The 212849-nt window shown below is 39.0% G+C and carries 212 protein-coding genes, 1 tRNA gene, 1 other RNA gene, 3 pseudogenes, 1 riboswitch and 1 other annotated feature (1 of these 219 running past the window's edge); of the genes and pseudogenes, 57 read left to right on the forward strand and 160 right to left on the reverse strand.

The genetic code is table 11. The features are described from left to right. Both yppF and K3T81_RS04630 read left to right on the forward strand, forming a co-directional pair. Positions 1-131, forward strand: the 3' portion of a protein-coding gene (gene yppF, locus K3T81_RS04625; protein ID WP_106896294.1) for a YppF family protein. The gene continues 64 nt to the left of window position 1, outside the view; the window shows 131 of its 195 coding nt (coding positions 65-195); its start codon lies off the left edge, out of view; it ends in the stop codon at positions 129-131. Between the two features lie 162 nt (positions 132-293). Further along, positions 294-1166 (forward strand): SDR family oxidoreductase, encoded by an 873-nt coding sequence (locus tag K3T81_RS04630; RefSeq protein ID WP_238018546.1) that lies wholly within the window; start codon positions 294-296, stop codon positions 1164-1166. Between the two features lie 67 nt (positions 1167-1233). On the opposite strand, the gene K3T81_RS04635 is transcribed toward K3T81_RS04630, so the two are convergent. From K3T81_RS04635 to K3T81_RS04655, 5 genes are all read right to left on the reverse strand, one after another. Further along, complete coding sequence (locus K3T81_RS04635) at positions 1234-2721, reverse strand: alpha-amylase family glycosyl hydrolase (RefSeq protein WP_238018547.1); 1488 nt, start codon at positions 2719-2721, stop codon at positions 1234-1236. 258 nt (positions 2722-2979) lie between these two features. Continuing rightward, entirely contained in the window at positions 2980-4500 is a 1521-nt protein-coding gene (locus K3T81_RS04640) for an MFS transporter (protein WP_238018548.1), read from the reverse strand. A gap of 211 nt (positions 4501-4711) precedes the next feature. Further along, positions 4712-5140: a MarR family winged helix-turn-helix transcriptional regulator gene (locus tag K3T81_RS04645; protein ID WP_238018549.1), complete on the reverse strand. Its 429-nt coding sequence runs from the start codon at positions 5138-5140 to the stop codon at positions 4712-4714. A 74-nt stretch (positions 5141-5214) separates the two neighbouring features. Then, a complete protein-coding gene (gene map / locus K3T81_RS04650) occupies positions 5215-5955 on the reverse strand; it encodes a type I methionyl aminopeptidase (RefSeq protein WP_106896289.1) in 741 nt (246 codons plus the stop codon). Positions 5956-6249: 294 nt separating this feature from the next. Next, complete coding sequence (locus K3T81_RS04655; RefSeq protein WP_238018550.1) at positions 6250-6618, reverse strand: YisL family protein; 369 nt, start codon at positions 6616-6618, stop codon at positions 6250-6252. A 202-nt stretch (positions 6619-6820) separates the two neighbouring features. Here K3T81_RS04655 and K3T81_RS04660 point away from each other — a divergent pair, with 202 nt between their 5' ends. Then, positions 6821-8014 carry an ornithine--oxo-acid transaminase gene (locus K3T81_RS04660; RefSeq protein WP_106896287.1) on the forward strand — a complete coding sequence of 398 codons (1194 nt, stop codon included), beginning with the start codon at positions 6821-6823 and terminating at the stop codon, positions 8012-8014. Between the two features lie 435 nt (positions 8015-8449). On the opposite strand, the gene K3T81_RS04665 is transcribed toward K3T81_RS04660, so the two are convergent. Beyond that, positions 8450-9628: a DUF418 domain-containing protein gene (locus K3T81_RS04665; protein WP_238018551.1), complete on the reverse strand. Its 1179-nt coding sequence runs from the start codon at positions 9626-9628 to the stop codon at positions 8450-8452. Between the two features lie 161 nt (positions 9629-9789). Here K3T81_RS04665 and K3T81_RS04670 point away from each other — a divergent pair, with 161 nt between their 5' ends. The 6 genes from K3T81_RS04670 (at position 9790) to K3T81_RS04695 (ending at position 11906) form a co-directional block, all read left to right on the forward strand. Beyond that, positions 9790-10005, forward strand: coding sequence for a spore germination protein (locus K3T81_RS04670; RefSeq protein WP_036573977.1), 216 nt, complete (start codon positions 9790-9792; stop codon positions 10003-10005). A gap of 14 nt (positions 10006-10019) precedes the next feature. Beyond that, the gene (locus K3T81_RS04675) at positions 10020-10238 is read left to right on the forward strand and encodes a spore germination protein GerPB (protein WP_106896285.1); all 219 of its coding nucleotides are present in this window, start codon (positions 10020-10022) and stop codon (positions 10236-10238) included. Between the two features lie 75 nt (positions 10239-10313). Then, the gene (gerPC, locus tag K3T81_RS04680) at positions 10314-10871 is read left to right on the forward strand and encodes a spore germination protein GerPC (RefSeq protein WP_238018552.1); all 558 of its coding nucleotides are present in this window, start codon (positions 10314-10316) and stop codon (positions 10869-10871) included. A 13-nt stretch (positions 10872-10884) separates the two neighbouring features. Further along, positions 10885-11061 carry a hypothetical protein gene (locus K3T81_RS04685; protein ID WP_058951230.1) on the forward strand — a complete coding sequence of 59 codons (177 nt, stop codon included), beginning with the start codon at positions 10885-10887 and terminating at the stop codon, positions 11059-11061. A 167-nt stretch (positions 11062-11228) separates the two neighbouring features. Further along, positions 11229-11597 carry a spore germination protein GerPE gene (locus K3T81_RS04690; protein WP_238018556.1) on the forward strand — a complete coding sequence of 123 codons (369 nt, stop codon included), beginning with the start codon at positions 11229-11231 and terminating at the stop codon, positions 11595-11597. A 90-nt stretch (positions 11598-11687) separates the two neighbouring features. After that, positions 11688-11906: a spore germination protein gene (locus tag K3T81_RS04695; RefSeq protein ID WP_106896281.1), complete on the forward strand. Its 219-nt coding sequence runs from the start codon at positions 11688-11690 to the stop codon at positions 11904-11906. A 72-nt stretch (positions 11907-11978) separates the two neighbouring features. On the opposite strand, the gene addA is transcribed toward K3T81_RS04695, so the two are convergent. From addA to K3T81_RS04715, 4 genes are all read right to left on the reverse strand, one after another. Continuing rightward, positions 11979-15713 (reverse strand): helicase-exonuclease AddAB subunit AddA, encoded by a 3735-nt coding sequence (gene addA, locus K3T81_RS04700; RefSeq protein ID WP_238018559.1) that lies wholly within the window; start codon positions 15711-15713, stop codon positions 11979-11981. Between the two features lies 1 nt (position 15714). After that, complete coding sequence (gene addB / locus K3T81_RS04705) at positions 15715-19221, reverse strand: helicase-exonuclease AddAB subunit AddB (protein WP_238018561.1); 3507 nt, start codon at positions 19219-19221, stop codon at positions 15715-15717. 289 nt (positions 19222-19510) lie between these two features. Next, complete coding sequence (lepB, locus tag K3T81_RS04710) at positions 19511-20062, reverse strand: signal peptidase I (RefSeq protein WP_036573993.1); 552 nt, start codon at positions 20060-20062, stop codon at positions 19511-19513. A 58-nt stretch (positions 20063-20120) separates the two neighbouring features. After that, positions 20121-20777 (reverse strand): TVP38/TMEM64 family protein, encoded by a 657-nt coding sequence (locus tag K3T81_RS04715; protein ID WP_238018564.1) that lies wholly within the window; start codon positions 20775-20777, stop codon positions 20121-20123. Positions 20778-21165: 388 nt separating this feature from the next. Between K3T81_RS04715 and K3T81_RS04720 the strand changes: the two genes are divergently transcribed. Further along, positions 21166-21555, forward strand: coding sequence for a YhjD family protein (locus K3T81_RS04720; protein WP_106896276.1), 390 nt, complete (start codon positions 21166-21168; stop codon positions 21553-21555). Here the strand turns inward: K3T81_RS04720 and K3T81_RS04725 are convergent. The 4 genes from K3T81_RS04725 to K3T81_RS04740 all read right to left on the reverse strand — a co-directional run bounded on the left by K3T81_RS04725 (position 21503) and on the right by K3T81_RS04740 (position 25901). Further along, on the reverse strand, positions 21503-22030 hold the full coding sequence (locus K3T81_RS04725; RefSeq protein WP_238018567.1) for a competence protein ComK: 528 nt from the start codon (positions 22028-22030) through the stop codon (positions 21503-21505). The two genes, K3T81_RS04720 and K3T81_RS04725, sit on opposite strands and share 53 nt — an antisense overlap. A gap of 222 nt (positions 22031-22252) precedes the next feature. After that, positions 22253-23791: a fatty acid--CoA ligase family protein gene (locus K3T81_RS04730; protein ID WP_238018569.1), complete on the reverse strand. Its 1539-nt coding sequence runs from the start codon at positions 23789-23791 to the stop codon at positions 22253-22255. 308 nt (positions 23792-24099) lie between these two features. Further along, positions 24100-25095 carry a lipoate--protein ligase gene (locus tag K3T81_RS04735; protein WP_106896274.1) on the reverse strand — a complete coding sequence of 332 codons (996 nt, stop codon included), beginning with the start codon at positions 25093-25095 and terminating at the stop codon, positions 24100-24102. Positions 25096-25169: 74 nt separating this feature from the next. Further along, complete coding sequence (locus K3T81_RS04740; protein WP_238018570.1) at positions 25170-25901, reverse strand: MBL fold metallo-hydrolase; 732 nt, start codon at positions 25899-25901, stop codon at positions 25170-25172. A gap of 99 nt (positions 25902-26000) precedes the next feature. Between K3T81_RS04740 and yhfH the strand changes: the two genes are divergently transcribed. Then, the gene (yhfH, locus tag K3T81_RS04745; protein ID WP_081779362.1) at positions 26001-26129 is read left to right on the forward strand and encodes a protein YhfH; all 129 of its coding nucleotides are present in this window, start codon (positions 26001-26003) and stop codon (positions 26127-26129) included. A 469-nt stretch (positions 26130-26598) separates the two neighbouring features. Further along, complete coding sequence (gene pepF, locus K3T81_RS04750) at positions 26599-28413, forward strand: oligoendopeptidase F (RefSeq protein ID WP_238018571.1); 1815 nt, start codon at positions 26599-26601, stop codon at positions 28411-28413. 255 nt (positions 28414-28668) lie between these two features. Here the strand turns inward: pepF and K3T81_RS04755 are convergent, their stop codons facing one another. Beyond that, on the reverse strand, positions 28669-28929 hold the full coding sequence (locus tag K3T81_RS04755; protein WP_238018572.1) for a hypothetical protein: 261 nt from the start codon (positions 28927-28929) through the stop codon (positions 28669-28671). A 256-nt stretch (positions 28930-29185) separates the two neighbouring features. Here K3T81_RS04755 and K3T81_RS04760 point away from each other — a divergent pair, with 256 nt between their 5' ends. Continuing rightward, positions 29186-29623, forward strand: a complete 438-nt coding sequence (locus tag K3T81_RS04760) for a GNAT family N-acetyltransferase (RefSeq protein WP_238018573.1) — start codon at positions 29186-29188, stop codon at positions 29621-29623. A gap of 155 nt (positions 29624-29778) precedes the next feature. Here the strand turns inward: K3T81_RS04760 and hemY are convergent, their stop codons facing one another. The 4 genes from hemY to K3T81_RS04780 all read right to left on the reverse strand — a co-directional run bounded on the left by hemY (position 29779) and on the right by K3T81_RS04780 (position 35569). After that, positions 29779-31182, reverse strand: a complete 1404-nt coding sequence (gene hemY, locus K3T81_RS04765; protein ID WP_238018574.1) for a protoporphyrinogen oxidase — start codon at positions 31180-31182, stop codon at positions 29779-29781. Next, positions 31182-32117, reverse strand: coding sequence for a ferrochelatase (hemH, locus tag K3T81_RS04770; RefSeq protein ID WP_106896269.1), 936 nt, complete (start codon positions 32115-32117; stop codon positions 31182-31184). The genes hemY and hemH overlap by 1 nt, the downstream gene beginning before the upstream one ends. A gap of 89 nt (positions 32118-32206) precedes the next feature. After that, positions 32207-33241: a uroporphyrinogen decarboxylase gene (gene hemE, locus K3T81_RS04775; RefSeq protein WP_106898492.1), complete on the reverse strand. Its 1035-nt coding sequence runs from the start codon at positions 33239-33241 to the stop codon at positions 32207-32209. A gap of 165 nt (positions 33242-33406) precedes the next feature. Then, positions 33407-35569 carry a transglycosylase domain-containing protein gene (locus K3T81_RS04780; protein WP_238018575.1) on the reverse strand — a complete coding sequence of 721 codons (2163 nt, stop codon included), beginning with the start codon at positions 35567-35569 and terminating at the stop codon, positions 33407-33409. Between the two features lie 159 nt (positions 35570-35728). Between K3T81_RS04780 and K3T81_RS04785 the strand changes: the two genes are divergently transcribed. Further along, the gene (locus K3T81_RS04785; protein ID WP_238018576.1) at positions 35729-36223 is read left to right on the forward strand and encodes an antibiotic biosynthesis monooxygenase family protein; all 495 of its coding nucleotides are present in this window, start codon (positions 35729-35731) and stop codon (positions 36221-36223) included. A 164-nt stretch (positions 36224-36387) separates the two neighbouring features. Here the strand turns inward: K3T81_RS04785 and K3T81_RS04790 are convergent, their stop codons facing one another. The 7 genes from K3T81_RS04790 to K3T81_RS04820 form a co-directional block, all read right to left on the reverse strand. Further along, positions 36388-36867, reverse strand: a complete 480-nt coding sequence (locus K3T81_RS04790; protein ID WP_238018578.1) for a thioredoxin family protein — start codon at positions 36865-36867, stop codon at positions 36388-36390. Continuing rightward, positions 36867-37301 carry a disulfide oxidoreductase gene (locus K3T81_RS04795; RefSeq protein WP_238018580.1) on the reverse strand — a complete coding sequence of 145 codons (435 nt, stop codon included), beginning with the start codon at positions 37299-37301 and terminating at the stop codon, positions 36867-36869. The genes K3T81_RS04790 and K3T81_RS04795 overlap by 1 nt, the downstream gene beginning before the upstream one ends. Positions 37302-37430: 129 nt before the next feature. Further along, positions 37431-38063, reverse strand: a complete 633-nt coding sequence (locus K3T81_RS04800; protein ID WP_238018583.1) for a response regulator — start codon at positions 38061-38063, stop codon at positions 37431-37433. Between the two features lie 23 nt (positions 38064-38086). Continuing rightward, positions 38087-39124 (reverse strand): sensor histidine kinase, encoded by a 1038-nt coding sequence (locus K3T81_RS04805; RefSeq protein WP_238018584.1) that lies wholly within the window; start codon positions 39122-39124, stop codon positions 38087-38089. Positions 39125-39137: 13 nt separating this feature from the next. Then, a complete protein-coding gene (gene liaF / locus K3T81_RS04810; RefSeq protein WP_106896267.1) occupies positions 39138-39899 on the reverse strand; it encodes a cell wall-active antibiotics response protein LiaF in 762 nt (253 codons plus the stop codon). A 44-nt stretch (positions 39900-39943) separates the two neighbouring features. Continuing rightward, positions 39944-41188 carry an MFS transporter gene (locus K3T81_RS04815; RefSeq protein WP_106896266.1) on the reverse strand — a complete coding sequence of 415 codons (1245 nt, stop codon included), beginning with the start codon at positions 41186-41188 and terminating at the stop codon, positions 39944-39946. A gap of 88 nt (positions 41189-41276) precedes the next feature. Next, complete coding sequence (locus tag K3T81_RS04820; protein ID WP_106896265.1) at positions 41277-41927, reverse strand: phosphatase PAP2 family protein; 651 nt, start codon at positions 41925-41927, stop codon at positions 41277-41279. Between the two features lie 101 nt (positions 41928-42028). On the opposite strand from K3T81_RS04820, the gene K3T81_RS04825 reads away from it, so the two are divergent. Both K3T81_RS04825 and K3T81_RS04830 read left to right on the forward strand, forming a co-directional pair. Then, entirely contained in the window at positions 42029-42466 is a 438-nt protein-coding gene (locus K3T81_RS04825) for a ferritin-like domain-containing protein (protein WP_058951213.1), read from the forward strand. Between the two features lie 223 nt (positions 42467-42689). Continuing rightward, positions 42690-43862: a M20 metallopeptidase family protein gene (locus K3T81_RS04830; protein ID WP_238018586.1), complete on the forward strand. Its 1173-nt coding sequence runs from the start codon at positions 42690-42692 to the stop codon at positions 43860-43862. A gap of 70 nt (positions 43863-43932) precedes the next feature. On the opposite strand, the gene K3T81_RS04835 is transcribed toward K3T81_RS04830, so the two are convergent. Together K3T81_RS04835 and K3T81_RS04840 are read right to left on the reverse strand one after the other, a co-directional pair. Beyond that, positions 43933-45144, reverse strand: coding sequence for an ABC transporter permease (locus tag K3T81_RS04835; RefSeq protein ID WP_238018588.1), 1212 nt, complete (start codon positions 45142-45144; stop codon positions 43933-43935). After that, a complete protein-coding gene (locus tag K3T81_RS04840) occupies positions 45137-45883 on the reverse strand; it encodes an ATP-binding cassette domain-containing protein (RefSeq protein ID WP_161464558.1) in 747 nt (248 codons plus the stop codon). The genes K3T81_RS04835 and K3T81_RS04840 overlap by 8 nt, the downstream gene beginning before the upstream one ends. A gap of 539 nt (positions 45884-46422) precedes the next feature. Between K3T81_RS04840 and K3T81_RS04845 the strand changes: the two genes are divergently transcribed. The 3 genes from K3T81_RS04845 (at position 46423) to K3T81_RS04855 (ending at position 48175) form a co-directional block, all read left to right on the forward strand. Next, positions 46423-46848 carry an HIT family protein gene (locus K3T81_RS04845; RefSeq protein WP_238018590.1) on the forward strand — a complete coding sequence of 142 codons (426 nt, stop codon included), beginning with the start codon at positions 46423-46425 and terminating at the stop codon, positions 46846-46848. Positions 46849-47007: 159 nt separating this feature from the next. After that, positions 47008-47529, forward strand: a complete 522-nt coding sequence (locus K3T81_RS04850) for a tryptophan transporter (protein WP_036574051.1) — start codon at positions 47008-47010, stop codon at positions 47527-47529. Between the two features lie 280 nt (positions 47530-47809). Then, on the forward strand, positions 47810-48175 hold the full coding sequence (locus K3T81_RS04855; RefSeq protein ID WP_119577502.1) for a YtxH domain-containing protein: 366 nt from the start codon (positions 47810-47812) through the stop codon (positions 48173-48175). A gap of 112 nt (positions 48176-48287) precedes the next feature. Here the strand turns inward: K3T81_RS04855 and K3T81_RS04860 are convergent, their stop codons facing one another. The 4 genes from K3T81_RS04860 to K3T81_RS04875 form a co-directional block, all read right to left on the reverse strand. Beyond that, positions 48288-49220 carry a glycine betaine ABC transporter substrate-binding protein gene (locus K3T81_RS04860; RefSeq protein ID WP_238018592.1) on the reverse strand — a complete coding sequence of 311 codons (933 nt, stop codon included), beginning with the start codon at positions 49218-49220 and terminating at the stop codon, positions 48288-48290. A 117-nt stretch (positions 49221-49337) separates the two neighbouring features. Beyond that, positions 49338-50243 carry a glycine betaine ABC transporter substrate-binding protein gene (locus K3T81_RS04865; RefSeq protein WP_238018594.1) on the reverse strand — a complete coding sequence of 302 codons (906 nt, stop codon included), beginning with the start codon at positions 50241-50243 and terminating at the stop codon, positions 49338-49340. A gap of 227 nt (positions 50244-50470) precedes the next feature. Continuing rightward, entirely contained in the window at positions 50471-51322 is an 852-nt protein-coding gene (locus K3T81_RS04870; protein ID WP_058951206.1) for an ABC transporter permease, read from the reverse strand. Continuing rightward, positions 51312-52514 carry a quaternary amine ABC transporter ATP-binding protein gene (locus K3T81_RS04875; RefSeq protein ID WP_238018596.1) on the reverse strand — a complete coding sequence of 401 codons (1203 nt, stop codon included), beginning with the start codon at positions 52512-52514 and terminating at the stop codon, positions 51312-51314. The genes K3T81_RS04870 and K3T81_RS04875 overlap by 11 nt, the downstream gene beginning before the upstream one ends. Positions 52515-52861: 347 nt before the next feature. Between K3T81_RS04875 and K3T81_RS04880 the strand changes: the two genes are divergently transcribed. Further along, positions 52862-53347, forward strand: a complete 486-nt coding sequence (locus tag K3T81_RS04880) for a GbsR/MarR family transcriptional regulator (RefSeq protein ID WP_238018598.1) — start codon at positions 52862-52864, stop codon at positions 53345-53347. Between the two features lie 36 nt (positions 53348-53383). On the opposite strand, the gene K3T81_RS04885 is transcribed toward K3T81_RS04880, so the two are convergent. Further along, positions 53384-53749, reverse strand: coding sequence for a DUF1878 family protein (locus tag K3T81_RS04885; protein WP_238018600.1), 366 nt, complete (start codon positions 53747-53749; stop codon positions 53384-53386). A 149-nt stretch (positions 53750-53898) separates the two neighbouring features. On the opposite strand from K3T81_RS04885, the gene K3T81_RS04890 reads away from it, so the two are divergent. Then, the gene (locus K3T81_RS04890) at positions 53899-54447 is read left to right on the forward strand and encodes a DUF3267 domain-containing protein (protein ID WP_036574072.1); all 549 of its coding nucleotides are present in this window, start codon (positions 53899-53901) and stop codon (positions 54445-54447) included. A gap of 553 nt (positions 54448-55000) precedes the next feature. Then, a complete protein-coding gene (locus K3T81_RS04900) occupies positions 55001-55885 on the forward strand; it encodes a peptidylprolyl isomerase (protein ID WP_238018602.1) in 885 nt (294 codons plus the stop codon). A gap of 72 nt (positions 55886-55957) precedes the next feature. On the opposite strand, the gene K3T81_RS04905 is transcribed toward K3T81_RS04900, so the two are convergent. From K3T81_RS04905 to K3T81_RS04935, 7 genes are all read right to left on the reverse strand, one after another. Further along, positions 55958-56155, reverse strand: coding sequence for a sporulation YhaL family protein (locus K3T81_RS04905; protein ID WP_051557696.1), 198 nt, complete (start codon positions 56153-56155; stop codon positions 55958-55960). A gap of 71 nt (positions 56156-56226) precedes the next feature. Beyond that, positions 56227-57174 (reverse strand): 3'-5' exoribonuclease YhaM, encoded by a 948-nt coding sequence (yhaM, locus tag K3T81_RS04910; RefSeq protein ID WP_036574077.1) that lies wholly within the window; start codon positions 57172-57174, stop codon positions 56227-56229. Between the two features lie 145 nt (positions 57175-57319). Further along, a complete protein-coding gene (locus K3T81_RS04915) occupies positions 57320-57871 on the reverse strand; it encodes a GbsR/MarR family transcriptional regulator (protein WP_036574079.1) in 552 nt (183 codons plus the stop codon). 53 nt (positions 57872-57924) lie between these two features. Then, positions 57925-60885, reverse strand: coding sequence for an ATP-binding protein (locus K3T81_RS04920; RefSeq protein ID WP_238018777.1), 2961 nt, complete (start codon positions 60883-60885; stop codon positions 57925-57927). A gap of 10 nt (positions 60886-60895) precedes the next feature. After that, the gene (locus tag K3T81_RS04925) at positions 60896-62119 is read right to left on the reverse strand and encodes a metallophosphoesterase family protein (RefSeq protein WP_238018604.1); all 1224 of its coding nucleotides are present in this window, start codon (positions 62117-62119) and stop codon (positions 60896-60898) included. Positions 62120-62379: 260 nt separating this feature from the next. Further along, positions 62380-63630 carry an ABC transporter permease gene (locus K3T81_RS04930; protein WP_106896248.1) on the reverse strand — a complete coding sequence of 417 codons (1251 nt, stop codon included), beginning with the start codon at positions 63628-63630 and terminating at the stop codon, positions 62380-62382. After that, positions 63623-64522 carry an ABC transporter ATP-binding protein gene (locus K3T81_RS04935; protein WP_106896247.1) on the reverse strand — a complete coding sequence of 300 codons (900 nt, stop codon included), beginning with the start codon at positions 64520-64522 and terminating at the stop codon, positions 63623-63625. The genes K3T81_RS04930 and K3T81_RS04935 overlap by 8 nt, the downstream gene beginning before the upstream one ends. A 363-nt stretch (positions 64523-64885) precedes the next feature. Here K3T81_RS04935 and K3T81_RS04940 point away from each other — a divergent pair, with 363 nt between their 5' ends. Next, positions 64886-65071 (forward strand): YhzD family protein, encoded by a 186-nt coding sequence (locus K3T81_RS04940; RefSeq protein WP_106896246.1) that lies wholly within the window; start codon positions 64886-64888, stop codon positions 65069-65071. Positions 65072-65119: 48 nt separating this feature from the next. Here the strand turns inward: K3T81_RS04940 and K3T81_RS04945 are convergent, their stop codons facing one another. Both K3T81_RS04945 and K3T81_RS04950 read right to left on the reverse strand, forming a co-directional pair. Further along, entirely contained in the window at positions 65120-65932 is an 813-nt protein-coding gene (locus tag K3T81_RS04945) for an enoyl-CoA hydratase (RefSeq protein ID WP_238018607.1), read from the reverse strand. Positions 65933-66099: 167 nt separating this feature from the next. Further along, complete coding sequence (locus tag K3T81_RS04950; RefSeq protein ID WP_036574100.1) at positions 66100-66459, reverse strand: YlbF/YmcA family competence regulator; 360 nt, start codon at positions 66457-66459, stop codon at positions 66100-66102. 157 nt (positions 66460-66616) lie between these two features. On the opposite strand from K3T81_RS04950, the gene K3T81_RS04955 reads away from it, so the two are divergent. Further along, positions 66617-67516 (forward strand): PucR family transcriptional regulator, encoded by a 900-nt coding sequence (locus K3T81_RS04955; RefSeq protein ID WP_238018608.1) that lies wholly within the window; start codon positions 66617-66619, stop codon positions 67514-67516. 93 nt (positions 67517-67609) lie between these two features. Beyond that, positions 67610-68710: an ABC transporter ATP-binding protein gene (locus K3T81_RS04960; protein WP_161464654.1), complete on the forward strand. Its 1101-nt coding sequence runs from the start codon at positions 67610-67612 to the stop codon at positions 68708-68710. Positions 68711-68799: 89 nt separating this feature from the next. Here the strand turns inward: K3T81_RS04960 and K3T81_RS04965 are convergent, their stop codons facing one another. Both K3T81_RS04965 and fumC read right to left on the reverse strand, forming a co-directional pair. Next, a complete protein-coding gene (locus tag K3T81_RS04965) occupies positions 68800-69003 on the reverse strand; it encodes an alpha/beta-type small acid-soluble spore protein (RefSeq protein WP_058951323.1) in 204 nt (67 codons plus the stop codon). A gap of 154 nt (positions 69004-69157) precedes the next feature. Then, positions 69158-70543, reverse strand: a complete 1386-nt coding sequence (gene fumC / locus K3T81_RS04970) for a class II fumarate hydratase (RefSeq protein WP_106896243.1) — start codon at positions 70541-70543, stop codon at positions 69158-69160. A gap of 335 nt (positions 70544-70878) precedes the next feature. Here fumC and K3T81_RS04975 point away from each other — a divergent pair, with 335 nt between their 5' ends. Beyond that, on the forward strand, positions 70879-71787 hold the full coding sequence (locus K3T81_RS04975; RefSeq protein ID WP_238018610.1) for a zinc dependent phospholipase C family protein: 909 nt from the start codon (positions 70879-70881) through the stop codon (positions 71785-71787). 147 nt (positions 71788-71934) lie between these two features. On the opposite strand, the gene K3T81_RS04980 is transcribed toward K3T81_RS04975, so the two are convergent. Further along, the gene (locus K3T81_RS04980; protein ID WP_106896241.1) at positions 71935-72168 is read right to left on the reverse strand and encodes a hypothetical protein; all 234 of its coding nucleotides are present in this window, start codon (positions 72166-72168) and stop codon (positions 71935-71937) included. Between the two features lie 249 nt (positions 72169-72417). Here K3T81_RS04980 and K3T81_RS04985 point away from each other — a divergent pair, with 249 nt between their 5' ends. Next, on the forward strand, positions 72418-73284 hold the full coding sequence (locus tag K3T81_RS04985) for a cation diffusion facilitator family transporter (protein ID WP_238018612.1): 867 nt from the start codon (positions 72418-72420) through the stop codon (positions 73282-73284). A 36-nt stretch (positions 73285-73320) separates the two neighbouring features. Here K3T81_RS04985 and K3T81_RS04990 read toward each other — a convergent pair whose 3' ends face one another. Together K3T81_RS04990 and K3T81_RS04995 are read right to left on the reverse strand one after the other, a co-directional pair. Beyond that, positions 73321-73614 carry an AzlD domain-containing protein gene (locus K3T81_RS04990; protein ID WP_058951327.1) on the reverse strand — a complete coding sequence of 98 codons (294 nt, stop codon included), beginning with the start codon at positions 73612-73614 and terminating at the stop codon, positions 73321-73323. Further along, entirely contained in the window at positions 73611-74294 is a 684-nt protein-coding gene (locus K3T81_RS04995; RefSeq protein WP_238018779.1) for an AzlC family ABC transporter permease, read from the reverse strand. Before K3T81_RS04995 ends, K3T81_RS04990 begins: the two co-directional genes overlap by 4 nt. Positions 74295-74785: 491 nt before the next feature. On the opposite strand from K3T81_RS04995, the gene nhaC reads away from it, so the two are divergent. Further along, positions 74786-76147, forward strand: coding sequence for a Na+/H+ antiporter NhaC (gene nhaC / locus K3T81_RS05000; protein ID WP_238018614.1), 1362 nt, complete (start codon positions 74786-74788; stop codon positions 76145-76147). Between the two features lie 191 nt (positions 76148-76338). On the opposite strand, the gene K3T81_RS05005 is transcribed toward nhaC, so the two are convergent. Both K3T81_RS05005 and map (K3T81_RS05010) read right to left on the reverse strand, forming a co-directional pair. Next, positions 76339-77100 carry a cobalamin-binding protein gene (locus K3T81_RS05005; RefSeq protein WP_238018616.1) on the reverse strand — a complete coding sequence of 254 codons (762 nt, stop codon included), beginning with the start codon at positions 77098-77100 and terminating at the stop codon, positions 76339-76341. Between the two features lie 20 nt (positions 77101-77120). After that, positions 77121-77885: a type I methionyl aminopeptidase gene (gene map / locus K3T81_RS05010; protein WP_238018619.1), complete on the reverse strand. Its 765-nt coding sequence runs from the start codon at positions 77883-77885 to the stop codon at positions 77121-77123. Positions 77886-78179: 294 nt separating this feature from the next. Here map (K3T81_RS05010) and K3T81_RS05015 point away from each other — a divergent pair, with 294 nt between their 5' ends. Next, on the forward strand, positions 78180-78908 hold the full coding sequence (locus K3T81_RS05015) for an ABC transporter ATP-binding protein (RefSeq protein ID WP_238018620.1): 729 nt from the start codon (positions 78180-78182) through the stop codon (positions 78906-78908). Next, positions 78901-80544 carry a putative ABC transporter permease subunit gene (locus K3T81_RS05020; RefSeq protein WP_238018621.1) on the forward strand — a complete coding sequence of 548 codons (1644 nt, stop codon included), beginning with the start codon at positions 78901-78903 and terminating at the stop codon, positions 80542-80544. Before K3T81_RS05015 ends, K3T81_RS05020 begins: the two co-directional genes overlap by 8 nt. A 184-nt stretch (positions 80545-80728) precedes the next feature. Here K3T81_RS05020 and K3T81_RS05025 read toward each other — a convergent pair whose 3' ends face one another. The 8 genes from K3T81_RS05025 to K3T81_RS05060 all read right to left on the reverse strand — a co-directional run bounded on the left by K3T81_RS05025 (position 80729) and on the right by K3T81_RS05060 (position 87578). Further along, positions 80729-80857, reverse strand: a complete 129-nt coding sequence (locus tag K3T81_RS05025; protein ID WP_081779363.1) for a YjcZ family sporulation protein — start codon at positions 80855-80857, stop codon at positions 80729-80731. 87 nt (positions 80858-80944) lie between these two features. Further along, the gene (locus K3T81_RS05030) at positions 80945-81700 is read right to left on the reverse strand and encodes a (S)-benzoin forming benzil reductase (RefSeq protein ID WP_238018622.1); all 756 of its coding nucleotides are present in this window, start codon (positions 81698-81700) and stop codon (positions 80945-80947) included. Positions 81701-81721: 21 nt separating this feature from the next. Further along, positions 81722-83092, reverse strand: a complete 1371-nt coding sequence (locus tag K3T81_RS05035) for a dipeptidase (protein ID WP_238018623.1) — start codon at positions 83090-83092, stop codon at positions 81722-81724. A gap of 318 nt (positions 83093-83410) precedes the next feature. Then, the gene (locus K3T81_RS05040; RefSeq protein WP_238018624.1) at positions 83411-84544 is read right to left on the reverse strand and encodes a bifunctional cystathionine gamma-lyase/homocysteine desulfhydrase; all 1134 of its coding nucleotides are present in this window, start codon (positions 84542-84544) and stop codon (positions 83411-83413) included. A gap of 11 nt (positions 84545-84555) precedes the next feature. After that, positions 84556-85476: a PLP-dependent cysteine synthase family protein gene (locus tag K3T81_RS05045; RefSeq protein ID WP_238018625.1), complete on the reverse strand. Its 921-nt coding sequence runs from the start codon at positions 85474-85476 to the stop codon at positions 84556-84558. 41 nt (positions 85477-85517) lie between these two features. After that, positions 85518-85979 (reverse strand): S-ribosylhomocysteine lyase, encoded by a 462-nt coding sequence (locus tag K3T81_RS05050; protein WP_238018626.1) that lies wholly within the window; start codon positions 85977-85979, stop codon positions 85518-85520. A gap of 17 nt (positions 85980-85996) precedes the next feature. Next, positions 85997-86638 carry a class I SAM-dependent DNA methyltransferase gene (locus K3T81_RS05055; RefSeq protein ID WP_238018627.1) on the reverse strand — a complete coding sequence of 214 codons (642 nt, stop codon included), beginning with the start codon at positions 86636-86638 and terminating at the stop codon, positions 85997-85999. Between the two features lie 250 nt (positions 86639-86888). Then, a complete protein-coding gene (locus tag K3T81_RS05060; protein ID WP_238018628.1) occupies positions 86889-87578 on the reverse strand; it encodes a YhcN/YlaJ family sporulation lipoprotein in 690 nt (229 codons plus the stop codon). Positions 87579-87768: 190 nt separating this feature from the next. On the opposite strand from K3T81_RS05060, the gene K3T81_RS05065 reads away from it, so the two are divergent. Then, positions 87769-88005 (forward strand): YhdB family protein, encoded by a 237-nt coding sequence (locus tag K3T81_RS05065; RefSeq protein ID WP_036574147.1) that lies wholly within the window; start codon positions 87769-87771, stop codon positions 88003-88005. An 89-nt stretch (positions 88006-88094) separates the two neighbouring features. Here the strand turns inward: K3T81_RS05065 and K3T81_RS05070 are convergent, their stop codons facing one another. The 6 genes from K3T81_RS05070 to K3T81_RS05095 form a co-directional block, all read right to left on the reverse strand. Then, positions 88095-88862 (reverse strand): anti-sigma-I factor RsgI family protein, encoded by a 768-nt coding sequence (locus K3T81_RS05070; protein WP_238018631.1) that lies wholly within the window; start codon positions 88860-88862, stop codon positions 88095-88097. After that, positions 88859-89590, reverse strand: coding sequence for an RNA polymerase sigma factor SigI (sigI, locus tag K3T81_RS05075; RefSeq protein WP_106896226.1), 732 nt, complete (start codon positions 89588-89590; stop codon positions 88859-88861). The genes K3T81_RS05070 and sigI overlap by 4 nt, the downstream gene beginning before the upstream one ends. Before the next feature lie 356 nt (positions 89591-89946). Then, on the reverse strand, positions 89947-90663 hold the full coding sequence (locus K3T81_RS05080) for a PRC-barrel domain-containing protein (RefSeq protein WP_238018633.1): 717 nt from the start codon (positions 90661-90663) through the stop codon (positions 89947-89949). A 66-nt stretch (positions 90664-90729) separates the two neighbouring features. Continuing rightward, on the reverse strand, positions 90730-91545 hold the full coding sequence (locus tag K3T81_RS05085) for a S1C family serine protease (protein ID WP_238018635.1): 816 nt from the start codon (positions 91543-91545) through the stop codon (positions 90730-90732). A gap of 28 nt (positions 91546-91573) precedes the next feature. Beyond that, positions 91574-93607 carry an ABC transporter ATP-binding protein gene (locus tag K3T81_RS05090; RefSeq protein ID WP_238018636.1) on the reverse strand — a complete coding sequence of 678 codons (2034 nt, stop codon included), beginning with the start codon at positions 93605-93607 and terminating at the stop codon, positions 91574-91576. Beyond that, entirely contained in the window at positions 93607-95355 is a 1749-nt protein-coding gene (locus tag K3T81_RS05095) for an ABC transporter ATP-binding protein (protein ID WP_238018638.1), read from the reverse strand. The genes K3T81_RS05090 and K3T81_RS05095 overlap by 1 nt, the downstream gene beginning before the upstream one ends. Positions 95356-96528: 1173 nt before the next feature. Here K3T81_RS05095 and K3T81_RS05100 point away from each other — a divergent pair. From K3T81_RS05100 to K3T81_RS05110, 3 genes are read left to right on the forward strand one after another with little or no spacing between them, the layout of a single operon-like run. Further along, complete coding sequence (locus K3T81_RS05100; RefSeq protein WP_238018640.1) at positions 96529-98031, forward strand: spore germination protein; 1503 nt, start codon at positions 96529-96531, stop codon at positions 98029-98031. A gap of 8 nt (positions 98032-98039) precedes the next feature. Then, on the forward strand, positions 98040-99161 hold the full coding sequence (locus K3T81_RS05105; protein WP_238018642.1) for a GerAB/ArcD/ProY family transporter: 1122 nt from the start codon (positions 98040-98042) through the stop codon (positions 99159-99161). Beyond that, positions 99151-100290: a Ger(x)C family spore germination protein gene (locus tag K3T81_RS05110; protein WP_238018644.1), complete on the forward strand. Its 1140-nt coding sequence runs from the start codon at positions 99151-99153 to the stop codon at positions 100288-100290. Before K3T81_RS05105 ends, K3T81_RS05110 begins: the two co-directional genes overlap by 11 nt. Positions 100291-100392: 102 nt before the next feature. On the opposite strand, the gene K3T81_RS05115 is transcribed toward K3T81_RS05110, so the two are convergent. The 9 genes from K3T81_RS05115 to K3T81_RS05155 all read right to left on the reverse strand — a co-directional run bounded on the left by K3T81_RS05115 (position 100393) and on the right by K3T81_RS05155 (position 112637). Beyond that, complete coding sequence (locus tag K3T81_RS05115; protein WP_238018645.1) at positions 100393-101463, reverse strand: undecaprenyldiphospho-muramoylpentapeptide beta-N-acetylglucosaminyltransferase; 1071 nt, start codon at positions 101461-101463, stop codon at positions 100393-100395. A gap of 608 nt (positions 101464-102071) precedes the next feature. Beyond that, positions 102072-103256, reverse strand: coding sequence for a NupC/NupG family nucleoside CNT transporter (locus K3T81_RS05120; protein WP_238018647.1), 1185 nt, complete (start codon positions 103254-103256; stop codon positions 102072-102074). A 246-nt stretch (positions 103257-103502) separates the two neighbouring features. After that, on the reverse strand, positions 103503-104807 hold the full coding sequence (odhB, locus tag K3T81_RS05125; protein ID WP_238018649.1) for a 2-oxoglutarate dehydrogenase complex dihydrolipoyllysine-residue succinyltransferase: 1305 nt from the start codon (positions 104805-104807) through the stop codon (positions 103503-103505). After that, a complete protein-coding gene (locus tag K3T81_RS05130) occupies positions 104794-107661 on the reverse strand; it encodes a 2-oxoglutarate dehydrogenase E1 component (RefSeq protein WP_238018651.1) in 2868 nt (955 codons plus the stop codon). The genes odhB and K3T81_RS05130 overlap by 14 nt, the downstream gene beginning before the upstream one ends. A gap of 434 nt (positions 107662-108095) precedes the next feature. Continuing rightward, positions 108096-108569 (reverse strand): tRNA (uridine(34)/cytosine(34)/5-carboxymethylaminomethyluridine(34)-2'-O)-methyltransferase TrmL, encoded by a 474-nt coding sequence (gene trmL / locus K3T81_RS05135; RefSeq protein WP_058950763.1) that lies wholly within the window; start codon positions 108567-108569, stop codon positions 108096-108098. 68 nt (positions 108570-108637) lie between these two features. Beyond that, positions 108638-109486 carry an amidase domain-containing protein gene (locus K3T81_RS05140; RefSeq protein ID WP_238018653.1) on the reverse strand — a complete coding sequence of 283 codons (849 nt, stop codon included), beginning with the start codon at positions 109484-109486 and terminating at the stop codon, positions 108638-108640. Between the two features lie 64 nt (positions 109487-109550). Continuing rightward, positions 109551-110699 carry a tRNA epoxyqueuosine(34) reductase QueG gene (queG, locus tag K3T81_RS05145; protein ID WP_238018655.1) on the reverse strand — a complete coding sequence of 383 codons (1149 nt, stop codon included), beginning with the start codon at positions 110697-110699 and terminating at the stop codon, positions 109551-109553. A gap of 16 nt (positions 110700-110715) precedes the next feature. Beyond that, on the reverse strand, positions 110716-112419 hold the full coding sequence (locus K3T81_RS05150) for an ABC-ATPase domain-containing protein (RefSeq protein ID WP_238018656.1): 1704 nt from the start codon (positions 112417-112419) through the stop codon (positions 110716-110718). 144 nt (positions 112420-112563) lie between these two features. Continuing rightward, positions 112564-112637: transfer RNA gene (locus tag K3T81_RS05155), tRNA-Gly, on the reverse strand. 273 nt (positions 112638-112910) lie between these two features. Here K3T81_RS05155 and dat point away from each other — a divergent pair. Continuing rightward, a complete protein-coding gene (gene dat / locus K3T81_RS05160; protein ID WP_238018657.1) occupies positions 112911-113783 on the forward strand; it encodes a D-amino-acid transaminase in 873 nt (290 codons plus the stop codon). A gap of 148 nt (positions 113784-113931) precedes the next feature. Here the strand turns inward: dat and corA are convergent, their stop codons facing one another. The 3 genes from corA to K3T81_RS05175 form a co-directional block, all read right to left on the reverse strand. Then, positions 113932-114888, reverse strand: a complete 957-nt coding sequence (gene corA / locus K3T81_RS05165; protein WP_238018658.1) for a magnesium/cobalt transporter CorA — start codon at positions 114886-114888, stop codon at positions 113932-113934. A gap of 42 nt (positions 114889-114930) precedes the next feature. Continuing rightward, the gene (locus K3T81_RS05170) at positions 114931-115590 is read right to left on the reverse strand and encodes a hypothetical protein (RefSeq protein ID WP_238018659.1); all 660 of its coding nucleotides are present in this window, start codon (positions 115588-115590) and stop codon (positions 114931-114933) included. Positions 115591-115682: 92 nt separating this feature from the next. After that, positions 115683-116303 carry an NUDIX hydrolase gene (locus tag K3T81_RS05175; RefSeq protein WP_238018660.1) on the reverse strand — a complete coding sequence of 207 codons (621 nt, stop codon included), beginning with the start codon at positions 116301-116303 and terminating at the stop codon, positions 115683-115685. Between the two features lie 160 nt (positions 116304-116463). On the opposite strand from K3T81_RS05175, the gene K3T81_RS05180 reads away from it, so the two are divergent. Both K3T81_RS05180 and K3T81_RS05185 read left to right on the forward strand, forming a co-directional pair. Then, positions 116464-116976, forward strand: coding sequence for a DNA topology modulation protein (locus K3T81_RS05180; RefSeq protein ID WP_106896210.1), 513 nt, complete (start codon positions 116464-116466; stop codon positions 116974-116976). 78 nt (positions 116977-117054) lie between these two features. Next, positions 117055-119058: a S9 family peptidase gene (locus K3T81_RS05185; protein WP_238018661.1), complete on the forward strand. Its 2004-nt coding sequence runs from the start codon at positions 117055-117057 to the stop codon at positions 119056-119058. 357 nt (positions 119059-119415) lie between these two features. Here the strand turns inward: K3T81_RS05185 and K3T81_RS05190 are convergent, their stop codons facing one another. The 6 genes from K3T81_RS05190 to K3T81_RS05215 all read right to left on the reverse strand — a co-directional run bounded on the left by K3T81_RS05190 (position 119416) and on the right by K3T81_RS05215 (position 123606). After that, positions 119416-120357: a DUF2268 domain-containing putative Zn-dependent protease gene (locus K3T81_RS05190; protein WP_238018662.1), complete on the reverse strand. Its 942-nt coding sequence runs from the start codon at positions 120355-120357 to the stop codon at positions 119416-119418. 55 nt (positions 120358-120412) lie between these two features. After that, complete coding sequence (locus K3T81_RS05195; protein ID WP_238018663.1) at positions 120413-121210, reverse strand: aminoglycoside adenylyltransferase domain-containing protein; 798 nt, start codon at positions 121208-121210, stop codon at positions 120413-120415. Positions 121211-121256: 46 nt separating this feature from the next. Continuing rightward, complete coding sequence (locus K3T81_RS05200; protein WP_238018664.1) at positions 121257-121673, reverse strand: cytidine deaminase; 417 nt, start codon at positions 121671-121673, stop codon at positions 121257-121259. A gap of 314 nt (positions 121674-121987) precedes the next feature. Continuing rightward, positions 121988-122470: a tetratricopeptide repeat protein gene (locus tag K3T81_RS05205; protein WP_238018666.1), complete on the reverse strand. Its 483-nt coding sequence runs from the start codon at positions 122468-122470 to the stop codon at positions 121988-121990. Between the two features lie 40 nt (positions 122471-122510). Further along, the gene (locus K3T81_RS05210; protein WP_238018668.1) at positions 122511-123104 is read right to left on the reverse strand and encodes a hypothetical protein; all 594 of its coding nucleotides are present in this window, start codon (positions 123102-123104) and stop codon (positions 122511-122513) included. Positions 123105-123291: 187 nt separating this feature from the next. Further along, positions 123292-123606: a GNAT family N-acetyltransferase gene (locus K3T81_RS05215; RefSeq protein WP_238018669.1), complete on the reverse strand. Its 315-nt coding sequence runs from the start codon at positions 123604-123606 to the stop codon at positions 123292-123294. A gap of 166 nt (positions 123607-123772) precedes the next feature. Here K3T81_RS05215 and K3T81_RS05220 point away from each other — a divergent pair, with 166 nt between their 5' ends. Continuing rightward, entirely contained in the window at positions 123773-124102 is a 330-nt protein-coding gene (locus K3T81_RS05220; protein WP_238018670.1) for a SpoIIAA family protein, read from the forward strand. A 97-nt stretch (positions 124103-124199) separates the two neighbouring features. Here the strand turns inward: K3T81_RS05220 and K3T81_RS05225 are convergent, their stop codons facing one another. The 21 genes from K3T81_RS05225 to K3T81_RS05325 form a co-directional block, all read right to left on the reverse strand. Then, positions 124200-125735, reverse strand: a complete 1536-nt coding sequence (locus tag K3T81_RS05225) for an FAD-dependent oxidoreductase (RefSeq protein WP_238018671.1) — start codon at positions 125733-125735, stop codon at positions 124200-124202. Positions 125736-125925: 190 nt separating this feature from the next. Next, on the reverse strand, positions 125926-129129 hold the full coding sequence (gene carB, locus K3T81_RS05230; protein WP_238018672.1) for a carbamoyl-phosphate synthase (glutamine-hydrolyzing) large subunit: 3204 nt from the start codon (positions 129127-129129) through the stop codon (positions 125926-125928). Further along, positions 129108-130202, reverse strand: a complete 1095-nt coding sequence (locus tag K3T81_RS05235) for a carbamoyl phosphate synthase small subunit (protein WP_238018673.1) — start codon at positions 130200-130202, stop codon at positions 129108-129110. Before K3T81_RS05235 ends, carB begins: the two co-directional genes overlap by 22 nt. Then, positions 130199-131401, reverse strand: a complete 1203-nt coding sequence (locus K3T81_RS05240) for an acetylornithine transaminase (protein ID WP_238018674.1) — start codon at positions 131399-131401, stop codon at positions 130199-130201. The genes K3T81_RS05235 and K3T81_RS05240 overlap by 4 nt, the downstream gene beginning before the upstream one ends. Continuing rightward, positions 131376-132197, reverse strand: a complete 822-nt coding sequence (argB, locus tag K3T81_RS05245; protein WP_238018675.1) for an acetylglutamate kinase — start codon at positions 132195-132197, stop codon at positions 131376-131378. Before argB ends, K3T81_RS05240 begins: the two co-directional genes overlap by 26 nt. Before the next feature lie 9 nt (positions 132198-132206). Continuing rightward, positions 132207-133433: a bifunctional glutamate N-acetyltransferase/amino-acid acetyltransferase ArgJ gene (argJ, locus tag K3T81_RS05250; protein ID WP_238018676.1), complete on the reverse strand. Its 1227-nt coding sequence runs from the start codon at positions 133431-133433 to the stop codon at positions 132207-132209. A 13-nt stretch (positions 133434-133446) separates the two neighbouring features. Next, positions 133447-134487 (reverse strand): N-acetyl-gamma-glutamyl-phosphate reductase, encoded by a 1041-nt coding sequence (gene argC / locus K3T81_RS05255; RefSeq protein WP_238018678.1) that lies wholly within the window; start codon positions 134485-134487, stop codon positions 133447-133449. A gap of 186 nt (positions 134488-134673) precedes the next feature. Further along, complete coding sequence (locus K3T81_RS05260) at positions 134674-135639, reverse strand: alpha/beta hydrolase (RefSeq protein ID WP_420830793.1); 966 nt, start codon at positions 135637-135639, stop codon at positions 134674-134676. A 150-nt stretch (positions 135640-135789) separates the two neighbouring features. Beyond that, positions 135790-136272: a DinB family protein gene (locus tag K3T81_RS05265; protein ID WP_238018681.1), complete on the reverse strand. Its 483-nt coding sequence runs from the start codon at positions 136270-136272 to the stop codon at positions 135790-135792. 294 nt (positions 136273-136566) lie between these two features. Next, positions 136567-138786, reverse strand: coding sequence for a YhgE/Pip domain-containing protein (locus tag K3T81_RS05270; RefSeq protein ID WP_238018682.1), 2220 nt, complete (start codon positions 138784-138786; stop codon positions 136567-136569). A 143-nt stretch (positions 138787-138929) separates the two neighbouring features. After that, positions 138930-140048, reverse strand: a complete 1119-nt coding sequence (locus tag K3T81_RS05275; protein ID WP_238018683.1) for an ABC transporter permease — start codon at positions 140046-140048, stop codon at positions 138930-138932. Further along, positions 140045-141298 carry an ABC transporter permease gene (locus K3T81_RS05280; RefSeq protein WP_238018684.1) on the reverse strand — a complete coding sequence of 418 codons (1254 nt, stop codon included), beginning with the start codon at positions 141296-141298 and terminating at the stop codon, positions 140045-140047. Before K3T81_RS05280 ends, K3T81_RS05275 begins: the two co-directional genes overlap by 4 nt. Positions 141299-141308: 10 nt before the next feature. Continuing rightward, complete coding sequence (locus K3T81_RS05285; protein ID WP_238018685.1) at positions 141309-142241, reverse strand: ABC transporter ATP-binding protein; 933 nt, start codon at positions 142239-142241, stop codon at positions 141309-141311. A 199-nt stretch (positions 142242-142440) separates the two neighbouring features. Continuing rightward, complete coding sequence (locus K3T81_RS05290; RefSeq protein ID WP_238018686.1) at positions 142441-143076, reverse strand: response regulator transcription factor; 636 nt, start codon at positions 143074-143076, stop codon at positions 142441-142443. An 11-nt stretch (positions 143077-143087) separates the two neighbouring features. After that, a complete protein-coding gene (locus K3T81_RS05295) occupies positions 143088-143981 on the reverse strand; it encodes a sensor histidine kinase (RefSeq protein WP_238018687.1) in 894 nt (297 codons plus the stop codon). Positions 143982-144175: 194 nt separating this feature from the next. Next, positions 144176-145480 (reverse strand): M20 family metallo-hydrolase, encoded by a 1305-nt coding sequence (locus tag K3T81_RS05300; protein ID WP_238018689.1) that lies wholly within the window; start codon positions 145478-145480, stop codon positions 144176-144178. A 165-nt stretch (positions 145481-145645) separates the two neighbouring features. Then, positions 145646-146476 carry an energy-coupling factor transporter transmembrane component T family protein gene (locus K3T81_RS05305; RefSeq protein ID WP_238018691.1) on the reverse strand — a complete coding sequence of 277 codons (831 nt, stop codon included), beginning with the start codon at positions 146474-146476 and terminating at the stop codon, positions 145646-145648. Then, positions 146467-148170 (reverse strand): ABC transporter ATP-binding protein, encoded by a 1704-nt coding sequence (locus K3T81_RS05310; RefSeq protein ID WP_238018693.1) that lies wholly within the window; start codon positions 148168-148170, stop codon positions 146467-146469. Before K3T81_RS05310 ends, K3T81_RS05305 begins: the two co-directional genes overlap by 10 nt. Positions 148171-148224: 54 nt before the next feature. After that, positions 148225-148773, reverse strand: a complete 549-nt coding sequence (locus K3T81_RS05315; RefSeq protein ID WP_238018695.1) for an ECF-type riboflavin transporter substrate-binding protein — start codon at positions 148771-148773, stop codon at positions 148225-148227. Between the two features lie 27 nt (positions 148774-148800). Beyond that, a complete protein-coding gene (locus K3T81_RS05320; protein WP_238018697.1) occupies positions 148801-149655 on the reverse strand; it encodes an SAM hydrolase/SAM-dependent halogenase family protein in 855 nt (284 codons plus the stop codon). A 60-nt stretch (positions 149656-149715) separates the two neighbouring features. Further along, positions 149716-149988: a binding site (T-box leader), on the reverse strand. Positions 149989-150839: 851 nt separating this feature from the next. Next, entirely contained in the window at positions 150840-151343 is a 504-nt protein-coding gene (locus K3T81_RS05325; protein WP_238018699.1) for a DNA-deoxyinosine glycosylase, read from the reverse strand. A gap of 81 nt (positions 151344-151424) precedes the next feature. Here K3T81_RS05325 and K3T81_RS05330 point away from each other — a divergent pair, with 81 nt between their 5' ends. Further along, entirely contained in the window at positions 151425-152360 is a 936-nt protein-coding gene (locus K3T81_RS05330) for an NADP-dependent oxidoreductase (RefSeq protein WP_238018701.1), read from the forward strand. Positions 152361-152507: 147 nt separating this feature from the next. Here K3T81_RS05330 and K3T81_RS05335 read toward each other — a convergent pair whose 3' ends face one another. The 4 genes from K3T81_RS05335 to K3T81_RS05350 all read right to left on the reverse strand — a co-directional run bounded on the left by K3T81_RS05335 (position 152508) and on the right by K3T81_RS05350 (position 154841). Beyond that, entirely contained in the window at positions 152508-152738 is a 231-nt protein-coding gene (locus K3T81_RS05335) for a hypothetical protein (protein WP_119578165.1), read from the reverse strand. A 130-nt stretch (positions 152739-152868) separates the two neighbouring features. Then, positions 152869-153351, reverse strand: a complete 483-nt coding sequence (locus K3T81_RS05340) for a hypothetical protein (protein WP_238018703.1) — start codon at positions 153349-153351, stop codon at positions 152869-152871. A 59-nt stretch (positions 153352-153410) separates the two neighbouring features. Further along, positions 153411-153803 (reverse strand): hypothetical protein, encoded by a 393-nt coding sequence (locus K3T81_RS05345; protein WP_238018705.1) that lies wholly within the window; start codon positions 153801-153803, stop codon positions 153411-153413. Between the two features lie 51 nt (positions 153804-153854). Next, positions 153855-154841 carry a phosphotransferase gene (locus tag K3T81_RS05350; RefSeq protein ID WP_238018707.1) on the reverse strand — a complete coding sequence of 329 codons (987 nt, stop codon included), beginning with the start codon at positions 154839-154841 and terminating at the stop codon, positions 153855-153857. Between the two features lie 148 nt (positions 154842-154989). Here K3T81_RS05350 and K3T81_RS05355 point away from each other — a divergent pair, with 148 nt between their 5' ends. Beyond that, entirely contained in the window at positions 154990-155937 is a 948-nt protein-coding gene (locus K3T81_RS05355; RefSeq protein ID WP_238018709.1) for a DMT family transporter, read from the forward strand. 47 nt (positions 155938-155984) lie between these two features. Here K3T81_RS05355 and K3T81_RS05360 read toward each other — a convergent pair whose 3' ends face one another. The 3 genes from K3T81_RS05360 to K3T81_RS05370 all read right to left on the reverse strand — a co-directional run bounded on the left by K3T81_RS05360 (position 155985) and on the right by K3T81_RS05370 (position 159418). Further along, the gene (locus tag K3T81_RS05360) at positions 155985-157421 is read right to left on the reverse strand and encodes a DHA2 family efflux MFS transporter permease subunit (RefSeq protein WP_106896177.1); all 1437 of its coding nucleotides are present in this window, start codon (positions 157419-157421) and stop codon (positions 155985-155987) included. A 192-nt stretch (positions 157422-157613) separates the two neighbouring features. Continuing rightward, the gene (locus K3T81_RS05365) at positions 157614-158822 is read right to left on the reverse strand and encodes an MFS transporter (RefSeq protein WP_238018711.1); all 1209 of its coding nucleotides are present in this window, start codon (positions 158820-158822) and stop codon (positions 157614-157616) included. Continuing rightward, a complete protein-coding gene (locus K3T81_RS05370; protein WP_159033223.1) occupies positions 158819-159418 on the reverse strand; it encodes a non-canonical purine NTP pyrophosphatase in 600 nt (199 codons plus the stop codon). The genes K3T81_RS05365 and K3T81_RS05370 overlap by 4 nt, the downstream gene beginning before the upstream one ends. 89 nt (positions 159419-159507) lie before the next feature. Between K3T81_RS05370 and K3T81_RS05375 the strand changes: the two genes are divergently transcribed. Next, the gene (locus tag K3T81_RS05375; protein WP_238018712.1) at positions 159508-161280 is read left to right on the forward strand and encodes an ABC transporter substrate-binding protein; all 1773 of its coding nucleotides are present in this window, start codon (positions 159508-159510) and stop codon (positions 161278-161280) included. Between the two features lie 186 nt (positions 161281-161466). On the opposite strand, the gene K3T81_RS05380 is transcribed toward K3T81_RS05375, so the two are convergent. The 17 genes from K3T81_RS05380 to K3T81_RS05455 form a co-directional block, all read right to left on the reverse strand. Then, entirely contained in the window at positions 161467-162762 is a 1296-nt protein-coding gene (locus K3T81_RS05380) for a nucleobase:cation symporter-2 family protein (RefSeq protein ID WP_106896173.1), read from the reverse strand. Then, on the reverse strand, positions 162759-163346 hold the full coding sequence (locus K3T81_RS05385; protein WP_238018714.1) for a xanthine phosphoribosyltransferase: 588 nt from the start codon (positions 163344-163346) through the stop codon (positions 162759-162761). The genes K3T81_RS05380 and K3T81_RS05385 overlap by 4 nt, the downstream gene beginning before the upstream one ends. A 136-nt stretch (positions 163347-163482) precedes the next feature. Continuing rightward, positions 163483-163584: riboswitch (purine riboswitch) on the reverse strand. 82 nt (positions 163585-163666) lie between these two features. After that, a complete protein-coding gene (locus tag K3T81_RS05390) occupies positions 163667-164038 on the reverse strand; it encodes a VOC family protein (protein WP_238018715.1) in 372 nt (123 codons plus the stop codon). 240 nt (positions 164039-164278) lie between these two features. Further along, a non-coding RNA gene (gene ssrS / locus K3T81_RS05395) (6S RNA) lies at positions 164279-164465 on the reverse strand. Between the two features lie 100 nt (positions 164466-164565). Further along, positions 164566-164823: a sporulation protein gene (locus tag K3T81_RS05400; RefSeq protein WP_420818726.1), complete on the reverse strand. Its 258-nt coding sequence runs from the start codon at positions 164821-164823 to the stop codon at positions 164566-164568. Between the two features lie 3 nt (positions 164824-164826). Continuing rightward, a complete protein-coding gene (gene sspL / locus K3T81_RS05405; RefSeq protein ID WP_081779369.1) occupies positions 164827-164967 on the reverse strand; it encodes a small, acid-soluble spore protein L in 141 nt (46 codons plus the stop codon). Between the two features lie 135 nt (positions 164968-165102). Next, positions 165103-166695, reverse strand: a complete 1593-nt coding sequence (locus tag K3T81_RS05410; protein ID WP_420830787.1) for a fatty acyl-CoA synthetase — start codon at positions 166693-166695, stop codon at positions 165103-165105. A gap of 275 nt (positions 166696-166970) precedes the next feature. Continuing rightward, positions 166971-167582 carry a 3'-5' exonuclease gene (locus tag K3T81_RS05415; protein ID WP_238018719.1) on the reverse strand — a complete coding sequence of 204 codons (612 nt, stop codon included), beginning with the start codon at positions 167580-167582 and terminating at the stop codon, positions 166971-166973. Positions 167583-167596: 14 nt separating this feature from the next. Next, positions 167597-168307, reverse strand: a complete 711-nt coding sequence (locus tag K3T81_RS05420) for a CBS domain-containing protein (RefSeq protein ID WP_238018721.1) — start codon at positions 168305-168307, stop codon at positions 167597-167599. Between the two features lie 223 nt (positions 168308-168530). Then, positions 168531-168818, reverse strand: a complete 288-nt coding sequence (locus tag K3T81_RS19635; RefSeq protein WP_420830788.1) for a TIGR04104 family putative zinc finger protein — start codon at positions 168816-168818, stop codon at positions 168531-168533. A gap of 29 nt (positions 168819-168847) precedes the next feature. Then, complete coding sequence (locus K3T81_RS05425; protein WP_238018723.1) at positions 168848-169507, reverse strand: HAD family hydrolase; 660 nt, start codon at positions 169505-169507, stop codon at positions 168848-168850. Positions 169508-169608: 101 nt separating this feature from the next. Next, complete coding sequence (locus K3T81_RS05430; RefSeq protein WP_238018724.1) at positions 169609-170145, reverse strand: helicase; 537 nt, start codon at positions 170143-170145, stop codon at positions 169609-169611. A 92-nt stretch (positions 170146-170237) separates the two neighbouring features. Further along, positions 170238-170732 (reverse strand): P-loop NTPase family protein, encoded by a 495-nt coding sequence (locus tag K3T81_RS05435; RefSeq protein WP_238018726.1) that lies wholly within the window; start codon positions 170730-170732, stop codon positions 170238-170240. Positions 170733-170804: 72 nt separating this feature from the next. Next, positions 170805-171218, reverse strand: coding sequence for a hypothetical protein (locus tag K3T81_RS05440; RefSeq protein WP_238018728.1), 414 nt, complete (start codon positions 171216-171218; stop codon positions 170805-170807). 373 nt (positions 171219-171591) lie between these two features. Next, on the reverse strand, positions 171592-172509 hold the full coding sequence (locus tag K3T81_RS05445; protein WP_238018729.1) for an aldo/keto reductase: 918 nt from the start codon (positions 172507-172509) through the stop codon (positions 171592-171594). Positions 172510-172642: 133 nt separating this feature from the next. Further along, positions 172643-173710, reverse strand: a complete 1068-nt coding sequence (locus K3T81_RS05450) for a YkvI family membrane protein (protein ID WP_238018730.1) — start codon at positions 173708-173710, stop codon at positions 172643-172645. Between the two features lie 208 nt (positions 173711-173918). Further along, positions 173919-175358, reverse strand: a complete 1440-nt coding sequence (locus K3T81_RS05455) for a carbon starvation CstA family protein (protein ID WP_106896162.1) — start codon at positions 175356-175358, stop codon at positions 173919-173921. A 294-nt stretch (positions 175359-175652) separates the two neighbouring features. Between K3T81_RS05455 and K3T81_RS05460 the strand changes: the two genes are divergently transcribed. Together K3T81_RS05460 and serA are read left to right on the forward strand one after the other, a co-directional pair. Then, entirely contained in the window at positions 175653-176798 is a 1146-nt protein-coding gene (locus K3T81_RS05460; protein ID WP_238018731.1) for a pyridoxal-phosphate-dependent aminotransferase family protein, read from the forward strand. Between the two features lie 20 nt (positions 176799-176818). Next, complete coding sequence (serA, locus tag K3T81_RS05465) at positions 176819-178405, forward strand: phosphoglycerate dehydrogenase (protein WP_238018732.1); 1587 nt, start codon at positions 176819-176821, stop codon at positions 178403-178405. 267 nt (positions 178406-178672) lie between these two features. Here serA and K3T81_RS05470 read toward each other — a convergent pair whose 3' ends face one another. After that, complete coding sequence (locus tag K3T81_RS05470) at positions 178673-179473, reverse strand: HAD family hydrolase (protein ID WP_238018733.1); 801 nt, start codon at positions 179471-179473, stop codon at positions 178673-178675. Positions 179474-179618: 145 nt separating this feature from the next. Between K3T81_RS05470 and K3T81_RS05475 the strand changes: the two genes are divergently transcribed. Next, positions 179619-180710 carry a branched-chain amino acid aminotransferase gene (locus K3T81_RS05475; protein WP_238018734.1) on the forward strand — a complete coding sequence of 364 codons (1092 nt, stop codon included), beginning with the start codon at positions 179619-179621 and terminating at the stop codon, positions 180708-180710. A gap of 186 nt (positions 180711-180896) precedes the next feature. Here the strand turns inward: K3T81_RS05475 and K3T81_RS05480 are convergent, their stop codons facing one another. The 3 genes from K3T81_RS05480 to K3T81_RS05490 all read right to left on the reverse strand — a co-directional run bounded on the left by K3T81_RS05480 (position 180897) and on the right by K3T81_RS05490 (position 183049). Continuing rightward, complete coding sequence (locus tag K3T81_RS05480; RefSeq protein ID WP_238018735.1) at positions 180897-182267, reverse strand: FAD-binding oxidoreductase; 1371 nt, start codon at positions 182265-182267, stop codon at positions 180897-180899. A 105-nt stretch (positions 182268-182372) separates the two neighbouring features. Then, positions 182373-182801, reverse strand: coding sequence for an RDD family protein (locus K3T81_RS05485; protein ID WP_036574304.1), 429 nt, complete (start codon positions 182799-182801; stop codon positions 182373-182375). Between the two features lie 38 nt (positions 182802-182839). Next, positions 182840-183049 (reverse strand): YdbC family protein, encoded by a 210-nt coding sequence (locus K3T81_RS05490; RefSeq protein ID WP_106896155.1) that lies wholly within the window; start codon positions 183047-183049, stop codon positions 182840-182842. A gap of 218 nt (positions 183050-183267) precedes the next feature. On the opposite strand from K3T81_RS05490, the gene K3T81_RS05495 reads away from it, so the two are divergent. From K3T81_RS05495 to K3T81_RS05510, 4 genes and pseudogenes are all read left to right on the forward strand, one after another. Next, complete coding sequence (locus K3T81_RS05495) at positions 183268-183837, forward strand: DUF6434 domain-containing protein (RefSeq protein ID WP_238018737.1); 570 nt, start codon at positions 183268-183270, stop codon at positions 183835-183837. A 122-nt stretch (positions 183838-183959) separates the two neighbouring features. Continuing rightward, positions 183960-184322 (forward strand): annotated as a pseudogene (locus tag K3T81_RS05500) (transposase); the annotation flags it as partial. A 23-nt stretch (positions 184323-184345) separates the two neighbouring features. Then, positions 184346-184585 (forward strand): hypothetical protein, encoded by a 240-nt coding sequence (locus K3T81_RS05505; protein ID WP_238018739.1) that lies wholly within the window; start codon positions 184346-184348, stop codon positions 184583-184585. 465 nt (positions 184586-185050) lie between these two features. Then, positions 185051-185272, forward strand: coding sequence for a hypothetical protein (locus K3T81_RS05510; protein WP_238018740.1), 222 nt, complete (start codon positions 185051-185053; stop codon positions 185270-185272). A gap of 261 nt (positions 185273-185533) precedes the next feature. Here the strand turns inward: K3T81_RS05510 and K3T81_RS05515 are convergent, their stop codons facing one another. The 3 genes from K3T81_RS05515 to csaA form a co-directional block, all read right to left on the reverse strand. Then, positions 185534-186481 (reverse strand): DUF4349 domain-containing protein, encoded by a 948-nt coding sequence (locus K3T81_RS05515; RefSeq protein ID WP_238018741.1) that lies wholly within the window; start codon positions 186479-186481, stop codon positions 185534-185536. 151 nt (positions 186482-186632) lie between these two features. Then, positions 186633-187328, reverse strand: a complete 696-nt coding sequence (locus K3T81_RS05520) for an adenine nucleotide alpha hydrolase (protein ID WP_238018742.1) — start codon at positions 187326-187328, stop codon at positions 186633-186635. After that, a complete protein-coding gene (gene csaA / locus K3T81_RS05525; RefSeq protein ID WP_238018743.1) occupies positions 187328-187657 on the reverse strand; it encodes a chaperone CsaA in 330 nt (109 codons plus the stop codon). The genes K3T81_RS05520 and csaA overlap by 1 nt, the downstream gene beginning before the upstream one ends. Positions 187658-187991: 334 nt before the next feature. Between csaA and fbpA the strand changes: the two genes are divergently transcribed. Beyond that, the gene (gene fbpA, locus K3T81_RS05530) at positions 187992-188150 is read left to right on the forward strand and encodes a Fur-regulated basic protein FbpA (protein WP_081779371.1); all 159 of its coding nucleotides are present in this window, start codon (positions 187992-187994) and stop codon (positions 188148-188150) included. 157 nt (positions 188151-188307) lie between these two features. Further along, the gene (locus tag K3T81_RS05535; RefSeq protein WP_238018744.1) at positions 188308-188613 is read left to right on the forward strand and encodes a MerR family transcriptional regulator; all 306 of its coding nucleotides are present in this window, start codon (positions 188308-188310) and stop codon (positions 188611-188613) included. 131 nt (positions 188614-188744) lie between these two features. On the opposite strand, the gene K3T81_RS05540 is transcribed toward K3T81_RS05535, so the two are convergent. Continuing rightward, positions 188745-190178, reverse strand: coding sequence for an MDR family MFS transporter (locus K3T81_RS05540; RefSeq protein ID WP_106896149.1), 1434 nt, complete (start codon positions 190176-190178; stop codon positions 188745-188747). A gap of 435 nt (positions 190179-190613) precedes the next feature. Next, positions 190614-191345 (reverse strand): hypothetical protein, encoded by a 732-nt coding sequence (locus tag K3T81_RS05545; RefSeq protein ID WP_238018745.1) that lies wholly within the window; start codon positions 191343-191345, stop codon positions 190614-190616. Between the two features lie 281 nt (positions 191346-191626). On the opposite strand from K3T81_RS05545, the gene K3T81_RS05550 reads away from it, so the two are divergent. Continuing rightward, positions 191627-192040, forward strand: a complete 414-nt coding sequence (locus tag K3T81_RS05550) for a DUF6376 family protein (RefSeq protein WP_238018746.1) — start codon at positions 191627-191629, stop codon at positions 192038-192040. Between the two features lie 153 nt (positions 192041-192193). Next, positions 192194-192343 (forward strand): hypothetical protein, encoded by a 150-nt coding sequence (locus K3T81_RS05555; protein ID WP_159033222.1) that lies wholly within the window; start codon positions 192194-192196, stop codon positions 192341-192343. Between the two features lie 177 nt (positions 192344-192520). Here K3T81_RS05555 and fosB read toward each other — a convergent pair whose 3' ends face one another. Together fosB and K3T81_RS05565 are read right to left on the reverse strand one after the other, a co-directional pair. Then, positions 192521-192940 carry a metallothiol transferase FosB gene (gene fosB, locus K3T81_RS05560; protein WP_238018747.1) on the reverse strand — a complete coding sequence of 140 codons (420 nt, stop codon included), beginning with the start codon at positions 192938-192940 and terminating at the stop codon, positions 192521-192523. 48 nt (positions 192941-192988) lie between these two features. Further along, a complete protein-coding gene (locus K3T81_RS05565; protein WP_238018749.1) occupies positions 192989-193750 on the reverse strand; it encodes a phosphotransferase family protein in 762 nt (253 codons plus the stop codon). Between the two features lie 637 nt (positions 193751-194387). Here K3T81_RS05565 and K3T81_RS05570 point away from each other — a divergent pair. Then, a complete protein-coding gene (locus K3T81_RS05570) occupies positions 194388-195887 on the forward strand; it encodes a DHA2 family efflux MFS transporter permease subunit (RefSeq protein WP_238018781.1) in 1500 nt (499 codons plus the stop codon). Between the two features lie 50 nt (positions 195888-195937). Here the strand turns inward: K3T81_RS05570 and K3T81_RS05575 are convergent, their stop codons facing one another. Genes K3T81_RS05575 through K3T81_RS05585 form a run of 3 tightly spaced genes read right to left on the reverse strand, consistent with a single transcriptional unit; the run spans position 195938 to position 197631 of the window. Beyond that, positions 195938-196237, reverse strand: a complete 300-nt coding sequence (locus tag K3T81_RS05575; protein ID WP_238018750.1) for a hypothetical protein — start codon at positions 196235-196237, stop codon at positions 195938-195940. Between the two features lie 13 nt (positions 196238-196250). Continuing rightward, positions 196251-196874 carry a hypothetical protein gene (locus tag K3T81_RS05580; protein ID WP_238018751.1) on the reverse strand — a complete coding sequence of 208 codons (624 nt, stop codon included), beginning with the start codon at positions 196872-196874 and terminating at the stop codon, positions 196251-196253. Positions 196875-196881: 7 nt separating this feature from the next. Next, entirely contained in the window at positions 196882-197631 is a 750-nt protein-coding gene (locus tag K3T81_RS05585; protein ID WP_238018752.1) for a phosphorylase family protein, read from the reverse strand. Positions 197632-197780: 149 nt separating this feature from the next. Between K3T81_RS05585 and K3T81_RS05590 the strand changes: the two genes are divergently transcribed. Continuing rightward, a complete protein-coding gene (locus tag K3T81_RS05590; RefSeq protein WP_161465524.1) occupies positions 197781-198233 on the forward strand; it encodes an ASCH domain-containing protein in 453 nt (150 codons plus the stop codon). 66 nt (positions 198234-198299) lie between these two features. On the opposite strand, the gene K3T81_RS05595 is transcribed toward K3T81_RS05590, so the two are convergent. The 20 genes and pseudogenes from K3T81_RS05595 to K3T81_RS05690 form a co-directional block, all read right to left on the reverse strand. After that, positions 198300-199676: an alkaline phosphatase gene (locus K3T81_RS05595; RefSeq protein ID WP_238018753.1), complete on the reverse strand. Its 1377-nt coding sequence runs from the start codon at positions 199674-199676 to the stop codon at positions 198300-198302. 274 nt (positions 199677-199950) lie between these two features. Beyond that, entirely contained in the window at positions 199951-200880 is a 930-nt protein-coding gene (locus K3T81_RS05600; RefSeq protein WP_238018754.1) for a phosphotransferase, read from the reverse strand. A 17-nt stretch (positions 200881-200897) separates the two neighbouring features. Continuing rightward, complete coding sequence (locus tag K3T81_RS05605) at positions 200898-201425, reverse strand: GNAT family N-acetyltransferase (protein WP_238018755.1); 528 nt, start codon at positions 201423-201425, stop codon at positions 200898-200900. A gap of 19 nt (positions 201426-201444) precedes the next feature. Next, positions 201445-201855, reverse strand: a complete 411-nt coding sequence (locus K3T81_RS05610; RefSeq protein ID WP_238018756.1) for a DUF4181 domain-containing protein — start codon at positions 201853-201855, stop codon at positions 201445-201447. Between the two features lie 42 nt (positions 201856-201897). After that, a pseudogene (locus K3T81_RS05615) lies at positions 201898-202304 on the reverse strand (NUDIX hydrolase). A 4-nt stretch (positions 202305-202308) separates the two neighbouring features. Beyond that, positions 202309-202737: a VOC family protein gene (locus tag K3T81_RS05620; RefSeq protein ID WP_238018758.1), complete on the reverse strand. Its 429-nt coding sequence runs from the start codon at positions 202735-202737 to the stop codon at positions 202309-202311. Beyond that, entirely contained in the window at positions 202730-203437 is a 708-nt protein-coding gene (locus K3T81_RS05625; protein WP_238018760.1) for an aspartate/glutamate racemase family protein, read from the reverse strand. The genes K3T81_RS05620 and K3T81_RS05625 overlap by 8 nt, the downstream gene beginning before the upstream one ends. A 186-nt stretch (positions 203438-203623) precedes the next feature. Beyond that, complete coding sequence (locus K3T81_RS05630) at positions 203624-204028, reverse strand: VOC family protein (RefSeq protein ID WP_238018762.1); 405 nt, start codon at positions 204026-204028, stop codon at positions 203624-203626. Positions 204029-204042: 14 nt separating this feature from the next. Then, positions 204043-204549 (reverse strand): GNAT family N-acetyltransferase, encoded by a 507-nt coding sequence (locus tag K3T81_RS05635; protein WP_238018764.1) that lies wholly within the window; start codon positions 204547-204549, stop codon positions 204043-204045. A gap of 20 nt (positions 204550-204569) precedes the next feature. Then, positions 204570-204929, reverse strand: coding sequence for a cupin domain-containing protein (locus K3T81_RS05640; protein ID WP_238018765.1), 360 nt, complete (start codon positions 204927-204929; stop codon positions 204570-204572). Further along, positions 204929-205375 (reverse strand): YrvL family regulatory protein, encoded by a 447-nt coding sequence (locus K3T81_RS05645; RefSeq protein WP_238018767.1) that lies wholly within the window; start codon positions 205373-205375, stop codon positions 204929-204931. Before K3T81_RS05645 ends, K3T81_RS05640 begins: the two co-directional genes overlap by 1 nt. A gap of 9 nt (positions 205376-205384) precedes the next feature. Next, positions 205385-205561, reverse strand: coding sequence for a hypothetical protein (locus K3T81_RS05650; protein ID WP_238018769.1), 177 nt, complete (start codon positions 205559-205561; stop codon positions 205385-205387). 12 nt (positions 205562-205573) lie between these two features. After that, complete coding sequence (locus K3T81_RS05655) at positions 205574-205936, reverse strand: hypothetical protein (RefSeq protein ID WP_106896130.1); 363 nt, start codon at positions 205934-205936, stop codon at positions 205574-205576. A 141-nt stretch (positions 205937-206077) separates the two neighbouring features. After that, a complete protein-coding gene (locus K3T81_RS05660; protein WP_238018770.1) occupies positions 206078-206572 on the reverse strand; it encodes a GNAT family N-acetyltransferase in 495 nt (164 codons plus the stop codon). A gap of 150 nt (positions 206573-206722) precedes the next feature. Next, positions 206723-207100 (reverse strand): DnaJ family domain-containing protein, encoded by a 378-nt coding sequence (locus tag K3T81_RS05665; protein ID WP_238018783.1) that lies wholly within the window; start codon positions 207098-207100, stop codon positions 206723-206725. A gap of 217 nt (positions 207101-207317) precedes the next feature. Beyond that, positions 207318-207872, reverse strand: coding sequence for an SLOG family protein (locus K3T81_RS05670; RefSeq protein ID WP_161465312.1), 555 nt, complete (start codon positions 207870-207872; stop codon positions 207318-207320). A 95-nt stretch (positions 207873-207967) separates the two neighbouring features. Next, positions 207968-208426 (reverse strand): spore coat protein, encoded by a 459-nt coding sequence (locus K3T81_RS05675; protein ID WP_161465313.1) that lies wholly within the window; start codon positions 208424-208426, stop codon positions 207968-207970. 137 nt (positions 208427-208563) lie between these two features. Further along, positions 208564-209337, reverse strand: coding sequence for an ABC transporter permease (locus tag K3T81_RS05680; RefSeq protein ID WP_058949932.1), 774 nt, complete (start codon positions 209335-209337; stop codon positions 208564-208566). After that, positions 209324-210301: an ABC transporter ATP-binding protein gene (locus K3T81_RS05685; RefSeq protein WP_238018771.1), complete on the reverse strand. Its 978-nt coding sequence runs from the start codon at positions 210299-210301 to the stop codon at positions 209324-209326. Before K3T81_RS05685 ends, K3T81_RS05680 begins: the two co-directional genes overlap by 14 nt. A 323-nt stretch (positions 210302-210624) precedes the next feature. Further along, positions 210625-211203 carry a GNAT family N-acetyltransferase gene (locus tag K3T81_RS05690; protein ID WP_238018772.1) on the reverse strand — a complete coding sequence of 193 codons (579 nt, stop codon included), beginning with the start codon at positions 211201-211203 and terminating at the stop codon, positions 210625-210627. Between the two features lie 124 nt (positions 211204-211327). Between K3T81_RS05690 and K3T81_RS05695 the strand changes: the two genes are divergently transcribed. The 3 genes and pseudogenes from K3T81_RS05695 to K3T81_RS05705 form a co-directional block, all read left to right on the forward strand. Next, complete coding sequence (locus K3T81_RS05695; protein WP_238018773.1) at positions 211328-211711, forward strand: hypothetical protein; 384 nt, start codon at positions 211328-211330, stop codon at positions 211709-211711. After that, the gene (gene yidC, locus K3T81_RS05700; protein WP_238018774.1) at positions 211648-212415 is read left to right on the forward strand and encodes a membrane protein insertase YidC; all 768 of its coding nucleotides are present in this window, start codon (positions 211648-211650) and stop codon (positions 212413-212415) included. Before K3T81_RS05695 ends, yidC begins: the two co-directional genes overlap by 64 nt. Positions 212416-212527: 112 nt before the next feature. Then, positions 212528-212769: pseudogene (locus tag K3T81_RS05705) on the forward strand (recombinase family protein); the annotation flags it as partial. Positions 212770-212849: the final 80 nt, after the last annotated feature.

Genomic DNA, 212849 nt, shown 5'->3' on the forward strand with positions numbered 1-212849 from the left:
ATGCTTTGCTAGACTATTACCAGATGAAATATATTTCCCAAGAGATTGACCTTCTAGTTTATAAAGAAATCTATCGCTTTCTTAATAAAGAAGGCGCTGTGTCTTCTCATGATCAATTCCATAGGGTATAAGTAAACTAACGTATTCGAGCTATTGTGAATACGTCTTTTTTTCCATTCCTTTATTGCTTAGAGACTAAACAGTAACAAGCCAAGTTCTCCTTCCATGGTTTGTTTAAATACTTTCGGGGAAGATAGTTAATACCAAACATGGTTGAAGGAGGAATTATTGAAATGGGAATGGAAAAAAAGAATGGTAAGGAAACACCACCGGCGCAACACCAGACTAAACAGCCAGGAATTGAATCGAAAATGAACCCAGAACCAGAGTATATCCGTGAGAATTATCAGGGAAGCAATAAACTTAAGGATAAGGTAGCCCTTGTTACAGGTGGAGATAGTGGGATTGGACGAGCAGTAAGCCTACATTTTGCTAAAGAAGGCGCAGATGTTGCGATTATTTATTTAGATGAACATGAGGATGCAGAAGAAACAAAACGATTAGTAGAACAAGCAGGAAGAAAATGCTTGCTTATCAGTGGGGACATTGGCAATCAATCATTTTGTGAAGCTGCAGTAACGGAGACGATGGAGAAATTTAAGAAGATCGACATCTTAGTTAATAATGCAGCTGAACAACACCCCCAAGCGAGCTTTATGGACATCACAAGCGAACAACTGGAAAAGACATTTCGCACGAACATTTTCAGTATGTTCTATCTCACAAAGGCTGTATTACCTAACTTAAAAGAAGGTAGTTCTATTATAAATACTTCTTCTATTACAGCATATCAGGGAAGTAAAGACCTGATTGATTATTCTGCAACAAAAGGATCCATTACTTCCTTTACACGCTCCCTTTCTAGTGCACTTGCAGATCAAGGAGTTCGGGTCAATGGTGTAGCGCCAGGACCAATCTGGACACCACTTATCCCTTCTACCTTCACAGAAGAAAAAGTAGATAATTTTGGTGGCCAGACCCCTATGAAAAGGCCTGGACAGCCGCAGGAACTGGCACCTGCCTATGTTTATTTAGCCTCAGAGGATTCCAGTTATGTCAGTGGTCAAATGCTTCACGTCAACGGTGGTACCGTTCTGAATGGATAAAACATGTTAAATGAGAAACACCCTTTAAGTCAGACTTTTTATTAGACTGTGCTTAAAGGGTGTTTATTTAGACGCTTTTTCTTTTTTGCTTTCTGCTAAGTATTACTATTCCTACTATAAATACGATAAATACAGCTACGACAAAGCCGATAAACAACCAATTATAACCCGTATCCTCTTGGACGATATACACCTCAGCACTCTCTCTAGAAAGTCCTACCTTAAATCCGCCATCATCTCCTACACGCACTGTATCATCATGGAGATAACCTCTTAGCTGCTTGTCCTGATTAATGTCTGTTAATGTTATAGCCTCTGTCTCTTCCCCATTATTAATCGCAATATAAGCAGTTTGATTATCATAACTCCTTTTAAAAATACTCATTGCACCACTCGACCCAACCAACTCAAAGTCACCATGGGAAAATACAGGGAATTGCTTTTTCAGTGACGAGATACGGTTATGAAACTCCGTTAAGTCAGGATCCCCGCTATTAAACTTCACCATTTCCTGAACTTCTTCAGTACTTGACCCATACATAGGTAATTCAGATCCCTGAAATAGCGATGGTGTGCCTGGTGTCATATACATATATGTTAGAACAAGCGACCAAGTCGTTAAGGCATTTCGCCCATTTTCCGAAAATACCTGTGTAAAACGTTTTGTTGATTGATCATCTACGTAGACGAGTCCAATATCGCTTCCCTCTTGCTGTTCATATATATCATCTACTGCATTTCCAGGTTCAGAAAAAGTTGATACAATCGCAGCTCTTAACGAAGGATCATCCCATTTCTGTATACCTGTGCCTTGTGGCAGATCTGCGGTTGCTATATCGTTGTTTAGTACATCACCTAGTAAGTACATATTTTCATCAATTTCTTTCATTGCTTTCGTAAATTTTTCTAGGAAATTTTGGGATGCTTGATCAGCAGCGTGTAGCTTTAAGCCATCTATTCCTGTTTCATTAACCCAGAAACTTGCTGCATCAATAAGCATCTCCTCTACCTTAGGGTTTTCCTGATTAAGCGAGACAACATTATCCCCCCATGGTGTGTCAGGAGCCTGGTCGTCTTTTATCCAATCCTGTTTCTCAGGATCTTCTACAAGAGGATGGCTTGTTGCTACATAATTCGTGACATACTCCATTACAACCTTAATGTCTCTTTCATGTGCCTCTGATACGAGCTTCTGAATATCTTCCATCGTTCCAAATTGGGAATCCACAGCATAAAAATCCTCCACCCAATAGCCATGATATCCATCTGGTGCGTTTTCCATTAATGGAGATAATACAAGCGTTGTATAACCCAATTCTTCATATGTATCCAATTTATCGATTATCCCCTGTATGTCTCCTCCCTGATATGCATGAGGATCTTCTCGTCTAACCTGCTCATCATTATCGGCATCTCCGTTATTATAACGATCAACTAGAATCGAATATATAATGTCCCCATCCAACTCCCGATCCACCTTATCAGCTGATATCGAGATAGGGGAGCCGATCGATAGAACTACCATACCCAACAACAAACCTATAATTTTTTTCATATTATTACTTCCTCCAACATAGCTTTTCTCTTGTCCTATTATTCGCTATTTAAGCAAATAGTCAATGCTTGACTCCTGATTGTTAAAAATAATTCATGAATAAAGGATGGAAAGTGAACAGCGATTGTATAGGATTCGCCTATTCACAATTCACCCTTCTATATGATGAATGCAAAAAAAATCGCCTAAAACCTAAGCATTTTAAGGTTTAAAGACGATTCTATAATTTGAGTCGTGAAAAATGTTAACGGCCATCGTTTACTCACTCTGAAGCATTTGTTTTTCCTTCTTAACGAGTGTTCTCCCTTTCCCCGTGATCATTTTTGCTCCTGATGCGATAAGCATAATGATTCCGAGAATGAGTAAAAGTGTAAACAGGTCATGGTAAGCACCAAGTATGGCAGATTTTTTAAAGCCCACTTCCAACTGCCTGGACGAATCTTCCGCGTTTAAATTCCCTTTAATTTCTTGATAATGGATTGTGTTCTGTCTAAGCAAGAGCCAGCCAATAAATGGTGAAAGCGTCGCACCTATAAAATTGCGAATAGAGTGCAATGTAGCAGACCGATGGGATGCTTTATGGATATCGCCTGCTAAAGCCGTTCCCAAAGCCCCTGATACAAGAACCATACTTACTCCACATCCAAGACATGCGATTTGAAAATATAAGAATGGCAGAGAAATGTCTGTCCCAATCACTCGCCATTGGAAGCTCACATATATCACCACAAGAGATCCTAAAATTCCTAAAACCCCCGCCCCGAATTTATCAAAGAGCAACGTTTTAAGAATAGCACTTCCTATAATGCCAACAAGGAACCAAAAATAAAAATAAGTTAGATTCAAGTATGAAAGATCCATATTATTAAGCAGAAAACCATTGATACCAGCAATAGCAATGATTAGAGAAGAATGGGAAACGACAGCCATGATTGTTCCGGAGACAGGCTTTGCAGACTTTAATGATCGAAAAGGAACCAATGGTGTTTCTGCTTTTAGGTCGACATAAATAAACAGGCCTAGCAATAAGATTGCGATACTAAGAAATGGCCATACGTAAATGGATGAAAATCCGCTATGAGTCAAATTACACAATGGCACTGCGAGTGCCAGAATGGTGGAACAAAGCAGCACTACTGCTCTTTTATCCAATGGGCTTTGTTCCTGTACTTGCTCTTCTTGTCTCGGCAATCGGAAATAACCAATGATGAAGCATAGCAGGGATGCAATGACATTTAGTAAAAACAGCCATCTCCATGCATCTGTGTACAAAGATAACGAACCGCATAGTGCTCCGAGAGCGCTAGCACCGAATAATCCAGTGATAATCATAAATAGAAATAGGTTTCTTATTTTATTCGGAAACGATCGTAAACTAACTGGTAGGATTGTTAAAAATAAAATCCCTGATCCAATTCCCTGAATTACCCGACCTATACTCAACGTCACAATTCCTGTAGACATCATATCAATAACCGAACCACATAAGAATACTAGAGTGAACAGTAGATAATTTTTACGTAGCCCTAATTTTCTGGTAAGAGCAGGACCTAGTGGTACACCGAGTGCAAATGCCAGGTTTGACAAAATGGAGGGTAAAAGTAAATGATCTGAACTTATGTGTAGACCACTTTGAATTACTCCCTGATTTAAAACATAGGAAAGATTAGAAAAATACTGCGCTCCTATTGCGAATATCGTAAGGAAAGAGATAACCAAATATTGAGGTATCGCAGTTTTACCTTTCACTGATTTTACTGTATGAATCTGTTGACTCATCTATTTTCCTCCCATGAATTACAAGAAACATTGATTCCTAGTAAATTAATTTGTATTAAGCAAGTTGTATTATACAATAAATAAATCAAAAAAAATATAGCTTAACCAACTTTTCTTCATCCTACCCAACGAAAGGTATATTTGTCAGAATAATAAAGAAGCATGATTATTCGCTCTTGAACAATCATGCTCAAATATCTGTTAAAAAAAATTATTTCTTCCAACTTTTAAAAGACTGATTAAGGCGCTCCAAGTTCATTTCCAATTGTTCGAGTTCCTCTTTAGACCACCCTTTAAGAATCTCATCATAGCCGGTAGCACGCGCCTCCTGTACCTTACGTAATGCGGCTTTTCCTTCTTCAGTAATTTGCAAAAGGCTAATGCGTCGATTCTTAGGATCTGCATGTCTGGTAATATATGCTTTCGCTTCCAGATTACTGACCTGTCGACTAGCGGTGGAAATGCTTACCATTAATTGTTCAGCCAGTTCATTGATTCCTAAAGGCCCGCTTTTTTGCAATTCATACAATATAAGGTATTCAGAACGGTCCAGACTACCCAACTTCGGGCTATGAGCTGTTGTAAGACGGACTAATAAGGCAACTTGATATTCAATACTTTGGAGTGAGTCGTGTTTCAAAATATCCCCCCTCAGTTAATATTGGTTATTCTTTATATTAGAAATAGCCGTGGTTCAGTGCGGTTTTAATATTCTTATAAGGTAGTAATAATCGGGCCTTCCTTTGTTAAAATAATCGTATGTTCATATTGTGCCACAAAGCTTTCATCAGTTAGATAGGTCCAATCATCATCAGATTGGTAAACTTCCTCTTCCAATGTAGAGATAAAGGGCTCAAATGCAATTACCATACCCTCTTTTAAAATTTCGTCGTCCCAACGAGAGTAGTAATTGAAAATATGGTCTGGTGCTTCATGTATTGAACGCCCAATGCCGTGTCCAGTAAGATTTTTTATTACAGTTAAACCATGCTGTTTTGCTACATTGTGTGTAGCTTTTCCGAGCGCGCTTTTTTTCGATCCTGGCTTTGCCTTTTTAAGTCCAGCGTCGAAAGCTTCTTTTGCAACGTCACATATTTTCTGTAAAATCACCTCTCCATTCCCAACCACAAAGGAAATCCCGGTGTCGGCGAAATATCCATTTTTCGAACCAGAAACATCAACATTTACAAGGTCCCCTTCTTGAATGATCCGTTCCCCGGGGATACCGTGCGCCACTTCTGCATTTACGCTAATGCATGTATGTCCAGGAAAATCGTATTCTCCCTTTGGTGCAGAATTAGCTCCTGTTTTTTCGAACATTCTCTCAGCAATTGCATCAAGCTCTTTTGTCGTTACGCCTGGTTTGGTGCAACGGACTAACTCATCTCGAATTGCTCCACAAATCTTCCCTATTTCTTTTAATCCATTAAAATCCTCTTCAGTCTTTGCTATCATCGTGAGTCCTCACTTTTTTTACATTATTTTATGAATATCATTCCAATTAAATTCTAGCATAAACAGCATGGTATTTACTTCAAAATAGCTTATTTGTTTAACATAACAAAACGCAAGCGCCTGTTTAGAGACTTACGGACTACGTCTTGCCATGCCAGATGCCAGGTGGCTCCATGTTGGGACTGCGCCCTACCAAAATCCCTGCCACGCAAAGTGGCGATTTTAATGGAGCCTCCCTTTAAAGAAAAAAAGCTGTCCTTTGTCTTAAACAAAGAACAGCTTTAACTGCTTTTCTTATGGAAGAATTCCTAATGGCAAACGTCCAAAACCAAGAATTAAGGTAATAAGTAGGGCGATAACTAATTGAATCCATGCCCCTTTTGCCGGTTTTGCTTTGGAGGTTTTTACAAGAATTAACTCCATAGCAACGATTACCCAAAGGCCAGCTACTCCTTTTACAATCGCTTCGGGTAGCATGTCACCTCCACCAAAGTACGTTGCTAGTAGATCCCCACCTGTGTAAAGAATAAATAAGTAATCTAAGCGTAATATCATGTGAAGAATTTTTCCGGGTTTTGCCTTTCCTTGCTTGTACATAATTAATGTAACAATTAGTAAGATTAGCGCTAATGCCCATGCAGTTATATGCATATGCGTTGTCATGCAAACACTCCTTCCACTTTCATCCAACTTAAGTTTAGCTACCGCTATCATATCATGTAAGGGAGAAAGTTTCATTTAAAAAGGATTTACATCTCTCCTAACTGGGAACAGAGATTTTATAGAACATTTTAAACTGTAAGTAAAATACTGAAAAAACTGGTATACTTAGTTTGAATTGGACTTTTACAGGGAGGGCTAGAAAATGAAGAACAGTCAAGAAATAATTGATCAAACACAGGAGTATGGTGCGAAAAATTACCACCCGCTTCCTGTTGTTATTTCCCATGCTGAAGGTGTCTGGGTGGAAGATCCAGAAGGAAATCGTTATATGGACATGCTGAGCGCATACTCTGCCGTCAATCAAGGTCATCGTCACCCTAAAATTATTGAAGCGTTGAAACAGCAGGCTGACTCTGTTACGTTAACATCTCGCGCTTTTCATAATGATCAGCTTGGCCCGTGGTATGAGAAAATCTGTAAACTAACAAATAAAGAGGCAGCATTACCAATGAATACAGGCGCAGAAGCTGTAGAAACAGCAATCAAAACTGCTAGACGATGGGCCTACGATGTAAAAGGTGTATCAGAGGATAAAGCTGAGATTATTGCCTGTGAAGGAAATTTCCACGGCAGAACAATGACAGCGGTCTCACTATCATCTGAGGCAGAGTATAAACGTGGTTTTGGACCAATGCTTCCCGGTATAAAAATTATACCTTACGGAGACATTGAGGCGTTAAAGTCTGCAATCAATGAAAATACTGCTGGATTCTTGTTTGAGCCTATTCAGGGGGAAGCGGGTATTGTAATGCCTCCGGAAGGATTTTTAAAGGAAGCATTTGAGGTATGTAAGGAAAACAATGTCCTTTATATTGCCGATGAAATCCAAGCTGGTCTTGGAAGAAGTGGTAAACTATTTGCTTGTGACTGGGAAGATGTGACACCTGATATTTTAATCCTTGGAAAAGCACTTGGTGGCGGAGTATTTCCAATATCTTGTATTGTGGCCGATAAGGACATTCTTGGCGTATTTAATCCTGGATCCCATGGTTCTACATTTGGAGGAAATCCTTTAGCCTGTGCTGTGTCTATTGCCTCCCTGGAAGTATTGGAGGAAGAGAATTTGGCAGGACGTTCTCTTGAACTAGGTAATTATATGATGGATGAACTGAAGTCGATCCAAAATCCAATAATTAAAGAAGTACGTGGTAAAGGATTATTTATTGGGGTGGAACTGGCTGAATCAGCACGCCCTTACTGTGAACAGCTAAAAGAGAAAGGCTTATTATGTAAAGAAACACATGAGAATGTGATTCGTTTTGCCCCACCTCTTACCATTAAAAAGGAAGATTTAGACTGGGCAATTGGCCATATTAAAGAAGTACTGAAAGCATAATCAGTAGAGAAGAAACGGTCGAGTGTTAGAATATTGAGGGGCTGGGACATAAAATCTCAGCCCTCTTTAAATCGCAAAAGATAAATTAAGAAAAAAGACTGTTTAATCACCGCTACGGAAAACTCCGCTTTCCGTGGGCACGGCCTTAGTCTCCTCAGAAGCAAAAATCGCTTCTTGCGGGCCTTCGGACTCGCGCTGTTCCCACTGGACAAGTAAGGCTTCGGCAGCAATTCATCGCACGCAGAAAATGCGAATGCATTTTCAAGGAGTCTACGCTTTTTCCTTCGCTAAAGTGTGATCAAGATACAAAAGGATTAGGGAGTATCTGGAAGTATTCAATTTTTTCTACAATACTTTATTTGAACGTACGGTTTTTCTTGTTTAATATTATTATCCCCCCTCTTCTTTTTCATATAATTCTTCTCTCTGCCCCTCTTACACCTCTTGTTCTGTTCGACGTAACTTCTGGATTCTTTTATAGGTTATGCTGCGCCAAAGCCACTCAAGAGGACCGAATCGATAGTGTGTGAGCCACCTTCTACTAAAGGCCGCCTGCATACTATAAACGACCAGGACCATAAGCATTAATCCCACTGGGGTCATGGCTCCGTATAATCTGAAGAGATAGAATACAAGGAAGCAGACGAGGGACTGCGTTATGTAATTGGAAAGTGCCATACGTCCGACGTATCGAAAAGGCAAGAGAAGCTTTTTTGCCCCTTCCATTTGAGAAAGAAAGGTTATAGAAATAATGTAAAACAGGGCAGAAAACGCACCACCAATATTATCCTGTATCATGGAAAACCAAGCTGGATTACCAAATAAATATGGCCCCGCTTTTATGCCAGCGAACAGGAGAAGTGAAACAAACCATAGCCTACGCAATGTTGCTTGATGTTTTTTTGGTTCATGTAACCACCGTTGTTTGGCGATGTACATGCCAACTAAAAACAAAGGCAACAGTGTTCCTATTAATAATAGATAACTTATCCCCTCGTTTGCATAAAGCCAATCTACATAATTTTGTTCCCATACTTTAATGAGATTGCCACTTTGGTAGTTGGAAAGTGCCTGTTCTGCAGCAAAAAGATTAGGTTGTCCGATATATTCACGGAATTGGTATAAGGAAATGCTAAGCAGTCCAACTGTCATGCCCATTAGAAGGAATGCCCAACTCAGCATTGTCCTCCCCCTTACGTTTAAAAAAGCTAAAAGCAGCAAACCAATTAATCCATAGGTGAGCAAAATATCTCCATGCCATATTAGAAATGCGTGGACGAGACCAAAGCAAATAAGTGCTCCTAGCCTTCTACCTAGTATTGGAAATACCGATAATGATTTCATCTCAAGTCTTTCCTTCATGAGCTGAATTCCAAAGCCAAACAATAAAGAGAATAATGTATAAAAGCTTGCTTGAAAAAAGATATCTATTATAAGCCTTAATGTGTGATCAATTGAAGATGTCCATGCTGTCTCTTCTCCCCCATATAGAAAATAAGGAGCATTAAATGCGCCAATATTTACGACAAATATACCGAATATGGCGAACCCTCTTGCTTCATCAATCCATTGTAATCTACTTGTTTCCTTTAGAGGAGATGGATATTGTGCCATTTTTCTATCCCTTCTTTCCTTTGTGTACTTTTTATTATAGCGTGTGTTCAAAAGGAGGATATAAAGGACAACCTCTTATATAAGAATACTCCACTGGGGCCTTATATTCCTTCAACATTTTCAAGAAATAGGCATAACCTAAAGAGAAAGGAGGAGATCATATGCCAGCAAAGGTGGGTGCAGTGAAAGTCATTAACGTTTCTTCATCCGGTATTTTCAATATCGGTGATGTCTATTCAATGAATCCTGAGAGTAGTGCAAAAACCTATGCCGGCGGTGGCTCCTTCAATTCAGGCGACGGAATTCGAGTGAATCTAGCTAATTCAACTACCTACGTCTATGATCCAGACCAAGTAGACCAATCCATTACTTCTTAAATGGGGGAGCTATAATGAATATAACGGTACATCAATCGATTAGTATTTATATGATAAAAGTAGGTGTCGTGACGAATTCATCTGTCTTGCAAATTGGCAGTACCGGGAGCTTTCAGACCCACTCAGCCGTCTATAATACTGGTGGATTTACTAAAGTGGCCGAAGAAGCGGAAGCAATAGGTGCAGTGGAAGAATCGCAGCAATCCGGTCCAATCATCCCACTGTCTGATTAGCATGCACGACTCCCCCTTTCTTGCATAAACTGATTCTAGGCATTCGTCTATAACCAGGCTAAGGAGGGACGCCCTGTGAATGGCTCAGATTGGACTACGTATCTTAATAATCTTAGTGGTTATGTACAAGAGCAGGATAAAAAAATTCAGGAGCTCACCCAAAAGCTAGAGCAGTTGCAATCAAACCTGAACGAACAAAAGACAAATCGAATTGAAAAAATTGAATATAAATTTGATCAGTTAAAAATAGAAAACTTAAATGGGACGCTCCATATTGGCATGTCTCCACAGGATATGGAAGATTTCAGCATGCCTGATCAGTCGTTACCACAAGTCACACAACCTTTCAAACAACAGTTAGTTTCTGAACTGTCCAACTTTGTTGAACAGGAAGGGCCTGCACTCATTCGCAATCTTTCCGAAGAATATGATAGAAAAATAGATAAGCCCTATCAAGGTATTTTGCTAGAGGATATCATAAAGCAGCTCCCGAGTCGAATTGCCTTTTATGAAAAGAAGGCTGCAGATGAAAAGATCGGAGCCAACGATTCCGCTTTGCGGGAATATATAAGTAGCCACATCAAAGAAGAAATTCACCACTCTCTAACTGTATACATGCAATCATCAGATTAAAGGAGGAAAAGACATGATATTTGAAGTGCATAATTGGGGGCTAAATGTCGGGAACATAGAATTAGAAAATGTTTCGGCTTCATCTGTTTTTTTGATTGGTGACAGTGAAGCAATGACAATGAATTCTTTCTTCGACACTCCTCCTGAGTCCTACACAGTTGGGAACATTGTACCGTTATCCGGGGTATAAAGTGAAACTTCATTTGGGGTGGTTTCCCTACTAACTGCACCAAATGGTAGCTAAACGAATCGGACCTTTCTTGGCAGTTGATCCCCCATTTTGGATTCTTGATTTCCCTTTCATTCTCGAAGTGGAGGTCTTACTGCCAGTTTAGGCGGGATAAAGGAGAAAAAATCATGAACAGGAGGATCGCTTCTGTCAATCAAATACAGGTGAATACCGTAAACTTCAGTGGAATTCTTTCGATTGGAGACACTGAAAACTCAAAGCAAATATCTAGAGGGATTGCTTTACAAAAGGAAGGTTCCTATTTTACTAAAAAGGATGAGCTATTCTTCGAAGATTTCCCTCTTTTTAAAATGGAACCTAAAATTGTATCAAATAATAACAACGTGCAAATGAGAACATACCAACATGACGAGAATATACATGTTCAACGTGTCAAAGTCGTTGGGGTAACTACTTCTTCTATTATGCAAATTGGCAGTTTACGCCACTTAGAAGCAGTTGCCTGGTTAAAGCACTTTCGTAAACTTATGGATTAGTTATTTTACAAAATTTCATTTAAACAGGTTGCATTTTTAACATGGTTGCATAGACTGTCTTAAGCAATTTTTTAAATAGTAGGTGTTGATATGCCATCAATTGTCGGACCACTAAAAATCAACAGTATCAGCGGCGGAGTTGTGAATTTTGGTGATGCATTTTACCTCTCTCCGAAAAGCACGTCAAAGACAAACTCCGGTTCTGGGTCACTAAATACAGGTGACTTTATTTGTACGAATAACGGTGTAAGTTCTACTAATCCATTTGACCCTGATGTTAACGACCAAAACGTCACTGCAAATGCATAAAAACAGGAGAACCTCTTTGAGATTCTCCTGTTCCTTCCTCATATTATGCTCTAGCCACTAAAAACTAGGCGTTTAGCTTTTTTCTTCTATAGGTACTTTTATCAATTGCTGTTTGGAAAAGAAATAGAGGTATGTTTCCTTTACAGGTTTTTTCCAAATCTTCTCTATGGCATGTCGATAAAGTTTTAATTGGGTGCTATACCGATTAATCAACTTTTGTTTCATCTTATCAGTCATCTCACCATGAATGGCATCTGATTTATAATCCAAAATAATCCAACCATCCTCAAATGGGACTAGACAGTCAATCACACCTTGCACTAAAACTCTCTCCTCTATAGGATTCTCCCAATTGGCATATACTTCACTTGTCGGGAGAGACAAGCTAAAGGGGACCTCTCTTCTTACCATAGGTGCTTCCATCATAAAGCGCGCAATATCCGTTTGGAGGAAATGTTCAATAGCAGTCTTGTCCACTATATACGCCTCATCACGTGTCAGCTTTTCTCTCTCAACCAATTCTTCAATAAATGATTCTATCTCCAAGCGGTTTAAGGCTTTTGTTAAAGGGATATGTTGCATTACAGTATGTAACACTGTCCCTTTTTCAGCTGCAGTGACGGTTTTCTCTTTTTGCATAAAAAGTGGCCGTTTTGCAATCGGTGCTTTAAATGGTGTAACAAGCTGGTCTGCGCTATATTCATCCTTCAGCTCCCGCTGTCTTTTTATTTCCGTGACGGACTGTTTTGCCCTTGATTTTGAAGCCTCTATATAAGGATATTGAAAGGATAGTCGCTCATCAACTGTAACAGCTAATTGCTCATCATCGACTTTTACAGGTTGCCATGCTTCCAGATTTTCACGCAATGAGAGCTCTGTTTCGTCATTCGTTTCATCGAGGTTGGCTAATTCACTACCATGTACTACATGTACATTCCAGCTGGAAGGATCAACACGTATTTCATCAAGTACGGCATCCTGTAGTTCTTCTTCTCGCAATATCTCTGTTGTTTGATGACGGATTAGTGCAGGCCCCACCCAGTCTAGATAGGTTTTGGATTCCATACGATAATGTGCGGGCAGCACCCATTCCGAATGGTCAAGCATCTTCTCCCACTTCTGTCGCTTTTTCTCGAAGGAAGCAACATTCCCTATCATGACAAGTTTTTCTTTCGCACGGGTTAGGGCAACATAGAGGACCCGCATTTCTTCTGCAAGCAACTCACGAAGTTTTTCCTGCTTTAAGGCCTGAAAAAACAATGTCGGATATGTGATACGTTTCACAGGATCAATATATTTACTAGCAAAACCAAGATCTTTATGCAGCAAGTACTTTTGGTTTAAATCCATTAAGTTAAATTGCTTGTCCATTGCACCAAGGATTACAACAGGAAATTCAAGCCCCTTACTCTTATGGATGGTCATAATTCGAACAACATCCTCCTGTTCACTTAATGCACGAGCTGCTCCAAGGTCATCTCCTCGCTCTTCCATACGCTCAATAAAACGTAAAAAGCGGAACAAACCACGAAAAGAGGTATTTTCATAGGACCTTGCCCTGTCATACAACGCTCTTAAATTAGCTTGACGTTGTCTTCCACCAGGCATCCCACCAACAAAGTCATAATAGCCAGTTTCCCGGAAAATATCCCAAATTAAATCGGATAACGCCCCTTGGCTTGCGGCCATACGGAAAGCATTTAATTTAATTAAAAACTGTTCTAACTTATCAGCAACAGGTCCTGTTTGTTCCTTTTTGAATTGCATTAAGGCTTCATAAAAACCCTTGTTTCGGCCAGCGAGCCGAATGGAGGCTAGATCATCTTCCGTTAAGCCAACAATTGGTGACCGAAGGACGGATGCAAGGGGAATATCCTGTCTTGGATTATCAATCACTTTTAATAAACTGATCATTATTTTCACTTCAATGGCCTCAAAATATCCAGTTGAGATTTCGGCATATACGGGGATCCCTTGCTTTTTTAACTCATCGGCAATCGTTGGAGCCCATGTCATGGATCGCATTAGTATTACGACATCACGATACTGCATATCCCGCTGTGTCTGGGTTGCCTTGTCAACTATTTGTAATGGATCCGCGTCCTTCTGCCCGATCCAGCCTTTTATTTTCTCAGCATAGGCTCTTGCTTCAATTTGGGCCTTTTCCAAATCACGATAATCCTCTGCTCCACTATCGTCCTCTTTTTCCTCTTCTGTTTCTCGATCGATGATAAGCAGTTCTGGTGCTGGTTCCGTGTGCGGCAACGTGTCATACATTTTATTCCCATAGATTAGTTCAGCGTTTTGGTCATAATCTACCTCTCCCACTGTTTCATCAAGGATCTGTCGGAAGATATAGTTTGCTCCAACCAAAACATCCTCTCTACTTCGGAAATTGCTTGCAAGGTCGATACGCTGTCCCTGCTCTTCATCCTTGGCAAAGCGTTTGTATTTTTCAATAAAGAGGGTCGGCTCTGCATGTCGGAAACGATAAATACTCTGTTTTACATCTCCTACCATAAACATATTCCCTGGTCCAGTTTGATCACTGAGCAGACGCAAGAGTGTTTCTTGTACTAAGTTTGTGTCTTGGTATTCGTCTACTAGTAGTTCACTAAACTTCTTCTGAAACTGTATGGCGACCTGGGAAGGTACTGGTTCTTCCTGGGTTGTTGGTTCTTCCATAAGCAATTGCAGACAAAAATGTTCCAGATCTGAAAAGTCTACAATAGCTTTTTCTCTTTTCTGTTTAGCGAATTCTTCTTTGAACGCTTTTACCAACTCTGTTAGCTTTCTGATCACAGGGGCAAGTTCCCTCATGTCCTCTACATGACTTTCGAGATTACGGCTAAACCACCCCTGCTTCATATCATTCCAACGTTTTTTGTAGCTATCGCGTAACGCTTTAACCTTCTTTTTCTTCGTTTCATTACAATCCATCTTCTTTGAGGAGAGTTTGGCAAAAGTGCTTTTCACCATATACTCTTGAAGCATATTCCAGTCCTCTAGATGAGCCTTCGCTTCTTGTAATCCTGTTAAATCTAACTCAATGGTTTCTGCATATTGGTATGGCCCATCACTTTCTTTTGTCATATCCATAGCCAGTTGCATTTCTTCTTCCATTGCAGTAAATTGGCTACGTACCTCCCGTTTCATAATGGTTAGCCAAGAAAGGGTATTTTCCTCCCAAGTTTCAGAGACAGCATAGGTGTCAGCAAGCTCGTCTAGCCACTTGTCAGGGTTTGGATTTTGCACGGCGAAGGTATACAGGTTTAAAATCAAATCCTCCACCTCTGCATCACTGCGGTCATTGGAAAATCGATCGACGACAGAAAAGAAAGCTGCTTGTTCACTTCCCTCCTCGCCGTACCATTGTTCAAATAAGTCATCCATTACTTCCTGCTTAATTAAATCTGCTTCCATATCGTTCGCAATTCGAAATGATGGATCGATATCAAGCAAGTACGCATACTGTCTCACCACATCTAAACAGAAAGAATGCAATGTGGAGATAGATGCTCGCTGTAGTAAGGAGACTTGTTTTTTTAAATGCTGAGAATGCGGCTCTTCGGCCAACGCCTTTTCTAAAGCCTCGCCAACTCGATTACGCATTTCTTGTGCTGCTGCATTGGTGAACGTCACAACAAGGAGAGAGTCAATGTCAACAGGATGCTGCTTATTTAATAACTTTTGGATAATCCGTTCTACGAGTACCGCTGTTTTCCCAGAACCGGCTGCTGCGGCAACAAGGACATCCTTCCCCCCTGTATAGATAGCCTCTTCCTGCTCTTTGGTCCATTTAACCATTCTACTTCCTCCTCCCTAAACGTGTGAGATCTTGCTGAATTTTCTCTAGTATTTCATCATCTTTCATATCTGATAATTTGCGATAATTATTTGTCTCTAATTGTGGATCAAACTGACAGACAGACTGAAAAGGACAGTACGTACACGCCACATTCTGTTTATGCTGGTATGGATTCAAGTGTACGCCACCTGCTGTCATATCGACTCCTGCCTGCATCATCAACTGGTGAATGTGCGACTGGAGACTGGAAAATGTTTCGTTATCAGCAATCTTTGAATAGTTATAAAAACCACCATTCTTTTTCATCCCAGCAGGTACAATTTGACTCGAACCAGAATCCAAGGACGTATCCATCATTTTAACAATTTCTTCATCCGACAAGAGTAAACCTTGCATTTTATATTTTTTAAAGAGTTCTTCTTGAATTGTTTCGTCGTGCAGTTTCTGATTCCCAGAAATCATTGGGTTATGAACATGGAAATAAAGCACCCCAGCAGGTGTTGCCTTTGACCCAAGCCATTGTTCCGAATGGGATAAAACCACATCTAGGTAAGCAAGCATTTGTAAGGCTAGGCCGTAATATACTTCAATTAGATTTAACCCTTTCGCACTGGATTTGTAATCGATAATTCGCAAGTATAGTTCTTGTTGATTTAATGCCTTGTCCACCCGGTCAATTCTTCCTCGGAGTTGTAACTCGTACCCATTCGGCAAGGGCAGATTAAGTGGCGGGAGTGTCTGGCCTGCACCAAATGCAAGTTCCAAACCTACTGGAGAAAAATTACTTTGTCTCGCTTGCTCACTTAACACAAAAGCTGCTCGTGCAATGACTTCCTGTAATTTTTGTTGAATATATTTATAACGATTGGAGCTATGCAATATTTGATGCTGTAAAATTGGCGCTAGATTAGTTACGGCCTTTTGTGCATAGGAATCGGTGTCCTGCTTAGACAACTGGGCAAAGTCTTTCCCTTCGGTCCGTATCCACTCCGTAATTGTTTTTAAAGCCTCATGGAAAAGCTGCCCAATATCAGGAGCATCCAGTTTATACGTTTTTCTTTCCACAAGCCCGAGACTATACTTGGCAAAATGCTGATAGGAACAGCGATAATAGGTTTCCAATCTAGACACACTTGCTTTTACCTGTTTCGGATAAAGCTCTTGCACTGTTTTAGAAGAAAGATCTAGTGGCCTATTCTCATAATATAAGCTTTGCAGTACATTATACGTTGTGCTGTATTTGTCATGATGGCTTACATACCAGTTCAACACATGCCACCACACAGGCTGTACCGGATAACCTTTGCGATTACGCGCAAGCTGGGCAGTTAATGCAGATCTTGTTTTCACAGGCGTTGTAATAAAGCGCTCTGCCTCCACAAGCTCCTCAGGATCCTGTAGTAACAGATGATCACAGCAAACTGGAAATAGATCCTCAATTCGTTTAATAAGCTGGGAGGGCATTTTTGACTTCCCTTCCCCATCACTAAGCGGATAACTTACATATAATTTGTCCTTTGCAGCTGTGAAGGCAATATACATATAAAACCAATCATCAAGTAATTGACGCTTACTTCCATCAGCGAGTTGTAGACCATGATTTGCAAGCAACTCCCTTTCCTGTTCACTAATCATGCCATCAGTTTGAGGCTTCATTGGCCAAACTCCCTCGTTCACGCCAAGTAAAAAGGTGCAGGAAATTCCGCTAATCCTCGAACGGTCTATCGTTCCCACGATGACATGATCAATCGTAGGGGGCACATGTGCAAAGGTTAGGGTCTCAAACCCTGCGTCCAGCGTTGCCCTGAATGTATCCAATGGCATGGTTTCATCTCCAGCCATTTCCACAATCTCATCTAGTAGCTGTAGTATCCCTGTCCAAACCTGATCTTGTTCGCGGCCCCTTTCAACATCTCCTTGCTCATCATATACATCTCGCATTTTCTCAAGTGTGGATGGGACCTTTATTTCCTCCAAGAAAGTGAAAAGGACTACCGCCCTCTCTCGTATGGTTGTTGCCTGTCTTATCGCTTCATCAAATGGCTGTAGAGCTTGTACCACCTGCTGGCGATATTTATTAACACGGGTTTGGACTGCCTTCTCTGTATCTGTCTGTGCTGTCTCATCAAATCCCCGGAAACGCTGGAACACCCACTCTTCCTTGCTCATCCAACGCTCTCTCGAACGAACGCCATATTCCAGTACATAGTTTTCAAGTTCATCAATTGCATCAGCTGTCAGAGGATATTCTGTATCGGTGGCAGGAATAAAGCCAGTCTTTAACACTCGGAAAATAGCATCGTATCGCCAATTTCCTTCTACCATATCTAAAACAGAGCGAATCAGTTCAATCAATGCATGATTTAACATCGTTCTTTTTTCATCAATAAATACAGGTATGTCATAATCACTAAATACCGTTTTAATCAAATCATGATATGTGTCTGTCTCACGCAGGAAAACAGCGAAGTCCTGATAGCGGTAGTTTTCTTCTCTTACAAGACGTATGATCTCCTGTGCTGCTCCCTCTACTTCAGCCCGTGGATGAACTGCTTCCCTAATTTTAATCGGAACGTCCCCATCGTAGCTGGGAGCTGGTCTAGTATCAAAATGACGTTCTAAATGGGCAAAATATGGCCGACTTTGAAATCTTCCATACTTCGGTTCTAACACAACCGTTTCTTCCTGAACAATTCCGTTCTCTTCTGCTATCTGCTTCACTACGTGATACGTTTCGGTCGTTTGATAGAACAAGCTTAGTTCTGAAATCTCCGTCTCCTCGGGATGGTCGACCGTTAGAGCAATGGTCACCCGTTTGCATTGCTTCATCAAAGCCTCAACGACCCTTAGTTCATTCGGAGTGAATTGGTGAAAGCCATCAATATAGATTTCCGCCTGCTTTAAAGAAGCCGCTTCATGAATTTTATCTGCTAGAAGCTGGAGCTGGTCTTCGCTGTCTATATAATTTTCTTGCAGTGCAGTAACTAATTTTTCATAAATATATTGAAGATCATCTAATTTGTTAACAAGTGCTTCTTCTCCGGGCTCTTTATGAACATATTGGTTGATGTCATCCATTTGCCGATGAAGGGATTCAGGGGTAATGTTATAACGCTTGAATTCCGTGATCATAACTTCCAGTTGTTTTAAAAAGCCCTGTTTTTCAATGGCCTTTTGAAAGACACGCCAATCCCCCTGTTTCTCCTCAATAATCTTACGCAGTATCATCTGAACTCCAACAGAACTAATAAATTGTCTAGTTCCGCCTCCCGTTTCTTGAAAAACACGCCAGGCTAGTCTAGAAAAGCTAGAAACCTGTGCGCGGATACTGCCAACCATCTCCTTATCATGAAATAACTCATATTCCTGCTGAAATGTCATTTGGTCTGGCACAATATAAAAAATAGGCGATCCCTGTGGGTCTTCCTGTAATTTCGCCTTTATCTCGTCTATCGTTCTACCACTTTTTCCTGTTCCCGCTCTTCCTGCTAAAAATCGGAGTCCCATAATTCTTCTCCCCCATTTTCTCTTTATTAGAAAAACCCGCTTTTAGCGAATGTGTCGTTTTTCTTATACTACTTGCAATTACAAAATTTTAACTATAGCGTCATTGCTTCCTAGCTATTTATGCCTTCCTATTGTGGAGTCAAAAACGTAAGACTCTCGTATTAAGAAAAGGGCTAGTCATAATGCACAGCCCTCTATATTTCATTTTCTAAAATAATCCGTCCAATTTAGCTAAAGGACAATTTAAAAAGCTTCCACCTTCTATTTTACCAAAGATGGAAGCTCCTAGCTATTTACCAAGACTTAAACTTGTTTTGTTCAATGGCCAATATTTAATATCTACTTTCCCAACAAGCTGTTCTTGTGAGATAAAACCAAACGCTCTACTATCAAGACTATCCTGCCTGTTATCTCCCATAACGAAAAGCTTTCCTTCCGGTACTTCTTGTTCACCCGTAACTTCGTCTAACGTGAAATCTGACGTATACGGTATTGTTTCACTTGCCTTTACATAGGCTTCGAGAAATGGCTCCTCTACGTATTTACCGTTAACGTAAAGTTTATCATTCTCATAGGAAATTTCATCACCGGGTAGGCCGACTACCCTTTTCACGTAATCGTCTTCCTCATTTGCATGAAATACAATGACATCAAAACGTTCGGCCTGTGTCAAATCATAAATTACTTTATTTACCATAAGCAGGTTTCCATCATAAAGGGTTGGTTGCATGGATTCACCATCCACTACATAGCTAGCGAATAGCAAAGAGCGTAATCCGATAACCAACACAGCTAAGATTAGTATTACGGGGATTAGTTTACGAAGTCTCCATTTTTTCATCGTAATTAAGCCTCCAGGGTTTTTCTTCTATCATATTCATACCCTGTTTGGCGGTGTTTTAATCGTTTTCAAGTTCCTTCGCTTCTTTTAGCATGGCCTTTTTTTCCAGACGCTTTTCGATAACTTTCCCCACAATCCAAAAAACGGCAATACAACTCCCTACAATAATAGTACGCATTGGATTTTTAGCAAATTCCGTTATACTTGAACCGATATAAGCTAGGGAAAAGATCATAACCGATTTCCCTAAAAGCACAGCAAGGACAAACTGTTGAACACTAATTTTCGATAGACCGGCAACCACATTTATTACAGCAGACGGGGAAAACGGAAAGCAGGTCAGCAAAAATAAAGGTCCAAAGCCATGCCTCTCCAACCATGTTGTAACTTTCTTCACTTGTTTATTCTTCCTGATTTTCGCAAATAATGGCCTTTTCCCAAGCTTTCGGATTATCAAAAAAACAAGAATAGCTCCGAGACTTGAACCAGCCCAGGATAATAAGAATCCTTCAAGCAATCCATAAGCAGCAGCATTTGCAAAGACAAATACAACGAGTGGTAAAAATGGAAGGAATGCTTCTATGAAAGGTAATAAAATACCTGGTAGTGGCCCAAGCTGTTCGTATTCTCCTAGCAGGTGCATGATATATTCATCTAACCTGTCTTCTTCAAACATCATTCTCCAATCAGTTAGTGCAGTGTTTATGGCGTCCATTTAGTGAAATCTCCTCAGTATGTATAAAGTAAAACTTCATTTGGTGGGGTTCTCTACCTCACCCACCAATGTTACTCGAAAGAACCTTTACTGGTAGTCGATCTCCTTGAATTCTCGAAGCGGAAAACTAACTGCCCAGTTTAGGTGGGAAAAATGTGTTTACCTGGTCCGTACAATTTCTTCTACTATTTCACTATTCCCATACAAATGGTTGCATAACCTCCATTTATATGCCTATTTCTACTTTTATTTTAATGGAAACGACGCAAAATGCATAGATATAAAAAGGAAAACAGCCACTTTCTTTCCTGCTTTAATAAATTTGGTTGTATTTTTTCTTCATTTTAACATATAATAGAGGAACAAATGTTCTATTCGGAGGGAGATCATGCGCTATCTTACAGAGGAAGAGCGGCACATAGCCTCACGATTTCTATTTCTTTCAATGGCAATCGTGGTGATACAACAGGATATACAGCATATTGAAAGAGGTGCGTTTAAAATTAAGGAACCCTATATGGAGCTTTTGGAGACCATGACGACAGTAGCAAGTGCCGAACGGCGGGAGCTACGCACGCAAATGAATAAAAGGAGAATTGAGGTGGTGACCTTACACAAAAATGATTCCTTCTCTTCCTTTCTCTTTATTTGCCAGGGCAGGGAGGAAAAACGGAATTATTTTAACCCAGCGATTCGCAAAAAAGTGCATGCTATTATACAAGAGCTTATGCAAAAGTCTCTGCCGCCTTTTCCGAAACCTGTTTCTGCAAAAACCTAATGCGATTATCTAGCAAATATCGGAATTGAGCTGTGCGCTGAACCTGGTTTAGCATGGAACCATAGGAAACAGATAAATTCACTTTTTTCCCATTTTTGAACATAATCTCTGTTCCCTTCCCTGCGGCGTCAAGAATATGATCAATATGAGAATGTGCAATCCAGGAACATTGTTTGCTTGATGGTGAAGTTGTAGGAAAGAAGTACATGCCACTGAGAGGATCTACGGAGATAGGAGCCTTATGTGTAATCCCACAAATATCGCGCGTGCCATCCTGTCTTCCTTTTAGACTGGAGCCAAAGAATTTACAGGCATGGTCCATAACTTTGCTTGCAGGTACTGACACCGTATAATCATTCAGTTCTTCCATTACATAGGTGACAAGGTTACCGGCTGCATCCTCTTCAGTTAGGAGAGCCATCGTGAGTGGGGTAATTTCAGGTGTAGGAGCGTAGATGTCTTCATTAAAAAACATACATATCATCCTTTCACTATACAGTGAAAGAAAGTGGCTTAATAATAAATCTACCAAACTATAACAAATAAATAAAGACATTAAGACCAATTTACAAGAAAAATTTAAATTTTCACCATAATAATAGTCTCTGCCGCTTATATTTGCCACAGAGACTGCTATTTATCATTATTCATTTTTAAAGTTATCGTTACAATTATCTTCTCAATTCTTTTGTCTGGCTTAACTATTCACGCTACTTTTGAGGCTTCTTCTTAGTATCTTTCCAGTTGTGTTTTTCGGAAGTTCTTCAAGAAATTCGATTCTTGTTGGGATTTTATAGTTAACAAGATGGCCTTTACAAAAATCTATTAAATCATTTTCGCTGATCTCTGCATCATCCACTACGACAAAGCAAGTCACAGACTCTCCACTCTCGGGGTGTGGCTCCCCTATTACCGCAACTTCTATGACGTTTGGATGTGTATAAAGGACTTCTTCTACCTCCCTTGGATACACATTGTATCCCCCAACAAGAATCATATCCTTTTTTCGATCGACAATATAAACATAACCGTCTTCATCAACCCGTGCCATATCGCCAGTATAAAGCCAGCCATCCTTCAAAGCTACCTCTGTTTCCTCAGGCATTTTATAATAGCCTTTCATGACATTAGGTCCACGCACAATGAGTTCACCCACCTCACCTGTTTCCACTTCCTCACCAAACAAATCGACCACTTTATTTTCCACATTCCAGATGCTCGTTCCAATGGAGCCAGCTTTCCTAGGACGATCAATTGGGTTAAAACAGGTAACGGGAGACGCCTCAGATAATCCATAGCCTTCTGATAATTGGATTTGAAATGTTTCTTCAAATGCCTCCAATAAAGATACCGGCATTGCGGCACCACCAGAAATACATAAACGAACCTTTCCGAATTTTGGTTTCTGCCCTTTAACAGCTTGTAAAAGATAATTATACATTGTCGGTACACCAGCAAAAACGGTGGCTTCCCTTTCATTGGCTATGCGCAGTACATCCGCCGGTGAAAATTTAGGGATAATTAGAATGGTGCCTCCATTCATCAAGGGAGCGTTTAGCGAAACAGTCAAACAGAAAACATGGAACATTGGGAGCGCTGCAATCATGCGGTCTTTCCCATTAATCCCTAGATAATCTGCTACGTCTTTGGCATTCGAATAAATATTTTCATGAGAGAGCACAGCACCTTTGGGCTTCCCTGTCGTACCAGAGGTGTACAGGATAATCGCTGTATCCTGATCATCTAATACCGGCCTCTCAAAATCTCCTTCGCCTTTTCCCACTAAATCAGAAAACGTTTTCATTTTTGGTTGTAATAAATTTCCCTGTACTGATATCCCAGCTCCTGAATCACAGGAAATATAATGTTTTACACTAGGTAAATCCTGATCAATAGAAGCGAGTTTCTCAAGCATTACATCCATGGTGATGATCGCTTTCACATCTCCATTATGTAGGATATAGGACAACTCATTGGCAGTGTACATGGGATTTACAGGAATAACAACAAGGCCAAGTCTTAAGGCACCATAAAGGCTAATTACATAATATGGTGAATTACCTACAATCAGGGCAATATGGTCTCCTTTTTTATAACCTAAAGCCTCCATACTGGAAGCAAACCGCTGTACAGCACCTTCCAAATCTAAGTAACTCGTTTTCGCTTCCTCGAAAATATATGCTATCTTTGCCGGGTTTTCCTTTGCTGTAATCGATAGTTGATCACTGATATTCACAAATAAACCTCCCTTTAATGGTGATGAATGAATAGTCATTCATTATGTTGCCAAAAAAATAGTTTTATATTTTATGCTTGTCTTTATTATAAAGTAGGCTTAATTTGTTTTCAAGCAATTTTGAAATTGTTGACAATTAAAAAGGATCTATCGAAAAGTGAGTGGTTTATTAACGGCATTTTTAGATTTGGTTAGGTAGCTCTCGATTCAGTTTGGTGCAATCCCGATTCAGTTAACCGCTTCTCGATTCACTTTGGCTGCTCCTCCACTTTTTCAAATATAAAAAGCTCACCGAGGTGAGCTTTCTCTTAATAGATTAAATTAATAAAGTCTTCTTTGGTAATTTTCCCAAGATAATGCGGCACATCGACACCTGCTAAGGCTTCTTCAATCGATTTTCTTTCATGGCGAACGCCTTTTAGTTTATCCTCAATTACTTCCACACTACCAACCCCAAAGAAGTCACCGTAGATTTTACAGTTTTCAATAATACCCTTTTTCACGTCAAGACGAACATCAACGAGGCCTGCATCAAACTTATGGGTCTCTTGAATATTAAAAGAAGGTGATTTACCATAGTTCCATTCCCAATTCTGATAACGTTCCTTGGAAATTTGTTCTACGTTATTCCAATCTTCCTCTGTTAACTCATATTGTGGGACATCTGCAATATCTTCCACATCAAAAACATGTTTTAAAATGGTTTCTTTAAACTCGTCCATTGTTAGAGACGCTTCAAGAAATTCGGAAATGTTAGCGACACGGCTCCGAATGGATTTAATTCCTTTTGATTCAATTTTTTCTTTACTCACTTTTAAAGCAGACACAACGTTCTCGATTTCTGAGTCGAACATTAATGTCCCATGGCTAAACATCCGTCCTTTGGTTGAGAACATAGCGTTGCCGGATATCTTCCGTCCATTAGCTGCCAAGTCATTTCTCCCTTGTAGCTCAGCTGGGACCCCAAGCTTATTTAAAGCCTCTACCATCGGCTGGGTGAACTTCGCAAAATTTTGGAAACTGTTTCCGTCATCCTTGGTAATAAAGCTGAAGTTCAAGTTCCCTTCATCATGGTACACGGCACCGCCGCCAGAAAGCCTGCGGACAACCTTAATACCATTTTCATCAACATAGCTTGTATTAATTTCTTCAATGGTATTCTGATTGCGCCCAATGATAATGGATGGCTTGTTAATGTAAAATAGCAAATATGTATCTTTCTCTCCAAAATTCTGTAGTACATATTCTTCCAATGCCAGATTAACCATTGGATCTGTAATTCCTTTATTGTCTATAAACTTCATACCAATTAACCTCCCAATAGGATATATCCACCATTAAGTTTAAGGCATCCATCTCGCTAAATCAAAAATAAGGTTTAAGCTTGCCAAATTAGTCCTTCTTTCGCAAGTAATACAGTTCCACTGTATTGCTCTTTTGCTTCTTCTACTAATTGCTTCGTGTCTCCATATTGAGGAAGATGGCTTAGCATTAATGTTTTCACTTTAGCATTTTGCGCAATCTCCCCACCTTCTTTACTCGTCATATGTCCAGCACTCTCTCCATTTTGCTCAGCATAAAAATTACAATCCGTTATCAGCAGGTCAGCCCCTTTTGAAAATGGGATCCACTCTTCTTTAAAACTGCTGTCCGCTGTATATACTACCGTATGCTCACCGTCTGTTATCCGCATTCCGAAACATGGAACCGGGTGAACGGTTTGCAGAAAACTTATTTGAAATGGCCCAATATCTACAGATTCATCAGGCTGATAAGCTTTTCCCTCTGTGTACTCGTGTGACAAGGTAGCAAATCCTTCTTTATCCAACACATGCCCATAGATTGGAAGAATGCCATCAGCACCGTTCACATAATAATTTACTAGCTTTGCGTACTGAAGAACACCAATATCTGCCACATGGTCCTCATGATAATGAGATAAAATAACGGCATTCAACTCTGTCACTGGTATATACTGTTGAAGCTTAGATAATGAGCCACTTCCTGCATCGATCAATAAAGAAAACCCGTCTTTTTCTAGCAGATAAGAAGACGTTGCACCACCAGGGGCAGGATATCCTCCCCAGAAACCTATTACAGTTAATTTCATAACGACACATCCTTTTTCGCATTTTGTTGTAACACAGTATTGACAATTTTCATACTGTTATAATACAATAACATTATCTTAGCAAAGGAGGATTCACATATGTTTAAAGTTATGGAGTTCTTTCGCAATCTGCCAAAGAAGAAATGCAGTCAATGTGGGCTTGACATGGTAGAACAAGCCGACTGTTATGGTAACCTATGTGACGAATGTGATCATCCCGCAAGATAAATAATTTCACTCTTTTTCACTGTACTATAACACTTACTAATCTATCTACTCTAAAGCAGCTATGGCTTCATAGCTGCTTTTTTTCTGGTACCTTTCATTCTTTCCTCTTTTTAATAAAGTGAACCTTTTTTAATACCTTCCCCTCCTTGCTATTCCATAATAACAAGTAATACGTTTTTCAAACTGAAAAGATCCTTAAATTAAGCGATAATTCTATCATTTCTGCCTACAATATATTATAATACTTAGAGTAACGAAATAAAGTGAAACTTCAATCTGTGGGAGTTTTCATTCTCCCCCACTGATTGTTAGTTGAACGAATCGGGGTATTAACGTCCGTTTACTCCCTCTAAAAACTTAACGGTTTCACTTCATGTTTTGAAGTGGGAGTCTTACGGACGGTTGCTCCGGGATAAATGAACATCTATCGCATACATACAACATGATATCAGAAAGGGGAAAATAAAAAATGACTACAGGAACAACAAATCGTTTAAAACGTTCAGAAGTACCTACAGAACAAACATGGGATTTAACTGACCTATTTACAACACATAAAAACTGGGAAACAGAACTAGGTGCTGTACAGCAAGAAGTTACAAACGTGACAGCCTATAAAGGGAAATTGGGGGATAACGCTGCAACACTGCTTTCTTGTTTAGAAACACTAGAAGCTTATCAACAACGTGTTATTCGTGTTGCTACATACGCTAGTCTTCGCGCAAGTGCGGATGGTTCTGATCCTGATAACCAACGTGATGCGGCAAAAGTTTCAGCTGCCATGGCTTCCATTGGCACTAAGCTATCCTTTATCCAGTCTGAACTCTTAACATTATCAGATGAAACAATCTCACAATTCTTACAGGACCAGCCTGCCTTAAAAACATATGAAAAAATGTTGCAGGATACCTTAGAAAGAAAGCCTTATACGCTAGCTCCTGAGCTCGAAGAAACACTTGCAGCATTAAGTGAAGTCCATGATGCACCATACATGGTCTATGGACGCACCAAATCATCTGATATGCAATTTGACTCTATTACAGATAAGGACGGTAAAGAACAACCAATGTCTGCTGCGTTGTATGAAGATCGGTACGAGTTATCCGCTGATACGGAAACACGCCGAGCTGCATACAAAGCTTTTACCAACACACTTAACCAATACAAAAATACGTTTGCAGCAACGTACGCTACTGAGGTAACCAAACAGGTAACCATGTCTAAATTGCGTTCATATGACTCCGTTACAGATATGCTACTGCAATCCCAGCAAGTTACCAAGGAAATGTATCATAATCAGTTGGACGTAATCCAGGATGAGTTGGCTCCGCATATGCAACGCTATGCAAAGCTAATGAAAGATAAACTAGGATTAGAGGAACTACAATACTGTGACCTCAAAGCACCACTTGACCCTGAGTTTACTCCCGTTACAACGTACGAAGAGGCGACGTCTACCATCTTAGAAGCATTGGAAGTCATGGGACCTGAATATACGGAGATTATGAAGAAAGGAATTCATGATCGTTGGGTTGATCTTGCGGACAATGTTGGAAAAGCGACAGGTGCTTTTTGCTCCAGTCCTTATGGTGTGCACCCGTATATTTTAGTTACGTGGACGGATACAATGCGCGGGGCTTTCGTACTTGCCCATGAGCTTGGACACGCTGGACATTTCTATTTAGCTGGGAAGAATCAATCCCTTCTTAATACTCGCCCTTCCACATATTTCGTAGAAGCACCGTCTACGATTAATGAGCTGCTACTGGCAAATCATTTAATGAACAAAACAGATGATAAACGGATGAAACGCTGGGTCATTACGCAATTACTAGGAACATATTATCATAACTTTGTTACGCACCTTCTTGAAGGAGAGTTTCAGCGTAGAGTGTATGATTTGGCAGAAGAAGGAACACCTCTTACAGCAAATGTGCTAACAGAGCAGAAAAGAGAGACACTTGAGAAATTCTGGGGAGATACCGTAACATTTGATGCAGGTGCAGGACTTACATGGATGCGACAACCACATTATTATATGGGACTATATCCATATACGTATTCTGCGGGACTAACGGTTTCTACTGCCATGGCAGAAAAAATCCAAACTGAAGGGCAGCCTGCTGTAGACAAATGGCTAGATGTCCTCCGCGCTGGCGGCACATTAAAACCACTTGATCTTATTAAACAAGCTGGGGTTGATATGTCTAAACCAGACGCCATTAAAAAAGCTGTTTCGTTTGTCGGATCCCTTGTCGATCAGTTAGAGGAAAGTTATAAATAAAGTGAAACTCGAATCAGTCGGGGTTTTCGTTCTTCGCCCACTGATTGTTAGTTGAACGAATCGGGGTGTTAGCGCCCGTTTACTCCCACTTAATCATCACTGTTTCACTTCATTTTTGAAGTGGGAGTCTTACGGACGGTTGCACCGGGATAAACGAGTTAATACAGAAAAAACGCTAGGATACCACATATTCTAGCGTTTTTACTATCTGCTCCTAGTTCGATCAAAACATCTTTAACTTTGATACAATCCGACTTAAAAAATCAGGAATAATACCATTGAAATGGTTAGGCCGATAGTAAAAGTCCAATCTTTCAGACCCATTTCCCGATTTCTCTTTTTGTCTATTATTGAAAGAGATTTCCCCATTAATACTAATACAAATGGTAGAACAACTATTGTTTTACTAAGGAAGGGGTTTTCAACCGTTATAGATAACAAGGGTAAGACTACCAGTAATAGCATTCCTATTAAGGCCAATAAGTATAGAAGGTACTTCGCTCGATACAAGTTCATAACTGCGCTCCTCATCATAATATGCTTTATTTCACAGCTCAAATTGTTAGAACTTTCGTGGAGTCACTATATTCACATTTTACTTAAAAAAGCATACCTATCAATTAGCTCAGCAATATTTGGTATATAATCTTTTCAAATTTTTTATAAAAGGCTCTGATAAAGAAATATTGTTGTTATTCAAACCCAACCAAGTCCTTGCTATAATTACACCAGACATAGATTCGGTAGTGTTCATGAGAGGAGAACTTTATTTATGGAGATTAGAAAACCAAACTATTTGGAATATAAAAAGGTTTTATCACTTTCACCAAAAGCATTATTCGATGGTACATTAGGTGAGGCAAAACCTACGGATGAAAAAGTCAAACAACTTATTGAACGATTATTGCAGAAAGGAAGTTATTATTTAATAGCAACAGAAGGCGATAATTTAATGGGTTGGATTCTTATAGGAACAAGTAAAGACCAATTTACGGAAAAGATATACGGATTTATTTATGAATTGTTTGTGTTAGAGGAATTTAGGGGCAATGGAATTTCAAAACAAATAATGAAAACTGGTATCGAACATCTTAAACAAGACGGATATTCAGAGGTTCGTTTAAGTGTATATGCAGGAAATCAAGCATTAAAACTATATGAAAAATTAGGGTTCAAAAATAGAATCATTACAATGAGTATGCAAATTTAAAATATACATCTTAATTGAATGTCTAAAAGGCTGGTTTATTGAGAATTGGGGAACCAAAAAAACGGTTCCCCAACATCTTAACAAAAAAATCAACATCAAACATTAACAGAGCCTTATAAAAAATTGCACAAAAAATATATTTTAAGTCAAAATAATTATGTTAAAAATTTCAATACGTCTTCTACTGCTTTTTCTCCCTGCTCAATACAATCCGGAATGCCAGCACCATCATACGAACACCCTGCCAAATAAACGCCAGGAATATGCTCTTGCGCTTTATTTCGTATCTCGGCAAGCCGCTCTAAATGTCCAACCGTATATTGTGGCCGTCCATCCTTCCACCTTGTAATTACACGGAATTCTGGTTTTGCTTTAATCTTCATTGTTTTCTTTAGATCTTTCAGTACAATGTCTGTTATTTCCTCATCTGATAAGTCCACGATTTCTTCATCACCTGGTTTTCCAACATAACAACGAAGCAGTATCTTCCCATCTGGTGCTGTACTTGGCCACTTCTTATGTGTCCATGTACATGCAGTGATCCGAAAATCACTATTTCGGGTAACTAGGAAGCCTGTCCCATCAATATCTCGCTTAATCGCAGACTGATCGAAGGCAAGCACAACATTTGCTGTCGAGACAGAAGGTACTTCCCGGAAAGGCTTAAAGAAATCATATTGGCTGAACATCTTCGGTACGGTAAAATGAGGTGTTGCCATAATGATAGCATCTGCTTGAAGCACGTCCCCATCACTTAATAGGATATGATAGCCATGCTCTTTCTTTTCAATATGGTCAACAGCCGTCTTTAGTTTTACTGTCCCCTCGTCTAACTTATCATGTAATACATGTACCATGGTTTCTAAACCATTCTTAAACGAAAAAAACGCACCAGATGCCTTAGTCTGATTGCTTTTAGCCGGCTTTGGCATGCTTTTTTTCAAGCCCTTCATTACACTTCCATACTTCTGCTCGAGTTCATAAAAGTTTGGGTAGGTTGCTTTAAGGCTCATTTGATTAATATCACCTGAATGAATTCCAGATAACAAGGATTCAATCTGGTTCACTAATAATTCATTCCCAAATCGGCGCCGGAAAAATTCTCCTAGGGATTGATCCCCCTCCTGCTTTCCTTTTGGGATAAATCTCTCCCCTACTGCACGAAACTTCCCCTTACCTGAAAGGAGATGAGAGTTAAGTAATGGGCCAATCTCTTTTGGGACACCCATAAAGGTTCCCTTTGGCATTTTATGTAGCTTGTTTTTTAAAAGAATATAGGATTGACCCGTTGCATTCCGAATCACTTGATCATGTAATCCTAATTCTTCCACAAGCTTAGCTGCAGGTGCCTTTCTCTCTAATAGTGAGTCGGGTCCTTGCTCAATTGTAAATCCATCACGTTTCATTGTTTTAATTTTGCCGCCCAGCCGGTCAGATGCTTCCACTAACTTGATGTTTAGAGAAAGTCCTTGCTCCTTCATGGTCTTCTGCAAATAATAGGCAGCGGATAATCCAGTTATCCCGCCACCTACAATTACAATGGATTTAGTTCGACCCATTACACTTCACTCTTCACTTTTTGCAAAACAACACCCGCGAGCGTAGTAATAAATTGCGGGTTAACGTTAGGCATTTCCGGGCGATAATAGTTTGCACCGAGTTCATCACATACCACTTTACATTCGTAATCATTGTCATAAAGAACTTCTAAATGGTCTGCAATAAATCCAACTGGCGCGTAAACAAAGGAGCGATAGCCTTTATTATGGTAGAGGTCACGAGTTAGATCCTGTACATCTGGTCCAAGCCAAGGATCAGGGGTATTCCCTTCACTTTGCCATCCTAGTTCTACATTTTTAATTCCTGTTTCTTCCTTAATTAACTCTGCTGTTTCGCGAAGCTGTTCCGGGTACGGATCACCGTTTTGCAAAATTTTCTCTGGAAGACTGTGAGCAGAAACAACTAAAACTGCTTTTTCTCGCTCTTCTGGTGTCATTTCAAAGAAAATAGCGCCAATTCGGTCTGACCAAAGTTTGATAAAGCCTGGAGCATTATACCAGCTTTCTACTGATTCAATGGTGATGCCATGCTTTGATGCTTCTTCACTGGCACGGGTATTGTATGACTGCACACTGAATGTGGAGTAATGTGGTGCAAGCACGATAGATACTGCTTCTTTAATTCCATCTTTGGCCATTTCATCTACCGCATCTTCGATAAACGGTGCAATATGTTTTAAGCCAATATATGCTTTAAATTCATACTCATCTTGAGCTTCATTTAAATTGGCTTCTAATGCTTTTGCCTGCTGTTCAGTTATTTTAGCTAGTGGAGAAATACCCCCAATTGCCTTATAACGATCCTTAAGATCTTGGAGCGCATCTTCTGCAGGCTTTCTTCCATGTCGTATATGTGTGTAGTACGGTTCAATATCCTCTTCCTTGTATGGTGTTCCATAAGCCATTACAAGTAAACCTAATTTTTGTTTTCCCATGTTAAGCACCTCTCTATTAAAATTGACAATTCTTTATAAAGTTAACCCTTCCACTAAGGAAAGTTGATACGAATAAGTGATGTATTTATCTATCTTTTGGAATATCTATGAATATATTCTGTTAGTTTTTTTAAGGTTTCCGGTTTGATATCTGGAGTTACCCCATGTCCAAGATTAAATACATGGTTTCCATCTGCTATTCCTTCATCGATTAATGCTTTTGCTCGATCTTCAATGGTTTCCCATTTAGTCAAAAGTAAGGTAGGATCTAAATTCCCCTGAAGTACTTTTGTTACACCAATCTCACGTGCTTCTGTTATAGATGTACGCCAGTCAAGACCAATCACATCTACCGGTAAGTCATTCCATTCCATCAGAAGATGTCTTGCTCCAACACCAAACGTTATGAGTGGTACACCATGCTGCCTTAATTCGGAAAAGATACGGGTCATTACCGGTTTTATAAACACACGGTAATCGGAAGCATTTAAGGCCCCAACCCAAGAATCAAAGATTTGAATAGCTTTAGCTCCTGCCTCGATTTGTGCCTCTACATACGTAATTACCATATCTGCAAGCTTTTCCATTAAAGCAAACCAAGCAGCAGAATCAGTGTACATAAATGCTTTTGTTTTATTATAATTTTTCGATGGCCCACCTTCTATCATATAGCTAGCCAACGTAAATGGCGCCCCGCTGAAGCCAATTAAAGGTACGTCAAGTTGCTCTTCTGTCAATAAACGAATCGTGTCCAACACATACGGGACATCTGCTTTTGGATTAATACTTCCTAATTTTTCTACATCCTGAAAATTTGTAATAGGATTGTGTATTACTGGACCAATCCCACTTTTAATTTCTACATCCACTCCTAATGCAGGGAGTGGAGACATAATATCTTTATACAAAATTGCCGCATCTACACCATAGTTTTCAACAGGTAAGCGTGTCACGTATGCACAAAGCTCTGGCTGGTGCGTTATTTCAAATAAAGAATATTTCTCCTTCAGCGCACGATATTCTGGCTGTGATCTCCCTGCCTGTCGCATATACCAAACTGGTGTATGGCTCGTCTCTTCACCCTTGTAAGCTTTAATTAACGTGTCATTCATTGTTTTGGCCATGTTATCCATCCTTTATCCACCATAAGAATAATTATCTTCCATAATCAAATCATATATTCCGATTGTAAGCAGAATAAAAACCGCTCTCATAATCCATTATTAACTATAGCGATTAATTTCCCGGCTGTATAGCAAAGCCATTTGATTGTCATGAATTTGTCTAAATTACCAGGATAACTCTACTATATTGGACCTCTTTCCCTCGAGCTTTGTAAGAGGGTCATACGCTGTAATATAGTACTGCTTTGATTGAAACAGGGCATTGCTTATCGTATATTCAGATTGGCCTTCTACCTCTGCAACCCGCTCATCGATACCATCTTCTACTCGATAAATTCGATAAACGACACGAGCATCATTAGAGCCTTTCCATGTGAGCTTCGCCTGCACGAGTGAGAATCCGCCAAATGTATACGATGCCTTTAGGTTTTCTATATCTGGTAACTCAATTGGCTTTTCAAGAGCTACCGCATTTTTCGGTTTTGTAAAGGCCTCCGTTAATGGTTCTATCTTATCCATCTCTGTCAATATTGCTTTTGTTAACTCTGTAGGATAAGCACTTCCTCCTGTTAAGTAGTGGTCCTCATCTGACTGATCATAGCCCATCCATGCTACCATCACATAATCCGGTGTATATCCTGCGAACCATGCATCCTTGGCTTGTCCTTCAACAAATGGATGCTGTGTGGTGCCTGTTTTCCCTGCAAGTTCTTTAGAAAAACTTCCTGCGGTCGCTGTGCCTGTCTCCACCGTCTCTAAAAGCATCTCGGTCATATCCCATGCTACCTGCTCGGTAAACACCTTTGTCTCTTCAGTTTCCGCTTGAAATAAAAGTTCATCATCTGAATTATAAATACGCTCAATTGTATGGGAGTCCACCATTTTGCCATTTCTTGAAAAAGCACTATAGCTATCCATCAGGTCTAATGGCGTAATGCCTTCTGCAAGCCCACCTAATGCGATGGCCAAACCATCATCTTCAATCGAAAGGTTTAGTTTCTGCAAATATTCCTTTGAATAAGAGACACCTAGTTGGTCAAGCAACCATACAGCTGGCGCGTTCTTGGAATATTTAAGTGCATTATAGATGGAGACGGATTCGTCATACTGTCCATCTGCATTTGTGGCAGTATACCCATTGTAATCTAAAGCCTGATCAGGTATGAGCGTATATGGTGTATAGTTATCTTGCATTAGTGCAGGGCCATATACAGCTATCGGTTTTATTGTTGAACCAGGCTGTCTCATGACCGAAGCTCGATTTAACTCTCCTAACTGATAGGATCTTCCACCAAGTGCTGACACAATTTTACCTGTGTCCTGTTCCATCATGACGAAAGCCCCCTCAGTTCCTTCTGTATTTCCTGGGAAATAAGCATCATTCTGGAACTGCTGGCAAGCAATACGCTGAGCCTCCGAGTCCATGTTTACGACTATTCGGTAGCCTCCGCGTTTTAGCTCCTTAATCGACAAACCATGTTTTTCCGCTGCTTCCTTCATTACTAGATCCACATAACTGTCTGAAGAGGTTTCTGTTTTTCTCTCATTTAATTGTAACCCTAAATCACGATTTTCAGCCTGCAGTCTCTTTTCAGTAGAAAGCAATCCGGCATTTTCCATTGAGTGCAATACAATATTTCGTCGTTCTAATGCTCTGTCAGGATGATCAATTGGCGAATAGCCATTCGGTGCTTTGGCAAGCCCTGCAAGCATAGCGCCTTCCTCCACCGTCAATTCATTTACCGGCTTTGAGAAGAAGAACTTTGCCGCTGTCTGAACACCATAGACCCCTTTGCCAAAGTAAATTTCATTTAAATATAGCTCTAATATTTGATCTTTGGTGAAGCGCTGTTCCATATATATGGCTGCCATTACTTCTTTCGTTTTCCTCATCAATGTTTTATCATGATGAAGAAATAAGTTCTTTGCTAGTTGTTGCGTGATAGTACTTGCACCTTCCACTTTTTCCATGGCTACAATATCACGGACAAGTGCACGCATTACAGACTGGATATCAACGCCTGCATGGTCATAAAAACGTCGATCCTCAATAGCAACGAATGCATTCTTGACATGATCCGGAATCTTGTCTATCGATACTAGATCACGATTTTCGTTATAAAGTCTCCCGATAATCGTCCCATCCTCCATCTCTATGGTGGAAGTGGAGTCAAGGAGAAATGCTTCTTCGTCCACTACTAAACCGCCACCATATAAAATAAGGACAAACCCGACCAAACTCAGGACTAAGACAGCAATAAAACTATAGAGAATTCCTTTAACATACTTGGAAGTTCTCCTTTTAATACCAGTACGTTCCTTTTTCATTTGTTCACCTCTACACATATCCCATTATACGACAGATTCCTACATTCTTAAAGTTTAATACTTCATATCACTTAATAATTATTTTAAATAATTTTTTTGACTAATTCTTGTATTCATAGGGTAATATAATAATAGTGATGGAAGAAAGGGTGAAAAACCATGAAAGCGTTTATGACGAACGGAACCATTGATTTTCTTTTAAAGCTAGATGAAAAGCATAAGGATATTCCGTTTCATTTTATGACTAGCAATAGTAATGGGTTAGCTTATTATGAAGGAAACAAGAAAAGTGTTTTTAGTGCTGGGCGGGAGTACGACATCCTTATTGAAAAAGGTGACATTTTAGATGATGGCTATGTTGTAATGAACAACATTCCCGTGATAGAGGATGGGCAGGCTTCCTTTGAAGCGCGCTTTAAGAAACGAGGAAACGACTTGGACATGATGCCAGGTTTTCAAGCATTTCGCTTTTTAAAACCACGAAAAGGGAACACGTATGTAGTATTTACACAGTGGCAGTCTGAACAGGACTTCGAGAACTGGAAAAACTCTGAGCAATTTAAGCAATCACACAAAGGTCAAGCAACAAAACCACCTGCTTATTATGCTGATAAACCTTTCATTACCACTTACCATATGTTTGATAAAGAGTAAAAAAGGGATAGGATTCAGCAGTTTGGTAACATAAAAGCCGGGCGAAGATTCGAAAACGTTTTGAGTAGTTTTCCAGCCTTCGTCCGGCCATTTTTCTCTTGATATTATCATATATAAATACTATCCAGCGAAGCATTCACCGTAGCGCGGATTAGGCTGGCATTTTACTTTATTACATATTGATCAAAAAATTGCTGGAATTCCCCTTCTGGCATTTGCCCCACAATTCTTCCTTGCTCTTCTCCATCCTCAAAATGAATAAGAGTTGGTGTGGACTCAATGCCATATACGTTCCATTGATTTTTGAACTCACGAAGGTTCAATTTCTTCATATCTACACCATTATCTTCAGCAAGCGGGACAAGATAAGGTGTAGTGTTTTGGCAGTGAACACATAGTGGGTCATAAAAATAAACGGTTACAGCCTCACCACTTTCTATTTTCTCACTAAGCTCATCAGGCATAATTTGGTTCCCATAATTCGGATCATCAAGCTGGTCAATTGTACCTTGCTCAAGTTTTTTATCTCCATAAGGATTATCATTGTTTTCCACTGTCTGGTTATTCTTATAATCTATAACAAAATATAAGCCTGCAAATAATAGAACAATTACTCCTACAAAAACGAGTATCTTTTTCTGCATTATTTATTCTCCTTTATTTCTTTGATTAATAGCAAATGTAATACAAAGATAACAATAAACGCGATCCCAGCAAGGAATGGAATGGTAATGAATCCGAAGTAATTAACATACGCCACATTACATGGAACTAAACCACAGCCATCACCGGCTTCCTGTAGGGCAGGTAGCTTTTGAACTAGATAATGATAAAGAGAAACAAACATACCTATCCCACTTAAAATTAAACCTGGAAGGGCAATAGATACCTGTTTTTTAAATGCAGCTACTCCGTATATGATGACCAACGGATACATAAGGATACGTTGAATCCAGCATAGCTCACATGGGACATATCCCATTACTTCCGAGAAGAACAAACTACCTGCAAGGGCTATAAAAGCCTGCGCCCAAATAAGTAATAACAGATTTTCCGCTTTCTTCGTTAGATTAGTCATTTTTTAAATCCTCTCATTTAATCGTTACATTGGTATTATACAAATGCGAAGAGAAAAAAACAAAGGGATTGTCTTATTTTCAAATTCTTTTTAGTCCTTACTTCTGTCTTTACTCCGTCCACTATTCTTCTATTCTTTCATTAATTGCTGTTTATGTACATACACTGCTGCCTGGGTTCGATCTTGTACTTCTAATTTGGAGAGAATGTTACTAACATGTGTCTTAACCGTCTTTATTCCAATATATAGCTTCTCGCTTATTTCCTGATTCGTCATTCCGTTCCCAATACAAAGCAGCACTTCTCTTTCTCTTTCCGTCAAAGCATCATGCAACTTTTTCTCTTCCGTACGAAAACTCGACAACATTTTTCCAGCAACTTTCGGTTCAATCACATTTTCTCCCATAGCTGCTTTTTTTATAGCTGCAAGAATCTCTGTCGCAGAGGAGGTTTTCAACAGATAACTAAATGCACCTGCCTCAATAGCAGGGAAAACCTGTTCATCATCATAATAGCTTGTTAGAATAATAATTTTAATCGAGGGATCTGATTTTAAAATGCGCTTGGTTGCATCAACACCCGTACCATTCTCCATCATTAAATCCATGAGGACAACATCTGGTTTTTCTTTTAAAATTAATTCAGCGCCATCATTACCACTTGAAGCTTCACCAATTACATCAATTTCTTCATCAGTTTGTAAATAAGCAATAATTCCTTTACGTACTACTTGATGATCATCCACTACAATTACACGTATCATGTTATTCTCTCCTTCTCCCATTTTTAGCATGGTATGCGAATGGTTATATGAGTCCCTTCGTCTTGATCAGATCGAAGGACAAATGTTCCACCAAGCTCCTCGGAACGTTCCTGCATTGTTTTTAACCCATAGGATGCCTTTTTTTCCACTCTATGATTTACATCAAATCCTTTTCCATTGTCACGGATATGAATAAACAATTCTTTAGCACGCGTTGAAATATCTAATCTAACTTCTGTGGCGTTCGCATGACGTAAAATATTGGAGAGCGCTTCCTGAATAATCCGAAACACGTGGTCTTCTATCGTCTCTGTAAGTGCTAGATCCTCTTCTATTGCCAGTTGAAAGCGTGTATTACTCTTTTGCTTCAGTTCCTCTACTAATTTGCTAACACCAGTAGATAATGAATCGCCCGAAAGATGAACGGGCCGCAAATGCAACAGAAGTGCACGCATCTCTGTCTGAGATTGTAGCGCAGATTTCGCGACTTCCTCCATTTGTTTTTTAGCTGTTATTGGATTTTTATCTAGTTGCTTTAATGCTGCTTCTGACATCATCGTTAAGGCAAAAAGCTGTTGACTTACAGCATCATGAAGGTCCCTGGCTAACCGTTGACGTTCTTCAATTACAGCAGCTTTATGTGCTGATTTTGCATAATCTGCTTTTTCATCGGCCATTCGCTGTAAGGATTTCACCTGGTTTTGCAACTTCTCACCAAGTTCGTTCATTTCATTACCAATTCGCGCCAGTTCATCTCCTTCGTTATAATAAACACGAGATTGATAGTTACCATTAGCAAACTGTGTAATGAGGACAGACAAATAGTCAAGTCGTTCTTTCATATCCCCACTAGATTTAAAACCAGTATATAGAGAAATAATGATGGCTAGTACAAAATATAAAGAAATGAAGAGAAAAATACTATGCGGCGTTAACCATTCTGGTTCAATTAAGACATAGATTGAGAGCAATATAGACAAAATAGTTACCGTTGTAAGAAATACACCGTATAAATGGGAGCGGATATAACTATATCGTATACTCGAAAAACGTTTATTCATGTTTAGCGCCCCCTTATACATAGTCGATTCTAATTGAACCGGCCTTTAAACGAATATGAAAGTCAATTTTCTGTACGGCGTGCTCGTAATCCTCTGTTTCATAGTCGAGAGAACGATTTATACCATCCACATTTTTCCCAACCACCTCAATATCCCCTGCTTTAACAGAAGCATGTACTTTAAATGGCACATCCTCCGGTATTAAAATAGTCACATCACCTGCCAGTGAGCTAATGGAGACGGGTGTTCTTTTTTCAGGAATGAAAGCCTTTGAAAAGTCAAAGTAGAAGTCACCTGCCATGTTATTCAAGTTCATAGGTTCAAGTTTCCAGTTAGGAGACGTGTACTCATAACTGCCGACAGAGAAGAAAGAAGAATTATGGGATTTCTGGGATTTATCTGTATAGAAATCTTCGTCTTTACTATTATATGTTACAAAGTATTTCTTTCTCCCAATTAAGAGAAAACCGACATAAATAATAAGAAGTGGCCACAATTTAAATATGTCTCCCAATGTAAACGAGATATATTCAAATCTATCAAGAAGCAGTAAGGAACCTGCAACAAGGAACAATGATCCAAAGATCCAGCTCCCTCCCCTTCTTTTCCAATAATCCAATAGCCATTTGCAACCAATCACCACAAAGAAGGTAGGATATATATATAGCCAGGCTGCGTTAAAATCAAATGCAATTAATCCAATGTTAGAGAGAACTAGCATGATGCCTAAAGCAATTAACAATACTGCTAGAAAATAACGTATAAAACTTTTCATATGCGATTCCCTCCTTCCTAATTATTTGTTTAAAAATATTGTTCTTACGACTCCACTACAAATTCCTTCAAGCGTTTATTCCTTATCGTGTTTAGCGCAATTCCTGTTATGACAAGCCCGCTTATGATTATAATGACTTGTATTTGGACACCTACTGCAATTAATAAAGACGTCACTGCATAGGAAACAGGAACCAATCCTGATGATACGGTCATCAGCAAGCTCATTATTCTGCCAAGCATGCGCTTCTCTGTTGTCTGCTGAAGCATTGTCATAATAGGTATGTTTACAATCTGCATGGCAAACGCCATGACAAAGACTAACGCTGCTGTCATCCCTAATATTGTAGACGTACCAATAAAAGTGTAAATAATACCAAGTCCGATTAATCCGCGAATTACCGCTATCCCTGGTTTTTTAAATGAGACAACTGCCAAAAATACAGCTCCCATTAATGCTCCAATACCCATCGACATTTGAACAGTTGCCAGACTGACAGCACTTCCATGAAAAATGTCCTTCACGATAATCGGTATTCCAATGGTAAACGGCCCTGTAAAGAAAAAATTAAGAAAGAATGATACGGAAACGATGGAAACGATCAGCTGATTCTTTTTTGCGTATACTAGCCCTTCCTTTAAATCAGCCCAAGGTGTTTGAATTGTTCTTTCCTCTGTATCTTCTTTTTTCAAACGTATAAACAATACGATAATTGAAGCAATAAATAACATGCACATGGCTACAGTAAATACACCTGTAAAACCAAGAACAGCGATTAAAGTTCCACCTAAAGCCGGGCCAGCTATCGGACTGATTTGCGCGGTCATTTGAATTAAAGAATTTCCCCTCTGTAGCTGATTCTTTTCCAAAACCATCGGGGTCAAGGAGTTTATAACAGGGTAGCTGAATGCATCCGATATACCGAATAACGCAGCAAGCGTGATAAGATGCCATGCCGTGACAGTGTCCGTTATTAAAATAAGGATTAGGATGAGAATTAAAACAGCCCTTGATAAATCTGATATAAACAAAATGAGTCGCTTATTAACTCGATCAGCAACTACCCCCCCAAAGGATAGCAACAACAACCTAGGGATAGAAGCTGCTAGAAAAAGCATACCGAAATAAAAACGGTTTTCACTAAGCGAGAGCATTAACCATTCCGCCCCAATTAAATAGACATAATAACCAGGTGAAGATAGAAATGCGCTTAAAAACAATAAAATAAAGTTACGATTTTTCATTAATGGTACGTGTAAGGCATCCTGCGTACGGACTGATACATCCATTGAACTACCTCCCTCAATTCATCTCTTACTTATCATACAAAAACAATTGAGTGAGGGGGACAGTCTTCGGATTGCTTTTAACTCCGTCTTAAGACTGAATCTTTTTCCGTCTATGTCTAAGTTTTTCGTAAAGGAAAATCATAACGAGCACCCAGAGATACCCAAGTATGAAACCTGCCATGACATCTGTTAGATAATGAACATTGATGATATACCTACTTGTCCCTATTAAGAGGATTAAAAAGGCAAGTCCGCCTTGGATTAACTTTTTCGCTTTAGGCTTCTTTACAAGCTGGACGATAAAATAAGCGAGTAAGCCATAACAAACCATCGATATCATTGCATGTCCGGATGGAAAACTGTATCCTTCAGCATTTGCCGCAACAAGAATGCTTGGTCTTTCACGCTGCACTACATGTTTTATCAACACATTAATTATGTGAGCGCCCCAAGTGCCACCAGCGAATATCAAAACAGGTAAAGTTGTTCGGTACTTCCAATATAGAATAACTGCCATTATAACAACAAGAGGGATTACGAAATGAGATGATCCTAATTCCGTTATCCAACGGAAAACAGTATAGAAATGGGAATCTACTGCAAGACCTTCTACAGGATCTCTTGTCCACTGGTCCATATATGGCAATGTTCCATTTAAAATTTTCGTTATCCACAAACCTATCATCACTACTACTGCAACAAGTAATACAAGTAATAGATAATTCTTCTTCGATCGCATTCATTTATCCCTCCTCTCTTTATGATACCTTAAATGTGGTTTCAAAAACACTGAGGAGGGAAAGATATAAACGGATAAAAAATATAAAAGGCGGGATTAAAATGGAAAAAGAATTACAGCAATTAATTGATGGATTAAACGTGGACTTAGCTAATGAATATGGTGCTGCTATTCAATATACGTACAGTGCTTCTGTAGTTACAGGACTTTATCGTTCTGCATTAAAACCATTTTTTGAAGCGGAGATTAATGATGAACTTGGCCATGCCCTTTATTTATCAGAGAAAATTAAATCACTTGGGGGCACCCCAACAACAAAGGCAGCTGAGATTCCACAGCCTACTGAAGTGAAGGATTTATTAAAAGCAGCTCTTCAATCTGAGTCTGACACAATCGAGCGTTACGAGGAACGAAAAAAACAAGCAGAAAATCTTGGGTTCACGGAACTTGTTGTAAAATTAGAAGATCTTATTTCTGATGAGACACATCACAAAGAAGAAATTGAACGTTTATTAGAAGATCCGCGTTTATCTCAGTAAACAGCTGCGCAGGTAGTTTTAAAACGTATAGATGTCTAGATGATCACTTGCCCCCATTGGCCGTATTAATTCGGTCGATGGGGCTTTAACCTTCTCTCCCCAAATTGTTTTAGTTTGGATTTTTATTAATTCTTACTTAACAAGCCGACTTAGGATTTACGTCCCCACTTTTGCTCCGAAATGTTATAATAGTTAGAAATTAAATTCATCGAGGGGGATTTAAATGCTACAAGACATCCATGCAGCCATAGACAAATTGTATGATGAGATGGTAGAAACCAGACGATACTTACATCAACATCCAGAATTATCTTTTAAGGAAACGAAAACAGCCAAGTATATAGCAGATTACTACGAAACGATTGGTATTCCTTACAAGTCAGGCGTGGGCGGCAATGGGGTCATTGCTACATTAAAAGGTGGGAAACCAGGTAAGACCATTGCACTACGAGCAGATTTTGATGCCTTACCGATACAAGACGAAAAAGATGTTCCTTATAAATCCAAAGTGGACGGTGTTATGCATGCATGTGGCCATGATGGACACACAGCTTCTTTGCTCGCTTTAGCTAAAGCAATGCAACAATACCAGGATGAACTACCAGGTACAATTGAATTTTTACATCAGCATGCAGAAGAATATGCACCCGGCGGAGCAAGGCCGATTGTGGAATCTGGGGCACTCGATCATGTGGATGCAGTATTTGGGACCCACTTATGGGCTACAACCCCTCTTGGTGTTTTACAGACATCTGAGGACGTTTTTATGGCAGGTGCCGATCGATTCACTATTACAATTCAAGGATTAGGTGGCCATGGCGCCTACCCCCATGAAACAAAGGATTCCATCGTGATTGCAGCTCAGCTCATTACCCAGCTTCAACAGATCGTTTCCCGTAGGCTTGATCCGCTAGACACAGCTGTCGTGACAGTAGGAATATTCGAGGCAGGGAAAGCCTTTAATGTAATTGCAGATAAAGCAACGCTGACTGGAACCGTCCGTTATCTAAATCCAGCAATACAAGAAAACCTTATTGCGGAAATGGAGAAAATTATTAAAGGGGTCTGTATTTCTAATGATGCGGACTACACGTTCGACTATACAAAAGGCTATCCTCCGTTAATCAATCATGCTGAAGAAGCCAAACTTGTCTTGGAATCAAGCAAGGCAATACACGATATTCATACTCGTGAAACGGTTGTACCTGTAATGGGAGGAGAAGATTTTGCTTACTACACCTTACACAAACCTGGTGCCTATTTCTTTACAGGAGCAAACCTAGAAGGAAATCCATATCCTCATCATCATCCTAAATTTGATATTGACGAACGCGCCTTACCAATCGCAGCAAAAACCTTAATTACAGCCTATATGGCGTATCAGGAACGCCCTTAAACAAAAATCCCGTCACCAGCAATAGCTGTGGACGGGATTTTTGACATTTTAAACGGTGCTCCGCTTTTATTTACACGAGCTTGGCTTTTACATAGCCATTAATAAATAGGAAGTTAAAAAGTATTCCGCCTAGCAATGTAATGGCAAACCCGATATAGGCTTGGGTAAATAAAAAGACTAGGGAAAAAATCACCGCTTGTCCAATAGATAGCTGATACAATAATTTCATGACAGCTTGCTGTTTTGGCTTAGTCTCAACCGGGTAAATATCGAGCCATATATTCGTACGATGATGCTGATAAATCGTCATCATTTGAAAACAGCTTATATAAAGAAATAATACTGCAAAAATAATCTTCATCCATACGTTCGGAATATAATAGATGAATAATCCCCCAATAACAATCAAGCGTAAATACATACCGAGGTAATCTCCACTACGTATAAAGGTAATTCGGTAGAGATAATCAAACGTATTCTTTTTATTCACCGAGAGATTGCTTACCAGAGAAACAAGCCATTGTCGTTTTTTCACACGATTTTTCAAATGAGGAACATCTGCAAACATATTTGCGATTCGATAGAAGGTCTGCATTCGATTCTGATCCTTTTCAACAAGGAGGTCCCAAACAATGCCAGCCTGTTTTCGAGATACATTCAAAACATACAGAAAAAGAAGCGCAAACATTACAGAGGTGATCCCTGCCATCAGCATATTACCACTAATTATAAAATAAAACACGACTACATTTAGTACAGTTCTCACCGCTAGATCAAGCCTTCTTGTACCTGGCTCGCGAACCTTCAACATCCACCAATTAGCAATTAAATTTCCTACTTTGAACACTAGCAAAATTGCAATGCTCAAAAGATACATTTGTCCACTTCTGTCAGGAAACGATGCAAAATAAAGTGGTCCAAACGCTGCTGCTACCAAGAGAACAAGATATAATTGGATAACAAAACTGTAAATAAGCGCATTTCGAAAATATGCATGCATTTTCGTTTCCGCGGCTATTAAGAAAACAAGGTCAGGCTCCTTAAGTAATGTACGAACAGGACTATAACTTACAAGCAGCCCAAGGGCCACCCCCATAATACCTGCTGTGGGGAAATCTTCTGGTAAACCTACAAGCCACTGTTGGTAGTAATAAGCAAGTGCCGAAATAAAAAACAACATGGCCACAGCAATATGACCATTGAAAATGTATTTCAAGTAACGACTTGTTTCTTTGATGTGAACAGAAAGTCGCTTTTTATAAAAATCGTGAGAATCAAACATGGCTATCTTCTTCTTTCGTGAGCTGTACATACAAATCGTCTAACGTTGCATGAGGCATATTGAAACTATTACGAAGCTCTTCCAATGTTCCCATTGCTCGGATTTCTCCTTCATGCAAAATAACAAAACGATCACAATAACGCTCAGCTGTAGCAAGAATATGGGTCGACATTAATACCCCAGACCCATTCTCCTTCATTTCATCCATTAACTGGAGATAGGATTGAATACCAAGTGGATCAAGCCCGACGAAAGGCTCGTCCACAATATAGAGTGGCGGTTCAATCAGAAAGGCGCACATGATCATCACTTTTTGCCTCATTCCTTTAGAAAAGTGAACGGGAAACCAATTTAGTCTTTTCTCCATTCGAAATTCTTTTAATAATGGTGGCAGTCGCTTTTCAAACAATTCTTCAGAAATATCATAGGCCATCGCCGTTAATTTCAGGTGCTCGTGTAACGTAAGCTCATCATACAATATGGGCATTTCCGGTATGTAGGCAAGTTGGTTGCGATAAGACGCTGGATTCTCTTGGAATGTTTTTCCGTTAACCGAGACAGACCCTTTTTTAGCCTGCATTAACCCTATGATATGTTTAATAGTCGTACTTTTTCCAGCACCATTAAGGCCGATTAATCCAACAATCTCCTTTGGATAAACATCAAATGAGATACCATGCAAAACATTTTTATGGGTGTATCCTCCATGTAAATTCTCGATATGTAATAATGATTCCACAACGGCTCCTCCTCTTCATCTTCTTTATTTTATCACTACCGGGAATGAATGCCAAAGTAAACTGTACCTTTAATTTTGACAAAAAACGTGCCTGTCCTGCATATTTTTTTAATCTGGTTGCAAACTAGTATTAGAAGGGCGGAGGTTTCCAATCCAATCATTTCACTTAAACCACAAATGAGGTGTTAGTGATCGAGTAGCGAAGAAGTTTCCACACTGACCGAGGTGTTCGTGATCGAAATCTAATGTAAAATTTGTGAATTTAGCAAATGAGGTGTTTGCGAAAGGTAACCAAATGTAATAAACACTTTTGCCAGCATATCTCAGAGAAATTCTGAGATATTGACAAAAAAGTTTACGTAACCAATCGTTCATGCACATGCATAAACTGTACCGTTTACGAAGTCCCCGCATTTTCGTTATACCCCTTCGCCCTTCTTAGCGCAGGCATCACTCTTTATGAGTGATGCCTGTTTCTTTGCAATAAATTCGTATCCTCTATACAATAAAGGATAATTAAACGAAGGGGTGAATTAGCAATGACTCATGATGATTGTATTTTCTGTAAAATAATTAACGGAGATATTCCTTCTGCCAAGGTGTATGAGGATGAGCATGTTTATGCTTTTTTGGACATTAGCCAGGTTACCAAAGGCCACACCCTTGTCATACCAAAACAACACACAAAAAATATTTACGAAACTTCACCGGAAGTAGCGAGTGAACTATTTGGCCGTGTTCCATTAATAGCCAATGCAATTAAGAAGGCCTATAATCCCATTGGAATGAACCTTTTGAATAACAATGAAAAACCAGCAGATCAGTCTGTCTTTCATTTGCACATTCATATACTGCCTAGATATGGGGATGGAGATGGCTATAAATCCAATTGGACTGTGCACTCAGACGAATACACATCAGAAGATTTAACAAAAATAGCCAATGAGATTGGAAATGAAATGTAACATTAATTATTTCCAAGTGAATTAAAAAGTAGTACTTTTTATTTGCCCATGTATTTGGTATAATTATAGTACATTTCTGCAGCTGACAATGAGTGTACAGTTGAGGAATGTAACATGATATTTCATGTAGCTGAGAAAGCAGAGAAGAGGAGAGGTAAAATGAATACGAAAGTTTTAGTTATTTTGTCACTATTGGTGGGTATTGGGACAGTGCTACATACTGTCATACCGGGAGTGTTTTTCGGAGTTAAGCCGGATATGCTATTATCCATGATGTTTCTAGGAATTATCTTATTTCCACAACCAAAGTATGTGGTACTACTTGCACTAGCGACAGGTGCTATTTCCGCCTTAACAACACAGGCGCCTGGTGGGCAGATCGCCAACTTGATTGATAAACCAATTACAGCAATGCTATTTTTGATTTTATTTTTATTTGTTAAGAACAAGGTTAATAATAAAATAAGTGCCCCTGTTTTGACCGCAATTGGGACAATGATTAGTGGCGCAATTTTCCTTAGCGTTGTACTATTCTTCCTTGGCGCAATGGAAGGTGGATTTATAGCAGGAATGCTTACAGTTGTACTCCCTGCTGCCGCTGTTAACACATTGATTATGATTGTGATTTATCCAGTCGTTGAGGGGATTTTGAAGAGGTCACAGCCCATAACATCATTGTAAGAAAATCCTCTGGCAGCTTCGTTTGTCAGAGGGTTTTTTAGAAATACATAAGTAAAATGTTTGATGAAACAGTAAAAAGAGGAAAACTATATGTAAGTGTTCAAAAAGGAGGATAAAAAGGACCGAGAAGTTTGAGGCGGCGTAGCTTTGAGTACCGGAACGTATGCAATTAATACGTGAGGAATGGAAAAGCAAGCCAACGAAGAAATTCGATGTGTCATTTTTACCGGATTTTTTGAACAACCTCTTTAAGTAAGTGTTGGGAAAGGAGCGTATTAAAATGGCAAATGTAAAATCATTATTATTAGGATTAATGGTTGGTGGTACAGTAAGTGCTGCTGCAACCCTACTTACCACCCCTTCTTCTGGTAGCGATGTCCGTAACCGTGTGAAAAATCAAGGTACGGAATTGAAAGACATGATTGCGAATTTAAAACAAGACGGCTTAAAATTGAGAAAACAATTGACGGAGACATCAAAAGAAGGTGCAGCTTTAGTCAAAGAATTAACACAGGAAATGAAGAAATCTGTAGAGGAATGGAAAGATACGGTAGAGCCTCACCAGGAAAATATTCATCAATACCTGGAACAAATTGAATTAAGCCTGAAGGACCTTGAAGAAAAAATGAAAACGAAAAATCCATAGTAAAAGTGCTGCTTATACAGCACCAAAAAACACGCTTGGTGAATATTTATAAATCCAAGCGTGTTTTTTGGTGCTTATTGTAATTAAATGGGATATGTCACAGTGCGTGAAACTATTTAGCTTCTAAATCTTCAATAGAATTGATATCTTCCATGTATTCTGGAACGACAAGTCCAATTTTAGCCCCATCAAGGTTTGCGCCAAGATCTACAAAGTCATCCTTAAAATCCTTATAGAAATCAGCGTGAGTCTGTGGCATCCAAGCTGCCATTGTCGCGTCTCCATCTCCGTTTGCTACTGCCTCAAACATAACGGCCACGTCTACAGGAGTTATCGTTACTTCAAACCCTTTTTGCCTCAACACTTCTGCTACAACGTTTGCTGATGCGCGTTCGGAATCCCACGGTGTGGAAACAAGCTCAACGGAAACTCCATCAACGTCTTCAACGCCTTCTGTCCATTCTGCTACCTTATCCGGATTGTCCTCAACCCATTGCTTAGCAACCGTCGCTATATCTTCTCCAGAGTCAGAGGATTCGTACATGATACCCTCCATATCTTCAACTGTCCAATTAAACTGATCGATCAGTTTATAGGCATTCGGCTTGTCCTCTTCTAAGCCTTTTCGCGCGAGCGATTTGATTTGCTCCACTTCTCCATAAACCCCTTGTGGATCTTCAAGATATTTTAGGTTATCAAATTTTGTGAACATCCAATGCGGATTCCATCCAGTTACAACAATTGGTTCTTCATTGTTTATCGCTTTCTCCAACTCTGTAACCATTGCTGCTGTTGAAGATTGCTCAACCTGCCATCCATCTAAGTTCTCATATTCTTCAATAGCTTTTTCTGTAGTAACTGAGATTCCAGCACCTGGTTCAATACCGGTAATTGTATAGTCTATCTCTTCCCCAATGTTCATAGAGCTATCAGAACTCTCTTCCACGTTTTCCTCACTATCGTTTCCCGATCCGCACGCAGCAAGAAATAAAACGAGTAAAATACCCGTTATCAATGTTAATTGTTTTTTCGGATTTTTCAACATAAAATTAAAGCCGTCCCTTCTGTGTTGTATTTCTGAATGCTAAGATAACTATTATTTAAAACAAAAAGGCTGGCACATGCATGATGTACCAGCCCTTTTGTTACCTAATCGCTAGGTTTATTCTACACCATTCAACCATTCATCTACTTTGTCTTGGTTGTCTTCTACCCATGTAGCAGCAGCTTCTTCAGGAGAAGCGCCATTATAGATATCAAGCATTACAGACTCCATATCATCTGTAGTCCAGTTGAACTGGTCAAGAATCTTGTACGCATTTGGAAGCTCTTCTTCTAAGCCTTCACGTACCATTGTGTCAATGGTCTCTGCCTCACCAAATGAACCTTCTGGGTCTTCAAGATATTTTAGATCATACGCTTGGAATTTCCAGTGTGGAGTCCATCCAGTTACAATAATATCTTCTTCCTTATCAATAGCATTCCCAAGCTCGGTAGCCATGGCACCACTAGATGACGTTTGAACTTCCCAGCCCTCGAGATTGTCATAATCTTCAAGAGCCTGTTCAGCAGCTCCTACAACACCTGCACCTGGTTCAATACCAGTAATTGTTTTATCAGCTTCTTGATCAAGGTCAGCAATAGAATTTACATCCATGTATTCTGGAACTACTAACCCAATTTTTGCGCCTTCAAGGTTTGTACCAAGCTCAACAACCTGGTCACCATATTCTTCAAATTGTCCTGCATGTGTTGCCGGTAACCATGCAGCTACCATTCCATCTGCTTCACCGTTTGCAACAGCTTCCCACATTACAGCATTATCAAGTGGTGTTAATGTTACATCATAGCCTTGGTCCTCCAATACCTTCCCGATAACATTTGTGGAAGCTACCTCAGAATCCCATTCTACGTATGCTAGTTCTACTTCTTTTCCATCACCTACAGATGCAGAACCTTCTTCTGATCCACCATCTGATGACTCATCATCTGAACCGCAACCAGCAGCAACCAATGATAATGAAAGACCTGTTACAAGGCCTAAACGTTTCCAGTTAAATTTAACCATAACTAAAATCTCCCCTTTTTTTATTAATGAAATATATATGGACTTTTCTTAAGAAAAGATACCAACAGTTTTAGTTGTTTATCCCGGAGCAACCGCCCGTAAGACTCCCACATCAAAACATGAAGTGAAACAGTGATGTTCAAGTGGTGGTAGACGGACGCTAACATCCCGATTCGTTCAACTAACAATCAGTAGTGGAAGAAACCTCCACTGATTGAAGTTTCACTTTATTTCTTTTTGTTTAAATTCTGTGTAACACGGTCAATAATTATTGCAAGGATAACGATCCCTACACCAGCAACAAAGCCGTTACCAACGTTTGAACGTTGTAGTGCGGAAAGCACTTCCCTTCCTAATCCTGGAGCACCGATCATGGATGCAATAACAACCATGGATAGTGCAAGCATTACAGTCTGGTTAATTCCAGCCATAATTGTAGCTTTTGCCATTGGAAGTTCCACTTTAAATAGTTTTTGGGAACCAGTGCTACCAAATGCCTCAGAAGCTTCCACTAACTCACTTGACACCTGACGAATACCTAGATTAGTAAATCTGACTGTTGGTGGCGTTGCGAAAATTAGTGATGCGAAGATCCCTGGTACCATTCCTATTCCAAAGAAGGCAACAGCTGGTATTAAATATACAAACGCAGGCATTGTCTGCATGAAATCCAAAATTGGTGTAATAATTGATTCTGCTGTTTTACTTTTTGACATGAGTATCCCAATCGGAACCCCAATTATGATAGATAATAGACTTGAAATCAGTACTAGTGTAAAAGTACTCATAAGGTGTTCCCATAAGCCCTGGTTATAAATGAACCACAGACCAACAATGGAGAATGCCGCAAGCCCAATCTTTTTGCCTGAAATAAAGAAAGCAAGTATTGCAACTAAAAGAATAATGATAACTGGTGGTACTGCTGTAAGTGACTCAGAAACAAAATCCATAAAGTTCCCAAAATGTTCTTTAATTGGCTCAAACAAGAACGAAAAAGTATCTGTTAAAATATCAGTAAACGTTTCTGTCCAATCCGCAACCGGAATTTCTGGAATGAAATCTAGCATATTATTTAACATCTTCTATGTTCACCTCGCCTTCCCCAGCAAGTGCAGCTATAACTGCGCCGCGCACAATGATTCCTACAAGTTTACCTTCCTCTACCACTGCGACTGGAATTGGAGAATCATGAATGATATCAAAGATTTCTTTTAGGGAAGTATCTCTATCTACTTTTGGTATATTATTTTTCAAGATTTCTTGCAGATTACCCACTTCTTTTTTACGAGCTTCTGAAGCGTCATCAGCAGTAATATACCCCTTTAGATTACGTTTGCTATCGGTTACGAACATACTTGATAATCCTTCTTCACGCATGCGCTCCAATGCAACCCTAGGGCCATGTTTATCAATGTTAACTGTTTCTGGACGTTTCATAATGTTATGCGCCGTTAATACTTTAGAGCGATCAACATCCTCAACAAATTTTTCAACATAGTCATTAGCAGGATTAACTAAGATTTCTTCTGGCGTACCTATTTGTACGATAGAGCCATCTTTCATCAAGGCAATACGATCGCCTAGACGGAGAGCTTCATCCAGATCATGTGTAATAAATAGGATCGTTTTCTTCATTGTAGTTTGCAGATCAAGCAACTCATCCTGCATTTCTTTACGAATAAGTGGATCTAGCGCTGAAAATGCTTCATCCATAAGTAATACTTCTGGATCGTTAGCTAAAGCGCGGGCTAACCCAACACGTTGCTGCATACCACCGGATAATTGATTTGGCTTTTGGTGCATATAACCACCAAGTCCAACCATTTCCAATGCCTCTGTCGCTTTTTTCTGTCTTTCTTCTTTTGGAACGTCTTGAATTTCTAAACCGTATTCCGCATTTTCCAGAATTGTACGAAATGGGAAAAGGGCAAATTTCTGGAATACCATACTCAGTTTTTCACGACGTACTCTCCGTAAGGATTTTTTATCCATCCCAGCAAGATTCTCACCGTCGATATAAAGGCTCCCCTCTGTTGGTTCAATTAAACGATTAACTAAACGAACCAAGGTAGACTTACCACTACCAGATAACCCCATAATGACGAATATCTCACCAGCTTCTACGGAAAAGGAAGCGCGGTTAACCCCTACTGTATTTCCGGTTTCTTTTAATATTTGCTCTTTGGAAGCACCTTTATCCAACAGTTTTAATGCTTGTTTTGGATTCTTACCAAATACTTTTGATAACTGCTTTGCTTCAATTACTGGCAAATTATTCACCTCACCTTTAATCTAACTATTATTATTGGACCACTACTTTGTAACTATTGTTTGTCCGTGTACAGGCATTAGAAACCAGCCAGAAACCCAATCTGTTGATTTCCATGAAGCCGTACCGCGTTGGTCTACTCTAAATACTATATAGGTTTTTTTATTACAATACAAACTTTGAATTTCGTTAGTTTTGTACATTTTTTACATACAGTTTAAACTGTACAGATTTAACAGTGCAATACCTTTAAATAACTTCCATTTACTTAAAAATGCTGGTAGATGTGCTGTTTTTAAATAAACTTTTTTTAGTGTACCCTTTATATATCATGACTTAGGAGGATTTTATGAAAGAACCTCAAAATGAAAATGTAACAAGTGAAATTATGATGGAATTCTCTAAAACACTCGAAATGTTTGATCTTACTCCATTAGAGGCGAGACTATTTGCCTATCTATATTTATATGAAGAACCATTTACATTAGATGAAATGAGCGAGGCGCTTGGAAAAAGCAAAACATCTATGAGCACTAATGTGAGAACGTTATCAGACTTAAACCTCGTAACAAGAGTCTGGAAAAAGGGAGTACGCAAAGATTTATATCAAGCAAACACCCAGTTGTTCAAATCGTTCATGAACTCCTATATAAATAAATGGATTGATGCTACGATTCACCAAAAGGATGCACTAGAGGAAACCAATAATTCTGTTGAAAGAGAATTAAGCAAAGGAGAGACACCAGAACTCCAGCAGATAAGTCAGAAGCTTCAGGACATCATTTTCTTCCATACACAGGTCGAGCTTCTGTTCAGGCAAATGAAACAGGATTAAAACCAACAATAGAAATAAAAAAATATAAACGAAGGATTAATAACTTCTCCCTCGTTTATATTTACGTTTGTCTTTTTCAATAATTTTTATAAATGCTGCCATTAAGGAAGGGTAATACCCTTCTTTTTTTAATGCATAAATTGTTGCGTCGGGATCAAGCTTTTCACTTAGCATTCCAGCAAATTCAATAAGAAGTGAACTGTAGTCAAGAAGGCCTTCCTCTTGTTGTACTTCATATTTTTCATTTAACCTGCTCAATAACTGGATTAATTCATTATACTCTGAATCTGTCACATTTTTCTCTAACACCATCTTTATCATAGGGAATTTATTAAGATCGATCACTTTAGAAAGCAATTGCAAATGAAAGGCAGCATTGTCGTTATATTCCGTTCTTCCCAACCTCTCGAACCCCCTTTTCCAACACCGTTAAAGCTCCGCTGTAAATCTTTTATAAAAATGCACAAAAAACTATTGATTTTTCTCTCCAATCGTACTATTATTCATGAAGGATTAAAAGTCTCATCAAGAAGATACTGGAGGGATCAAAAATGAATTGCTGGAAATCCATTAACCTTACGAAAGAACTTGGGAATAATCGAATATATCTTTTGTCATTTTTGATCGGCTTGTTATCCTTCATATTTCTTTATGTGCCTATTACAATTGCCCAAGGTACAAATAAAGTTGACGAAGCAGGTTTTTTACCTTTTATATTGGCATTATTGTTATTACCTGCATTGCATTCACTAATGCATATCCTACCATTGATTATACTAAATAAGCGATTAAAAATTATATTTAAATTAAAAAATAAAAGATTACCTGTTTTTAACTATTATACGAAATTTCATCTGACAAAAAAAGTCTCACTCATAGTAGCAATTGCACCAACTATTTTAATTAGCATCCCAGGAATTATTGCGAGCTATTTGTTCATTGATTATTCCGTTTACATCTTAATGTTTACATCTGTGCATATCGGCATGTCATACCTTGATTTTCTTTATGTGAATCATATTGGAAAAGCCCCTAAAAGTTGTTTCATCGATAGTCGGAAAGACGGCTTTGACATACTGATAAAGGAAAAGCACCTTTAAGATCTGGATATCCCAGGTCTTTTTTTGTAGATTCTTTTCTTGGCAAAAGGTTCTTTAATATATTAAAATGATACAATTCCATTCATAATCCTGTCTATAAGTTAGACAAGAACAATTCTTTATTAAAGGAAACACGGTAATATATCCCCATTTCTTTAGCAGCTAAGAGGATTGGTCTGTTCAGATTGATAATCTTTTGTTAAAGTTAAGAATAGGATAATTAGAAGAAAGTGTGTACTTTTACATTGTGAACTGGGAACGAGGAGGTCGATTATGCTTATCATGTATTTACTTTTCGCAGCTTTTGTCTTATTTATATTTAATTCTCTTACAGATAGATTCTGCAAGAAGATGGAAATGGAAATATTAAAACAAAGGAAGGTATTCCGGACAATTAACATTATGGTTCTTATCCTACTCGTATGCTCCTACCTTCGAGTGTTAAATGTCATGGCATAGCCTAACAATAGAACTATATTTTTTTTACATAAAATATGTTATATTAATCAATAGTAAAAACAAAACGCAAGAAAAAGATTAGGAGTGTTCATAATTGAAAAAATTAGCAATTGCTGCAACACTGACAGCAGGTATTTTGACTCTGTCTGCTTGTAACTCTGACGAAGCAGATTCAGAAGTGGTCGTAGAAACTGCTGCCGGGGATATTACAAAAGAAGATTTCTATCAAAAGCTTAAAGACACTTATGGCGAAGATGTACTTCGTGAGTTGGTTACTGTTGAAGTTTTGCAGGACAAGTATGATGTTACAGAAGAACAGGTAGACAGCGAAATCGAAAAAATGAAAGAAGAGTTAGGCGATCAATACGAAAACGCGGTTAAACAACAATTCGGAAGTGAAGATGCTTTCCGCGACGTAATTGAAATTAGCTTGTTACAAGAAGCTGCTGTATCAGAAGATATTAAAATAACTGATGAAGAGCTTCAAGAATTGTATGATCGTAAAAATACAGAAATTGATGCATCACACATCCTTGTCGCTGATGAGGAAACAGCAAATGAAGTAAAGGAAAAGTTAGACAATGGCGAAGATTTTGCTGATTTAGCAAAAGAATATTCTACTGATGAAGCATCAGCTGAAGAAGGCGGAGATCTCGGGTATTTCTCTGCAGGCGAGATGGTTGCTGAATTTGAAGATGCTGCATACAGCCTTGAAAAAGGAAAAATCAGTGATCCAGTTGCATCACAGCACGGATTCCATATTATCCGCGTAAATGACAAGCGCGAAAAAGAAGAAAGCATCGGTGAATTTGAAGATGTGAAAGATGATCTTCGTCGTGAACTTGTAACGCAAAAAATGGATCCAACCGCAGCACAAGAAAAAATCAATGGTTTGATTAAGGATGCGAAAGTAGATATTAAAGTTGATGGTTTGGAAGATATCTTTGAAGAGCCTGAACAAGAGGAAGCTCAAGGCTAAATTCAACGTTTCTATAAACAATATATCAAAAGAGGATGCTCATACGAATGGGCATCCTCTTTTGATTTCTATTTAATCTGATATGTGCTCTTTTTGCTGTTGTTTATTCACTCTTTCCGCTTCTAAACGGTCCATATATACCTTTCCCTCTTTTTCAATAAATTGTTGTTCCAGCCTTCTCTCTGCCAACATTGCGCGCATTGCCATATATCCACTCAAAAAGATTAGAATAACCAGCATAAAAACCCACCAAGGTACTCCTAGTATCATTATTCGGCCTCCTTGTCCATATTCTCTATCAGATATATATGTTCTAGAAGTTTAAATAATGACCGATATCTTTATTCTTCGAATGAGGGCTTGTAGAATGCTCGATTATCCATGGCAAACAACCGATCGGTAAATTCACCTGGTTTCACTTTATCCAACGCACGATTTAGCATATTCATCTTCGCATCCATTAAATCAATTAAGTGTAAAATCTCTGCCTCCCGTACTAAAGGCGGCTTTGGACTACCCCACTCTGCTTTACCATGGTGGGACAAAATTAAGTGTTGTAAGATGAGGATCTCTTCTTCTCCCTCAATTTGTAATTCTCTTGCCATTAGACCGATTTCTTCTACCATTATCGGTATATGCCCGAGCAATTTCCCTTCAATGGTGTACGATGTTGTAACCATTCCTGACAATTCTCTTAACTTCCCTAGATCATGTAGAATAATGCCTGCATACAGCAAATCTTTATTTACTTCTGGATATAATTGATGTATTTGTCTTGCTATCCCCAACATGCTGACAATATGATGGGCCAGGCCAGACACATATTCATGATGATTCTTTGTTGCAGCTGGATATAAAAGTAAATTTTCCTGATACTTTTTAATAAATGCTCTGGTAATTCGTTGTAACGTAGGATTCTTCATCTCAAAGATGGCCTCGGTCAATTTATCCATAAGTATATCTTTACTCACCGGTGCTTTTTCAACAAAGTCTGATACATGTACGTCATCTGTCGGCTGCGCCGGCCTCACCGCGAGAATTTTTAATTGCGGTTTCCCTCGGAACTGATTTACTTCACCTGATACCTTAATAATTTTTTCCGGGATAAATAATGCTTCATCTTCCTTTGTAGCGTCCCATAACTTTGCTTCAATCTCTCCTGTGGCGTCTCTTAGGATCAGTGTAAGGAACGGTTTTCCTCCACTAGTCAATCCCTTTGAAGCTTCCTTAATAAGCATAAAACTGTCGATCGCTTCCCCTACACTTGCATAACCTATACCTTTATTCATTCTCTTCCCCCCGTATTATAAGAATAGCGCTTAGTGAACTAGTTTCTCCCCTCTAAACATCTGCGCATTTTTTATATATCTTACATTAAAAAAGAAGACTGACTTAAAACAGGCCAAAAGCCTTCATTATGTCAATCTCCAGCTGTTACTTATTATTTTTAGGAATATAATCAAATATTTTCCCAGATTCAATGACCTGAATAAACTTCATCAACCATTCATAATAATTCTGCGCATAACGCAATCGTTCAATATCGTCTTGAATCTTCTCTTTCAATTCAGCATCTTCCGTGCTTTGAATGATTTCTTCTAGTTCAGCAATTGCTTCATCTGCCTCTTCTATATTTGTTTCCGTGTGCTGTCTCCAACGGTTCCCGAAAAGGGAAGTGAACGATTTATACCAATCTTCTTCTGATTTATATAAATCCTTTCGAATACCTTTTTTAAACGTGGACTCAACCATTTTCATGTCCGAGAGAGCCCGAACCCCTGTAGACATACTTGTCTTACTCATTTCAAGGGCATCGCGCATGTCATCCAAGGTCATTGGTTGATCAGCAAAGTAAAGCACACCGTATAAGCGGCCTACGGAAGATGTGATGCCATAAAGGTTCATATTTTTGGCAATCACCTGAATAAATTTCTCAATCGTTTCGTCATATTTATCCCAATCAGTTGTTATATTCTTCTCAGGCAATGGATGTCCCTCCACTTGCAATTATTAATCTGCAAATAGTTTATCATTATTTGTCAGTTTATGCGAACAGAATTTTTCAGTTGGATAATATTTTCTAATTCAAAATATTTTATAAAATCTTCATTACACGTAAAAAGTAAAATTTGTTGCTTGTTTGACAGAGCTTTAATAAGCTGAAACATTCGCTCTGTTCTTGTGGAATCAAAGTGCACAAACGCGTCATCTAAAATAAAGGGTAAGCGATGCTTTTCACTCATAATCTCACTAATCGCAAGTCGAAGGGAAATATATAGTTGGTCCTTTGTCCCTTGTGATAGTTCGTTAACTGTAAAACGAACATGGTCAGTTGTCTCAACCTGAAACACTTTCCCCTCCACGGGGGCATAAACGTTTTGATATTTTTCCCCTGTAAGCAATTGAAAATATTCATTCGTTTTTTCCATTACTCTGGCTAAATATTTATCCCTGTATTTTCGTTTTGTCTCTACAAGCATCTCTTTCGCTGTTTTAATGACTGCCCACTTTCGAACAGATTGTTGGAATTCTTCTTTCTCCATAGAAAAAACATGTAGAGCTTCTGAATACTCTCCAGAAGATTCTAATTGTGAGAGTTCTGCCTTTACATCAGCTATCAATTGACGCTGATTTTCTAAATCACTTTCTAGCATGGTAATACGCTGTTTTTCTCTATTAATATGTTCTACCATTTCTGTTTCATCTGAGGTAACAAGACTATTGTGTGTGTTTTCTTCATGTAAGAATGGTTGAAGCAATTGCTCTAGTCTAGATGAAGTCTCTTGCAATTGTTCTTTCTCAGCTAGGAGATTTGCGCGCTTATAAAATGCATTCTCTCCATCCACCTCTGCATACTGCAATAGTTCCATATGAGCTGCCTCATATATAGAAAGCTTTTTCTCTGCACTGTGAAGCTGCTCGGTTGTTTCTTTGTAAAGTTGCTGATAATGCAACTTTTGACTCTCATTCTTTTCGTTACCTTGTATCCACTCCTCGAGTAATGTTAACAGGTCTTCCTGTGTTTTATCTACTGTTCCCTTTATGAATGAACTTAAAAACACTTTTAGCTCTTGAAAGAATCTCTGCTGCTTACTCTCTAGTTGATTTAAGGTTTCTGTAAGACGATTTTCCTCCCGAGATTGTCGAATGAGATGTTTTAGATGATGGTAGACATCAGGCCAATAGATTACATTTATTCCTAACAGAAAAGAATATTGCTGCCTTTCGTTTTCTATTTTTTTATTCAGGAGAGTTTGTCTATTTTTTAGTTGTTCCCCTCTTTCTTGCCATCCGGCAAAGGTATGATCAAGAGACTTTAATTGTGCCTCTAATGTAGCAATTTCTGTAGAAACGTTTTCGTGCTTTAGTAGTTGCTGTTCAGCTTCTCTTTTTTCTACCATTGTTACTGAAGTATTTTCCTTAGCATTTGTAAATGCCTCGACTTCAGTTAGCGCATGCTTCCCTGACCACCACTGTAACACCCCAACAATGATAGAAACACCTGCAAACATGTAGTATGTGTAAGTTTCTACAATTGTGCCAATAACACCTAAGAGTATGGCTAATCCTAAGCTGTAAAAAAACACAGCCTGGTAGGTTTTCTTCTTCTTTTGCTTCCACTTTTCCCATGTATTCTGATCTGACCTTAATTCACTATCAGAGAACGTTCCTGTGTTATTAGAATTTAATTCATGAATTTTACTTTTTAGTTCTTTAACACGTTCCTCTGAAAGGAGGTTCTCTTCAAGACTCTCAGCTTGGGACAAAAGACGTGTTCGATCTTTTTTCAGCTGATGGCTTTCTTCCACATGCTTTGACTGTTCAATAGCTAACGTATCCTGTTCTGTTTTCAATTGACTCCACGTTTTTTCTGTATGAAAAGGAAGGTTTATTTCATGTAGCAGTTCCTTATTCAAATCAATATGTAACTGATCCAATTCTTGTTCCACTTGGTTTTCAATCTGTTCTTTCTGCTTTTGAATATTGATAATCTCTTTTTTTTCTGCAAGGTATTCTTCTGCCTGTTTTCTTAGTTTGTAGGCATATTGAAGCTTCTCCCCATCTACCTCTTTAAAGTTTTCATTCAGTGAAGAAAGCGTCTCACCATACTTTTTTTGATTTTCCTGTAACAAAGCGTGTTCACTTTTTATTGGCAACAGTTTATCCTTCACCTGTTGCATCCGTTCCATTCCATTTTCGGGGAAAGGAACTTTTTCTGGGAACTGTTCTAATTGTTTCAGTACCGACGCATAGTTTTTCAAATCTGGAAGAGCTTGGAGCTTTCGTTCATTTAAGGTTAGCGTAGCTTTATTCTTTTGCAGTCTTTGTTGCGTCTCTTCTATCGTATCGTAAAGTTTTAGGACCTTCTCCTTTTTCTCCCTATAGGTTGCCTCGTGTGCTTTTTCAGATTGCAAATGATTGGAACGGGCTTCAAGTTTGCTTAGCTGCTCGTTAATGAGTGGCTTTTTACCAGAAGGTTTATACAGTCTGTTAATTTGGCTCTCAAGGCTAGTCTCGAGCGAGTGGATAGCAGTAGAGCCCGTCAACCCAATTCCTAATAGAACTTCCCCCAGGTCTTCTTCTTTCATTTTTGGAAGGTTTGCTAGATCGCTTGCTGAGAAGGAAAAAATGGATCGATATGTTTGCTCTGTCATCCCCTTCAGTCTACTTCTTAACCAGGTTTCATCATATTCGGCCCCGTTTTCCGCATAACAAAGTGCTGCCCCATTACGCATTGTATCTAATCTTTCAATCGTGAACCTGCCTGTATCTGGATCGATCACCGTCAGCCTACCTCCCATTTTTCCGCTTGTTCTCGGTTTATAGAAGTTTCGCTGCTTTGGTGGGAGGCCAAAAAGCATAAATAGGATGAATGCTTGTAATGTTGACTTCCCAGATTCATTTTCACCGTATATAACGACAGGACCTAATTTAGGGAATTCAATGGTCTTATCCACCCATGTTCCAAATCCATATATGGTTGCCTTTTCGATATACATTCTTCTCACCTCATTCCTCCATTAGACCTTTTATCAAAATATGTTGAGCTTCATTTTTAATTTTTGCCACTTCTTCCTCTGAAAATGTTTCGACATATTTTCTTGCCTGTTTCTGTTTAAATAAATCCTTGAGTAAAGGCTCGATGGACGCCTCATCTATTTGTCTGACTAACTCGCCTATGAAGTGGTCCCCTTCATATAAGAAAGGGTCAATCGTACTATAGTCAACTTCCGGACGATAACGGAATATGTGACACCAATGCAACTCTGATTGCATGGAAGCATTAGAGATTTCAATCACTTCCTCTAACAAACCTTCTTGATCCCATGCTGCTAATTTCTTTTGGTCTCCGACAATAGAAAGATCAACCATTTGTGGATGGTCCCTTATTATTTGACGGCAGGCTTTCTGGATCTCTTGTTCCAGCTGATGAATTTCGGAACAGGCAATAGCATTAACTGATAGCTTGGTATACTGGATTGCCTGAAGTGGGATAAACTGTGTTTTGCACGAGGATGCTGATAACTCAACAATATAGCAGCCTTTCTCACCTGTTTCCTTACGGTGCCTCCCTTGTATATTACCAGGGTATATAACAGGAGGAGATTCCTTCAATACTTGCCGCTGATGTATGTGCCCCAGTGCCCAGTAATGGAAATCCTTTTCCACCAGTTCACTTAGTTGGAAAGGCGCATACATGTCATGGTCTGTATTCGACTGTATACTGCCATGCAACATCGCGATATGAAAAGGAATTGTAGTGTCCGATATAATGTATTCACTAGCCTTACCTTCTGTAACCGCCCTATTTTCATAACTAAATCCATATATTTTTGCAGCCGACTGACCTTCCTTATAATGAACAAAAGATCTCACCTGTTCATCTGGAAAGATACATACATTATCTGGATAAGTAATCGGATGAATATTTCCTTTTATGTAATCATGATTGCCATAAGATAAATAAACCATAATATTTTGCGAAGCGAGTAACTCGAAAGCCTTCTTTAAGCGAATTTGTGCTTTTAAACTCTGTTTTTCATTATCAAATAAATCTCCGGTAATTAACACAAAATCAACTTGTTTTTCAATAGCTGTTTGCACAAGGTTATCAAGTGCAAGGAATGTGCTTTCTCTAATTGAATCAAGAACTGACTTTGGCGCATGTGCCAAACCGATAAACGGACTGTCTAAGTGCAGATCTGCTGCGTGAAGAAACCTAATGCTTTTCATCTTTTCACCTCTTCTTCTATTTTAGCAAACCCCTAAACAGAATGCACGTTCTATTACCCATGCAAGAGGAGAGTATCCTTTAGAAATAAAGCTCTCGGGCGATAGATGGGCTCTCGCTCTCGGGGGATGTTCTCTCGTTCTCGGGCGGTGATGCTGACAAGATAAAGCTTCACATAAAAAAACGAGCGAATTCGAATTTCACTTTAAAATTCGAACCCACTCTCATATAACTTGAACGTGACTAGGTAGCTCTTACGTTGCTATTCTTTTTTTGATAAGGCCAGTGCCTTTTTAAAGTCTTTTAATGAACTTGATTTTCCATACATCAGAACGCCGCCTTTGTATACACGGGCTCCGATGATTGCTAGTAACGCGATCGTGCCTACAAGAATGCCAATAGATAGTGCGACTTCCCATATTGGAATATCGAGCATTCCCACTCTTAAGAACATGATCATTGGGGAGAAGAATGGGATAAACGACGTAATTTTGATTAATTCTGATTCAGGGGCATTTAGACCAAATATCGCAATAAAGAATGCAATCATGATTAAAAAGATCATTGGCATGATTAATTGGTGTACATCTTCTATTCGGCTAACAAGCGAACCGAGCATTGCTGCTAATGTTGCGTAAAGCAAATAGCCTAGAACAAAAAATACAATTGCATAAATGTACACAGAGATGGACACATCACCTAACCCAAAGACCGAGAAAAATCCGCCAGTCATATTATCCTGGTTAGCTTGGATCATCGCGTACCCGACTCCAAGGAATAGGATGACCTGTGTTAACCCTAGAAGCGCAATACCAATTATTTTGGCAAACATATGCGTTACTGGGGGAGCGCTAGACACAAGAATTTCCATGACGCGTGAAGATTTTTCTGTGGCGACATCTGTAGCGATCATATTTCCATAGGTGATGACAGCCATGTAAAGTAAAAATAACATAACATAAACTATCCCTCTTGCCTGACTCAGCTCTTCATCCGTTTTTGCCGACGTATCAAGCGCCTCGGTATTAAAGGTAACCGGTGCTGAAATTTCTGCGAGTGTCGACTGATCAACACCTTGTTGCTGTGTGGCATAAGCTACTTTTATTTGCTGCATTTGTTGCTGGATAAAGGTTTGATTACCCGAGTCAGAAATATTGTTTGCATAGTAATTCCCTTCAGGTAACCCGTTTTCATTTAAAGATAAAACGAGTAATGCTTGATACTCTTCATCCTGCACTGCATCTTTCGCAGCTTCCTCTGTTCCATCAAATAAAGATACATCTATTTCTTCATTTGCCGCCTGTATTCCCTGTTGCAGTGGTTCATAAAGTTCTCCTGACTCATCAATAACTGCAAACTGGTCATTCTCGCCGTCCGAAAATGCATCAATAATTGTTTGAAAGTTTGTAGCTGCTACAATGAATAAAAGTGTAATCAAGGTACTGATAATAAAAGATTTTGTTTTGATTCGACTCATATAGGTATGGGACATAATAATCCAGAATTTACTCATAAGAAGCACCAACCTTCTCAATAAATATATCATTCAGAGATGGCTCTTCTAATTCAAATTTGCGGATAAAGCCTTTTCCTTGAAGAGCAGAGAAGATTGTTTGAGAAACGTCTTCGTTTTCAATTTGAATTGTACAGCCATCCATGTATTTTTTGTAGCTGACAACACCAGGATGATCTTTTAGAAAAGCAAAATCCTCATCTCCACGGATTATGAGGTTTTTCCTACCAAAGGAGCGCTTAATATCCCTTAGAGAACCTTGAACAACTGGTTTCCCTTTATGTAAAATACATAGATGTTCACATAGTTCTTCCACATGTTCCATTCGATGTGATGAGAACACAATCGAGGTGCCTTTTTCTTTTAAATCAACTACAGCCTCTTTTAACATTTCAACATTGACTGGATCCAGTCCTGAAAAAGGCTCATCTAAGATTAATAATTTGGGCTTATGAATAATAGCAGAAATAAATTGGATTTTCTGTTGGTTTCCTTTGGAAAGCTCCTCTACTTTTTTATTCATGTACTCTGGAACCTTAAAACGTTCCAACCAGCTTTCCAGTTCTTTCACAACACCGCTTTTATTCATACCACGTAATTTCCCCAAATAAATAAGCTGTTCTTTAACTGTTAGCTTTGGATATAGCCCCCTTTCTTCGGGAAGATACCCAATAAGATGGCTTTTACCATAATTAATTCTTTCCCCATTCCAAGAGATTTCACCATCGGTCCGATCAAGCAAACCAAGGATCATTCGGAAGGTTGTTGTCTTACCTGCTCCATTTCCCCCTAAAAATCCAAACATTTCACTTTCCGGAATTTCTAAAGAAAGGTTATCCACAGCTTTATGACTGCCAAACTGTTTTGTTACATTTTTTAATACAAGTGTCACCTTTCATTCCCCCTCTACTAAGTAGTACGTATTTTCCACTGTTTTGTTTCAATGTTTTTTTTGCAATAATCATAATGACAAATACATCGCAACACGATATATCGTACATCGATATAATAGCATATACGGGTTACCTTGGCAACTGCTATTTTCATTTCCCCCTCTTTTAAAGAAACATTGATTTTATATGCTTAGTGAAAGATATGTATAGTCGTGCTAATAACCCTATTCCTATACTCTTTTCTTACGTCGTTCATTTATCGAGTTCAATACCTTTTGTTATCCTATGTGCAAAAAAGGATTTTTAGGGTATATACAGAATATAAGTAAAAGACGTTCAATACATAGGGAGGGACTTAAAAAATGCGTACTTATGCTTTAACTGTATTTGATGATTCCGGTGAGAAACTGTTAGATGAATCCTTTACCGCTCCAACTGACGATGAAGCAAAAACTGTTGGGCAGGCAAGATTAGAGGAAGCCGGCTTCCAGGGACACACCCACCGATGTGTCACACCAGAAGCAAAGCTAATTCTATTTCACCGATAAAGTTTCCACATTATTGTAATAAGACCAACGGTTCCAGACTGTTGGTCTTTATTTTCCTTTAAAAACAGGTTTTCTTTTCTCTAAGAAGGCTCGCACACCTTCTTGATGATCTTGTGTTTGCCTTAGTTCCCACTGTGCTTGTTGTTCATCAGATAAAAAGGAGGCAAGACTTTCTTTTTCACGTGAATGATATAGCTCTTTTGTCTTTAGCATAGCAATAAGCGGTGATTTTAGTAGTTTTTCCGCCAGACCTTTTGCTGTAACGATCGCTTCCTCATCTGACAACATATCAACTAAACCTATCTCCTTTGCTTGCTGTCCGTCAATTTGTTGCATCCCCCAAGTAAATTGTTTCGCTCTTTGAATTCCAATTCGTTGCTGTAAAAAGAAATGACCGCCTCCATCTGGCAGCAACCCTATACCGAGAAAGAGCATGCCTAATTTTGCATCTCGCTCTGCGATGACATAGTCAGCCGTTAGCGCAATACTAAGTCCTAAGCCAGCAGCAGCTCCATGTATAGCAGAAATAACGATCTTAGGCATCGTATATAACTCCATCACTAATTCTTTAATGGTTCCCATGACCCCATCAAAATACACCTTATCTGAAAAATCTTCCATCATACGAATATCTCCACCAGAACAGAAAGCGCTTCCTTTTCCAGATAAAACAACCACCTTCGCTTTACTATTCTTAGTATGCTTAACTGTTTCCACAAGCTCCTCCAACATCTCTTTATTTAAAGCGTTGTATTTTGCTGCACGGTCTAAGGAGATATGAGTAATATCGCCCTTTTCCTCCATTACTACATACTTCATCATTCCATCCCCTTTTAAAAGTCTTTCTATCTCCTTCGCCATGCAGAGGTGAACTTCCTGCCTCCCCCATTAGAAAAACTCACATTTACTATACTTTAGCTTCTATGTGCGTTTTTATTGCTTCGGCCTTAATGTTTTTCATTGCTTACTTGATAAAATTTTTACGTAAAAAAAGCCCACAAAATTGTGGGCTTGATACCAATATAAAATTATTGTTGCGTATCTTCAGGCGCGCCATATAATTCTTCTAATGGCTTCGTAATGATGCGACTTACATCATTAATTACCGTATTTAATCGTTGTTCTTCTTCCATTAATTTAGAGATGTCTTCATGCTGTTGGACAAGCTCAACAACCTGACGAGCTTTCTCAACTTCTTCCTCTGTAATTTCCTGACCTTGCATTTGTTTTTCTTGTAAAGCCATTTGAGTATCACGGAAATTATCGAACATTTGCTTTGCAGTTGCATCATTCATTACTGCATCATATGCAAGTTTTAAGCTCTTAAATTCTTCACTTTCACGTATCGCTTTTTCTAAGTCATACGCACTGTCATAAATGTTAGGCAAATTAAATCCTCCTCCGATTTTCTTACTCTACCTACTATAACAAACGATTAGTTTCATGTATAGCGATAGAAAGATGAGGCAAAAATCCAATAATTTATTTTTTAATCATGTTATCATTGCTATAATTATAACAAGGTCATGAGAAAGAGGTTTTCATATGTTAGAGCAGCTACAAAACATTTTTCCATCCATTATTTTTCACCAAAATTTAAACAAAAAAGAAGCTCATGAAGAAAACTACAGGTGGTTTCGGTTCGAACAAGATCAAGTGATTGGCATACTGAAGGAGGAGCTGTCAGGTAGGGACCTCACTCTTCTGTCGGCATTTCTCACACCATACCAAGCAAGTTTTCCCGCGCTTACAGAGGCCGAAAAAAAATGGAGAAATATAATTGAAACAGATGACGCATCTGGCAATGTCACGGCCTGCCCTTTTCGCTTTGTTTATTTCTCTATTAGAGAAGATCAAATAGATCCTCAATCATTTAAAGAATCGCTCTATGAATTTTTCTCTTCTCCTGTGCCGATACTTTGGGAGAACGAGCAGGAAGGAATTATCATTGAAGAGAAAGCTGTGAATGATGATGAAAGCATTTCATATGAACAGATTATTGATGTCCTCATGAGCGATTTGTATGTCAATATTCACTTTTTTGCTGGACCTTATACACAACAATTAACCAATACGGGAGAACATTATAGCTCGATACTTTCAAGTGCACGTACAGCTTTCACATACTCAGACAAGTCTGTGTTATCCTTCTCTGAATCCATCCCATTTTTATTGGTTGATCAAACAAACGAAAGCTTTCGTAAAGAGCTCTCGAATGCAATTCTACAAGAATTTTCAGATGATGAAGACATTCTCCAAACAATTGAAACCTTTATTCAGTGTAATCTAAATGTCTCTGTTGCTGCTAAAACGCTATATATGCACCGCAACAGCCTGCAGTATCGTTTGGATAAATTCATAGAAAAAACCGGCATTGATATTCGTGATTTTCGAGAAGCAATGGCTGTTTATATTGCATTACTGGCAAACATGCACAAAGGATAATTAGATCTTTGTGCATGTTTGCCATTTTCATTCGGACAGACTTTTTCTATAATAAAGATAATAAAGCGTTTTCAAAAAATGGAGGGGAAGAGAATGGCTGAATTAAAACTAGAACACATTCAAAAGTCATACGATAAAAAAGTGGTAGCAGTAGAGGATTTTAATCTACATATAAAAGACAAGGAATTTATCGTCTTTGTTGGACCATCAGGTTGCGGTAAGTCTACAACCCTTCGTATGATCGCTGGGCTTGAAGAAATAACAGATGGTTCTCTATTTATTAATGAAAAGAAAATGAATGATGTGGCTCCAAAAGACAGGGATATTGCAATGGTATTCCAGAACTATGCACTTTACCCACATATGAACGTATATGACAACATGGCTTTCGGCTTGAAACTTCGTAAATTTAAAAAAGATGAAATTGAAAAGCGTGTTAAAAACGCAGCAAAAATTCTAGGCTTAGAAGCATATCTCGATCGTAAGCCAAAAGCTCTATCAGGTGGTCAGCGCCAACGTGTGGCACTTGGTCGTGCAATTGTGCGTGATGCTAAAGTCTTCCTTATGGATGAGCCTTTATCAAACCTTGATGCTAAATTACGTGTACAAATGCGTGCTGAAATTCAAAAATTGCATCAGCGTCTGCAAACAACTACAATATATGTAACGCATGACCAAACAGAAGCAATGACGATGGCGACAAGACTTGTTGTAATGAAAGATGGTATTATCCAGCAAGTCGGGGCTCCAAAAGATGTTTATGACAATCCGGAAAATGTTTTCGTTGGTGGCTTTATTGGCTCACCTTCTATGAACTTCTTCTCAGGTAAACTAACTGAAACTGAGTTTCAAATGGGTGATGTAAAAATAAAAATACCTGAAGGAAAGTTGAAAGGTTTACGTGACCAAAAATACATTGGCAAGGATATTATCCTTGGTGTGCGTCCTGAAGATATTCATGATGAACCTATTTTCATCTCATCAACTCCCGGAAGCAAAATTAACGCGACTATCGATGTAGCCGAACTTATGGGTGCAGAATCCTACTTATACTCTAAAGTAGCTGATCAGGATTTCGTTGCCCGAGTTGACTCCCGTACAGACATACAAGGCGGTCAAGAGATGGAATTGGCATTTGATATGAACAGTGCTCATTTCTTTGATGCCGATAGTGAAGCAAGAATTAAATTATAATACGTAGGACAGGGTGCAGCAGGTCTGCTCCCTGTTTTTAGTACAAATTAAAGAGGGAAAAGCAGCGCTTTTCCCTCATACCATTCATATTAAAATTGTTGTCCATTCATTTGTTGTTGAGCAGTTTGTACAAGACGCTTGGTGATTTCTCCACCAACTGAACCGTTAGCACGTGAAGTTGTATCTGCACCTAAGTTAACGCCAAATTCTTGAGCAATCTCAGTTTTCATTTGATCTAGTGCTTGTTGTACACCAGGTACAAGCAATTGGTTTGAATTGTTGTTGTTAGCCATTGTTTATCACCTCCTGTAATTATAGTGTGAGCAGATTTGCCTAACTTATTACTTCTTTTAATTGGTAAATTGTAGTGTAGTTTCCACTTACGTTATGAATGCTATTTAAAAAACCCTAATGCCTCGGCATTAGGGTTTATCGTCTCTATTTAGCTTATCTTGGTCCAGTCATATCGGCTGGGTTTACATACTTATCAAATTCTTCTTCAGTCAGCAATCCGGAAGCAACTGCCGTTTCTTTTAACGTGGCATTATCTGCAAAAGCTTTTTTAGCAATTTTAGCAGCATTTTCATACCCAATATGCGGATTTAGTGCCGTAACTAGCATTAGTGAATCATTTAGATATTTTGCTATTTCCTCTTCATTTGCTTCAATTCCACTAGCACATCTCTCATCAAAAGAAAGAATACTGTCTGCTAAAAGCTGGCAGGATTGTAGAAAGTTATAGGCAATAACTGGCTTAAATACATTTAACTCAAAATTCCCCTGACTTGCTGCAAATCCTATTGTAGCATCATTCCCCATTACTTGTGCAGCAACCATTGTTACAGCTTCGCTTTGTGTAGGATTTACTTTACCAGGCATAATGGAGCTTCCTGGTTCGTTTGCAGGAATTGTAATCTCACCAATTCCACAGCGCGGTCCACTTGCAAGCCAGCGTACATCATTAGCGATTTTCATGATATCAGCCGCAAGTGCTTTTAGGGCACCGTGTGCATATACGGTTTCATCATGACTTGTAAGCGCATGAAACTTATTTGGCGCTGAAATAAAATCTTTCCCGGTGAATTGATTAATTTTTTCACAAACACGCTGAGAAAATTCAGGATGGGCATTCAGTCCCGTCCCGACAGCAGTTCCACCTATTGCAAGTTCCTTTAAATAGGTTGTACTTTCTTCAATCATTCGTTCCGATTTCTCAAGCATACGATGCCATCCACTAATTTCCTGACCAAGTGTTAATGGTGTTGCATCCTGAAGATGTGTGCGGCCAATTTTAACGATATCATGGAATCGTTCCATTTTTTCCTTCAGTGTCGATTTAAGCTGTTTTACAGCTGGTAACACAGTATCCTCCATTTTTAGGACAGATGCAATATGCATGGCTGTAGGATATGTATCATTCGAGCTTTGTGATTTATTTACATCATCGTTAGGATGCAAGACAAGGTCACTATTTTTTTCTTTTAACCATTTGTTCCCCACGAAGGCAATAACTTCATTGACGTTCATATTTGATTGCGTTCCACTTCCTGTCTGCCAAACTACAAGTGGAAAATGATCATTAAGATTGCCGTCTACTACTTCTTGTGCTGCATAAGCAATTGCCTCAGCTTTTTCCTTTTCCATTAAACCAAGGTCATGGTTGGCCTTAGCTGCACTCATTTTTAATATAGCAAACGCTTTAACGATTTCAGTTGGCATTTTCTCATTTCCAATAGGAAAGTTTTGCTTGCTTCGTTGTGTTTGAGCACCCCAGAACTTATCAGCTGGTACATTTATTTCGCCAATAGTATCTTTTTCTATACGATAATCCATGTTTATTCTTCCTCCCCTATGTATGCATCAATCAATTCATCTTTCCTCCATTGTACCAAATTTTCAGAAGAAAAAAAGCGTTAACAAATAGGTGAGACGCGAAAATATACTAAAACAGGTTCCCTTTTTCGTTCGTTTTCTTTTATACTGATTATAAAGACAATGATAAAACAAGCTAATTTATCCCGGTGAAACAGTGATATTTAAGTGGGAGTAAACGGAAGCTAACATCCCGATTCGTTCAACTAACAATCAGTGGGAAATGAAAACCCACTGATTGAAGTTTCACTTTATTGGAAGTATCTAAACTAAATCGGTAAAAAGGGAGTTTTTGTATGCCAAACAGTTGGACACATATTCTATTTTGCGAACAAGTTGTAGATGCCATCAAGGAGCCTCAAACTTTTCTAACACATAAGGAATATATGAAGTTGGGTGCACAGGGCCCTGATCCTTTTTTCTATTATAACTTCTGGCCATGGGTCAAAGAGGAGCCTGTCCATGAAGTAGGTATGGCATTACACACGAAAAATTGTGGGGCTTTTCTAATGGATCTTATTTCAGAAGCTAAACGAGGCAGCGAAGAGATGCGTGCCTATGTATTTGGCTTTGTAACACATCATATTCTTGATCGAAATACCCACCCGTATATCCATTACCGAGCAGGTTATGAAGGGAGCAAACATCAAAAGCTGGAGATACGAATCGATACTGCAATGATGGAAAAGTATCTTAATCAAAAGACATGGAAAATGCCTGTCTATAAAGAGATCAATGTTGGGAATTTTAAAAAGGAAATTAGCGAACTTCTAGACACTTTAATAAAAAAGCATTACCCAAAGGTTTCTGATCAGAAACCAGGATATATTGAAGCTTCCTATAAGGATATGCGCTTTGCTCTAAAATTGCTCTCTGATCCTTATGGATGGAAAAATAAATTATTTCATTCTCTAATATCTTCCTATTCACATCGGCCAATACGGGATAACATTGACTATTTAAACCTTCAAAATGCAACATGGTATCATCCTGCTACAAAAGAAGCAAGCAACAAAAGTTTTGTTACATTGTATAACGAAGGCTTAGAAGAAGGAATAGAAATTCTCTCAGAGGTGCTGCATTATTGGCAGCAAGAAGAACGTACTGCGATGGAATTATCGAAGAGGATTGCTAATATTTCCTATGACACAGGATTACCATTGGAACGACAGCTAGAAAATCAATACAGTGACCCAATTGTCTAATGTCATATTTTATTGTTACTAGCTACCCCATGTTTACCAAAAAACATAACTAGCCGAACGAATCCCCTTAACTTGGTAGGTTCGTCCGGCTAGTTTATTTAATAGTAGCGTCTCCCACGTTCAATCATTGAGAAATAATTAAAACCTCTATTCCCAAATAAATTGTTTAAACGCTTCACTGCTCTCCATAAACTTCTCTTTATTATCATCTGCTATTGCTTGGTTAATCGATGTTTCTATTATTTGTTTGTTATATTGAAAACAAATTTCATCAAGGATCATTCGGGATGTTAGCCTAAATTCAAATGGTATCTCTTTTCTCGCTGAAGATACTTTTCCTTCATATCGTTTATATTTATAGATTAGCTTTTCCTTTTTCATGGAATAGCCCCCTTGTTCCTTTTTTCTATTATCCTAAATTTTTAGAATAATTTCAACTATTATTTGAAAAAAACATAAATTTTCTGGTTTAGGTAACAGTAGTTAGAGGATCTTTATTTTTTGCTTTGGCAAACTTACTTCCCTGCTTGCAATACATATACCCCCATGCTTCAATGTTTCTCTAGACCCACCATAACGCGGTTTGTTAAACTATTTACTAGCGAAAGAACCATTAACGGAGGATTTTTCATGAACCATTCAGATAACTTAAAGCGCGGAGAAAAAGGGGCCTGGCTTAGTATTTTTGCCTACATTTTTCTAGCAGCACTTAAGCTCATAATTGGCTATGCAGGGGACTCAGATGCACTTCGTGCGGACGGGCTTAACAATTCAACAGATGTTGTTGCATCAGTTGCTGTATTAATCGGATTAAAGATATCTCGTAAACCACCTGATGAGAATCATCACTATGGCCACTTCCGCGCAGAAACGATTGCATCACTTTTTGCCGCGTTCGTCATGATGTTCGTAGGGATACAGGTCATTTTCAGTACCATTAAGAATGTATTGGAAGGTAATTCCCTAAAGCCAGATATAATTACAGCATGGACAGCCCTAGGTGCAGCATTCATTATGTTGCTTGTCTATCTTTACAATGTAAAACTGGCAAAAAAAATAAATAGCAGTTCACTCTATGCTGCGGCTCAAGACAACCGTTCAGATGCCTTAGTCAGTATCGGCGCTTTCGTAGGGATAATTGGAGCCCAATTTGGTCTATTTTGGCTTGACCCGCTTGCAGGATTACTGGTTGGATTGATAATTTGCAAAACGGCCTGGGATATCTTTAAAGATGCAACACACTCCCTAACAGATGGATTTGATACGGAACAAATAAAAAAAATCCGGTCCAGTGTAGAAATGGAGCCGGATGTTAAATCAGTTAAACATGTTAAAGGTAGGGTACTAGGAAATCAGCCATTCATCGATATAACGATTCTTGTTGATTCCCATTTAAATGTAAAAGAAAGCCATGACATCACAGTAAGAATTGAACAGCATCTCTATAATGAGCATAATATTAGGCATGCGCATATTCACATTGAGCCATTTCAATAAGTTTAATAAGATATTTACGCATGATTTAAAAGAAAATTAAAAAGTAAGCAAAAAGACTGTTGCTATCGCGCCAAAAACAACTAAAATGACATTTAATCCAATATAGGCTAAGCCAATTGCCACCAGTCCCCCGATCAGTCCAATATGTGGCTGATCGGGTTTTATTGTCATTATACCTGGAAATATTAATGCCCCGAGGGCAGCATATGGAATAGCGTTGAGCCAGCGATTTACCCAATCCCGAAACTGAAGCTTATCTACGATAAATGCAGGAATCATCCGGGGAATCATGGTTACAATTGCCATACCAAGTAAAATAAAAAGTATCATCGTTCTTCCTCCTTCATTAGAAAGATTCCACTCATTCCGCCAATAATTGTACCTAACACGATTGCCCAGCCTGAGCTCATGCCAAGTTCAACACAAAGGCCATTTATTAACATGGCTAAGATTGCGATGATTGCCACCTTCCATTCCTTTTTAACCGAAGGAACCAACAGGCCAATAAACATTGCATATAGGGCGATCCCCATGCTCTGGCTCAACTGATCTGGGATAACTTCCCCAAGTACCCCACCAAGGAAGGAACCGGCAATCCATGAAAAGTAAGCTGTTAAAATAAGTGCTAAATAAAACCAAGACCCCTTTTCCTCTTTAGCTTCGTCAGGATGGAGTGCAGATACAGCAAATGTTTCATCTGTCAGCCCTAGAGATAAAGGTAGTTTCCATCGCAGACCGATACCCCGCATTCGATTCATAAACGATAGACTCATGACAAAATGGCGAAAGTTTAAGACAAATGTAGCAATCATAATTTCTAAGGCTCCCGCTCCAACTGCAATCATATTCACTCCCATAAATTGACTTGCTCCAGCGAAAACCATCACACTCATTAGTGTTAGTTCTGTTAAGCTCATTCCTGCTTGTTTTGCAAGTACGCCATATGTAATAGCAATTGGTAAATATCCAAGCATGATCGGAAACCCCGCAGCTATCCCCTTATGTATCATTTGTTTTTTCGTATTCGTTGTTACACTGTCTACTGCATCTGTTGCCACATCTCCTGCCTCCTTTATGAATCATAATTCTAATTATTATATCGGATAATTTTCTTTTGAGAAAGGATTTCATTTTTTATTGACAAAAGATATTTACAGCATGTATAGTCATTGTAATCTACAAATGAAAAAAGAATAATTTATCCGGAATGCGAAGTAAATCTTTTTTAGGCAGCAAAAAGAGACGGGACGCTTGGTGTAAGTCCTGGCAGAAAAAGATTGAATTACACATTCATATAGAGCGGATAGTCAAGTTGAGAGGCTAGCACTTGTGTTGGCAATCAGGGTGGTAACGCGGAGTAAAGCTTCGTCCCTATTACAGGGGCGAGGCTTTTTTGTTCGTTTGGAATATTTTAGCTAGGAAGTAACGACGTACTGTTATTTACAAGGGAATGTACGACTGTCGTCTTCGTAACCATTACAAAAACAAAGGAGGATATACCATGTTTCCAATAAAACCAAAACATCAACCAGCTTTAATAGAATCTATACTTTTTTTCCTTGTTCTTATTTCACTTATTAGCTTCTTTATTATTAAATTGGAAAGCCCGCCTCATATTCCTATTCTACTTGGGATATTCTTACTTATCACATACGGTTTAATTAAGAGAATTAGCTTTGCTGATATTCAGGAGGGAATGGTGGAAGGATCCCGTACTGGTATGGGTGCAGTCTTCTTATTCTTGCTAATTGGTGTACTAATAAGCAGTTGGATTATAAGCGGTACAATACCTGTACTTATTAATACCGGGTTTCAATTTATAGGTGGAACTTGGTTCTACGCCATAGTATTTGCTGTTACTGCCATAGTTGGGGTGTCTCTAGGAAGCTCTTTAACAACAACTGCTACCATTGGGGTTGCCTTTATCGGGATGGCTAGCGCAATGGATACTTCTTTGGCCATTACAGCAGGAGCTATTGTTTCCGGAGCATTCTTCGGTGATAAAATGTCGCCTCTATCTGATACAACGAATCTCGCCTCTACAATTGTAGGCGTAGATTTATTTGAACACATTAAACATATTAGTTTAACGACAATCCCTGCGTTTATTATTGCATTTATTTTATTTGCCATTCTTTCACCAAATGAAGCTATCTCCTTACAAAGTGCTACAGATTATCAAAATGCACTACAAGGAACTGGCTTAATTCATTGGTTATCATGGCTACCACTTGTTGTCATTGTACTTTGTACTATTTTCAAAATACCTGCATTTCTCTCCTTAGGGATTAGTAGCATAACCGCTACCCTTATCGCAGGATTTGTCCATCATATTCCATGGGGATCTATCTGGGGGATTTGGTTCGGTGGCTATACTGCTTCCACCAATTTTGAACCTGTAAATGAACTATTGACAAAGGGTGGTATTAACAGCATGTTATTCACCATTTCTCTTGTTATTTTAGCTCTTGGCTTTGGTGGTTTATTGTTTGTAACAGGTATTATACCAAGCATACTATTAGCGCTGCAGGAAAGGCTCCAACGGGTAAGGTCGATTATTATTTCGACTGCTGCTACCGCAATTGGTGTTAATGTATTTGTCGGGGAGCAATATTTATCCGTTATGTTGACTGGGGAAACGTATAAAAGCCTTTATGAAAAGGTAGGATTGCCAAGGAAAGCATTGTCTCGAACTCTAGAGGATGCAGGAACTGTAATCAACCCATTAGTACCATGGAGTGTTTGTGGGGTCTTTATCGCAGATGTACTTGGCGTTCCAGTATTAAGTTACTTACCATTCGCCTTTTTCTGCTTAGCAAGCCCCATCATTACCATGATTTTCGGAGGTAAAAGAGTGAAGTAAAAACAAGGGCAAAAACGGGAATATAACCTCGTTTTTGCCCTTGTTTGATTTATCCCGGTGAAACCGTCCGTAAGACTCCCACTTCAAAACATGAAGTGAAACATGGGAGTAAACGGACGCTAACACCCCGATTCGTTCAACTAACAATCAGTGGGGGAAGAGCGAACCCCCCCACTGATTGAAGTTTCACTTTATAGAACTTCAACTAGTTTTCTCAAGCCTTCTAGTAAACGGGGTGATGGTCTACAATAGAGCGATTCTTCCAAAACGTGGATGTTTCTATTTTGTACTGCGCTCATCATGTCCCACCCAGGTCTTTGCATAACTAGTTCTGGTCTCATTTTTTCTTCTTTAATTCCTACCCATACCATACAAATGTGATCTGGATTTCTTGTCTTTACGTCCTCCCACTCCGTCTGGAAGCTTGCCACTTGTTCTGTAGCATAAATGTTCTGGGCACCTGCTAATTCACTAATCTCTGTTAGCCAATTAACAGCACCAGGTGTAAACACAGGCTTTGGCCACCATTCCCAATAAAGTTTGGGGCGGTCAGCATCTGCTTCTCCTTTATGCCGTAGCTGGTCTATTTCATCGAGAAAAGCTGCTTTCTTCTCCATTCCAAGCTGAGACTCGCCAATTGCATGACCTACAGTTTCAATATCTTCTGCAATATCATGTAATGAATTTGGATTAAGGATAAGATATGGTAACTGGTATTCCTCCAGCCCCTCCACATTCTTTTCCATTCCAGGAACACTTAAAGAAGCAAGCACAAGATCTGGCTCTAGTGCAGCAACTTTATCCATGTTAATTGATAAATCAGGCCCGACCTTAGGCAATTCGCTTACTGCGTGTGGCCAGTCAGAAAAATCATCAACTCCAACAAGTAAATCCGTTCTACCTAGATAATCAAGTATTTCTGTATTACTCGGACAAATGGACACAATACGCATTGTTATCCCACCAATCGTTATTATACGTTTCTTTCTTCCCCCTGATCTGTCAGTAGCACAGGTCCATCTTTGGTAATAACGATCGTATGTTCATATTGAGCTGAACGGCCCTGATCAACTGTTCGTGCTGTCCAGTTATTAGAATCCATTTGGCTGTGCCAGCTTCCTTCATTAATCATTGGTTCAATGGTGATAACCATGCCCTCTTTCAAACGTAACCCTTTATTCGGAAGGCCGAAGTGTGGGATATGTGGTTCTTCATGTAAGGTCGGTCCAATTCCATGTCCAGTGAAATCTCGAACAACGGAGAAACCTTCTGCTTCAGCATATGTTTGAATTGCATGGCCGATATCCCCAATGCGACTTCCCAACTGCGCCTGTTCGATTCCTTTATATAATGAAGTTTTTGTTACATCCATAAGTTGCTTGCCTTTTTCATCTACTTCCCCAACGGCGTACGTCCATGCTGAATCAGCCAAACCACCATCAAGGTTTACTACCATATCAATGGTGACAATATCACCGTCTTTAAGTTTTTCATCACGAGGAAAACCATGACAAATCTCATCATTAATTGATGCACAAGTAGCATAGGCATAGCCGTTGTACCCTTTTTGTTCAGGGACTGCGCCATGATCACGCATGAACTTCTCAGCAAACGTGTCAATTTCCATTGTACTGATTCCAGGCTTTATCATTTTCGCTATCTCTTTATGGCATTGCACTAAGATATCTCCAGCTGCTCGCATTTTCTCAATTTCACGCGCACTTTTTCTTGTAATCAACTCGCATCTTCCTCTCTTCTTTCCACAAACTTCTTTATTAAATATGTTAAACTATCCATAAAGTGAAACTTCAATTAGTGGGGGTTTTCATTCTTCCCCCACTGATTGTTAGTTGAACGAATCGGGGTGTTAGCGTCCGTTTACTCCTACTTAAACATCTCCGTTTTACTTTAAGTTTTGAAGTGGGAGTCTTGCGGACGGTTGCACCGGGATAAATGTTTTTTTATTAGCTACCATCATAAAGTGTACCATACAATATGATATTCATAAAAGCAATAGAAATGAGGGGAAAGTATGATCGAAATAAAGGAAGTAAGTAAGCATTTTTCTGGTCAGAGAAAAGTCATTAACCAATTAAACCTTTCCATACCAGATGGGAAAATAGTTGGCTTTCTCGGTCCGAATGGTGCTGGTAAATCCACCACTATCAAAATGATGACTGGAGTACTCCCTATCGATGAAGGAACCATCTCATTAGACGGGTTTGATATCGAAAAAAAACCACTGGAGGCCAAGAGTATTTTTGGCTATGTTCCTGACAGGCCAGATCTGTTCCTCAGGTTAAAAGGGTTAGAGTATTTAAATTTTATTGCTGATATTTATCAAGTCCCTAAAGTAGTAAGACAGGAACGCATAGAACGAATCACAAAGCAATTCTCTATTTATAATTCTTTGGATGATTACATTCAGTCCTATTCACACGGCATGCGGCAAAAAATCATCGTGACAGGCGTTCTGCTTCACGATCCTTCTATTTGGATATTGGATGAGCCATTAACCGGACTTGATCCTAAATCTGCCTACATATTAAAAGAAATGATGCGGGAACATGCAAACAAGGGGAAAACGGTCTTTTTCTCAAGTCATGGGTTGGAAGTCGTCGAACAACTATGTGATGAGGTCGCGATCATTAACGATGGGGAACTATTATTTTATGGCACTTTACAAGACATGAAAGAAACGTATGAATCTGATGATCAAAGCTTAGAACAGGTTTTTCTGGAGCTGACTAGCAATGAGTAAAACATGGAAGCTAATTAGAATTATGTTGAAAATGCAGTATTCCAGAGTAGGCAAAAAGAATTCCCAAACGATATTATGGATCGTTGCCTTATTGTTTCTTCTCCCGATGGCATTCGTTTATATTTCTATTGTTAGAAGTGCACTTACCGCTTTCTATAATGTGCTTGAACCATTAGGACAAGAGTCTCTTATTGTGGGTGTCTTGCTTCTTTCAGTACACATTGTGCTTTTACTTGTAAGCTTTATTACGATACTGAATGCTTTCTATTTTGCAGAAGATATTGATTCCTTTATCCCTTTTCCGGTGCAACCTTATCAGCTATTGCTGGCAAAGTCAGCTGGACCAATGATTTATTTATATGGAACTGCCGCCCTATTCTTTCTACCTGTATTCTTTATCTATGGTGCCGTAAGTGCTGCAACTATCCTATATTATATTGCGGGAATTATCACCTTTGTTTTGTTGCCAATCATCCCGTTTACTTTGGCCGGTATAATTCTCATGTTTATCATGCGTTTTGTTAATATCGCAAAAAACAAAGATCGTTCCAAAGTAATTGCTGGGATATCTTCATTGGTATTTATCGTTTTAATTAATGTTTTGATTCGTTTAAATACGGATGTAGATGCCATCATGCAAAACGCGGCAATGTTTATCCAGGAACAAGACGGGCTATTACGCTGGATTACTGCTTTCTACCCACCAGCTTATTTTGGAACCATGATGATGACTGCTTCCAGTTTATGGAGTGGCTTTTTATCCTTAATTGCAGGAGTGGTTCTTCATGCTTGTGCGTTGCTTATTTTTATCTGGGTCGGACAGCTGCTTTATATTAAGGGAGTACTTGGAATGGGTACTGCTAATAAATCAACTTTTTCGGGTGCAAAACTTTCTAGAAAGACATCCGTAACTCCTATCTGGCTCTCTTACATCAAAAAAGAGATGCGAATTATATTTCGGACACCTACTTTTCTAACACAATGTGTGATAACGAGCTTATTTGCTCCAATATTTCTTATTATTATATTATTTATGGATTCATCTAGTGGAAATATAGGTGGCTTCTTGGATGGGTTATCAGGAAAGCATGGCCTCCTCATTCTATTTTTAGGTTCTTTACTCATTGTCGGCTCAAACGCTACATCTATTTCCGGCATATCAAGGGAAGGGAAGTCATGGCATGCAAACTTATTCCTGCCACTTAATCCGAAACAGATCTTGCTAAGTAAAATCGCCACAGCCTGGTTTATTAATTTAATCGTTATCGGATTAGCCGTTATCCTGTTCATTTTTATTATAAAAATAGAGTGGACGCTTTTTCTCATTTGGCTGCCACTCGTATTGTTGGCTAGCTGGTTTAGTAGCGCGCTCGGAACGTTTCTTGACTTCTTACAGCCTAAACTAAATTGGACAGATGAGCAGGAAGTGTTTAAGTCACGGATGATTGGATTAATTGGAATTGTGGTGCAGCTAGGCATATTTGGTATTTTGGTACTGTTAATATGGAATTTAGATTTTGTAAACGGCATATATATGACAGCAGCTATCCTATTTGTACTAGTTGTTATCGCGATCGTCGTGATCCATAGCCTCATCCATCATAAAATTAAGCAGGGACAGCATCAAACCATATAAAGTGAAACTTCAATCAGTGGGGGTTTTCATTCTTCTCCCACTGATTGTTAGTTGAACGAATCGGGGTGTTAGCGTCCGTTTACTCCCACTGTTTCACCTAATGTTTTGAAGTGGGAGTCTTACGGACGGTTGCACCGGGATAAAAAAATGCAGAGGAGTATATCTCCTCTGCATTTTTTACTTATTAATAGAAACCGCCGCCGTAGCCGCCGCCATAGCCACCACCAGTATAAGCAGTTCCGATAATGATCAATAAAATAAACAATACAACTAACAGCGCAAAACCGCTGCCGTAGCCTTCACCTTTACTCATTGCTTTCCCTCCTCTTTTGCCGATTAATATACTTTATGCTGCTAGACGCTTTTTGGGAGGGAATTTGCAAAGAATGGGCGCATTTTATTATAAGAAATCTTTTACGTTATAAATCTTTCCATTTTCTATATTGGCTTCATTTGTAAGTATATCAACTAATACTCCGCCTACTGTATCTGTATCCTTTAACGCTTTATCTTCCTTGTAGGATTTAAATGTTTCAACATTGGTAAATTCTTCTGGTGAAGCAGCGCGAATCTTCTCTTGCATTCCTGTATCCATAATCCCAGGGCTAAATGCAAACACCTTATTTCCTGTTCCCCTCTCATCTTGCTCAATTGCAACTGTTTGGGTGTACATATTAATACTCGCTTTTGTACTGCAGTAAGCACTCCAGCCGGAAATTGGACGTTCTGCTGCTCCAGAGGTAACCGTAGCGCCGATAAAGGAGAATCCTTTAGATGATGCTTCCTTCAAGAATAAATTCGTCATAACCATTGGAGCGATCGTGTTAACTTGTACATGATATGCCAATTCACTGCTTTTCGTATTCATAGCCTGATCAACAGGGTCAATTACAGCAGCATTGTTAACAAGATAAAGGGCGCTAATTTCATGACTCCACTGATTTTTTATTTTACTGCAAGTCTCTTCAACTGTCTCTACATCACCTAAGTCACATTGGAATTGTTGAAAGGTCACATTATTTTCCTCAGCAAGTTTGTTAAGTCCGCTCGCTTCCGATCTAGAAATCCCCATGACATGGATTTCCTGTTCAAGTAGAAGCTTTGCGACAGAATACCCTAATCCTTTAGATACACCTGTTACAATGGCATACTTCATTAGATAACCCCCAATGTTTCATTATTTATCGTTTACTTCATTCCAATAGTACGCTAATGTTTCCATTCCTTTATGAAAACTATCTAATGGGAAGCTTTCATTTGGAGAATGTAGTCTATCATCAGGTGTTCCAAAGCCTAGTAAAACAATTGGCATTTGATATATTGCCTCCATCCATTCCACAACAGGTATAGAGCCCCCCATTCTAACATAAACGGTCTCTTTGCCAAATGCTTTCGTGTAGCTGGCTGCCGCTTTTTTAATTAAAGCATGATCTGGATCCACTTTATATGCTTTTGCAGACAACTTTTCCTTTTTCACTTCAACTTTTACACCTGCTGGAGCGACGTTTTTGACGTGTTCCTCAAGTAATTGCTGTACTCGCTCTGGATCTTGTCCAGGTACAAGCCTGCATGTAATTTTTGCTGTGGCAGAGGATGGAATAATCGTTTTGGTACCTTCTCCTTGATAGCCCCCATACATGCCATTTACTTCAAAAGTAGGGCGTGCCATGGTATGTTCCTTGGCTGAATAGCCTTTTTCCGAAACGGTTTCCGGAACACCTGTTGCTTGTACATAATCTTCTCCCTTAACTTGGTCAATCAAGTCCCTTTCTTCATCAGACAGAGGCTCCACACCATCGTAGAAACCTTCGACCGTAACAACTTCCTCTTCATTTTTCATGGAGGAAAGAATGTGACTTAGCGCCATCAGTGGATTGCGAACAGCACCCCCGTACATGCCTGAATGTAGGTCATGATCTGGTCCATTCACTGTAATTTCGATGCCAGTAAACCCTTTTAATCCGTAAAGTATAGTTGGCTGGTTTTTTTCTACCATCCCAGAGTCTGAAATTACGGCAAAGTCAGCTTGGAACTGCTCCTTCTTCTCATGAAGGATTTTATATAAGTTCTCACTACCGATCTCTTCTTCTCCCTCAATACATACCTTTACGTTTAATGGTAATTTACCTTCTGTTTTCATGTAAGCTTCAAAGACAGCCAAATGCATAAATACTTGCCCTTTATCATCACTAGATCCTCTAGCAAAAATTCGCTCATTCCTAATTTCTGGTTTAAACGGATCACTGTCCCATAATTCAAGTGGATCAGCAGGCTGTACGTCGTAGTGACCATAAAACAGTACGGTAGGTGCTTCAGAGCCTGCGCCGTTATATTCTGCATAAACAAGTGGGTGTCCACCCGTCTCCTGCTTTTCTATATTTTCAAATCCAATGTCGTGTAAGTATGTAGTAATGAAATCCGCTGCTTTGTGAATGTCCTGTTTATGTGCGCTATCTGTACTCACACTCGGGATAGCTAAAAATTCAAATAATTTATCTTGCAAACGTTGCTGATTATCCTGTAAATACTTCAAAACCTCTTGGCTCATCGTATTACTCCTCCTAAAATTTCATGTTGGTACTTATTTTAGCATATTTACTCAAATAACTTCCATTACACTGATTAAGGATGTTTGGCTCTCACCAATTCTTTTAAAAACGAGCAAAAAAAGTTGCAGAAACATACTCATTTTATCAGTAAATACTTGACGTGATATAGTTCTCTAATTATCCCGCCGGAGTTGTGTATATCTTACGCTGTATGCTACTTCTTCAAGAAAAAAAAATAAAAATCCAAACTAGATTGAATGAAAAAATCATAGTTCGGATCTTCTTTTCACTAAACACTTTCGTGCCAGCCTCTATATTTATCCTAAAGCTTGTTTTAAATCCTCTAGCAAGTCCTCTGCATCTTCAATCCCGACGGATAAGCGGATTAAGCCATCTGTGATCCCCAACTCATTTCGTCTATCACGCGGGATAGATGCATGCGTCATCTTGGCCGGAATCGAAATTAGGCTTTCCACAGCTCCAAGGCTTTCCGCCAAGGTGAAATATTGAACCCGGCTTAATAGCTTATCTGCCGCTGCCTCACTTCCTACATCAAATGAGACCATACCACCGTACCCTGTAGATTGATCTGCAGCTACGTTATGCCCTTCATGTTTTTCAAGGCCAGGATAGAAGACCTTTTCGACCTTAGGATGTTGCTCTAAAAACGCAACCAGCTTTTTTGTATTTGCTTCAATTGCTTCCATTCTTAGAGCAAGGGTTTTTATTCCGCGCATTAATAGCCAAGAATCCTGCGGCCCTAAAACAGCTCCTACTGAGTTTTGGATAAAGTGAATTTTCTCAGCAAGTTCCCTAGAGTTAACAGCCACAAGCCCTGCTACTACATCACTGTGCCCACCAATATACTTTGTTGCACTATGAAGCACGATATCTGCCCCCAGATCTAATGGCTGCTGCCAATACGGCGTTGCAAACGTATTATCGACAATCAGAAGCAAATTATGCTTCTTCGCAATAGCTGCCATTTGCTTAAGATCCGTAATTTTCAAGAGAGGATTAGTCGGTGTTTCAACATATAAGGCCTTTGTTTTCTCTGTAATGGCTTCTTCCACCGCTTTAGCATTGCTTGTATTTACAAATGAATGTTGAAGCTGATATCTGTTAAGCACATTTGTCATGAGACGATAAGACCCACCATACACATCGTCTGTTGAAAGAACATGATCTCCAGCATCAAATAGCATCATAACAGATGTGATTGCCGCCATACCTGAGCCAAAGGCAAATCCAGCTGTTCCATTCTCTAAATCTGCAATAACTGTTTCTAGCGCATGTCGAGTAGGGTTTCCTGTACGTGAATATTCAAACCCACTGTGATTACCTGCGCTTTCCTGTTTATAGGTACTTACTTGATAAATTGGCACGGATACAGCGCCAGTTTTCTCATCACCTGTTATCCCACCATGTATCATTTTTGTTTTTGGTCGCATCTCTATTCTCCTCACACGTTGTCATAGATATTTTTACTTATATAACGATCACTACCATCTGGGAAGACCGTCACAATAGTTGTACCAGGTCGCGCTTTCTTTGCTTCCTGTAATGCACCAAACATGGCGGAACCAGAGGAACTGCCAACAAGCAGCCCTTCCTTACGAGCCAGCTGACCCACCATGTCAAAGGCATCTTCATCAGTTACCGTATATACTTTATCAATGAAGGAACGATCAAAGTAACTAGGGAAAAATTCCATCCCAATTCCCTCAGTTCGATGTGATCCTGCCTTGCCACCCGCAATAATAGATCCCTCTGGTTCTACGATTACCGTATAGACGGCTGGATTTTTTTCTTTAAAAAAGCGACTGCTCCCCATAAAGGTCCCTGCTGAACCAGCACCTGCGATAAAAATGTCAACTTTCCCTTCAAGTTCACGCCAAATCTCTGGTGCTAATGTATGATAATAGGTTGCAGGATTAGCTGGATTCGAAAATTGTTGGGGACAAAAACTGCCGGGTATCTCATTACAGAGTTCCTCCGCCTTCTTAATTGCACCAACCATGCCTTTCTCCTGTGGAGTTTGTACAATACGTGCCCCTAATGCTTTCATAATGGTTTGTTTTTCTTCACTAAAATGTTCTGGAACACAGAAAATTGCGTGCAGATTATAGGTAATGGCAGCCATTGCTAAGCCAATGCCAGTATTCCCAGCAGTAGGTTCAATAATAGTACCGCCAGGCTGTAAAACACCTTTTTCAAGTGCATCCTGTATCAAAGAAACTCCAAGGCGATCTTTTACACTACCGCCAGGATTCATAAATTCCAACTTAGCATAGAGCTTTACATCTTTCGGCAAATCAAATTGTTTCAGTTCTAATAAAGGTGTGTTTCCAATTAATTCTTGTACAGAAGCATACACCGCCATGTATCTTCGCCTTCCTTTTTGTGGTCGGGCTTAGCCCTACCTTAAAATACTTCCTGCCATTCATTTCGATGTGCAAGCATTTCCTTGGCAATTTCCTTAGCACCTTCTAGGCTGTGATTGGCAGACCAGCCACATTGCACCTCGTTACATGCAGGCACTTCATTAGCCTCTATTACGTCATGTAGCGTTTTTTCCAATGTATCTAAAATCTCTTCATAGTTATCATGATTTATAACAGATAAATAAAAACCTGTTTGACATCCCATCGGACCAATATCCAAAACACTGTCCATATGATTACGAATGTTTTCTGCCATCAAGTGCTCGATTGAATGAAGCCCAGCCATCTCCATATGTTCTTTATTCGGCTGTTTAAACCGAATATCATATTTATATACCTTATCTCCGTTTGCACCCTCTGTCACACCTACTAAACGTACATATGGCGCTTTTACTTTCGTGTGATCCAGATTAAAGCTTTCCACGTTCATTTTTACTGCCATAATGATCTCTCCTCCAATTACTTCATTCGCTCAGCCTTTATCAGCCAAACAAAATCATTCATTTGTTTAAATGTTACATCAAATTTGTGTGTATTGAAAATAGTTTGAATTACAGGAATTGTTGTATAATATTCTCTCTCAAGGTCCTCAGCTAAATCTGCGAACCCCTTTTTCCTGGCATCATCGATCGCTTTTTGCTTATGTGCCTCCGACTGGAAGATTGTATCGCCAAATATGATCTTTCCTTCTGCCGGCAATAGAGCGGAGAACTGTTTAATTGCAACATCTTTCTCTTCATCTGTTAAATGATGGAAGGCATACGTACTTACAATCGTCTCCACATCGGAAGGAAGAGTTGGATAATCTAGAAAATCTCCTTCCTGCACAGTCAGCTCAGGTAATTTTGCTGCAGCAATACTGCGCATTTCATTGGAAGGCTCAACTCCTACCACTTCACTTCCTTTTTCCAGAAGTTTTGCAGCGAGGTTTCCTGTTCCCACGCCAAATTCCACTATCGTTCCAGAGGCGTGTCTAACCACCTCTGTTAATATATCATCATAATTGGCAAATACTGCAGCATACTGGGGATCATCCCCTGCTACACTGTCGTCATAGGTATCTGCCCAATCTGTAAAAATGTCAAGAAATTCCCGCCCCATAACCCCTACACTCCTTTAAAAATAATTAATCCATAGTATTACACTTGGTATAGTAAGAATTATATGTATTACAATATCATATGTTACCGTTTTTAAAAAGCATCTTTTCTCCAATATAAATTAATTTAATCATTGCAATGTTCAAATAAAAATACTTATAAAAAACGTAGCACCATACCATTTAACCATATAAAAACACCCCAAAACTCAAACTTTTGGGGTGGGTACCACGTGATGCTTCTTTTTATGTTTAGTTATTTTGCGGGAAGAGACGTTCTACCATATTACCAAATTGGTCAAAAAATCCTTCAATTGGCTCACCATTGTTCATATCATCAATATAACCATTGGTTAGATCTCTAAAATCTGGATTCGTTGATACGTAAACATTATCAATATCCTTGTCCACGGATTTTACAATCTTAGAAATCTTATCTTTTACTTCGTCTGATACTTCTTCACCGTTACCATTACCATTTCCTGCATTGGTATCATTATCGTAAGTATCCGTATTCTCTACACCGGTATTATCGTCATCATTTGCGCCAGTACCATTATTACCACCGTTATTAGTATCCGTATTGTTACCATTTCCGTTACCCTTTTGGTTTTTCACCTCTGCAGCAACGTACGCATTATTTTCTGTCGTTAATACATAAACTTGATCAATTTCATCTATTTCACTTTTAATCTTATCAGCGGCTTCTTCTGAAACCTCATATTCCTGTTGCCCATCTCCAGCATTTCGATTCTGATCGCGTTCCGAGTCCCTCGCCATTTCATAGCTACGGTCCCCACTCATTCCCTCACCTGTATTATTGAATCTTGTTTGTTCTACATTGTTATCACCAGTAGCGTCTTCTTGGTTTCCATTAGAATCCCCACAACCAGCAAGCGCCACAGTAAGTACTGTAACTGCACTAATTAGTTTCCATTTCATCTATTTACTACCTCCTTTTCATTTGGTGTTAGTATGTAACAGTTTCTCTTACTTATTCCCACGAATACCCCAAAACTTTTAAGCTTTTTTATAGAACCTTAATATGGCAACGACACCATTTTTGTTTCAGACAATATATATAAAATGCGGGGACAATAAATATAACCCTTACAATTAAGGAGGGGTATGAATGGATATTCCTGATTATGACAAAGCATTGTATTTCACACTGTGGGGCCAATGGGATGATTTGCTTGTTTTAATGGTACGTACCAAAGATGATATGCTTTCAAAGAAAATACAACTTTTTCTACACGCTTATCATTATTCCCTTGACCAAAGTAAAATCATGTCTTCCCACGATAATTTACTGTATTATGTAGACCATGCCATGAAATACGAACCAGTACCTATAATGGAAATATAACAAAAGGCTGCGATTCCTATTTAGCGGAATCGCAGCCCCTTTTTATTGGCTATTTATAAGACTTACCTAACCGGAACCTATTTCACCCTTCACTTTTCTTCTGAAAGACGGTTTTTTTCGAAATAAAAGGAATGAATAATAGCTTTCTGTTCGTCATTCAGATTCAAAGCACTTGTAGAGTTCTGAGAGGGCTCCGCCCGGTTAATCATTTCAGCCAATTTTTCATTTGTTGGTTTACCCGCTTTCTCAGCAGATTTTCGTACATAATGCGGCACGTGAAATGCCGTAATACGCCAGCTATCATCTCGTTTTCGGGAAAAGGCATTTAAATTACGCAAAAGCCTATTTTCTCCATGATATTTATTAGGATAACTAACGCCTATAAGCATATCTTTCTTCTCCCCAACAAGACCCGATTTTTCACTTTGTTCCATAATTTTTTCAATAACAGTTTCCATCTTTCTATCCCTATATTGGGATAATTTCATACCTACCTGTTCTGCATCTTCGTTAAGATAGCGTATAGATTGAACATGGAATTTGTTATCTACTTCGAGTTCAAAGCTTCGTTTTATATCAATGCTTAAATAGGCTAACGTTTTATTATTTGCCAGTGCGAAATAAATTGGCAATACAAATAAGAGCAGCGCACAGACCAATACAATCAGTCGACCAGGGATTTGCCAAACCTTACGTAACAAGAAAATATAGCCTCTTCTTTCTGCTCGATATATTTCAAAAGGAATCTCATTTCCAATGTCTACATGTTTCACTGGCATTGCTTTATGAAAGGTACCATCTTTATCCATTACGATGGTATATGTATGCCGGTGTTCCATGACAATACCTTTTCTCACTGACCCACCCCCTTAAGATAGTCCTTTAGATACAAGTAATCTTCCGTCAGTACGATAAATACAGCAAGTATAAATTTACGGTTCCTCTCCAATGTTTTTTTGCTGACATCTACCTTTCGCACCAGTTGTTTGATAGGAAGCTTTTTCTTACTAAAAACGAACGCACGCAGTTCAGGATCTTCATACAAAGTCCTGGCTGTCTTAACAGCTGATTCACGTGCATCCCTATGTTTAGGCGAGACTTCTGTCAATTCGGCAAATGTAAGCTTATAAGCAGCTAGTTTTTCTTTATAGTCTGCGATCTCTTCTTTTCTATGCCAAGTGTCCTGTTCTTCTTGGTATTTTTCTTTCACTGCCGCGATTTCCAAGGGGTTGTCCATTTGCTCTGCATCAAACGTCTCATCAAGGGAGATTGGTGTAGGACGTTTTTTTATATAGCGAATATAATCGATAACCTTCCGTTTTATAACCAATTTAGCAAAGGATAAAAAAGAACTTCCTTTATCAGAAGAATAAGACATCATCGCCTCATTAAATGCTGAAAGGCCAATGCTAAATTCGTCATCTCTTTTGGGGTCAATATATCGCTTGCAGACTTCGGAAACACACTTTGCAATGAATGGTTGATACGTCTTTAAAAGATAGTTTTGTGTATGCATATCTCCCCTTTGAACAGAGGAAATCATTTCTTCTAGAGGTTTGCCTTTTAACGACTGCTCTTTTATCAACCTAGAACACCCCCAGGCATTACAAAATTCGATTTTTTTTGTTTCTTTTTGGGTGTAACCATAAAGTATTTCGTATGCACAGAAACTGTATATTTATATATTTCATTTATTTGAGTTCGGTAAGTTGTCATTTTTATTGTCACCAGCTTATTTTATAATAGAATTAAAATGTCAGTCTGATTAATCTTACCGTACCGTATACACTGTTGCTATCTCAAAACAATTACAATTTGTTTAAAATATAATTACCACCACGACCGCCAATGAATATATACCCACACCTATATACCTAGTCGCTTCCAAAAATAAAAAAGACCCTCAGCAGTCGATGCTGAAAGGCCCGTGTGTTTACCTCTTTATAAACTTGTGAGTATCATATCCTTTGAATTATATTTGGTATCATTTTTTGTTTCGGCTAATGATCCCTTAATATAAATATCTCGCTCAAACCAATCAACAGACTCAATTTGATCTGTATGGTAGACAAAGTATTGCTCCTTCGTATACGTTTCACTATCTTGTACGACGAAATAACGCAACTTCCAATATTCTGAATCAAAGACCATATCTGCGACTGTACCTATTTTACCATCATCGGCATGCACTTTAAATTCTATCGTTTCGTCTTCACTACGCAGATTATAGTGACTCTGCGCTTCTAATTGCTGATCAAACACCTCTGGCTGTGGTTCTTCAACAGGAGGAAATTGTGCCAATGGTCGATCATTAGATCCCCAAAGCATATTTCCTGCCCAGTATCTGTTCCAGCCGTAGTATCCAATTAAACTATCCTCTACATCTTTTGATACTGCACTTTCTTCAGAGATGGAAGGACTGTTACGTACCTTCTCCTTATCATACTCTACCTCTAAGTGCTTATCATTTTCATTAAGTGTAATAAACGAAGATGGGGAGAGGAGTACACGGCGGCCCGGAAGCCATTTCCTCGTGTCTACAATTGCATAACGAATAGCCCATTTTTCATCGTCAAAATAAAGATCCTTTACTTTACCCATTACACCATCTGCTGCATGGATATTGTATGTTTTTAGTTCGGAAGTAAAAAATAACATGTAACTTCGCCTCCTTAAGACGTTTACAATATAAATACCCCCAAACAGTATGGATGAAACAAGAGGTTACATCTCATGATAATACGTAACAGGTATAAAGAGTCCTACCTTGCCTTCTGTCTCATGATCTAATGTCGCAAAAATTACCCCAATCACTTCGCCTTCTTCGTTAAAGACAGGACTACCACTGTTTCCCCGGTAAACAGGTGCCTTTATCATCACCACTTCACGTTCCCAGTCGCTTAGCCTGGTGTGACCCACAATAGATCCTTGATTAGCTATTCCATTAAATCGCAAAGGATTTCCAATAAATGTAATAGACGCATTTTCTTTAAAAATCGGGGCATTTGCTAGCTTAAGTGACGGAAGGTCCTCCGCCTCGACTTTTAATACCGCTAAGTCGATCGCAGGATTAGTTTCCACCACCTCTGCTTCAAACAATCCGTCATCCGGAAAAGCAACCGTTACGTGGTCTTCTCCTTCTACCACATGATGGTTTGTCAAAATCGTACCTTCTTGGTTTATTGCAAAGCCAGTACCCTTACTATTCTCTGTTTCTACAACGACCACCGCTTGTTTATAGTTTCGTATGTCCTGATCGGTTGAAAGCTTTGTAGATGTGATGAGAAAATCAATTGCCGGGATAGAAAAGGTCTGGGGAATTAACGCGAACACATTGAAGGCTAAAGCTAGCGCAATCACCCAAAATACCCACTTTGGAAAAGGACGTTTTGGTTTATCATCTTCTTTGGCCTTCGTTCTCTCTAAAGCTTTTCTGCGTTCTTCTTCCACAAGCTCATAAAGTTCTTCGTCATCAAATTCCTCATATAAATCTTCATCTATAATGTCCGCTTTTTCTTGCTCTTCCCTATCTCTATCCATACCTCACCCCGTGTTTTAAGCGGATTTCCTATCCTGCGGTTTCTTCAAGTATCCCTTGTTGCATTTGATACATTTGATAGTAGGCACCTTGTTGCTGTAGGAGACTATTATGGTTCCCCTGTTCCTTTATCGTACCGCGGTCTAATACAAATATAACATCTGCTTGCTGTATAGTCGAAAGTCTATGTGCGATAACAAGCGTTGTTCTTCCTTGCTTCAATACTTCCAAGGCTTGCTGAATGACGTTTTCTGTCTCCGTATCAATATTCGCAGTTGCTTCATCCAAAATTAAGATGGCCGGATCAAACGCCAATGCTCTAGCAAATGATAATAGTTGTCTTTCACCAAGCGAAAAGGTGCCTCCTCCTTCTGTGACCTTTTCATCATAACGGTTCGGCAGCTTTTCAATAAAGCGGTCGGCTCCCACTGCTTTTAAAGCATTTATGGCTGCTTCCCTGCTAATATGAGGATCATTCATCGTCACATTAGAAAGGATAGTGCCAGTAAATAAGAACGGGTCCTGTAATACAATTCCCATATGACTTCTCACCTGCTGCCTTGACCACTCCTGTGTCGACTTCCCGTCAATCGTAATGGAGCCCTTCTGTGGATCATAAAAACGGAAAAGCAAATTCATAATAGAGCTTTTACCAGACCCTGTATGGCCAACAAAGGCTGCTGTCTGACCAGCCTTCACTGAAAAGGAGATATCGTTCAAAACATAATCCTTCTCATTATAAGCAAATGATACGTGATCAAATAAAATATTTCCCCGATAGCGTGATACATTATCATCCTTCACGTTTTCACCAGGATGGTCTAGTAATTCAAAAACTCTTCCGCCAGCGACACGTGCCTGTTCGATAAGCGGTAGCTGATTCACTATATCGGTTACAGGTTCAAATAATCTTGTTAGATAATCAACAATCGCATAGAGCATCCCTATAGATATAATACTTGTCGGATCTAATGAAGCGGAACCAAAATACCAAATAAAAGCTACGAAAGCTAAATTTCGAAACACGGTAACAAGATTATAAGAGGTTAGCGCACTTAGCTTAACTAGCTTTCGTTGATAGGTAAAATGCCTATTGTTAAGCACCTCAAATTCTTCTTTTGTCTTCTTCTCTCTACTAAACGCTTGAATAATCGGCATTCCTTGAATCGCTTCACTTATGTTCCCATTAATTTCACTTATTGTGGAACGGATAACTTTATTATACTTGCTGCCAAAATGCTTATATAGCTTCATCCAACCAAATATAAGTGGGATAATGAACAGGCACATAAGAGCTAGCTTTGCATCAAGAATAAACAATGCGACAAATATTCCTGCCATATATATAATGCTTGTTAGTACAATAGACAGCACACGCTCATACAAGTCGCGAATAGCTTCTGTATCATTCGTGATCCTCGCCACTACTTTCCCAGCCGGTTGATCAACAAAATAGTTAACAGGTATACGTTGAGTGTGGGCGAATAGATCGTTTCGCATCTTCCGAACAATTTGATTGGACGATTTCTGTAAAAGAAAGGTTTGATAAAATTGAAAGAAACCAGCAATAAATAGTAATGCGACATATAATCCAAGCAGCCACATGATTGGTCCCTGCTCCGGTTTAAAAAACGGATACACTTCAGTTAGCGATAATTTTTCACCTGTAAAGGTATCTTCTCCAGAGCTTGTCGTGATTGTGATTGTCTCCCCATCGACAGTCCGTTTTCCTTCAAGTGGAATTTCTTCCGCAACAAAATAGTAAGTGGTACCAATTTGAAATATCGTTACGGGGTTTTCAATTGTCTGGTCAGAACCTTCCAACCTATCAACCCGTTTGTAATACTGGCCATTATAAGACGCTGTTTGCTTATCATTTTGCGATTCCACCTCCTGCCAGGTCCCTTCCACTCCAAGAATATGATCATCAATTACTCTCTTGGCTATTAAAGGACCAGCAAGTTCAAGCGATACGGCAATAATTAAGCAGATAAAGCCAATGATAATACCTTTTTTATATTGTAATGCGTATTGAAACAGTCGTTTCTCTGTACTTTGCTTCATTATTCTTTCACCCCTGCCTTTGCAAGCTGCTGTTGGACATACTGCTGCTTATACCAGCCATCTGTTAACATAAGTTCTGCATGGGACCCTTGTTCCACGATTTCGCCATTATCAAGTACAATAATGTGGTCGGCATGTGTTACAGCAGACATACGATGTGCAGCTATAAAGGTCGTTTTATTTTTTCTTTCTCTACGTAAATGTTCAATAATATTTGCTTCTGTTTTACCATCAACCGCGGACATGGAATCATCCAATATGAGGATTTCCGGATCTTTAATAAAGGCTCGCGCTAAAGCTACTCGTTGCTTTTGACCACCTGATAGCGTTACACCACTTTCTCCAACCTGTGTATCTAAACCATTTGGAAGTTGTTTCATGTCATTAAGGAAGTGTGCTAACTCCATCACACGGAAGATTTCGGTGTCCGTTGCGTCCGATTTACCGAATTGGATATTCTCTCGGATAGATTTAGAAAACATCATTTGGTCTTGTGGAACATAGCCGATCCAAGAACGAATTTGGGCAAGTGAAAGTTCCTCTAAATCTACGTCTGCAACTTTTATGTTTCCTTGCATGCCAGGGTATTGCCTTAGGAGTAATTTGAAAAGCGTCGTTTTCCCTGCACCAGTTTTTCCGACAATCCCAATGGTATCGCCACGTTTTACGTTTAATGAAAGATTGTTCAGTTGCTTTGTTTCTGTTCCTGGATAGGAAAACGTCACCCCTTCAAAAACAAGTGATTCCACTGCATCTACGGTTTTTGGTGTTATCGGATCTGAGACATCAGCCTTATAACCTGTTGTCTCATTCACTCTATCAAGCGATGCATTCCCCCGCTGTAGTATATTAATAAGCTCACCCACCGCAAACATCGGCCAAATTAACATTCCTAAATATACGTTAAAGGTCACGAGATCACCAAGCGTCATTTGATTATCAAAAACCAAAAAGGCACCATACCCAAGTCCAATTGTATAAGAAAGCCCTACAAGAATTTTCATGGTTGGCTCAAAAAGCGCATCAATCTTAGCAACCTCCATGTTTTTCACATAGACATCATCTGTCATGTTCTTAAATCGCTTTAAATCCTGTTTTTCCTGTACAAAAGCACGAATTACCCGTACCCCTCGAATTGACTCGAGAACATCATTATTCATTTCTCCAAACGCTTGCTGGGCTTTGGTAAACCGTGCATGGATGACAGCTCCATATTTATTCATAATCACTGCCATGATTGGCAACGGAAGCAATGCAGCAAGAGTGAGCTTCCAGCTAATCGTAAATCCCATCATGGCTACAAGCATTAGCATGAAAACCGATGAATCCACTAATGTTAAAACACCAAATCCCGCTGTAAGACTAATGGCTTTTAAATCATTGGTACTTCTAGCCATAAGGTCACCTGTGCGGTATTTCCCAAAAAACGTTGGCGTCATCTTAGTAAAATGATCCATTAAGTTGCTTCTACTCCAGCGTTCTAGGATAACTGCTCCGCTAAATAGTGTATAATCCCATAAAAATGAAATGGCATAATGGATGATAATTAAAAGTAAATATCCAATTATTAATGCGGTTAAAAGTTGGGTTGTCATCGAATCGAATTGAATCTGATCAATTGTATACCCAGCTAATTTAGGCGGTATAAGACCTATTGCACTTGCTACAATGAGCGCTAAAATTGCAAATAAATAGCGTTTCCAATAATGCTTAAAAAACCAGTCTAATTTTTTAAAGACCTGAAACATTCCATCACCTTCTAATCTCTCTTTAATTTCCAACAACTTTTTGATTTGTTCGTTACCGATGTAATCTTTTAAATAAAAGATCCTCTACTCGTATTCCTTACAACTCTTTGTAATGACAATTAGAAAAACTCGCATTCGCTTGTCTTTAGCGAATGTGTACGTTTCCCTTATACTTGGGACTTCAAAATTTTAACTATGTCGTCATTGCTTCCTAGCTAAAATTTTATACTTTTCTAACGTGCAAAAAAGCATGCGCCTATGACGACACATGCTTACGATGGGATACGCAGTAACATACCTATCCCAAAAACAAAAAGGCCACAGACAGTTGTGACCTTTGATATCTACAAAGAAGTATGTAAAAAGTTAGAATACTTTTCCGCAAAATACGGTAGAGGTCACATATTTAGTTGGATTAAGTTGCGTTGTTTGAATGATGTTTTTCATCATCATGACCTCCTTTGGTTTATTTGTTCTCAATAATTATAGTATTAGGAAAATTTAAAGTCAATTCTTTTTTAATTTTTGGGTCAATTTCTTTTTAAACTGGAAGTCCATTCTAGAAATCTCCTAAAAACACAGAGTTATAAATGGGTGCTCTCACGTTTGATACGAATTCCAAGATGGAGCATTTTTTCTAATTTAACGGAAGGAACCTTGGTCGAGCAAGATATCTCCTGCATCGAAGCTAGCGGGTGCTTTCTAATAAAACTCTGGACTCGATCACTCTCAGTAAGGCAGGCAGGGCACATCATAAATGGACTACTTTCCATTGGCTCTTTGCACAATCGACAATTACGGATTATTTCACTCAAATCCTCACCCCTCACTATTTCCTTAGCTTTTATGATACAGGAACCGACAAAAACAAACAACATTTAATTGGAATTTTCTAAAAAATGAGTCTTTAGCCTACTAAACATTTCATTCAAGTGAACTATAAGATATTGCACATAGATAGTAGTTTTTCCTCACATACTATCTTCATAAAGTGAAACTTCAATCAGTGGGGGTTCTCATTCTCCTCCCACTGATTGTTAGTTGAACGAATCGGGTTGTAAGCGTCCGTTTATTCCCACTCAAAACTAGTTTCACTTCATGTTTTGAAGTGGGAGTCTTACGGCCAGTTGCACCGGGATAAATTATTAGCACTGGACGATTACGGGAGGAATTATGAAAAAAGCTAAAAGAAAAGCCACCAATTCATTCTTTCCCATTAAGGCGGAAAAGTTAAAACAGACTCTAGAAGACCAGTTTGAGAATAGTACTGATCTAAGCTTTTCCATCTTTGAACACTCAGGCCAAAAGCTTGCTGTTTTTTATCTTTCCTACCAAGTGAATTCAGAGAGAATAGAAAATATGCTGCTCAAAACTCTTCTGGACTCCCAAAAAGAGTGGACCGTTGAAACAATATTGAATGAAGTACCCTTGAACACAGGCCAGAAGATGGACAAGTTGGAAGAATTGTTGACGAATCTAATCAATGGGCATGTATTTGTTTATGTTGAAGGAGAAAAACAAGTAGTCTCCTATTTAATGCTAAACATTGAACAGAGATCTCTAACCAAAGCCGAAACTGAGTCTGTTGTTATTGGTCCACAGGTTGCTTTCACTGAATCTTTGGTTACGAACTTAAATATATTACGTTGGCGAATGCGCTCTCCAGATCTCGTTTTTGAAAAGATTATGTTAGGAAAAAGGACACCAAAGGAAGCAAGGCTTATTTATTTAAAGTCCGTTGCAAACGAAACAGACGTTAACACAATGCGACAGCGTCTTCAGGACCTTGAGGTTGATGAGGTAGAGGATGCGAATGTACTCATGCAATATGTAGAGGACTCCTCTCTCACGATATTTCCACAGTTCTATTCAACAGAGCTACCGGATCGTGCTTCCTATGCAATTAATAAGGGACGTATTGGCGTAATTGTGGAAAACAGCCCCGCGGCAATATTAGCACCCACAACATTTTTCAGTTTTTTTGAATCTACTGAGGATTTATATATGCGTTGGAATGCCGGATCATTCCTAAGAATTTTGCGCTTTATTTCTATGTTTATATCTGTTATGCTCACGCCCATGTATGTTGCATCTGTAACGTTTCATTATGAACTTATTCCCACACAGCTCCTTATCTCAATTGGACAATCTAGGGCAAATGTCCCTTTTCCACCTATATTTGAGGCACTGCTTCTTGAGCTCTTAATAGAATTATTACGTGAAGCAGGTGCTAGGCTCCCAACGAAGGTGGGTCAAACCATTGGTATTGTGGGTGGTGTGGTCGTAGGAACTGCAGCCGTACAAGCAGGGATTACAAGTAATATTTTGATCATCTTTATTACGATTAGTGCGCTCGCTTCCTTTACCGCACCTAGTTATTTAATGGGGACTTCTATTCGGGTATTGCGATTCCCTATGATTATACTAGCCGGTATTTTAGGCATTATGGGAATTGTCTTTGGTATCAGCTTTCTAATCATTCATTTATTAAGACTGACTTCTCTCGGAAGACCTTATCTTACGCCAATTTATCCGTTCCGTATGGTGGATCTCAACAAAGTACTCATTCGATTTCCCCAACAATTTCAGGGTAAAAGATTTCTTTCTTTCCGACCTAAAGATAGGGTTCGATTTAATAAGAAAAAGGCACATGAGAAAAAAGATATTGACGAGTAGGTGATAGATTGGATATAAACGTGAAAGTAAAATCTAATATAAGTATTCGCGCATTTTACCTATTCTTCATTATCACTTCCTTACAGTTAGGTGTGGGGGTAATGGGGGTACCAAGGTTTATTTATCTAGAGGCTGGAGCAGACTCGTGGATATCTGTTCTTATCGCTACCTCTTATATTTTGGTTGTCCTTTTTGTCATGATCTTCATTTTAAAGCAGTATGACAATGCAGATATCTTTGGTATACATCGTGACCTGTTCGGTAAATGGCTCGGCAACCTAATAAGCAGTGTCTATATTATATACTTTATCGCTACCCTTTTTTCCGTACTCATTACGTATATAGAGGTTGTCAGGATTTTTATCTTTCCAACCCTCAGTCCTCTAGTAATGGGATTACTTATGATTATATTGGCTGTATATAGTACATTGGGCGGTTTACGTATCATGGTTGGGGTTTGCTTTTTATTTTTTATTCTTACCCATTGGTTATTGCTTTTATTGATTGAACCTGCTGTTCAAATAGATTGGGATCATTTTCTTCCAATGTTTCAAACCCCCATGCCCGATTTATTAAAAGGCGCTCGAGCCACGTCCTATACGTTTTTTGGTATTGAAATCCTGTTTTTAATTTACCCTTTTATTCAGAATAAAAAAGGAATGCATTTCCCTATATATATGGCAGCAATCTGGTCTGGTTTACTCGTTATGATTACAACCATCATAACGCTCGGATTTTTTAACGGAGAGCAAGTGGCTAGACGTGAGTGGACGCTTCTATCACTATTTAAGTTTCAGCAGTTTTCCTTTATTGAAAGATTGGATTTTGTGGTAGTAGCAGAATGGATGATGGTTATCATTCCGAATATTATACTACTTTTGTGGGGGGCAACTTATGGGATCAAACGAATTTACAAGCTACCTCAAAAAGTATCTATTTATGCACTTGCAATTCCTCTGCTAATTGGTTGTTGGTTACTAGATGAACATTTTCAAATTCAATGGATAATAGATAAGATAAATGAATTGGGATTTTGGCTAGTGTATGTATATCCATTTTTATTATTACCATTAGTGCTAATAAAGAAAAAATGGAAACAACGAAAAAGGGGTGAAAAGAATGAGGCTTAAAAGACTCTTCTTCCTTTGCATCACTCTTTGTCTGCTTACTTCCTGTGTTGATTCAACCCAGCTGGAAAAATTAGGGATTATCCACACGCGAGGCGTAGATATTTCAGAAGAGAAACCAAGCGAACTCGAAACCACCTTGATCATTTTTCAATTTAATGCTCAAACAGACATGGTCTCTAAGACATTATCAGGTACAGGACACACGATTAAAGAAGCTCGTGAGCAAGCAAACAACAAATCAAGCTTTGCTTTAACCCCGGGTCAAATCCGTCTAGAATTATACGGAAAAGAAATTGCACAAAAGGGAATAATAAACTATCTAAATACCCTAACACGAGATGCCAAAGTTTCAGATACTATGTTGCTTGCGATTAGTGATACGACGGCAAAAGAAATACTACAAGTAGGCCAGTCAGATACGACCATGGACATAGGACAATTCCTTCACGGGTTAATAAGACAGGAGGGTTTGGAAGACTCCATTCCCGAAGTAGCGTTGCATGATTTCACACATATATATTTTGATGTAGGACAGGACCCTTTTCTTCCTGTTATCACAATGGATGATGATGCTCCACAACTTGCCGCCTTGGGAATATTTCGTGGTGATAAATATGTCGGCGATATTACATTAGATGAAGCTCTTCTTCTAAATATGACACAAAAGCATGTCGGCTTTGCACCACTTGAATTAGAAATCCCCAGAGCTCCATTGGAAAAGTATCTAGGAGATACGGAACCGATAGATCCGGACAGCGAAAATATGTATGTACGAATTGGAATTAAAGGAGAAACAACAAGCAAATTAACCGACCCAGAACAACTCGGCTTTCGCTCGAAAGTAGATATTGATGTGGATTTACATGAAGCCTCTGAGGAGGTTGTTATCAAAGATGAAAAGGTGGCAAAGGTTATAGAAGAAGAATTGGGGAAAGCAATTAAGAAAAAATATGAGACACTATTTAAAAAGGTACAAGAACTCAATGCAGATCCTATTGGTTATGGGAGATTATACAGAATAAAAAATAATAACAAGCTGACTACGGAAGAGTGGAGAGAGAAATTCCCTGAAATAACTGTAGATTTTCAAGTCGATGTTAACCTAGTCCATTTTGGTACTATTCAATAAGTCGGGCCGATTCAAATATAATCTGTTAGAAAAAAAGCCAACGATTATTCGAATTTCATATCGAATTCCGTTGGCTCTTTCATACTTTACGACATTACATTATTATCTTTGCACTTCACCGATTATTTCAATGACTCGATCTCGTGCCTTTTCACTTTTATATTCCTTCATGGTATCTGTCATAATAGCGGAATATTCTTTTAATTGATTTAGTTCATGAGTTAGCGTTTCACTTGTCAGTTTCTCTTCTTCTAACACTCTTGCATAGCGCTTTTTAACAAAGGATTGGGCATTAATAATTTGGTCGCCCCTACTTGCCTCTTTAGATAATGGGATTAGCAACATGGGAATTCGTAATGCGAGGAATTCAAAGATAGCATTTGAGCCTGCACGGGAAAGAACGTAATCAGTTGCTGCGAAAACATCTTTCAGTTCTTCATTAACATATTCAAATTGAACGTATCCATTTCTTTTATAAGCAGGATCTACCTTATCTTTTCCACAGATATGAATAATGTGGAAGGTTTCAAGTAAGTGATCGAGCGAATTCCTAATAGTTTCATTTATTTTCTGTGAACCACCGCTACCACCCATGATAAGTAGAACAGGTTTATCCGATGAAAGACCTGCAAATGCCAGGCCAGCTTCCTTTTTCCCTTCAAATAATTCGTCACGAATGACTGCACCAACATACTCTGCCTTTTCTTTTGGTAAATATTCCATTGTCTCTGGAAAAGTTGCCAATACCTTACGTGCGAAAGGGATCGCGATTTTATTCGCAAGACCTGGTGTATAATCAGATTCGTGAATAACGACTGGGATTCTTCTCAGTTTTGCTGCTAAGACTACCGGTACGGAAACAAAACCACCTTTTGAAAAAATAACCGAAGGTTTTCGTTTTTTCATGATGCGCGCTGCCTGTGCAACACCTTTCAGTACTTTGAACGGGTCTTTTATGTTTTCTTTGGAAATGTATCTTCTAAGCTTACCTGTGGAAATCGGATGGTAACTGACCCCATCGAGCTGCGTTATTAGATTGCGTTCTATACCATTATTTGAGCCAATATAATCAATCTCATACCCTTCTCCCTGATAGTAAGGGATCAAGGCTAGGTTGACGATTACATGCCCTGCAGTGCCTCCACCAGTAAATAGGATTCGTTTGTTTTTCATGCTATGTTCTCCTCGTATAGTATATTTAGGCACTCATTTTTTGCCTATTTTCTCTTACATTTTTGAAGTGCAAAGACGGTTAAACGCCGTTACCTTTCACTACAGACGGACGCTTTCCGTGGGGCATGGCTTGAGCCTCGGGCCAACAGGAGGTTGGTCACGAAGGCGTTGCCACAGGAGGTGGCTGTTTTAGCCTTTGCTCCTTCATGCTGTGGGGTCTCAAGTCTCATGCTATTCCCACAGGAGTCGCCGTCTTTCGCTCTAGGTAACTTGGTTTTCGTTTTTCTTCCAAATGAATTCATATCAATCACTTGGATGCTCTGGGATGTTCCTAGGTAATGGTCTATGTACAATTTGGAAAAAATCTGATTCTCCTTGCAAGAACCAATACTTCTGATATTATCTGGTTAAAGTTGTGATATATTATCGCAGTTCTTTATATTCATAAAGCTTCTTAAGATTTTATACAGTCTCTACTATGGTATTAAAAACCGGGGCAAAATGAAAGTAAAAAAAGGCATCCATTTGAAATTAAATGGACGCCTGTCTTATTTTAGGATGCTTTTGCGCTTCATAAAATAATTTGCATACCGCTACAAAAATACATCTTATAGGAATAGCCCTACTACTGTTGCGGATAGGATGGATGCGAGTGTTGCTCCGATGAGTAGTTTCAATCCAAACCCTGATACGCTTACTGCCTTTTCACTGTCAATTCCTTTTACGGTACCTGCGATGATTCCGATGGAGGAGAAGTTAGCAAAGCTAGTTAGGAATACAGATACAATTCCGACTGTTTTCTCTGACATTTCAGCAATCATTGGTTGAAATTCAAGCATGGCAACAAATTCGTTTGTGACAATCTTTGTACCCATTACGGAACCTGCTCTGAGTACTTCATCCGGAGAAATTCCCATAAGTATCCCGATTGGATAAAGAACATAACCAAGTAGTTCCTGTAATGTTAAACCTGAAAAACTAATGATCCAGTTAACTAATTCAAGTGATGCAATGAATGCAATAAGCATTGCTGCTACGATAAGGGCAATTTTACCACCTTCTAGTGCACCATTCCCCATTGCTTCAAAGATACTTTTATCATTTGTCACATTTTTTACATCAACTTTGTCCTCTTCCTTTGGCACTTTTACAGGTGCAATAATGGATGCAAGCATAAGCGCACTAAACATATTAAGAGGAAGTGCGACTAAAACATACTCTGGTGGAAGCATTTGTAAGTATGCACCAACGATAGAGGCAGAAACAGAACCCATCGCTGATGCACTCACGATATAAAGTCGATTGGCAGTCAGGTGATGGAATTGTGAGCGGATAGCGATTAATGCCTCCGACTGACCGAAAAAGATACTATTTACGGCATTAAATGATTCAACACGGGGAAGACCTGTAATCTTGGAGATTAACCCGCCAAAGTATTTAATGATAGGTGGTAGAATTCGTAAATAAGTTAGCACAGATAAGATGGTCGCAAAGAAGATAATAAGTAAAAGGACGTTAAAGAAGAATACGCTTCCTCCTTCTTCGACCATTAAGCCACCTACGACGAAATTAACTCCCTCTGTACCAAATTCAATTAGTTTGTTAAATCCTGCGGCAATTCCATTGATAATGGCCTGTCCAATATTGGTACTAAACATAAACCAGGTTGTCAAAAGCTGCAGGAGCAACATTATTCCAATACCTTTATAATTAACATTTTTCTTATCGTTAGACATTAAAAATGCCAAACCAAGCACAACGATTATTGCTAAAACCCCTAAAATAATTCCCACGTTTTTTACCCTTCCTTTCTAAATGTAACTGTTTTCATTTCCCTTATTACAATGGATATTGTACCAAGACGTCAGACGTCAATCAACTGATTATATTTTCTGTTAATTTTGCTTAGCTTACTTAATCATTCCCTAAACGCCAGCGAATTAACAATTTTTCTTCTCTAATAGAGAGAACCTTATTTAAATCTTTCTACTATCACAAAAAACCCGCCAGCTAAGCTGACGGGTTTGCCTATTAAACAATTAACCTTCTAGTAATAGATCATATGGGTCTTCTAGTAATTCTTTCACACGTACCAGGAATTGAACAGCTTCTTTACCGTCCACAATTCTGTGATCGTAGGATAGAGCCAAGTACATCATTGGTCGAACTTCGATCGAATCATCAGGCATGACCATAGCTCGCTTTTGAATGTTATGCATACCAAGAATTCCCACCTGTGGTGCATTAAGAATTGGTGTAGAAAGCATGGAACCAAATGTTCCTCCATTTGTTATCGTGAAGGAACCACCTTGCAATTCTTCCATTGCAAGTTTTTTGTCGCGTGCTTTTTTACCAAGATTACCAATTTCTTTTTCTACTCCGGCAAAATCAAGACGGTCTGCATCACGTACAACCGGAACAACAAGTCCGTCATCTGTGGATACCGCAATACCAATATCGTAGAATTTCTTTAAGACTAATTCATTGCCTTGAATCTCAGCGTTTAATAACGGGAATTCTTTTAGTGCCCCTACTACTGCTTTTGTAAAGAAGGACATAAAGCCTAATTTCACGCCGTGTTTTTCAATGAATTTCTCTTTTCGATCACTGCGTAGCTTCATAACATTTGTTAGATCTACTTCATTGAAAGTTGTTAGCATCGCAGCTTCATGCTGTACCTCAACTAGACGCTTTGCAATGGTTTGACGACGACGTGACATCTTCACTCGTTCTACTGGTTTATCAAACTCGGTTTTTTGTGAGGTTGCTTCTTTCTTTTCTGTTTTCTTTTCTTCCTTCTTACTTGAACCTTTGGCAGCAGCCTCGACATCTTCAGGACGAACACGACCAAGCGGATCTCTAGGGCTGACCTCGCTTAAATCAATATTCAATTCACGAGCTCTTTTTCTAGCTGCTGGTGAAGCGATAACTTCGCCGTTTCTGCTCTTAGTGGACGATGAATCCTTTTCCTCGCTCTTAGAAGGTTCTTCTTTTTTTGAATCACTTTCCTTTTTCGAGTCACTTTCTTTATTAGGGGATTCCTTCTTTTCCTCTTTTGAAGCTTCTTCCGCTTTTGGTTCTTCCTCGTCTTGATCCCCGCCAGCTTCGCCGTTCTCATCCACTTTGGCAATAACATCCCCGACTTCTACATCATCGCCCTCTTCTCTAAGGATTTCCGTTATGACACCTGCATAATCTGCATTTACTTCCACATTTACTTTATCTGTTTCTAGTTCAACTACAGGGTCGCCTTTTTCAATCTTGTCACCTTTTTTTACTAACCATTCAGCGATTGTCCCTTCTGTAATTGATTCAGCAAGTTCTGGTATTTTAATTTCTTTCATTGGAATCTCCTCCTTTAGACGGGTTGATTGCTTTTTGTACAAGTTGTTTTTGTTCTGCTTTGTGGACGTTTGGTACCCCTACTGCAGGAGCAGCCCGATGCGGACGACCAATATAGCGTAATTCTTGCCCTTTTTTCAATAAATCTCTTAGATAGTCATCAACATAATCCCAGGCACCCATGTTCATCGGTTCTTCCTGAACCCATACGATTTCTTCAAGATTCGGTAATTCTGCTAGTTTCTTTTCCAATTCTTCTTTAGGGAATGGATAGATTTGCTCTAAACGAAGAACATTTAGCCAATCAAAGGATTCCTCTGTATTGTCCATTGCCTCTTCTATATCTACCATTATCTTCCCTGATCCGATTAATAGTCGCTTCACCTTTTTCTTACTAAGCGTAAGATTAGGTTGCTGTCGTAATGGCTCAAACTTACCATCTGTAAATTCCTTCGGCTCAGAAGAAACACGCTGATTACGTAGCAAACTTTTTGGCGTCATGAGTATTAAAGGTCTTGCTTCTTCACGACCGCGCATTGCTGCCTGTCTACGAAGCAAATGGAAAAATTGCGCCGACGATGTAACATTTGCCACAATCCAGTTATTCTCTCCTGCCATTTGCAAGAAACGTTCAAGCCTTGCACTGGAATGTTCTGGCCCCTGACCTTCATAACCATGTGGCAATAACATTACCATATTCGATTTTTCTCCCCATTTTGCTCGTGCAGCGGAAATAAATTGATCAAAAATAACTTGCGCAGCATTAGCAAAATCTCCAAACTGAGCTTCCCAGATTACCAGCGTATTTGGTGATTGAACACTATAACCATACTCAAAACCGAGTACACCAGCTTCTGACAATGGGCTATTACGAATGTCAAATGACGCATTAGCAACCTCAGTTCCATGCATTGGACTATACTTCTCATCTGTTTCTACATCATGGAGAACAACATGCCTATGCGCAAATGTTCCGCGTTCGGAGTCCTGACCAGTTAGCCTTATGGGGATTCCGTCACGAAGTATTGAGGCGTAAGTCAGAGCTTCACCTGTTCCCCAATCTGCTTTACCGCCTTCTTCCATAGCCTTACCACGACGGTCTAGAATTTTTTCGAGCTTCTTAAACCCATTAAAACCTTCTGGACGTTTCAATAACCCTTTATTCAAACTTTGTAGAACTTCAAGCTCTACCGCAGTTTCAAATGTTTCTAAAGTATTTTCCAACGCTTTTGGCATGCATTTTACTTCTGCCTTACCGGTTTTATTTTCTTTCATACCGTCGTAGATTTCTTTGAGATGCGCTTCTACATTCTCTAGCATACTCGTAAAGGTCTTTTCTTTTATTACACCTTTCTCCTTTAACACCTCTGCATACACATTCGCAGCTGTTGGGTGTTGGTCAATGTCCTGATACAGCCCTGGTTGGGTTGTTCTCGGTTCATCCATTTCATTATGGCCGTATCTGCGGTAGCCGACCAAATCAATGAGAAAGTCCTTATTGAATTTCTTTCGATATTCGTATGCAATTTTAATTGCAGAGACACATGCTATTGGGTCATCTGCATTCACATGAATGATCGGTATTTCAAACCCTTTAGCTAAGTCACTTGCATAACGTGTTGAACGTCCATCATCCTGATTTGTTGTATACCCAACTAAGTTATTAGCGATGATATGCAAGCTACCACCTGTGGCATAACCAGGAAGCCCACTAAGGTTCAAGGTTTCCGCAACTACGCCTTCCCCAATAAATGCAGCATCCCCATGAATTAATACTGGAATCGCTTTATTTAAATCTCTCTCCGGGTATCCTGCTTTAGAGCGATCATCCTGTGCAGCACGGGCAAAGCCTTCTACTACTGGATTAACAAATTCAAGATGGGACGGGTTATGCGCAAGCGTTATACGGGTTGCTGTTTCTTCACCCTTTTTTACTTCTTTCTTTGCACCAAAATGGTATTTAACATCACCTGTCCAGCCATAGTTAATTCCCATGGAGCCTTCAGAAGGAACTAATTCTTTGTCTGGTGAATGATGGAACTCAGAGAAAATTTTATCAAACGGTTTGCCTAGCACGTGAGCCAACACAGAAAGTCGACCCCTGTGAGCCATTCCCATCATAATATTTTCAACTTTATCTTCGGTTGCATATTTTACAATCTGATCAAGCATTGGCACCATTGCTTCCAATCCTTCGATAGAGAAGCGCTTTTGCCCAACAAACGTTTTTTGTAGGAAGCCTTCAAATCCTTCAACATCCACTAAGCGTCCAAGTAACTGTTTTTTGTCTTCATCAGAAAGATCAAGCCGTGCCTTACCTGTCTCAATTAGATCAAGTAACCACGCGCGCTCAGCTTCGTTATTAATATGATCATATTCAAATGTGATCGTACCAGAATAGTATTTTTTAAGTTCATGAAGGACATCAAGGCCGCTTTCAACGTGATTCGGTGCCTTTTCCCATAACCAGCTAGCTGGCATTTGTTTTAGATCATCTTCACTTAATCCATAAGTGTCAGGCTGTACTAAATTTGAATTACGATTTTTGTGTAAACCTACTGGATAAATATCCGCTTCTAGATGACCGAAACGGCGAATAGCCTCAACAAGTTTCATAGCTGAGGTTAGTTTTTTCACATCGTGCATGGAAGCTTGAGAACCTGTTGGCAGGTCTGTTGCTCCTGCATCGTTTGATATCCAATTTGGCTTTCCATACTGATCGAACATTTCCTTTATGGAATGATCGACTGCATCTGGATCTGTTTTATACAGATCATATTGTTCTTCTACATACCCCATATTTGGACCATGAAATTCTGCCCAGAATCTTTGATTAGATTCTTCCGTCTGTGCCACGTTTTTATACCCCCATTAGAAGTTAACATTACTCGTAATGTAAACGGTTTTCTAACACTCACTCTATTATAGAACTGTTAAATGACTTTCATCAACTAATATACCCTATTTTATATACTGAAACAATATAATGTTCCAACCTTTACTATTATTAAAATCTTCCGTCTATTCAAAGCTAGAAAAGTTATGTCTTTTCTAAAAATATGAAAGCAAATTGCTTGCATTAGTTCACATTATAAACATAATTCGTTATAATAGGGACATAATCAAAAAGACGCTCTTTTTTACCTACATAAGGAGGCATAACAATGAAGCTTGCACTTTTAATTGGCGTTATCTTAACATTTATGACATCAATGTTCACATCTGGATATGAATCAAAACCAGCCGTACCTAAAAAAGATCAATAAAAAACCGCCAATATGGCGGTTTTTTTATGTGAGGTCTGGAAAGCCTTGTTGACGCAAAGCCTCATAAACGATGATAGCTGCAGTATTGGATAAGTTTAATGAACGAACCTTGTCATTCATATGAATGCGTAGACATCTATCTTCTTTGCCTTCAAGCAATTCATGTGGAATGCCATTCGTTTCTCTTCCAAAAACAAAAAATAAATCATCTTTATCATTGCTGTAATCATAATCTGTGTAATGCTTTGTACCAAAGTTTTCTATATAGTAGTAGGAACCTTTAGGATGCTTTTCATATAGTTCCTCTATGCTAGCATGTTCTTGAACATCTACATCTTTCCAATAGTCCAGCCCCGCTCTTCGTAACATTTTATCCTCTGTACTAAAGCCTAGTGGGTGAATAAGATGCAATGTTGCTCCTGTTGCCAAGCAAGTTCTCGCTATGTTTCCAGTGTTTGCAGGAATCTCTGGCTGAAATAAAACGACATGTATACTCACTGATCTAATCTCCTTGTTCGATAATCAACTCCTCCTCGTATGGGAGTAGCCTATTTATTATAGCATTACTACGAACCAATGCGAAAAAATTTATACTGAATATTGGGCGTCCAGGCTGTGGAATCTTCGTAAGACCAGTACCGGTTTCGACTGTTATCTGTATGTGCGTTAACAAGCGGCATTCCTGCTGCGTCTTTTGTCACCACAATTGTATTATGGTCCCATCTGCCATTCCCCTGGAAGTCATAACAAATGATATCTCCTGGCGCCAATTCTTCTGCAGAGCTAACTTCTTTTCCCTGCAGGCCATCCGTCGATCCACTTAAGTACCATCTCATTGAATGAGCCACGGCCCAACTAAAACTCCAGCTATCCTGGTTATACCACCAGCCTCGTTCTCTGACTGGTGCTCCTCGCATGGGAGCTCCACCAGCTAACAGGCACTGTGATATATAATTTGTGCAATCCACATCAAATTTACGAAAGTTGGGATTATAACTATTCCACCAACGCTCAGCGTATTGAACCGCCGCCAGTCGATCATAGGTAAAACGCATTCGTTCTTGGTTTGACGCACGATTCGCGTTCGGAGCAATTGATAAAGGTGACTTTACCTTTGGTGTGCTACCCCTCTTATGCTCTACAATCGAGCCCTTTTCCATTTTAAAGGTATATGGAATTACCTCCTCTTCCAAATATAGCTTATCTTTCTGCTTCGTAAGATAAGAAAAGTGAAGTCTGTACTCATACATTGTTTCGCTATCGTACCGAAACTTTCGGAATAAATGCCCCTTCCCTTCCACTCGAACGATCTTTGCACCTCGTTTTTCACAGCACGCTTTCTTCTTATCCCACCAACTTTCTTCCCGACGTTCTTCCTGTAAAAAGTCCAACCAATATGCTTTTAATTTTTCCATGAAAAATCCCCTCCACCATTACTATATGGGGAGGGGACTTGTCAAAAACCATAATAATGAACAATTATGTCTTGGCTTGATACACCTCTTGAAATGCCATGCCTTTTTCCATTTCAACCTGCACTTGTTCATCTTGCTCTGATTCCATTGCTTCTCGTATTGCCATATATGCTTCTTCTGTTCCGATTTTACCTAGAGACCATGCAGCCGTTCCTCTGATCACAGGTCTAGGATCAGTGCGCATGACTTTAATGATGTCGTCCACAGCTGTTTTATCCTTGTAATGTCCTAGTGCTATCAATGCGTTACGTTGTATAGGCTTTTTACCACGCCAAGAACCAGAAATATGACCAAAGGTTTCTTTGAATTCTCGATTGGAGATACGTAGCATCGGTTTTAACACTGGTTTTGATACGTCATGTTCTGGCTCAAATTCAGGATGTATATGAAAGTCTATCTTTTGATTTTTAGGACAGACAACTTGACATGTATCACAACCATATACTCGATTACCAATTTTAGTACGGAACTCATCAGGCAGAAAATCCTTTGTTTGTGTTAAAAATGCAATACAACGCTGTGCGTTTAATTGGCCGCCCTGTACGATGGCACCAGTCGGGCAAGCATCAATACACTTGGTACACTCCCCACAACTGTCATCAACTGGATCATCGGGTACAAATGGAATATTGGTTATCATTTCACCCAAATAAACATATGAACCAAATTCAGGTGTAATAATTGAAGTGTTTTTTCCACTGAAGCCAATGCCGGCACGTTCTGCTACAGCGCGATCTGAAAGTTCCCCTGTATCAACCATTAACCGGTTAGCCACATCTGGAACCTGTTCTTTAATAAACGCTGCCAGCTTTTCTAAGCGGTCACGCATGACAACATGATAATCCGTTCCCCAAGAAGCTCTGGCAAAAAGGCCACGCCTCTCTTCCTTCGTACTCTTTGGAGCACCTTTCATACGAGAAGGATATGCAAGTGCTATCGAAATGATTGATTTTGCTTCAGGCAATAACCTTTCAGGTTCTGTTCGTTCCTCAACGGTTCCTTTTTCAAAGCCTGATTGGTAGGATAATTCCTGCTGTCTGCGCAATCTTTCTTTTAATTCTCCAAACACATCGGCAGAGGCAAAGCCAATTTTATCAATCCCTATTTTCTTACTGTAAGCAATAATATCTTTTTTAAGCTGCGCTGTATCCATTGGCTCCGCCTCCTTTCTAATTGTGTTTCACAGCCGCTGTGCGTAATCGGTTGATCACTGCTGCTATTTCATACTTTCTCGGTCTCGCAATATCACCTGGATGCTGATTTTTAAATGGACTGAATGCCGCGATCCCTTTTTGATTCAACTGGTCATCAATATATTGCACAACATCCTTCAACGACTTATTGCCCAATACATTTCTTTGGTCAAGATGCAAAATAATATCTGCGATCAGTCTCGTTTGGGATTGATCCACCAACTGTTCCGTGTCAGCAAATTGTATGTCATTATATCCCATCAATATAGTGGAGAGTCCTTTTGCTTGTACCTTTGCACGTTTCCCCTTTTGGGTCTGTAATGATTGAGGCATGAAATAGCGTTCCGTGACATTGCCAAAGTTCTCCGTAACATCCAAATCTCGCTCAAGCGGCGAATCATTCATTATTTGCTTCGCTTTTTCTGTTACATCTTCAGGCCGGTATGTTTCCAGCATAATCACCTTGTCGGCTACTGCAAAGTAATCACCTGATCCACCCATAACCAATATAGTAGATACGCCTAGTTGTTCATCCATTTGCTTAATTTTATCAATAAATGGCGTAATAGGTTCTTGATCTTTTTTAACTAACTTTTGCATGCGGTGATCCCGAATCATAAAATTAGTGGCACTCGTATCTTCATCGATTAGTAATGTCGTAGCACCAACTTCCAGTGCCTCCATCACGTTTGCAGCTTGAGAGGTACTTCCACTCGCATTTTCTGTGGAAAAGAACGTTGTTTGCTGTTTATGTGGCAAATTATTAATGAATGGGGAAATATTAACCCCTGTCACTTTCCTACCATCCTCTGCTCTAATTTTCACCGCATCCGGATCTGTCAGGACATATTCTCTTCCATCACCCTTTGAATGATAATATACACCACGCTCAATTGCTTGAAGCATTGTGCTCTTACCGTGATAGCCGCCACCCACAATTAATGTGATACCTTTTTCTATTGCCATCCCGCGGATTGGTTCTTCCCTATGTGGGATAGAAATCTCCACCTCAGATTGTGCGGGGCTTTGAAAAGGGACTGCTTGCTTCATAGGTCGATTGCTAATGCCACTCTCTCTTGGCAAAATCGAGCCATTTGCTAGGAAAGCAATCCAGTTATGCTGTCGCATTTGTTCACGAATTGCTTCCTGCTGGTCTGCAAGTTCTATAGCTTCAGTAATCATTTGATCGGTAATAGTAAAAACCGAATTTCGAACAAGCTCAGGAATAGCCTTCGTAAATAACTTTTCTGCCTCTCTCCCATTAATCCTTCTGCCATTTGCAGGAAGTCCGACCGAAAGGCAGATGGTGATTGTATCTGAAGTAAGTTGTACAGCACTTCTCTCCAACACTTCCTGACCAGGTCGGTCAAAGAAAATATTACCGCTTTTCCCTGAGCCTTTAATTGAAATCTCATTCTTACCTACCGCTTTTCCGACACTACGTGCAATTGCATCCTCTGCTGCTATTTTTCTAGGAGCTGTTTGCAGCCATTCTTGATTAATTCCCCGCTTCTGCTTTGGAATCATAATTCGCAGCCGAGAAGGAGATGCAAATGGGTCTCCTTGTACATAATCAAGAAACAGGTCAAAGTCAGGAAAACTATATTTCCCTTGTAAATCTTTGTATGCTTTATACCCTTTATTATCAATCCGTTTTAATTGTTGAATTAAATCCTTCATATATCAATCCCTCAATTTCTCAATAGTTGCCTTAAGGATACTATGGGGAAACCCCTGATTCAAGTGAGGGGATAAGTTTTAGACAAATGAAAAACGCAACACCCCGTAAGTTAGATTACGAAACACTGCGTTAAGACATATGTATGGAGCGGGTGAAGGGAATCGAACCCTCATCATCAGCTTGGAAGGCTGAGGTTTTACCACTAAACTACACCCGCATGGAATATAAGTTTGTTTAACAACAATTACGTTGTTTTTTTGAATGCATTATTGATTATAGCAAGGCTTTTAAGAGAATGCAAGAGAAAATTTTACTTTTTTCGACAGAATACTAGAAAATCCCTATTAAGAACGTAGTTAAAGCAACTCTCTAAAGCTATTTCACCCTTTTTCTTATGACTACATTTCCATAATAATTTTTTTGAGATTCCAATTTACATCTATTCGGAGAAGTTATAGAATAGGCATAAGATTTAGGGAGGGGAAATCGCATGGCTGTTTATCCAATTATTATGACACAATCAAGCTTCACTCACCGAGATAACTTGAAATATCCTTATGAAGAACGCGGGCTTCAATTTGGCGATGGCATTTATGAAGTGATTCGCATTTATAATGGAGAATACTATTTACTTAAAGAGCATGTGGATCGATTATTTCGTTCGGCAGCTGCGGTGAAAATTAATCTTGCCGCTACAAAGGAAGAAATGACTCAATTACTATTACAACTATTGGAAAGAAATAAGATGAATAAAGACGGCAAGGTTTACTTACAGGTTACACGGGGGTCGGCTCCGAGAGATCATGTTTTTCCTGAGGGGATCCCGGAAAATGTATATGCATATATACAGGATCTACCACGCAACACAGAAAAGATGGACGCTGGCGTTGCTACGATTACCCAGCGGGATGTTCGTTGGGAGAACTGCTATATAAAAAGCTTGAACCTCCTACCTAACGTACTTGCAAAACAAGAAGCAAAGGAAAATGGCTGCTACGAAGCAATCCTACATAAAAATGGATTGGTAACAGAGTGTAGCTCTTCCAATGTATACTTAGTAAAAGACGGAAAAATTTACACCCATCCAGCTACAAATAATATCTTGCACGGATGTGTCCGTATGCGTGTTGAAAAGTTTGCTAATGATTTGGGGATACCATTCATTGAAGAAAGCTTTACTGTGGAAGATATCGCGACAGCTGATGAAATACTGTTATCTAGCAGTACATCGGAAGTTATGCCCATTATTTCTGTAGACGATAAGCAGATTGCTGATGGCAAGCCAGGTAAGATAACGAAGCAACTTCAACAAGCTTACATTGCAGATGCCAATATAGTTGAACCTGACAAAGTAAGTAATTAATCTTAAAAGATCTAAAAATGCCGAGCGTATTTAAACTCGAGCCACCGACAAGGCTTCGATTAAACGCTCGGCATTTTACTTATAGCTTCTAAATTTCAAACTAAAAAACTTACAGTTTGCTCTGACTTAACCCTTCACTACTGGTGCGTTACTTAAACCAACCTTTTCTTTTAAACCAAAGAAACATAGTAAACGCAATGACGATCATTAATATAATGGAAAAAAAGTAGCCATACTTCCAAGTTAATTCAGGCATATTTTCAAAATTCATTCCGTATATTCCCGCTATCAATGTTAATGGAGCAAATATGGATGTAATAATCGTCAAGACTTTCATAACATTGTTCGTTTGATGTGAGTTAAGAGAAAGGTAACTATCTCTTATATCAGCAGTTACTTCCCGATTAGACATGACCATTTCTGCTAATTTCAAAAGATGATCATAAATATCAGAAAAGTATTCCCTCCTGTTTTTAATTTCAACTAAATGATGGGAATTTAACATCCTGTATAACAAATCGCGCATCGGATTAACAGAATGCCTTAAATTCAATAACATGTTTCGTATATCAAATAATTCACTCATTAAATCATTCATTGATCTGTCTTGTGTATTATTTTCAATTAAATCCAATTCATCTTCCAGTTTATAAATGAGTGGAAAGTAGTTGTCTACTATTTTGTCTAATATTTGATAAAACACATAGAAAGTATCCCAAATATCCGTATTCTTACCAGTATGAATCTTCTCCCAAACATGGTTAACCTCTTTAGCCTCAGTACGATGAAACGTTACGATAAAATTCTCGTTCACAAAAAAATTTAACTCGTCCCTTATAATTTCTCTTTCTTGTTCTCGTACAGAGTGGGCGACATAAAATGTGTGATCCTCGTAGTAATCCAGTTTTGGTCTTTGGAGTTTTTGAATACAATCTTCAATCGCTAATGGGTGAAATTCAAATGTATTGGATAGATGGTTTATCTCTTCATCTGTCGGTTTGTCAAAATCTACCCAGAACCATTTATATTTATTTTGGGTGACATCTCGTATAGTTATATCTTTTTCGATTGTATTTTCATCTGTTATGCCGACACACCGAATCAACTTGATTCCTCCTTTTGGAGTGAGTCTATTCACTATCTATTATTAGTTTATTGTACTTTGCGCCCTATCCTGGATTAATAGAATGGGAAACTCGTCGTCCTCAGCAGTACTCCAAAGAACCGACTCAATATGAACCTTATCATCTAACTGTGGTAAATCTACTAATAATTCCTCCGCTACTTTAAACATATTTTCCGTTCGCTCATCATCCATATAAGGATTACCATTCTCAAAAACCTCTTCTATCTCTTCCCCAAATTGTTCAGTATTAGGCATGATACGAACAATATACTCTGTTCTTCCTGTTTCTTCATTTTCCCAGGTATCTAAGCTATAGTGGGTATTTTCAATGGCATAATGCTCATTTAAGTACATTTCTACATTCAAGTCCGTGCCAAGAGACTCATTTTTAGTAGCTTCTTCATTTTGCCCAACCTCAGTATCTTCAGAAGCTGAACCACTATCTGTTTTAGTAGTATCAGTGGACTCATTTATTGAAGAGTCTTCTGAGTCAGTGGCATTTGTTTTTCCTACATTTTCTTGTTTGTTGTTGGAGGATTTTGAAACCACATTGTCTTCTTTAGACTCAACATCTTTATTTGACGAAGCGTCATCTTTTACACCTTGTTCACCCTCAGCCTTAGTACAAGCCCCCATTAATATTAATCCTGTTAACAGCAAAATAGTAAGCAATTTCTTCATGTTCTACACTTCTTTCTAGTAAAATTATTCCCTATCAATTGTAACAAAAGATAGTAGAGTGAAGTGGAAATGACCGTCTTACTCTTTCACTCTCAAGTCTTCTCCAATCTTTCTACAAAGTGATGAATAATTCTTGCCGTTAAGCCCCAAATAACTTTATCCCCAAAGACATAGAAGTGTTCTGCAAATTTACTTGTTCCCCATTCATAGTCTTTTCCACCAGGGATGAGCTCAAATGGAAATGACTCCTCTGGCTCCATTGCAACATTCACATAATGAATTTGTGGCGGATTATCCAGAAAAAATTGCAATGGCACGCTAAATACTTCATCCACTTCGGTGGGATTAGGAATCACATCTGAAGTACTGTCTATTATTCCTGTGTATGGATAGACAATCATGCCAAAGGATGAAACAAGGTAATCTAATGGAAGAACATGAGAAACCCGTTCCTTTTCTATCCCTAATTCTTCTTCGGTTTCTCTAAGAGCTGCATCTTGGGCACTTGCATCACTAGGGTCTATTTTCCCGCCAGGAAAGCAGATTTCTCCAGGTTGCCTTCTTAAGCTAGCTGCCCGTACTTCAAATAAAAGGTGGATCCCATCTTCTTTTTCCACTAACGGAAGAAGGATGGCATATTTATAGAGGTCTTCTGCTCCGAGGATTCCAGCGGTATGGTGTGTGAGTTTGTGGAGAATCTCTTCTTTCTTCATCACAACTTCTCCTTCCTTTTTAAATTATCCTTTACTATAACACGAGATCGAATGATTAATCTTAAACCCTGTTTTGTGAAATAAAAGGAATGTATTTTTAGAAAATTATGTTATAATAATTCTTCTTGCTTGTCCATATATTTAGGAAGGGAGTTATGTTATGAGGAAAGTTGCAATCATTGGAAGTGGGGGTGCTGGCAAATCTACATTAGCGAGAAAGCTTGGCGAAATACTAGATATTCCTGTTTACCATCTAGACGCAATTTTTTGGAAACCTAATTGGGAGCCGATCGGACGTGATGAACTAATTGAAAAAACGATGGAGATACAGGAGACTGATGATTGGATTATAGATGGAAACTATAATGCGACAATGGAATTCCGCTTACAACAGGCAGACACGGTTATCTTTTTGCATTACAAGACACTTCGTTGCCTTTATGGAATCGTCAAGAGACGCTTACAATATCATAATAAGACTCGTCCTGATATGGGGAAAGACTGTAAAGAAAGGCTTGATTGGGAGTTTTTCAACTGGGTACGTACGTATAATAAAAAGAAAGCCCCACTTGTCTATGAGCGTCTTTCAAAATTAGAAGACACAGCAATACATGTCTTTACTTCACCTAGTCAACTAGAGGCCTATTTAAGGGAATTGCAGAAAACAGCCTAACATAAACATTTGATTCGGTACTCGAAATAGTTTAAAATATAAAAATACAGAAATTTCGATATATAGGGAGGATATTTTATGACAAGCACAAAACGTGCATTAAAAACAGAAGATTTAACTAGATTAGAAGTTTACAGTGATCCTCAGATTTCACCTGACGGAAACTTCTATAGCTATGTTTCCACAACAGCAAATGATAATGATGATTACAACTCTCATTTGTTTGTACAATCCATTCAGGGCGAGACCCCTGTACAATGGACCTTTGGAGATGTCAAAAATAGCAACCTCCGTTATTCACCTGATGGAAAGAGAGCCGTCTTTCAATCTACTAGAAGTGGATTATCTCAGTTATGGATGTTGCCAACAGAAGGCGGGGAAGCAAGACAGCTAACTACGTTTAAAAATGGTGCATCAAGCCCAACATGGTCTAAAGATGGCAAGTATATCTTTTTCCATGCCTCACTCGATAAAGATGACGATCTACATAACCAAAAAGAACAATCTAAGGAAGAACGACAAAAGGAACAAGAAGCAAAGAAAAAGCAGCCACTTATCGTGAATAGTCTGAAATATAAGTCAGATTCCAGTGGGTTTCATGATAACAAACGAGTTCAGCTTATCGTATTAGATGTGGAAAACAACACATTTACTCAACTAACACGTGATGATGCTGATCATAGTTTCCAGGATATTTCACCAGATGGTAAACAGCTTTTATTTGCAGCTAATCTAAATGCTGATGCAGATTATGAGTTATCAAATGACTTATTTTTACTTGACCTACAATCAAAAGAACGTAAAAAGCTAACGGATGGAGAAGGTGGATACCATAGTGCCTCTTTCTCACCAAGTGGTGATAAAATCGTTAGCTTTGGCCATGGGTTTGAATATGCTGGAGCCACGCTAACAGAAATCTACGTATTTGATCCTGAGACAGGTGAGCGTACCTGCCTTAGTCAAAGTTGGGACATACAGCTTGGTGACCTGATGATCGGTGATACACGTCTAGGGCAATCAGAAGTAGGACCTGTCTGGACAAAAGATGAGAAAAGCTTGTTCTTCATCGCAACAGATCAAGGTTCTACTGGACTTTACGAAGTTTCCTTGGATAAAGAACTGACCACCCTCTATGAAAAGGATAACCATGTATTTGGTTTCTCCTATGATCAGAATAAGGAAGCCTTTGTTTTAGGTATTAGCTCTGCTACAAATCCATGTGATTTTTATTACTTGGAAAAAGACGGTACACTTACACAGTTAACAAAAAGCAATCGCGCTTTTCTTGAGGAAGTAGCCATTGCAGAGCCCGAAACGATTTCTGTTAAAGCAGATGATGGGAAGGAAATACAAGGATGGCTATTAAAACCTTATGGCTTTACAGAAGGTAAAAAATATCCTTTTGTGTTGGAAATCCATGGTGGTCCACATGCAATGTATGGCCAAACCTTCTTCTTTGAAATGCAGCTCTTAGCAGCAAGAGGATATGTCGTGCTTTACACAAACCCAAGAGGAAGCCACGGATACGGCCAGGAATTTGTGGATGCTTGTCGCTCTGACTATGGTGGTGGAGATTATACAGATCTTATGATAGCTGTAGACTATGTATTAGACAACTATAGCTATATTGACGAGGATCGACTTGGTGTAACTGGTGGAAGTTATGGTGGTTTCATGACGAACTGGATTGTTGGTCATACAAATCGCTTCAAAGCAGCTGTTACGCAACGTTCCATATCCAACTGGCTAAGCTTTTACGGTGTAAGTGATATTGGTTTCTTCTTTACAAAATGGGAGCATGGTCTTAACCTATTGGATGACCCGGAGAAGCTTTGGGAGATTTCTCCTTTAAAATATGCGGAAAATGTAGAAACTCCTCTATTGATTTTGCATGGGGAATTAGATTTCCGTTGTCCTGTTGAACAAGGCGAACAACTTTTCATTGCCTTGAAACATTTGCGTAAAGAGGTTGAATTCGTTCGTTTCCCTGGTGCTAACCATGAGCTTAGCAGAAGCGGAAAACCAGCAATGCGTCAAGAAAGACTAAATCATATTTGTCGCTGGTTTGAGCTGTATTTATAAAAAACATATATACAAAAACGGGGCTGGGACATAACGTCCCAGTCTTTTTAAAACGCGAACAATAATAAAAAACTGCCTACTTACCGCTCCGGAAAATACTCCACTTTCCGTGGGCACGTCCTTAGTCTCCTCAGAAGCAAAAATCGCTTCTTGCGGGGCCTTCGGACTCGTGCTGTTCCCACTGGAGTCTCCGTATTTTTCCTTCGCTAAAGTGTGGTTCAGATACCAAAAAATTAGGGGCTATCGGAATAGTTCGAACTTTCCCTGCAATAATTCGCTTTAACGTCCGTTTTTTTCTTGTTTAATTTCCTTTTGTCCCAATCTCGTTTTATTTTGTGTATTTTATTAAATCAGTACCTATTCATAATTAGAAAGGTAATTACCCTCTTCAAAAATTTCCTTACCATTTATCCCCAGCCACTCATCTGGCTCTAAATCCGGATACTGTTCAAGATAGTTCATTACAATTTTATAGCCTTCACTATACCCATAGTATGGAGGTAGCTCCCCTTCTCCATAAAGGACTTCTAAACTTCGCTCAGAGTCCCCCCGATTTAAGTCAGCTTCAATTAATTTCCAATGATTTTTATCATAAGTGGAATACACGGGAGTCGAATATGAATACATTTCAGGATAGACGAGTTCTTCGAAGACTACTGCTTTCCCTTCAAAAACCAAGTTCTCTAACACTGTAGAATAATCATTCTGATCATAGAATTTCTCTGTCCATACACTATGATGATATTCGTGCGCTGTAGTTATTTTATAATCCTCTTCATCTAAATAACTGCTATGGAAAAGCAAAATCTTTCCTGCCCCAACATTGAAGCCAACAGGGGACTCCTCACCTAAGGTTGGAAACACACACACGGTATTCTCTATCTCAGAAGGTAACAAATTAGAAGATTTTATTAATGCCTCTTTAATAGCCCCATTTATGCTCTCTGAATCAATACCCTCAATAAGTTTTTGAGTGTCTTTAAGATTAGATAAAGATTGGTCCCATACTAAATCCATCACCTGCTTATGCTCTCCATCAGCAATACATTGATCATAAATAGGATCCATAACCTTTGTTTCATACAATGCTTCTATATTTTCTTGCTGATCCTCTTTTAATGCCTTCTCTATAAACTCATCATACAGTTTATAAGCGTTTACAATCTGGAAAGTTTGATCCATCTTTGGATGCTTGAATTTAGTAACAATATCTTCCTCTTCCTCACAACCGACTAAAACTATGAGTAAAAGTATAATCCCCATAACTATGTACTTATCACATATAATTCTATTTTTCACCCCTCAACCTCCACCTTTGTCATATCAAATATTTGATGATGAATTTATATTCAAGCTAGGTTAACTCTTGAACCGTACTCTCAATAAAGTCTCTAATTCTTAAAAGTTCCTTTTTCTCAAAATCACACTTACTTTTAGTAGACTCGTAACACTTCAACACTTTTTGAATGGTATACCGTACATCCAAAGGTAGTGCTGATATCCCCCAGTTACCAGCTTCCTGTTTTGATGAGATGACGTCATCGTTAATATACCAAAGCACTCTAAGAAGGTTTAACGTACAATAGATAGGGTCCTCTTCAATGCCTTCTAAACAATCTTGAAAATCTCCCATTATGGATGATAGATAATCAGACCGAGGAACAGAGGGAAAGACTTCCATTATAGGGTTCCCTTCTATGCAGATTCCTCTGTGGTTCAATATCGTTATATGTGCAGCTAAATCGGGATCTGTCTTAATCTCGTCGTTTAAATAATGGGAGGTGCCTTTTGCTAAGTCCTTTTCATAACCAGCTCTCCACCACTCACTATAATGAAAATCAAATGGACAGGGATGCTTCCAATCTCTTAATTGTTTTATAGTTAAAACACTTAATTCTAACGGAAAAGGGTTACTTGAACTTGCAAGTAACAGCTTTGCTAAGTCCCTTTTTGTCTTTAAAGTTAGAGAGTTATTAGATACAACCAGAATATCAATATCGCTACTTTTTGGATTAAATCCCCCCATTGCTAAGGAACCGTGTAGATAGCAACCATTAAAGTCTTCCTTTATAACCTCTTTTATTTCACCTAGAAGATTAAAAACGAAACCTCTCACCTCTGGTGGTGAACAGGTTACCCAGTTATAAGGCATATTATAGACCCCCCAGTCCTGTTAACCATTCTTTTAGTTTAATTGCCTAATATTTTTCTGGTAATAAATCCATTACATTACACTTCACTAACGTATCATTATACGAGATGATTACGTCAGTATTACTACCATAATCACTAATTAACTCACGACACATCCCACAAGGTGCCACGACCCAGCATTTTTCTATATCTTCGTGCGGATGGGGATGAGCTACCGCTACTATTGTGTTAAATTCATGGTCCCCTTCTGATATGGACTTCCCCATAGCCATCGCTTCCCCACATACAGCTATTCTTCCCACATTTGCTTCTAAATGTACTGCAGCGTACACCTTTCCTGACTTAGCTCGAACTGCCGAACCAATGTGATGGCGTCCATATATATAATTCTTTTCAATGACTTTCTCTGCTTCTTTGATCAATTCATAGTCTTCCTCTTCTAATGCTTTCACGTTTAACACATTAATACCTCCTGTTCAAATCAGTCTCTATATAAATCAGTGAGCCTGCTGAGTCTCTGAAATGTGCTACCTTTATTCCCTACTCCTTTTGTTTAGTCGGCTTTGTAATGAACTCGATTTTTCTGTTTAGTTTATGGTAACCGCGAATAAGTTAGTTCCATAAAACCCCTCCTAAATTCAAATAAATATTATTCACCATAGACTTTAATGGCCTATTTAGAGAGAACTTATTAATGCACGATAAACTTACGGCTCTGCATTGAATTCAAACTACCGATGTCTATTCTTAGGATTGCTGCAACAGTATAGAACCTCTACCAAGTTTCATCTAATTTATCGGAATAGAAATGAATGGCTCTTTTATAGCTTATTATTTTCTCATCTGATGTTGTCTCAACTAAGCATCTTAATAACAATTTCATAGCTTTACTATGTTCCTTTAAATTATATAAGGTCATTGAATAAAATGTTTGAATTGCTTTATTATGCGGGAAAGCTTCAAGTCCTTTTTGTAAGGTTAATTTTGACTTTTCATATTCTCCTAGTGTCCTGTAAGTACTACCTAACCCCAATATGGCCTCTTGTAGTTCATTCTCTTCCAATCCAAGCTCAATCGCTTTTTCATAAAAGGGGACTGCTTTAGCTTCTTCTCCCAACAAATCAAAACTCCAAGCACATTGATAGTTTATGGACGCGTTTTTCGGATAGTCCTTGACCAATTCAATTAATAACTGGTTCGATTCTTTATGATTTTCTGTTTCTCTTAATTCAATCGCTTTGTGTAATACCTTTATCATTGATTTCATCTCCAATATAAAAATTACTCTTATACTTAAATTAACGTTTTACTATATTCATAAAATCTATTTCTATTAAATAGATTGCTTTACTTAGAGCATCATAAATAAATGGAACAAAGTCTAAATCTTTAAATAGGAAAACCTCTATTTGATTATCGTTGTTTCGGTACGCTTCAAATATCCTATGGTTCCCGTTAATACAGTACATTTTATTATCAGTTAAATATTTACTTTGAAGTATCATAACAGGGTTTTTATGATTTGGTTTTATTAATTTAGGGTCTTTGTTTATATTCCCCTGGTCCACAGCCTTAATTATTTTCTCTGGAGAAATTGTTTCTGGTAAAAACCCTTCCTCTTTTATTAATAAAGTCGCACCATCAATATCTAAGTTAAATTCAAAGATCCCAGTTGGGAACTTAATATAAAGGGAAAACGTCTCTTTTCCAATTGGATGCATTACTGGGTATGTTTTAGTTGTAAGTGATTGTGCAAAAACATCTCTCCACTTAGAGGCAACCTCAGCACCATAAGGTAATGCTTCCTCTATTTCTTTAATACGTGAAATTAAATGGATATAGGGATTAAATTTCTGAGATTCTTTTTCATATATTTCAATATTGCTTTCCAACTGCTACACCCTCGCTTTTATTTATAAACCTAAAAATAAAAGAATGCGCTATTAAAGTAAACGCTTCTCCAAAATAATTTTATGTAATCCATTTTCACCCGTACATGTAGCTACTACATCAAATCCACTTTTAATATTAAGAACTAACATTCCGCGCCACTTATTCATGGTCTTTGTTTGAACTACTTTATATCCTGTTTCTCTTAAATAGTGATGCTGCTTTTTCATTGAAGCGGAGGCTATAGGCTATACCTTGATTTCGGTATCGCGGATCCACTCCTCCTAACCAACTATAAAATGTCCTATTATCTAACGCATATCCAATTTCATACCCAATAACCCTTTCGCCATCCATCGCTGTTACGATTACTAACGGTGGCTTACCTGTCATTTTGCTACTAAGATCGTCTGACTCATCAAAGATGGTTTTATGTAATGCTTGCAGTCCATCTAAAATATTGGCGTCTAAAGTTGAATCGTTAATATGGTATGTAATTGTCATTTTGTTCCCCCTTTGTCATAGTTGGCTTTTATACAATTGTATTAACATTATATACCATTTGTTTTGAATATTCTTTCATATATATGATTTTCCACTTTGCAAATTCGTTTAATTTCCATAGAACTCGGGAATCTTGCAACAAGATACTAAGTAGAGGAGGATTTTTATGATTACCTTTTTGCCAAGTAAAAGCACCTCAAGTATTGCGGTAGAATTTACTGGAAGGGCAACGAAGGAAGATGCGGCATTACTAGATGAAAGAGTTGCCCAAAGCTTTAACGGGGATGTACATGATATCGATGGAATGACATGGAAAGGTATAATAGACGGGGTGCAATTCGACGCGAAACATTGGAGCCAATTTCAAAAGTTCGCTATTGTTAGTGATGAAAAGTGGATTGGTACTGCTGCTAATCTCGGTCATTATCTTCCAGGCATAAAAGCAAAGCAATTTAATTCTAATGAAGTGGAAGAAGCGTGGGAGTGGCTTGGCTAGTAGAACAAGCGAAACTTATAAGCAAATGTTATTTGGTACAAAATATAGCTGCTAGGGGGCGCATCAACTCCTAGCCGCTATATTTTATCCTCTCATTCTATTCTTCCATTTTCTTTAAGGATTTCACCGCAGGCCCTTCTATTACAGAGCCTGTATGTGAAAAGCGTGAGCCATGACATGGACAATCCCATGAGCGTTCTGCGTCATTCCACTCTACATCACAGCCCATATGAGTACACGTTGGTTTGATTACATGAATATTCCCAGCTATATCGCGATAAGCGCCTGCCTTTTTACCATTATGAACCACTATAGAGCCTTCATCACGCTCCAGTTCATCGACCGTTTTATCCTCCCGATGTGCTTTTCCTTTAACTAATTCTTTTGCTACATCTGTATTCTCTTTTATAAAAGAGCTAGCTCCTTTTTTTAACTCAGTTCTGGTTGGATCGAACAAAGCAGCATAGCGGTTTTCTTTTTCAAGAATAAGGTCTTTCAATAATAAAGCCGCCACTAGACCGTTACTCATGCCCCATTTGGCAAAACCTGTTGCTACCCACACATGCTTTTTGCCAGTTACCATTTGCCCGATGTATGGAACATGATCGAGTGATACTAAATCTTGGGCAGACCAGCGATATGGAATGGATGCGATCCCAAATTCTTCTTCTCCATAATTCTTTAACGCTTCATAATTAGCAAATGTAGAATCATCATTTTTCCCAGCAGTGTGCCCCTGTCCACCAATTAACAGCAATGGTTCTCCATTAGGATCAGTAGCTTGTCTTAATGACCTTGAAGGTGAATCGACAGCAAGGTACATTCCCTTTGGAGGGGTTTTGACTGGTTTCACAGCAATAGAATAGGAGCGCTGTGCATGCAACCGCGAAAAATAGGCACCTTGCTCATCATTAAAAGGAAAATGGGAACTTACTAGCACATCCTTGCACTTTATTTTATGACCATTTTCAGTCTTTACGGTTGGTTCATCACTTCCTTTTACACTTACAGCTCTTGTATGTTCGAAAATCCAACCACCATTATTTTTAATGGAGGGGAGCAATCCTTGAAGAAATTTCACAGGGTCAAATTGTGCCTGGTTACGCAGCACGAGAGCCTTCTTTACCGTATAAGGAAGGTCCACTTCCGCTGTTGCCTCACCCCCATTTATCCCCAAGGCGTTGTAAGCTTGTTCCTCTTTCTCTAATATCTCTAGGTTCTTATCATTTGTCGTATAAAGGTAGGCGTCTTCTGTAGTTAAATCACAGGCAATATTCTCCTCTTCCTGGAGTTTGCGAATATAATTTAACGCCTCCTCATTTGCCTCATAGTACAGTTTGGCTTTTTCTTTGCCGTGTATTTTCATTATCTCCTGGTAAATGGGCCCATGTTGCGAGGAAATTTTCGCAGTTGTATAACCAGTAGTACCTTCTAGCAGGCTGTCAGCTTCTAGTAATGCAATCTTTTTACCTTCCTTTGCCAAGAGATATGCAGAAACAAGACCAGTAATCCCACCCCCGACTATTACTACGTCTACTATCAAATCTTTATCTAAAGGTGGATAGGTAGCAATCCGTCTATCCTCTTGCCATAATGAACGTGCTTCGCTTGGAATTTGATTAATATCTCTCAAATGAAAAGCCTCCTAAAGTAGTTTTACTGAGTAATTTACCGTAAACACAGCAATCGAAACACGGAATGAACTAAACTTCTGAACTGCGTTTTGGAATAAAGCAAGTAAACGTAGCAGGTATAAAAAGAGCTGTCTCAGCATTTGAGACAGCTCCGAAACTTTGCTTCTTAATAGATAAATAATCTAGAGACTAAACCATTTGCTTCTCCATATACTCATTTAATGAACAAACCTCAATCTGACTAGGTTTTTCCGCCAGAAGAATTGCCTGAGCAGTATCGAGGCTCGTAAAACAGGTAACCCCATATCGAATTGCTAGCTCTCTTAAATAAAATCCTGTTCTGCGCCGTTCTCTTCCTTTTGTTGGTATGTTGAGTAATACATCTGGTTGTTGCTTCTTCCAGTGCGCTTCTATAGCGCTTTGATCATTCGATACCTCCACTACATTAAAGCCAGCAGTTGCAAGGTATTTTGCGGTGCCTGCTGTGGCTGACAAACTTACATTCTTACCCGCAAGCTGCTCAATAAGTGAAACGGCGTCTTTTTTATATCTATCTGTAATAGAAACAAAGATTTTTAAGTGTTCACTAGTTAGATCAGGACGGACCTTATTTATAGCTGTTTCTAGACTTTCTCCCATTCCAATAATTTCGCCCGTGGATTTCATTTCTGGTCCTAGCACATGGTCCACCCCTTTTAATTTCCCTGCTGAAAAGATAGGTGCTTTTACCGTATAATGAGCCGGCTCTTTCAAGACATTTAACTCACTAGATAACGTAGCTAAAGGCCTGCCCATTTGCACCTGCACTCCCCATTCCATAATTGGCATATCTGTTACTTTACTAATAATTGGAATGGTTCTAGAGGACCTTGGATTTACCTCGATGACAAATACTTCATCCTGGAAAACAATGAATTGAATATTCATTACGCCCACTATCGGTACCTTTCTGCAAATGCCTTGAATTATCTTTGTCATTTTATCCTTTATGCTTGGCGTTAAGCTTACAGAAGGAAAGATCATCATACTGTCCCCTGAATGGACGCCTGCCTTTTCCACATGCTCGTAAATACCTGGAATAATAACATCCTGCCCGTCACTGACCACATCCGCTTCACACTCTACTCCAGCTAAATACGAATCAAGCAATAATGGCCAGCATTGTCCGTTCGTATCTGCTTCGATGCGCTCTACATAGTGAAGAAGCTCCGATTCATTATAGCTTATAAACATCGATTGACCGCCAATTACATAGGATGGACGAATCAAAATAGGGAAGCCAATTTTTTTAGCACTTTGCTCTAATGCTTCGTAATGAGAAACGACCTCCCCTGCGATATGAGGAATCTCTAACTCATCCAACACTTGATAGAATGCATCTCTATCTTCCATCTTATCAATTGCTTTCGCAGTTGTACCTAGTATCGGCACACCTTCCTCCACTAAATCATGTACTAGATTAATTGCTGTTTGACCACCAAATTGTACAAGCACACCATCAATGTTCTCTTTTTGAATAACGGCCAGCACATCTTCTAAAGCCAGTGGCTCAAAATAGAGACGATCTGCAAGGGAATAGTCTGTGCTTACAGTTTCAGGGTTGTTATTCATGACGATTGCGTCACAGCCTATTTTCTTCAAAGCAATAGTTGCTTGAACAGCACAGTAATCAAATTCAACGCCTTGCCCAATACGGATGGGACCAGAGCCTAATACAAGGATCTTTTTCTTCGAATCTAGTGATTTCACTTCATCGTAACCATGCCATGTAGAGTAATAATATGGTGTAACGGCATCAAATTCCCCTGCGCATGTGTCAACCAGCTTGTACGCTGGCTGGAGTGAAATTTCCTTATATCTTTTTCTAAGTTTCTTAGGGGATGCACCTGTCAGTTCAGCAATCCATTCATCGCTACAATTGAAGCGTTTAGCCTGTTTTAACACTTCAGGGGGGATGTCAGGCCATTGGTAGGAAGCCATTGTCTCCTCCATGTCAATGATGCGTTGTAGTTTTATAATAAACCAGTAGTCCATTTCCGTCAGCCGCATGATTTCAGCTATGTCGATCTTACGATGTAGTGCTTCCCCAATGGCGAAAAGCCGGAGGTCATTCGGTACATGAAGTAGATTAGCTAATTCCGCCTTCGTCTTCTTCTCCATCCCTGGCCAATGCAGGCTGTATACTCCCAACTCTAGCGAACGGATTGCTTTATTCAGCGCACCTTCAAATGTCCGATCAATTGCCATTACTTCCCCAGTTGCCTTCATTTGGGTGCCTAAGGTTCGATCTGCTTCGGTAAATTTATCAAACGGAAAGCGTGGTAGTTTTACTACAATATAATCCAAAGCCGGCTCAAACGAAGCATATGTATTTCCGGTGATTGGGTTCAAAATTTCATCGAGATAAAAACCAACCGCACATTTGGCTGCGATCCGCGCAATTGGATACCCTGATGCCTTTGAGGCTAATGCAGAAGAACGGCTAACCCGTGGGTTCACTTCGATGATCCGATAGTCATTGGATTCTGGATGGAGGGCAAACTGAATATTGCACCCTCCTATAACGCCGAGCTCACGGATTACTTTTAAAGAAGCTGTTCGTAATAGTTGGTATTGCACATCTGTTAAAGTTTGGGAGGGCGCGACAACAATAGAGTCACCAGTATGAACCCCAACTGGGTCCATATTCTCCATGTTGCACACAATGATACACGTATCATTTGCATCACGCATTACCTCATATTCAACTTCCTTCCATCCCTTGATGCTTTTTTCAACCAGTACCTGGTTAATCGGACTAAGCGATAGTGCCTTTACAAGTAACTCAGCAAATTCAGCTTTGTTATGTGCAAATCCCCCTCCTTCCCCACCAAGCGTATAGGCTGGACGGAGAATTACAGGAAAACCGATTGTTCGGATGAAAGAAAGCCCTTGTTCAAGATTTTCAATAATCTTTGACTCAGGGATTGGCTCCTTTATATCTAACATAAGATTTCGAAATAATTGGCGATCCTCCCCATTTTGTATGGCTGTGACTGGCGTACCAAGCACCTCTACGCCATACTGTTCAAGGATTCCTTTTTCATATAATTGTACCGTTAAATTTAAACCCGTTTGCCCTCCTAGTGTTCCAATTATCCCATCAGGTCTTTCCTTAGCAATGATTTTTTCAAGTATCTCTATAGTTAAGGGTTCCATATACACCTGATCAGCAATGGATTTATCTGTCATAATCGTTGCTGGATTGTTGTTAACGAGTATGACTTCTATTCCTTCTTCTTTTAAAGCAAGGCAAGCCTGTGTTCCTGCATAATCAAATTCAGCTGCCTGCCCAATCACAATCGGGCCAGAACCGATAACGAGAACTTTCTTTAGCTGTGTACGCTTTGGCATGCCTGTTCCCTCCTTGTTTTAACCTGTTGTAAAAAATCCTGAAAAATATATGCTGCATCACTTGGCCCTGGATGGGCTTCTGGATGGAACTGAACAGACTGAATAGGAAGTCTACGATGTTGGATTCCTTCCACCGAATTGTCGTTGACATTACGGAAAGTAAGTTCAAAGGCCTCCCTATCAATCGATTCTTCAACGACTTCGTAGCCATGGTTTTGTGAAGTAATGGTTACTTTTCCTGTTATCAGCTCTTTGACAGGATGGTTGCCGCCCCTATGTCCATAAGGCATTTTTTTCGTTTTGCCACCATAGGCCAGTGCTAGTAGTTGGTGCCCTAAACAAATACCTAGGGTTGGGTACCTTTCCGATAATTGTTTAACTGACGAAAAATAAGCCTCCAATTCTATGGGATCCCCAGGGCCATTGCTAATTAATATTCCATCAGGAGACAGAAGGGCGATCTCTTCAACTGATGTAGTAAAAGGGACAATTGTTACCTTGCATTGGGCTGCTAGCAATTCATCTACAATTGATTTTTTATAGCCGAAGTCTAGAAGAACAATGTGAATGTCCCCCATTCCGACCACTTCATATTCCGGGACTGTCACGGTTCTTACAAGTTCAATTGTACTTTCCTGCTTCCAGGAAGACATCGAGGTAGTGGAGGATTGTTGCGACACAATTCTTGCGCGAACCGTTTGATGTTTACGGATAATTGCAACTAACGCCCGCGTATCAATATTCGTCAATCCAGACACCCCAGCCTGTGCCAGTTTTTCCGACATTGTGGCGACAGATTGATAATGACTCGGATCTTCACAGACATCACTCATAATCACAGCAGATACCGCAATGTCACTACTTTCCAGATCATGCAGATTAATACCGTAATTACCAATCATCGGATAGCAAAAGGTTAATATTTGGCCGGTATAGGATGGGTCTGTCATCATCTCCTGATATCCAGTCATACTGGTGTTAAAAACAAGTTCTCCAGTGGTATCTTGCTTGGCACCAATCCAGTCACCAGAGAATACTTCCCCTGTCTGAAGCATAAGATAGCCTTTTGTCATTTTGTGTTATTCTCTCCCTCTACGAAAATTCTGTTAAAGGTATGGATGAATTCTTCAAGTTCTTCCCAAGTGACGGTTAGTGGTGGAAGGATTCGTAATACATGCTGTCCAGCTGTCAAAACAAGGATCCCTTTTCCCCTGAAGATAGAAACCAAATCTCCTGCATTGCCGCTTACTTCTACACCGATTAAAAAGCCTCGTCCTCGAACATCTATTATATTGCCGAAGCTTTCTTTTAAATTAAGTAAAGCCTTTAATAACCAGCTACTTTTCTCTAACACATCTTCGCGAAATCCTTCCTCAAGCATAACGTCTAATGTCGCTGTCCCTGCAGTCATTGCTAGCGGATTTCCACCAAACGTACTGCCATGAGTGCCTGGTTTAAAAGAATCGGCAACCTGCTGTCGTGCCAGCATGGCACCAACCGGAAAACCTGAACCGAGTCCTTTCGCAAGTGTGATTACATCTGGCGTTATACCAAATTGTTCATAGGCAAATAGTGTTCCTGTTCTTCCTATTCCTGTTTGGATTTCATCAACCATCAATAGAATATCGGAGTTACGGCATTGTTCCTGAAGTTCTATAATCCATTTCTGTTCAACAGGGCGGACGCCACCTTCCCCCTGAATAAGTTCGACTAACACGGCTGTGGTTTTCCCGTTATCAATTCGTGATAATGCGTCTTGGGAATTTAGCGGGAAATAGCGAAATCCAGTAGCAATTGGTTCAAATCCCTGATGAATCTTTTCCTGTGCAGTAGCAGCCATCGTGGTGCCAGTCCGCCCGTGAAAGGATTGATGGAACGTGACTATTTCCGTTCTTTCCAGATTCCCTTGATCCTTTGCGTATTTCTTCGCTAGTTTAATCGCTGCTTCATTTGCCTCAGCACCACTATTACAAAAAAACACCTGATCACAAGAAGAGTTGTTGGTTAATCGCTTTGCTAGCTCCTCCTGCTGAGGTATGGTAAATAAATTAGAGCAATGCCATAACGAGGAGAGCTGCTCAGAAAGTTTCTTATGAACAAAATCAGGCACATGTCCGAGATTGCACGTCGCAATTCCAGAAGTAAAATCAAGGTATCTTTTCCCATCGGTATCCCAGACATAGCTTCCTTTTCCCTTTGCAAGCTTGATTGGAAAGCGGTTATAGACACTCATTACAGCAGGCAGCTCATTTACTGGTATGGACTGGCTCATCGTATTTCTCCTTCCTTAATAGAATGCTAGTTCCTCTCGGTTCGCCATGAATAAATGCTTCTAAGTCTTCTGGTTTCAACCCATTAACAATTGCTGTTCTTTTTACACCATTTGCTAATCCTTTTAAAGCGGCCTTCACTTTGGGAATCATCCCACCATAAATATTGCCACACGCTATTTTGTCGTAAATTTCTTGTTCATCCAGTGTTGAAAGTAATGTTTTTTGTCCATTGATCTCTTCCATGACCCCATCGATATCACTAACAAAAATGAGGTCCGCTCCAAGTGCCTGAGCGATTGCCGTGGCGGCAGTATCTCCGTTAATGTTGTAATGTTGGCCATAACTATCTGTGCCGATTGGAGAAATGATAGGCAGGATACCTGCTTCGAGAAAAGTAGTAAGAAATGTTGTATTCACTTTTTCAACCTCTCCGACATAGCCTAATTTACCTGTTCTATCAGCAGGTACAGTCTGCAATAAATTGCCATCCACACCACATAAACCACACGCGTTGACTCCTGCTAGCTGAAATTCTGATACAATTTGTTTGCTAATCTGACCACACATTACCATTTCGGCTATTTCCAAAACACTTTGCGAAGTAACCCGTAATCCATCAACTTTTTCATTTGGTATTTGCAAGCTCTCTAACATTTGATTAATGGCTGGCCCTCCGCCATGTACGATAATGGGAAGGCACTGTTTTTTATGAAGAAGATCACCAACTGTTCGATAAAATTGAGTTGGAAGTTTTTCCAATATGCTACCACCAAGTTTCAGAACAAGTAATTGCATCTCGACACCTCACGTTCGATAGGAAGCATTAATTTTGACGTAATCGTACGTTAAGTCACAGCCCCATGCTGTCGCTTTATATGGTCCATCCTGCAAATTCACATGTAATGTTATATTGTCTTGTTGTAGGTACTGCTTTCCATCCAGTTCATCAAACGCTACTGGTATGCCTTCTTTCACTACAGGTATTTCTCCAATCTCAATACAGACCTTATCTGGATTCACTGGCTGCTCACTATAGCCAACTGCACAAATAATCCTTCCCCAATTTGGGTCTGCGCCATAAACAGCAGTCTTAACGAGGTTAGAAGAAATCACAGCTTTTGCAACGTGAGAGGCAGCATCCTGCGTCGGAGCACCCGTTACCTTCACCTCTATTAATTTGCTAGCACCTTCCCCATCCCGAGCAATCATTTTGGCGAGCTCTTCACTCACCATTCTTAGAGCATCGACGAATAAAGACCATTGTGGATGTGATTGGTTAAGTGGATGATTTTCCTGTTGTCCATTTGCCATGACCAGAACCATGTCATTCGTACTGCAATCACCATCGACCGTGATCATATTAAATGTCGTATCCGTTGTTTGTTTTAGTGCCAGCTGGAGACTTTCGGCTTCTATCGCTGCATCGGTTGTAATAAAACCAAGCATGGTAGCCATATTCGGGTGAATCATTCCAGATCCTTTTGCAGCCCCACCAATGGTAATTGTTTTCCCATCAACCTCCAGCTGTACTGCAACATGCTTTGTTACTGTATCCGTGGTTAAGATGGCATCTTCAAAATGCTGTGGATTTGCTTCTTTATCAATAGTTATTCCGTGGATCGCTTTGTTTATTTTTTCCATTGGGAGTGGGCTGCCAATAAGTCCAGTCGATGCAATTGCCACATGGTTTGCTGGAATGTTTAGCTTTGCTGCAGCTTTTTTCTGTATCTCCTCTGCATCCAAGTCACCTTGTTTACCTGTACAAGCATTCGCAATACCAGAATTCACAATAATAGCTTGTAAGTGACTCGTTTCATTGATTGCTTGCCTCGTTACCTTTAATGGTGCTGCCTGGAATACATTCATTGTATATACACCTGCCGCCACAGCAGGTGTAACAGAGTGAATCCAACCAAAGTCACGTCTTTTTTTGCGAATGCCACAATGTAGCCCACCTGCCGTAAAGCCTTTCGGAGTTGTTACATGTCCCTCTTTCAACACTTTAATTGCCTCACTCTGTATCGTTACCATGCTTTCACCCTTTCTATGGATACATGGGGATGTGATTTAAACCTTTACGCTCATCCCATCCATTCATGATATTTACATTTTGAATCGCCTGCCCTGCTGCTCCCTTCATTAAATTATCAATAGCTGAAATGATAATCAGCTGATTCGTTCTAGTGTCTACATGTAATCCAATATCACAAAAATTGCTTCCATATACGCCTTTTGTGCTTGGAAATTCCCTTTCATTGAGCACCCTGACGAACCGGTCTTTCTCATAAAAATGTTGATATTCTTCTATTAATCTTTCAGTGGCTTGCTGATCGGTAAGCCTGCCGTACATCGTACAAACAATACCTCTCGTCATCGGAACCAAATGTGTAGTCAGGGTAGCATGTACAGCCACGTTGGAGTGTTCGCTAAGATATTGGTCAATCTCGGGAATATGCTGATGCTCGCCAATTTTATATGGTGTAAGATTGTCATTGGTCTCTGGAAAATGTGTTCGTACAGAAGGTGTCTTTCCCGCTCCAGAAACGCCTGTTTTTCCATCAATAATAATTCCTTCTGTATGTATGTGTTCATGCTGTAAAGCAGGAATTAATCCAAGTAATGCTGCTGTTGGAAAACAACCCGGATTAGATAGGATCTTCGCCTCCTTTATCTGGCTTCGATTAATCTCAGAAAGTCCGTATACCGCTGTATCCAATAAACCTTCATTCGCTGCTTCTGCTTTGTACCATGCTTTGTATTGCTCCTGTGAGGATAATCGCAAATCCCCAGACAAATCGATACATTGAATCTCGCTATCTGCTAATTCAGGTATAATATTTTTTGCAATGCCCGCAGGAGTAGCAAAAAATATAATGTCTATACCTTGGAGAAGCGCAGGAATTTCTAATATTTCCAGGGCAATATCCTCCATGCTCTTCAAATGTGGGTAAACAGAAGAAATTGCCATGCCATCCTGTGAATGGGAAATAACTTTCACTAGCTTTATTTCTGTATGCGTATGTAGTAGCCTGATGAGTTCTAAAGCTCCATAACCGGTTCCGCCAACAATTGCCGCATTTTTCAAACCATCACCCTTTCACGCACAGCTGAATTTTTTAATTATTTATTAGTATAAATATCTTCTAACAATATTTCAAGTATATTTATTAATTATTTCTTATATTTATGCAGAATTATGCAAAATAAGTGTATTTTGTTGTATATTTAATGAATAAAAAAGCCCCCACTTGAAGTGAAGGCTTCCCTTTCTTTATTCCTTAATATGCTTTTCCAAAAACTCATTGAGCTTTGATACATACCGATCTTCTTGGGTTACAAATGCCTCTCCATGTCCTGCCCCGTCAAAGGTAATCATCTCTGCCTCACTCTTTGTATTTTCCAATAGCTCTTCCGTCATTTTAGTTGGTACAAAGGTGTCGGCATTCCCATGAATATAAAGTATAGGTACTTCAGCTTTTTTCACTTGATCGAGGGCGGATGCTTCTGATAAAGAATAACCAGCCTTCATTTTCGTCACTACACTAGTACTAGGTAGTATAGGGAAAGCAGGTAGATGAAACATTCGTTCCAACTGATAGTCAAACATATCGTAAACACTTGTATATGGACTATCTGCTACAACAGCTTTTACATTTGGTTGAAGATCCTTTTCTCCACTTGCCATTAACACCGTAGCAGCGCCCATCGAAACGCCATGCATTACAATTTCTGTATCATCACCTGTTTTTTCTATTATCTTATCCATCCAATCTAGATAATCCAACCGATCATGCCAGCCGAATCCAATATAATCTCCACCACTGTTACCATGTCCTCTCATATCAGCTGTGAAAATATTGTAGCCCAATTCTTCGTAATAATATTGGCCGTATAGTCCCATATCTCTCGCGTTCCCTAAGTAACCATGCGCTAATACAACTGTCTTGTTTGTAGGTTCCTTTGCTGGGAGATAGTATCCTTTTAACTCCAACCCATCATAGGAAGTCATTTCCCAATGTTCGAAGTCTTGGTTATCGACCCATTCTCGCCAATCACCCTCTATAAATACATCCATTGCCTCAGCTGAAACTTCAAGGTCTGCATTCCCCTGCAAGAAGTCTTTTACATTTCGCTCAATAGCTAAATTATAAAAATAATAGCTTGCTATAATATCTATTACTAGCAGGATAGAAAGAATTCCAATACCTATACCAATAATACGTTTTTTCTTCACGATGTCTTCCCCTCTCTGCTCTACTCCTATTATTCTATTATACTAGAAAATAGCGTAGAATGAACCCTGTCTCAACTGGTACATGTTTACAGAAGAGCTTTCTAATGTACAAGAAAAGGACAGTTCCCTGCCCTTTTTACTAAATTTATTTAGTTAAAGCGTTTCTATTATCTCTTTAATTTGGTCAATATGCCTTTGCTCATGGTATCCGACAAAGGGGATCCATTGGAACAAATTCATTTCACCGAATACTGGGTGCACGGCCGTTTTTTCTACTAATCGTTTTTCATCAACAGTAGTATAAATCCCCCGCAATGCCTCATGGGACGTCTGCAATTTCTGTTGCAAATCTTTAAGCGTCATAGTAGATTCACTTGGTTGAACAAATTCCGGAGCCTCTACTTTTCTGGACCTGTTCACTGTGAGTTCAATAGGTTTAGAACTAACTTCCTTAATCGAACTGTTTTCGATCGCATTCTGGATATTATAAACGACTGCGCGTTCCATTAAGTATAAGTGTTCCATAACCTGCGCGATTGACCAGCCACCAGTGCTTGGGCGTTTATTTAATTCCTCATCCCCTAGCCCCGTAACCTCATCCAACAGTGTTGCTCTTGCTTCATCATTTATTTTCAAAAGTATCCTCTCCCTTTTTAATATTTATATAGTAAAAAGTGCCGCGAAACCAGTTAAGGTAGCAGGACCACATGATCCGAGGCAGCTATCCTTGAAAGGGGCGCATCACACCACCGTACTGACGCAGCAATCCTCGAAAGTGACGCATCTCATCACTGATATGACGCAACCAACCTCGTAAGTGGCGCATCACACCACTGATCTGACGCAACCAACCTCGTAAGTGACGCATCACACCACTGATCTGACGCAACCAACCCAGAAAGTGGCGCACACCCCTTGATATATTCCGATTTAGTGAAACAGTCCTGATTCTTTTGATTTTTGTTTAATCTTTTTAGATTGTCTATTAATTGGCTGTTTTAAAAATGCTCCTAGTATAATGGCTGCGATTCCGAAAATGCCGAGGAACAAAATATCATGTAGGACTCGGTCCCAAACAATTCCGCCTACAGCTTCCCGCATAAGATCAATTGCATAGCTAAACGGCAAGAATGGATGGATAACTTGGAAGAATTCTGGTAAAAGGACTACAGGATACGTACCGCCCGAACCAGCAATTTGCAGAACCAGCAATACTATGACCATCGCCTTTCCAATATCTCCAAAGACAGATACGAGTGTGTAGATAATGATCATAAACACGAGGCTAATCAGTAATCCAAATAACACAAACCAACCAGGACTTGCCATGGAAACATTTAATAGGAAAATGTCTCCCAGTGACACAATGGTCGATTGCAGAAGACCTATCGTCATAAAGGTGAATAACTTACCAAAATAAACCTGTCTCGATGAATAGCTCTCCATATTTGTTGTATCTGTAGAAAGTAACGAAATAAGTAGTAAGCCACCTACCCAGATCGCAAGCACCGTATAGAAAGGAGTCATTCCTGAACCATAATTTTCTATAGGGAAAAGTTTATTTTCATTAAGCTGAACTGGTTCGGCAAAAAATCCTTGTTCGGCCTCTGGATCATTTTGTAGCAGTTCAATCATCTCACCAATATCGGTTTCCCCTTGTATTTCCCGTATACGATCCGCTAGTTCATTCACCTTATCGTTTACATATGGAAACTCATTCTGGACCTTCTCTAGCATGCCTTTTCCTTCGCCAAGATCAGCCTCAGTACTTCCAAGAATTCTTTCCACCTCAGGAATAGCAGTCTGAATATCCACCAAGATACCACGTGCTTCGGCAAGCGTTGTTTTCGCACTGTCCACTTCAGCTAAAACTGTTGGTTCGATGTTTTCATTGTACTCTGTTACAAACGCATCAATATTTGCGGAGGTATTTTCAACCAAGCCTTGCAGATCATTGAAAACCCCTTCCACTTCTGATTGCTTTTCTTGAATAAAGGTATGGACATCATTACTACGCTCCTGAGCTGTCTCAAGACCTGCACGGATAGTCGCCAACTCTTGCAGTGCCTGCTCAATTTGTTGACTTCCCTGTCCCTGGTTACCTTCTCCTGCCCCTTGATCAGGGGTATCTGCATTTTCGCCTTCTTCCACATTCTCATTTTGTTGTTGCTGTACTTGTCTTAACGTCTCTTCAATAGATGAAATAGCCTCAATTTGCTGTGTTACTTGTTCATCCAATTGATTAGTCAAATCAGTACCACTTCCGAAATCGATTCCAGCAGATTGAACCTCCTTAAGAAATGTGTTCGTTTCATCCGCTACCTGCTGAACACGTTCTAAGTCTGCTTGAATCTGTGGTGCGACTTCATTAAGCCGGTCCTCAGCTTTATTTAAAAATGCAGTCGTATTATCGATGGTATTCAGCCCATCGTTGGTAACTTGCTCCGCCTCAGGGACAAGCGCCTGGGCTTGGTTAATCATTTCATCTGCGCTACTAGCATCTGATAATGATTGATCGACAAGCTGTTTAATCTCAGGTAGATTTTCTTCCAAATTGAATATATAATTCTCGAATCGTTCGATGTCTGGTAAATCCTGTTCTAGCTCGATTCCAATATTATTAAACATGTCAAAAATGACACCATTTACTGTAGATATGAAATTACTACTAATCTCATCAGTAATGGCGGAAGCACCTTTATCCGTGATTTTTGGGGCAATGGCATTGATTTTCTCGTTAACGTAATATTCCATCTCCGCTTTCTCCGGCTTGTCGTTAACAACTGTACTTAGTTTACTGGAGAAGTTTTCCGGGATGACAATAACAGCAAAATAATCTCCGTTTTCTAAGTTATCCATTGCCTCATCTCTATCCTCGAAGTGCCAATCCATTGATCGATTTTCCTTCAAGTTATCAACAAGCTCCTGCCCAACATCAATATCTTCATCTCTTACTGTTGCACCTGTATCCTCGTTGACTACACCTATTGGAATTTGATCTGTCTGCCCATATGGGTCCCAGGAAGCTTTAATATTAAACCACGCATAAAGTGATGGTAATATAATTAGTCCACCTATCAGTATTAACGCTACCCAGTTTGTTCCCGTGTTCTTTACGTCTTTTGAAAATATTCTAAAGATGTTTTTCATTTTTGTATTCCTTCTTTTCCAAATGAATGGTGATTCATTTTAATGTAAAATTAAGCTATAAGGAAGATTATAGCAAGTTTCTCATGTGAATTCTACTCTTCACGATGGGACGTTAAAAAAAGAGCTGGTCGGTAACCAGCTCTTTAAACATGTCTTCTCTCCATCAGATGGATGCCAAGCCCTGTCATCACTACTCCCATTAACACTAAAATACTGATAGGGAATAATAAGTCCTCAAGGGTATACCCATATAGTACCACACCGTTCAATATTTCCATTCCATATGTTAATGGGTTAATCTTAGAAATTGTAATTAGAATCTTAGATTCCACAATTTCGAGCGGCCAGTACGCCCCACCAATCATCGCCATACTTACTGCGATAATGGGGATAATCGCATTAAACTGTTGGACATTCTTCACTATCGCGGTAAACAATATAGATAGTGCCACTATGGAAAATATATAAGGTGTTATCAACAGCAACGCTTCTAAGAATTTCCCATGGAAATCAACACCTATCCAAAATCGGAAAATACAGAAGATAATTACAATCTGAACATAGCCTTCTATAAAGCTATAAACCAAGTTGGCCACATAAACTTCCCATTTTCTTACTGGGGATAAGATCATACGATCCCAAATCCCATCACGCTTTTCTACTAGAATTGGTTGTAGCTTATAGGCAATCGTATAGATCACAAAAAATAGAGTAAAGCCAAACAATGTTTGAAAAGTATTATCATAAATAACGGCATCCTCGCTACGGAAACTTGTTGTCTCCATTTCAAAGGCAGGTATATTCATCGATTTATCAAACGCTTCAAGAACCGACACACGTTCTTCCTCGGCATTCGTAGCGGAAACCTCTAATAGTGCCGTTTCAAGGTTATGTGCCCGATAAGCTCGCTGGATGGCTTGCTCAATCATTGTAGCATTTGGGGAGTCCACTCCAACTATGAGTTGATAGGAAGTATCACGAAGAATTACGCCAACTTCCGCTTTCCCATTCTCAATTTGCTCAAGCATCTCCTCTTCTTCTTTCAACCAATTAAATCGAAATGCTTCATCCTCTTTTAGTACTTTCTCAAGTGTTGAACCTTTAACTGAATTATCCTCAGCATAAATTGGTACAGAGATGGTTGTAGCAGCGCCATTACCGCCTATGATGAGAGCAAAGCCAATCGACATAACAGTAAAGATAATAAATGTCCAAGGGTTGCGAATAAACATGCGTATTTTTGTGAGAAGTATACCAATCATAATGCAGCCCCCCTCTTTGGAAAACTCCAAGCTGCAATAACAATGGAAACAAACCCGAACAATAGCAGAAATGCTACGTGATCGGTAACATCACTTAATTCATTGCCACGCAACAATGTAATATAGGCCGACATTCCCGCACCATTTGGTGTTAAATTTCCTAATGTTGCAATAAATGCAGATGAATCTCCAAGTGGGAAGAAACTTCCACCTAGTAAAGCCATCAAGGATACAAGAATATTGGAGAAAAAGTTAGTAATTACCTCAGAGTGGAGGCGATAGCTTAAGGCTGTTAGTAATACAGCAATCCCACCAACCGCTACAGCATACGCCGTTGTAACAAAGGTGAATCCAAGCAAGTTAGGCCACGTGACGCCAAAGACAATCCATGAAAATCCAAAGATGATAACCAAGTGTAAAAATGCAAATAACATACCAGATAGAAGAATACCGACAAAGTAAACCCACCTTGAGACGTTTGCCAATATAATTCGGTCAAAAACAAAAATATTTTTCTCAAGAAATGCAATCGATCCAATTGCCGAGGCAATGAACAGTACGTTCATCACAGCCATTCCAACAGTATAATAGTCCTTTGAGCTTATTGGAACTTGTTGGTCCAACGTCAAAACATCTGCTGTAACATTTTGCAGATTTTCTTCAAGGTTTTCTGGATTAATCGCTTCCTCCTGTAAAAATGTTTGCAATGTAAGCTGTTCCTGGAATTGCTTGAGAATACCATCTACAATGCTTACACCAAGCTGATGTTCCGTATTGGTAAACAGTTGTAGAGAAGGCTGGTTTTCCTCACCTAACAAGGAGTACTCCAATATTTCATATGTGAAATTATCAGGAACCTCTATTAGGGCAGTATAGGTGTTGTCGTCCAATACCTTTTCCTTGTCCAAGGGTGATATTTCCTCTAACGTAATATACTTTGCAGCTTCATCACTACCAAAAACATCTTCTTTCAACCGTTGTATCGGTAAGATATCATCTAGTTGGTTTAATACAGCCGGCGGAAGCTCGCCCTTCTTATCCTCACTAAACCTCTCTAACTGAGCGTCCTCTTGCTCCTGCTCTACAATTCCTAGTTTGACTTGAATAGTTGGGCTCTCTCCGTTCATAAAACTACTTAGTGCCACGCCTAGTATTAAAATGAGGATGATTGGTAATCCGACGAGTAATAATAATTGCACGGGATTACGAATGAGTACTAAGGCTTGCTTTTTTATAATTTGTCCTATCATTCCTACACCCCTAATCCCTTAAAGCGCGACCTGTGAGGTGTAAGAATACATCCTCCAGAGTAGGCGTTTTATTATGAACAGACGTTAATTCAATGCCTGCAGTCTCAGCAAGTTTCGTTAAGTCACCAAACATACTCACTTCTTTTGCTACCATAAGCGTGATCTCTTTATCTGTGCTCATAACGCGATTAACAAGCGGGTGCTCTTGCAACATGGCAATAAATTGCTCGTTGAGTTGATCACTTTTTATGGAAATGGTTTTTTCTGAAGATAAAATACGTTTAATCTCTTCGTTTGTACCAGAAGCTATAAGGTTTCCCTGGTCCATAATATAAATGCGATCACATAGAAACTCTACCTCTTCCATGTAATGACTCGTGTATATTACCGTCATAGCCCTTTCTTTATTTAGTCGCTTTACGGTTTCCAGAATATAATTTCGTGATTGCGGATCTATTCCCACTGTCGGTTCATCCATAATAAGCAGCTCTGGGTCATGTAATAATGCAACGCCAATATTAAGTCGGCGCTTCATTCCACCTGAAAAAGTCTGTACCACATCCTTCTTTCTATCTGCTAACCCAACCAAATCAAGAATTTCCTGTATTCTCTTTTTTAAAATGGAGCCTTTGAGTCGATACATTCTACCGAAAAACTGCAAATTTTCTTCTGCTGTAAGGTCCGTATATAAGGCAATCTCCTGGGGAACCATTCCTACGATTTTACGGAATTCACCTGGTTTTTTTAAAATACTTTTATTATTATAACGGACATCCCCAGCAGTGGGTTCTGCTAAGGAGGAAATCATCGAAATAGCTGTAGATTTACCAGCACCATTTGGACCTAGTAAACCAATGATTTCTCCGCGTTCAACAAACATATTTAAACTCTTTACTGCATAAAACTGTTTAAATTTTTTTGAAAGACCATCTAATTCCAACATGTTTTCTCGCCTCCTTCCATTTAATCTTAAGATAAAACATAGCTGAAGCATACTGTCTGTAGTCATGTAATGCTTCTTCTCATTATGACTTAAGTCACTTCTTTAATATGCCTTTTATTGTCGTAATCTTAAAAATTCTACCTATGAAAAATTTACTAGCGTGCAAAAAAAAGCTCACCCGATGGAGAGCTTTTAAACGTTAATCAGATATGTCATGCTTTATAGCATAAATGGCAAGCTGCGTGCGGTCACGCTGCCCTGTTTTTTGCAAAATATGGGTTAGATGATTCTTAACCGTTCCAACAGACAAGAATAGTGCAGAGGCAATTTCTTTATTCGTTTTCCCCTCACCCACGAGCTTTGTAATGGCCATTTCTCTATCAGATAGAGTGACTTCAGGTCGTGGCGTCTCGGTTGAACGCTCTAATAATTTCGGCATCACTTTTGCTGCCACTTCTTCGTGTAACGTTAGACCACCGTTCATACAGCTATGTACTGCAGCAATTAATTTTGCTGACTCTGAGGTCTTAAGTAAAAAGCCATTTGCACCTTGCCTTAGTGCTTCCACTGCATATGCATCATCGTTAAAGGTAGTTAAAATGAGTATCTTAACATGGGGCCACTTTTGTTTAATTACGCTTGTGGCTTCTATCCCATTCATCACAGGCATCCGTACATCCATCATCACAAAGTCAATAAGATGCTTTTCCAATATGTGAATGGCTTCCTGTCCATTTGCCGCTTCATGAGCTACTGTTATCTTCTCATCCTGCTCCAAAATAACCTTAAGACCTTGTCTTACTATGACTTGATCTTCTACAAGTAAAACCTGCATTCTCATCCCCCCTAACCCTCACTGGGAATCATCCCCGAAACCACAAATTTGTTGTTCGTCTGTATCACTTCCAAGCTTCCACCTAGCTCACCAACACGCTTTCTCATCATCGATATGCCAAAGCCTTCTTTAAAAGAAGTTGCTTTATGTAATGAATTTTCGATTTCAAATGCAATAGCTCCTGTAGCTGATTTGCCAAGTGTTACACGCACTTCCCTTGTTTGAGCATGACGCATGGCATTCGTCAGCGCTTCTTGAATAACTCTGTATAATGCAACGCTCTTATCATTAGAAAGTGAAGCAGAGAGAACACCTTGTTTCACGGTGAATTGCACCATAATATGACTTTCTGCTTCAAGTTTACGAATTAGATGTACAACAGTGGCAATTCCTTCGTTCTCCTCAATATTCAGGGCTCGGACCGCTTGCCTTGTTTCCTCAAGGCTCTCTGTCGCCATCCGCTTTAACTCTGTATAATCCTCTGTTTTTCGCTGGATGGAGAGCATTTCCAGTTTCATAATTAATGCTGTAAGCCGGTGCCCCACCGAATCATGAATATCTCGCGCTATTTTGGTGCGCTCTTCTAATCTTGCATCCCGCTCTGCTGCTAAATTCAGCCTTTTAACACTGCGATATTCCCCACGTAGTTGGTCATATAGCTGACGCATTTCCTCTCTTTGTGTAACGATCATGGAAATCCTTGCTGCCAAAATATATAGAACAAGAAGGACCAAGATTCCTTTTACAGTCAATTGATCGTGTAAAGTAAGAGAAAGTAACGAAAGAAGTAAACCAACAGTTAATACAATCCAGGATCTTGGCTTAAGAATACGATAAATCCCGTCTAAAGAATAAAAGTAGAAGAGAGTCATTGTCCAAAATACATCATCTTGTCCAGCTACCAAGAAATGCACCATCCCAATCCCAAAAAGGAAAATGTTTAGAGTGATAGGGAATTTTCCCATAGTCAGGAAAAAATATACCGCAAGTGAAGCAGCAAAAAACAGGATACTTACTGAAAGAAGGTTACTTCCCAATGTAATCATACATATCCATAGTATGCTAAGAACACTAAATCGAAGCCAAAATATCCTCACGTTTACATTCCCCGTTGTTGGATCTTTTCTAAAAATGATTTAAGAACGTGAACCGTTTGAATACAGTCACTTAACTCAGACCATTCATCAGGATGGTGGCTCACCCCATGAATACTTTTCGTGAATAGCATTGCAACAGGTATTTTTTCCCCCACAACCATTGCATCATGCCCTGCCCCACTTGGTAACCGAAATGGAGTTACATCCTTGGATCGGATCGCTTCTTCCAAAAGGTCCTGCGTTTTCTCATTAATTGGTACTGGCGATACACGCATTGTTTCATGGTATGTAATCTGTGTGTTGTGAGCGGAGGCAATCTCCTCACCAGTTTGCCTTACCACCTCAATTAGTTTATTTCGAGTCTCTTTGTGAATATCTCGAATATCCACATATAGAGTTACTTTTCCGGGGATTACGTTCACACCATTTGGTTCCACGTGGAGTTTTCCAACTGTCGCGACCGCACTATCACTAACAGTGGCTGGTAAGCTGGCTACCTTTGTAATAAACGCAGAGGCTGCTACTAGTGCATCCTTTCTGTCATGCATTGGTGTATTTCCTGCATGTCCTGCTTCCCCAGTAAATGTCACTTCAAGCCAACAAGGACCTGCAATCCCTGTTACAATGCCACAGGGCAGGTTTTCTTTTTCCAAGCGCTTTCCTTGTTCAATATGGACTTCCACGAACATTTCAATCGTTTCTTCAGCCCGTTTCGCTTTAGGATAGTCTCCTGCAGATAGGCCTACATCTTGCAGTACCTCTGAAAAGTTCTTCCCGTCACTATCCTTTAACTTTTTCTTAGCTTCCAAATTGCCAAAACCCATTAGGCCTTCACTACCGTTAAAGCCACCATTGAAACGAGCCCCTTCTTCGTCACTAAAGATGACAACTTCATATGGCTTTTCCGGCTGGTATCCCGTTTCCTTCCAGGCTTCTGCTACTTCTAGTGCAGCAAGAACCCCTAAGGGCCCATCAAACTGACCGCCGTTTGGCACACTGTCTACATGAGAGCCACTTAAAATGGCGGGTAAATGATCTTGTTTACCAGCAAGTCGACCGAACACATTACCAGCCTCGTCACGATGGACGGCAAGACCAGCCTCCGACATCCAAACTGCAACCATATCCTTTGCTTGCTTCTCTTCCTGAGAATAACCAGGGCGGTTTGAACCTTTATCTGCGGTGAGGCCAATTTCGGACAGCGCCGCAAATCTTGCTGCCATTCTTTTTCCTGAGATACCATCATAATTCAGCGTATCTTTATAAGAATCCATTAATTTATCGTAAAACGTATCCTTCCAGCTCATACGAAAACCTCCGTTTCTTTTCATTAAACATATCAAAAATATCAGACATTGAAAATATGAAGTGCGTGAAACATCGTAATCTTAAAAAGTCTTTTAGCTAATGCTAGATACTATGTAACACCCTTCTAATGGTAAAAGGCGAATGCGAAATACATGCATTCACCTTTAGTAAAACGGGTTATAGAAGCGACTGCCATCATAAAACGTTATGACCAATGACAGAATCAGTAAAACCACACCCGTAACGATTGTAATATAATCTGCCCGTCGAAAAGCTGTGGCATTGTACCACGTACGCTTTTTCTTTTTCCCAAATCCCCGGAGCTCCATCGCATTACTAATTACTTCGATTCTTTCTAAACTGGAGAATATTAATGGCATCACAATTACTGCTGCATTTTTTATTCTTTTTGTCAGTTTTTCATTTTTAGACAGGTCTGCTCCTCTAGCCTGTTGTGCTTGGGCAATGGTTCTGAATTCACGTTGGATATCCGGGATATAACGTAAAGTCAAGGATACCGAATAAGCGATTTTATAAGGTACGCCAATACGATTAAGAGAAGAGGCAAACTCGCTTGGATGAGTTGTAACAATAAATAATAGGGCTGCAGGTATAACAACAAAATATTTTAACGTGATATTAAAGTGATAAAACAACTGCTCTAATGTAACATTATACCTGCCTGCTATTTCCCAAAGGACATGGCTCGTTCCATAAATTTTGACTCCCTCTTGAGGAGAGAAAAGGTATATTGCAATATTATTCAATAATAGAAAAAACAAAATAAACATTAAAACGAAACGGATCTCACTTATTTTTACTTTAGATAATCTAAAGATAACAAAGCTAATGACAAGTAAAGCCAAAAGGATCCACGTATCATAGGTGAGCATGGCAGCTGTCGACCAGCAAAGAAAAATAATCAACTTTGTTGCACCAGAAAGTTCGTGGACTCGAGACTGCTTCTTTATGTAGGCGAGCATTTCTACTGCCATGTTCTCACCTCTCTATCATAGGCAATAAAACGGGCTACAAACTCTCCTGGATCCGCAATCTCGGCCCGGACAGCCAGTTCGAATAAGGAGGTGACCTTCAAGTTAGTAGCATGAATAACTGCTTGATTCGTTAAGACATTTACTGCTGTGTCATCTGCTATCTTCTTTCCTTGGGCAATCGCAATGGCACGGGGTGTGTATTCAAGCATAAGGTGCATGTCATGGGTAATCATGATAATTGTTATGCCCCGTCGATTGAGATCCTCTAGAAATTCCATTATCTCTGTATAATGGCGGAAATCTTGCCCTGCGGTTGGTTCATCAAGGATGAGTACCTCTGGCTCTAACACTAGAATAGATGCTATGGTAACTCGCTTTTTTTGTCCAAAGCTAAGTGCGCTTATCGGCCAGTTTCGGAAAGGGTAAAGTCCGCAAATGCGTAGTATTTTTTCTACTCGCTCCTTGATAAGATTATCTGCTATTCCCCGTTTAACCAGTCCTAACGCAACCTCATCATAGATTAAATGCTTGGAAATCATCTGGTTCGGATTTTGCATAACCATTCCAATTCGCTCAGAGCGTTGGTGGATACTATCTGACGTAATATCTTCCCCCTTATAAAGAATTCTGCCACGTTGTACCTTTTCAAAACCGACGATTAACTTTGATACCGTTGATTTTCCTGCCCCATTTTGGCCAACTATGCTGACCATTTCCCCTTGATGAATGGTAAAGGACATATCTTGGATAGCGGTCTTTCCAGTATCGTAAGCAAAGGTTACATTATCAACTTCAAGGATGGGAGAACTGCTTTCATTCAGTTCTTTATGAGGGCGATCCTCATACCAATCCTGTAACTTTCCTTTATTTATTTCTATGGTATCAGGATGTGCTGGTTTCATTGCTTCTGTAATCGTACAACCAGCATATTTCATTGCCCTAATGTATAGTGGTTCTCGAATATTATTCTCCAACAATACTGTTGATGATAGTAATTCATCAGGGGTGGAATCTGACACGATTTCCCCATCATTTACAACAATGATACGATCCACATCACGATATAATACATCCTCGAGACGGTGTTCAATCATGATAATCGTTTTATTACTTTCCTTGTGGATTTGGTCAATGAGCGCAATGGAATACTTCCCTGTTGCTGGATCAAGATTTGCAAGTGGCTCATCAAATAAGAGTACATCCACATCATCAACCATGACACCACCAAGCGAAACCCGCTGTTTTTGCCCTCCAGATAGTTGGTGGAGTGAGGACTCTAAATAATTTTCCATATTTACTAGCTGTGCTACTTGCTCCACCCTCTCTTTCATTTGCTCGTTTGCTACAGCGTCGTTTTCTAGTGCAAAGGCAATATCCTCACCAACGGTTAGTCCAATAAACTGTCCATCTGGGTCTTGCATAACGGTCCCAACCACTTTGGATAACGTAAACAGGTCTAGCTCTTTTGTTTCCATGCCTTTAATCGTAAGGCTTCCTGCTATATCTCCTTTATAAGCGAAAGGAACAAGACCATTTATACAATGTGCTAACGTACTTTTCCCAGAACCAGATGGGCCAACAATTAATACTTTCTCACCTTCGTATATGGTTAAATTAATATTTGTTAGTGACGGCTCTGTTTGACTTCGGTATTTAAATGTAAAATCTTTAAATGAAACAATTGGCTTTTTCATTATTTACTCCTAGGGCTATCTTTAATTTCTGCGACGTCCAATGTGTTAGACGCCTTATTCCTTAGAAAGACTGTTGCCTTGACTGCGTGTTTTTGCATAGACAACAAGTAACAATGTACCCAGGATTCCAACCATTGCAATATTCGATATTGCTGCGATAACACCTTGAGTAAATACTTTATTGGCAGGCTCTGCATAGATCAGAATATCAAGGATAGGAGCTACTAAAATCCAGCCGACTGCTTGGACAGAAGCCTGTATCACATTAAATAAAAGAATTTGTTTGGAAGCAAACACACCTGCTTCGATATTGATTCGTTTGGCAATAAGTCCAATAAAAAATCCAACAAACAATGAAACCAATACCCAGCTCCACCAAACAGAGCCATATGAAATGGCATCCTTTAAAGCGTGCCCGATAAATCCGATAAGCGCTCCTGCTATCGGACCAAAGATAACGGCCATCAATGCGAGAAATGGATAGGTTGTTTCCACATACGTATTTGGTGCAATGGGTATGGAGGCAAACCTTCCTAAAATAACATAGATTGCTGCTCCAATCCCGATCGCTACAATTGTTTTAACTGATAACCCTTTATTCATTTGTCGTTTCCCCTTTTTATTTATTTTTTAATTATAATGGATACTCGAAGTTTTGCGAATACTTATTTTCCAATCGGCCCCTGTTTTAATGTGATATGCCTTAGCAAAGGAGCCTTGGTTAAGTGCCACTCCCAACTTATCCAATGAATTCACATAGATTAGCGGCTCACCAAGTCTACTGTCAGCAAAAGAACGGCCAAATGTCATAATGTTTTTATATACTTGTTGTTGATTGTTGGTGATCGTAACTTCTAAGGAATCGCCATATTGAATGGTTGCCTCTTTAAATAATCCCCGATTAATATTGGTCCACAGATTTCCGAAACGAATATCAAGTATATCGATATTTCCGATAATTACTTCCTTTTCTATTCGTGCATCTGGTTTTGGTAACTCCACAATGTCCTCCACATTTATAATTGGTCCCACCTGCTCGTAGGTAATAATATTCGAAGCAAGCCTAGCCCCCGTGTATGCATAGACATCCCGGCCATGGAAGGTATAAGACTCTCCTGATCGTGGCAAACGATTTATCTTCTCATCAATAATTCTAGCTTCCTTAATGCCAATATGATGCTTAATATGTGTCAGTGTCCCATTATCAGGCGTTACGATATATTGATTATCTGCTGTCTTCACAACAATGCTTAAGCGATCTGTCCCTACACCCGGGTCAACCACTGATACGAAGACTGTCTCTTCAGGCCAGTAGGTAACCGTTTGGTATAATCTGTAAGAAGCCTCCCATATGTTGTATTCCGGGATGTCATGGGTAAGGTCAAATATTCTTAAAGCCGGGTTAACCGAAATGGCTACTCCATACATCGCACTTACTGCCCCATCACTAATTCCAAAGTCTGTTTGTAATACTAATTTACTCATTGTGTACACCCTCCATTTATGTTTACTAATATAAAAAAACCACGCCATTACCGAATAAACGATAAGGACGTGGTTGGTTTAACGTGGTACCACCTTACTTCACCGTCTGCTCACACAGACAGTCTCATCAAGTACGACAGGTAACATCCCCCTGTATATACTGTGGTATTGATAACGAGTACCAAATCTCGTCGGAACCTACTAGTATAAGACATACGTTCAGCACGAAACTCGTGAGGCCATTGTTCAGATTCGTATTTATGCTTCTTTTCAGCGACTGAAGCTCTCTGTGAAAAATAACTAAATCTTACTTTTCCCCGTCAACGTTTTAATTAATTAAATTAAGATTAAAGTTATTATAAGCAGAAACTCCCACAAAAGCAAGTGTATTTTTTAAATATAAGTTATTTTCTAAAAACACCTCTTCAATGCGCTCACATTTCATCATTAATTGACTATGTGGGGTCAGAAAATATGTAACAAAAAAATTTATCTTTTTCACATCCACAAAACCCAATAGAGTCCCGCGAAAAAAGGACTAGGAACAGCCGCTAAATCGCTAAATCCCAACTACATTATAAAGGGTAATTTTACCCAATATAAAGAATCCTGTGAATATTGTACCATTTTTTGTAAATTTCAGGCTATTTTCGGTTTATTTGTTGTATACTATAGGGGACAGTCTATGCAGGGTGAGCTTCGGTCAAAGCTGTAGAAGTACTTCTTTTACTTGGCGACAAAAATCTGGTGAAAGGGGTTGAACAAATTGATTCCAATTGACACAACTCTTGAGTTGATGTTTTTGTTTGCCACACTCGTATTGTTAATCGTTAACAGCCGAGAAAAAAAGTAAGCTACCCTGCCGACGGACGGGAACATTACTTTTTCGTTTAAGAAGTCGCCTCACCCCCCAGAGGATAGCTGTCCGATCCGCAAGTTGCCGCTTGCGGATCGCTTTCTGAGGGTTCAACTAAATGAGATCAAATAAAATCGCCATTTAAATAGTATTGCCTCTTCTTAAAAATTATTCATCTGATTTTTTTTGGACGAATGTGACAAACTCTTCCGCTATGCTTAATTAAATCCTATCATAACAAGCCTCCGGCTGCTACTTGAAAATAAAGCTGTAACACATATTTAACATCTCTATTCCCTCATTACCTCAAAGTGTAAACAAGCTTTCCTTAAAGATACTCTACAATTCTTCTCCATTCCTCTACTTTTCCTTCAAAGGTCTTTGTATATCGACCTGGAATAGGACTGGTTGAGGGAAGCTTTATGACATCAACGCCAGTTAATTGTTCCATCGGGAAATTACGCTTAAACGTGTCATATGCTTTTCCACCATTACAGGCAATAAGTTTAATAGAGGGAAATTGCTCTGTTAGTTCAATAATATTGTTTGGTTCCTCGTCCATAATATTTGCATCTAAACTTCCTCTTCGATAACATTTCCCTATCGTGTCCCAAAGGGCAATACCTTTTTCTTTTACAAAGTCCAATTTTGCTTCATAATCTTGTAATGGAGTTTGATGGAATAAAACGAAAAGAATGTTCCAGAAGTGATTTCTTGGATTCCCATAATATTCTTGTTTCTCAAGAGACTGCCCGCCAGGCATTGAACCAAGGATAAGTACTCTCGGTTTCTCAGGCAAAACCGGCGTGAATGATGATAATTTTTCCTGCATATGTCCAACCTCCATGCCTAAAATGATTGTTTTTCGGGAAATATTGATTGTAACACTATTATAAAGAAAGAAGGGTGCTAGATGAAAGCAATTGTTATTAATGAATACGGATCCGCGGATAAACTAAAGGAAGAGACCCTTCCTATCCCCACACTAGAAGATAATCAAGTCTTAATGGAATTACATGCCACTTCCATTAACCCCATCGATTGGAAATTAAGAGAAGGGGCATTAAAAGAGGGGCTTCCCTTTGAATTCCCTATCATTCTCGGATGGGATGCAGCTGGAGTTGTAGCAAAAACAGGCAAAAACGTGAGCAATTTTAAAGAAGGTGATCGAGTATTTGCTCGACCAGCAACAACAAGAAATGGAACGTACGCTGAATTTACTGCTGTGGAAGAAGACCTTCTTGCCAAAATCCCAGACAATATTCCGTTCGAAGAGGCTGCTGCTGTTCCTTTGGCTGGATTAACCGCATGGCAGTGTTTGGTAGACTTTGGTGGAATAAAAAAGGGAGATAAAGTGCTTATACATGCAGGATCAGGCGGAGTCGGTAGCTATGCCATTCAATTTGCCAAACATTTTGGGGCATATGTAGCTACTACAGCAAGTGGTAAAAATGAATCCTTTGTAAAAGAGCTTGGTGCAGATCAATTTATTAATTACAAAGACACCGATTTCACCGAAGTACTAGAGGATTTTGATATTGTTGTGGACACAATTGGTGGAGAAGTACAGGAAAAAAGCTTTCAGGTTCTTAAAGAAGGTGGAAAACTCGTATCAATTGTGCAACAACCAAATGAAAAACTTGCGAAAGAAAAAAATATTAAAGCGGAATCTATATGGTTAAGAGAGAATGGAGAACAACTTGAAGAAATTGCCCAACTGCTTGAATCAGGAGAAGTCGTTTCCAAGGTAGGTCAAACCTTCCCTCTTACAGAAGAAGGGGTAAAAGAAGCCCATAAACTCAGTGAAACCCATCATGCAAGGGGAAAGATCGTTATTAATATAAGATGAAACTAACAATCAGTGGGGGTTTTCCTTCTTCCCCACTGATTGTTAGTTGATCGAATCGGGGTGTTAACGTCTGTTTACTCCCACTTAAAACTTCATGTTTTGAAGTGGGAGTCTTACGGACGGTTGCACCCTGAAATTTTTATGTAACTATACAAATAAACCTACAACTACGACCGCTACAAGAATAATAATGCCTACTATTAGGGGAGCTCTTTTATTAAAGAAGGACATTTTTTCTAGGAAGTAAATGACTCCAATTGTAACAAGTCCCCCCACAAGATATGCTGTAATTGTGCTTAAGTACATGTCTAAGAAAGGCACACCGAACAATAGCATTTCATAAAGTACGATAAAAGTAAGTATAGTCTTCCATTTCATAAAACAGGTAAACCCCTTCTGCAAAAAGTTAGAAATTATAATATTCCATTATAATCTTCGACTATAAACCTAATTTTAATGGTGGTTAACAACTTTTTATACAGGGAAGACTCGGTATTAATCTATTTAACTAGGAAATATTGTTTTCATCTGCATGATATAGATCAATCCGTTCACGCAAATCTTTCTTCTTTTCTAAATCATGCCATTTCAGCACAAGGTAGACCTTTTTGATATCCTCTAGTGTTATTGGGTTTCCCTCCTGGTCTACATAACTATCTCCCGTTATTTTACCAGTGTTTTCAACTGCAATATTAATGATTTTACCAGTCCGATCTATCTTTTGAATAACTTGGTCTACATCTCCAATAACCGCTCGAACCTCGATATCAAACGAATTCGTCATAAAGCTATCTACGTCTTTCATATCAAGAAATCCGTTTCCTGCGATAAACGAGTCTTCTGATATTTCTATTTCATATCCCTTAACTCTCCAGTGCTGGCCTTCCCCTACTAATGATAAGTAATAATCTTTTAGATTTTCATTATCATCAATACACCCAGCAACAATAAACAAAGAAAGGAATATTGGTATGAACACCAGTTTCCGCATTATCTTCCCCCTTACACTCAGCTTTCTTTTCCCTATTAAATTTAAACGCATTGTCTCCCTTATTCACCACGCTGCTTACTTCGTTTCTTCCATAACGGCGATTCTTTCAGCTTATGCCAAAGTAGTAAGCTATATTTCTTGATTGCTTTTCCAAAATAATGCCATACAAATAAACCGAGCCAAAAAAATAAATAAACATAGCATAAGAGGAGGATAATAGCGGTAAAACGACCTTCACCAATTTGATGAAATAGATGCTCCAACTCACTACGATTCGCTGCTCGACCAACCGTATACAAGAAAGAAAATAACGGTGCGCCGATAGATAAAATAATGGTCATATAAGCAAATGGGATAAGCCTGTCCCTTGCATTACTAATAATAGCGGTTATAAGTGCAGTCATAATAAAAATACCATAGATAATCAAAAAGCTACTGGGAAGTGTCTCCATTCACATTCACTCCTTTAACCTTTAAAAGCTTTGTTTCCGATGCCATCTATTTTATGATTCCCAGTCCTTCGACATGCCCATTCTATCCGTCTTTAACTGCAAGATAAATAGTTCTAAAGCTGTCTCGTCAATCCAGTTGGTGCCCCAGACATCTCTGTTTTGCAGCATTGTACCAAGTAACCAAATCCTTCTTGTTGTAATGAACAATGGCAAAGCCTTTTTATTTTCTTCACCCAGCGAATACTCCTGCTCATAGCCTTGCAAGAAGGTATTCCAGCATTCCTTTTCCTCTTGCTTGTAATTATGAAGGAGATTCCACCAGGCTACCGCCACATCATATGCACGGTAGCCAATCGCACAGCTATCAAAATCAAAGACTTGAAGTGCCCCTTTATATAAATGCATATTATGGTTATGGAAATCACCATGACAGAAACCTGTTTCTAAATTGGCTGTTTCCAATTTTTCTTTTATATACCTTACTGTTTCATTCAACACTTCGACTGCCGTCTCTCCTAAATACCGCTTTAGAATCGGACGAATAAAGCTAGCTGGCTCATCTAGTAAGTGTGTTAAATCAATTGAATAACCACGTTTATGTTCACTAGTGAATCCATTAGACAATCGATGAAGTCTACCTAGAGATTTTCCAATAAGATATGTATTTTCCGGATTAATAGCAGGTCTTTCTCCCTCCGCAAAAGAAAACAACACACCGTAGCGGTCTCCTTCGGGGGCTACTATTTTCTTTACACAAAGACCACCTGTTTCCTGCACAGGTCCTACTGCCTCATATCCCTTATTCTTTAAGTGTAAAATGGCATCCAACTCAAATTTAATTGCAGCTTCATTTCTCCAGCCGTGGCGATAAATTCGATACGCATAGAAAGATTCTTTACCCACCACTTTATATGTATCATTTAGCCCTCTCGTTAAAAAGCGTACATCCTTGATTTTTTCAGCAACCTGGCTCTGCGCAAGGTCAAAAATACTGTCTTCGTCAATCAAAGCATGTTTCACGTTTACTTCTTCTACCATTTTCCTATCCACCTCAAAATTATACTCGCACCTATAGTATTAATTCGTCATATTTTTCCATAATCCTGCTTTACCTATTTTCATTTTACTTTCATAATATTATGTTATTTTTGTACCTATTTGTTATGATGATGAAGAGGTGATGAGAATGAAAGCAATTATTATTGGTATTCTATCTGCATTATTCTTTTCTGTAACGTTTATTTTGAACCGATCGATGGAGCTTGATGGCGGAAGTTGGGCATGGAGTGCTTCATTACGATTTATGTTCATGCTACCACTCTTACTTATTATCGTAGGATACCAACGCAATGTAAAACCCGTCATACAGCATATCATTAAAAAACCGGGGCCCTGGCTTTTATGGAGTTTTGTTGGTTTTGGATTGTTTTATGCCCCACTAACCTTTGCGACCATTTATGGACCAGGCTGGCTTGTAGCGGCTACATTCCAACTAACGATTGTTGCCGGCTCTTTCCTTGTACCGATACTTAATAAGCATACAAAACAAAGGATACCAGTTCAATCTGTGCTTATTTCCTTCATTATACTGAGTGGTGTATTGCTCATGCAATTAGAACATGCAAGTGTTGTCCCACTAACAAGTGTTCTTCTATGTGTTCTCCCTCTTCTTATATCAGCGATTGCATATCCATTGGGAAACCGTAAAATGATGCAGCATGTAAATGGAGAGCTTAACACCTTTCAGCGAATTCTAGGTATGACCATCATGTCCATGCCGTTTTGGATTCTTGTATCTATTTATGGTTTCCTGTCACATGGACTTCCAGAAGTGACACAAATAACCCAAACATTTATTGTTGCTATTTTTTCTGGGGTGATTGCTACAGCATTATTCTTCTATGCCACTGAGCTTGTACGAAATGATAATGAGAAACTGGCTGGGGTGGAGGCAACGCAATCAGGCGAAGTGGTGTTTGCGCTATTTGGTGAAATGCTACTACTTCATGCAGCATTGCCAAGTATAATGTCCTTTGTCGGGATCTTCCTAGTCATTATCGGCATGGTACTTCATAGCCTCGTGACCGTAATTGGAAACCGCAAGAAGCATCCGATCATCAAACAAGCACAATAATACTATTCAATAAAAAAGCATAAAGGGTCTCCACAGGGGAGGGTCCTTTATGCTTTGTTTGGTTGCTGTTGTTTCACTCGTTCACGATCTTCAGTAGGTGTGGTTCCTTTAATAAAAAATGCAATGACAAGTGCAATAGTGGATATTACGGTCGTTACATAGAATGCAGTATTAACTCCATTCACCATCTCGCTAGCTGAAGAAGCATCACCAGTAGATGCTGTCATAACTGTAACCAATATTGCTGTACCAATAGAAGCTGCCACCTGGCGCATTGTATTGGTCATGGCAGAACCATGTGGTATTAAGCGATTTGGCAAGCGATTGAGTCCAGCAGTAGTAGCCGGCATCATAATCATGGAGACACCAAACATTCTAAAAGCAAAGACAATGGTAATATAAGTTAGTGTTGTATCTGGCGTTAATCTTGTATAAAGGAAAGAAGTTACTGTTAATAAAGTCAGGCCAATAATAACCAAGTACCTCGCCCCGAACTTATCAAAAATCCTCCCATTAATTGGTGACATGATACCCATGATCACTGCTCCTGGTAAGATCATCATTCCCGAATCTAAAGCGGAAAATCCAGCCATATTCTGCATGTAGATAGGCAAAATGGTTTCAGCTCCGATTAACCCAATAAATGCTATCATACCAATAACCGTTGTTATAGTGAAAATTTTATCCTGAAAAACACGGAACTCTAAGATTGGTTGCACCAACTTGAATTGTCTTAAGATAAAAGTGGTTAACGATATCGCTCCTATAACTATTGCGGAGATAACGAAAACATTGGACCATCCATAATCTCCCGCACTACTGAATCCATAAAGTAAGCCGCCGAAACCTAGTGTCGATAGAATGATAGAACTAATATCAACTTTAGGATAGGTACGCTTCGTTATATTTCGCATCACAAAGTAAGCAATAATGACATCTATAATAGCAAGTGGCAAAATAATATAAAATAAAGCTCTCCATGGATAATGCTCAACGAGCCAACCAGAGATCACCGGACCGAGCGCTGGTGCAAAAGCAATCACAAGCCCTACCGTTCCCATTGCTGACCCTCTTTTTTCAATAGGGAAAATCAATAAAAAGATAGTCATCATAAGTGGCATCATAATACCGGCTCCAGCAGCCTGAATTACTCTTCCCACCATTAATATGGCAAAGTTTGGTGAAATGGCACATATTAATGTTCCGACTACGAAGGTGATCATCGCAGTAAGGAATAACTTCCTTGTAGTAAATGTTTCAATCAAAAAAGCTGTAATCGGGATCATAATCCCATTTACTAGCATAAAGATGGTCGTTACCCATTGTGCCGTATTTTCGGTAAGATTTAAATCTTCCATTATATGTGGAATAACGGTTGCCAACAAAGTCTGGTTTAATATCGCCAAAAACGCGCCACCTATTAAGACAGCAACGATTGGAAGCTTGTTAATTTTGTGTACATCTTTTATTTCTTCATTTCTCAATCAATCATCTCCTAAAACGCCAACGTGAATTATTCTCTGCGTATTAGTGAATTATATGGAAGTTATTATAGATAGTCAATTTTCTAGATTAGTATGTTAATATCCCCATGAAAAGCAGCATTCCTACGTGCACAGAAGCATTGCAGCCACTTAAAGGAATCGCCGAAGTATTATCCGAGGTGCCATATACTCCTAGCCTAAAGTTCCGCGGTGAGACCTTCTGATATACACCATCCAGGTAACTCCTAAAGTTATTAGTAATAAGCCAGATACATAATAAATCAGTTTAATACCATATAGATCAATCACCGTAAATGCTAATAATGGCCCCATGGCTGCCCCAACATCCACGACTATCGTATGCGCAGTCATCACTTTAACTTGATCCGTCTGGGAAGCTGCACTTGCTGCTAAAGTATCCGTTGTGGTAACGAAAATAGTGGAGAGAAATTGAAAAAATAATAGACTAATTATTAGTCCTGCCATTACGTGTACGTTTACGAAAACATAAAACATGACGCCTCCCATAAACAATGGTACCAATAAAATTTTAGGAGCCGTTTTTATACTATCCATTATTTTTCCAATCCTTGGAGCCAAAAATGGATCCCAACCCCAGCGTATTGCTTGAATAATACCGGCTAAAGTCGCTGCACCAATTGTTATTTCTGCAATATCCCAATTGTTGTCATACGTTTCTTCAATTAAGATACTTAATGTAGAAGAAAACAGGCCAAAGACAATAAAGCCCATAACCATTCCTGTCAGAAGAATTAGACCAACATAAGAATTAAGCCACTTTTTTCTTTCCTTGTTTCTGTCTCCGGCATCTTTTTCCTCCTTTCTTGAGATAGGAACAAAGTAAAATACCGCTGGCAGAGCTAGTAATCCTGTGATAGAAAATAAGATTGTAACAAACAAAATAGATGTCTGATCAACTAACAGTCCACCTGCAAGCATACCAATTAAACCACCAATGCCCCACAGCCCATTATATAAGCCTACATAATTCCCCCTATTTTCATCCGTCGTTACTTCAATGACTGTTAGGAAACCACCAAGCCTTAACAAGGACCAGGCAACTCCCCACAAGATACGCATAAGTAAGAGCAGCCAAAATTCTTTAAATAACCCATAGCCAGCAGTTGTGATGATGGCAATGATTAATGCTATCCATACACCTGTACGAAGTTGGAATCGCTGATAGAACATACCGACTAATGGATTGACCGGCAATCGAATAAACCTATTAATCGATAGTAAAAGGCCAATTTGCCAGATTGAAGTTAACCCAAAATCTTGCCAATAAACAGGTAAAACAATAAACAGCATAGCATCTCCTAATAAAGCGACAGCTGTAATTAGAGCAATTGCAATTACTTTCTTTTTATCTGCATTCATGTTGTCTTCCTTTCCAACCAGTCTATAATAAGCTGCTTTGCCTGGAACAAAGCAATCTGTCTATGGTCATAAGGTGAGATGGTATGCTCCAATTGCTCTGTTAACACCTTGTCATTACTTAATAAAAAAATATCACCGTACCCTTTTAATCTACTCGGGATATCCTTTGCAATCCAACCATCCATAGTCCCTTGACTGTGCAAGACTTTTCCATCTGGGAATGCTAAAGCTACCACACTGATAAATTGAGCAGTCCGCTTACTTAATGGAACCCCTTTTAGCCTATCCATTAGTAGTTGAGCGCGATCCGCATCACTTCCGTGAGAAAAACGTGCTGTTTTCACTCCGGGAAATCCTTCTAATGCATCAATTGTTAGACCAGAATCTTCTCCTACTATAATGTCGTTTGGGTAATATCTCTTTACCGTTTCTATTTTTAGTCGTGCATTTCCTTTAAAGGTAATGGCTGTTTCCTCCACATCCTCCATATCTTTTGATAATGAAGTGATTTCTAATGGGACTTCCTTTAAAACCATTTGAATTTGTTCCAGTTTTACTTTATTCCATGTCGCAACAACAATTTTGATCCCTATCACCCCCTGCATTTATTGTAACTTTAGAAAGGAGGAAAAAAAGTGTATACTTGATCTAATTAAATTTCCCCTTTTATTGGAGGTTGGCTTAGTTGAAATTATTGGAGCATTATGAAGTGATTAACCACAGTTTAAATGAAACAGAAGAAGAAGTTTCAATAACGGTAAATGAAATAGCTAATTTATTATCCTGTTCACATCGAAATGCCAAAATAATTATTCAGAACTTACAGGAGCAGAAATGGATTAAGTGGAAATCTGGGATTGGTAGAGGGAATTATTCCACCCTTAAACTATTAAAAAATTTTGAGTTACTTGTGGTAGAACTAGCAAAAGAAACCATCACGCCTCATTCCATTGACCAAGCCATTACATTATTGAATAAATATCAGGTGAAGGATTCACTACAACGGGAGTTTATTGATTGGATCTTCCATTCCTACCTTAGTGAATACAAAGACCAATCATCAAATATGCACTCAAGGCTTCACTTCCCTTCCTATCGGCCACTACCAATTCTTGATCCAGCATTTGTATGTCGTCGTTCTGAAAACCATGTTATGCGCCATGTATTCAGCCAACTTGTTCAATTCAACCAAGATACGGGAGATTTCCTTCCTCATCTGGCTCATTTTTGGGAGCATAATCAAGACAACACGAAATGGATATTTTATCTGCAGAAAGGGGTTCATTTTCATCATGGGAAGAAGATGACTGCTGATGATGTATGCTATAGCTTTTGGCGTCACAAACAACCCACCTCAGCATACAGCTGGATGGTGCAAGACTTATTATATAAGGTATCAGCCATCCAACCATATATCGTTGAATTTCAGTTAAAGAAGCCATGTCCTTTCTTTTTACATATGGCAGCCTCATTAGGCGGGAGTATCCTGCCGAACGATAGGTCTAGTAGAAAAAGATTCCCTCTTGGTACAGGTCCGTATAGGATAAGTGAAAATACCGACGAGAAATTAACGTTACATGTTTTTAACGACTATTTTTTAAGACGACCTTTCCTTGAAGAAATTAAGATCTACTTCTTCCCAAAACTTTATGATAATGCCACTGTTATTGATAGCGTACCAAATAGCTACGACATGAACTTTTACCATTATCCTTATAAGGGACGTGAGCTACACGATCTCGAAAGATACACTGCATTAGACCGCGGAAGCAAACTTCTTACCTTTAATAGAAAAAATGGGATTCTTGCAAACGACCTATTACTAAGAAAGGCGATCGTCCATTTGTTATCCCCTGAGAAGATGATTAGAGAATTAGGTGGTACTCGTCATAAAAAGGCTTCTCATCTACTTGAACAATTTGAACACGGTGACCTATCCCGATCAAAGAGAAGAGGTAGGGAGGCACTTGCTAAAAGTGATTACAAAGGAGAGCCGCTCGTTTTAGCAAGTTATACTGGAGCGGGAAACGAGGCTGACGGGCAATGGATTAAAGAGGAATTGCTAAAAGAAGGGATAAATGTATCTCTTACATTTCATACGTATGAACACTTACATTCCTTGCCCCTCGAGGAAGAAACAGACCTTCTCTTAGGTGAACAATTAAGCTATGAAAGTGATTTATATACTTATTTGGCTGCATTCAAAGGGGATCATAATCTTTTAACTCGCCATCTATCAGAGGCTGATAAAAAAATACTGGAAATGTTGGGCGAAAACGAGCTCGATACCCTTTCTTTATGTATGAAAGTAGAGGAAAATAGCATGCAACACAATGGGCATATTCACTTGTACCGTATCATTCAATCCGCGTTTTATCCGAGCTATGTAAAAGGTATTCACTTTAACGCTTTAGGCTGGATTGATTTTACGAAGCTTTGGTATAAAGTGAAACGTTAATCAGTGGGGTTTCTTTTTTCCCTCATTGATTGTTAGTTGAACGAATCGGGTTGTTAGTGTCCGTTACCTCCCACTTTAGTCATAACTATTTCACTTCATGTTGTGAGGTGAGAAACTTACGGACGGTTGCTCCGGGATAAAGAAAAAGGTAGGAAGTACGTGAACTGTACTTACCTACCCTCTTTTTTATGCACTTTCTTCAACTAGTTGTGCAGAGTTTGCAGATGTCTTTTTTGAAGGAAGCATGTTAAAGATAATGTTCAATACGATAGCTGTGACACTTCCAGCAACAATACCATTACTTGTTAGGATTTGTAGGCTGTTTGGAAGTTGTGCAAATAATTCAGGAACTACTGTAACACCAAGCCCCATTCCAACTGAACACGCAATAATCATAGAATTTTCCGGTGAACTAGTTAGAACACTACCTAGCATTTTAATTCCTTGTGCAATGACCATACCGAACATTGCAATCATGGCTCCACCTAATACGGCAGTTGGGATAATGGTAGTTAAAGCAGCAATCTTTGGAACAAGTCCAAGTCCTACTAACATAATACCAGCCGTCATGATAACTCTGATTGATTTAACACCGGTCATCTGAATAAGACCTACGTTTTGTGAAAATGCGGTGTACGGAAATGCATTAAATAATCCTCCAAGTACTATGGCAAGACCTTCCGCGCGATACCCCTTCGTTAAATCTTTTTCTTTTAATTTTCGTTCTGTAATATCGCCTAGCGCAAAATAAACACCAGTTGACTCCACTAATGAAACGATCGCTACAAGTATCATTGTTAAAATAGCTGACCATTCAAATGTTGGTGTCCCAAAGTAGAATGGTTGAACGATATGGAAGAATGAGGCCTCTGTGACAGCATCAAAGCTGACTTTTCCCATAAATGATGCAACCACTGTACCAATTACAATTCCAACAAGAATAGAGATAGAGCGTAGAAAGCCACTAGAGAATCGATACATCAAAACAATAAAAGTTAATGTACCAAAAGCCAATCCTATATTAGCAAGAGAACCGAAGTCACTTGCTCCTTCTCCGCCACCCATATTGTTAATCGCTACAGGAATAAGTGTTACCCCAATAATGGTTACAACAGAACCTGTTACCACTGGCGGGAAGAAACGAACTAATTTACCAAAGAATCCACTGATAAGAATAACGACAAGTCCAGAAACGAGGATTGCTCCGTAAATAGCTGATATTCCAAATTCCCCTCCAATGGCAATCATTGGACCAACAGCTGTAAATGTACAACCGAGAACTACTGGCAAACCAATGCCGAAAAAGCGATTGTTAAGAAGTTGCAGGATTGTTGCTACTCCACACATAAAAATATCAATTGCTACTAGATAAGTTAATTGCTCTGAGGTTAAGCCTAATGATTCTCCAACGATAAGTGGTACTAAAATTGCTCCTGCATACATTGCTAAGACATGCTGGATTCCAAGTGCTGCCGTCTTCATTTTAATGCCCCCTCTTTACGAAATGTAACGTTTCCTTCTGCCAAGGAATCAATGATAGCTAATGACTCGACTTGGATGCCTTTTTCACGGATCATTTTACCGCCATCCTGAAATCCTTTTTCAATAACAATTCCTACACCTGCAAGTGATGCTCCTGCCTGCTTGAGAATATCCATTAAACCAAGAACCGCCTGTCCATTTGCCAAAAAGTCATCAATTACCAAAACGACATCATTTTGATTAATATATTCACTGGAAATGGAAATCTCATTTGTTTCTTTTTTAGTAAAAGAATGTACCTCCGCTGAATACAAATCATTTATTAAAGTAAGTGACTTGCGCTTTCTCGCAAACACAACGGGAACATTCATCGTAAGACCCGCCATAACAGAAGGAGCAATTCCTGACGATTCCAATGTCAATATTTTTGTGACGCCAGCATCTGCAAAACGCGCTGCAAACTCCTCGCCAATTTGCCTCATTAACTTTGGATCAATTTGATGATTTAGAAAGGAATCCACTTTTAAAACCGTTTCTGATAAAACCTTACCTTCATTCAATATCTTGCTCTCTAGACTCTTCACGGTGCCTCTTCCTTTCCCTAATAAATAAATAAAAAAGCTTGAAGGATGCGACGCACTCAGACTATGAGTTGCGCACCCTTCAAGCTTTTGCCATTTGAAAGATAACGAAAAAACTACACCCGGTTAAAGGTATAATCCTTTCATTTATTACACTCATAGTCGGTTAATTTACGGTAAACCGGTAGAAACTCGTGGGCCATATCCCCACTATTATATGAATACTATTAAATTAGAATGGTACTAGTATAGCATGTCAAAGCTCAGTTTCAACCCTATCATGAAATAAAAAAACATTCAAAACATTTCGCTTTTAAACTTTGCTATTCCAACCATTCCAGAAACTCGATTCGATTACCGTATGGATCTTCCACATAAAGACGCGCAGCACCAGGCAGTCGATCATCCTCTTCATAGCTAATTCCATACATTTCAAGATGTTGTTTTAATGCAGACAAATTCCCAACTTGAATAGCTGGATGTGCTTTTTTTGCCGGTAAAAAGGCATCCTCTGCTCCAATGTGGATATGTACGTTACCAGCTTGAAACCATACTCCACCATTTTGCTTTAATGCTTTCGGTTTCTCCACCTCTTCAAAGCCCAATAACTTCCCGTAAAAATCCCTTGCCTGCTGTTCGGATCCAACAGGCGCTGCTAACTGAACATGATCAATCTCTTTAAAATAATACGACATCGTTATCCCCTCCTATCACTAGTTTAATGCTTGTAATGATGGGTAAGATAATACTTATTTATAATCGGATCGGAAAAGTTATGCTTATCACGCTTAGAAAACGTTAGAATAACTCGCCTTCGCTCTTCTGTATATGTACGTTTTTCTTATAGTTAGGCTTCAAATTTGTTTCTCGGCTATATCCAAACGTACAAAAAAGGACCAGTCCCAAAAGGAACTGATCCTGGTTAATTGTATTAGTTACAGGCCACAATTGCCGTATTGATTATAAAAAGTTTTAAACCACCACTTCACCAAGTGGGTGTTTGCAGAAACCATCCTGTCTTCCGCTACGCTATGGCGGCACGACATTATTGTTCCGATGTAAAACTCCCTATTATATCATTAGAGGTTAAAACTTAATTAAATACGTACATTGCAGCTTGTATTAATATAATATACTTTTTACGTTGTTTTATCAATGGTAAAATTATACTAATTTACCTCACCATTAACGGGGATACGACCAAGTAATTTGACCTTCCCAACTAAAAAAGCAGTTCAAAGACCTCAGTCAATTCTTTGACACGCTGATCGTATTGAACATTTTTAGCATAATCGAGTTCATTCTCTAACACATCATGCAGATAGGTCATTTCTTCATCCTCAAGGTCTTTAACAAACTCTCCTTCACCTGCATAAGTCTTTGCTTGTAGCTTGTTTATAATCTGCTGACACATCTCATTTTCTTGATAATTGGCTAGTGATTCTCTGAGGTAATCCAATGTATGATCGATAATGCACACCTCTTATATCTTTGAATTTTTCTTTTTAGCACGTTGTTCTAATTGAGACTTTGGCTGATGGTCTACGGTGTCCTCTGTCTGACCTTGAGGATTAACACTTGTGGTTACACGCCGTTTGCTCCAGCTGTCCTTTTTCTCACTCATCCCAACACCTCCTATCACTAGCTTTTTCATTTTCACACTTGTCTATTCTTTTTAAAGTTGATCCATCGTATATAGAAAACTTTATGCACATTAAAAGGAGCATCCGTCTTAAACGATGCTCCTTGATTGAACAAGTTAGTTTATGTTTCCATATTGATCTCTTAACGCCCTTTTCAGTACTTTACCACTCGGGTTTTTCGGCAGAACATCTGTAAACTCCACCTGTTTTGGCACTTTAAAAGTAGACAAACGTTCACGGCAAAATGCCACAACCTCCTCTTCTGATAGAGAAGCCCCTTTCTTGGGGACAATAATCGCTGTTACAGCCTCTATCCAATAAGGATCAGGAATGCTGATTACCGCAACCTCTGAGACACCTTCCATTTGATAAAGGCTTTCCTCTACTTCTCTACTGGAGACATTGACTCCACCTGTATTAATCATATCCTTTATACGATCAATAATCGTAATATATCCTTCTTGATCCATCGTCCCTAGATCCCCGCTATGGAACCATCCATCCTGAAAAGCTTCTGCTGTTTTTTCCGGATCATGTAAATAACCCTTCATTGCATGTGAGGTGCGATGGACAATTTCACCGATCTCTCCTCTGGCTACTTCCACTCCGTTCTCTCCCACAATCTTTGTCTGTACATTTAAGGTTGGTTTCCCTGCTGAACCAAGTTTTCGAAGCTGATCCTCTGGTTGAAGTGCGGTTGCAAGAGGTGCAACCTCTGTCTGACCGTAAAAGTTCCAAAACCGTGCATTAGGTAGCCTTACTGCTAGCTCTTTTAAAATTTCTTTTGGCATAATAGCAGCACCATAGTAACATTTTTCCAATGTTGATAAATCATAGTTATCAAATTCTGGATGTCTTAGTAGCGCAATCCATACTGTAGGTGGACAAAACAACTGTGTTGCTCCCTCTTCCTCAATTGTACGCAAAAGGCTTTCTGGATCAGCTTGGCTCAGAATGATTCCGCTTGATCCAATATAAATACTAGGTCCAAGAAAAACATGCAGCTGGGCACTGTGATAAAGCGGCAATGCGTGAATCGCAATATCTTTTTCTTCCATTTTCCCATCAATAATACTACTGACATATTCACTGATAATGCTCTTATGTGTCAACATAACCCCTTTAGGTCGGGATTCTGTTCCACTCGTATAAAGGACATGAGCAAGATCATCGTCATCAAGATCGGCCATAACCGGCACAGTTAATTCGTCCTTCCTCGCAGAAGAAAGAGTTGTCCAGTCGGATTGAAGCCCTTCCTGACTTGTAGGTACATCCATAAGATACCGAAACTGAATAGTCAATTCTTGAGCTGCCTGATCAAGTAATGCAGCATACTCTTCTGAAGCAATGAGCCCCGTCACTTCCGCATGATGCAAAATATAGGAAACATCGTCCCGTGAAAGCATGTAATTAACAGGAATCATAACCGCGCCAATTCTCGCCAGCGCAAACATAGCTGTCACAAAATCCTGACTGTTTTTTGACATGATCACAATATGGTTACCTTTTTTCATCCCTGCATTAACAAAGGCATTAGCAGTTTGATTTACCATATTATCAAGTTCTGAATACGTAATCCACTCTCCTTTGTAAGCGATTGCATTTTTATCGGGATTGCGTTCCTTTGTTCTTTCCAAAAGATCTCCCAACGTATTTCTTCTAGCCCTTTTCAATAGTAGGTTTGCCTGTTCCTGCCCCTTTGTTTCCAACCCCATCCCCCACTCTCTTGTATTTAATACTGAAAATTCTTTCTATTAGTTTAATTCAAACTATCTCAGAAAGCAAGCTTAGGTATATTTTCACGGGGATTGAGAGTTTTATTTAGACAAGTAAAAACTCCCTCTAACTGAATGGGAGTAGAAGGAGTGAGAAATAAATTTTAAGGTTACGTTTTCTGTATTATTATGTTACGGCTTCTCATATTTTCTAATTAAAATATATGCCAGAATGTAAAGTGATACTTCAATCAGTGGAGGTTTCCGTATTAAAAATAAATACGTTTACTACGCTGGGTGCGTTTTGCTTTAGGTGGATAATATCCACGCTCATAAATTCTGCCTTTGCTCATTTGGCAGCTTTCCAAAAACGAATCTACAGTTTCGGTTCCATATTCCCTTAATGCTTGCATGAATATCTTCGCTGCAACTCGTGCATCTTCTAACGCATGGTGATGCTCAAATGTGATGGAATGATGAGCAGCAACCGTGTTTAGTTTATGATTCATTAGATCAGGCCAGACCTTCCTGGAGATATTTGCCGTACACAAGTAGTCCATCTCCGGATACGTTAATTTAAAGTAATCGAGCGTCTGTCTAATTACACTCATATCAAAACTAGCGTTATGCGCCAGCACGATATTGTTTGATAGATACTTATCTAAAACAGGCCATATTTCCGGAAAAGTCGGCGCATCTTCTACGTCTCTTTCGGTAATACCGTGAACTCGCACATTGAATGGACTAAAAGCAGTAATTGGATTTATTAAGCTATAGTACTCTTCCAGGATTTCTTTTTCATTTGCTACTACAATCCCAACTGCGCATGGGCTGTGGCGCTTTTCATTAGCCGTTTCAAAATCAATGGATACGAATTTCATTTCGCTTTCCCTCCTTACTTTTCCTCTTCCTGTGCGTGGACGATATCCCAAGGTGTAATGATACCAAGGAGTTTTTCTTCGGAATCCCCACTTTTTGTGATGAGTAATGCTTCCAATCGACTTCCTTCTCCAATGTTACCTCTAAAATATTCCGACGCATCATTTTGCGTGGTGTCCTGGCTAATAAACTGATAGTTATCAACCGTTTGATACGTTAACACATCACGAAGTCTTGTTTCTTTTATAGTCGAATGACTGATCTCCAGGTTTTCTGCAAGCCATCTTGTGATCCCTTTTTGAGTGAGAAGCCCTTTAAAGACCCTTTCGTTGTATATGGGAAATTTCGATATGCCTTTGTCACGAATGATAGTCAGTAGTTTTTCAAGTGGGTCATTCTCCTGAAATGTATGCACCGCGCGTGAGTAAGCTGGCATTACTTTTAAAGGCTCTGACAATTCTTTTTCTATTAACTCTATTCTTTCAACAACAGAATCATGTGGCTCAGCGATTGCATGGGTCATATCGACCTTGTTATGTACAATAGCATTTCGCAATTCCGCATATTCCAGTAAATCTTCGCTATATCTTCTAATGATAGTATTTGAATTACTAAGGATACGCACTGATCGTGAAAAACTCATATCCTTACGATAGACCATTAATGCCTTTATCTCTTTCTCTACTCGATTAAACGTTGCCAAAAATTTCTCTGAATTCTTATACACAACATCGCTCCTATGGAAAACGTATACTACCCATTTTAGACGAAAATCATTAAAGTTAAAAGGAGACGCCTTTTATTTCACATTGAGAAAGTAAAATTTCAACTGGAGAGTATAGTCGACGCAGTTGAAATTTTGAGGTATCAAGTTTTAGAAAAACGTACACATTCCATAAAGGGCGAGCGAATGTTAGTTTTTCTAAGTAAATATTTATTAGTACAATTTATTAGTACTCTCTATAAGTAACAAGAAAAGGCGCAATGAAAGAACCAATTAACAAAATGAAAAATGCTCCTCCAAATGTCAAAATAATATTATGTAAAGGAGCAAGAAAGTAACCAACAAAAAACATTGGCAAAATAGTTAATAGAACAAAAGTTAATCTACCAGAAATTTTTATCCTATGTATCGAACCGCATTTTTTACAATGAATAGGTTTATAATTCCACCATAGGGATTTCAAAATTTCACTCCAACTGAATGGTGCATTGCATTTATCACACCTTTGCAGCATAAAAAAATACCTCCCTTATCATATTTTTATTACCCGCTTATATTAGGTAATAGAGTTTGTAGTTCAATTAAATCATCTATCACGAAATCAGCTTGTGAAAGCTCCCCTTCTTGTGCAAAATCAAAATTACATCCAATTGATACTAAGCCATTGTCTTTAGCTGCATTTATATCTGATAGTCGGTCTCCAATGACTGCTCCTTTAGTTATATCGTATTTTTTTATAATACTTTGCACTAAATCCGATTTATTTAACGAATCAATTTGTTGTATACTGAAAGTTTCCGTAACCCAATGATCTAAATTATAATGCTTCACAATTGCTTTTAAATATTCAACCAAACCATTACTTGCTATGTAAATGGAACAATCATTTTCTTTCAAATGACGAAATACTTCTTTAACATTAGGATATAGTGAACCATTACCATTTCTTATGTTTTCTACTAATCTTTCTAAAAAATAAGCGTCAACTTCTTCTCTTACCTTTCGGGAATGATCTGGTAACAAGGCTACCCACACTTTCGGCAAGGGTACGCCCATTATTTCCCGATACTTATCAATAGGAGTATCAGCATTCCACTCACTTTTTGACCTTAAGTAAGCAAAAGTATCATCAAGTGATAACTCTAAAATTTTATCTGTTTGAAAAAGCGTCCCATCCATATCAAAAATTAGTGACTGTGACATTAATTTTTCTCCTCTATATAACTAATTAAATGGGTGTGAAAAAGAACAGCACTTTGCCTATTTTAAAAATTTCAGCAGCTATTAATAAAGTAGCCAATCTTTTACCCTTTAATTATGGTTTCACCAAATATAAATCGATCATAAGAATTCCACTGATGCAGATCATCTGCAATGTATCCCCGCAACCATAATTCTCCCTTAATATTCCTTAAGTAAAATCCTTTTGGAAATTCATCATCCGCACTAACTATTTCTGAAGCTATTGTAATAGACCCAGAAGGCGCATGCCCTTCTTGAGAATCTCTCCCTTTATCACTTTCTGGCTGATCAAAATATGTCAGCCTTAAATATGGCCCCAGTTCAAGTGGACACAAATTCAGACCAAGTTCGCTCGCTTGTCTGAAGATCTGTGGCATCGTTGCACCATTAGGAAAGCCGAGATCCTTAACGCTTAATTCAACGGTCTTTAGACTGTACTCTGTTTCTGAAGTAGTAAATCTTTCATCTCGTAGTAACGTCTCCCCATACTTATTTATTAAAATAGAGTGTTGTTGCAACCTATGCGTAAGTTGAGATTTCGTTAACCCGCCGACCACTACCGTTCTAGTAATAGCATCACAATCAGGGTATATCTGCATTGTAGTCACACCTCCTATCATCATAAATAAACGTACAAATCTTCAATTCTATTGGATAGTTCTGCTTCGCATATTATTCACATACTTCTCTGCTAATTTTGCTTTATTAATAATAACCATTTTATCTTTATGTATGCCGTACTTATTGAAAAGGTTAACTTTTCCTTTCTTCTCAAAGTCCCGATTCCATTTAAACATTTTTTTAATATTTCCCGTGTTGGTTTGTAATTCGACTCCTCTATTCGAAGCTTTTGTTTAAAGAATCTCTTTCCTATTCTATAAACTCTGATGGAATACTTTGTATCTAAGAAAACAATTAAATCTGCACGATGAAAGCAAGGGCTTGCCCAATCTGCAGTGTGTACTCCTTCTGTTATCCAGCTTTCTGACTGAATGATACTGTTCAAGCATGTCTCTCTTTCTTGGTCTGTTCTTCTTATATCTCCAGACTCATCCCTTATCCAAACTACATTATCTAACTCGTAATAGGGAATACCTAGCTTTGAAGATATTTCTCTTGCTAATGTTGTTTTACCACTTCCAACCGAGCCGACAATATGTATTCTTTTTGGTATTGCTTTGTTCACAACGACCACCCAAACTCCATTTAATTATTCTATATAAATTCTATTTACGATTTATATAATAACGAAGCAGTACTACCCTTCAATTAAAGCTTGATACACGAGTAACTCATTATTATATTCTACTAATACCATTCCTGGGGCATCACCTTTTTGGTACCCTTCTTCATCACCTGAATAGATTTTAGTCCCCACAGGAAGTTGGGAGGCGTAAAAGTTTTGATACCACCAAGTTTTTGTAGTCCTTTTTTTGACTTCTCCAATCATTTCTCCTTTTGTGTATTCCTTGGCTTCAATCCACTCCCTATCTGAAGCATTAGAATAAACTAGACCGTCTAAACGAAGAATATCAGCTCTAGGGTTAGTTTTTAAGATCTCTTTTGCAGTAGGATTATCTGCATGATAGCCAGACGGAAACTTATTAGTAAGAGCCATATAACTAAATACAACAAATAGCACAATACCAATAATTACCACAAGTCTTTTCATAATGACCTCCTAACTAAACCCACTATCTAGACTAAGAGTCTTTTGTGCGCAAAACATAAGTAACCATCTCAAAGAAATAGGAGTCAAACATGCTTACATAGAATCCTTGATACTACCAGGCAACTTCATCAAAGTAATGCCCGACATTTCGCCTATGACGGGCAAAATGCTGAAGTACACTTTCAAAATGATCGTCATCACACCTACGTTGGCGAGCAAAATGCCGAAGCTACACTCGCAAAATGCCCTCACACCCAAATAGCGTTCTATACGTCATCAACACTCCTACAAATAGTGATTAGCTAATTTCCATACCGGAAATTAGCTAACCTACCCTCTTTTAATTAGGGAGCAAAAACTATATTAGAAGCTGTTACGGCAGTTCATTTCCAGCTGCACGATAAATTTCATACCACTCTTCCCTACTCAAAACAAGTTCAGAAGCGTCTGCAATAGTAGACAGTCGATCCGTATTCATTGTGCCAACCACTGTTTGAATCTTTGCTGGATGTCGTAGGATCCAGGCAACTGCAATCGTCGTTTTCGTTACATTGTATTTTTCAGCAATGTTCCCCAATACGCTGTTTAGTTCTGGAAATTTATCATTATCGATAAATACTCCTTCAAAGAACCCATATTGAAATGGCGACCATGCTTGAATCGTCATATTGTTTAACCTACTATAGTCTAGTACACTACCATCCCGGTCAACGCCATTAGGATGCTTCGTATTCACCTGTAAACCAGCATCAATCATGCCTGTATGCATCACGCTGAATTGTAACTGATTTACGATTAAGTCCTGCTCTACATATTTTTTTAAGAGCTCAATTTGCATTGGATTGTGATTACTTACACCAAAATTCCGTACCTTTCCGCTCTTTTCCAGTAATGAAAATGCCTCCGCAACTTCTTCTGGTTCCGTTAATGCGTCCGGGCGATGAAGTAACAATACATCAAGATAGTCTGTCTGAAGTCGCTGTAAAATACTATCTACTGACGAAAGAATATGGGATGTTGAAAAATCGAAGAATCCATTTCTAATACCGCATTTTGATTGCAAGATCATTTTTTCACGAGTAGACGGATTCATGTCAACTGCCTTCGCAAAGATCTCTTCTGAGGCTCCCCCACCGTATATGTCTGCATGGTCATAGAAATTTATACCCAGATCCATAGCATGATGTACAACATTCTTTGCTTTATCATCCGTAAGTCCACTTAATCTCATACATCCTAGCGAAATGTTTGATACCTCTAGCTCACTTGTCCCTAATTGCATTCTTTTCAACTAAATCCCTCCTCAACTTAGTTCCATTCTAGCATCTTGCTCGAACGATGAATAGAAAATTGACTAAAAATTCTTTATACAAAAAAAGACGAATCGCTTAGATTAACGATTCATCTTTTTACTTATGTGTTTTTTAACTCTCTGACCGAGACAGACCTCTTCTCTTCCAGCTTATCCAAGAAACGATAATCGCAATTACGAGAGCGAATCCGAGATAGCCTGTGAACGGGTAAAGCGTATTTACAAGTTTGGTAAACCCGACAAAGCTTGAGGCAAATGCAAGAAGACTAATCATAACAACAATCTTTTTAAATGATGGCTTGTCCGGCTTAACAAATCTAGTTGTAAAGGTATACAACATGCCGACGGCCGTATTAAAAATCATTCCTAGCAATGCAATGGACATCAACACGCCAACAATTGGCGAGATTTCCGTTGCAAGCAAAAGTGTTGGCATATCTACTGTTAATACTCGATCTATGTTGAAAAACAATCCAATATTAATGACGAATAGTAAGATGCCAAGCCCTACTCCACCCAAAAGTCCACCTCTTGATATACTCCCTATTTCCTTTTCTGATGAGCCCATCACAATAAGCATGGAAAAAGCCAGCACGATATTAAAAGAAACATATAATGCTGCACTAACAAACCAGTTAGATGCAGCTGCTGTTTGTGAATCAGCAATGGCGCTCATTTGGTGTAGGCTTAAGTCACTATTGAATAAAGCAAAGCCGACAATTACAAACATCATTAAAAATAAATAAGGTGTTATTAAACTAATGACTGAAATAATCTTTTTAACATTTAAGCATAATGTGGCAATTACTAGTAATGTTAGTATAAAATTGCCCAAAATAGCAGAAATACCGAACTGCTGTTCAAAGATCGAGCCACTTCCTGCAATCATAATAACCGCAACGCCAAATAAGAAAAAGGTTAAGATGATATCCACAAAAAACCCTATGTATTTGCCGCATATTTTATAAATGACAACCTTATGGGAGGTTGTTTGCATGTGCTGTCCAAGTTGGAGTACATGCATCCCCAAAAATGCAAATAGAATTGTCGAAATAACTGTTCCAGCAAGGCCATACCAACCGAAAGCAGTGAAAAACTGTAATACTTCTTGCCCTGAAGCAAATCCGGCACCCACAATGACGCCGATATAAGCTCCAGCTATTTGTAAGGTTTTTTTCATATGTTGCTCTTCCCTTTCTAAGCTGTTCCACCCTTTTTATGTTTCCAATACCAAGCTAATTTTATCACTCTAGCCAAGTTTTAGAAAATTTTACGAAACATTAATTTAAAAATCCCCTTTACGTAACAAAAACCATGGACCTAATAAGATCCACGGCTTTTTTATTCCGTATCAATAAACAAATCTGTTTAGATTTCCCCTCACAACCTTAACTAGCATAAGCTGTACGCATGTCTTTCCTTGTCTTTTGTTTCAAAAGTACCCTAATAAACCAGATGAGGACAACTGTCCATATAGCTCCCCCGATAATCATAGAAACAACGTAATCCATTTGGAATCCTTCCGGGGCGTAGAAAATATATGTGCTTACAACCCCTGTCATAAATAGTGCAGGAACACTACAAATCCAATGGAACTTATGATTTTTCAGCAAGTACATAGCTCCAGTCCAAAGCATAAATGTGGCCACGACCTGATTTGACCAGCCAACATAGCGCCATAAAAAGCTGTAATCGATTGTTGATAGTAAAAATGCTGGAATAGCGACAGGAATTACAAGTAAGGCAACCGTTTTTTTTCCTGTCATTTCTTTCTTAGTAATTTGATTTATTAATTCGCCCAGCATCATTCGGGAAGAGCGAAGTGCTGTATCTCCAGTTGTGATAGGTAAAATAATTACCCCAAGCACAGCTAGAATGCCGCCAAATGCTCCAAGTGTAGAGATACTAATTTCATTTACGACTGCTGATGGGCCCCCTGCATTCAATGCTTCCTGTAAGCCTGTGGTTCCATTGAAAAAGGCCATACCTGCTGCAGCCCAGACAAGTGCAATAATACCTTCACTAATCATGGCACCATAGAATACTTTTCTCCCTTCACTCTCTTTCTTGAGCGTCCTGGCGAGAATCGGACTTTGGGTACTATGAAACCCAGAAATTGCTCCACATGATATTGTTACCATTAACAGAGGCCAGATTGGCAACTCACCAGGATGCATATTTTGCAAGGTTAGATTTGGAACTGGGTTATCAAAAAAGAAGATACCAATCCCAATCGAGACCGCCATAAAGATTAATATCCCACCAAAAATAGGATAAATCTTACCAATTATCTTATTTACCGGTAGCACCGTTGCTAATAAGAAATAAGCAAATACAATAACGAGGCATGCCATAAAACTAAGTGGTGTCAGCTGAGAAATCAGCTGTGCTGGCGCTGCTGTAAAGGCAGCCGCAACCAAAATCATTAATAAAATAGATAAGACCGTTATAAATGATTTCGCATATTTTCCTAAGTATTTCCCAACTATATTTGGAAACTGTGCACCTCCATGACGAAGTGACAGCATACCTGAAAAGTAATCATGAACTGCTCCTGCAAAAATAGATCCGACTACAATCCAGATAAAAGCAACAGGACCATAAAGCGCTCCAAGAATTGCACCGAAAATAGGACCGGTTCCAGCGATGTTCAGAAGTTGAATAAGGATTGCCTTCCACCAGCTCATTGGCATATAATCCAAGCCGTCCTGTTTGGAATAGGCTGGTGTACGTTGTCTGTCGTTGATGCCAAAAATTCGTTCTACCACCTTCCCGTATATGAAATAACCTACTAGTAGTAACAAGATTGAAGCTACAAATGTGACCATCACTGAACCTCCTTCAAAAAGAATTTTAAAAATTATTCTATATCCAAATCTTTTAAAATGCAAGGTGTTTTTAGAAAATTACTTCATTATTTTAATTATTAACGTAAAATGACCTCAATTTACGAACTTACTTTTTTCTTATTAGATCCATCACTTTAAATAAAGTTTTTTTTAAATTGCTTAAATTTATTGACAATCACCATAGTTCTGCTATGCTGAAAAATATTTACGAAAGATATAATAAGAAAACCAACCTATTGTTCGGATTTCAGGATTGCAAGGGAGAGATAGGAAATGCTAGCAGACCAGCAATTTTTAAGGATACCTGGGCCAAGTCCCATTCCACCAAGTGTACAGCTTGCAATGGGGAAACCAATGATCGGCCACCGTGATCAAGAGGCAAAATCGCTAATCAAACAGCTGAAACCCCGCCTTAACCCCATCTTTGGTACAAAAGAAGATGTACTCATTCTTACTGGAAGCGGTACTGCAGCACTAGAAATGGCTGTAGTCAATTCCGTAGAACCCGGTGATGAAGTGTTAGTTCTCGTTTCTGGATCGTTTGGTGATCGCTTCACTAAGATTTGTCAGGCATATGGCATACATGTACACCGCCTTGATACAAAATGGGGAGAAGCAATTAACCCAAAAGATGTTGAAACATACTTACAGGCACATCCTGATTTGAAAGGAGTATTTTCTACCTATTGTGAGACTTCTACAGGTGTTCTCAATCCGGTTAAAGAGATTGCTACAGTGGTACGACATCATTCAGATGCGCTAATTATTGTAGATGGCGTATCCTGCGTTGGTGCTGTACCTGTGGAGATGGATAATTGGGGAATCGACATTTTAGTAACAGGGTCCCAAAAAGCTTTTATGCTTCCAGCCGGATTAGCCTTTGTAGCAGCAAGTGAACGTGCATGGAATCGCATAGAAGAAAATAATACACCTCGCTTTTACCTTGATCTCAAGCGATACCGTGACAGTATAAAAAACGACACGACTCCTTTTACACCAGCACTGTCCCTTTTATTTGGCCTCGAACAGGTTTTGCGGCTATTAGAGACGGAGGGATTAGAAAATGTTTTTGGAAGACATAGGCTAATGATGCAAATGACTCGATCGGCATTTAAGGCCCATCATATTGAGTTGCTCACCACTGATGAGGCAGCATCCCCAACTGTAACAGCAGTGAAGCCGACTGATTTTAAAGCAGAAGAATTTAGAAAGATATTAAACGAAGAATTTAAGGTAAGCATTGCAGGTGGACAGCATCAACTCAAAGGGAAAATATTCCGCATCGGCCATATGGGCTATTGTTCCCCTGCAGATGTCCTGCAAACGATTAGTCTAATCGAAATGGCACTTATTCGAATTGGGAAAACAGTTGAGCTTGGAAGAGGAATAGCAGCAGCTCAAAAAACATATTTAGCCTAGAGAAACCTGGAGGTGCTAACATGGCGTTTAATGTATTAATCTCAGACCCCCTCAGTGAAGAAGGGATACAAGTGCTTAACCAGCAGGATGGTATACACTATGAGCTAGCAACAGACCTGACACCAGAAGCACTTTTGAAGAAAATCAGCAAGGTAGATGCATTATTGGTAAGGAGTCAAACGCAGGTGACCCGCAAGCTGATAGAAGCAGCAGAAAACCTTAAGATTATTGGCCGTGCTGGAGTTGGTGTGGATAACATTGATTTAAATGCAGCAACAGAACGAGGAATCATTGTTGTCAACGCACCGAATGGCAACACAAATTCAGCAGCAGAGCACACGATGGCAATGCTGATGGCTCTTTCGCGAAAAATCCCTCAAGCATACTACTCGCTTAAACACCAGCAATGGGACCGAAAAAAATATGTTGGGGTTGAACTAAAAAACAAAACACTAGGGATTATTGGCTTAGGTAGAATTGGTGCGGAGGTAGCCTATCGGGCAAAGGGCCAGCGTATGAATATAATGGCTTATGATCCTTTTCTAACAAAAGAAAAAGCAGATCACCTCGGAATAGGGTACGGAACCGTACAGGATGTATTAAAAGAAGCTGACTTTATTACCTTGCATACCCCCCTCCTAAAAGAAACAAAGCACTTATTAAACGAGGAGGCATTTGAACAAATGAAGCCAGGGGTTCAAATCATCAATTGTGCACGAGGTGGAATTATTGATGAATCTGCACTTTATGAAGCTATCGTAAGTGGAAAAGTAGCCGGTGCTGCACTTGATGTATTTGAAGAAGAGCCTTTTCATGACAATAAACTATTGGAACTCCCAGAAGTTTTTGCTACCCCACATCTTGGAGCAAGTACTGTAGAAGCACAAGAGAATGTTGCCGTGGATGTTTGCCAGGATGTCATTCGCTTTCTAACAGGGGGTATTGTGCAAAATCCGGTTAACCTGCCATCTGTCCCAAAAGAAGTGCTAAATCAAATAGAACCATATTTCAACCTAGCAGAAAATCTAGGTACCTTTCTCATACATCTAGCACGAGAAGTTATCGAAGAAGTGAATATCTATTATTCTGGTGAATTGGCTGCCGTTGAAACGGCTCCCATTACCCGAAATACCATAAAAGGACTTCTGACGAGACATCTTGGAGAACATGTTAATGACGTTAACGCATTATATTTAGCAGAAAAACGTGGGATTCGTATTCATGAGAATAAGACGTCGACAACAAAAGGATTTACAAATCTCCTAACCGTCGAGGTTACCACAAAATCAGAAAAACGAAGTGTTGCTGGTACCCTTCTCAACGGGCTCGGTCCCCGTATTGTGATGGTAGATGACTATAGTGTAGATGTTACACCAAAAGGCCACATCCTGGTTATCCACCACCGTGACATTCCTGGCGTAATCGGAAAGATGGGCTCCTTGCTTGCCCAATATAATATTAATATCGCTACGATGCAGGTTGACCGTGCCGATGTTGGTGGAGATGCAGTCATGATGCTAACAGTCGACAAGCATCTTGAAACGAAAGAGTTGGAAGCCTTAAAACAATTAGAAGAAATTTACCAAGCGACAGCTATTGACCTTTAAATAGACACTAAAACAGACGCAAAAGATAAATCCGAAAGATTGGCCTTTGAAAAACCGCTTCAGAAATATACTCCGCTTTCCATGGGTGGCTGGTGAGCCTCCGGATGCTCCGCTTCCGGGGTCTCGCCTAGGCCTTCCTCCCATAGGAGTCTCCGTATATTTCTTACGCTTATTCTAGCTATCATCCGTCTTTTGAATAAACCTTTTTTTATGTTCAGACCTCTTCAGATACTTTTGTCCCGTATTCTTCCTTATTTTTTACTAAGCCTAAGCCTCTTTTTTTCCTTCAAGTTGTTTAATTAACGGAGCTAGTTCCCCTAAATCCGTGATTTCGAATGAGGGTTGTACGTCTGTTGGCTTCTTGCCATGATGATTAATCCAAATAGATTGGATGCCCGCTCTAGATGCACCTAGAATATCTGTTTTTAAATTATCTCCTACCATTACTACTTCTTCTCGACTCACTGACAATAAATCCAATGCGTGTTCAAAAATAGCTTGATCTGGTTTCCCTTTTCCAAAAGCACCTGAAACGACAATATGGTCAAAATACCGTTTTAGCTCTGGTGTAAGGGATAGCTTTGTATGTTGAAGGTCAGGAGAACCATTCGTCAATAACAACAAGGAATAATGAGGATTAAGCTTGTCTAGAACTTCAAAGGTTTGCTCAAACACAAAAGCATTCGCTATACGCGCCTCAGGGAAAGCCTCTGCAAGCTTTGAGCCAAACGCAGTATCTTTCACCCCAAACGCTTCCAACGTTTTTGTCCAAACCTTCTGCTGATAACCTGGTGCCAACTCTCTTAATTTGGCAAACTCTTCCCCTTCATCTTGAAATTGGGCCCATAACCCTTCAAATGGATTAATACCAATCATTTGAGTGAAGGAATATGTATCATAGGTTGCGTATTGCCTTCTTGCAATCTCTCGGACTTTTTCCTCAAAATCGTCTGCCTGGATGCCATACTGCTCTTCAGCCAGCTGGCAGGTTGTCTCAAAAGCCACCTTGACACTTTTTTCATCCCAAAGCAATGTATCATCCAAATCAAACAGTATCGCTTTTAACACCCAATCACTCCTTTTCTCTCTACATAGACTACTTAAATTATACAACAAAAACATAAGCCAGAAAAAACTGACAATTTAGGGTTGCGTTTATCCTGAATATGGCTTATTATTGAAATTAAAATTTTCACCACAAGGGGATAGTGACATGGAAGAATGGACAGTCGAAGTACATCATAGCAAAACAAAGAAAAATAAGCCGAAAACAGATCAATTAGAGTTTGGAAGACTCTTCACAGATCACATGTTTATCATGGATTATTCAGAACCAGTTGGTTGGCATGATCCACGTATTGTGCCATATGAGCCATTAACAATTGATCCTTCAGCAATGACCTTTCATTATGGGCAATCTGTATTTGAAGGCTTAAAAGCCTACTATACACCAGAGGGAGATATTCAGCTTTTTCGGCCTGACAAGAATTTACAACGGCTAAACCGTTCCAATGACCGTCTCTGCATCCCACCAGTTGATGAAGCATTTGTGTTAGATGCTATAAAGCAACTCGTGTTTCTTGAACGAGAATGGATTCCAACATCAGATGGAACATCCCTTTACATCAGACCATTTATCATTTCAACAGAACCGTTTATCGGGGTAGCTCCCTCTCATCAATACAAACTAATTGTTATTCTTTCACCAGTTGGCGCGTATTACAAAGAAGGCATAAACCCTGTTAAAATCGCTGTGGAAAACCAATATGTGCGCGCTGTTAAAGGAGGCACAGGTGAGGCGAAGACCGGTGGTAATTATGCAGCTAGCCTGAAAGCACAGGAACTTTGTGCACAAAAGGGATTCACACAGGTGCTTTGGCTTGATGGTGTGGAGAAAAAGTATATTGAAGAAGTTGGAAGCATGAATGTATTCTTCAAGGTGAATGGAGAAGTCATTACCCCTGAATTGAACGGAAGTATCCTTGAAGGTGTTACTCGAAATTCTGTAATTCAATTATTGAAGCATTGGGATATCCCAGTAATTGAGAAGAAAATTTCTCTTGATGAACTATATGAAGCATATGTGAACGGTACATTAGAGGAAGCCTTTGGCACAGGAACAGCAGCAGTAATCTCACCAATTGGCCAGCTTAGCTGGGATGATAAAGATCTCTTTATAAACGGAGGGAAAACAGGCAAAGTTGCAAAATCACTTTATGAAACGTTAACAGGTATTCAATATGGCCGTGAACACGATCCTTTCGGCTGGGTCGAAAAAGTAAACGAAACAAGTGCAGTAAAATAATAACTTTAAAAGGCTGGTACAGATTAGTTTCTGTATCAGCCTTTTTATTATAGAGCTATTTCGGTTAATGCATAGGTAGCGTCTTTCGTTGATTGCGGCACAAGTTAGATTGAAACGCTCTATGACTTGGTTGATTCACCCACAGACTAAAAGTTGTGCAAGTCTCAATACCAACTTCCATAAAAACTATGACTTAATGTCAACAACCTTCCCCGGATTAAAGAGCCCCTTCGGATCGATTGTGGCTTTGATTGCCTGCATTACATCAAGTGCTCCACCATGCTCTTGACGCTGATATTTTTGTTTGCCGATTCCTACGCCATGCTCCCCGGTACACGTTCCACCTCTTGTAAGTGCATATTGAACAATACGTTCATTTACTACATTCGCCTTTTTTATATCTTCTGGATTCTCTGTATCTACCATTAGAAGAATGTGATAGTTTCCATCACCTACATGTCCGACAATTCCACCTAATAAACCTGATGAATCAACTGCATCTCTAGCATCCTTTATCGCGCCTGCCAATTCGGATATAGGTAAACAAACATCTGTAACCATCTGCTTTTTCCCAGGGTTACCGTGAAGATATGCATAGGCTGCATTATGCCTTGCTTCCCAAAGTCGATTTCTGCCTGCTGTGTCTGACTCAAATGCAAACTCTCTACAATTACAATCTTCTATAATTTCCTTCGTAAAAACAACATCCTGTTCTAAACCGGCTTCATTTCCATGAAACTCAAAAAACAAGGTTGGTACTTCTTTGTAGTCCGTATCACTAAATGCATTGATTTGCCGCATTGATTGTTCATCTACCAATTCGACTCTCGCTACAGGGATACCAGCTTGCAGGACATTAATCACTGCTTCCACTGCATGATCGATTGTATCAAATGCCGCTCTACCCGCCATGTTATGTTCAGGTATCCCATGTACTTTTAATGTCAGCTCGGTAAAGCAGCCTAATGTGCCCTCTGAACCAACAAATAACCCATTTAAATGATAGCCAGAAGATGATTTTGCAGCCAAATTCCCTGTATGAATAACGTTCCCATTAGGAAGGACGACTTCTAAGTCACGTACATTATCACGCATAATCCCATACTTCACAGAAGTTGTGCCACTTGCATTGGTTGCTGCCATGCCTCCGAGCGTTGCATCCGCCCCAGGATCTACAGGGAAAAACAGCCCATACTTACGCAACTCTTTTTCCAATTGTGTTCTTGTCACGCCAGGCTGTATTTTCACAAGGAAGTCCTCTGGTCGCACTTCAATTATTTTATTCATCAATGTAAAATCAATCATAATTCCACCATTATGCGGAATCATACTACCTTCTAAACTAGTCCCAAGGCCATAAGAAACAACAGGAACTTCCCATTCGCCCGCCAATTTAACAATTTGGCTCACTTCCTCTGTATTCTCTGGATAAAGAACTACATCAGGTAAATGAGGCGTATGATACGACTCATCCGAACTGTGTTGTTGCAAAATTGTTTCGTTAGTTGATACTCTTTCAGTAGGAATTATCTCCTTAAGCGCTTCCAAAAACCCCATTTTCCCATCACTCCTATAAACATAAACTTAATAATCGAATAATTGTTACTATTTCTCAGTGTACCATAATACATTAGAAATGAAAAAAGCCCCCACAAGGAGACTTCACTCATTTCGGTATACAACACGTGTCTTGCAAATCATATCATGTAATGCTTTCTTCTCTTCATTCCACCCTGCCATCATAAATCCAATCCCTAGTGGTAAAGCAGAAATGAAATAACACAGGTATCTTCCAATGGACTTTAGCATACTTATCTGCGTGCCATCAACATTCACTACTTTTATTTTACACGTTAATTTCCCGGGGGAGCCCATAAATTTACTTCCTGTAAAAATAATGATAAAAATAATACCATATAAAAAATTAGCTATAGACTGTGAAGTTGTCTCGTCAGTGCTACTCCAAGAACTCCAGAATGTATCATCACCTATCAGAAAGGCAATTACTGTTGCAAGTAAAAGTATAAGCATACCATCAATAAAATCAGCTAGAAATCTTATCCAGAAACCCGCTGGCTTATTAGAAATCATCCTACCACTCCCTATTAAAATCTTGTTATATTATTTTCCTATTCAAAAGCTTTCTTTAAAGAAGCAAGTTCTTCTTCTGTTAGCGTCACGCCTTTCCCCATCTTTTCTTTGTCTGGAGACCAATCTCTTATGTCATATTTAGGGTCTCTTCCGTTCCAACTAATTAGATTTAGTTCCTTCGTCCAACCCTTTGGCGATTCGGATAAGACGGCAATTGTTTCCACTATTTCAAATTTCAATTCTGCCATTTTGTTGCACCCTTTCTATATTGGTAAATATCACCTTTGTTTTCTTCCATCCCTTTATGTACTTTCTTGTAGTCTGCATGTAGTAGTGATTATAATCCTAACACAAAAAGTCTCTACAAGAATACTGTAAGGGTAACCATTGGAAGGCTATTATCTTGCTTTGCTAAACAAGAACAATTGTTCTATAATTATATAAAACGAATACGGAGGTGTTTGTGGTGAGACCTAACCTCACTAAAGATCTTAGTTTAGTAAACTTTCAAGCATACTATTGGTTAAAGGAAGAATTACAGTCTTTCTGTAGAGAAAACGGAATAAGTTCTTCCGGCTCCAAATTAGAAATCTCCAATAGAATTGAATTATTTCTTCAAACAGGAGAGATAAGTAAACCCATTAGGAAAACAAAAGCTGTGAAAAAGAAAATACATCAAGTAAATTTAAGTCGCAATACAGTAATTTCAGCAGACCATCGTTGTAGTCAGGATGTAAGAGCATTTTTTAAGACGGTTATCCCGAAATTCCATTTTTCTACCTATATACAAAACTATTTTAAAAACAATGTCGGTAAAACATATCGCGATGTAATAAACGCTTGGTACGAGGAAGAAGAACGGAAGAAAAACCCTTTGTACAAAAAAGAAATTGCACCTCAATTCGAATACAATCTATTTATTCGGGACTTTTTTGCTGATCCGAAAAATCAAGGCAAAGGGCGAGAAAAGGCCATTGAAGCTTGGAATGTAATAAAAAAATTGCCTGGAAGTAATAAATATAATCCCATTGATTGAAGTTTCACTTTATCGCTTAAAGGATTTTTATTTTTACATAAGGCTCTGTTAAAGGTAGTTCTTGATAATCGATCGAACAGGTCATACGTTCTATAATAGCTGTAACATTATAGAAGTTGGTGATGACCGTGAGAGCAACCGATATACTAAAAGCCATCCAAAAACTAAATCCAGCAGAGAAACATCAATTACGAGAGTATTTAATTGATACACTTACTGCATCATCTTCGACAGGAACTGTTCTTCAAGAAATATCTGAGCGTAAAAATAAGAATGGTTATCGTTGTCCAGATTGCGAGTCAGAGCATATCGTCCGTTTTGGAAAATATTCGACTATCGTTGACGGAGAAGAAGTGAAAAAGCAACGCTATCGCTGTAAGGCGTGTAAAAAGACATTTACTGACCTTACAAATACAGCCCTATATCGAACTCGTTGTCTCCACCAATGGATAAAATTTATCGAGTGTATGATAGAGGGCATATCTTCTTCAACTAACGGAGCAGTTTAGTGAAAGAAGAAGTGTTAAAGTTGGTACAAGAGGAGGCAGATGCTTTGCTTGTATTAAAAGAGTTTGTGTCGAGTATTTTACTCATTGTAAGTTGGTTTATATTTGCAATAAGTGCATATTTACTCTACTGGACAATTGTTATGCCTTTACTTGCAATTATTCCTTTTTTTATTTCTTTAGCTATTGGTTTATTATATTTTTTTATCTCAAGAAAACTTGATGTTAGAAAAAATAATTAGCCATTCAATTAGTGGGGCAGTGGAGTTTAATAAAGGATTAAGTAGTATGAATGTCGAATATATTTAAATATTGAGAAGGAGACGATTACAATTAAAAAGATATACTTTCAGTTTGTAATTGTATTTTTTGTGTTATTTATAAGTTCTTCTGCTTTTGTTGATCCTCGTAGTTGGTTGAGTATTCACCAGGTAGTTGAGACTTATAACGATGGTTTTACAGCACATATTTCTTTGGTTAAAGTAGGTTATTATGCGTTAGTTTCTTTAATTCTAATAGCAATTTTAAATCAACCTTCAGTCAAAAAAGCAATCAAAAATGTTTCGGTTGCAGGTTTTAATAAAATTAAAGTATTACCAAACGTTATAAAAACTATATTGAACTAAAGGAGACCGATACTTCCATAGGGGGTATCGGCTTCTTATTCCTAAAGGGTGCTTTCCTAAAAGAAGGAGAACCACCCTTTTTTGTTGAATTTATTAAACTATGAGCAGGAAGGTAGAAAAGAAAAACTGGAGGTTACAAATGGAATTTTATTGGGTAGGTCTAATATTTTGGTTTCTGATAGGAGCATCAATATTATTATTTATATGGGGACTTCAGAAAAAATCGTGGAAAATATTATTATTGAGTGGAATTACCCTCATCCTCCCATCAATGTATTTTTTTGGTGCAGAGAATTGGTTTAGAATCCTTGTATTATTACCCCTAATTTCTTTTTTCCTTGCTTATTACATAAGGAGAAAGGCAACATCGTAGAAAAACAGGTTGTTTCACTATCGGGTGCTTTAGTTGAATAAAAAGACTACATTAAACTTTAACAGAACCTTACATAAAGAAAAAAACTACTACTTTGAAAACGAAAGTGGCAGTTTTTTTCTTTAATTCAGAGGAGGAATACATAACCGGCTACAAAAAGAAGCCCCTTACTCGAATTTTGGCAAAGCATATTAAACCAAGTTATCTTTATCCTCTTTTTTAGTTGTGCTCCTCTTTCTTTTTACTACTAACCAAACTACCAGTGCAATAACTCCTATCGGAATAAGGATTGGCAGATTCCCTGCTATAAAGACAAACAATCCAGATAGCACAGCTAAAATGGTATTAATGCTTTTTAAAAATTGCTGTTTGGTTTTTTCCCATGTGTTTAGATCATCTTCACTCATGCCCGTAATGTTAACGTTATTTTCTTCTATGTCAATTTGTACCGTAGCAAGGTCAGCTTTGTTTCGTAAATAATTCATCCTGCCTGTAACCTGTTCAATTTCTTCTTGAACTTTCGCTAAATCGCTCGAGATGGTGAGTAAGTCCTCTGTTTTTTCCGCTTTTTCCATAAAGGATAAAAGTCGTTCTTCTACAACTCGCTTCGATTTTAAGCGTGATTCTAAATCAACGTATTCTTCTGTTACATCCTGACCAGAGACATTGCTTTCAAGCAGCTTGCCAGCTCCTTCCTCCACAAGCTGAATAAACTCCTGAAATCGTTCTTGTGGAATGCGTGCTGTAATATGGCCACTAGTCGAACTTTCTTCCGACGAACCATAAGTGGAGGAATCTACAATATACCCATTAAAGTCAGCCACTTGGGACTCTATTTCATCTACAGCTTGTTGATATTCTTTTACTTCTAGCCTTAAATTAGCTGTATAAATGATTTTCCTTTCTTCTACCTCTACTTCTTTCGTTTCAACTTCCGCTGCCTCTTGTCCACCCGATTCCGTTGGCTCATTGTTTTCTGTCTCAGAAGATTCGGTACCCTGTTTTCCTGCTTCATCCATCGATTCCTCTACAGAATCCATTGCAAAATCTTCACTTGATTCCCCAATATTTTCTTGCTCATTACTACACGCTGTTAAAAACACCATTACCCCTAGCAAAAACCAAATCGCCTTCTTCACTCCTAATCCCCCCATTCCAATAAGTATGCTTTTCTACTTAGTCGGAATCACAAGGAAAAGGTTACAAATATGTTACAAAAAGATTGAGCATTATAGCCACAGTATAAAAAAGACCAACCTAAACGCATTCAAAAAACTTTTCTATTTCAAGTCACAATATCAATATAATTTCTGCATGCGCAAATTTTCCTTCAAACGTTTGGAAATGTGCCCCTTTTGTAATTGGTAAGCCGTGTTGGAAGTTGGGGCCATCACAGACGAATGTATGAAACTCTCCATTCTCCCCACAAGGATCTACATGTACTGGTAGGTCTTCTAGAAACTGATGGTTGAACATTCGTCCCGCCGTATTCGCTGGCAATACTTCTGTATCAACAGTTGTCACGATAGCCTTAAACCCATCTTTAAGAAATTCCCCTGCAACACTTGCTGTATCTTCCTCCCACAAGGGAAATATTCCCTTCATCCCGTGCTGCTTAAGAAGCCGCTCTCGATATGCCTTTATATCTTCAAGAAATAGATCAGCAAAGGCAATTGCCCTTATCCCCTCACTAATGAACTTTTCAAACTGCTCTCCCATAATGCTCTCATACGCTTTATTTGTCACACTGTCAGGCATCTCTATTCCATATAGTGGGAGGTTTAAGGAAGAAGCTTGGGCATAGAGCATTTCCTTTAACACTTCATGTATTGGAAGTCTGCCACTTTTCTCAGAATAAGTGGACAACAAGCCCACCACTCGAAAATCAGACGACTGCTGTAATGTATGTAAAGCAATCGCGCTGTCCTTTCCCCCGCTCCATGAAACAATAACATCCTGTACAATCCGTTCCTTGCCTCTTCTCATTAGGAAACCTTCGTGCCATTTGGGAGCGTTTCATCAGGACGGAGTAAGACGACATCCCCATCCTCTGGTACTCCTCCCAAAACTAGAACCTCAGATTTATAACCGGCCACCCGCATTGGTGGAAAATTAACCACTGCTGTTACCTGCCGACCTACAAGTTCTTGCGGGTCATAACGTCTTGTTATTTGTGCGGAGGATTGTTTTATGCCAAGCTCACCAAAGTCTACTTCCAATTTAATCGCCGGCTTTCGCGCTTCCGTGAAAGCTTCTGCTTTTACAACTGTTCCAATCCTTACATCTAATCTCATGAAATCATCTATTGTTGCCATCAATTAAACCTCCTAAAATTATTCTCCCTATCTATTTCTAGATATCATTGGCAAATTCCTACCTCAGCGCACATTCAAACTGTTACTTCATATCATACAATGATTGCGTACCCCATTTAAAAGTAAGCCTAAATTCCTAATGAAGAGGAAAGCTGACATCTAATTACCTGTTTTTTGAATTTTTTGTTAGATATTCTTACACGTTAAATGACATTTTTAGAGATATCGCCTAATCTTGGTATATCCTACTTAATTAACTTTAATCTGAGTAGTCGCTATTATGAGTTTAACGGTCATGTAGGACGAATCATTCTAGTCATGGAGGTGTCAAACAATGCTCATGAAAAATCAGCTACGTGAGGCTGTTGAAGAAGTGAAGCAGTATTACATCCAAAAACTAGTAGAAATAGATGCATTTAAAAATAAGAAAAAAGCTCCCTCAGCACACACACTAAGCGAACTAGAAAAAATGTATAAGTATTACCAGCGATAAACGTACGAGGTGCTACCTATTTAAGGTAGTTTCTCGTACATTTTACGCTATGGCTGTATATTATTATCTTATGTAAGCTTTCCTAACACACTTAACTTAAAAGCAGTAGAAAAACCAATTGAATCATGTATACTATGAAACAGGGGAGGTTGATACCTTGGCTTCTTATAAAGACAAAAAGGTAATCACCATCGGGATTGTAAATGAATTAACCGGATTATCTGAGCGTAAAATACGCTATTACGAGGAGCGGGGGCTGATTTTCCCTGATAGAACAAAGCGGGGAACAAGGAAATATTCCTTTGCTGATATAGAACTCCTCATGAAAATTGCCGACAAACGCGAGGAAGGCGTCCAAACAAGTGAAATTAAAAAAGACATGATGCGGGAAAAAAGAAAAAAAAACTTGCGGGAAGAAGTGCTTCGCGGTCAAATAAATGCCCATTTCAACCGGCAAAAATGACCTCACACTCTCTCCGCAAGTAGTTTTTTTGTTACACCTTCCTTGGACACATACGTACCACGAGGCATACAGTATAAATCCTCTTCACCTACATATGCCCTTCTTACTAGCCTAGTAAAAAATGTAACACGTTAGCTTCCTATTTTAATTTTCTTCCCTTCTCCTTCAGGTCGAGATCCTTTAAGGAAAAAGGATAAAACGAGTCCGATAATCGCTGTTATCCCTGCCACGACAAAGGATACATTTACTCCATGAATCATGCCATCAACACCTTGCTCAGGCATTGCTGTCGTGGTCATCACTGTAACAAGTAATGCAGTCCCAACCGCACCAGATACCTGCCTCATTGTATTGTTCATCGCAGTGCCATGCGGAATCAAGTTAGAAGGAAGCTGATTTAAACCAGCAGTTGTTACAGGCATCATTACCATGGCAACCCCAATCATCCTAAACACATTGACAACAGACAGATACAAGAAAGTAGTCTGTGCATCCAAGTTTGTAAACATAAAGGTCGTAATAACAAGGATGGTTAGACCAATAATTGCGAGCCATCTTGCACCAAATTTATCAAAAATACGACCAGTTATGGGGTTCATGATTCCCATTAATAACGCACCTGGTAATAGCATAAGACCAGATTCAAAAGCGGTAAATCCTAGCATTGTCTGCATTAGTAATGGTAAAATTACTGCTCCACCGATCATGGCCACGAATACAACCATGCCCAGAATTGTTGTGAGAGTGAAAATTTTATATTTGAAGATGCGGAATTCTAGAATAGGCTTCTCTAGCTTTAACTGTCTACGAATAAACCAAACTAAGGCCACTGCCCCGACAATCATCGATACTATAACCTGGACACTTCCCCAGCCGCTATTACCGGCAGTACTAAATCCAAATAGCAATCCACCAAATCCAAGTGTTGAGAGGATGATGGACAATACATCTAATTTAGGGAAAGTCTGTTTTGTAATGTTCTTAAGAATAAAATATGCAACGATAATATCAATTATCACAATTGGTAAGATAACATAAAACAGGCTTCTCCAAGGGAAGTGTTCTACAAGCCATCCGGATAGTGTTGGGCCAATAGCAGGAGCAAATGCAATAATTAGGCCAAACATACCCATAGCAGCTCCACGTTTTTCAAGTGGGAAAATCAAAAACAATATGGTCTGCATTAATGGCATAATAATTCCTGCGCCAGCAGCTTGTGCAACTCTTCCTACCATCAAAAAACCGAAATTTGGAGCAATAGCACAAATGACTGTGCCTAATGCAAATACTCCCATCGCTGTAAGAAATAATCCTCTTGTCGTAAAACGTTCAATTAAAAATGCTGTAATAGGGATCATAATACCGTTTACAAGCATAAAAATAGATTGCAGCCACTGTGCTGTGTTTGCATTTAGATCTAAATCTTCCATAATGTGCGGAAGCGCCGTAGCAAGTAATGTTTGATTTAAAATAGCTACAAAAGCTCCCGATATCAGCACAATCAACAAAGGTACCTTATTAAAAGATTCCCCAGGCGGCTGATTTGTTCCTTGGTCGTTTACCATAAAGTTATTCCTTCTTTCTATATTATATCTCCTAAAAGGCTTCTATCCTCTTTTATACTGCTGTAAACGCGCAAATCGTTTACAGCAAACGAGAATTGCAACGTGACACATGTTAACACAGCCTAGGGAGAAGAAAAAAACATTATGTTTACGAATGTGAAATTTTGGTTATATACATTTTATACTAGCATAAAATGTGAAGTCGGCTATGAATAGTGCGATTTATCCTATAAAACAACAAAGATTGGAGCAATAAAAATGAAGAAACGTTTAGCATTTGTAAGAATTGGGGCCTTTTTTGTATTAGTCTCCATCATCGTAACCAACATCTAAGAACTCTTTAGGTGCTTGCTTTGTATTCCCTGCACCTTCTGGGTACGTATAATAACAAATAACTTGCAAAGCACCTTGTTCTAAACAAGGTGCTTTGCAGTTTTAATGGTGGTACATGTCTGGCTTATCTCCAAATGGAAAAAGCTTGCGTTCCTTAGCCTCTGCAGCACGATCGGAAATAATCTCCTGAAGCAGCTGCTCTGCGCTTTTATCTTTGACATCTAAATTAAGTTCTGTTGCTGTATCATAAATTTTTTGTTCTCTTATTTCGTTCTTGAGTTCATGCGTGTCCTTATTCTCCGTTTGAATTCCTAATGCTGTTGCTTCATTTTTGACCGATTGAGAAAAAACGGCTTTTTTCAGCTCTTTTATTTCTTTCCCTTCTGTCTCAATCCCTAGTTTTTCTGCTTTTTTCAGCAGCATTTCTTTATATACTTCTTTTGCAAGTTCCTTTGCTTCTTTTCCGTCCGTCTCAATATTTAATTCTTTAGCTTTATCCATAACCTTTTGGTGGTGTATTTCATTTTTAAGCTCTTTTATTCCTTTTCCTTCTATACTTATATCCATCTCTTCAGCCATGGTTGAGATTCTCTTCTCAAAGACCTCTTTTGCAAGCTCCTTAAGCTCTTTCCCCTCTGTTTCTATACCAAGCTCTTTCGCTTCAATTAATATTAGCGGCTTGTATTTTTCTAGGCTTTCCTTATCGTGATGATCCTTCTTTACCTCCATATTCCACGCTTCACTGTCGTGATACGAAGCAGAAGCTGGAGCAGCTAACCAAGTTAGCGTTACCATAACAGCAACTGTGATTAGAGCAAATAATATTTTTCTCATCTGTATCCATCCTCATCATATGTTGGAGTTAAAACCTTAAAAATAGTGTTCCCACTCTAAGTAAAATAATGAATGAAAGACATAATTTCCGATTATAGTTTAACGCTTTTACCTTAGTTTATAAATGCCTGGATACAAACTCGATTAGATTGTTCATTTTAATCGGCTTAAGGTTATTTTAACTGAAACATTTCTTATACAATCAACGTATTAAGGTTAGCTAGTATGAAGTAATGGAGCGTACTACAGTTCTTGCCTCTACAGGCGAAAGGAGAAAAAACATGAAAAGACTTGTGGTTATACCCATATTGGCAGTATGTATCATCCTACTTTCTGGTTGTTCTTTTCTAGAAGAGACCAATGATTCAATTAATTACGTGTCAGAAGCGACGGATTATATAAACAATTTAAGTAGCTTTGTAGAAGAATCTACTTCACTTGAAGGAGAAGAACTCGCTAACCGAGTGCAAACACTCCAAACAACCATTGAAGATTTTATACGTTTAGAAGCCCCCGGGCTTGCCGAAGACATTCATCAAGAACTGAAAAATAAAAGTGAAACGTTGCTAACTGCTACAAACGAGCTCTTGAAAAATGGCGAGGTTGCAATTGAACAACTTCAAGATTCCCACGTTTATCAAACAATCGAGAATATTACCGGACTGATGAATCAAATAGAAAACCTGGGCCTATAATTATTTACCACTTCTTATAAAAAGAAGTGGTTTTTATTTTATACTACTTTATGCTTATTTTCCCCCTAGAACACTATGAATCTGGATTTTCATCATTGTATTTCATAAAACATGGGAGTATAATGATTTCACAATAGAAGGGAGCAAAGAATAATGAGAAAGATTGTAAGAGGAATTACTAAATTCTTCGTAGCTAACCTGACTGTTGCTTTCGTTATGATGCTTTTACCTGTGTTTTTAATTACAGATAATGTGCAAGCATTTGAAGCGATCATGGATTACTTATTCAACAACAAAAGTTAAAATTAGAAAACTCGCATTCGCTTGTTAGCGAATGTGCAAGCTTTTCTTATTCCTGGGAACTCATCATAAACTTCGCTGAATCTTAACCATAACTAAGATTAACCACACCTTCCTTACGTGGGATAAAAGCGCAGGACTTCAATGGATTATTTTGAAAGAAGTCCCGCACTTCATTTTTTAAAAGAACTCCATATGCGATTTCTCCTCTCTGTAATAATCCATGCGATCTTCCAAATTCCCTGTATGAAACTCAAATTTATGTCCATCAGGATCTGCAAAATAAATGGATTTTTTATCACGTTCGTCTCTTTCCCTACCTGATAGAATATTCACCTTTAACTCCCTCAGACGATTATAAAGAACTTCGTATTCCTCATCCTCTATTGTAAAAGCTATATGTGTGTATGATTGCTGAATTTCATTACGAGGTATATCCTCTTCTACATTTAATGCCAACCATAATCCATCTAAATCAAAATACGCTGTGCTTCTTCCCTTCACAAGTAATGTAGCATCAAAAACTTTTTCGTAAAATGAGATCGATCTTTCTAGGTTTGATACAGAAAAAAGCAAATGATTTATTTTTCCTAACTTCATCCAAAATTCCTCCTCTACTGTATAACTTTAAACTCACCGCTCATATAGTTAATCACCCGTCATTTCCCTGACTAGTCTATCGTTTGCCCAATGTATGTACAAGTCTAACTCTTCCCTTCCTTTACTATTACTGTAATATCCATCTAACCAAGCTTCTCTAAATCTTTTTACTAAAACATGATCTATACCGAGATATTGTCTCGCTTCCTCTACACTTAAAATAGAATACGTTCGAGCAAGATCATATCTATAATCGCCAGATGAGGCATTCATCCAATCAAGCACCCCTGTTATTTTACTATTTTCCGCAAGTACATTTAATGGATGGTAGTCCATGTGTAAAAAACAGATCTTTGTCTCGTTGGCAGAACGTGCATTTTCGTAGAGTTTCTTTTCTCTTTCGGATTTTGGCGCAAGCCACTCTGATTTCCCCATTTCAGATGGCATAACATCGTGCAATTGACGCTGCATTCTTCCAAAATCCATTCCAAGTTCTGTAGCATTTTTCGGGTTGTCCAATAGTTCTTGTAATACTGTCCTCCCTCTCCCCCATCCCATTACCATGACAGCATATTTCTCCACTTCCATTACCTGATGTACGAATGGTACAGGGATACCGTTCTTGTGCGCAATATTAATTAAGTGCTCTTCCTGTTTGAACTGATCTACTCTTTCATGTGGAAGTATACGAACAGCATAACGCTTTTCACTCATGTTTCTAACTTTATAGACAACACTGTCTCTTCCACCTGTTATTCTTTGGAAATCTAAAATTACGCCGATGTTTAATTGCTCCAAAATTTTTTCCAAGATTTTGTCACCTTCCATCCTCTATTTATACTCCATTCAATAAGCCCCCCACAATTTCCTTCCTGTTAGAAAAACTCGCATTTGCTCGTCCTTTAGCCAAAGTGAAAGTGTTCTTATACTTGGACCTTCAAAATTTTCACTGCGTCGGCTTTACTTCCTTGCTGAAATTTTATACTCTCCTAACGTGCAAAAAAAGAAGCTGGCTTTTCGCCAGCTATCCCACTTCATCTATTATCTTTTGTATGACTTGCCTTTTCGTTTATTCATATATTTTCTTACCATCGGATAAATAATTGGTCCGTACTTAACAAGCTTGCGAATTAAACCTTTCATATACATCCTCCATTATTAAGTATTCTATCCTTTATAATTCCTTCTTTCGAAAAAACCTAAACTAAATAAAAAGCTCCAAGCAAAAAAATAATGTCGAACCAAGCAGGACAACCACACCTTTTTATAATCAGAGTACAACTTATAACGTCCACTTTAATCACTTACATTGTAGTGTTTTTGTGAAAAATGTTTTTTCTTATTGATTTATTTGTACTACCGGTATAAAATATATAAATATTATCTAAGAGGAAAGAAGGAATCATGATTGGAAATAAACAAACTACATGAAAAACCACCTTATGGAATGATTGCTATATTGTTCATTGGTGCTTTTGTGTCTATATTAAATGAGACATTGCTGAATGTTGCACTACCTTCTATTATGGAAGAATTCGAAGTGAAAGCGACTGCCGTTCAATGGTTGTCTACTGGTTACATGCTGATTAACGGAATACTAATTCCAGCAAGTGCCTTTTTTATTCAGCGATTTACTAATAAAAGTTTATTTATCACAGCTATGACGCTTTTTACAATTGGAACATTGACTGCAAGTCTCGCACCATCTTTCGGTGTATTACTTGCTGCCCGAATGATCCAGGCTTCTGGCTCTGCTGTAATGATGCCATTATTAATGAATGTGATGCTTACAGCGTTTCCCGTGGAAAAACGAGGAGCTGCAATGGGAACGTTTGGCCTAGTTATGATCGTAGCGCCTGCTATTGGTCCAACTTTGTCCGGATGGGTCATCGAGCATTATAGCTGGAGAACTTTATTTGATATCGTTCTACCTTTTGCTATCTTTACGCTTTTATACAGTATTTTCAAACTAAAAAACATTACACCACAGCGGAATATCAAACTTGATATCCTGTCTATTATTCTATCAAGTCTAGGTTTTGGTGGATTACTTTACGGTTTCAGTACAGCGGGAGAAAATGGCTGGAATGATCCTTTGGTTTATGGCACCATAGCTATCGGCGCTATTTCCGTAATCGGTCTAATTATCCGCCAATTAAACATGGATGATCCTATGCTCGAATTTCGGATTTTCAAATACCCTATGTTTGCCTTATCTTCTACTATTTCTATTGTATTGGCGATCGCAATGTTTTCCGGCATGATTCTAATGCCAATATACATTCAAACCATCCGAGGCATCTCTCCGATGGATTCAGGTTTACTCATGCTTCCCGGTGCTATTTTAATGGGAATTATGTCGCCGATCACAGGTAGATTATTTGATAAATATGGCGCACGCTTATTAGCACTGATAGGATTAACCATTACCATTGCAACAACCTATTCTTTCAGCAGACTTAGTTTGGATACCAGTTACGGAACCATCATGTTAATCTATACTATTCGCATGTTCGGTATGTCCATGGTTATGATGCCGATTATGACAAATGGATTAAACCAGTTGCCGATGAAGGATAACCCGCATGGAACTGCGATGAATAATACCTTGCAACAGGTTTCTGGTGCGATTGGCTCAGCCTTATTAATTACAGTGATGAATAATCGCACGGAGACAAAAGCAACAGAGTTAAGTGCAGCGGTCGATCCAAGTACTTTAGCCTCTCAACAAGCTGCTGCAGAAGTACAAGCTGATATATTAAATCAGTCTATGCTAAGTGGAATTAATTTCAGCTTCCTGGTATCAACTTTTATTGCAATTTTGGCGTTTGTATTGGCATTCTTCATTAAACGGGTGCAAACTTCGACTAACAATCCAGAACCAAAAGGTCCAGAAAAGGAAACAGAAGGGATATTAAATAAACCTACTGTCGCTACAGAATCTTAAGACAGAACAAAACTCCCCTGAGCTAGCCATATGGCCAACAGGGGAGTTTTTTAACCACCTAACCACTCCATTGGGAATGGTAATAGTATACATAGTATTGACGCACATAATATAACAAACGTCATATTAAGTGGGAGCTTTTTCCGCCCCTTCCCTTGGTACCAACCCGAAAATTGAAATATGTTACGATACAATACAAAAAGCGTTAAATAGATACCTATTGCACCTATCCACTTATAGGTCACAATTCCCTCATAAGCACTGTAAATAGAATTTAATACTTCCCATGTAAATCCTCCAAGCAGTATAAAAATAAAGATAATCCTTAACAACTCCAGTATTACTCGCATTAGTGCTCACTCCTTATTCGGTACATCCTTCGTCTCCAATATGACAGTCCATTAGTGTTGCAGATACAAGAAAGGCATGCTCATATGCAGTGACTTCTATCAAATCCTCCTCTGAAGCAATATCAGTCGGTATCGAAATATTCTCCTGATTGCTTTTTACTATGGAAGCAATAATGGTTTTTTCTCCTATTTTCAATTCGGTTTCATCCATTCCTACAGAACTAACAGTCATATCCATATTTGACAAGCTATCCATAGGATCCGTTTCCAAACTGGTCATTCCATTTTCTGTAATAACTGCAGCATTCCATTTTTCTTTATCCTTATACGGCGTGTTTAGAAGCACGAACCGTGATTTTTTTTCTTCTATCGATGTACCAAAGTCCACAATTGTGTCTACAAGTTCTCCTTCTTGATAATAATCCACTTTTAATCGTACCTCTTTTGCATTCTCATTTAAAAATTCTACATCATAAATAAAGAAGGTTTCACTAACTAAATCAGTTAGACTGCGTTCGTACTCGGTAAGCTCCCCTTCCTTAATCAGTGCATCACCTTGTTGGGATTCCGAGTTACAGGCTGTTAGTAACGCAAATAAACTGACTACAATAAGGAATGTAACTTTCCGTGTTATCATTTTCTTCCTACTTTCCTAAACTACTAAGATATAATGCTATTTCTCTAATTCTCTGGTCGGTTCTCTCTTCAATTTGCTCATAATCGGCTATACGCGAATACAAGGTATCCCCTTGTATCAAATGGTCAGAAAGATTAAGTAAACCAACAGCACTCCGATTGTATTTACTGGCAACCGCAAAAGTCGTAGCTGTCTCCATGTCCACCCCAATAAACCCTCGATTTGACCAATCCTCCACTAGCTCTTTTGTCTCCATTAACATAGCACTTGTGGTATATATATTGCCAGTTACATAGCTATAGTTCATTTCTTCGCAATAGGCAATCGCTTCATTAACCAGCATGGGATCGGCATATACCATATCTTGTTCGGATAAATACCACCTAGAAACTCCATCCTCCATATAAGCACCTGTTACAATAAAGATGTCTCCATAGGACGCTTGCTTTGAAAGCCCTCCAAAATAGCCTGTTTGGATCATTATTTCTGTACCAAGCATAGCAAAACGATGCGCTATCATGGCAGCTTGAGGCCCTCCAAACACATTTGCAAATCCAATTCTAGTTTGATTGTAGTTTCCTGTAATGGCATTCCATGTAGGGATCCATTGTTCTTCTGCCAACAACTCTTTCCAAATTTCAATGTTCCATGCATGCTCCCATTCCCCATGCAAAATAAAGGCTGTGGGAATATTTTCATCTTTAATATGTAAAGCTTTCATCCAGTCTGCTTTTGTCATTTCTCCATATAAGGTCATATGTATATACTCCTAACTACTGTCTTTTAGTTATTATTCGCTATTCTATTCATAATTTCCTTTTTTTATAAAATTAAGTATTGTATGCTTAATTACAAATGTAAATTCTTACAGAATACGTAACAAGCACCTTTTTAGGAGGAAGAAAAATGAATACAGCTGCACAATCATATTGGAATAATTTTTGGGAATCGAAAAACCAAGTAAAACCAGAGTCCTATGAATCTTGGCAATTTGGAGCAGATCCAGATTATTTAGCACAACTAGTTATAGATGGCGTAAAAACAGCAACTTGCTCTGGATTAATCTTCTATGAAATGGAGAACGAGCCTTTGCCAGCTGTGGAGGATTATAGTGTCATATTGAATTCAAATGACGAGCCAATGGCAATTATCAAAACAGTAAAGGTTGATATTATGCCAATGAATGAGGTTCCAGAGGAATTTGCTATTGCTGAAGGGGAAGGCGACAGAACGTACCAGTACTGGAAGGATGCTCATGTGAAATTCTTTACTAATGAATTGCAACAAATGGGATTGGATTTCAAAGAGGACATGCTGTTAGTTTGTGAACGATTTGAATTAATAGATGTTAACAGGTAAAAGTGCTTGGGGAGATTTAAACCCCAAGCACTTTCCTTCCAGAACGCTTATCTAATAGATTCCGCCTTAATTATCCAGGCTTATACCAAGGGATTCTGCTATGAATTTAGGTAGATCTGTATTGTCATGAAACCCTGTGAAATCCTCTGATGCTGGCCCATATACATACAGTGGAATATCTACAGATGTGTGATTACTGCTTGTCCAACCAATATTTGCTTTGTTACTAATAAGTTCGTTTATTGTAACGACTGGATCCTCCGCCTCTTGTATTTGTTGGATTTCGCTTGCACTCCATTCCAAATCGGTATACGTTTCAAGCACCTCTTGACTATTCGTACGTCCTTCGTTCAGTTCAGAGGCCATATGGGTACCAGTTGCTTTCACCTTTTTTAAAATTTCTGGAGAAGCGTTAGATGGCGAACCATCTATCCCAGTGGTCATTCCACCTGTTTCATGGTCACCACCAATTACGACCAGTGTTTCTCCATCTTCCTCAGCAAATGCTAATGCAGCTTTTACCGCTGCCTCAAATGCTTCTACTTCGCTCATTGCCCATCCAGCATCATTAGCATGGCCTGCCCAGTCAATCTGACTGCCTTCCACCATAAGAAAGAATCCATCTTCATCCTGCTCGAGGATTTCAACAGCTGTTTCTGTCATTTCAGCTAAACTTGGTTGTACTTTCTTATCACGAGCCAATTCGTCTGGTAACGCGCCACCTGCAAATAAACCTAGTAATTTATCATCCTGTTTTAAAGCAATATCATTTTGATTCATTAATTCCTGACGGGTCTCAATTACCTTATACCCTCTTTCCTTTGCTGCTTCCAACACATTCATATCTTCCTGATTACCGCCCATCGTTTCAGGTAGAAAATTATTCATTCCACCGCCAAGCATGACATCCACTTCATTTGCAATCAGTTGTCTGGCGATTTCTGTTTCATTGTTACGGCTTTCTACATGTGAAGCAAATGCTGCTGGAGTCGCATGTGTAATGGCAGAAGTGGATACTAACCCTGTTGCCATCTCTTGTTCTTTAGAAGCTTCCAAAATGGTTTCCAATTCTTCTCCTTCAGGGTTAAGGCCAATCATTCCATTGTTCGTTTTTACCCCGGTAGCCATTGCTGTACCAGCTGCAGCTGAATCTGTAATACTTGAATTAGCAGAATATGTGGTGTACATGCCTTTTAAATGCTTATCCCATGCAGCATCCTCACCCTTATAAAGGCGATAATTCTTCGCATAGTCAGCATTAAAACCATCAGGAATCATATAAATTACATTTTCTACATCTTGTTTTCCGTTCCGTGCTTCCACCCAATCAGGCTTTCCTTTTCCTGCCCATTCCGGCTTACCCGCTTCTACCGTAGGAACAGAGCCCATCCCGGAAAAAATAAGACCAGCACTCAATGCGACAACCCCAACCTTTTTAAACATGCCATCTCTCCTCTCAAATTTAACTCAGTACAAGCATAACGGAGAGATTTTAAAAGAGATTAAATAGAAGGTAAATACCCAGTGAATTTTTTTAGGAGAAATGGTTCCCTGGCAATATGCCTAGTTGTCTTCCTTCGACTCCTACTCCATACTCCTAAACAATTCTACTTAATATTTTAGTAGCATAATAAGCATACTAGATTTTCCCTATGATAGAGATAATGAGCAACACAGTGACAATAACAGCATACCAATTTCATTAACTAGCAATTCCTTATAGTGTATATGCCGATAGATCATTCAAGGTTTGGGCTAAGCTTTCAAATAGTGATCGCTGTTCGGGCCTGTCCCAATCCTCCGGAACCTCTGCCATCAACCACATCACTTCATCAAGAAACACATGTTCAAGTGCGGCATTCCAATAGGTTTTTTCCATTTCAGTTAATTCGGTAAACTCTGCATACCCTTTCATAAAATGAGTCCACTGATTAGGCGTAAATAGTTTATCAGGAGCACTATCCATTTCATTGTGAAATAGAAACAGCACTAATGCTAAATCATAAATTCTCGGTATCCATGTGGCATTATCTGGATCGATTAAGTAAGGAGATGGTGTATAAACTAAGTTATTTGCTTTATAGTCATGTGGGGTCATGACTTTTGGTAAAGCAATATCTTTTAGTCTCTCCTGCTGTGCAACAGCTTGACTAAGCTTCGTTTCGAGTAATGGAAGACTTATGTCCACATCATGTTGACCAACATGTTCGCTAATTTGCTTCATACTTTCATCTACTTCATCCAAATTAAAATCGTAGACATCATAGACACTTAATTGGTAAGCATTTTCTTGCGGTGAGATTGCATGTATTTTTCCAAGCAGTTTACCAGCCTCATATATTTCTCCGTCTTTACCAGTATATACATCGCCCTTAATGAACGGATAAGCTACATAAACTTCATCCTCTATCTGTTGTGGATTGTGCGTTGTTAAGTCAACAGGAGTGACAACAGGCACTTTATTTTCTTTTAAATACCGTAAATATTCCATTAGCCTTTCTGCTTTATCCAACGGACGCTGGGTTTTCTTAATAATAACGTCGTCTTCTCCCTTGGAAACTCGGTATACCGGGGAAAAAGCATATATACTCTCTGGTTCTTCAATTGTAAGAAAACCAAACCTCTTTAAAATATCTTTACCATTCATAAGTTCCCTCTCCTACTCTATGTTCGGTATTCCATTAACCAGCAATCTCGATACTCCCCTTCATGATACTCATGAGCGGGCAGTCGTTTTATCTTTTTAAACCCGCATTTTTCATAGCAGCGGATGGCCCGATAATTTGTGACTTGGGGATCTAAAATAACAACATCTACCTGTTTTTCCTGTTGCAGATAATTAAGCATCGACTGAACAAGCATGGTTCCAATTCCCTTCCCCCAGTAATTAGGCTCCCCTATAAACTGGTCCATCCCATATGTAACTTCTTCATATCCTGTAAGGTTGCTCGTTCTCTCAGTAATTTCGTAAAATTGAATGTAACCAATAGCTACCTCCTCATATATGACGATACACTTGCTTACTTCAGGTTCATTCTGGTAAAAATCCTCTCTCACCATACGAAGATCATATGGATTATCCCTGCCCTCATAAAACGCCAACACTTCTGCGTTAGATAACCATTTTACAAGCGTCAGCTCATCTTTTCTCTCAATAGTTCGCACCAAAAGCTTATCTGCTTTATACACCATAACTCACCTGTATTCTTTATTAGATATTAAATAATCCAAACCCATTTGTTAGTAATAATAGGATTGCAAATAGGATAAAACCTCCAAGTTCAATAAGGGTTATATAATGAAACTTTCTACTTTTTATATACTTCCATTCCATAAAAGCTTTTACCGATTCTTGTATTACCGCTAGGCTCAATATCGCATAAATGGTTTCTTTTAAATCATCTTGGTAAATGAAGTAGACAATAATGAAAACCGAAGCAATCCTAATAAGCCAATCAAATTTTTGATGTATTTTATTCACATGGTCATAGGAGAAAAATTTCTTTTTTATATGAAACAACTTATTTAGATAATTCCTTAACAACACTTGTAGCACTGTTACAATTGCGGTCAGCAGAAGAATTTTCATCAAGAACTCTACGTAATCAAACTCGCCGTACACTTTTAGCCCCCTTGTTTAAATTCACTTTGGTCATTAATTTACTTAACTGCTTAACGTCCTAAGGAAAAATCCTCGATCTTTTGGGAAGGAAAGGTCTAACGTTTCTAACTCTTTTTTGGATTTCCAAGCAATTTCATGGATGAGATGGTCTGGGCCTGAATAGTTGGAATTCCACCAATGATTCTCACAGCATAGTAGTGTACTTCCACCTGGATTGGGATTTCCTCTATTTCCGCCTGTTTTACCATCAATTCTTCAACTATTTCAACCAAGTAACCTGTTTCTTCCCAAACCTCTCTTAAGCAACAAGAAACGAAAGTCTCGCCATCCTCTTTATTACCTGTAGGAACAGACCAGGTTTTCTTTTCATCTACCTTGCCTTGCAAGACCATAAGCAATTCGTTGTTTTCGTTTAGACATACTCCTGCAGCACCCTCCCACGTTTCCATCGGTTTATAGATACTCATTGTTGATACCATATTTCTCTTTAAAATCTGGGCTTAGTTCGCTCCAAATATCAAACTTGTTTCCGCTTGGATCATAGAAGATGAAATTTCTTCCCGCATGTCCCCGGTCCTCAATAGGACCAATTTTTATGCCACTTTCATTAAACTGCTGATGCAAGTTTTCTAAAGCAACCAGCCCATCCACCTCAAATGTCATTGAGAAATGAACGTTGCCATCACTATCCTCAAAATTGGCCGTTGCCTTTTCTGAAGCCTTTACAAGGAAAAAGCTCTGGTTCGCAAAATTAATAATTGCTTTTTTCTCATCCTGATACATGACATCTGCACCAAGATTGCTTTTATACCATTTAGCAGATCCTTCTACATGATGAACAGGTATGTACGTTGTCCCTACTCGCCAAATAGTGTTATCCACGTCCTACACCTACCTCTAAAGCCTTATCCACAGCTTTTATTGCATGAATGTGTGTTGTATCAAACACAGGGACTGGAGCATCCTCTGTTTTTATCAAAAGACCGATTTCTGTGCAGCCTAATACAATGCCTTCCGCTCCTTGCTCTATTAGATCCGCAATAACCGATTTAAAATATTCTCTTGAGCTAGACTCTATCTTTCCATGACATAATTCATTGAAAATTATCGTATTGACCTCTTCACGTGCTGCCTTTTCAGGAATGATTACCTCTATCCCATTTTCTTCAACTCTTTGTTTGTAAAAATCCTGTTCCATCGTATAAGAGGTACCTAATAAGCCTACCTTTTTGATCTTGGCATTTCGAATAGCTAAGGTAGTAGCATCCGCAATGTGAAGGACCGGGATCTTAACACGAGATTCAATTTGTTTCACCACTTTATGCATGGTGTTCGTACATATTAAAATAAAATCAGCGCCGGCCCGTTCAAGAGAAGACGCACAATCAGCTAAAATCTTCCCTGCTCTCTCCCATTCCCCAGTCTTTTGACAATGCTCAATTTCTTCGAAGTCCACACTATGCAGGACGATTTTGGCAGAATGAAGCCCACCAAGTAGTTTATTTATTTCTTCATTTATGATCCGGTAGTATTCAGCTGAGGATTCCCAGCTCATTCCCCCAATTAAGCCAATTATTTTCATTAATTATTCTCCTTTATCCTTACGATTTAATTTGTTATTAAAAAGAGCATAATAAGGATTGCCCATGGTACAACGTATTCCGTCACCCATAACCCAAATACAGTAAGATCTATTCCAATGAGATGTGCTAGAATGAAAGCTGTTGCTGCTAATAGGATATATGGTAATTATTCATGGATATATTTTCTATATCCCTTTCGTGTTCATCAACACGACTCTCCAACCATCTGGATCTTCTATGGTTATTCCCTTCTCTTTCCAGTAACCATTTTCAGGCGCTACTTCGCTGTATCCCATATCTTTAAGTCGTTTTGTAATCCTATTAATCGCTGTTTTTTCTGGAATATAGAATACTAGTAGGTTGTCCTTCGTGGGAGCAGGACATGGACTTCCACTAGTATGTGTCGTGAATTCCAAATGGTAGGCAGCCCCTGGCAAGCCCAATATCACTCCAGTGTATCCTTCATGCCCGGTAAACTCCGTAAGTCTCTTCAGCCCTATTCCGTGCTCATAAAACTCAATTACCTGTTTAAAATGATCAGTAGGACGGGCAATTCGAACTTGCGTAGCATCAAATATATTAAAGTTCATCTTATCCCTCGCTTTTATAAAAGTTCCAAATTGTTCCAACCATATACTTCTTCCTCTACCTTCGTATCCGCAATCCTTATGGTAAGACAATCAATCTTTTGCGCACCCATAGCATGATAAAACTGGATAGCAGGATTCTCTTTAAGCACAAGTACTAACATCGAATTTATCTGAAGCGTTTTTAAGTATTCCACTATCCTATTCAGTAGTTTTCTTCCTATGGCCATGCCTTGAAATTCTTTTAGAATATAGATAGCATACAATTCACCTTGAAAGTCGTTATATCCTTGCGACTTTTTATGTCCACCTGTAGCAAAGCCAATTATCTCTTCTTTGGTGTTAACTGCTACAAAAATGGTGTCTGTTTTAAAATTTTCATTCCAGAGGTTCGTTCGATTTCCATAATCAAGACGGTTTAAAAATTCCTGAGGGAGAATTCCATCATAAGTAGTTCGCCATGCATCAACATGCACTTTGGCAATCCCTGCTGCGTCACCGGGCTTCGCGATTCTAATACGCACAAATTCATCCTCCATTACTCTTAATTCCTTTCCTTCATAAACGTCCCAGGATCAATTCCTTTTCCTTCTATTGTAATGGCAGTCATTCCTTTTTCAGATTTTGTTTCATGCCATTCGCCAGCCTCCCAGAATACAGCCTCACCTTTCACAACTTTCACTTCCTTCTGTTCACTACCGGTAACCATTCCTTCTCCTTCCATAATGAGGAGTAGCTGATCTACCGTAGCAGGATGCAACCCAATGACACCATCTACATCTAAATGCATACAGGAAATTTGTAGATTCGCATTTTCTGTTCGGAGGATACGGGATAGCCAAAAGTCAGATTCATAGCGGCTGATGTGTGTGCCCACCTCTTTATCAAAACGAAACAATTTCATTAGTCTTTTCCTTCCTCCTTATCTTTAAAAGCAAATTCAGTAAGTGACAAAATAATGGCAATGATCATCTCTTGCGGTGCTGAGATAGTAATACCTGTTATAAGCTCATCGACTGTAAAAAGTGCTAGCCATCCTGCGATAACATCAACCAGAATATAGAGATAAATTTTGTAGCGATTAATATTAGCGATAACCAAGAAGAAGACGCCTTTAAAGACCAACTCAAAAATAATGCCGACGCCGAGGAACCATAGACTAAACACAATTAGTAATTTGAATGAGTAGTATTCAATCCCTACGATTATAAATATGCCAGCAAAACCGAAGAAGTAAAGAACCAAGAAAAAAGTAACACTAGAGAGAATAAGCAATGCAAGCATGAATCCAACGGCTATTTTTCCTATAACGCCTAAGTCATCCTTCTGGCTTTTGTTTTTCTTGAACATTCCTCACTCCTAACTCATTACGTAATAGATAACCCCACTAACTACGCTGAATGCTCCCAGGAATATAGCTAGTTGGAGCTTTGTGCTATTATTCAACCAGCTCCATCGTTTCCGTTCAATATCGATCCATAATACATCCACTGTAATGGATACTAAAACTAATACCATTACTGCTATCCAGCCCACTTTGTGTCCCTCCTATTCCATACCGGATATGCCTACAAGAATAAAACCAAAGAGAAGACTGATTACCGAAACACCCGCCAAAAACCACGCGACTGCCTGGTTATTTTTACTTTCCTTCCATGCAGCCAACAGACATAATATAGCTGAGCTGAGCCACAATAAATCAAATAAAAAGTTTCCTACATCGAAGGGGAATAGATCGTATACCTGGGTCAAAACTGTTATCCAATAAAGTAATAGCGTTACAAAAGCAGCCCAAGATAAGCGATGTGGTCGCTCTTTCCATTTTCCGTTTAAAAAGGCAAGGATTATAAAAACTGCTATAAAAGCAGAGACAAATCCTGTAGCAATATAGATAAACTGTGTTAAGGCCAAAGTATCCCTCCATGTTCTCAAATCATTTTTAATCTATGCTTACCGAAAATAGGCATGATTGCGAAAATTTAATTCCTACTTATATAATTGTCATATTTCTTGAACATGTATTTATACGATTGAACGAATAATTGGTTTCGATTAAATCCTGTGTATCTCTTTGACCATTCGCACAGTCTTCAAAATATGGCCGTCTAGTTCCTCGTCAAATGTGCTGTGGACCTGAAAACCTTTTGCGATATAAAAGCTTTTTCCGAGCTCATTGTTTTCTTCTACATTTATAAATAATTCAGTTGCACCCTTTAGCTCATGGATCCCTTTTGCAAGCAATGCGCTGCCTATGCCTTTTCCCTGAACTTTTGGGAGGAGATAGATTGCACTTAGTTCCACTTCTCCCTTCTCTTTGACTCGAGAAAAGTTAGCAAATCCCACAATCTCATTGCTTATTTCCGCAACATACAAAAATGAGGCTTTCATCCTTCTTTGCATCATCTCATCACGATATGCCATATTAATAAAATTTCGCTGAACCGTTTCTGGTATGATCCCTTTGTATGTTGCTTTCCAGCTCGTCCTTGCTACATTCTGTACTAATGGAATATCCTCTTCCTCCATTAATCGTATGACCGTTTCCATCCAACCCCACCCATATTCCAATATTTTCAAACATTATAACATTAATCTTTTTAGGGAAGTACCTTAATTATTATTTTTTGTAGAAGGCGTAATGGTAGTTGAATATGAAAAAAGACAAAATCGTTAAATTGATTTTGCCTCTGTTCTCATTTATTTATCTGTTATACGATTTCGTTGCAAAGACGGCGGGCAAGCAAAATTGTATTCTTTCACTATCTTATTTATCTGCTTAATTTTTTTGGCTCTCTCTTTTCCTTCTATTTGGGATAGCTCCTCTTTTAGTTGATCTATCTTATTTGCAAGCTCCACCCATCTTGGTAATACATTATTATCTTTCATTGTTTTATAAAGTTGCTTTTCCTCGGGATTAAGATAGTCTTGCCCGAGTTGCAATGGTTTTCCTTTTCCTGGGAGGTCTTCAAAATGCCCTTCCCGTTCAGCCTTTTTAATTATCTCTGATAAATGATCTTTATACTCCAGTCTTTCTTCTATTTCAAACGGCTCTTTCTTTTTATCCAAATCTACCAGCCCCCTCTAATAAAAGCTTCACCATTATATTCGCTATAAAGGTGAAGATCCCTGCTTAATAGGTAGATGATGTGCTGAATTTCTCAGGCGATAATACCGCTTGCTCGGCCGATGTGCTCTTTCTCTCAGCCGATAATCACGCTCGCTTGGCCGATGTGCTCTTTCTCTCAGCCGATAACACCCTTGCTCGGCCGATGCAATATCCTCCATGAAAGAATCATTGCCAGTAATCAGGATCTGCCATTCGTATTTCTTCTACAATATCGTCCAAGTCAGCAGGAGTTATAGTGTATACGGGGTAAGCTTCTCCAGCTTCCTTCGCGGCACTATATAAGAAACGGTTGCTCCCAGGAAATTCCTCATCCATTAAGATTAGGCTTGCGTCACTTTTATCTACAAGCCACAAGTTTTTAGCCTTAAACTGGTAGGCTCCTTTATAATCACCTTTGTAAATAGGCTTAAAAAAGTCTGCAAGCATCTTAAGCTCCTCATACTTTTCTTTAAGGGGATCCGGCCAGCGACTCTCTTGGTTTTCGAACGGCGGAAATACACCTAGCTTGATATCATACTCCTCCTGCAAAGAAAATATAATATCAGCCGTCCAAAGCTCTACCCCCATTTGACCAGATATGATAACCCACTCCAATCCTTCTTCAATAAATTGGATAAGCCTTTTTTGAATTGCAGCTTTTACAATATTAATTCGGGGGTCGTTCTCTTTAAATATATTTATCTCGGCAGGTTTATAACCTGAAACAGCTAAAATCTTCATATGTATCCTCCAAACAATAAACCTAACTATCATATGGCATGAGTTTTCCTTATAGAAAAAGGCTGACATGATTACCGTCAGCCTCTATTACTAAGTTAACACCATTTATTTGGTTTTTGCCACTGTTTTGGTCCACCACAATGCTTACCATATCCTGGGTTCATTGCTCCTGCTACTTGACCATTGTGGCCCATGCCTGGACTCATTGCACCGGCTACTTGACCATTTGGTCCCATGCCTGGATACATTGCTCCTGCTACTTGATTATTTGGCCCCATTCCAGGGCTCATTGCTCCCGCTACTTGGTTTGGTGATGGAACGTTGAAAGATCCACCGTACTGATTTACACTGTTTGACGTGTTTTGTACAGATGTGGAGTGTGGAAACACATGCTTGTTCTTAACTAAATGATGGTTCATAACCGTTGTGTGTGATGGATGAATATGCTCCACAACACTCTCTGAATATTGGTTAACACAGTTATATTTCGTTGGATGAACTACTTGCTTTGGTCTCTGGCAGCCACATCCACATTGATGCCCATGATGTCTCATTTAAAATCCCCTTTCCTGTGATAGGTTCATTAATAACCTATGACAGTTGGCCTGATATTGTATAAGACATCGACCTAGTGAGGAAAATAATTTACCCAAACGGCATTCTAAAAAGCGATATTGTTTATGCTAATCGTTTAATAATGTGCCAGCAAGCCTTTTTTCATCGCTACATTCTCGCAATAAAGGAAAACCAGGAGACCAACTATAAAATAGACGACTCCGTTAACCGTTAAAATAATAAAATCGCCTGCACCTAACTGTGTTATTGTGGCGCCGTTTATCATAACCTCCCGCACCATATCCACCCCTTTAACAAATGGAAAATACGCTAGAAAAGGTGCTGTAGACAGGGGTACAAAGGTAAGACCCGCTAATATAAACTGGAGAATCTGTAGAAACGCCTGGACCTGTTTCAAAATAATCGACATCCCCGCGATAATAAACCCAAGCCCAAACATACTGACCAATGACAAAGCAAGGATAGGTATGAGCGCCACAAGATCAATGTTCAGTGATTGCCCTGTTGTCAGCATGGATAAATACAGCAATGCAACAATCATAAAAATATTTACAATGGTAGAGGAAAACAGTCTTGTGACCATAATTCTCCACATTCCCATTGGTGACATACACAGCTGCTCTAGTGTCCCACGCATGGCTTCATTCGTGATTTCCCAGCCAATGTTGTTAACAACCATCATAGCTAAAAACCAGAAAATGTAGTTGACGATTACATACTGCGTATTCACATCCTGAGAGCTTGGGTCACCGATAAGCTGTATCCCGGCAAACATTCCAAGGAAAATAACATAAAAGGTAATAATCATGGCCAACGTGTTTGGCAGATATCTTCTCAACTCCAAATATTCTTTTCTTAAATTTGCTTTGAATAGATTAAGCCAGCGCATGATCTGTTGCCTCCCCTTTTACGATTTTCATAAAGATTTGTTCAAAGTTGATGGTTTTGCGATCAATTGATTCTACTGGTGTACTTTCAGCCTTTAACACTTCAAATAAGTCATATATTTCTTCATTTCGCTGCAAGTCAATTTCCAAAGTCGATTGGTGGGTGTCTGGGATGTATGTAAGGGTTGGGAAAAACTGGAGTAATTTCGTATGCTGTTGGTCGGTTAAGCGTGCACCTAGAGTAACCTTGTACGATCTAACTTCGAATAAGCGTAAGAGGTTCTCGACTCGATCATCGGTAACAATGGTGCCGTTATTGATAATGACAGTCCGCTCACAAAGATCTTGGATTACATCCATGTCATGTGAACTGATGATAATTGTTCGGTTATAGTCTTTTACAATGCCACGTAACAGCTCTCTTACTTCATATCCTGTCTCGACATCAAGACCAAGTGTAGGTTCATCGAGAAGAATGACATCACTATCTGCGAGCATCGCTACAGCTATAGCCAGTTTTTGTTGCATCCCTCTAGATAGACGATTAACAAGTTCATGTTCTTTGTTTTTTAAATTGAATTTAGCTAATAAATCTTCAATTTGTGTTGCTGCTTCCTTTCTGGAAACCCCTCTGTTACCTGCAAAGTAATCTAAATTCTCTCTAACAGTCAAACGCCAATACAGATTACGGTTTCCTTCCAGCACAGAACTTATATGCTGTAGTGCTTTCAAACGCTTTTCCTGGTTATTTATCCCATTAATAAAGATTGTCCCCTCATCAGGCTTTAGTAGCCCACAAATCATTTTAATCGTCGAGGTTTTCCCAGCACCATTTGGGCCAAGTAATCCTAGAATCTCCCCTTTCCTCACCGAAAACGAAATGTCATTTACAGCCTGTACGAGCTCTTTTGTCTTTCGCTTCTTATACGTCTTTTTTACATTGCTTATTTGAACTATGGCGTCCATTCACTCATCCCTTTCCTCATTTCAATTTGGTATATTTCCATGGTAAATAAAAACAGAATAAGATACGACAATCTCTAGTACGAAAAAAATTCAGCCTGGAGGCGGAGGTTTCCTAGGACTCAAATTTGTATGATTTCTGGAATAATGTAATAGGAGAATTTTTTATACGTTTACATACGAAAACCGAGGTTAAAAGTTCCCTCGGTTTTATGAAGAGTTTAATTTTTAAGGAGTACAATGTGTTAGCAATACGGCAATTATATGGACATTGTGTCACTACTAGTATTCACGTTTCCTGCTTCCCGTTACCAAACTACCAATAATCACAACACTTTTGTATAACAGACACACTCATGAACACGCTTAAATTTTTCTTTTACTGCTTCTTTATTTTCCCCAGTATAATGGGCCCACCCCTGCACTAACTGCATCTCACTCTTATTACCTTCTATCTTTGGCAGTTCGTTTCCTTCCATGAATATATGGAGATAGGAGGAGACTAACTTGAAATGATTTTTTTCATACCACGCCCTCACCCATTGGTCATCTCTTGTCCATGCCTCCAAATACATTACTTGTTTTTGAGCTGCTATTTTTTCTAGTTCCTTTAATAGCTTTTCGCCAATCGTTTTTCGCTGAAAGTCCGGATGTACGGCAATATGCCAGATCATTGCCCCTTTTTCTTTCTTCCCAGTACAAACCCGGTTCTCTGTTGTATCATATTCTGCATCAAGAATTCCGACAATCTTCCCTTCACTCACTGCAACTAACTCGATAGACGGATTCTCATAATACTCTTTTTCTCTTAGGACATTATCAAAATACGCAGTCTCAAGAAAGGAGAGAGCACGACAGCGAACCCAGCCTTTTTCATCACTTTGATTATATTGTCTAATTTCCACGAATTAACCCCTATCCTTTTAATTAATAGATGTATTATAATGAAAGTATAGCAAAGATATGAAACTTATTTGCTTACAAAACGTATAAACATCTATCCAAACAATATAAAGGGGGTGAATACCATTGTTTATTGAATTTATGTCGGAGCTAGCAAATGACTTTTCACCAGTGTATGCTTATGTCTTTAGCATTCTGCTGTCAGTCTATTTTTCCTACAAAGCCGCTGATGTTCAATTTGGCACAATTAAAAAGACAAATGAATGCTATACACGTAATATGCATGCCAGCATGATCCATTCTTTATCGGTTCTCATTACGATCGGCGAAACGATTGATAAGCGAAACTGGCGCTCCCATAAAATGATGTACCGGGACGCAGATGATGATACAGACGCTCCTTCCTTCTCGTTATACAGACAGAACAATAAACGAGGAGGACAACAATGGAAAAACAATCGGTATTTACACCTATTAAAAAATACAGCTTTATCGGGGTCATTCTTTTAATCTTTTTGGCAGGTTGCCAAGGGAATGGCAACGGAGAATCAACAGGATGGTTTCAACATTATTTAGTAGAGACTTTCTCTTCCATTATTAAAGGGACAGCGAACTTATTAGGAGATAATTATGGTCTCTCAATCATTCTTATTACGCTTCTTGTTCGCCTTCTAATTATGCCATTTATGCTAAAGCAAATGAAAAAAAGTGCTGAAATGAAAAAGCATATGGACGTCGTTAAGCCTGAAATGGATGAATTGAAAAAGAAATACAGTGATAAAAAAGATGTAGATTCTCAGAAAAAGATGCAACAAGAAATGATGCAACTTTACCAAAAACACGGTATTAATCCACTTGCATCGCTTGCAGGTTGTCTGCCGCTACTAATACAGATGCCCGTTTTACTCGGCTTTTATTATGCGATCAGGCAGACACCAGAAATTGCGACACATTCGTTTTTATGGTTTAACCTTGGACAAACGGATCTGTTGCTAACCGCTATTGCCGTAGCTATTTATTTCTTGCAGGCAAAGGTTTCACAAATTAACATGGCACCAGAGATGAAAAAGCAAATGGCCATCATGGGATATTTGTCACCGATCATGATTGGTATTTTTTCATTTAATTCACCTGCAGCCTTGCCACTATACTGGTCTGTAGGAGGAGCATTCCTCATCATACAAACAATTATAGCTAAGAAAAAATATAGTTAAGCAACTGGATAACACGTCTGCTAAACATACCCCCATGCTAGCCTAGCATGGGGGTGAAATATTTTGGGGATTATATTATAAGTAGAAAAATCAGTGTACATCTTGGTAAGGTGACATCATTTATGTTACGTACTTAACTCGGGTTACTCGTTGTACATAAGATTTATTTGAATTAGTCGATAACATACGGAGTAAAAAGGCAAATTTAAAATCCTTAAAAAATATATGGCTAGATTTATCAGAAAAAACTACAGCCAATTCTTATGGTGGGGAGTAAACCAATTAGAACGTGATCTTATCCGTATTCGACAGCGTGAAGGAATTGAACTGGCTAAGAAAGAAGGAAAGTTTAAATTTGTGAAACTAGGGCCTCATTATATAAAAAGCTATTGATAAGTTGTGTCAAAAATTGGAAAATAATTGAAATTAAATTC

This window comes from Oceanobacillus jordanicus, from assembly GCF_022095695.1.
Taxonomy (GTDB): domain Bacteria; phylum Bacillota; class Bacilli; order Bacillales; family Amphibacillaceae; genus Oceanobacillus_B; species Oceanobacillus_B jordanicus.

Coding starts and splice junctions, on each gene's coding strand:
- K3T81_RS05040 (WP_238018624.1), bottom strand. CDS start 84,544: ATGCGACCAAAAACAAAAATGATACATGGTGGGATAACAGGTGATGAG.
- K3T81_RS05390 (WP_238018715.1), bottom strand. CDS start 164,038: ATGTCGTATTATTTTAAAGAGATTGATCATGTTCAGTTAGCAGCGCCT.
- liaF (WP_106896267.1), bottom strand. CDS start 39,899: ATGAAAAGTTTTATACGTTATTTTCTAGCAGTATTGTTAATTGCTTTA.
- K3T81_RS04800 (WP_238018583.1), bottom strand. CDS start 38,063: ATGATACGTGTAATTGTAGTGGATGATCATCAAGTAGTACGTAAAGGA.
- K3T81_RS05455 (WP_106896162.1), bottom strand. CDS start 175,358: ATGGTCACATTTGTAGCTTCAATCTTGTTACTACTAGTAGGTTATTTC.
- K3T81_RS05220 (WP_238018670.1), top strand. CDS start 123,773: ATGATTACCTTTTTGCCAAGTAAAAGCACCTCAAGTATTGCGGTAGAA.
- K3T81_RS05590 (WP_161465524.1), top strand. CDS start 197,781: ATGAATACAGCTGCACAATCATATTGGAATAATTTTTGGGAATCGAAA.
- K3T81_RS05480 (WP_238018735.1), bottom strand. CDS start 182,267: ATGGGGTTTTTGGAAGCGCTTAAGGAGATAATTCCTACTGAAAGAGTA.
- K3T81_RS05680 (WP_058949932.1), bottom strand. CDS start 209,337: ATGCGCTGGCTTAATCTATTCAAAGCAAATTTAAGAAAAGAATATTTG.
- K3T81_RS04830 (WP_238018586.1), top strand. CDS start 42,690: ATGCTACAAGACATCCATGCAGCCATAGACAAATTGTATGATGAGATG.
- yidC (WP_238018774.1), top strand. CDS start 211,648: ATGGAAAAACAATCGGTATTTACACCTATTAAAAAATACAGCTTTATC.
- map (WP_106896289.1), bottom strand. CDS start 5,955: ATGATAGCAAAGACTGAAGAGGATTTTAATGGATTAAAAGAAATAGGG.
- K3T81_RS04755 (WP_238018572.1), bottom strand. CDS start 28,929: ATGAACTTGTATCGAGCGAAGTACCTTCTATACTTATTGGCCTTAATA.
- K3T81_RS05675 (WP_161465313.1), bottom strand. CDS start 208,426: ATGAGACATCATGGGCATCAATGTGGATGTGGCTGCCAGAGACCAAAG.
- K3T81_RS05430 (WP_238018724.1), bottom strand. CDS start 170,145: ATGCAGATATACCCTGATTGTGATGCTATTACTAGAACGGTAGTGGTC.
- K3T81_RS19635 (WP_420830788.1), bottom strand. CDS start 168,818: ATGCTGCAAAGGTGTGATAAATGCAATGCACCATTCAGTTGGAGTGAA.
- K3T81_RS05630 (WP_238018762.1), bottom strand. CDS start 204,028: ATGAACTTTAATATATTTGATGCTACGCAAGTTCGAATTGCCCGTCCT.
- K3T81_RS04945 (WP_238018607.1), bottom strand. CDS start 65,932: ATGGCGAAGGAGATAGAAAGACTTTTAAAAGGGGATGGAATGATGAAG.
- K3T81_RS05090 (WP_238018636.1), bottom strand. CDS start 93,607: ATGAAGCAAAGTACAGAGAAACGACTGTTTCAATACGCATTACAATAT.
- K3T81_RS05490 (WP_106896155.1), bottom strand. CDS start 183,049: ATGGCAGAATTGAAATTTGAAATAGTGGAAACAATTGCCGTCTTATCC.
- K3T81_RS05045 (WP_238018625.1), bottom strand. CDS start 85,476: ATGGCGGTGTATGCTTCTGTACAAGAATTAATTGGAAACACACCTTTA.
- csaA (WP_238018743.1), bottom strand. CDS start 187,657: ATGGCAACAATAGATGATTTCATGAGATTAGATGTAAGGATTGGAACA.
- K3T81_RS04640 (WP_238018548.1), bottom strand. CDS start 4,500: ATGAGTCAACAGATTCATACAGTAAAATCAGTGAAAGGTAAAACTGCG.
- hemY (WP_238018574.1), bottom strand. CDS start 31,182: ATGGGTCGAACTAAATCCATTGTAATTGTAGGTGGCGGGATAACTGGA.
- addA (WP_238018559.1), bottom strand. CDS start 15,713: ATGGTTAAATGGACCAAAGAGCAGGAAGAGGCTATCTATACAGGGGGG.
- K3T81_RS04845 (WP_238018590.1), top strand. CDS start 46,423: ATGACTCATGATGATTGTATTTTCTGTAAAATAATTAACGGAGATATT.
- K3T81_RS05605 (WP_238018755.1), bottom strand. CDS start 201,425: ATGGTGTATAAAGCAGATAAGCTTTTGGTGCGAACTATTGAGAGAAAA.
- K3T81_RS04880 (WP_238018598.1), top strand. CDS start 52,862: ATGAAAGAACCTCAAAATGAAAATGTAACAAGTGAAATTATGATGGAA.
- K3T81_RS04735 (WP_106896274.1), bottom strand. CDS start 25,095: ATGAAGTTTATAGACAATAAAGGAATTACAGATCCAATGGTTAATCTG.
- yhfH (WP_081779362.1), top strand. CDS start 26,001: ATGTTTAAAGTTATGGAGTTCTTTCGCAATCTGCCAAAGAAGAAATGC.
- K3T81_RS05440 (WP_238018728.1), bottom strand. CDS start 171,218: ATGAAAAGACTTGTGGTAATTATTGGTATTGTGCTATTTGTTGTATTT.
- K3T81_RS05065 (WP_036574147.1), top strand. CDS start 87,769: ATGGATATTCCTGATTATGACAAAGCATTGTATTTCACACTGTGGGGC.
- K3T81_RS04955 (WP_238018608.1), top strand. CDS start 66,617: ATGTTAGAGCAGCTACAAAACATTTTTCCATCCATTATTTTTCACCAA.
- K3T81_RS05015 (WP_238018620.1), top strand. CDS start 78,180: ATGATCGAAATAAAGGAAGTAAGTAAGCATTTTTCTGGTCAGAGAAAA.
- K3T81_RS05600 (WP_238018754.1), bottom strand. CDS start 200,880: ATGAATGGTAAAGATATTTTAAAGAGGTTTGGTTTTCTTACAATTGAA.
- nhaC (WP_238018614.1), top strand. CDS start 74,786: ATGTTTCCAATAAAACCAAAACATCAACCAGCTTTAATAGAATCTATA.
- K3T81_RS05415 (WP_238018719.1), bottom strand. CDS start 167,582: ATGAAATTCGTATCCATTGATTTTGAAACGGCTAATGAAAAGCGCCAC.
- K3T81_RS04725 (WP_238018567.1), bottom strand. CDS start 22,030: ATGTTTTTTAATGAAGACATCTACGCTCCTACACCTGAAATTACCCCA.
- pepF (WP_238018571.1), top strand. CDS start 26,599: ATGACTACAGGAACAACAAATCGTTTAAAACGTTCAGAAGTACCTACA.
- K3T81_RS05365 (WP_238018711.1), bottom strand. CDS start 158,822: ATGAATGCAGATAAAAAGAAAGTAATTGCAATTGCTCTAATTACAGCT.
- K3T81_RS05305 (WP_238018691.1), bottom strand. CDS start 146,476: ATGGCAGTAGAAATGCTCGCCTACATAAAGAAGCAGTCTCGAGTCCAC.
- K3T81_RS05545 (WP_238018745.1), bottom strand. CDS start 191,345: ATGAGAAAAATATTATTTGCTCTAATCACAGTTGCTGTTATGGTAACG.
- K3T81_RS05580 (WP_238018751.1), bottom strand. CDS start 196,874: ATGATAACACGGAAAGTTACATTCCTTATTGTAGTCAGTTTATTTGCG.
- K3T81_RS04925 (WP_238018604.1), bottom strand. CDS start 62,119: ATGAAAAGCATTAGGTTTCTTCACGCAGCAGATCTGCACTTAGACAGT.
- K3T81_RS05240 (WP_238018674.1), bottom strand. CDS start 131,401: ATGAGCCAGTCCATACCAGTAAATGAGCTGCCTGCTGTAATGAGTGTC.
- hemE (WP_106898492.1), bottom strand. CDS start 33,241: ATGGCCAAAACAATGAATGACACGTTAATTAAAGCTTACAAGGGTGAA.
- K3T81_RS05270 (WP_238018682.1), bottom strand. CDS start 138,786: ATGAAAAACATCTTTAGAATATTTTCAAAAGACGTAAAGAACACGGGA.
- K3T81_RS04980 (WP_106896241.1), bottom strand. CDS start 72,168: ATGAAAAAGGAAAAGCTAATCTATAAATATAAACGATATGAAGGAAAA.
- K3T81_RS05685 (WP_238018771.1), bottom strand. CDS start 210,301: ATGGACGCCATAGTTCAAATAAGCAATGTAAAAAAGACGTATAAGAAG.
- K3T81_RS04985 (WP_238018612.1), top strand. CDS start 72,418: ATGAACCATTCAGATAACTTAAAGCGCGGAGAAAAAGGGGCCTGGCTT.
- K3T81_RS04965 (WP_058951323.1), bottom strand. CDS start 69,003: ATGGCTAACAACAACAATTCAAACCAATTGCTTGTACCTGGTGTACAA.
- K3T81_RS04815 (WP_106896266.1), bottom strand. CDS start 41,188: ATGGATGTATCAGTCCGTACGCAGGATGCCTTACACGTACCATTAATG.
- K3T81_RS05350 (WP_238018707.1), bottom strand. CDS start 154,841: ATGGTAGAAGAAGTAAACGTGAAACATGCTTTGATTGACGAAGACAGT.
- K3T81_RS05340 (WP_238018703.1), bottom strand. CDS start 153,351: ATGCGGAAACTGGTGTTCATACCAATATTCCTTTCTTTGTTTATTGTT.
- K3T81_RS05570 (WP_238018781.1), top strand. CDS start 194,388: ATGATTGCTATATTGTTCATTGGTGCTTTTGTGTCTATATTAAATGAG.
- K3T81_RS04785 (WP_238018576.1), top strand. CDS start 35,729: ATGAAAGCGTTTATGACGAACGGAACCATTGATTTTCTTTTAAAGCTA.
- K3T81_RS05595 (WP_238018753.1), bottom strand. CDS start 199,676: ATGTTTAAAAAGGTTGGGGTTGTCGCATTGAGTGCTGGTCTTATTTTT.
- K3T81_RS05205 (WP_238018666.1), bottom strand. CDS start 122,470: ATGATAAAGGTATTACACAAAGCGATTGAATTAAGAGAAACAGAAAAT.
- K3T81_RS04760 (WP_238018573.1), top strand. CDS start 29,186: ATGGAGATTAGAAAACCAAACTATTTGGAATATAAAAAGGTTTTATCA.
- K3T81_RS04890 (WP_036574072.1), top strand. CDS start 53,899: ATGAATTGCTGGAAATCCATTAACCTTACGAAAGAACTTGGGAATAAT.
- K3T81_RS04865 (WP_238018594.1), bottom strand. CDS start 50,243: ATGGTTAAATTTAACTGGAAACGTTTAGGCCTTGTAACAGGTCTTTCA.
- K3T81_RS04740 (WP_238018570.1), bottom strand. CDS start 25,901: ATGAAATTAACTGTAATAGGTTTCTGGGGAGGATATCCTGCCCCTGGT.
- K3T81_RS05520 (WP_238018742.1), bottom strand. CDS start 187,328: ATGAGAAGAGGCAAGGAACGGATTGTACAGGATGTTATTGTTTCATGG.
- K3T81_RS05300 (WP_238018689.1), bottom strand. CDS start 145,480: ATGAGCTGGAAGGATACGTTTTACGATAAATTAATGGATTCTTATAAA.
- queG (WP_238018655.1), bottom strand. CDS start 110,699: ATGGATACAGCGCAGCTTAAAAAAGATATTATTGCTTACAGTAAGAAA.
- K3T81_RS04695 (WP_106896281.1), top strand. CDS start 11,688: ATGCCATCAATTGTCGGACCACTAAAAATCAACAGTATCAGCGGCGGA.
- K3T81_RS05030 (WP_238018622.1), bottom strand. CDS start 81,700: ATGAAGTATGCCATTGTAACAGGTGTATCTAAAGGATTAGGGTATTCT.
- K3T81_RS05575 (WP_238018750.1), bottom strand. CDS start 196,237: ATGCGAGTAATACTGGAGTTGTTAAGGATTATCTTTATTTTTATACTG.
- K3T81_RS05005 (WP_238018616.1), bottom strand. CDS start 77,100: ATGCGTATTGTGTCCATTTGTCCGAGTAATACAGAAATACTTGATTAT.
- K3T81_RS04715 (WP_238018564.1), bottom strand. CDS start 20,777: ATGGACGCCATAAACACTGCACTAACTGATTGGAGAATGATGTTTGAA.
- K3T81_RS05645 (WP_238018767.1), bottom strand. CDS start 205,375: ATGTTCAAGAAAAACAAAAGCCAGAAGGATGACTTAGGCGTTATAGGA.
- sspL (WP_081779369.1), bottom strand. CDS start 164,967: ATGAGTGAGAAAAAGGACAGCTGGAGCAAACGGCGTGTAACCACAAGT.
- K3T81_RS05170 (WP_238018659.1), bottom strand. CDS start 115,590: ATGAAGAAATTGCTTACTATTTTGCTGTTAACAGGATTAATATTAATG.
- addB (WP_238018561.1), bottom strand. CDS start 19,221: ATGGGACTCCGATTTTTAGCAGGAAGAGCGGGAACAGGAAAAAGTGGT.
- K3T81_RS04855 (WP_119577502.1), top strand. CDS start 47,810: ATGGCAAATGTAAAATCATTATTATTAGGATTAATGGTTGGTGGTACA.
- K3T81_RS05310 (WP_238018693.1), bottom strand. CDS start 148,170: ATGAAAAAGCCAATTGTTTCATTTAAAGATTTTACATTTAAATACCGA.
- lepB (WP_036573993.1), bottom strand. CDS start 20,062: ATGAAAAAATGGAGACTTCGTAAACTAATCCCCGTAATACTAATCTTA.
- K3T81_RS04905 (WP_051557696.1), bottom strand. CDS start 56,155: ATGATACTAGGAGTACCTTGGTGGGTTTTTATGCTGGTTATTCTAATC.
- K3T81_RS05290 (WP_238018686.1), bottom strand. CDS start 143,076: ATGCAGGTTTTACTTGTAGAAGATCAAGTCATAGTAAGACAAGGTCTT.
- K3T81_RS05020 (WP_238018621.1), top strand. CDS start 78,901: ATGAGTAAAACATGGAAGCTAATTAGAATTATGTTGAAAATGCAGTAT.
- K3T81_RS05320 (WP_238018697.1), bottom strand. CDS start 149,655: ATGAGTAAATTAGTATTACAAACAGACTTTGGAATTAGTGATGGGGCA.
- K3T81_RS05195 (WP_238018663.1), bottom strand. CDS start 121,210: ATGCCTTATAACTGGGTAACCTGTTCACCACCAGAGGTGAGAGGTTTC.
- K3T81_RS04960 (WP_161464654.1), top strand. CDS start 67,610: ATGGCTGAATTAAAACTAGAACACATTCAAAAGTCATACGATAAAAAA.
- K3T81_RS05345 (WP_238018705.1), bottom strand. CDS start 153,803: ATGGAGACACTTCCCAGTAGCTTTTTGATTATCTATGGTATTTTTATT.
- K3T81_RS04795 (WP_238018580.1), bottom strand. CDS start 37,301: ATGACTAATCTAACGAAGAAAGCGGAAAATCTGTTATTACTTATTTGG.
- K3T81_RS04655 (WP_238018550.1), bottom strand. CDS start 6,618: ATGACAACGCATATGCATATAACTGCATGGGCATTAGCGCTAATCTTA.
- K3T81_RS04670 (WP_036573977.1), top strand. CDS start 9,790: ATGCCAGCAAAGGTGGGTGCAGTGAAAGTCATTAACGTTTCTTCATCC.
- K3T81_RS05540 (WP_106896149.1), bottom strand. CDS start 190,178: ATGGTAAACGACCAAGGAACAAATCAGCCGCCTGGGGAATCTTTTAAT.
- fosB (WP_238018747.1), bottom strand. CDS start 192,940: ATGAAGTTAGGAAAAATAAATCATTTGCTTTTTTCTGTATCAAACCTA.
- K3T81_RS05185 (WP_238018661.1), top strand. CDS start 117,055: ATGACAAGCACAAAACGTGCATTAAAAACAGAAGATTTAACTAGATTA.
- K3T81_RS05080 (WP_238018633.1), bottom strand. CDS start 90,663: ATGTTATTTTTTACTTCCGAACTAAAAACATACAATATCCATGCAGCA.
- argJ (WP_238018676.1), bottom strand. CDS start 133,433: ATGGTAACGATACAGAGTGAGGCAATTAAAGTGTTGAAAGAGGGACAT.
- K3T81_RS05235 (WP_238018673.1), bottom strand. CDS start 130,202: ATGACAAAAGGCTATCTTATGCTTCAGACAGGGGAAGTATTCTCTGGT.
- K3T81_RS04665 (WP_238018551.1), bottom strand. CDS start 9,628: ATGGCACAATATCCATCTCCTCTAAAGGAAACAAGTAGATTACAATGG.
- K3T81_RS05460 (WP_238018731.1), top strand. CDS start 175,653: ATGCTAGCAGACCAGCAATTTTTAAGGATACCTGGGCCAAGTCCCATT.
- K3T81_RS04720 (WP_106896276.1), top strand. CDS start 21,166: ATGCGCTATCTTACAGAGGAAGAGCGGCACATAGCCTCACGATTTCTA.
- K3T81_RS05150 (WP_238018656.1), bottom strand. CDS start 112,419: ATGAAGGATTTAATTCAACAATTAAAACGGATTGATAATAAAGGGTAT.
- K3T81_RS05485 (WP_036574304.1), bottom strand. CDS start 182,801: ATGATTTCTAATAAGCCAGCGGGTTTCTGGATAAGATTTCTAGCTGAT.
- K3T81_RS04990 (WP_058951327.1), bottom strand. CDS start 73,614: ATGATACTTTTTATTTTACTTGGTATGGCAATTGTAACCATGATTCCC.
- K3T81_RS05115 (WP_238018645.1), bottom strand. CDS start 101,463: ATGAAAAACAAACGAATCCTATTTACTGGTGGAGGCACTGCAGGGCAT.
- serA (WP_238018732.1), top strand. CDS start 176,819: ATGGCGTTTAATGTATTAATCTCAGACCCCCTCAGTGAAGAAGGGATA.
- K3T81_RS05625 (WP_238018760.1), bottom strand. CDS start 203,437: ATGAAAATAATTGGCTTAATTGGGGGAATGAGCTGGGAATCCTCAGCT.
- K3T81_RS05085 (WP_238018635.1), bottom strand. CDS start 91,545: ATGGATAGAGATAGGGAAGAGCAAGAAAAAGCGGACATTATAGATGAA.
- K3T81_RS04790 (WP_238018578.1), bottom strand. CDS start 36,867: ATGCAGAAAAAGATACTCGTTTTTGTAGGAGTAATTGTTCTATTATTT.
- K3T81_RS05315 (WP_238018695.1), bottom strand. CDS start 148,773: ATGAATAAAGGGTTATCAGTTAAAACAATTGTAGCGATCGGGATTGGA.
- K3T81_RS05175 (WP_238018660.1), bottom strand. CDS start 116,303: ATGAAGAAAGAAGAGATTCTCCACAAACTCACACACCATACCGCTGGA.
- yhaM (WP_036574077.1), bottom strand. CDS start 57,174: ATGAATAAAGGTATAGGTTATGCAAGTGTAGGGGAAGCGATCGACAGT.
- K3T81_RS04940 (WP_106896246.1), top strand. CDS start 64,886: ATGCGTACTTATGCTTTAACTGTATTTGATGATTCCGGTGAGAAACTG.
- carB (WP_238018672.1), bottom strand. CDS start 129,129: ATGCCAAAGCGTACACAGCTAAAGAAAGTTCTCGTTATCGGTTCTGGC.
- K3T81_RS05380 (WP_106896173.1), bottom strand. CDS start 162,762: ATGAAGACGGCAGCACTTGGAATCCAGCATGTCTTAGCAATGTATGCA.
- K3T81_RS04690 (WP_238018556.1), top strand. CDS start 11,229: ATGAACAGGAGGATCGCTTCTGTCAATCAAATACAGGTGAATACCGTA.
- K3T81_RS05100 (WP_238018640.1), top strand. CDS start 96,529: ATGAAAAAAGCTAAAAGAAAAGCCACCAATTCATTCTTTCCCATTAAG.
- K3T81_RS05425 (WP_238018723.1), bottom strand. CDS start 169,507: ATGTCACAGTCACTAATTTTTGATATGGATGGGACGCTTTTTCAAACA.
- argB (WP_238018675.1), bottom strand. CDS start 132,197: ATGCAATTACTTGTTCTGAAACTTGGTGGTAGCATATTGGAAAAACTT.
- K3T81_RS04685 (WP_058951230.1), top strand. CDS start 10,885: ATGATATTTGAAGTGCATAATTGGGGGCTAAATGTCGGGAACATAGAA.
- K3T81_RS04630 (WP_238018546.1), top strand. CDS start 294: ATGGGAATGGAAAAAAAGAATGGTAAGGAAACACCACCGGCGCAACAC.
- fumC (WP_106896243.1), bottom strand. CDS start 70,543: ATGGATTATCGTATAGAAAAAGATACTATTGGCGAAATAAATGTACCA.
- K3T81_RS05140 (WP_238018653.1), bottom strand. CDS start 109,486: ATGGAAAAATTAAAAGCATATTGGTTGGACTTTTTACAGGAAGAACGT.
- K3T81_RS05285 (WP_238018685.1), bottom strand. CDS start 142,241: ATGTTGGAATTAGATGGTCTTTCAAAAAAATTTAAACAGTTTTATGCA.
- K3T81_RS04860 (WP_238018592.1), bottom strand. CDS start 49,220: ATGTTGAAAAATCCGAAAAAACAATTAACATTGATAACGGGTATTTTA.
- K3T81_RS05060 (WP_238018628.1), bottom strand. CDS start 87,578: ATGAAATGGAAACTAATTAGTGCAGTTACAGTACTTACTGTGGCGCTT.
- K3T81_RS05640 (WP_238018765.1), bottom strand. CDS start 204,929: ATGAAATTGTTTCGTTTTGATAAAGAGGTGGGCACACACATCAGCCGC.
- K3T81_RS05025 (WP_081779363.1), bottom strand. CDS start 80,857: ATGAGTAAAGGTGAAGGCTACGGCAGCGGTTTTGCGCTGTTAGTTGTA.
- K3T81_RS04660 (WP_106896287.1), top strand. CDS start 6,821: ATGAAGAACAGTCAAGAAATAATTGATCAAACACAGGAGTATGGTGCG.
- K3T81_RS05450 (WP_238018730.1), bottom strand. CDS start 173,710: ATGAAAAAAACCTTACAAATAGCTGGAGCTTATATCGGCGTCATTGTG.
- odhB (WP_238018649.1), bottom strand. CDS start 104,807: ATGAAAGAAATTAAAATACCAGAACTTGCTGAATCAATTACAGAAGGG.
- K3T81_RS05555 (WP_159033222.1), top strand. CDS start 192,194: ATGAGAAAGATTGTAAGAGGAATTACTAAATTCTTCGTAGCTAACCTG.
- K3T81_RS05550 (WP_238018746.1), top strand. CDS start 191,627: ATGAAAAGACTTGTGGTTATACCCATATTGGCAGTATGTATCATCCTA.
- K3T81_RS05330 (WP_238018701.1), top strand. CDS start 151,425: ATGAAAGCAATTGTTATTAATGAATACGGATCCGCGGATAAACTAAAG.
- K3T81_RS04930 (WP_106896248.1), bottom strand. CDS start 63,630: ATGAGTAAATTCTGGATTATTATGTCCCATACCTATATGAGTCGAATC.
- K3T81_RS05475 (WP_238018734.1), top strand. CDS start 179,619: ATGGAAGAATGGACAGTCGAAGTACATCATAGCAAAACAAAGAAAAAT.
- K3T81_RS05050 (WP_238018626.1), bottom strand. CDS start 85,979: ATGGCAGTAAAAATGAACGTGGAAAGCTTTAATCTGGATCACACGAAA.
- K3T81_RS05055 (WP_238018627.1), bottom strand. CDS start 86,638: ATGGGGCGGGAATTTCTTGACATTTTTACAGATTGGGCAGATACCTAT.
- K3T81_RS05280 (WP_238018684.1), bottom strand. CDS start 141,298: ATGATAGGACAAATTATAAAAAAGCAAGCCTTAGTACTCATTCGTAAT.
- K3T81_RS05660 (WP_238018770.1), bottom strand. CDS start 206,572: ATGGAAACGGTCATACGATTAATGGAGGAAGAGGATATTCCATTAGTA.
- K3T81_RS04920 (WP_238018777.1), bottom strand. CDS start 60,885: ATGTATATCGAAAAGGCAACCATATATGGATTTGGAACATGGGTGGAT.
- K3T81_RS04635 (WP_238018547.1), bottom strand. CDS start 2,721: ATGAAAAAAATTATAGGTTTGTTGTTGGGTATGGTAGTTCTATCGATC.
- K3T81_RS04850 (WP_036574051.1), top strand. CDS start 47,008: ATGAATACGAAAGTTTTAGTTATTTTGTCACTATTGGTGGGTATTGGG.
- dat (WP_238018657.1), top strand. CDS start 112,911: ATGGCTGTTTATCCAATTATTATGACACAATCAAGCTTCACTCACCGA.
- K3T81_RS04975 (WP_238018610.1), top strand. CDS start 70,879: ATGCCAAACAGTTGGACACATATTCTATTTTGCGAACAAGTTGTAGAT.
- K3T81_RS05095 (WP_238018638.1), bottom strand. CDS start 95,355: ATGTTTCAGGTCTTTAAAAAATTAGACTGGTTTTTTAAGCATTATTGG.
- K3T81_RS05110 (WP_238018644.1), top strand. CDS start 99,151: ATGAGGCTTAAAAGACTCTTCTTCCTTTGCATCACTCTTTGTCTGCTT.
- K3T81_RS05585 (WP_238018752.1), bottom strand. CDS start 197,631: ATGACCTTATATGGAGAAATGACAAAAGCAGACTGGATGAAAGCTTTA.
- K3T81_RS05275 (WP_238018683.1), bottom strand. CDS start 140,048: ATGATTGGTATACTTCTCACAAAAATACGCATGTTTATTCGCAACCCT.
- K3T81_RS04675 (WP_106896285.1), top strand. CDS start 10,020: ATGAATATAACGGTACATCAATCGATTAGTATTTATATGATAAAAGTA.
- hemH (WP_106896269.1), bottom strand. CDS start 32,117: ATGGGAAAACAAAAATTAGGTTTACTTGTAATGGCTTATGGAACACCA.
- K3T81_RS05215 (WP_238018669.1), bottom strand. CDS start 123,606: ATGACAATTACATACCATATTAACGATTCAACTTTAGACGCCAATATT.
- K3T81_RS04835 (WP_238018588.1), bottom strand. CDS start 45,144: ATGTTTGATTCTCACGATTTTTATAAAAAGCGACTTTCTGTTCACATC.
- K3T81_RS05180 (WP_106896210.1), top strand. CDS start 116,464: ATGAGGAAAGTTGCAATCATTGGAAGTGGGGGTGCTGGCAAATCTACA.
- K3T81_RS04870 (WP_058951206.1), bottom strand. CDS start 51,322: ATGTTAAATAATATGCTAGATTTCATTCCAGAAATTCCGGTTGCGGAT.
- K3T81_RS05325 (WP_238018699.1), bottom strand. CDS start 151,343: ATGCAGGAAAAATTATCATCATTCACGCCGGTTTTGCCTGAGAAACCG.
- K3T81_RS05355 (WP_238018709.1), top strand. CDS start 154,990: ATGAAAGCAATTATTATTGGTATTCTATCTGCATTATTCTTTTCTGTA.
- K3T81_RS05335 (WP_119578165.1), bottom strand. CDS start 152,738: ATGAAATGGAAGACTATACTTACTTTTATCGTACTTTATGAAATGCTA.
- K3T81_RS04820 (WP_106896265.1), bottom strand. CDS start 41,927: ATGCGATCGAAGAAGAATTATCTATTACTTGTATTACTTGTTGCAGTA.
- fbpA (WP_081779371.1), top strand. CDS start 187,992: ATGCTCATGAAAAATCAGCTACGTGAGGCTGTTGAAGAAGTGAAGCAG.
- K3T81_RS04825 (WP_058951213.1), top strand. CDS start 42,029: ATGGAAAAAGAATTACAGCAATTAATTGATGGATTAAACGTGGACTTA.
- K3T81_RS04805 (WP_238018584.1), bottom strand. CDS start 39,124: ATGAATAAACGTTTTTCGAGTATACGATATAGTTATATCCGCTCCCAT.
- K3T81_RS05035 (WP_238018623.1), bottom strand. CDS start 83,092: ATGAGCCAAGAGGTTTTGAAGTATTTACAGGATAATCAGCAACGTTTG.
- K3T81_RS04995 (WP_238018779.1), bottom strand. CDS start 74,294: ATGATACATAAGGGGATAGCTGCGGGGTTTCCGATCATGCTTGGATAT.
- K3T81_RS04780 (WP_238018575.1), bottom strand. CDS start 35,569: ATGAAAAAGGAACGTACTGGTATTAAAAGGAGAACTTCCAAGTATGTT.
- K3T81_RS05670 (WP_161465312.1), bottom strand. CDS start 207,872: ATGAAGATTTTAGCTGTTTCAGGTTATAAACCTGCCGAGATAAATATA.